Genomic DNA, 230686 nt, shown 5'->3' with positions numbered 1-230686 from the left:
CTGGGTGTCGGAAACGCCGTTAGTAGCGGCCACCAGCTGGTAGCCAGCCCTTTTCAAGTCTTGCAAGAGGCTGTCGGCGCCGGGAAAGATTTGGTTGTGGACGACTAAAAGGTCGCGGTACTGGTCATCCAGGCCGCGGCCGTCCAGGTGATCCAGATGGGGCTGGAAAAATTCCTTGAAGCGGCGGTCCAGGAGTTGGTCCAGGGTCAGCTGGCCCAATTCGAGCTGGTGCCAGAGTCGGTGGCTGTGGGCATGGTAGTCGGCCAGGATTTGGTCGCTGTAGTCCAGGTCGTGGGCTTGGCAGAAGGCTTCAAGAGCCAGGGCCTGACTAGCGTCGAAATCCAGCAGGGTGTGGTCTAGGTCGAAGAGGAGGTATTTGTATTTCACTTTATTCTTCTCCTTTTTCTACACCATATTCTTTTTAGGGGTGTGATATGGAAGGTGGATTTTACGGCGCTTTCAGAATATCCTAAGATATCTTTGAAAAAAATAATTGGAATACCGATTTCATCTGGTTTAAATATTTTGTCGAAGTCAAACTGAAGTATATACTGACGCTCTAATAATAGTCGGAAATAATCTTTTGCTAACTTTGCTGACTGATTCTTAAAAATACGGTTAATATAAAAATCTTTCTCTTTATAATTCTCTTTAGAAGAGTTCATTAACGTAATCTTCGTTTGAAAATCGGCAGTTTTGTATTCCGTATCTCCATTTAGTTTTCTTGATATTAAAGTCAAATTGTTTAGACAGTGTTTGTTTAAGTATCTATCTATGTTGCAATACAAGCAAGTCCAATAAAATTGGAGACTCATGCAGGTATTTGATTGTCTATTTGAAAGTGTTCTCGGCCATCTAATTCTTCTGATCAATTGCCTGCTAGAGTATTTATTTAAGCATTCTAGTATTGGGTCAGGTCTGCTTTTGAGTGTTTGAAAAGTATCATCAAAACTATTTTGTGGAAAGATATGCTCAATTTCCCATTTTCTGTTGTAATTACCATTCAAAAGGGGCGTGCGTTTATCAAAATCTTTCTCTACTTTACTATCCCCGCTGGCCAACTCAATACATATTAAGATAAACCTAGTATATTGTTTATGCGAGTAGAAATTAGTTAAATCTTTGCAACGGTTATTATATTTGATTAGATGAGCACTAACATCCTTCATCGAATTAAAACATTTACGATTTTTTTTACTCCTGCTGTATTTGCAGAAGTCTTCCCAAACCTTATTCCCAAATATTTCTATAAACCTATCTGTAAAGTCTGCTACAGATATCACCATAGTTAGTAACTCCTTCCCGTATACTTATCCTCACTTCTCCCCCAACAATCGCTCAATATCACGCGCAATGCGTTCAGGCTTGGTGGCGGCAAAGTAGCGTTTGACTACTTGGCCCTGGCGGTTAACCAGGAACTTGGCGAAGTTCCACTCGATGCGCCGGCCCATGCGACCGCGTTTCTGGGACTTGAGCCAGGTGTAGAGTGGGTCGGCTTGGTAGCCGTTAACTTCTATTTTTGCGAAGCGTGGGAAAGTGGTCTGGTAGTGGAGGCTACAGAAGTCATTGATTTCCTGAGCGGTGCCAGGGGCTTGGCCCTTGAATTGGTTGCAAGGAAAGTCCAAGACGGCGAAGCCTTGGTCGCGGTAGCGGTCGTAGAGGGCTTGCAGGCCTTGGTATTGGGGCGTGAAGCCACAGCCGGTTGCGGTGTTGACAATTAAGAGCACCTGGCCGCGATAGGCTTCCAGGGAAAAGGCGTGGCCGTCTTGGGTCATCACGCTAAAGTCCGTTACTTGTGTCATGAGTGAGCTCCTTAAGTTGGTGGTTTGTGTCTTGGCTGGGGCTTGAGTCGGGGGCTGGAGCCATAGTGCAGGCCTTGAGTCAATTACTTGTGTTATAGCAAGTGACTTGAGTCGGGGCGGCCTGTCATAGCGAGCGGCCTAGGCCTGTTTTGGCTGAGCAATTTGAGTCGGTTAGGCCAGTCATGACTGAGCGAGCGACTTGAGTCGGCTAATCACTTTATAGCTAAGCCCTTTAGTCCTTTTCCTGTTCCTCGTCACCCTCCAAAGGCGCCAGGCCCCGTTTGTCTGGACCCAAATCCAGCAGGGGAGCGATGTCGTGGACATATTCCAGCACGCCCATGTATTGGTCCTGGTCATCGAAGACGCCAATATAAGTCACATAGGCGAAGCGGCCGTCCGAGCGGTGGAACCACATGGATTCGCTGGTCCGGCGCTTGTGCTTGAGGTCGTCAATCAGGGTCATGACCATGTCCAGGCTACGGGGCGGGTGGCACATTTTAACGTGACGGCCGATAGCGCTGGGCACTCGGGGAAAGAGTTTGTTCTCGATAGCGATGGAAGTGTTGAAGTATTTGAAAAGGTCGTTTTTGTCGATAAAAGTAATCTCAAAGGGCAGGTGGTTGAGGATGAGGTTGGCTTCCTTGAGGCTGAGACAGCCGCCACCAAAGGGCAGGTCGGCCTCGGGGTTGGGCGCCGGGCTAGTAGTTGAGTCAGCGGCTGAGGTAGCGGCTGTGTCACTAGCTAAGTCAGTCGCTGGTCCACTAGCCTGGTTGCTGGCTTGGCCGGCGCCTGCTGCAGCGTCGCTGCCTGGTAGTGCCTGCACTTGGGCCGGCTGCCCAGCTTGGCCGGCAGCCTCAGCCCCACGTCCAGCTCCAGCCAGCCCTCCACTTTCCCCTTGCTCCCCAAACTTCACCCGGCTTGGCACCCACTCCTTGTCGGGCTGGATAATAGCATAGCCGAACTCGGGGCTGTCCTTGGCGATGGCCAGCCAGTCGTCCTCGCTGAAGAGGGACAGCAACAAGGGAATCAGGATGGCTTCTTCCTTGAAGATCATGTCCTTGAATTCTTGGACGAAGGCCTGGTAAGTTGCCAGGACTTGGGCCACGGAGGCGTCCCCAGCCTGGTCCACCAGGCCTTTCAATTCTTCCTTAGCCAGGCCAAATAAATCCCGTATCTGGTCGTCCACGCCCCACATAACCTTAGGCGGCGCATCGTGGCCGTAGGACTCCATGATGGGGAAGAAGAGTTCTTCCTTGCGTCGGTAGTGGCGTTGGAATTGGTCCAGCAGCTGGTACTGGCGGGTCAGGCCGCGTAGGAGGCCGGGGTCTAAGTCCTGACCCTGGCTTTCCGCAGACTCTAGGGCATCCAGCAGGCGTTGAATCCGGTGCAGGCCCGATTGTAGGGCTAGGTTTTCTTGCTTGAAGATCCAGACGGGATGGCCTTCCTGCTGGCTGTCGGGCACTTCTTTGCCCTGAACGCCGGCGGCCATAACCTTGGCGTGGACGGTACAGAGCTTCATGACGTCTTCGAAGCCCACGCCGTGGTCGCCATTCATGAGTTCGTGTTCCATGAGGGAGACTTCGATAGGCGACACATCGCTAAAATGGGCCTGGAAGTCGGCCTCCACACTATCGGGGCTGGCCCCATGGTGGAGGCGGAGTAGGATGTCCTTGAGGACTTGAATGCGTTGGTCGCGACTGCTATTGGTCATGATCATCCACTCCTTTGACCAGGTAGCCATTGTGGTGGAGCTCCTGAATGAGGACTTGAAGATCCAGGCCAATCAGGCTGGCGCCCCGTTCCAGGCTGGTCACCGCGCCTACGGTCTTGAGCATGACGGGATTGCCTAGGGGCTTGAAGCCCAGGTCAATGAGAAGTTCTTTGACTTCGGGATGGGCCTTGAGGGTCGTGGCGACCGGCAGGCTGAGGTCGATCCAATTATCCATGAGACTGCTCCTTTCGCTTGGCATTGGCTTGGTTGCGCAGATGGTGGTAGATTTCCAGGCAGGAATCCACCAGGAAAATAGACAGGGCAATGGCCCCAGCAATGAGGGCGGATTGCAGTAGGTAGTAGCTGGCTTGGGCCGGATTGTCGTTGATATAGTAAAAGGCCGTCCGGTAGACGCCAATCCCGGGTACCAGCGGGAAGAAGCCGGGAATGTAGAACATGGTGACCGGTGCCCGGAAGCTGCGGGCGAAGAGCTGGGACAGAATGGCAATGCCGATGCCGGCCACTAAGGTGGCGACGGCCGGTCCGTGGCCGGGCATGACTAAGAGATAGATTAGATAGCCCAGAGCCCCCACCCAACCGCATTTGAAGAGGAGGGAGCGGGGGATTTCCACCATGATGGCGGCCGTAATGGTGGCCACATAGGCCCCGGCTGTCTGGAAGCATAAGGAAAAGAGGGACATCCAGGTCATAGGCTCAACACTCCATTCGATACAAAGAGTCCTAGGGCGACACCTAGCCCTAAGCTAACGGCAATGACCAAGGCTTCCGCGATTTTGGCCAGGCCGGAGACGTAGTCGCCCTTGAGGGTGTCCCGAATCCCGTTGGTGAAGGCAGTGCCGGGGAAGAGGGGCATAAGGGCGGAAATAATGATAATATCCAGATTATGGGGCTGGGGCACACCTAGCAAGACGAAGGGCATAATGGACCCCAGGAAGAAGGTGGAGACCGTCCCGGTCATGAGGGCATTCATGGCTAGCTTTCCTTGTAGCCAGTAACCAAAAATCACCAGCAGGGCGGCCAGGCCTGACACAGCAATATCCCAGATGGAGCCGCCTAAGAGGACGGCGAAGGAAACCACCAGGAAGAAGACGGCCAGGTCGAAGTGGAAGAGGGTGTATTCGGAGACGTCCACCTTTTCCAGGCGGACCCGGGCCTCTTCTAGGCTAATCTCGCCCTTGGTCAGCTGGCGGGAAATATTGTTAACATGGTGAATCTTACGCAGGTGGGTGCCGCGGTGCTTGATGCGGCGGACGATGGTAATGGGCTCGATGCTGGGGTCGTCTAAGGTGACGAAGAGGCCGGTGGTGTTGGCGAAGACTTCAGTGGTCTGGCATTGGCTGGTCTTGAGGATGCGCTCGACCGTGTCTTCAATCCGATAACTCTCGGCCTGACTTTCCAGCATGATGCGGCCGGCCAGGACGGCAACTTCGGCAATTTTCTTATATTCTTGTTTCACGCGTGGTCTCCCTTTCTTGACATGTCTATACCCTATTGATTATACACCAATGTGCCCAGTCCGGCTAGTTGCTGTGGGCCAGTTTTTTGCCGCCAGATTATCTTAAAAAAAGCCAGAAAAATTGAGTGCTTTTGCTAGAAAAATAGGGGCCTGAGGGTGTATAATAAGGAGATGACAAAGCCATATGGAGAGGAGCGGTGCTAGCATGAGCCAGGAAGCCAAGATTCAAGCCAAAAATACCAGCTATTCTAGCTGTTTTGACGTGATTGGACCTGTCATGGTAGGACCGTCTTCTTCACATACGGCTGGCGCCATTAATATCGGGGCAGCGGCCCAGAAGATTTACCGTGACCGCCCAACCGAGATTATCGTCCGCTACTACGAGTCCTTTGCGGAGACGCATCTGGGACACGGAACGGATTTTGCGACCATCGCTGGCGTTTTGGGCTTTTCTTATGACGACCATCGGGTTCCCAACTCAGTGGATATTGCCCGCAACCAGGGCATGAAGGTGCATTTTATCGAGATGGAGGGGCCAAGTCCTTATAACCATCCCAATACGGCTGACATTACCTTAATCAATGACCACAAGACTTCTCGCCTAGTCGGGGTTTCGGTGGGCGGCGGTAAGGTGGAGTTACGCCTGATTGAGCTGGGGGGCTTCTTGATTGAGCCGACAGGCTATTTGCCGGCTTTGCTCCTAATCAGTGACCGGCCGGAGACGGAGGCTAGCTTCTTGGCGCGCTTTGCGGCCGAAGGCATTGTGGTCACGCAGACCTTGAGCCAGGCTGTCCAAGGACGTTACCTGTCTTATTTCGAGATCCAGCACCACTTTCCACAGAGTCTCTATTATGCCATGGAAGAAATGGACCATGTGGAGTCTTTAATTCTACTCTAGTTGTGTCGACAGCTATCGATTGTTGAGGTAAAGAAATGGGAATTTTTGAATCGATTGAAGCCATTGTGGACTATGCCCAAGAGACGGGCCTGTCCCTGGCTGAGATCATGATTGAACAGGAGATGCGGATTAACCGGACTAGCCGGGAAGCCGTCCTCCATAAGATGTCGGATGCCCTCTTAGCTATGGAAAATGCCTACCAGCGAGGGATTACCGGAGAAGGTGTCTTCTCACCAACCGGCTTAACGGGCGGCAATGCCGTCAAGATGCGCAAGTACCGCCAGGCAGGCAAAACCCTCTCAGGTCAAATGACCCTGGTAGGGGTGGAAGCGGCCTTGGCTACCAACGAGGTTAATGCTGCCATGGGTGTGGTCTGTGCCACCCCTACGGCAGGCGCCAGCGGGACCTTGCCGGGAGTGCTCTTTGCCATCCATGAACAGTACAATCTGTCCAAGGAAGACAAGCTTAACTTCCTCTTCGTGGCAGCCCTCTTCGGCATGGTAACGGCCAACAATGCCTTTATTTCAGGGGCGGCGGGTGGCTGTCAGGCTGAAGTAGGGTCGGCTTCCGCTATGGCGGCGGCCGCGGCTGTGGCCATTATGGGCGGCAGTCCGGCCCAGTCAGCCCATGCCTTCGCTATGTCCTTAGGTAACCTGCTAGGTCTGGTTTGTGACCCGGTGGCAGGTTTGGTGGAAGTGCCTTGCGTTAAGCGCAACACGGTCGGTTCAACCAACGCCTTGATTTGTGCTGATATGGCCCTGGCCGGAATTGAAAATCAGATTCCTGCCGATGAGGTCATTGAAGCCATGTACAAGGTGGGTCGCAACATGCCGCGCGAACTTCGTGAGACAGGGTTAGGGGGATTAGCCGATACCCCGACCGGGAATCGAATTAAGATGCGGATCTTTGGGCGTGAAGTCACCTAGGTTATGAGCCTATGGCTGTCCCCTCTAGTAACCTATAGCCCTTTGGGGCAATGTAAGACCATTTAGCAAGACCATTTGCAAGACCCATCGTCACTCGCTGACTGTATGGCATTTTAAGAATAGGTGAGGGATAAACTCATGAATAATCAAGAAACTGTTTTAACATTTGCACAAGGTAGCTTAATTGCTAAGAACGACCTGGTCTTTGAACTAAGCCTTGCCGACCAAGCTAGCTACTTCATCTACTGTGAATCTGCTGAGGCGGCGGAACGCTTTGCCTTTCAAGCTAAACAATTAGTTGAGACCTTGGCGCCTAGCGGCGACCAGGCTGCGAGCTTGTTGGTGTCCTACGTGAAGGAAAATCCAGCTGGCTTGGCCTATCGCTACACGGTCGGCCAATAGTCAGGCAATCTTAGCCTGCCACAGCCTATACCAGCAACTTGACCCAGGAGGTGCCCCATGCGCGTAAGCCGGATTGAAGTACAGAAGAAGGACAAGAGTCGTTACTCGGTCTATCTGGACGACAGCTTCTGGCTGGGCGTATCAGAGGGTACCTTGATCAAGTTCAACCTGGCCAAGGGCCAGACCCTGACCCCGGAAGAGTGTCAGACCATTCGCGACTATGAGCAGGAAGAGTCCCTCTATCTCAGGGCCATCAAGCACTTGTCGCGGGCCCTTAAGTCTAGTGGTGAGGTCTATGACTATCTCAAGGCCCAGGCCCTCAAGCAAGCGGATCTGGACAGCCTGGAAGCCAAGGAAGATTTTCTAGCGGAATTAGAACCTTATTTGGGCCGGGTCATTGGCCGGCTAGTCAGCCAAGGTTACCTGGATGATGTCCTCTACGGGCGTAGCCTGGTCTTGACCGAGGCCCGGGTAGGGCGCAAGGGGCCCCAGCTGATCGGCCGTAAGCTCCAAGACAAGGGCCTGACAGCCAGTCAGATTGCCCAGGCCTTGGAAGCCTATGAGCTGGATTTGCTGGAGGAAAATATCCAAACCTTAATTGAAAAGTTCTACAAGTCCCATCGCCGCCTGCCGGCTGGCCAGCTTAAGCGCAAGGTCCAGGAGCATCTCCTGACCAAGGGCTACAGTCTGGCCATGATTCAGCCTTACTTGGAAGACTGTCAGCCAGAGGCCGACTTGGACCATGAAGCAGACTTGGTTGACCAAGCTGCCAGCAAGGCCCGTCGCCAACTAAGCCGACGCCATGAGGGCAAGGCCTTAATCCTTAAGATTAAGGAGTCCCTCTACCGCAAGGGCTTTGACCTGGATTTGGTCAATCAGTGGCTGGATACCCAGGACTGGGAAGAACCGATTTAATTCAATAGTAATAAAGTATTAATAGCCGAGCTTGGCTTGGATGTGATACACTAAGAATGAAGAAATTTGAAGGGAGATAGACGCATGTCTAACCAAAATGTCTACGATACAGCCAATCAATTAGAACGTGAAATTCGTCAGTTGCCAGAAGTGGCCGCTATTCGTCAAGCCTTAGCAGGGATTGAAGCAGATGAAACTTCTAAGACCTTATTTGAGAGCTACAAGCAACAAGTTCAAGCACTCAGCCTCCGTGAGGCGCAAGGCCATCCAATTGGCGAAGAAGAAATGAAGCAGATTGATGAACTGTCCAAGGGCATCATGGCAGATGATCACATTAGAGGCTTGATTGAGGCCGAGCGCCGTATGGATCAAATCATTCGCGACCTCAACAACATCATCACCAAGCCTTTACAAGAAATCTATCAACAACAAGCCTAAGCTTAGGCTGGCACCAACTGGAAGCCCCAGCCTCACCTGAGGGTGACGGCTCCCAGTTGTTTTTGTGTCAAGGGGTGGGACTGCCCCGCTTGACCCTGTGATGTTCAGTCCACCTATCCCTACAGAAAGGAGAATTTGATGAAATTATTACATATTGCAGATTTACATCTCGATAGTCCCTTTACTGGGCTCACTAAGCAATTGCACTCATTACAAAAACACCTTATTCAATCTCCTTACCAGGCCTTCGAACGTTGTGTCTCGATTGCCATTAACCAGGCGGTCGACCTTATGGTCATTGCCGGTGACATTTATGACACCGAGCAACAGACGGTAACGGCCCAACATTTCTTCCTTAAGCAATTAGAACGTCTTCATATTGCCAAGATTCCTGTGGTCCTCTGCCACGGTAATCACGACTACCTGCGCATGGAGTGTCAGTCGGTCCCATATCCCGATAATGTTCACCTCTTCAAAGACCAAGAAGTGACCGCCATCGATATCCCCCTTGCTGACGACCAGACCGTGCGTTGCTATGGCTTCTCCTATACCAAACGTTGGGTAGATGCCCGCATGATTGATAGCTATCCGGTCAACCCGCATGAGACCACCTACACCCTTGGGGTCTTGCACGGCCAAGAATCGGGCGACCACTATGCGCCCTTTGACCTGGAAAGCCTGCTGAGCAAAAACTACGACTACTGGGCTCTGGGCCATATTCATCAGGCTCAGGTCCTCAAGGAACAGCCCCTGATTCAGTATCCTGGGACCATCCAGGGTCGCCACCGCAAGGAATTGGGCGACAAGGGGGCCTTCATCGTGGAGCTCAAGCCACAGACGCCGGCCAAGTCCCAATTTATTTCCCTGGCACCCATTGTCTGGCAGGAAGCCCATCTGGAATGTCGCTCTAACTGGCATGAACTTGACCTAGTCCAAGCCCTGGAAGGCATCCAGCGCAATTATCAAGCCGAGGCAGAAGCGTCTAACCAGTCCCAACTGGTGACCGTGGTCTTGGACCACTATGAGAAGTTGCCAGCTAACTTGGCTAGCCAGGTAGAATCGGGTGAGGTGCTAGCGGCCCTGCAAGCGGATGTAGTCAACACGCCATTTGTGGCCCTAGTTAGCCTACAAACGGTCAGCCAAGTGGCCATCGAGCCTTTCCAATACGATGCCAGCCTCAAGGACAGCTTTGACCAGGCTAGCCAGGCCTTGAAGACCGGTGACCTCTATGGTCGCGTCATGCAGCCACTCTTCAGCAATGCCACCCTCAGAACCTGGTTGGGCGATCTGACCCAAGACCAGGAGCTCAAGGACTCGGTCATCCACAATGGCCAGCAGCTGGTGGTTCAAGCCGTGGGCTTTGACGCTGACGACGAGGACCTGACATCCGGAGAGGAGGGGACGGCTCATGAAGATTAAGACACTGGAGATTTATGGCTACGGCAAATGGGTCAACCAAAAATTCGAACTGGGCGACCAACTCCAACTCTTCTATGGTAAGAATGAAGCCGGTAAGTCCACCTTACAATCCTTTATCCGCAGCATGCTCTTTGGTTTCCCAAGCCGTCGGCGCCGGGTCAACCAGCAGAACCGCTATGAACCTAAGCAACATGAGACCTATGGGGGCCGCATGCTCCTGACCGAGACCGACTTCGGTGATATTTGGGTGGAGCGGACTAGCAAGGCCCTGCGGGTGACGCGGACCGATGGGGAAGAGTTACCAGCTAAGACCTTGGATGAGGTCTTGGGGGGCTTGGACGAGAAGCTCTTCGATAACTTCTATGCCTTCAGCCTGCAGAACCTGCAGGAGTTGGCTAATATCGGGGCCGACCAACTCAATGATTACTTCATGAGTATCGGGACCGTGGGGAGCGACCAATTCCTTAAGATTGCCAAGCAGTATCAGAAGGAGACCGATGACCTCTACCGGCCAAATGGCCAGAGCCGGCCTCTCAATGTGCTCCTAGCCGAGTATGAAGAACTAGCCCAACAAGTGGAAGTCCTGCATCTGCAGATGGGGGCCTATGATGAGCTGACCCGTCGCCGCCAGGAAGAGGAAGAAGCCATTGCCCGCCTCAACCAAGAAATCAAGGACCTGGAGAAAGAAATCCGGGCCCAAGACAAATTAGTGGGCCTCTATGACATCTACCTCAAGGATCGGGCTGCCAAGCGGGAGCTGGAGCAACTAGTCTTCACGCCCCTGTCTGAACAGACCGTGCGGGAGATTTCCGATGCCCTCAAGCTCAACCAGGCCAGCGAAATCCAAATCGTCCAATTGGAAGAACGGATTCGCAACCTCAAGGGCGAGCTAGGTAGCTTAACCAAGCTCAACTGGGCCCGTAACCACGCGGAAGACCGCCAGAAATGGCTAGTCGAGACCGCCAAGGCCAAGGAGACCCAGACCGTCATCGAACAGTTGACCGCCCGCATCCAAGAGCAGGGCGAGCTCATGACCCAGTTGGCCCACCAAGGCCAGTTCTTCCCTGAGAAGGTTGAACAAGGGCCTGCCTATGACGCCAAGCTGGAAGAGGGGTTAGCCCTTCAAGCTGACAAGCTAGACTTGCTCAAGCAGGAAGAAGCCCTCAAGGCCGAGCGTAAGGTCTACTTGGAACAACGCAAGGAACAACAAAACTATACGGCCATTGTGCGCCAACAGGTGGTTCACCTAGAACACCAGCGCATGAATGAAGAAGCCCAACTCATGCAGGCAACCAGCCTCAACCAGTATTTCCCTGGTATTCTGGCCTTTGCCGGCGGGCTCTTCCTGGCCTTCTATCAGAACATGACCAAGGGCGCCAACCTGCTCTTTTGGTTAGGGGTGCTGATTCTGGTGGTCGGGGTCCTCAGCATTGCTTATATCTTCCAATCCAACCGCCGTCGCTACCAGGCCTTCTATAATAGCCCGGTCCTCAACAAGATTCAGGACCTGCGCGAGAAGGAAATTCAATACCTGGAACAAAGCAAGGTCTTGGGTACCCAGATTAACCAACGTGAAGAAGCCATCGAAGCCATTGAAGCCGAGCTTAAGAACTTAGCCAGCAAGCAATCTCGCTGGTTGGCAGCCATGGGCTTCTACCCAACGGCAGACCCTGAGCTCATCCTCAAGGCTAACCCAGTTAAGCAATACTTCGCCGCTGAGAATCAGAAGAAAGATTTGGAAGCTCAGAAGGATAAGCTGACCCAACAATTAACCGAGTGGCGTAGCCTCTTGCAACCCCTCTTCGAACGTTTCCCATTGGTGGACGACACGGTGCGTCAACAAATTCGCCATGTGGAAGACGTGGAAGTCAGCCTAGTGCGGACCATGGAACGGGGCCAAGTCATTGATGACCGCTTAGATGAAGCGGCCCAACAAATGAAGGCTCAAGAAGATGCCATTGCCGAGCGTCAAGCCATGATTGGCCAAGTCTTCAAGGATACCCATGCCCAAGATGAACTGGACTTCTTCCAAAAGGTCGAAACCAACCAGTTAATCGAGGAATTGACTGCCAAACGAGCCCTTTACGCTGAGCAAATGGAAGGCTATGAAGAAGCCCTGACCCAGGTGCAGAACAAGCAAAGCCTGTTGGAGAATTTCCACCGTCTAGAACACCAGTTGGAGACCCTCAAGGAACGCCTAGTGCCGCATCACCGCGAACGGGCCGACCTGGAAGTGGAAATCCACCATCTGGAACAAGACGGCACCTACCAAGAAAAGGTCCAAGCCTTGGCCAACAAGGAGACCCAAGTTCGGGATATGGTGGCCCTATGGGGTCGCAAGCGGATTGCCATGGAATTGATCTATGCCACCCTACGTCATGGGCTGGACAATCCGCTGCCTGAGATGAACCGCCTAGCCGACGAGCTCTTCGAGACCCTAAGCTACGGTCGTTACACCCAGATCAAGCTCCAAAAAGATGGCATCAAGGTACGTCAGTTCTCTGACATCTACTTTGAACCGCATGAACTATCCCAAGGGACCCTGGAACAACTCTATGTGGCCCTGCGGATTGCCTTCATTGAGAATGTTCGGACCATGGTTAAAATGCCAATCCTGATTGACGATGCCTTCGTCAACTTCGACGAGTATCGCAAGGCCAGCATGTACCAAGTCCTAGGCCAAATTTCGGAACGTATTCAAGTCCTCTTCTTCACCTTTGACCAACAAGCCGTTCATTTCTTCGACGGGGCAAGGGCTGTGAACTTGGACGCCATTCAAGTGACTCAAGCAGAGGAGGAACCGGCATGACCCAATTATTAGACCTCAATCATGGCGAGAGCTTCGCGCTCTTCGTCCTCATTAAATCCGCCGACATCCGGGTAGCCCGCAATGGCAATCCCTTCATCGCCTTCCGCTTCCAGGACCGTTCTGGCAGCATGGACGGCATGTACTGGTCGGCCACCGATGAAGAAATTGCCCGCTATCAAGCCGGCAAGGTAGTCTTCCTCAAGGGTGAGCGGGACACCTATAATGGGACCCCGCAGATTAAGATTCAGAGCTTGCGCCTAGCTGATGCAGGCGAGCCAGATGATCCCACCCTCTATGTGGAACATATCGGGATTAAGAAGGAGACCCTGGAGGAAGTCCTCAATGAGGCTTTGCTGGAGATTCACGAGTCCCATATTGCCCGCATCGTGCGTAAGATTCTCAACTATGCCAAGGAGGATTTCTTCTCCTATCCGGCAGCCAAGCGCAACCACCACGCCCTAGCGGGTGGTCTCAGCTACCACACCATCTCCATGTTGCAGGTAGGGCGGGCCCTGCTCAAGATTTACCCAGAGGTCAATGCCAGCCTGCTCTTAGGCGGCATTATCCTACATGATATGGGTAAAACGATTGAGTTGTCGGGTGCCATTGCCACCGAGTACACCCTCAAGGGCAAGATGATGGGCCATATCGTCATTGTGGACGAGTTGATTGACCGGGCCTGTGCCGAACTGGGTTTTGATCCAGATTCTGAGCCAGTGCTCCTGCTCAAGCACGTGGTCCTAGCCCACCATGGCAAGTTGGAGTATGGTAGCCCGGTGGCGCCTCAGCTGCTAGAAGCCGAGCTCATCCATCACATTGACAATATGGATGCCACCTTCAATATGATTGCGACGGCCTTAGCCAAGGTCGAGCCCGGTAATTTCTCCGAGGCCATCTATCCGCTAGACCGACGTCAATTTTACAAACCTACGTTTAAATAAAGGAGCTTAAGGCCTATGAGTGAACACGAGCACTGTCAACATCATGACCACGACCATAGCTGTGGTTGCGGCCATGACCATCATCACCACCACGAGCATGCTTGCGGCTGTGGCCATGACCACCATCATGATCACGCCCATGACCACGCCCATGCAGGTTGCGCTTGCGGCTGTGGCCACGACCATGGCCACGAGGAAAGCCAAGGCGTTAGCGTCCAATTCAGCGGCGTCTTCAACCTGCCTAAGGAGCAAGTTTGGTCTCTCTTAACGGAAAATGACAAGCTGCAATCCTGGTATCCAGAGCTAGAATTCCAAGGTCTGGAGACAGGGGCTAGCCTCAAGTTCAACTATAAGACAGGCGGCTATGAAGACATGATGGTTCTGGATGTGGAGCCTAATGTTTACTTGTCCTTTACCTGGGACTTGAACATTATCACCTTCGAACTGCATGAGCTAGAGCCTGGCAAGACCACTCTGATTTTCACCGAGTGGTTGGCTGAGCTTAACGACCACAGTCCTAAGGACTTGACTAGCTGGATGATTGCCCTCCAGAACATGGCGGAAGTTGCCGAAGGCAAGCCCGTCAGCGACCGTGAGGCCCAATTCCACGAATACTATCCAAAAATTAAAGAAATGCTGACCCAACAGACCGACGTGGTCTTCGAGGACTAGTCAGCGCCCCAGAGGATGGAAGCTTGCTTCCATCCTTTTTCTGTGCGGCTAGGGCCTGATAGAAGCCTTATGGTAAGAGAAGCGACACATAGTCTAGTGAAAACAAGGATGAAATGAAAACTCTCTGTCTAGACATCTTTCATAGTATTGAACGTTAGTGAGTAATTAGTTTAAAATGTTCGTAATTATTTGAGATGATGAACCATGCAATTATAGCAAGTTATGGCGCTTATTTGTGAACTAGCTGATACCTGCTTAAACCCCTGATATAAAGGTTAAAACAGAGGTTGGGAAATTTATAACGAACAAAGAATATCAAGATTTATAAGGCGAAAATATTATAATTTAAGGAGATAATGATGAAAGTTTATTTTTAATATGCTTTTTTATCAAATTGGTATTTGTTTTCTTATGTATTTGTGGTATTATCTATCATGTATGATTATGTCTAGGAAGGCACAACCCGTAAGTGTTTTCCGTTCTGCTAATCACCAAATAAATGTATAAAAAAAGGGAGAAAGCTATGTTAGGGAAAAACAATCATTACCTTCGTCGCTTGCGCGAAGGTGAGAAGATCACACATTATACCATTAAAAAACTTAGCGTAGGGGTGGCTTCTGTTGCAGTCGGCTCCTTCATTATGCTGAACTCTGGTCAAGCATATGCAGCTGAGCCAGCATCTGTTCAACCGGCAACGGCACATACCCAGGCTGAATCGTCCGACGGCACGGGCGCTAGCCAGGAGTCCAGCGTCAGTGAACAAGCAGCGGTCTTATCCGCCTCTAGCCAGGAGGCTTCTTTGGTGTCCGCTGAAAGTAGCCAAAGTTCTGAGACTTCTGCAAGCTCAGAAAGTGCTAATTCTAATGAAGCAAATAGCTCAGAATCCAGTCAGTCTTCAGCTGACGAGAGCAAGCCTGAGCAAAAGGAAGACGGCAAACTTGAGCCAAGCCGTCAAAATGATACACGCAAGACGCCAGGTTATGCGGTAAAACCTGTTGAGAAACCAGCCAGCGCGGCTATGCCACGCCCTGATAACCAAGGGACTCCGATGACTCAAGGTTCTGGTTTGCGTGGGAGCGGGACTGGCGCCTACAGTACGATGAAGTCACCTACTGGGACTGATTTGGTACCAGTTATTGACCCACAAAGCCTAAACGATGAAGAAAAACGTAGAGTACGGGAAGCGTTTATCCGCTTAAACCCAAACTTTAGACTATCAGAACGGAATATTGACATCACTGACGATGGCAAGATTGTGATCACCGATAGCAAGAAACAACACCGCTATGAAGCCTTCTTGGATGAAGTGGTAACTAGACAGAAAAATCCTCAAGCAACTGCACAGCCTACAATTCCAGGGAACCTGACATCGACCGACTCCACTATTAGTGGTACGGGGGTCCCTAATGCTATCATTGAGCTTGTTTACCAGGATAACACTACTGAAAGAACGACGGTTGATAGTACTGGGAACTGGACCTTAACCCTCACAAAACCTATTCGAAGTACATTTAATATCCTTAATAATGGTAGAGAGTTAAGATTCTTCCAGATTATCAATGGTGAAAGAAGTACTGTCGTAAATAAACCGGTTGAACTTGGGACATTTAGCTTCATTAAGAATCCCTTGGCAACTGGCCAAGCAGATTTGATTGCAGGCCAAAAATATATTGATGTTGCTATTCCTCATGACGCCCAATTCTTTTCTATTGAAACTAACTTGACTTCTGGAGCGAACGATGACCGATCGCAATTAGCTCTTAGAAAAATAGATTGGAATAGTCCTTGGACTGTGCATGGCGGAGGTACCTTTACTCGTAGACATATTGCTGCTCCTGAGTTAATAGAGAAGATTGAAGAATTGCCTGGAGCACCAGTGGGTTATCAATATCTAAGAATTACGACTGTTGCTCCTTTCAGGGTGAGAGAAGTAGGCGATAAAGTTCCGCGTCACTCTACAAAACCAGATCCAGGGCCAGATATCGTACCAGTAACAACCTCGATGCGTATGGTGCCAAAATATCATTTTGGTGGGACTATCGCGTCTAACCGTTCAGTAACAGCTAATGCCTCCAACGAGAAGCCAACCATTGCAGTTAAGACACCTTCTTTAGAGGTAGACATTAATCAACCGGTTACCGAGTCAGCGATCAAGGACTTAGTAACTGTTGCCGACGCCGAGGACGATGCTAAGCAAACAAACGGGACACCTGTTCAGGCTGAGATAGTTTCCTATTCTAAGGATGGTCGTAATGTTGCCCGTATTGACTCTACTGTTGAAGGTGAATACACCGTTACTTTGCGTGCTAAGGATAGCCAAGGTAAGCCGTCAGATAATACCGTTCAGGTACAAGTTCTCATTGGCTTACACCGCGATGCAGCCAAGCAAGCAGTTGCTGATGCTGCTCAACGCAAGAACACTGAAATTGATAATAATGTTGATTTGACAACTGAAGAACGTGCAGTTGAACGCCAAAAGGTGACCGATGCGCAAAATTCAGCCAATACTGCCATTGATCAAGCTAAGACTAGTCAAGCTTTAGCGACGGCTCAAAATAATGGGACGGGCACTATCAACGCCTTGACCCAGACGCCAGTTGCTAAACCAGCGGCTCGCGCAGCCATCGAAACCGCAGCTAATAACAAGGTTCAACAGATCAACAAGTCTCAGAGCTTGACCAATGAAGAGCGTACTGAGCAAATCGCAGCTATCCGTCAGAAAGAAGCAGCAGCCAAACAAGCAGTGGCGGCTCAAACATCTACTCAAGATGTCACTTCGACTCAAAATGCGCAAGTTCAGGCTATTAACGATACGCTGGTGCTAGCCTTCAAGAAACCAGCAGCCCTAGCAGCCATCGAAGCAGCGGAAGCAACTAAACGTCAGCAGATTCAAGATAGCCAAATGCTACCAGAAGAGAAGACTGCTGCATTACGCGACTTGGATAGCAAGGTTCAAGCGGCTAAGGATGCCCTGAAAACCGCGCAATCTAACCAGGATGTTCAGAATGTTGAAAACAATCAACTAAGCCAGATTCAAGCAGTTCCAACTCAATCTCCAGCCCGTCAAACGGCCACTAATGAGATTATGGATGCCTACAATGCACGTAAGCAATTGATTTCCAATGAATCTTGGTTGACAACTGATGAGAAGAACGAAAAGCTGCGTGAATTAGAGACAGCCAAGGATGAAGCGCTTGAACGTGTTAACCAAGCAAACGGAGAATATGAACTTAATTCTGCAAAAGTTGACGGTATCTCGACTGTTAACAGTGTTTCTGTTCAGGGGACTAAAAAACCAGATGCCAAGGACCGAGTAGATGCTGTGCGTGAGGCAATGTTCAACTTGTTAAATGCGGCAAGTAGTGATTGGACTGCTCAAGAGAAAACAGGCGCCGCCGATAAGTTGCTCCGAATTGCGGAAGAAACTGAAGCGCGGATTACGGCCGCAACTTCTAATGACAACTTGCAACAAGTTGTCAATGAGTTGCTTGCAGAAATTGAAGCGGTAAGACCACCAGCAATTGTCAAACCAGCGGCTAGAAAGGCCATTGAAGAAGCGCTTGCTGAACGCATTAAGCAAATCCAAGCCCAAGGCGACCTAACGGTTGAAGAGCGCGAACAATACCTTGAACAAGTCAAGCAAGCTGCTCAAGATGCCCACCAAGACATTTTAGCTTCTTATGGTGAAGTGGAAGTAGAACATGCCAAAGAAACTGCCCTTGCCAAGATTAATGCGCCGGCCGTTCCGGTTAAGCGTAATACAGCCTTGGCAGCCGTTCGTCAAGAAGCTGAGACTAAGCGCCAAGAAATCGAGAATAACCTTGATCTAACTGCTAATGAGCGTGATGTCTTATTAGGTCAGGTAGACCAAGTCCTTGCTGCGGCTGAGCAAGCCATTAACCAAGGTGCTCGTAATGCAGATGTTGAAGATAAGCAGACTGAGGGTACTAACAATATCCGTGCCATTCAGGTGCAGGCTTCTGTAAGACCACAAGCTATTCAAGCTGTGAATGAACAAGCAGATGCTCAACGTCAAGCTATTAATCAGACACAAGGTTTGACTGATAACGAACGTCAAGCAGCACTCAATCAGCTTGATCAGACACTTGCTAAGGCGATTGAAGATATTAAGGCTGCTGATGACAATGAAGAAGTAGGGAATGCCAAAACCAAGGGTATCCAAGCTATTCAAGCAGTCACCGCAGTAGCTAAGATTAAGAACGAAGCCATCCAGTCGGTTCGCCAAGTGGCGGATGCCAAGAAGGACAATATCCAACAAAATACAGACTTAACTTCTGAAGAGCGCAAAACGCTCACAGACGCTATTGAGGCTGAAGTTCAGAAGGCAGTTGGCTTAATCAACCAAGCGAATAGCAATGAAACAGTAACAGCTGAGAAGAATTTAGCTGAAGAAACGATTGCTAATCTGCTGGTAACTCCAGAGGTTAAACCTAATGCCATCAAAGAACTGCAAGATCAGGCGGCCATCAAGACGCGTGAAATTCAAGAAAACAAGAGCTTGACCGATGAAGAGCGTCAGAAATTTACGCAAGACCTTCAACAAGCCCTTGATAATGCTAAGAAGCAAATTCAAGACGCCGAAAATAACCAAGCGGTTAGCGATGCTAAGACCCAGGGGCTTGGTAACATTCTAGCAATTAGCCCATACGGCCAAGTGAAGGCAGATGCCCTCGCGGAGATTGAAGCGGCACGCGAAGCGAAGAGTCGAGAAATTCAAAGCAAGGAAGGCTTGACGGCTGAAGAACGTCAAGCGGCTGAGACACGTTTAGCAACAGAAGTACAAACGGCAAAAGATTCTATTGGACAAGCAGCTGACAATGCGGGAGTCGGCAATGCTAAGTCCTATGGTTTAACTGCAATTCAAGCCATTAAACCAGAGCCACTTACTAAGCAAGCAGCTAATGAGGCATTAGAGAACGCCGCTCAAACTAAACGTCAACAAATTACTGACAATAAAAACCTCACCACTCAAGAGAAGCAAGCAGCGATTGCGGAGGTTGACCAAGCCTTAGCAACAGCAAAAGGCAAGGTAGAACAAGCCGCTGGTCGAGATGATGTAGCCCAAGCCCAAGCCCAAGGTTTGAACGCGATTGGCGATGTAACAGGCCAAGCTCTTAAGAAGCCACAAGCGAATGCTGACATTGAAGCAGCGGTTGCGGCTAAGCGTCAAGAGATTGAAGGCAACAAAACTATGACGTCTGATGAGCGTCAGACGGCCTTTACCCAATTAGAAAGTAAGCATCAAGATGCTTTGCAGGCCATTGCGGATGCCGCAAGCAATGAAGATGTGGAGCAAGCCCTTAACACGCATAAGTCAGGTATCGAGAGCTTCACTCCGACGGCGTCAGTTCGTCAAGCTGCTTTGGATGCCTTTGATAGAGAAGCACAAGTGCGTGCTAATACGATTAATAACTACTCTGACTTTACTGATGAAGAGCGTGAAGACCACAAGCAACGCTTTGAAGCCCTCAGAGATCAGTTACGTCAAATGATTCAGGATGCCGGGACTGACCGTGAAGTAGAAGATGCCCGTGATAATGGGATTTCTGGTATTCACGGCTTCTCAATTGTAGCTACTAAGAAATCCGATGCGGTTAAAAGTCTTAATGAAGAAGCGAAAACTAAGCGTCAACAGATTCAGACAGCGCCAAACTTAACCGATGAAGAGCGTGTGGAACTTAATCAGAAAGTAGATCAAGTATTAGCTGATGTTGTATTAAACGTTCATCGTCAAAAGACCAATGACAAGGTCCAAGAAGCAAATGAGACCGGTGTCGAAAAGATTCGTGCCATTGGGACAGAATCTAAGATTAAGGCAGCAGCCAACCAAGCCTTGGGGACTGCGGCTGAGAATAAGCGTAACGAGATTCGTCAGAATAACCTCTTAACTAAGGAAGAGAAAGACAAGGCCATTGAGTCAGTGGACCAAGCCCTTACAGATGCACTCCAAGCAATCCAACAAGCGACGACTAACCAACAAGTCGGCGACCAAGAAAGTCAAGGGCTTCAAGCAATCCAGGGCGTACCACAAACTCCAGTAAGCAAGCCAGCCGCTCTGGCGGAAGTTCGACAAGCTGCTGCTAATAAGACGTCTACCATCCAGTCTAACGACAACTTGACGAGCGATGAGAAGGCCGAAGCTATCCAGAAGGTTAACAATGAGCTAGCTAAGGCTGAAAAAGACATCAATGAAGCAGCTGACGACCTCACTGTAGGTGTTGTGAAACAAGGCGGCATTACCAACATTGGCAATGTACAAGCTATTCCAAGCGTTAAGCCAGCAGCTATCTACGAACTTGAAGAAGCAGCGTCTAACAGACGCCGTGAGATTCAGCAGACAGAAGGCTTAACTAAGGAAGAGAGAGAACAAGCACTTGCTCAAGTAGAGAATGCCCTCCAGACGGCACGTCAGGCTATCACTCAATCTGACTCTAATGCAGCAGTAGCGACTCAGAAAACCCAAGGTATCCAAAACATTCAAGCTGTTACAGCAACCCCAAATGCTAAGCCAACAGCAATCAATGAAATTGAGGCAGCCGCGGAAACGAGACGCAAAGAAATCCAAGAACTTCCTGGTTTAACACAAGACGAGATAAACGCAGCCAAGGAGAGAGTGAATCAAGCAGCAACCTTGGCTAAGCGAGAAGTGGAAGCAGCGGCAGATCAAAACGCTGTGGATCAAGCTAAGACCAATGGGCTAGTCGCAATTAATGCTGTCACGCAAGAAGCGAAGGCACGTCCAGATGCCATCAAGGAAGTTGTTGCGGCCGCGGATCGTAAGAAGGCTGAGCTTCGTGACAACCAAGACTTGACCATTGAAGAGAGAGCGCAACTAATTCAAGACGTCGACACAGCGGTTGATAGAGCAAAAGACGCGATTAACGCTGCGGAAACAAATGACAAGGTAGCGCAAGAACAAACCAATGGGACGCAGGCCATTGCAGCCATTACTGCAAATCCAGTGGCCAAACCAGCAGCCAAAAGTGCCATTGAGGCGGCAGCCCAAGCACGTCGCGAGGCGATTGACCGACTTGAAGGCTTAACTAGCGAAGAGAAAAACCAAGCTAAGCTAGCTGTAACGGCAGCTGAGACAGATGCCCTAGAAAAACTCAAGCAAGCCCAACAAAAGACAGACGTTGACCAAGTTGAGTCTGATGGGATTGCAGCTATTAAAGCTGTACCGGCACAAGCGCAAGACAAGCCAAACGCTTTGCAAGAAATCCAAGCAGCAGCAGAGGCTAAGAAGCGTCAGATTGAAGCTAGCAAGGCATTCACTCAAGAAGAGAAGAATGAAGCGATTCAGAAGATCAATCAAGCTGTTCAAGATGCGCAAGCTAAGATCAACCAAGCGGAAGATAGAACAGGCGTCTCCAACGCCAAAGGCGACGGCTTAGCAGCCATCCAAGCCATCCAAGCTGTGGCGCAGACTAAACCAACAAGTCTGGCGGCTATCGCAATCTCTGAGCAAGCTAAGAAGAACGAAATTGAAAATAACAATCAATTAACTCGCGAAGAGAAAAATGATGCAATCAGTGCCGTAGAAGCCAAAGCTCGTGATGCTCGCACTGCAATTGAAAATGCCAACACCTTGCAAGAGGTTGAAGAGCAAGAACGTCAAGGTAAATTCGCAATTGACTCAGTACCACAAGTACCAACTACTAAGGCAACAGCGATTAATGAAATTGAGGCGGCGGCCACGACTAAACGTCAAGAGATCCGCGACAAAGAAGGCTTGACCGAAGAAGAACGTAACCAAGCCTTAGCAAAAGTTGACTCAGCAGTCCAAAACGCCCGCAACGCGATTAACGGATCAGACACGAATGCGTTAGTAGGCACAGCCAAGGAAAATGGCTTAGGTGTGATTCGTGCCATTGAGGTGGAAGCCAATGCGAAACCAGCGGCGAAAGCGGCGGTAGAGCAAGCAGCCAACGTGAAGAAGGCAGCGATCCAAGCCAACGACGCGTTAACGAGCGATGAGAAAGCGGAAGCCGAGCGTAAGGTCAACGAAGAGCTAGCGAAAGCGCAGCAAGCGATCAATGCGGCAGCGGATGACGCAACGGTGACGAGCGAACAAGGCAAGGGTACGACCGCGATAAGCGGGGTAGCCGAAACGCCAGTGGCTCGACCAGCGGCGGACAAAGTCGTAGAAGACGCAGCAACCGCTAAGCGCCAAGAGATTCAAAACAATGGTGGCTTAACGGATGAAGAGAAAGCGGCAGCCATTGCGAAGGTAGACGCAGCGGAGCGCGATGCGAAGGCAGCCATCAAGGCAGCCGAAAGCAGTGCCGACGTAGCAGCCAAAGGTGAAGCAGGTAAGGCAGCGATCGAAGCGATTAAAGCGATCGAGGACCCAGCCCAAAGCACGAAGGCCTTAGCGAAAGCCGAGATTACGCAAGCGGAGCAAGATAAGAAGCAAGAAATTGAGAATAACAATCAATTAACTCGCGAAGAGAAGAACGACGCAATCCGTGCGGTCGAAGCGAAAGCGCAAGACGCGCGTAATGCGATTGATGCAGCGCAGAAATTGGCGGATGTACAAACGCAAGTAGCGCAAGGGAAAGCAGCCATCACTGCGGTACCACAAACACCAGCAGCGAAGAATGCGGCGAAAGCAGCGATTCAATCAGCGGCGGAAGCTAAGAAGGATCAAATCAGCAAGAACAATGCCTTGACGGCAGAAGAGAAAGCCGAAGCGACACGCAAGGTAGAAGAAGCCGTAACGAAAGCCAACCAGGCGATTGATGAGGCAACGACCAACCAAGCGGTAACGGATAAGCAAGCTGAAGGAACGCAAGCGATTCAAGCAGTGCCAGAAACGGCCGTGGCGAAGCCAGCGGCGATCGCAGCAGTCCAAGCAGCAGCGGACGCGAAGAAGCAACGGATTCAAAACAATGGAGGCTTGACTTCAGAAGAACGTGCGACAGCGGTAGCGAAAGTTAACGAAGAGTTAGCGAAGGCGACAGCAGCAATCCAAGGCGCGACCACGCAAGGTGACGTGACGGGTGAACAAACCAAGGGGATTGCGGCGATTAACAATGTAGCCGAAACGCCAAGCACTAAGACGGAAGCGAAGGACGCGATCGCGACAGCAGCGGAAGCGCAACGTCAAGCAATCCAAGCTCGACCAGACTTAACGCAAGACGAGAAAGACGCAGCCAAGGCGAAAGTGACGGCAGCGGAAACGACGGCTAAGCAAGCCGTGGAAGACGCGGCAGACCAAAACGGTGTGGAAGCAGCCAAGACGAATGGGACGAATGTGATTGCGGGTATCAATCCAGATGCCAAGTCACGCCCAGATGCGATTAAGGCAGTGGAAGCAGCGGCGGAAGCTAAGAAGGATCAAATCAGCAAGAACAATGCCTTGACGGCAGAAGAGAAAGCGAAAGCGATCCAGCAAGTCGATAACGCAGTCCAAGCAGCCAAGAACGCAATTAACGCAGCGGGCACGGATGCCAAGGTAGCGGAAGAACAAGGGAATGGGACGAACGCGATAGCGGGGATTAACCCAAGCCCAGTGGCGAAACCAGCGGCGAAAGCGGCGGTAGAGCAAGCAGCCAACGTGAAGAAGGCAGCGATCCAAGCCAACGACGCGTTAACGAGCGATGAGAAAGCGGAAGCCGAGCGTAAGGTCAACGAAGAGCTAGCGAAAGCGCAGCAAGCGATCAATGCGGCAGCGGATGACGCAACGGTGACAGCAGAGAAGGACAAAGGCGTTAAGGCAATTAGTGACCTAACTCCAACTCCAGTTGCCAAGCCAACTGCGCAAGAAGCAATTCAAGCTTTAGCGGATAGTAAGAAGGGAGCGATTCAAGCGGATAATCGTTTGACTCAAGAAGAGAAGAATACAGCTATTAATCAAATACAAACAGCGGCAGATGCGGCTAAGCAAGCCATTGCGTCAGCAAATTCTGATTCTGATGTTGCAAACGAGAAGACTGCTGGTGAAGCGGCAATTAATGCTGTCGCTCCAACACCAACCGTTAAGCCAACTGCTAAGGACCAAGTCCAAGCAGCAGCAGATGCTAAGAAACAGCTCATCCAAGATCGTGGTGATTTGACTAAGGAAGAGAAGAAGGCTGCCAAAGCGGCCATCGACAAGGCAGCTCAAGATGCGCAAGCAGCAATTGATGCAGCGACTACTGATGGTGCTGTAGCCAATGAAAAGGCCAACGGTTTAGCTGCTATTGAAGCAGTGACACCAGGCTCTGTGGCTAAGACAGACGCTAAGCAAGCCATTAACGCAGCAGCAAATCTCAAGAAAGATGCTATTCAAGAACGGACTGATTTAACTCAGGAAGAGAAAGAAGAAGCAATCAAGCAAGTTGAAGAAGCAGCTAAGGAAGCTCGCAACAAGGTTGATACAGCGGCTACTGATGCTCAAGTTGTGAGTGAGAAGGACGCCGGCCTTAAGGCAATCACTGATGTCACACCAAATCCAATTGCTAAGCCTACTGCTAAGCAAGCAGTTCAAGATCTTGCCGACCTTAAAAAATCTACAATTGAGGCTGACAAGTCCTTAACTCGTGAAGAGAAGGATGCGGCAATCAAGCAAGTTGAGGATGCAGCTAAGAAGGCTAAGGAGGCAATCGACGCGGCTCCAACTAATAGCCAAGTTGCAACTGATCGTGATCAAGGTAAGCAAGCAATTGCTGATGTAACGCCAGTTGCGGACGCTAAGCCTAAAGCAAAAGAGGCTGTTGAACAAGCAGCTAATGCTAAGAAGGCAGCCATCGAAGCTGATAAGAACTTAACTCGCGAAGAGAAAGACGCGGCTATTTCCGCAGTAGATCAAGCTGCTCAAGCAGCTAAGACTGCCATTGCCGAAGCTAGCGATAATTCAACAGTTGCCAACGAACAAGGCAAGGGTACAAGTGCCATTGCAGGCCTAACACCAGTTGCAGAAACTAAGCCAAAAGCAAAAGAAGCGCTGGAACAAGCAGCTAATGCTAAGAAAGCAGCGATTGAAGCTAACAATAATCTAACTCGTGAAGAGAAAGAGGCAGCCAAAGCGAAAGTTGATGCTGCAGTGGCTGAAACCAAGGATGCAATTGATGCTGCGACAACTAATGCGGAAGTTGCGGAAGCTAGCAAGGCTGGTGCTGACTTAATTGATGCCCTTAACCCAAGTGCAGACAAGAAGACAGCAGCTAAGGAAGCCATTGATGCAGCAGTGAAGACTAAGACTGACGCTATCGATGCTCGCACCGACTTGACTCAAGAAGAGAAGGATGCAGCTAAGGCTAAGTTGGCTCAAGAAGCAGACAAGGCTAAGGCAGCCATCGATGCGGCAAACACCAACTCTGATGTCGATGCAGCAAGCCAAGCCGCTTCAAGTGCAATTAATGGCTTCAACCCAAGCGCCGACGCTAAGACGGCAGCCAAGGCAGCCATCGACCAAGCAGTCGAAGACAAGGCCAAGGAAATCGACGCTCGTACCGACTTAACGCAAGAAGAGAAGGACGCAGCTAAGGCTAAGTTAGCAGACGCAGCTAACAAGGCTAAAGCAGCGATCGATGCAGCAACCACCAATGCAGAAGTAGATGCAGCGGTAGCAGCGGGCACTAAGTCCATTGCTGACCAAAGCCCAACAGCTGATGCTAAGACAGCAGCTAAGGCAGCTATCGACCAAGCAGTGGCAGACAAGGCTAAGGAAATCGATGCCCGCACCGACTTAACGCAAGAAGAGAAGGACGCAGCTAAGGCTAAGTTAGCTGATGCAGCTAACAAGGCTAAAGCAGCGATCGATGCAGCAACCACCAATGCAGAAGTAGATGCAGCGGTAGCAGCGGGCACTAAGTCCATTGCTGACCAAAGCCCAACAGCTGATGCTAAGACAGCAGCTAAGGCAGCTATCGACCAAGCAGTGGCAGACAAGGCTAAGGAAATCGACGCGCGTACCGACTTAACGCAAGAAGAGAAGGATGCAGCTAAGGCTAAGTTGGAAGATGCAGCTAAGCAAGCTAAAGCAGCGATCGATGCAGCAACTACCAATGCAGAAGTAGATGCAGCGGTAGCAGCGGGAACTAAGTCCATCAAGGACCAAAGCCCAAGCGCCGATGCTAAGACAGCAGCTAAGGCAGCTATCGACCAAGCAGTGGCAGACAAGGCTAAGGAAATCGACGCGCGTACCGACTTAACGCAAGAAGAGAAGGATGCAGCTAAGGCTAAGTTGGAAGATGCAGCTAAGCAAGCTAAAGCAGCGATCGATGCAGCAACTACCAATGCAGAAGTAGATGCAGCGGTAGCAGCGGGAACTAAGTCCATCAAGGACCAAAGCCCAAGCGCCGATGCTAAGACAGCAGCTAAGGCAGCTATCGACCAAGCAGTGGCAGACAAGGCTAAGGAAATCGATGCCCGCACCGACTTAACGCAAGAAGAGAAGGACGCAGCTAAGGCTAAGTTAGCTGATGTAGCTAACAAGGCTAAAGCAGCGATCGATGCGGCAACCACCAATGCAGAAGTAGACGCAGCAGTAGCAGCGGGAACTAAGTCCATCAAGGACCAAAGCCCAAGCGCCGACGCTAAGACGGCAGCTAAGGCAGCCATCGACCAGGCAGTGGCAGACAAGGCGAAGGAAATCGACGCCCGTACCGACTTGACGCAAGAAGAGAAGGATGCGGCTAAGGCTAAGTTGGCAGACGCAGCTAAGCAAGCTAAAGCAGCCATCGATGCAGCAACCACCAACGCTGATGTAGACGCAGCGCTAGCAGCAGGTACTAAGTCCATCAAGGACCAAAGCCCAAGTGCCGATGCTAAGACAGCAGCTAAGGCAGCTATCGATCAAGCAGTGGCAGACAAGGCCAAGGAGATCGATGCCCGTACCGACTTGACGCAAGAAGAGAAGGACGCAGCTAAGGCTAAATTAGCAGACACAGCTAAGCAAGCTAAGGCAGCGATCGATGCGGCGACCACCAACGCTGATGTGGCTGCAGTTGTTAAGCAGGCCCAAGCTAGCCTCAAAGATTTCAGCCCAAGTTCTGACAGTAAGTCGGATAGTAAGCTAGCAATCGATCAGGCAAGCCAGGCTAAGATTGACGCCCTCAAGGCTCGTAAGGATCTGAATGACGCGGACAAGGCTAAGGCTATTGCTCAAGTCCAAGACCTAGCTCAAAAAGCTAAGGACGCGATTGACCAAGCAAGCAGTCAAGACCAAGTCAAAGCCATCCTAGACCAAGCACTAACAGACCTTGCTGCGCTTAACCCAGCGCCAAGTCAAGTGCCATGTCCGGATTGCGAGACTCAAGCGCCATGTCCAGATTGCGATGATAAGAAACAAGGTCTCTTACCAGCGACCGGGGAAACGAGCAACCAGACCTTCTTCTCTGCAGCAGCGCTTGCTGTATTAGCAGGTCTAGGTCTAGTCGCAAGCGGCAAACGCAAGGATGAAGAAGAGCAAGTGAGCTAATCTCATCAAGGCTAAGAAACCTAAAAACTGTCCTGGTGACAGCCTAACAAGAGCTTGGGATTAAATCCCAAGCTCTTGTTTTTGTCATTCATTAAAAATTCATAGTTTATTCTTGCTAAACTCCTTCCGTTTGGCGGATTTTATGATAGAATAAGAGAGTAAAGTAGTAGCATTGTCGAAAAGGGGGAAGTACGATGCGGAAGAAGCAATCAATAGCGCGTCGTGGCTGGGCCATGTTAGGCCTGCTAGCTCTATTCCTATTGGGAATGGGGCAGCCAGTCTATGCCAAACCAGACTGGTCCGAGAGTGCTCCCTATATCCATTTCGTCAATTACCACTATGTGGGCAATGGGGTAGAGGGTGGCGCCCGGGATGTCATTATGGAATATTCGCCAGATGCTAACGGGATTTTCCAAATCTCTGTCTTGGAAGGGACCAGCTCTAACTGTTATATCTACCAGATTAGACAGGACGGTCTCTACGAGCTTGCGCACTTTGACACCTATAGCGATGTGGAAGACAAGCGGACCACAGACGCGGCCAAGGACGACAAGCAGGCTTTGATTCTGCCAGCGGATTTGACGGTGGGCAAGGTCTACTATACCGGCTATGATAAGTCGGTTAAGAACACAGTGGTGGCTAATCCTATGACCTATGTCATCAATGGCAAGCGTTACGAGAACACCGTCAAGGTATCGCGTGAATTGCCAAATGGCACTATCTATCTCTACTATGCACCAAAAGCAGGCCTCATTGCAGTCGAAGATCAGGCAGGCAACCCTGAGTTTGTTCTGACTGAAACCTACGGCAATGTCGCCAATACCCGTTAAGTCAACTTCAAGATTCAGTTGCTCGCAACTGAATCTTTTGGTATATATAGGAAGTAAAAATTAAAGGAGTGACCTTATGACCCGACACCATACCTATCCCATGATTTGTCCTAACTGTAACCATACGCAAGATTTCCTAGCTTATGACAGCATCAATATTAGTGCCAACCCTGAACTCAAGCCCCTGGTCATGTCGACTGATCTCTTGAGTTTCCACTGCGAGAATTGTGGCTATGACACCTTCGTCAACTATGGCTATCTCTACCATGACCCTAAGCGTGTCTTCATGGTCTACTATGAACCTCAGCCTGAAAAGCATGTCCAGATTGCCCACGACTTACGGACCATTTATTTCCGGGAGGAAGGTTATGTCCAACGCAAGGCGGGCTATCGTTTCCGCATTGTGCCGGAATTGCGTGATTTGTGGGAGAAGATTTTTATTTTCGAGGCGGGCCTGGATGATCGGGTGATTGAGCTCTTGAAATACTACCTTCAGGCCACCTTCTTGGAGCAGTATCCGACTGCCCAGGTGGAGCGGGTGCAGTTCTATGTGGATGGGGAGACAGGGCAGAAGCAATTCATTCTCATGCATGAGGATGACATTGTAGCCTTTATTGCCTTTGATCGGGACCACTACGATTTGATCTTAGAGCGCTGGGGTGACCGCATGACCCAGCATGAGTCCAACCTACAACTCATGGTCAATGCCGAGTGGGTTGAGAAGTTAGTTTCGGAAGAATAATAGGTTTATAGGTTGACATTCTACAATTGTCGTGCTATCATATAGACAAGTTAAAAGTATAGGAGGTCTTTACTATGATACTGAAGAAAAAATTGACAATAGCCTTGGTGGCCCTCTCCCTAACTGCTAGCTTAGCACCGACCGTATTGGCTCAATCCTCAAGCTCTAGCTCAGATTCTAGCTCAACAGCAGCCAATGCTAGCAGCAATGAGACCACTAAGCAAAATGCAACGACTTATGAGCAAGTCACTAAGACCGCAGAAGAATTCATCAAATTCTACCGTGAGGCACATCCTAAGCAAGATTTAACCACTGTTGAATTGAAGTATGATGATGACTTGAAGTTCTATGTGGTAGAATTCGAAGCAGTCGATGACGAAAATGAATACGAACTCAAGATTAATGCTGGCACAGGCGCAGAAGTTGCTAAGTCTGAACAAAGCTTGGTTAAGGCTAAACAAGGGGGCGTAGAACGTCGCGAGGAAGGTCTTAACTTAGAGAAGATGAAGGAATTCAAGGACATCAAAGCTGCTGCCGAAGCAGGGGCCGATGTGAAGGACTTGAAATTAGATCATTGGGACTTAGACCGTGATGGGGAAGCAACCGTATGGACCCTGACCTACAAGAACGGTGACGTCGACGTTGAAGTCAAGGTAGATGCCCAATCTGGCCAAGTAGTTGCCGTAGACGACGACCGCAAGGACGACTAATTTAATAGCATGAGCAAGCAGGGACGTGGTCCCTGCTTTTTCTTTTTAGAGGACTTGTTTGGGGCAGGTATTTATGGTAGATTTGCCATAAAGGAGTGAAGGCCATGCAGCGACAAGATGACTTACTTAAGGAGAGCTCTCCTATCCAAGTTGCCTTGGATGAGGCTGATCGAGTAGCCGTCCAATCGGACACTCGACTAGACCATGAGCAAGTCTTTGCCGAGATTCGTGCACGAATTGACGCTAACTAGGCTCAAGCCATGCTATAGGCCCTAGCAAGGGCCTTTTTTCTTTGGCAAAAGAGGGATGCTAGTAGTCTAAAATCCCCCCTTAGGACTAGCTCGACTTGATACCGGTAACCGCTTTCCTTATTCTTGTAATAGGGATGGAATTCTGCTAGCATGAGAGTGACAAGGAGTGACTTTATGGAATTAAGCAGTATTTATCATCGACCTGAGTCGGAGTTTGCCTATCTCTACGACCAGGAAAACATTCACCTGCGTTTGCGCAGTAAAAGAGGCGACCTAAGCAAGGTGCGAGTGGTTTTTCAGGATCCCTTCCTGACTGATCAGGAAGAGGCCCAAATGACTCGAGTGGCTCAGACTTCCATCTTTGATTTCTGGCAAGTCCAAGTGACGGTGCCTTATCGTCGTCTCATGTATTACTTTGTCTTGGAAGACAGCCAGGGTCAGATCATGGCCTACGGCGATGATGGCTTCCATGAAATGGGGTCTGACCAGGACATTAAATTTGATTCCTTCTTCCGTCTGCCTTATCTGCATGAGAGCGAGCGGGCCAAGGTGCCGGAATGGGTCAAGTCTACTGTCTGGTATCAAATCTTCCCGGAACGCTTCAAGAATGGCCGACCTGAACTCAGTCCTGAGCAGACCCAGCCTTGGGATGCTAAGATTAGGCCGACCTCTGAGGATTTCTTCGGCGGTGACTTAGAGGGGATTATTCAGGAACTGGATTATCTGGCAGACTTGGGCATTACGGGCCTCTATCTCTGTCCTATCTTTGAGGCGCCGACCAACCACAAGTATGACACCATCGACTATCTCAGCGTAGATCCACACTTTGGCGATAAGGAAACCTTCAAACGCCTGGTCCAAGGCTGCCATGCTCGTGGCATTCGGGTCATGTTAGACGCCGTCTTCAACCATATCGGAGCCCACTCCAAGCAATGGCAGGATGTCAGGGAGCGAGGGGCGGATTCGCCTTACACAGACTGGTTTCACATCCACAAGTATCCAGTCGTGGAGCCATTGACGCCAGGGGCGGTCCACCGGGCTCAGGGCTTGAGCTATGAGATGTTTGCCTTTGAAGGCCGTATGCCTAAGCTCAATACCCAGAACCCAGAAGTGCAGCGTTACCTCTTAGACATTGCCAGCTATTGGATTCGCGAGTTCGACATTGATGGTTGGCGTTTGGATGTAGCTAATGAAATTGACCATGACTTCTGGCGGGCCTTTGCCCAGCAAGTTCGAAGCATCAAGCCGGATCTCTATATTCTGGGCGAAATCTGGCACAACTCCCAACCTTGGTTGGCGGGCGACCAATTTGATGCGGTTATGAACTACTTGGGCACCACCCAGACTACCCGATATTTCCTAGAACATCGCGGCTCTTCCCAGAAATTAGTGGACGCGGTCTTGAGCCAGCAAATGCTCTACCGTCGTCAGCACAATGAGGTCATGTTCAACCTCTTGGATTCCCATGATACCTGGCGCATTCTCAGCCTAGCCAAGGGCAATAAGAACCGGGTCAAGGCGGCCCTGGCCTTCAACTTCTTGCAGTTGGGCAGTCCCTGCCTCTACTATGGGACCGAGTATGGCTTAGATGGCGACCATGATCCAGGCTGCCGCAAGGTCATGCCATGGGATCCGGCTCAGCAGGACCAAGACATGTATGCTTTTGTTAAGGCTCTGATTGCCTTACGTCACCGCTACAATGATTGGATTATTCAAGGACAAATTGACTATGAGGCCCTGGACAATGGGGTCAAGATTAGCCTGACCCACCAGGGCTCACGTTTGGTGGCCTATTTCAACCATGAGGGAAGTCTAAAAATCGACCAGCCGGCTAAGCTCTGTCTGGCTAATGGTTACTATGACAACTGTCTGGGACCTGATGGTCTCATCATCTATGAGGAGGAAGTATAATGGCACTTGATACAGCTTATGATTTACGTCGCAGCATCATTTACTGCGTCTATGTTCGCAACTTCAGCCAGGAAGGGACCTTTGCGGGGGTGATTCCCCAACTGGACCGGCTGAAGGCCCTAGGTGTAGACTATATTTGGCTAATGCCCATTCATCCGCTGGGGGTGGATAAGCGCAAGGGCAAGCTAGGCTCGCCTTATGCCATTCAAGACTATCGGGCGGTCAACCCCGAGTACGGAACTTTGACTGACTTCGAGGCCCTCTGCCAGGCCATCCATGAGCGGGGCATGAAGGTTATGATTGACGTGGTCTATAACCACACATCACCTGACTCTGTCTTGGTCAAGACTCATCCCGAATGGTTCTACTATAAGTCTGATGGCAAACGTGGTAACCGGGTAGGGGAGTGGACGGACATTGTGGACTTGGACTACCAAGACCGTGGCCTCTGGGACTACCAAATTGAAAGTCTCCAATACTGGGCCCATTACGTGGACGGCTACCGTTGCGATGTAGCTTCCATGGTGCCCGTTGACTTTTGGCGGGAAGCCCGCAAGGCCGTGGCTCAGGTCAAGGAGGACTTCGTCTGGTTGGCTGAGTCTGTCCATGCGGAATTCGTTAAGTCTCTGCGCCAGGAAGGGGTAGAGGCGGCTAGCGATAGCCAACTCTATGAGGCCTTTGACCTGACTTATGATTATGACATTTGGACCGCCTATGAGCGCTATGTCCGCGGGGAAATCCCTCTGGACTGGTATTTGGAGCGCCTGTCCCTACAGGATATGATTTATCCTGACAACTATGTCAAGTTACGCAACCTAGAGAACCATGACCAGCCACGCTTTGCCAGTGTCATGCCACAAGGTGCTTCCTTGCGCCACTGGTTGACCTTTAGCTTGATGCAGCGGGGGACCAGTCTGATCCATAACGGTCAGGAAACTGGCGCCAGACATCTGCCTAATCTCTTCGACCGGGATCCCATTGACTGGCAAGGGGGGCAGGAAGACTTAAGCGACTGCCTCAGTCGCCTGATTGAGATCAAGAAGTCGGCCCTGCCAGTCCAAGGGGCTTATGACCTAGCAGGGGATAGCGACCTAGACCTAGTGCAAATCGCCTACAAGCGACCGGGCTCTCAAGACCTAGCCTTGCTGGCGGTGGTATCGCTCAAGGGCAAGTCAGGCGACCTAGCGGTGGACCTGCCAGACGGAGACTATGTCAATGCCTTGACTGCAAGTCCTGTGACCGTCCAGGAAGGCAAGTTGACCGTGGCTGATGATCCGATTGTGATTATCTTATAATAGAAAAGAGCCAAGCGAGAATGGACTTGCTTGGCTCTTTATTTAGTGGAATTAAGGCATCAAATTAGCCATAAACTAGGAGCCTTTACAAGCTAAGACTGGTCATATTTTCATGATACAAGATGTTATCGGTAACACCAAACTTTAACTTGAAAGCCGTTTCGTTTTATTGCATAATAAACTTGTAACGTTTGACGAAAGCGTCAACATACTATCTTTAAGGAGGATTTCGTAATGAAATTTAACTGGAAAAAACTTGCAATCGGGACCATGTCTGCAGCTATGGCTTTAGCAGCATTCCCATTCGGCGCAGTGAAAGTTGCGACTGCCCAAGAAGCTAAATTGGTGATCTCTGGTGGGGGCTTAACTGACTACCTCAAAGCAAACATCAAAGACTTCGAAGAGAAAAACAACGTGAAGGTTGAAATCTCTGACAACACTGACATGTTCGGTATGTTAGATGCTTTAGCTTTAGACGGCCCTGCTGGGAACGGTGCAGACGTTTATGTCGCACCTAACGACCGTGTAGGTGCTTTAGCAAAAGCTGGTCACTTATCAGAAGTGAAATTATTAGACGACGCTAAGTACGATGACAAAGACAAACAAGGTGTATCCATCGACGGTAAAGTATACGGTGCACCATCTGTTATCGAAACCATCATCATGTACTACAACAAAGACTTATTGAAAGAAGCACCAAAATCTTTCGATGACTTAATGGCTTTATCTAAAGACGACAAGTACAAGTTCGCAGGTGAAGAAGGTAAGAACGTTGCCTTCCTCGGTCAATTGACTAACTTCTACTTCAGCTACGGTATCTTAGCTGGTTACGGCGGTTATGTATTCGGCCAAAACGGTACAGATCCTAAAGACATTGGTTTGAACAACGACAAGTCTGTTGAAGCCATCAACTACATCAGCGACTGGTACAAGAATGTATGGCCAAAAGGGATGTTAGACGTTAAGTCTTCTTACGACTTCATGAAACAATCCTTCATCGAAGGTAAGACTGCTGCTATCATCACTGGTCCTTGGGAAGCTAAAGCTTTGAAAGATGCTAAAGTTAACTTAGGTGCTGCTAAATTACCTTCATTACCTGGCGGTAACGAGTACAAACCATTTGCCGGCGGTAAAGCATGGGTTATCTCAGAATACTCAGAAAACAAAGAATTGGCTCAAAAATTCTTAGACTGGGCATCTTCTGAAGAACAACAAAACAAATTGTACAAAGGCTTCGGCGAAGTTCCTGCTAACCACGTAGCACGTGAAGCAGCAGCTAAAGACAATAACGAAATTACTAAAGCGGTAATCGACACCTTCGCTAACGCAGTTCCAATGCCAAACATCCCACAAATGGCTGAAGTATGGCCAGGTGCTGAAAACTTAATCTTCGACGCAGCTTCAGGTAACAAGTCTGCTAAAGAAGCAGCTGACGCAGCGGTAGAATTGATCAAACAAGCGATCGAACAAAAACACGGCGAATAAGCTGATAACTAACCACTCAAGCTGAATGATCTGGTAGCCTTCGGCTACCAGGTCTTTTTGCAAGAGGAGAGCAACTATTAGTATATTGAAATGGAGGTATTATTATGGCAGACACGGTTGCACCGCGTCAAGATGAGCGTAAAGCCATGAGCCTGTCTCTGATTCCAGGTCTGGGACAATTCTATAATGGCCAAGCCCTCAAAGGGATTATTTTCCTGGCTTTGACTGCACTCTTTATCTTTGAAATGTTTACCTTCGGTTATGACGCCCTCGTAGGCTTTGTGACCTTGGGTTCCGTTCCTAAGCAAGACCACTCCCTCTTCCTCTTAATTCGTGGGAGCTTGCAAATCATCATTACCATTATCTTCTTGGCCTTCTATGGGGCTAACATCTTAGACGCACGTTCCATCGCTCGTAAAATCAACAAGGGCGAGAAAATCTCTAAGACCTTGAAGGAAATGATTCACAACATCTATGCGGATGGTTTCCCTTATCTCTTAATTATTCCATCTTATATCTTTATGGCCTTTGCCATTGTCTTCCCAGTATTGGTGACGGTATGTACAGCCTTTATTAACTATGACTTCAAACACACGCCACCTGCTAAACTCTTAGACTGGGTAGGGATTGAGAACTTCTGGAACATCTTTAACCTCTCAACCTTCCGTGATGCCTTCATGGCGGTCTTCACTTGGACCCTGATTTGGACCATCTGTGCGACCACCTTACAAATCGTCATTGGGGTCTTCACTGCCATTGTGGCTCACCAACCCTTTATCAAGGGCAAACGTATCTTCGGGGTTATCTTCCTCTTACCTTGGGCGGTACCAGCCTTCATTACCATCATGACCTTCTCTAACATGTTCAATGACTCCATCGGGGCCATTAACACGCAGGTTATTCCATTCTTGAACCACTTGATTCCATTTGTGGATCTGCCAACCCTGGCTTGGAAGACCGATCCAAACTGGACCAAGGTAGCCATTATCATGATTCAAGCTTGGTTAGGTTTCCCTTATGTCTATGTCATGACCACTTCTATCCTGCAATCTATTCCTGAAACCCTCTATGAGGCAGCGAAGATTGACGGGGCAGGGGCTGTCAAACGCTTCACCGCCATTACCTTACCGGTTATCCTGTCGGTGGCAGCACCAATCTTCATGACCCAATACACCTTCAACTTCAACAACTTCACCATGATCTACCTCTTCAACGATGGGGGTCCGGGTTCTGTTGGGGGCGGTGCCGGGTCAACCGACATCTTGATTTCTTGGATCTATAAGATTACCACCGGCCAATCACCACAGTTCTCCATTGCGGCGGCCTTGACCTTGATCATCTCCTTGATCATCATCTCGGTATCCTTATTCGTCTTCAAGAAGACCAACGCCTTTAACATTGAGGAGGCCTAATCATGAAAAATTTGACTAAATCAGCGAAATTTTCCCGTTATGTAGGCCAATTCCTGACCTACTTCTACATGGTTGTTCTCTCCATCATCATCATTTACCCGCTCTTAATTACCGTGAGTTCGGCCTTTAAGGCAGGGAACGTGACCGCCTTCTCCCTAGACTTGGGGATGCAATGGTCCTTGGACAACTTCACCCGTCTCTTCAACGAGACCAAGTACCTATCTTGGTACCGTAACACCTTGTTCGTCGCAACGACTACCATGGTGGTGCAAGTCTTCGTTGTCACCTTGGCAGGTTATGCTTACAGCCGTTACAACTTCATGGGTCGTAAGAAATCCTTGCTCTTCTTCTTAATCGTGCAAATGGTGCCAACCATGGCTGCCTTGACTGCCTTCTACGTTATGGCTGTCTTGCTCAACGCCCTCAACCAATTCTGGTTCCTCTCTCTGATCTATATCGGTGGTGGGATTCCAATGAACACCTGGTTGATGAAGGGTTACTTCGATACCGTGCCTTACGACTTGGATGAATCTGCTAACCTTGACGGGGCAGGCCACTTCCGGATCTTCTGGCAAATCGTCTTGCCATTGGTTCGCCCAATGATCGCCGTGCAAGCCCTCTGGGCCTTCATGGGACCATTCGGGGACTACCTCTTGGCTAAGTTCTTGCTGCGTAAGGAAGAGTCTTATACTGTCGCAGCCGGTCTGCAAACTCTGATTGCGGACCAACGTAACCAACGGGTTGCGCTCTTCGCGGCCGGTGCTATCTTAATCGCCGTGCCAATCTCAGCCCTCTTCTTCATGTTACAGAAGAACTTCGTGACCGGTTTGGTCAACGGGGGGACCAAGGGCTAACATTAGCACTTTACGGGGCAGGAAGCTTTTCCTGTCCTTTTTGTTTAGAGGGGGAATTCTTCCCTCATGACCTCTCGGCCTGGTTTTCCAGCGGGTGCCTTTATGGTATACTAGAGAGGTAGAATTCAATGAAAGTAGGAACCCGGATGTCCACAAAAGCATTTCCCCTTAATTACTTTGCCGCCATGGCAGGGCCAGTGTCGGCCTTCAAGGAGCGGCAACCTCTCAAACTCAGGCAGACTCTAGCTGTGATTCTCTTGATTATTAGCGTCATGATTCTACCCATTGCGGTTAAGATTGGCCAGCTCAAGATTGTCAGCCTAGATCAATTTGCTTCCCAGTCTATGGCCCTGCTAGACGACCAAGTAGCGGAGCAAGTGTCTCATTATGCGACCGGGCCCAATGGCCAGCTGGTCATGCCTAGCCAAGACACCAGTCTGCGTGACGATGACCAAGGCCGTGTCATGCTCCTGGCTCAAGATGATAGCCAGCAGCTAGAAGCTAGCCTGGCAGGCAAGGCGGGGGTAGCCTTCACACCTGAACGTTTCGTGGTGACGGCGGCAGGCAATCGCTTCTTGTCCCAGCCTTATGACCCAGAAGCTGACTTTAGACCGGCTACTAGCGCGGACAGTCTCAACCGGCTCCTATCTGGCCAGTGGTTCCAAAATAATCGCCTAGCCATTATTCTGACCATCTTCATTAATTCCTGGCTCTTGCTAGCGGTCAGCTTCCTAATCATGCTCTTTGGTGTGGCGGGCTTCCTGTCCTTTATGAAATTCACGGATATCTTCTCCATTAAGTCTTATGGCCAGGCCTTCCGGGTCTGCCTCAACTGCTTCGGTTGGCCAACCTTGGTGGCCGTCCTTGTAGGCTTTGTGACGGGCAACCCGGCCCATGTCCTAACTGGATTGGGCATTGCCTTTATGGCCATGATTATGTGGGTTTACTGGGCGACGCATTTCCAAGATGCCTATGTGGAAGCCAAATTGGCGGCCCAGGAGGATAAGTAGATGCGGATTTTGCTGGATGGGGATGCCTGTCCTGTTAAGGCCGAGGCCATTAGCCTAGCCGCCAAATGGGACCTGCCCGTCATCATCGTGGCCTCCTATAACCATGTCAGCAAGACCGACTATCCGTCTCATGTCCAGACGGTTTATGTGGAGCGGGGCGCTGACCAGGCCGACTATAAGATTGTGGCCTTGGTCCAGGCGGGCGATATTGTGGTCACCCAGGACTATGGTCTGGCGACCATTCTCCTTAACAAGGCCATTGTCTTGCATCACATGGGCTGGCGCTACCGGCCAGAAGCCATGGACCAGCTCCTGACCCAACGTTATATGGGCCAGGTCAGCCGGCGTAAGACGGGACGTTACGGAGGTAAGGGGCCCAAGCCCTTTGGTCGCCAGGACCGGGAGCGTTTCTCGGCCTCGCTAGAAGCCATCATTAGACAAGAAAAGCAAGAAGAAAAGGGAGCCGGCCTGTGAGCTTGCTCCCTTTTGCTATATAAAAAATCAAGCCCCACTTGCTTAAGACTAGCAAGTAGGGCTTGTGCTTTAGTTGGCTTCATCAATTTGAATGACGGTCACGCCGGCCTCTTCGATTTCCTTGAGGCGGGCAGGGTCGCCATAGGTGTCGGTGATGAGAATGTCGATCTTTTGAATGCCGGCTACCTGGAAGTTGGAGGTGACACCAATCTTGCGGTAGTCGGCCACTACGATGACCAGGCCGTGGGAGTTCTGGACCATGAGTTGGTTGACCTTGGACTCGCGGAAGTCGCCGGTGGTAATGCCGACTTGGGCGTTAATGCCGGAGCAGCCCATAATGCAGATATTGGCATTGATATGGCGCAGGGAGTCAGCCGCCAGTTCGCCGACTAGGGCCGCCTTAGGAAAATGAATCTCCCCCCCTGACAGGATAATGGTCGAACTTGGGTGCATTTCCTGTTCGCTCATACGCAGGTTGTTAGTGACCACCGTGACTGGCGTCTCCTTGAGATAGTCCATGACGTGCATGGCGGTGGTGGAGGTGTTCATATAAATGGTCATCTTTTCTTCTATATAAGTGGCGGCTTTTTCAGCGATGGCCTGTTTGATTTGTTCGATATGGGGATTTTGGGTATCACCTTCGAAAAAGGGCACCTCATTCAGGATGGCATAACCATGGTGGCGTTCGATAATGCCCATCTTAGCCAGCAGGTTCAAGTCGCGCCGCACCGTCATGGTAGACACCTTGGCCAAATGGGCTAGGCTTTCGACGGTTAGACTCTTGCTGGGTGATTGGTTGAGGGCCTGAATCATCAAATCACGCCGTTGACGAACATCTTGGACGGAACGTTTCATGGTGGACACTTCTTTCTAGTAATTTTTAACCATATCTTACCACAAAACAAGCATAAAACAAACATCGAACACAGAAAAAGCACATTAAATGTTAAATCGAACATAAAATTAGCTTGTAAGCGGTGTCTGGTTGCGTTATCATAGACATGTAAACATCGCTAGACACAAGTTAATGGAGGTAATAATGATGAGAACAATCCAAGATGTAACAAAGGATACTTGGTTGCGCGAGACCTTCCCAGAGTGGGGAACTTGGCTCAATGAAGAAATTCGTGACAAACAAGTAGAGCCAAATTCTTTCGCTATGTGGTGGTTAGGCTGTACCGGGATTTGGATCAAATCCGATCAAGGCACTAACATCCTTTGCGATCTCTGGACCGGTACAGGTAAACGCAGTCACGGGGCCGGCAACATGAAGAAGGGCCACCAAATGATGCGTATGTCCGGGGTAGAAAAACTCCAACCAAACTTACGTAACCAACCATTCGTCCTGGATCCATTCGAAATCGAAGGCGTGGACGCTTTAGTGGTCACTCACATCCACTCTGACCACTTAGACATTAACACCGCCGCTGCTGTGGCTAAGAACTGCCCAGAGGCTAAATTCGTGGGTCCTAAAGCCGTGGTCGATACCTGGCTCAAATGGGGTGTCCCAGAAGAGCGTACCGTGGTAGTGCGTCCTAACGAATCCGTTAAGATCAAAGACATCGAAGTCGTAGCCTTAGAAGCCTTCGACCGGACCGCCTTAGTGACTTGGGATGGTGACCCTGAATATGAACTCAAGGGTAAAATGCCACAAGATATGGACCTAATCGCCGTCAACTACCTCTTCAAAACTTCAGGTGGTAACATCTACCATGCCGGCGACTCTCACTTCTCTAACATGTTCGCTAAACACGGTAACGAACACAAGATTGATGTCTGCTTAGGGGCCTTCGGTGAAAACCCTCGTGGGATTACTGACAAGATGACCTCTGTTGATATCTTGCGTATGGCTGAGTGCTTGAATGCCCGCGTAGTCATCCCAGTTCACCACGATATCTGGACTAACTTCATGGCTGACACCGATGAAATCTTAGCCCTCTGGAACATGAAGAAAGACCGCCTGCAATATGACTTCCAACCATTTATCTGGCAAGTAGGGGGGCAATACAACTACCCACAAGACTTGAACAAGTTAGAATTTAACTTCTACCGTGGCTTCGACGATGCCTTCAGCAAGGAAAATGACGTGCCATTCCCATCCTTCTTATAAGACTGAACTAGAGGAGACTGACTAATGTTAAGAGAAATTATTGATGGTAATCGTTTCAGCTTCCAAGCTGGCTACGATTCCTGGGAAGATGCCATTCGCGCTGCCTGCGAGCCCCTAGTGGCTCAGGGCGTGATTGAGCCAGAATATCCAGGCTATATCATTGCCAACGTCCACGAATTTGGACCTTACATCGTGATTGCGCCGGACATCTGCATTCCCCATGCCCAAGAGGGAAGAGGGGTGAATGAAACCGCCGTTGCCTTTATGAATACAGACAAGCCAGTTGACTTCGGTCCTGGTGCTGATTACCAACCTCGCCTTTTCTTCGTCTTGGCATCTACAGACAATGAGAAGCACTTGGAAAACCTCTCTGAACTCGTGACCTTGCTCGATTCAGAAGAAGTGGTTGAGGCCTTTGTTAAGGCCCGCAGCAAGGAAGACTTACAATCTATTTTAGAGGGATTAGGTGAATAATATGGAATTTTTATTTGGTTTCTGGCAATTTTTCTATGCCAACATCTTTACCAAGCCTGAATACTTTGTCGGGCTGATTGTCTTAGTTGGTTATTTACTCTTGGGCCGCAAATGGTATGATGCCCTAGCTGGTTTCATCAAAGCCGTGGTCGGTTATATGATCCTGAACGTAGCAGCCGGCGGTTTGGTTTCAAACTTCCGTCCAATCTTGGTCGCTTTGGCTGACCGTTTCCAATTACAAGCAGCGGTTATCGACCCTTACTTCGGGCAAGCTGCGGCTGAAGCAGCCTTGAAAGAAGCAGGTCACGCCACTGGTTTGACCGTGCAAGTGCTCTTAGTAGCCTTCTTGGCTAACTTAGCCTTAGTCATCTTCCGTCGTTTTACCAAGGTGCGTACCGTCTTCATTACCGGTCACATCATGGTCCAACAATCTGCAACGGCTACCTGGCTCTTAGCTTTGGCTTTGGGCAATGACGTGAACCAATTACAATTCGTGGTGGTTTTAGGGATTGTCCTTGGGGTTTACTGGGCAGTGGCTTCTAACCTTACGGTTGAAGCAACTCAAGAACTCACTGAAGGTGGCGGCTTCGCTATCGGTCACCAACAAATGTTTGGTATTTGGTTAACTGACAAGTTAGCGCCAAAACTCTCTGGTAAGAACGACCGCAAGATCGAAGATTTGGAATTGCCTGGTTTCTTGTCTATCTTCAAGGAATCCATCGTGGCAACTTCTATCTTGATGATCGTCTTCTTCGGTGCTATCCTCTTAATCTTAGGTAAAGACTACTTAGTCAGCGTCAACGGGCAAGAAATTCTCAAGCTCAAGATGACCACTCTCAAAGAAACAGACGACTTCTTCTTCTACATCATGAAGGTTGCCTTAACCTTCACCGTTTACATCCAAGTATTGCAACTTGGGGTGCGCATGTTCGTGGCTGAATTGTCTGAAGCCTTCCAAGGGATCTCTAACAAACTCTTGCCAGGTTCTATGCCAGCGGTTGACTGTGCGGCTGTCTACGGTTTTGGTTCACCAAACGCTGTGACTATCGGCTTCCTCTTCGGGGTATTAGGTCAATTAGTGGCCATCATCGGTTTGATTGTCTTCAAGAGCCCTGTCTTCATCATCACTGGGTTCGTGCCTGTCTTCTTCGACAACGCGACCTTCGCTGTCTATGCTAACCACAAGGGTGGCTTGCGTGCTGCTTCTATCTTAACCTTCGCTTCTGGGGTCATCCAAGTATTGGGTGGGGCCTTGGCAGCTGGTGCCTTCGGCTTAGCTAAATACGGCGGTTGGCACGGCAACTTCGACTGGGACACTGTCTGGGTTGGGTTCGGTTTCTTAATGCAAAACTTACACTATGTAGGTTTGGGCGTCGTATTGGTGATCCTCTTGGCAATTCCTCAATTGCAATACCTCAAGAACAAGGAACACTACTTCACTATTGCAGAAGATTACGAAGCCTATTTAGAAGCAAAAGAAGCTTAATCGTAGTATAATAAAAACGTGGATGGCTTGACTGCGCTTACACCGGTCAAGCCATACCAATTTAAGAATGAAAAAGGAGCGAATAAAAAATGAAAGTATTAGCAGCATGTGGTTCAGGGATGGGTTCAAGCCAAATTATTAAGATGAAGATTACCAATGTCTTCCGCAAAATCGGAGTGCCTTTGGAAATCCACCACTGTGCGATCGCCGAAGCAAAATCCTTAGCTAAGGGCTATGATGTGGTTATCTGCTCCAAAGCCTTAATCGATGTCTTCGATGGCTTAGACTTACCAAACACTAAAGTCATTGGCTTACAAAACCTCTTATCTGAAAAAGAAATCACTGAGAAATTAGCTGAAAACGGCATTGGCGCCTAAGGAGGTTAAGCATGGGAATTCCTAATTTACAAGTTGCCTTAGACCATTCTAATCGTCCTGATGCCGTAGCGGCTGCCGTATCAGTTGGCCATGAAGTCGACATTATCGAAGCAGGGACCGTGCTCTTACTGGAAGTAGGGGGCGAAGTGGTTCAAACCCTGCGCAACATCTTCCCTGACAAAATCATCGTCGCTGACACCAAGTGTGCCGATGCGGGTGGGACTGTGGCTAAGAACGTGGCTAAGTATGGAGCTGACTGGATGACCTGTATCTGTAGCGCCACCATTCCAACCATGAAGGCCGCAGCCAAAGAAGTTAAGGAAATCCAAGTCGAACTATATGGTGACTGGACTTATGAGCAGGCTCAACAGTGGTTAGACGCTGGCATCAGCCAAGCCATCTACCACCAAAGCCGTGACGCCCTCCTAGCAGGTGAAACCTGGGGTGAGCGCGACCTAAGCAAGGTTAAGAAATTAATCGAAATGGGCTTCCGTGTCTCTGTAACTGGTGGCCTCAACGTGGACACCTTGGAACTCTTCCGTGGCGTCGATGTCTACACCTTCATCGCCGGTCGTGGCATTACGGAAGCAGCAGATCCTGCTGCCGCAGCCCGCGAGTTCAAGGACAAGATCCGCGAGATTTGGGGTTAGGCTATGACAACATTTGGTATTTATGAGAAGGCCCTACCTAAGGGTATTTCCTGGCAGGAGCGGCTAGAGCTAGCGGCTTCTCTGGGCTTCGACTTCGTTGAAATGTCCATTGACGAGACCGACGAACGTCTGGCTCGCCTGCAATGGACCGATCAAGAGATTGAGGCCGTCAACCAAGCCCAACGCTCCACAGGCGTCCGCGTCTATTCCATCTGCTTATCCGGCCATCGCCGTTATCCATTTGGGTCGGCTGATCCCGCTAAGCGCCAAAAGGCCTTGGAAATGATGCAGGAGTGTGTGGACCTAGCCGTTAAGTTAGGCGTCCGCAACATCCAATTGGCCGGCTATGATGTCTACTATGAAGACAAGACCGTGCTGTCGCGCGAGCTCTTTATTGAGAACTTAGATAAGGCAGTTAAGAAGGCGGCTGCCAAACAAGTCATGCTGTCCATTGAGATTATGGATGATCCCTTCATTAACTCCCTGTCTAAATTCATGGAAATCAAGCAACAAATCAAGTCACCATGGTTACAAGCCTATCCTGACTTGGGTAACTTGTCTGCTTGGCCAGAAAACAATCCAGGTTACGAGCTAGAGAAGGGGATTGACCACATTGTGGCTGTCCATGTTAAGGACACCAAGAATGTGACGCCAGACTTCCCAGGCCAATTCAAGTGTGTGCCATGGGGTGAGGGTGATGTCGACTTCTTAGGCTGCCTTAAGACCCTTAAGCGCTTAGGTTATGAAGGGACCTTCCTCTTCGAAATGTGGAGTGAGACCGACGACCAGCCAGCAGAACGTATCAAGGAAGCACAGGCCTTCCTAAAACCAATCTTTGAGGAGGCAGGATACTAATGAATCGTGAAGAAATCATTGCCAAAATGAAAGAACGCGTCTTCAATGCCAACTTGCAATTACCTGAATGGGGTTTGGTTCAATTAACTTGGGGTAATGCCTCTGAAGTTAACCGCGACTTAGGCGTTATTGTCATCAAGCCAAGTGGCGTGGACTACAAGCAGATGACACCTGACCAAATGGTGGTGACCGACCTAGACGGTAAGCCACTGGATGCTGATGGCTATCGTCCATCATCTGACCTGCCAACCCATGTGGTGCTGTATAAGGCCTTTCCTGGCGTCAATGCTGTGGTCCACACCCACAGTAAGTATGCGGTTTGTTGGGCTCAAGCAGGGCGTGATTTGCCTTGCTACGGGACGACACATGCGGATACCTTCTATGGGCCAGTGCCATTAACCCGGCATTTGACTGAGACAGAAGTGGCGGAAGCCTACGAAGTCAATACTGGGGTAGTCATCGCGGACACCTTCAAGGAACGCAACTTGGATCCATTGGCAGTACCAGGTGTCTTGGTTCAAGGTCATGGACCTTTCACTTGGGGGCCAACGATTCAAAAGGCCATCGAGAACAGCTTGGTATTGGATGAAGTTTGTCATATGGCGCTGGAAACAGAAGCCATTAACCCAGACATTCAGCCCTTACCACAATATGTGCTGGACAAACATTATTTCCGTAAACACGGGGCTAATGCCTACTACGGACAAAAATAAGCAAAACAAGGCTAGGGCGAGGGTCCTAGCCTTTTTGTATGGATGGCATCTTGTATTATGATTCTCAATAAGATATAATTAAATTATCAACATGTAAAGGTGGTCATTGAATGAAAAAACTACTCCTATCTGCAGCTTTCGCCTTAAGTTTAGTTGGCGCCCTAGCTCCAACCGTCTTGGTAGCAGCAGAAAGTTCATCAAGTTCCTCCAGCGCTTCTAGCGAAGCCTCTTCTTCTAGCTCAGAAGAATCTTCCAGCAAGAAAAAATCTCATTCAGAAGCGGACAAGGCTAACTGGGGTAAACGCAGCACACCGGTACCTTTAGGCCAAGAAAAGGAAGTTCAATATAAAGACTATATTGGAGGTAAAAAGGTTGATGTAAAGGCTAAGCTTTCCGTCTTAGAAGTTCTCAAGGGCAAAGAAGCTGAAGCTAAACTATTAGAGTTTGAAAGCTATAACAAAGAAGCTATCAAAAAGTTGGATAGTAATTATGAGTTAAACTTGATTAAACTCAAATTTGTTTATGAAAAGGGCGACGAAGATGAGCCTTTAAAAACGCCTTACCGACCAAAAGTATTTGATGCCAAAGGTAAGGAAGTTAAGGTGGATTTCTATGCGGATGTGCCAAACGAGAAGAAGTTCTCCGATATTGAACTCTATCCAGGTAGTGACCATGAAGGGTATGTGGTAGTGGCTGTTCCTAAAGGTGGCGACTATTCAATTTCCTATGACTTTGGCAAGCCTGTTTTCTTCAGCACGACTAAGGAATAGACGCAGACAAGTCCGGCTAGGGCAAGAGCCTGAGCCGGGCTTTATGATTGACAGTCAAGGCTTTATTGTCAGGCAATTGGCAAGAAGCTATCATCAATTTATTAAGATGTAAAGGTGGTTATGGAATGAAAAAACGACTCCTATCAGCAGTTTTGGCTTTAAGCCTAGTAGGTGCTGTGGCCCCAACATTCTCGGTGGCAGCTGAAAGCTCTTCAAGTTCTTCTAGCACTTCTAGCGAATCTGCTTCCTCTAGCTCAACAGAATCTTCTAGCAAGAAGAAAGCTCATTCAGAAGCTGATAAAGACAAGTGGGGCAAGCCTGATAGTCCCGTGCCTTTGGGACAAGAAAAGGAAATTACCTATAAGGAATATTTTGGCGATCAAAAGGTGATGACCACCATTAAGCTTTCAGTTCTAGAAGTTCTTAAGGGCAAGGAAGCTCAAGATAAATTACTAGAATTTGAGGATTCAAATCAAGACGAAATTGACAAGTTGGATAGTAAGTATGAATATCATCTAATTAAGGTCAAATTAGTCTATGAAAAAGGCGACGAAGATTATCCTTTAGACACTATTGAAATGTTTCCAAGAGTTTTGGATCTTAAGGGTAAGCAAATTGAGCAAGAGGTCTTTCCAAGCATTCCAAAAGAGCTCATGTTTGAAGATTATAGTCTCTTCCCTAGTGCTGAACATGAAGGCTATGCCACGATTAAGGTGCCAAAAGACGGTGATTATACTATCGCCTTCAGCAATATCAACCCTGTTTTCTTCAGTACGAACAAGGAATAAACTTAATCAGTCCGGGCGGGGGACACCCTTGCCCGGGCTCTTCTTATGCCAAAATTCCAGGGGAAAGACCTTGCCAAAAACCACCTTCTGTGGTAAGATAATCAAGTACTGTCGCCGTAGTGTAAAGGATATCACACAAGATTCCGGTTCTTGTAATGGGGGTTCGATTCCCTCCGGCGATGTATGAAAGCCCCTCTTAGTGAGGGGCTTTTTTGTCAGTAAATAATTCATCTTTCGCTCGAGATAATGATTGACAGACTTTGAGATTAGGCCTATAATTTGGTTAAGAAGATAGCAGTAGTACTCTGACCGCAACATGTGGAGGAGCTATGCGCGCAAAACGCTACTTATTCTCCCAAGAATAGGTAGTGTTTTTGTTTATCTTTATCTTAGAGGAGATGAAACCATGAGGCCCTTTAAAAGTTTGGAGCAACAAATTCAGATTCTTAGAGAACGAGGCTTAGCGTTTGATAATGAAGAAGAGGCTAAGCTATATTTGTTAGATAACAACTATTACAACATCATTAATATGTATAGCAAGGTCTTCCAAGAAAATACCAATCAATATGTCACTGGAACAGAATTCAAAGAAATAAAGGCGCTACATATTTTAGACACAGAAATAAAGGCTAACCTAATGAAATTTATTTTAGTGGCCGAAAAACATTTTAAGTCGATTTTGTCTTACTACATGGCAGAAGAATACCATGATGAGCCTTATGCTTATTTGAGAACTTCCAGCTACCCCGATACATCGCCACTAGAGATTAGCAGAACGCTTTCTGATATTTCGAGGAAAATCTCCTCTCTAATCCAGAAAAAGGAGCCAAATTCTGTTAAACACCATCACAGCAACTATCATGACGTCCCTTTATGGGTGATTATAAATGAGTTAGAGTTTGGGACGGTTAGATACATGTACAAGCATTCTAGTTCTAGAGTCCGAACAAAAGTGGCGCGAAGATTAGCTCAGTTTTTATACTCCAATACAAAGGAGTCTGTGCAACTTCCGCCAGAATACATAGATCGAATGCTTGAGCATATTAATGAGATACGAAATTGTGTGGCTCATAATAATAAACTACATCATTTTACTTGTCGAAAGCATTTATACCATGTCGCAGTATTATTTGAACCCTACGGCGTTTTAAAAGATAGTCCGAAGAACACAGTATTCAGTACCTTTTTGACTTTGCAATGCTTTATGCCAGATAAAGATTACAGAATATTCTACAATACCTTGCTTAAACGATTCAAGGTGCAGTCCAAAAATATCTCGACCATTCCATTTAGTAAGGTGTTAGAATGTTATAGCTTCCCTGACGGATGGCATCTTTCTGAAAAGCGAGCCCAACAAACCAAAGAATAATTTGATTACTCCCCCTATGCAAGTTTAACTTGTAGGGGGAGTTTTGGTGTGCTCGGAATAACAAAAAAGTTCGTGGCAGCTAAACCCTTTGATATTAATCAGAGGAAGGCATAAATCAAACAGAAATTTCAACTACGGGACAAGAGTTGACATTTACCTTAACTAGGGTAGAATGTTAGTAAGTGTAAGATTAAAAAAAGATGATAAAAATAAGATGTTATCTAATTTTAGATAGAAAGGCTATAGGGTCCGTATTCTGGCTAGGAGGAGACATTTATGAGACAGTACCATTTACCTGCACAAAATATTGAAATTAAAGATCGTGTCTTATTTAAGTCGCCAACTTTAGTAATAAATGAAGGAGATGTTATAGGCATCATCGGTAAAAATGGTAGTGGGAAATCCACTTTATTAGCCTCTATAGCGAAAATATGCGAAAAACAAGGTCTAACAAGTGTTCTTTCTACTTTCTCCAATTTGGCCGATATAGGTAAAAGTGGTGGTGAGACCGTCATGGATAAAATGGTGTCTACTTTGAAAGAAACGAATTGCCTTTATCTATTGGATGAGCCTACTACCTATCTTGACGTAAACAATATAGCTAATTTGATTGCCCTGATTGAAAGAACCCATGGAACTTTTTGCATTGTAAGTCATGACCGTGATTTGTTACGTCGTATCTGTAATAAGATATGGGCGATTGAGAAAGGGCAGCTTACTGAATATGAAGGTAATTACGATCAATATCAAGATCAGCTCCTGATTAGGCAACAAGAATATCAGTCCGACCTTAAGAAATATCATCAAGAGACAAAACGTTTAAAACAGACCATTCAAGCCCAGTATGAGGAGCAAGAACGTAAAAGTAAGAAGCCTAGAAAGCTTAGCCCATCAGAATATCGAATCACAGGTATGAAAACAAAACTGGCAGTAAAAAATAAGAAAAGTCATAAGGCGCGTTTACAATTAGTAGATAGATTGCAAGCAATGGATAAGCCGGAGCCTGTTACCGAGCAGTATGATGTCTCTTTCTTAACTTATTCGCAAAAGAATATCAATCGAACGCTTTATATCCCGCCAAAAAGATGTACCGTTCAAGGAAAAGTACTTTGGGATTTACCTGCGCTTACCTTGATGAGTGGGCAAAAACTTGCTATTACAGGGAATAATGGAACTGGGAAGACTAGCTATCTTAATTATGTTAATTCAATTATCCCTAGCCACTATCGAAAGGGCTACTTTCAACAGCAGAACTCAGATAGTCAAGATGATGATCGTACCCTCTACCAAATGGTTCGTGATGTGTCCTCATTAAGCCAGCATGAATTGCGAACTATGATGGCAGTGTTAAATTTTAAAACATATAATATTGAGACTAGGGTGAATCAGCTTAGTAGTGGAGAGAGAGCTAAGTGTCACTTACTCTGCTTACTGATTCAAGATTTAGATGTTCTACTTGTCGACGAAGCAACAAACTTTTTAGATATAAAGGCGCTTGAAGCATTAGAACACATACTTAAGAAGTTTCCAGGCATCTTACTATTTGTAAGTCATGATAAGACTTTTGTCTCAGCCCTTGCTACTTCTGAGCTAAGTTTAGATCATCAGGTATTATCAAGTAGTCGGATCGATAGTTGTGAACATGAGACAAGAAATAAGAGAAGTGGTCGTAAAGATGAGCTGACAATATTAGAATTCAGAATTAGCTCGCTATTGAGTCAGTTGTCAGTCAATCCAAATGCAGAGTTAGAAGAAGAATATCAAAAGCTGTTAGCTGAGAGAAATAAGTTAAGTAAACTAAGATAGAGTAAACCGCCCTTATTAGGGCGGTTTTTAATATCTAGGATAGAATGTCCACATACTGCCCTAACGGTCATTAAGCCCAATCCTTTTCCATACACTTTCACCTATATTTATGGTAGACTAGCATCATAGAATGTGAGGAGGCGACTGCCATGACAGATTGTATTTTTTGCAAGATAATTGAAGGCCAGATTCCCAGTGCCAAGGTCTATGAAGATGAGGATGTCTACGCCTTTTTAGATATTACCCAGGTGACGCCAGGCCATACCCTGGTGATTCCTAAGACCCATGTGGCTAATATTTTTGAATATGATGAGGACTTGGCGGCTAAGGTCATGACTAAGTTGCCTAAGATTAGTCGGGCAGTCCGCCGTGCCTTCCCTGATATGTTGGGGCTTAATATCCTCAATAACAATGGTCAGGCAGCCAGCCAGACGGTTTTCCACTCCCATATTCACTTAATTCCCCGCTATCAAGGGGATGGCGATGGCTTTGGCTGGTCCTTCGCCGACAACAGCAAGTCTTACACATCAGAAGAATTTAGCGCTCGGGCGGCTGCTATTGCCAGCGCCTTAGCACAAGAGGAGGAAGCATAATGGGTAAATTTACACGCGGGTTCGTCTTAGGCGCCTTGGCGGCTGGGGCTTGGACGCTATTTAATGTCAAACAAGATGGGGCGACTACTCGCCGCCAGCTTAAGTCTTATGTCAATGATTTCTGTCAGGATAGCCAACAATTGGGGCAAGATACTTGCCGTATTCGCCGGGCCTTGCACGAGGTAACTGACAAGGGCTTGCCGCTCTTACAGTCAACGGTAGGGGAAGTACAGACGCTCTTCCGTCGGTTTCAGGAAGCCAATGGGCCCCGCATCCGTCGCACCCAGGAAAAAGTTGAAAAACTTAACTCGGATTTAGAAGAAGCCCAGGAAAATGTGAATAAATCGTAACCTTTTCGTGGATTTTCGACTTCTTCATACTCATTTCACAGCAAATGTGTTATAGTAGTACAGTAATCAAAAAATTAATGTTATATAAGGGATTGATTGAATGAAAAGAACAACACTTAACCGTATGATGGCTTTTGCCTCTGTCTTAGTTTTATCAGGTGCAGTTGCCAATACTGCCAGCGTGGTTTACGCGCAAGACAACGTTGCCACTGTAGGTGACCAAACCATCACCAAGGAAGATCTCTACAACCAAATGAAAAAAGACGCTGGTTTAGTAACCTTGCGTTCTATGATCTTGCAAAAGGTATTGGAAATGAACGCGCCTAACGCTGCAGACATCAAGAAGAAAGCAGAAGAAGAAGTCGCTAAGCAAATCGAAAAAGTTGGTGGCGAAGAGAAGTTCCAAGAACTCTTAACCTACCAAAAATTAGGTTCAGTTGAAGACTTCAAGAACCAAATTTACATCCGTAACCTCTTCAACGAAGTGGTTTCTAAGCAAATCGACCAATCCGATGCAGCTATCGAAGACTACTACAACAACACTTACCAACCTAAGATGGAAGCTCAACACATCTTGGTTGACACTGAAGAAGAAGCAAAAGACATCATCTCTAAATTAGATGCTGGCGAAAACTTCGACGAATTAGCTAAGAGCTACTCTAAAGACGGGTCTGCCCAACAAGGGGGTCTCTTATCACCCTTTACTTCAGGTCAAATGGTTAAGGAATTTGAAGATGGGGTTAAGGGTCAAGCTAATGGCGAATACACCAAGACACCAGTTAAAAGTAAGTTCGGTTACCACATCATCAAGACCATCAACAATGGTGAGAAGAAGCCATTGGCAGATATCAAAGACGATGTGAAAAAAGAATACTTAGACAGCAAGATTAAAGATCAAAAATTTTCTTACAAGATTATTGGTAAATTAATCGAAGCGGCTAAGGTTCAAATTGACGACGCTGACTTAAAAGACGCGGTTAAGGAACTAGTAGACTTAGCTAACCAACCAGATGATGTATCATCAAGCAGTTCTGAAGCTTCAAGCGAATCTTCCAGCGAGTCTTCAAGCAACTAATTGGCTTTAATTGACTTTTGCGCCTTAGGCTGACTAGGGCGCAATTTTTCTATTTTAATCTCGGCTCAGAAAGGAGGGTGCCCATGCAGCGCCATGGCCATCGAATGTTGGTTTATCTCTCGCTTCTGGTCGCCCAAGGGGTGGTCATTAGCATATTTGAACGTATGTTGCCGTCGCCTTTTGTCTTTGCGCCGGGGGCCAAACTAGGTTTGGCTAATATTGTCACGCTCTTGGCTCTTTTCACCTTGACGCCGCGCCAGAGTTTTCAGGTGGTTAGCCTGCGTTTACTGGTCACTCTCCTGGTAGGGGGGACCTTCTCCATGTTCTTCTATTCCTTGGTGGGTTCTTACCTGTCCTTCGGGGCCATGCTCTTAGTCAAGCAGCTGGGGCCTAAGCGGGTTTCGGTCGTTGGACTCTCCATACTGGGAGGCATGCTCTTCAATGTGGGCCAGTTGTCAGTAGCCGCCTGGTTCGCCCGCTCTTGGACCCTCTTCAACTATCTGCCCTGGCTCAGTCTAGGGGGCTGTCTGGCCGGGCTAGCTGTCGGGGTCTTGGGCTACTATCTCTTGGAAAACAACCACACCTTACAATACTACCAGCAGGTCAGTCAGAAGGAGACCTGGTTTTAGCAGGATGGGACTTAGGTCCCGTCCTTTTTTGTTGCTTATATAATATTTGTATATTAGTTAAAATAGGAAAAATTAAGTGTTCTCTGATTATAGATTCAAGGAATTCCGCTAAAAATCAGCTGTTCCATCATCATATTGCCAAACAATATCCCGAATCCCCTAAGTTTCTTCGGATAAAAGGGCCCCTTTTTGGGTATTTATAAGTGAGGGGGAAATTCTATGTCCTTAGCAATTGAAGAACAAGCCCATGATCTCATTGTTAAAGCCGTCTCCCAAGGTGTATCCGACATCCACCTGATGCCCAAGCCTGACCACTATGTCCTTTACTTTCGTCTCAATGGCCTCTTGCATGAAGTGGGCAGTCAGGACCTAGACTGGGGCAAGCGGCTCATCAATTACTTCAAGTACCGGGCGGATATGGATGTAGGGGAGAAGCGCAAGCCCCAGTCGGGCGCAAGCCATCTAGAACTAGATGGACAGGCTGTGGAATTGCGTTTTTCGACCATTGGGGATGTCCACCTGCGAGAGTCTTTGGTCATTCGGGTCATACAGTCGCAAGCGCGTCAAGGCGGGCCCTTGCTGACTTATTTTCCCAAGGACCTGGACATTCTGCGACGCTTAATCCGATGCAAGTCGGGCCTCATCCTCTTCTCGGGGCCAGTCGGTTCGGGCAAGACTACCACCATCTATCACCTGCTTAGAGAACGACTGCAAGAGGAGTTCATTCAGGTGATTACCATGGAAGATCCGGTGGAAATCTTCGAGCCCCGTTTCCTACAGACCCAGATAAATGAGGCAGCTGGTATCTCTTATGATGTCATGATTAAGGCCAGCCTGCGTCATCATCCGGATGTCTTAATGATTGGCGAAATCCGGGACGAAGAGACGGCTCGTATGGTCATCCGGGGTGCCTTAACCGGGCACTTGATGATTGCGACCGTCCATGCCAAGGATAGCTTGGGCGTCATGGCGCGTTTGGCTGAGCTTAGTATTAGTCAGGCTCAGCTGACCCAGACCTTGATTGGCATTGTCAGTCAACGCCTGATTCCGCGCTATTGTAGCCTCTGCCAGTCCAGTTGTCAGTTAGCCTGCCAACATCACCCGGTTGGGGCTAAGCGCTTGGCCCTGCTAGAGATTCTGTCAGGACAGGCCTTGCGCCATCATCTGACCCAGGAGCTAGCAGAGCCTGCCTATCAGACTCTGAACGACAAGCTGAGAAAGGCGTGGTCCTATGGCTTCATCGATGGGAAGGCCTACCTGCAATTTGAAGTGGTTTGAGCGGCTCAACCAACCCAAGAAGCTGCCCCTAGTCCAACAAGCCTATGTCTTGTCGGTCCTAGCGGATTTGTTGGGCCAGGGCTTTGCCTTAAGCACAGCCCTGAAATTTCTGGCCCTCTTAATGCCTAAGTATCAGGCCTTGCTTCTGAAGGTAGATGCGGCCTTAGTAGAAGGGCAGAGCCTAGAAAAATCCCTGGCCCAATTAGGCTTTGGGACCAAGATCGTGGCACAACTCTTCTATGCCAGTCGCCAGAATCGCCTGCAGGAAGCCTTAGTTCAAGCAGCTCAGCGCCTGCATCAGGCCCGGCTCTTCCGTAAGGAAATGGCCAAGCAATTAGCCTATCCGGGCATGATGGGACTCTGTCTAGTTGGCATGCTATTCGGGATGAGAACCTTTATCTTGCCCCAGGTCACCAGCTTTATTAGCCAGGAGGTATATGAGCGGGAATGGCTAGTCCGCTTCTTAATTGGCTTTTTCACCTATTTGCCCCAACTGTCCTTGTTCTTACTGGCAGTGGGCCTACTAGGTTTGGGAGTAGGGGGACTACTCCTGCAAAAAGCCTCTTACCTCAAGCGATATGTCTGGCTGAGACCCATGCCGCTTCTAGGCAAGTGGCTGTCCTGGCAGCTGACCCAGCAGGTGGCCTACGAGTTGGGCTACTTTCTGGCAGGTGGTCTATCCCTTCAACAAATGTTGCAGGTCTGGATGGACTATCCAGTCGATCCTTTTCTGGCTGAACTAGCCCATTATCTGATGGCCGGCTGTCTGGAAGGGAGGCCCCTAACCCAGCAGATGAGCCAGCTAGGTCTCTTCACCCGCCAATTCCCTCTCATTATTGAGCAGGGTGAATTGACCAGCCAGCTATCAGCCAAATGCCTGGTCTATGCGGCCAAGCTAGGTCGGGATTTGCAGGAAGACTTGACCAAGAAAATCCACTTTATCCAGCCTATTCTCTTTGTTTTCATCGGCTTGCTGGTGGTGGCCATGTACTTGGTCATGATGCTGCCAATGTTGACCATTCAGGGCTTGTAGTTTTGCGCAAGGACAAAAGGAGGTCATAACATGAAAGCAAGGGTGCTGAAGGGTCGGCGGAAGAATGCCTTCACGTTGATCGAAATGTTGATCGTCCTTATTATCGTAGCCCTTCTCATGGCCATTATTATTCCAAACGTGGCTGGTCAGAAGGAAAGAATTGAAAAACAAGCGCGTCAGAATATGGCGCAAATCATCGAAACCCAAGTCAATACCTATAAATTGGCAGAAAATGATAGCGAGGTAACAGTCAAAGAACTGAAGACTGCTGGCTACTTGACTGATAAGCAGGTAGAGGAAGCCAAGAAGCTCTTGCAGTTGGATGAGAACACGACCATTACCCTGCCAATTAATATTCCTCAACCATGATGGCAAGTCGACTAGATCGCCAGGCTGGCTTTAGCCTCTGGGAGTCGCTCTTGGTCATGGTCATTCTCAGCCTCGTCTTGTGGTGCTTTTCCAGTCTGCCCATGGGCAATTTTCTGGCAGAATGGCGCTGCCGTCTATTCTGCGACCAATTAGCTCAGGCCTTACTGGTCAGTCAGACCCAGGCCATTAGTCGCCACCAGACCTATCGGGTGGTCTTCGAGACGGGCGGCAATCAAGTGCTGATTGAGCCCTTGGGTCAGGCCCAGGCGCGACAAGTCTATGCCTTGCCCCAAGATTGGCAACTGGTTACTTTCTTGCAATTTCATTATTTTGGTGATGGACGCACCGAGAAATTCAAGACCGTGACCTTGGTCAATCGGGTAACAGGCCAAAGGCACCATATTCGTTTTCAGTTGGGGAGTGGACGCTTTGAAATGGATTAGTGGTCACCGCCATCCTAAGGGGAGCAGGGGACATGTTGCCCTGGAAGCTTTGGTGGGCTTCCTCCTCTTGGGGGCCATGATGGCCCTCTACCTTCCAGCCCTGCATCAGGCTTACCAGCGACTTGAGGACAGTCAAGTGGCTAGTCAGGAGTGGCGGCTCTTTGCCCTGATGGTGGAAGGTTGGATGCGACAAGACCAAGACTGGCTAATCCAGGCCAGACAAGCCCATCCCCAAATCGTTGAGTTTGCTTGTCAGGACAAAGACTGTTGGATTGAGTTTGAGCGGGGGAGTCATTACCATGTTCAAGCGACGGACTAGGCAAGGCTTTACCTTAGTGGAATGTCTCTTTAGCCTCTTAATTTTGGCCTTGCTCTTTGAGGCGGCCATCCTAACCCTGCAGTCCTACCAGCGTTGGATTAAGGCAGCCGAGACCGATCATGGCCTAGAGTGGCAAAACTTCGTCATGGTCTTCGAGGCCGAGCTCAATCACTTTCAAGTCCAGCAAGTGGGTCTGGACTATCTGGACCTGGTGGACAGGCAAGATGACAAGAAGACTTATCGCATTGTTTTGAACAAGCACCGCCTCTATAAGCAAGCTGGCTACCAGCCCTATCTCTATCAAGTAGCGGAGTGGCGGCTGGCACAATTTGGAGAAAGTTTGCGAGTGGAGGTGAGCTTCACCAATGGACAAGTCTACCAAACCTACTTTTGGCTCAGGCCAAGGCAAGATGAAAGTGGGCCCTAGAGGCTTTACCTTTCCCTTAGTGCTAGCCTTCATGCTGATTAGTCAGCTGACCCTAATGGGCGTCCTGTGGCTTTTGGCTGGCCACACGGCCCATTTACATGAAGTTAGTCGTTACTATCAGGCCAATATTCAATGGTCTATGGTCAAATCCCAACTTAGACGTGACAGAGAAGAGCAAGCCAAGGGCTTGCTGGTGCAAATCCAAGACCAGGTGCCCTTCCTCCTGGGACAGGTCTTGGGTCTAAGTGAGACGGGGGCTATGCGTCAAATTGATGGAGCGCATTACCTGGTTGATTTGACGCAAGGCCCCCACAAAGGGGAAAGAATCTTGGTCCGGGTACGACTGGATCTATCACCCCAGTTAGCGGCCGGCTTAGATAAAAAAGCCTGGCAAGCCTTGGTGGTCTATGAGCCAGGTCCAATGGAGAGGGACTGGCAAAGTGACCTAGCAGCCTTAAAAGAAGTGGCGGCTCAGGCAGACCCCAGCTTAAGTCAGGACAATTTTATCAAGGCAGACCACCAAAGTAGGCAGGGCCACTGGGCGCCGCAGGAGATGGGCGGCCAAGAGTGGCAGTTTGCGGATGGTCAAATTGAGCTTGGGCCAGACGGCAAGACCTACCTCAATCGTGTGGGTGATGATTATGAACGACAGGAGACCTTTGACTCCTGTCAAGGAGACTATGTGTTGCTATATGAGTTCCTTCACTATGAGTTAAAATAAAAAAGACCGCAGTTTAGGCTAGGCCTAGGCTGCGGTCTTTTGGGTGTCAGAACTAGCTTAGCTAGCCAAGGCCACTGTTCACAGCAGGGACCTTCCTATCCACCATCCGGGTGCGGCCTCTTAAGGAGACCTATGATAGGCTGACGATGGCAACCTACCAGGTTGCGCATCGGCTCATCGAGCTCTAAGTATAACATAGGGGAGAGGCTAGCGCAAGGCCTGGTTCCAAAGAAAAAGGCCAGGACAAACCTAGCCTCACTCACTCTATTAGTTGTTACGCATAACTTCCAAACGGTAGCCATCTGGGTCTGTCACGAAGAAGTAGCGTGGTGGTTTGCCAGGCAAGCCCTTCATTTCAGTTGTGGCATAGCCTGAAGCCAAGCAACGTTCATGAACAGCTTCCAAGTCATCAACACCCAAGGCCAAGTGGCTGAAGCCATCGCCGACTGTATATGGACCGTGGTCGTAGTTATAGGTCAATTCCAATTCGAAGTCACTGCCTGGAACCGTTAAGTAAACCAAGTCGAAGCCATGGTCAGGATAGCGGCTCTCGCGGTTAACGGTGAAGTCGAAGAGTTGAGTATAGAATTTAAGGGTTGCTTCCAAGTCTTGGACGCGGATGCAAGCATGGAGTAAAGTTTGTGCCATGGGATACCTCCTAAGTATTGATACTTATAGTTTACATTTTTAAGGACTCGAAAGCGAGCGGAACGATTTGGCTAACCGTGGTCTCGTAAATCTGGCCGTCGCGACGAGTCAGATAGACGGGTACATCAGGCCGGCAGAATTCCACTAGGACCTGGCGGCAAATGCAGCAAGGCGGTAAGAAATCCTCTGTATCTCCGGCAACGGCGATAGCCTGGATGGATTTAGGACCGTAACCTTGGGTGACAGCCGTGAAGATGGCCGTCCGCTCCGCGCAGTTGGTAGCACCGAAGGAAACATTCTCAACATTGACCCCTTCAATGATTTGGCCATCATCCATTAAAAGGACCGCCCCAACCGGAAAATGAGAATAGGGCGCATAAGCCTTGGGCAGGAGTTGGCGAGCCCGTTCAATCAAGCTTTCTTTGCTATATGTTGCCATGTAAAGTCACCTACTTTTCTTGTGTCTTTCTATTTTACACTAAAAGGGCAGAAAAGGAAACGTTTTTAGACAAGATAATAGGAGTTTTTCAAAACCTATGGCTAGCTTGGGTTTGGTCTCTTACTATGTTATATTATATTTAGAGGTGTTCAGCTTTTTACTTACAAATGACTTCGCTTTTTTGGTATACCTAGTCGATAGAATTTCTGATACGCTATAAGTGTGAGGGTGAGATAAATGAACATGATAGCTAATGATAATAGGTTGCGGCGCCAGGAGATTATGTTACGTTTACTAGATTATGAGACCTTAAGTTACCAAAAACTTTCGGATCAATATTTTGTTTCGCGTAGCAGCTTGTCCAATGACTTCAACCTCATTAAACATTTTTTCCAAAAGGATGGCGCCAGTTTGTCCTTTAATAATTCAGGTACCTTCTTTAGTGGTAGCGAGATTCAAGCCCAGCAGATTTTGAAGCGTCTCATGATTAGTCAGCATCCGCCATTTTATTTAGAAAATTTTGACAGCGCTTTATATAATCGGATTATCTTGTTACTACAGGAATACAGCGACTCTTTACAACAGCCTATTCCGGGCGATAATATGGCTCAAATTAGCACGAGCATTTGTCTCTTAATTGGTCGGGCTAAGGCAGGCCATCGTATTCAACTTTTGGACACGAATTACTTGGAGCCAACGCGTTATTACCCTCGTTTGTGGGAGCTAATTAGCCAGCTAGAGGCAGTCTGCGACCTGGTTTTTAGTGCCAGCGAATTAGTTTATCTAGTGACCATTTTATTAGGGAGTGGCTTTTCTCAAGAAGCGGGTCAGATTCAAGAAGGCCTAAAAAATCAAATTCGTGCGCTCATTCAAGATGTGTCGCTCATTATTAATTTGGATTTGCTGGATGACCATAAGTTGCTGGAAGACATCGCGATCCATATGAATCAGCTCTTCACTCGTCTTCAAGCTAAGATTAGCCTGGTCAATCCGCTTCTAGCCGATATTAAAAGTAACTATCATGCTCTCTTCCAAGATGTCAAGTACCTCCTAACCAACGAGGGCAGTCGCTATGGCTTGCCAGCTACATGCCCACTTATATCGGATGACGAGATTGGCTTTCTAGTCTTGCATATCCAGGCGGCCATTGAGCGCAAATTTATCCAGAAAAAGGTGGTGATTGTCTCTCCTAACGGAATTGGTGTAAGCACCTATATCAATGCCAAGATTCAAAGGCTCTTGCCAAACTTGCACGACATACAGATTGTGTCCTTGAAGCAACTGGAGAAATTAGAGGTAGAAGATATTTCCTTCATTATCTCGACGGTTCCTATTGAAGGCCTTAAGCGCCCAGTGATTACCATTAGCCCCTTATGTACGGAAGAAGACATGCGGCAAATTATGACGGCCTATGCCGAAGTGGTAGCCCGGCAGTCCACGCTCAACCAGTACCAAATGATGAATCATGGTAGGGGGCTGATTAATGGCATCTATAAGGGGAATTTCAAGACGCAAGAAGAGGCGCTCAGCTTCTTGTTAGATCAACAGCCGGACATGAACCAGGCCAAGAAGACGCAAGTACTAGCCTCCATACTAGAAAGAGAAGCTCAACAATCCACCTATCTGGATAAGGGCATTGCGATCCCTCACGCTAATCCCCAATTAGTCGAGACTAGCAATATTTCGGTCTTACTCTTAGATAAAGCGATTGCCTGGGGTTACGACAAGGTGGATGTGATCGTCTTACTTTTGGTAGCAAAAGAAGAAACCTCAAAGGTAGGGGATGTCATGTACTTTATTGTGGAAGGTGTCCGCAATAAACCTTGGTTACTAAAACAATTGGAGAACGACTATGGAATGTGTGAATGAACTACTAGAGAATGCCCAAGTGGTAGAGCGGGTAGAGGATTGGCAGTCAGCCCTTAGGTTGGCGGCACAGCCACTCCTGCTAAAGGGCAATATTAGCGAGGACTATGTGACCGCCATGATGGATTCAGTCATTCAAAACGGTCCTTATATGGTGATCGGAGACGAATTTGCCTTAATGCATGCAAGACCAGGGGAAGGGGTGAAGCAAATCGGAGTGTCCTTATTAATCGTTAAGCAAGCGGTCGATGTCTGTGGTAAGCCGGCTAAGGTCTTCTTAGTTCTAGCGGCCGTCGATAACACTAGTCATCTGGCTCTCTTGCAGGAACTCATGACCGTGTTCATGGATGAGGACAAATTCCAATTAATTAAGTCAGGGCAGTTAGCACAAATCAAAGACAGGTTAAAGGAGGAAGTCAAATGAAAATTCTAGCAGTATGTGGATTTGGTGTCGGGAGCTCCTTGGTCTTAAGAATGACCGTCGAAAAAGTAGTCAAAGAACTGGGAATTGATGCGGAGGTCGAAAATACTGACTTGTCAACAGCCAAAGCGACGCCAGCGGATGTCTACTTCACCAGTTTTGAATTACAACAAGAATTAGAAAAAACCATTAAAGCTCCTATCTATCCAATTAAGAAATACATGGATGTCAATGAAGTAAGGGAACAATTTAAACGCTACCTAGCATCTAAAGGAGAATAACCATGGATATTATTACGGATAACATATTACGAAATCCCCCTGTATTACTTGGCTTAATCGCCATGTTCGGGCTTTTGGTTCAACACAAGCCGATCTCTGATGTTATCAAGGGGAGTTTGACAGCTGCCTTCGGGATGGTTATCTTGTCGACAGGGGTCAACATGTTGTTGGGTTCCATTGCACCAATCAATACGGCCGTTCAAACCAGCCTAGGGGTCAGTGTATCAGAAGGCTTGTCTGACGCTTCATTTACGGCTGAGTATGGTGGGACAGTGGGTGTCACTATGTTCGTAGCGCTTGCGCTGCACCTGGCGATTGCCAGATTCACACCGATTAAGACCATTTTCTTAACAGGTAACATGCTCTGGTGGTTCCCATTCGTTATTGTGGCTGGTCTGGTGGAAGCCAAGGTATCGGGTACTATGTTAATCATTGTGGGGGCCGTCTTATCCGCTCTCTACTGGTCATTGGGGCCATGGATTACACGTCGCTTTGTCTGGGATGCCACAGGGGATGATTCCTTCTTAATTGGGCACCCAACTGGTATTCTCTGTATCATAGCAGGGAGTGTAGCCCGTGTGGTAGGGGACAAGAAAAAATCAACCGAAGATCTTGATCTCCCTGCTGGGCTATCTTTCTTCCGCGAAATTTCCATCACCGGTGGCTTGGTCATGTTAGTCATGAACCTGATTGTAGGTTGCTTCATTCCAAGTCTAGTGCCAGCTAAGAATAACCTCATTAGCTACTCCATTCAATCTTCCTTAGAATTTGCTGGTGGTCTTTTGGTCTTACTCTATGGGGTTCGCTTATTGATTAACCAAATCATGCCAGCCTTCCAAGGGATTGCTGAAAAAGTGGTACCTGGTGCTAAAATGGCTTTTGACGTACCAATTTTATTCAACTATCGGCCAAATGCCGTTTTAATCGGTTTTATCATCGCCATGATTAGTTCTACTGCTATGATTCTGATTGTGAATGCGACCAATGTCTTCGGGGTCTTGTTAGTACCGCTAGTCATCACCAGCTTCTTTGAATGTGGTGGGGCGGCCGTCATTGCTGAAGGGCAGGGTGGTCTGCGTGGGGCCATCATAGGGACCGCAGTCGCTGCCGCGGTCATGGTTATCTTGGTAGCCATTTCTGGGACCATGATGTCTACCACCATTCAAAACTGGCTCTTCGTCTTTGGTGGGAACGACCTATCCGTTATGTCTATGATTGGTAAGTTACTGGGGATGCTCTTTGGAGGTGCTTAGAAAGTGTTTGCCTATTTCCAAAGAATTAGGGAGATTCTAAGCCAGGTCGAGGAGCAGGAGGCTACTAGTCTGGCCCAGGCGGTCGAGATTTTGTCAGAGGCAATTAAGAAGAAACAAGCGATTTTCGTCTTTGGTGCTAGCCATGCCGGGATCTTGGCTGAGGAAATGTTCTACCGAGCAGGTGGCTTAGTATCCATTAACCCTATCTTTGGGAGGGAACTAATGCTAGATACGCGGCCGATTAGTGCTACTAGCCGAATGGAGCGCCTAGTAGGCTATGGCCAGCTATTGGCCAAGAAAACCCCTTTTAAGGCTGGTGATGTTCTAATCGTCCATTCGGTCTCGGGGCGAAATCCGGTTGCAGTGGATTTAGCCCTAGCTGCCAAAGAAAAGGGCGTCTATGTCATAGCTTTGACCAATCTCACCTATTCTCGAGCAACTAAGAGCCGCCATCCCAGTGGCCAACGCTTGTGTGAGGTGGCAGACTTAGTGCTAGATAATCACGGCCATATTGGCGATGGGGCTTGTCAGGTTCCGGGTATCGAGCAGCCGGTAGGACCTAGTTCAACGGTGATTGGCGCCTGCATGCTTAACCATCTAGTAGTAGAAGTGAGTCGGAACTTAGCCCAATCAGGTTTGAGTCCTGTCCCTATCTTTTATTCAGCTAATTTGGATGGTGGCGATGACAAGAACCGGCAGATTTATGAGAGCTACCGAGAGGCCATTCATTATGACTTGTAGGCCCAGATTTTAAGTAAGATATACCCTGACTTCTGCCAGAAAAGTCAGGGTATTTTGCTTGTTAAAGAGTTCTAAATTTTCTTCTTTAAAGTCAGATACTCTAGGGTATTTTTTCTTGTTTGGGTGTATAATAAGAATGAGTGCAGCTTGGCTTTTTCATAAAAAAGACGAATGTTTACATAAAAATGAAGGTTTAATTTATGGGTTTTTATGGAAATAGCTGAGTAAGTCTGATAAAATTGAGTAAATTTAGACTAGGCACAGGATAATCGAAAGACTAGGAACTGGAGCTGGTTATATGGCAAAACGAAAAGTATATTTAATCTCTTTTGACGCATTTGGCTATGAGGATGTTGCCTTTGCGAGTAAATTACCTAACTTTAAGCGTCTCTTAGAAAAGGGGACTTGGGTTAAGAAGGTCCAATCGACCTATCCTTCACTGACCTATGTGGCTCACACCAGTATTATGACGGGTTTGTTGCCTTTGCATCACCAAATTGTCAATAATACCAAGATTCAGCCGGAGCGTCACAGTCCTGACTGGCACTGGTATGCTAAGGAAGTCCAAGGGGAAACCCTCTACGATGTCTTCAAGCGGGCTGGCTATAAGACGGCCTCCTTGCTTTGGCCGGTCATGGGGCGTAACAAGTCCATCGACTATAATTTAGCGGAAATTATTCCCAACCGTCCTTGGCAGAATCAGGCAATGGTGTCACTAGCTGCTTCCAGCATTCCTTTCTTGCTCAAAATGGAAGCTCGCCACGGTCACAAACGGGACGGCATTCAGCAGCCAGCCTTGGATTATTTCCTAGAAGGGGTCTTGCTAGATACCATTCGTGATTACAATCCCGATTTCGTGACGGCCCACTTCCTGCAGCTGGATAGCATGCGCCACTACTACGGGGTTAATTCGGAGCAAGCCAAGCAAGCCATTATCGACTTCGACGGGCGCTTGGGTCGAATTATTCAGCTCCTAGAAGACATGGGCCAGTGGGAAGACTGCCTCTTCGTCTTGGTGGGGGATCACTACCAACTCAATACCCATACGGTAGTGCGGCCTAACCACCTGCTCAGCCGCCAAGCTGGTTGGCAAACGTTGGGGCGTGACGGCACCATCAAGTCTTGGCAGGTTTACTGCAAGGGCGCGGATGGCTGTGCCTATATCTATCGCAAGCCAGGCGCTAAGATTACGGTCAAAGAAATTTTGGACACTTTACGGCCTATGATGCCTATGATTGAGACAGTTTACACAGCTCAAGAAGCGGCTGACTTCGGGGCGGATCCTAACTGCCTCTTCATGATTGAAGCCAAGAAAGGTTACTATTTCTTAGATGATTTGGCGGGTGATTTCCAAGAATCAGTGGATAATCCAACTTCGGATGCCAAACTCTTACATGCTACCCACGGCTATCATCCAGCGCGTAATCACTATGCGACAACGGCCTTTTACCACGGGCCAGATGTTAAAGTGGGGCACGCAGTAGAGACGGGCAGATTGATTGATCATGCGCCAACCATTTTATCGGCGCTCAAACTTAATTTCCATCAATATGTCGACGGGAATGTCTTGTACGATATTTTCAGGTAAATAAAATAGCAAATTGTCTAGTCGTATGCGTTTACATGAAACGCTTTCAGTGCTATAATAAATGTATAAACAAACAAAGGGAGGGATAGAATGACTTTCGCAGCATTACAAGAACAACTTTCGGAACACATCTATCATTTCAATCACGGTAACCATGAAGCAGCCTACCAATTTTTAGGCTGTCACAAGGTGGACCAAGATGGAGTGACGGGTTATCGCTTCGCCATTTGGGCCCCTCATGCAGCCAATGTCTATATTCTAGGTGATTTCAATCACTGGCAGAATGAGCCACTAAGTCATATTGAAGCTGGCGTTTGGGCTGGCATCATCCAAGGCGCCGAGCGAAGTCAGTGTTACAAGGTTGGGATTGACCATGGTAATGGTCATATCGAATATAAGATTGATCCCTTTGGTTTTAATTTTGAGATTGCGCCTAAGGATGCTACGGTTGTTTGGGGCTTGGAAGACTTTGAATGGTCTGACCAGGTCTGGATGAACCAGCAATGGCGCAAAAATAGCGTTCATTCGCCTCTCAACATTTATGAAGTGCACGCCAGTTCTTGGCGTCGCCACCCTGACGGCCGCACCTATACCTTTGCGGAACTGGCAGACAGCCTGATTCCTTATGTTAAGGAAATGGGCTACACCCATATTGAAATGATGCCACTCATGGATCATCCGCTGGATGCTTCTTGGGGTTATCAGATTACCGGTTACTATGCGGTCTGTGGCCGCTACGGGACCTTGGAAGAGTTCAAGGACTTCGTTAACCAAGCCCACCAAGCAGGTATCGGGGTCATCATGGACTGGGTGCCTGGTCACTTCTGCCGTAATGCCAATGCCTTGGCTTACTATGACGGGACACCAACCTTTGAATACCAAGATGTCAACCGTGCTAACAACGTAGGTTGGGGGACGCTCAACTTCGACTTAGGTAAGAACCAAGTCCAAAGCTTCCTCATTTCCAACGCCATGTTCTGGCTTAAGGAATGTCACTTGGATGGTTTGCGGGTGGATGCCGTGTCTAACATGCTTTACTTAGACTTTGACCAAGGGCCTTGGACGCCTAACGAAGACGGTAGCAACCACAACCGCCAAGGGGTGGCCTTCCTCCAAAAACTCAATACCACGATCAAAGATCATCTGCCGCATGTCCTCATGATTGCGGAAGAAAGTACCGACTGGAAGGGCATCACGCATGCTGTTTCAGAAGGGGGATTGGGCTTTGACTACAAATGGAATATGGGCTGGATGAATGATACCCTGCGTTTCTTCGAGACCGATCCTTACTACCGACCACAGAATTTCCGTTTAATTACCTTCGTCTTTATGTACCAATACAATGAACGTTATGTCCTGCCATTTTCTCATGACGAAGTGGTCCACGGTAAGAAGTCGCTCTTAGATAAGATTCCGGGCAACCGCGAAACTCAGTTTGAGACCTTGCGTCTCTTGCATGGTTACATGATGGCCCAGCCTGGTAAGAAGTTACACTTTATGGGTAACGAGCTAGGCCAATACCTGGAATGGCGCTACTACTCCGAGTTGGAATGGAAGGACTTGAGCTTTGAGTTCAACCGCGAGTACCAACACTATATGAAGACCCTCAATCAAATCGGTAGGGACTACAAGGCCCTGCATTATTATGATACTGAGCCAGCAGGTCTGACCGTCCTAGATGCTGACAATGTGGAACAGGCTGTCCTGACTATGATGCGGCAGGGTAAGGCCAAGCGTGATTTCTTAATCATTGCCTTGAACTTTATCCCAGTTGAACGTCAGGAATACCGAATTGGGGTGCCTTATAAAGGAGAGTACGAAGTCCTGCTCAACTCACAAATGCAAGAGTTTGGCGGACGGTGGACCGAGAATCTACCGGTCATGAAGACAGAAGAAGTGCCTCATGATGGACAACCTTACTCCATTGTCACAACAGTTCCTAGTCTGGGTGTGCTCTATATCAAACCCAAACGTGTTTACGGCGCTAAATAAAAGCTAAGAAAGGAGATGAAATTAACTGACTTCTTACGCCGAGTGAGTCAGCTAGTTTCGCATGTGTGTATATGAAACAAGATATGATCGCGATGATTTTAGCCGGTGGTCAAGGGACCCGTCTGGGTGTCTTAACCAAACAAACGGCTAAGCCAGCCGTTCCCTTTGGAGGGAAATACCGCATTATTGACTTTGCTTTAAGTAACTGCGCCAACTCTGGGATTAAGAATATTGGGGTAGTAACCCAGTATCAACCTTTAGAGCTTAACGAACACATTGGCAAAGGGGCAGCCTGGGGCTTAACCAGCCGTTCAGGTGGGGCTACCATCCTCCAACCTTACTCTAGCTCAGATGGCGAAAAATGGTTCAAAGGGACTGCCAATGCCATCTACCAAAACATCAGCTATATTGATTCCTTAGATCCTAAGTATGTCCTCATTCTATCAGGTGACCATATCTACAAGATGGACTATGCAGCTATGTTAGAAGACCACATTAAGAACAAAGCTAGCTTGACCGTTGGGGTTATCCCAGTTTCCATGAAGGAAGCCTCACGGTTCGGGATTATGAACACAGACCAAAATAGTCGCATTATCGAGTTCGAAGAAAAACCAGCTCAACCTAAGAGCAACCTGGCTTCCATGGGGATTTACATCTTCAACTGGGATACCTTGCGCCGTTACTTGGTAGAAGACCAAGCTAAGAACCGTGAAATGGAAGACTTCGGTAAGAACGTTATTCCAGCCTACCTAAGCAATGCTGAAAACTGCTTTGCCTACTCATTTGAAGGCTACTGGAAAGACGTGGGTACGATCGAATCTCTCTGGGAAGCTAACATGGAATTCTTGGACCCAGAACATCCACTCAACATTAGTGAGGATGCTTGGCGGATTTATACCTCCAACCCTGTGACCCCGCCACAATTCTTGACTGAAGAAGCACAAATTAAGCACTCGCTAGTGGTGGATGGCTGTTACATAGCCGGCCAAGTGGACAACTCCCTCTTGTCGCGTGATGTCAAGGTAGGGCCTAATAGCCAGGTTGACCATTCTGTGGTCATGTCCAGTGCCACCATCGGTAAAGGCTGTCGCGTTGAATATGCTATTATCGGTGAACAAGCCGTGATTGCGGACGGGGCAAGTGTTATCGGGACCCCAGACCAAATTGCCACTGTAGGATATGCTGAAGTAGTAGGAGGACCAAAAAATGATGGTGAAGAATAAGTTATGTGCGATTCTCAATTTGACCGAAGATGATCAATTATTAAAACCATTGACCCAAAACCGGCCCATTGCCGCCTTGCCATTTGCTGACCGCTATCGGGTGATTGACTTCGCCTTGTCCAGCATTTGCCATGCGGAAATTGATTCAGTAGCCCTCTTCATCGCTGAATCTGGTCGTTCAATCTATGACCACATCCGTTCTGGGGCAGCTTGGGACTTGGATTCTCAAGTATCAGGTGGGATTTTCACCTTCTCTCAACAGAACTGGAAGCTCCGCCACCACCAAGAAAACCTCTACGAAGATTACTACTACAACCATCGGGTCTTCATGTCTCGGGCTAAGGCTGAGTACGTCTTTGTAGCCGGATCTAAGATTATTGCTAACGTGGATATCCGCGGCGTCTTCCGCCACCATGTGGCTGAAGGTAAGGATATTACCCTTATATACAAACAATTAGACAAAGAAAAATTAGGCGATCAAAACCCTAAATCTCGTGCCCTTAAATTCGATGCCAACCGCCAAGTCAAGGGATTGGTTGAGTACGGTGATTTAGGGGAGGAAGAGAAGGTAGATGCTTCCCTCAGCATGTACTTCCTCAGTGTTAAGACCCTCAACGATATCATTGACCGGGCGGTTGACGAAGAAGTCTACATGGAAGTGGATGAATTGATTCAACACTATCTCTTAGACTACACCGTCAACCCATACAAGTACACGGGTTATATGGCCAACATTGACTCCATTGAACGTTACTACAAGGCTAATATGGACATGTTAGACCGTCAAAACTTCACTTCCTTGTTCTACTCAAGCCAACCAATCTTGACTAAGACCAAGAACGGGGTACCATCCTACTATGCGCCTAGCTCTGATGTGCGTTCATCTGTCGTGGCCTCTGGTTCTTACCTAGCAGGCAAGGTGGAACGCTCACTCATTTCCCGTAAGGTACATGTATCGGACGGGGCTCATGTCAAGGATTCCATCATCCTACAAGGAACTAAGATTGGCGATGGGGCACGTGTTGAATACGCCATCCTGGACAAGGGCTGTGTCGTTGAACCAGGCGCTCACGTCATTGGGACACCTGACAATGTGGTCGTGATTAGCAAGAACACCGTCATTCCAGCAGAATAAAGGAGTCGCCATGAAAGTTTTATTTGCTTCCGCAGAAGCGGCACCCTTTTTCAAGACGGGCGGCCTAGGTGACGTTGCCTATGCCTTGCCTAAGGAATTGGCTAAGCAGGGCGTAGACATTCGGGTGGTCTTGCCTTACTACACCCAAACACCTCAGCAATACAAGGACCAAATCCAAGAAATTGCCCATTTCCGTTTCCAATTAGGAGGCCGGAATGTCTACTGTGGTATTAAGTATTTGGAAATGGACGGGGTCAAGTACTACTTCATCGATAACTTGGCTTACTTTGACCGGCCGGCCCTCTATGGTCAATGGGATGATGGCGAACGTTTCGGCTACTTCTCAACGGCTATTATTGAGATGCTGGAAGTCATTGACTGGATTCCAGACATTATTCACTGTAATGACTGGCATACTGCTATGGTGCCCGTGCTCCTGGTGGACCGTTATCACTGGAAAGACCGCTTGCGTCATATCCGTAAGGTCTTGACCATTCACAACCTACGTTTCCAAGGGGTCTATGATCCGGCCATTCTGGGCCAAGTCTTTGGGACCGGCTATAATGTCTATACCGAAGATGGGGCTAAGTACTATGACCGGGTCAACTATCTCAAGGGCGGCATTAACTTCTCTGACCGGATTACTACGGTTAGTCCAACCTATGCCCATGAGATTACTACCCAGGCCTTTGGTGAGAACCTAGAAGGAGTCCTCAAGTACAATGAATGGAAATTAAGCGGGATTATTAACGGTATTGACTATGACCTCAATAATCCTGAGACAGACCCACTCATTCCTCATCACTTTAATGTCTCGGACTTAAGTGGTAAGGCAGCTAACAAGGCGGCCTTGCAAGAACGCTTAGGCTTGCCGGTCAATCCAGATGTGGCCATGATTGGTATGGTCTCTCGCTTGACCGACCAGAAGGGCTTCCAGCTAGTGGAAGAACGCATGGAAGAATTACTGCAAGCAGAAGTTCAGGTAGTCCTCTTAGGGACTGGGGAGCCGCAATTCGAGCACTCCTTCCGTTACTTCGAGTCACGTTATCCTGACAAGATGAAGAGTCTCATTACCTTTGACTTAGGGCTAGCCCAACAAATCTATGCTAGCTGTGACTTCTTCTTGATGCCAAGTGCCTTCGAGCCTTGCGGTCTGTCACAACTCATGGCCATGCGCTATGGGACCTTGCCAATTGTCCATGAGACAGGGGGCTTGCGTGACACCGTTCAACCTTACAACCAATATACTGGGGAGGGGACAGGTTATTCCTTCAATCGTTTCGACGGTTGGACCATGCTCCAAACCATCTACTATGCGCTAGATGTCTACTATAACCAACCTGGCGCTCACAAGCAATTGGTAGAACAGGCCATGACCCGAGACTTCTCTTGGACCGGGCCAACCAAAGAATACTTAGCCCTCTACCATTCGCTACTTCAAGGATAGTTAGCTCAGAAGAGACCAAGCGCTTGCTTGCGTCTCTTTCTTGGGCTTATGCCACACTTATTTAGGAGGAAATCAATGAAGGTCGATGTATTCAAAGACGCCTATAAGAAGAAGTTTGAAGACATGTTCGCCGTGCCTTATACCTCTGGTAGCACTACCGAACAATTCCAAGCCTTAGGCCAATTATTACGCTCTATCTATACTGACAAATGGGTCCACTACAACCAAGGGAAACTGGACAGCAAGCAGAAGCAAGTCTTCTACTTCTCCATGGAGTTCTTGCCAGGTCGCCAGCTCAAGCGTTATTTGCTTAACTTAGACTTGTTAGATACGGCTCGAACTGCCCTGGAAGAATTGGGCCTAGACTTTGAAGCTGTAGCGGCTGCTGAAGTCGATCCAGCCTTAGGGAACGGGGGCTTGGGCCGTTTGGCTTCTTGCTTCATGGATTCCATGGCGGCCACCGGTGTGCCGGGCAATGGTTGCGGTATTCGCTACCGTTATGGGCTCTTCAAGCAGAAATTCATCGACGGCTACCAAATTGAATTGCCAGAAAACTGGTTGCGTAATCCTAACTCTTGGGAAGTCCGCAAGGAATCCAAGTCCGTTATTGTTCGCTTTGGCGGCAATGTCTGGTTAGAACCTAATAAATTTGGGGACTTGAAGCCAGTCTATGAGAATACCTTTGATGTTTTGGCGGTGCCTTACGATACACCACAAATCGGCTATCGTAATGACGTGGTCAACAACCTACGTCTCTTCACGGCCGAAATTCCGCCAGGCCACGAGTCTTATTTCACGACACCTGAACAACGCAAGGAAATCCAAGAAATCACGGAAGTGCTCTATCCAGATGACTCTAACTATGAAGGCCGCCTCTTGCGTCTTAAGCAAGAATACTTCATGTGTTCAGCCGGGATTCAAAGTATTGTCCGCTACTTCAAGACTCTCGAATTGCCTTGGAGCGTCTTCCCTGATAAGGTGGCTATCCACATTAACGATACCCACCCAACCCTCTGTATTCCAGAATTGATGCGGATTCTGGTCGATGAAGAGAGCCTGACTTGGGGTCAAGCTTGGAACATCGTTAAGAAATCAACTTCTTACACTAACCACACCATCTTGGCGGAAGCCATGGAACGGTGGCCTATCTACATGATTGAAGGCCTCTTGCCACGGATTATGCAGATTATCTATGAAATCAACCGACGTCACTTGGTTAACAAGACAGCCCTCTACGGGGCGGAACTAGCCCACCGTACAGCACCAATCGACGGGGACCAAGTGCTCATGGCTAACCTAGCCATTATTGCCAGCCACAGTGTTAACGGGGTAGCCAAACTCCATACCGAGATTTTGGAACACTACACCTTGCGGGATTTCAAGACCATCTATCCATTCCGCTTCAACAACAAGACCAATGGGGTGACTCATCGTCGTTGGGTGCAGCTAGCCAATGAAGGCCTGAGCAAGGTCTTAGACCAACATATTGGCAACCGCTGGCGCTTCAAGCCAAGGGAAATGAACATTCTCCAAGCCTTCCGCGATAATGATGAGGTCCTAGAGCAATTGCAAGAAGTCAAGTTGGCCAACAAGGAACGCTTTGCTCGTTTCGTTAAGGAAGAGATGAAGCTAGACATTGATCCGACTGCCTTATTTGACGTGCAAATCAAGCGACTCCATGCCTACAAGCGCCAACTCCTGCAAGTCATGCATATTGTAGATCGCTACTTGACCCTTAAGGAGAATCCTAAGGCTGACTTTGCTAAACGGGTCTTCATTTTTGGGGCCAAGGCAGCGCCAAGCTACCACTATGCTAAGTCTGTCATCAAGATTATTAATGAATTGGCTAATTTGGTTAACAATGACCCAGTCATTGGCGACAAGATCAAGATTGTCTTTGTAGAAAACTATGGGGTTTCCCTAGCCGAATTAATTATTCCTGCTGCTAACTTATCGGAACAAATTTCCTTGGCGGGTAAGGAAGCGTCCGGGACTTCTAACATGAAGTTAATGGCTAACGGGGCTTTAACCATGGCGACCTTGGACGGTGCCAACGTTGAAATCTACGACCTAGTCGGTGACGACAACATCTTCCTCTTTGGTATGACGGCCGACGATGTCCAAAAATTGCGTGAGGCTAATAACTACTACTCACGGGCCATCTATGAGGAAAATCCACAGATTAAGCGTGTGCTCAATGCCTTCATTGACGGGACCATCCCTAATATCGAAGCAGAAGGACGTGAGATCTTCGATTCCCTGGTCCTCTACAATGATGAGTACTTCCTCCTGCAAGACTACCCAAGCTTCTATGAGGCGCAAATGGCTGCTGACAAGCTCTATCAAGAGCCTAAGGAATGGGCTAAACGTGCCCTGACCAATATTGCCTACTCCGGCAAATTCTCGTCAGACTACACCATCTTGCGTTACGCCGAAAGCATCTGGAATGTGTCGCCAGAGACCAACTTGCTTGGCGAAGGCTTCAGCAATCTAGACTAAGAAGACAAAAGACCGAGATCCAGTCTCGGTCTTTTTTTGTGCGGTTTGAAAGTACTAGGCCTTATGTGGTCCTAAACACTAAATATAGTTAGTGAAATTCGCCTATCGTTCGCTATTAAGTAATGTTATGATTGCTTGCTTAGTCAAGAAGCACTTGCATGTGCAATAGTAAAATTTTGTTGCTGAAATACTGAAAAATACCGTGCATTTTACTAGTAGATGTATTATAATTAGCTACGGAATTAAATAGGTGGCGATTCACAATGAAGCTTTATCCTGACGAAGTGCTGGTGTTTTCTTTTTCATGGGGGAGGATGGGCCTCAAAGTGATCATCTATTTGGTAGAATTAAGTTTAAGGGGGACAAGAGTCAATGTTCAGTAAGAATAATCGACTGATGAATGACCAACGTAAGGGCGAAAAAATCACGCGCTATTCCATTAAGAAGTATAGCTTTGGTGCTGCATCGGTTGCGGTTGCTTTCGGGATTTATTTTGCCAATGGGCCGGTGGTGTCGGCTCAAGAGCTAAGCAACAGCAGTAACTTGGTAAGTACTAGTCAAGTGCCAGTAGCGCCGGAGAGCCAATCACCTGATCAGGAGCAGTCGCAAGCAGCTAGCCAAGCTGCAGAGTCAAGCGCTAAGGAGCTAGAGGCTTCAAGTCAAGCATCAGAATCATCTAGCCAAGCAGACCAGCAAAGTCAGGCCAGCGAGACGAGTCAAGAAGCGGCACAGGAGGTTTCAGACTCAGCACAGCCTGAAGTAAAAGCAGAAGTCGTACCTCAAGCGGACAAGCCAGTGGTGAAAACACCAGGCTATCCAGTTAAGCCAGTAGCCAAACCTACTAGCTCAGCTATGCCACGGCCAAGTAGCCAAGGCCAAACCATCCCTAAGGGGACAGGTTTCCGCGATAGTGGGGCGACTGGGATTCCTATCGGGACAGGTCCTGCCGGAGCAGACGATGCAACTGCTACGCCTCGGGTTGATAAACCAAGCTGGGATGAATCAGTTAAGAAAGACAGTGTTCAGTTAGCTAAGCAAATTAGTTGGCTTGATTTTTCAGATAGCGCAAGTTGGAAAAACTTGGATCCACGTGGCGGTCTTCAAGTAGGGACTACCTTCACCAAGGAAATTTCACCTGGCTATGTAGTGACCTTAACGGTCAAAGAGCTCAAGCCTTTTAACTCAACTGAAATCTATAGAAAACGGGTCGCAGGTACTGCAACAGAGGGGACCTATAACCCCAACGCTGAGAATGGTTTCTTACAATCTGCGCGAGATTATGGTAAAACACCACCTCCTTCAGTTACAGGGGCAGCCCAGAACCAATGGACGACCATACGTGACCAAGGCTTCAATACTCAGAATCGAAAGACTCAATTGGTTTATCCAAAAAACTCTACCAACTGGGGGGTAAAATTCGATATTGAGGCTACCTATCTTGGTAAGCGGGTGGCCCCTACGGTGGTTATGGCCGATGGTGAAGATGCCAACCCAGGTGAATTCGCAATCTTTACTACTAATGGTTCGGGTTGGGAATACATGGGTGAATGGAAGAAGAGCAGTCCGGCCAAAGAAGCTTATACGGTTATCACCAAAAAAATGTTGGATGATGAGGACGTTAGGTTAAGGGGTCTTTTAATCTTAAAAGATAAGAGCGTAGACTGGTATAAATATCTCAGTCCAGATACTGTGACAGGAGGTCTGGGTACTCAGGTCTTCGGACCAAACCGTTCTAACGAACGGACGGTTCCTGTCGTGATGACGCGTGGGGCCTCTGAAGTAGGATTTTATGTTGCATCATCTGGGCAACAAGCCATGATGATGGGCTTCCTCGTGGTAGATGGGAGTGATGCGCCTGAGAGTTATGGCGAAGCCTTCCATACCATTTCAGGACGTGACTCAGTGACCAACGCCCCTATTAATCAACCTTATTTAGGGACAACACCAGCTGATATTGATGTTGAGTCAGCTAATGACTGGCTTCTGGATGATAAAAAGGAACACAATGACGAAGGCGCGAGTCAATTACTTGCGGATGATCAATTAAGCAAGTCTAACGATCTCTTAGACTTGGATAAGGCCAAAAATGGGACCTATACAATTAAAATTAAGGCTAATCCAAATGGTAATGCTAAATCCTATGTCAAGGCATGGATTGACTTCAATAAAAATGGAGTTTTCGATGAGGATGAAGCAAGTAACTTACAAGAGGTTACGACTGCTGGAGACTATACCTTGACCTTTAAGGCCAATCCAGCCATTAATGGAGGTCAAGTTGATGAATTGGGCATGCGCTTCCGTATTGCCACTAACGCGGGAGATATTGAGAAGCCAACAGGTATTGCCTTTAGTGGTGAAGTAGAAGATATGCTCTTGCACCGCATCTTCCCACCAAAAGGCGAGAAGCAAACAACGGATGGCTTCACGGGTGAAACTCAGAATGCGACCCTACACTTTACTACAAGTGGGGGGAGCAGAGATGATAATAATGCCACGACTACCATGAGTAGCCAAGCGCCTCAAGTCTTAGACAATCAGGGCAATGTTTTGCAGTCAGCGGATGGCACGACTTATATTCGTCCAGAAGGGACCTATGTGGTGACCAGCAATGGCAATGACGTGCAAGTAGCCTTCACGCCAAATGCGGCCTTTTCTGGAACTGCTGAGGGAATCAACATTCGTTGGACTGACAGCAACGGCACCTCGACTGGTTGGAATTCTACTGATGCGTCTGACCCTAATAAGAATGACCAATTATCCACTATGGACGGTCGTTATGTGCCAACCGTTCGGAAGATTCCTAACTATGAAACGACTGGCATTCAAGGGCTAGATCAAAACAAAATGCTAGTCTTTAACGATGATGATACCAGTGCGACTCCTGTCACACCAGACGCGTCCCGTCCTGCTAGCTTTGTGAATGCCAGTGGTCAGCCAGTAGTTGGTAACACAGTGCCTGCCATGGCCAATGGCCAGCAAGTCGGGACCTATGAATTGGATCCAAACACCGGCCAAGTGACTTTCAAGCCTAACAAAAACTTTTATGGCACGCCAGACCCAGTGGTGGTTCAAGTCAATGATACAGATGGTAAACCACACCGGGCGCGTTACCAACCTAAGGTAACCCAGGTGACGCCAACCAGCACCAATGCGGAGTCAACCGGCCTTCAAGGTCAGCCACAAAGTGGTAAGCCAAGCTTCAACCCAGGTGACCAAGCCGTGCCGATTGATATGGCTAAACCAATGACCTTTGAAAATGGGACTGACACCTTGGTAGTAGCAGATCAAGGGACTTATACCATTAATGCAGATGGTTCCATCACCTTTAAGCCAGAGAAACAATTCACTGGTAAGGCGACTCCAGTGACGGTTAAACGTGTAGATGCTAATGGTACCGAAGTGACCGCTACTTATACACCTAACGTGACCAAGGTCACACCAAGTAGCACACCAGCCACTTCATCAGGTCCTCAAGGTGTGCCACAAACAGGGACGCCAGTCTTCAAGGAAGGCGATCCAGCGGTCCCAATCGACTACAGCAAGCAAATGACCTTTGACGATGGTCAACCTAAGAAGACGGTTGCCGGAGTTGGGGAATATACCATCAATTCAGATGGCTCCATTACCTTTACACCAGATAAGAAATATGTGGGGACTCCTGCACCAGTGACGGTCAAACGAGTTGACGAGAATGGTACCGAAGTGACGGCGACCTATACGCCAACTGTGACGGAAGTGACGCCAAAAAGTACCAATGCAGTCTCAAGCGGCCTGCAAGGTCAACCACAAAGTGGCAAGCCAACCTTCACTCCAGGTGACAAGGCTGTACCGATTGATATGACCAAAGACATGACCTTTGATGATGGTCAAAAAACTAAGAAAGTGGATAAGGTCGGGACTTATGTCATTGAGTCGGACGGCACGATTACTTTCACGCCAGACAAGCAATATGTGGGGACACCAGCTCCAGTTACTGTCAAACGTGTCGATACCAACGGTACCGAAGTGACGGCCACTTACACCCCAACAGTTACGCGAGTAACCCCAACCAGCACCAATGCTGAGTCAACTGGCCTGCAAGGTCAACCACAAAGTGGCAAGCCGACTTTCACCCCAGGTGATCAGGCTGTGCCGATTGATATGGCAAAACCAATGACCTTTGAAAATGGGACGGATACTTTAGTTGTAGCCAATGAAGGAACTTATACCATCAATTCAGATGGCACCATTACCTTCCAACCACTTAAGCAATTTACTGGAAAGGCGACTCCAGTGAAGGTTAAACGCGTCGATACCAATGGCACGGAAGTGACTGCTACTTATACACCTAACGTGACCAAGGTCACTCCAAGCAGCAGCCCGGCTACCTCAACAGGTCCTCAAGGTGTGCCACAAACAGGAACGCCAGTCTTCAAGGAAGGGGATCCTGCGGTTCCAATTGATATGGATTCGCCAATGACTTTTGAAGATGGTCAGCCTAAGAAGACAGTTCAAGGTGTAGGGGAATATTCAATCAACCCAGATGGGACCATTACCTTTACCCCAGACAAGCAGTATGTGGGAACACCAGCCCCAGTTACTGTTAAACGTGTGGATAAGAACGGTACGGAAGTGACTGCTACTTACACACCAACAGTTACGCGAGTAACGCCAACCAGCACCAACGCTGAGTCAAGTGGTGTTCAAGGTCAACCGCAAAAGGGCACCCCAACCTTTACTGAAGGGAACCCATTAGTACCACTTGATGACACGAAACCAATGACCTTCGAGGATGGCTTAAGCACTAAGAAGGTGCCAAATGTTGGGACCTATGTCATTGAGTCAGATGGCTCTATTACCTTTACGCCAGATAAGCAGTATGTTGGGACGCCAGATCCTGTAGTTGTAAAACGCGTAGACAAGAATGGGACTGAAGTAACGGCTAAGTATACGCCAACCGTGACTAAGGTAACACCAACTAGCACACCAGCGACTTCTACAGGTGTCCAAGGTCAACCACAGACAGCGACGCCAGTCTTCACTCCAGGTGACCCAGCAGTGCCAATCGATTTGGATAGCCCAATGACCTTTGAAGATGGCCAGCCAACTAAGACGGTGCCAGGTGTCGGGGTCTACACCATTAACCCAGATGGTACGATTACCTTTACCCCAGATAAGCAATACGTTGGGACCCCAGCACCAGTCACTGTTAAACGCGTGGACAAGAACGGTACTGAAGTCACCGCTAAGTACACCCCAACTGTGACCAAGGTAACGCCAACAAGTACTGATGCCACATCGAATGGTGTTCAAGGCGTTCCACAAACAGGAACCCCAGTCTTCACACCAGGTGACTCAGCCGTGCCAATCGACTTGGATAGCCCAATGACTTTCGAAGACGGTTCAAGCACGAAGAAGGTTCCAGGTGTAGGTGAGTACTCCATCAACCCAGATGGTTCCATTACTTTCACGCCAGACAAGCAATACGTAGGGACACCAGCCCCAGTCACTATCAAACGTGTAGACAAGAACGGGACACCTGTGACTGCTACTTATACTCCAACCGTGACTAAGGTAACACCAACCAGCACGCCAGCCACTTCAACAGGTGTCCAAGGTATGCCACAAACCGGCAACCCAGTCTTCACCCCAGGTGACTCAGCCGTGCCAATCGATGTGGATAGTCCAATGACTTTCCAAGACGGTTCAAGCACGAAGAAGGTTCCAGGTGTAGGTGAGTACTCCATCAACCCAGATGGCTCCATTACCTTCACCCCAGACAAGCAATATGTTGGGACCCCAGATCCGGTGACAGTTAAACGTGTCGACAAGAACGGTACGGAAGTAACGGCTACCTACACTCCAACCGTAACCAAGGTAACGCCAACCAGCACCAACGCTGAATCAAATGGTGTTCAAGGTCAACCACAAAAGGGCACGCCAACCTTTACTGAAGGGAACCCATTGGTACCAATTGATGCGGATAGCCCAATGACCTTCGAGGATGGCTCAAGCACTAAGACTGTGCCAAACGTCGGTGTCTACACTATCAACCCAGATGGTTCCATTACCTTCACCCCAGACAAGCAATATGTTGGGACTCCAGATCCGGTGACAGTTAAACGTGTCGACAAGAACGGTACACCAGTCACCGCAACTTACACCCCAACCGTGACTAAGGTAATACCAACCAGCACACCAGCGACTTCGACAGGTGTTCAAGGTCAACCACAGACAGCGACGCCAGTCTTCACTCCAGGTGACCCAGCAGTGCCAATCGATGTGGATAGTCCAATGACCTTCGAGGATGGCTCAAGCACTAAGACTGTGCCAAACGTCGGTGTCTACACCATCAACCCAGATGGTTCCATTACTTTCACGCCAGACAAGCAATACGTAGGGACACCAGCTCCTGTCACGGTCAAACGTGTAGACAAGAACGGTACACCAGTCACCGCGACTTACACTCCATCTGTGACCAAGGTAACGCCAACTAGCACGCCAGCCACTTCAACTGGAGTGCAGGGCAAGAAACAAACGGCTCGTCCAGTCTTTACGCCAGGGAATTCATCGGTGCCAATGGATGATACCGTGCCAATGACCTTCGAAGACGGCACCACCACTAAGACCGTCATCGGCGAAGGGGTCTACACCATCCAAGCAGATGGCTCCATCGAGTTTGTTCCAGAGAAGACCTTCACGGGCCAAGGTTCACCATTGACGGTTAAACGCGTCGATAAGAACGGTACCCCAGTGACGGCTACTTACCAAGCGACCATTATCCCAGTTAAACCAGCTGCTAACAACGACTACTCTTCAGGCGTGGTTAACCAAGCCCAAACGGGTCAAGTTAAGTTTGTACCAGGTTCTGCCAATATTGACGACACTGAACAAAGCGTTGACTTAGTTCCAGGCAGCCTCAAGTTTGTGGTCAATGGCCAAGCTGTGGCTGACACCACTATTCCAGCCCTAGACCAAGATGGCAAGCAAGTCGGGACCTACAGCTTAGCCCAAGACGGAACCGTGACCTTCACACCAAATCCAGGTTATGTCGGTCAACCAGTCCCAGCTCGTGTTCAAGCCACTGACGTAAACGGGACAACTGCTGAAGCGACTTACTCACCAGTTGTCAACGCTAGCGTGACTAGCGAGGGCATGAAGGGTCAAAGTCAAAGCAAGTTACCAGACTTCAAGGGCCAAGTGGATACCAAAGTTCCAGCTTACCTTGAAGGTGGGGTCACCAGCGTGACCGTTCCAGGACAAGGGACTTACACCGTCAACCCTGAGACAGGGCAAGTGACCTTCACGCCAGAAGCAGACTTTGTTGGACAAGCGACACCAATTACCGTTATCCGTCGTGATGTCAACGGGAAAGAACTGAAGATTCAGTACATTCCAACCGTTTACGGACAAGCCAAGACACAAGATACGACTTCAACCGGCTACCCAGGTGAAAAACAAACCGGGACGCCAGTCTTTGAAGGCGATGTGGATCTAACCATCCCAGCTACCTTCGAAAATGGTCAAACTGAATTAACCGTACCAGGGGAAGGGACTTATGTTCTTAACCCAGATGGTTCTGTGACCTTCACACCAGAAGCAGGCTTCTTAGGCCAAGCAAGTGGTGTGAAAGTAGTTCGGGTTGACCGCAACGGGCGCAAGGTGACCGCACAATATGTGCCAACCGTTGTGCCAGTGCCAGTCGCTCCAAGTGAGCCAGAGGTGCAAAGACAAGGGCTCTTACCAGCAACTGGTGAAGCCCCAGACTATAGCTTCTTCTCAGGTGTGGCCTTGACTATCTTAGCAAGTGTCGGCCTAGTTGCGACGCGCAAGCGCCAAGCGACAGATGAAGACTAAAGCCTAGTCAGATAAGACCAGCCCCAGCTTTCATTCGAGAGCTGGGGCTTCTTATTTTGAAATTTAGGCTTGCATTCTGAGAAAAAAGGTGTATAATGAGAATCAAATGAGAGAGAAGGAGGGCATTCGCCATGACATTTACTGCAACTCAAAGTTGGCAAAGCTGGCATAGATAAGTTGTGTGTATGTTCTGGAACATAGATGCAACTTTTAGCGTGGTCTAAGATGCATCTATGTTGGCGAATTTGTTCCCGATCAGGAGATTAAGAGCCGCATAGTCGCTACTATGTGGCTCTTTTTGTATCTTAGCTAGCTTTGACTTTTGATTAGATAGACAAGCAAAATTAGAGGAGGAATCCCTTATGACACAAGAATTAACACAAACACCAACAGGCTTTTTCGGAGAATTTGGCGGTAGCTATGTCCCACCACTTGTACAAGAAGCCTTGGACCAATTAGCGGAAGCCTATGACCGCTACAAGGATGACCCAGAGTTTCTGGCTGAATACCACCATTATCTCAAGGACTACTCAGGTCGTGAGACCCCGCTCTACTATGCGGAGAGTTTGACCCAACATTTGGGCGGGGCTAAGATTTACCTCAAGCGTGAAGACCTCAATCACTTGGGGGCCCACAAACTCAACAACGTCATCGGGCAAATCCTATTGGCTAAGCGTATGGGCAAGAAGAAGGTCATTGCTGAAACTGGGGCTGGTCAACATGGGGTGGCGACTGCGGCGGCTGCTGCCAAGTTTGGTATGGAATGCGATGTCTACATGGGCGCTTTGGACGTAGAGCGTCAGCGTCTCAATGTCTTCCGTATGGAAATGCTGGGGGCCACCGTCCATGCCGTGCAAGAAGGGGAGCGAACCCTCAAGGAAGCCGTTGACGCCGCCTTTGGCGCATGGATTCAAGGCATTGAGGACACCTTCTATGTCCTAGGGTCGGCAGTGGGCCCTCACCCTTATCCTTCCATGGTCAAAGACTTCCAGAAGGTCATTAGCCAAGAAGCTCGTCGCCAGATTCTGGAAAAAGAAGGGCGCCTGCCTGACATGGTCATTGCCTGTGTGGGGGGCGGCTCCAATGCCATCGGGGCCTTTGCTGAATTCTTACCTGATAGCCAGGTAGCTCTAGTAGGGGTTGAAGCAGCTGGCCATGGTCTCCAGACCGACCGTCATGCGGCGACCTTGACCCTGGGGACTGTCGGGGTTGTGGATGGCATGAAGACCTATGCCCTTTTCAATGAAGATGGCTCAGTGATGCCAGTCTATTCCATCTCGCCAGGGCTGGACTATCCTGGGGTAGGGCCAGAACATGCCTATCTCAAAGATGCAGGCCGGGCTCAATATGTGCCAGCAACGGATGCCGAAGCTGTTCAGGCCCTCTTACTCTTAACCCGTCTGGAAGGCATTATTCCAGCTATTGAGAGCTCTCACGCCCTAGCGGAAGTCATTAAACGTGCCCCTCAGATGTCACCTGATCAAATCATTATCGTCAATGTCTCTGGTCGTGGGGACAAGGACGTGGCAGCCATTGCCGACTACCTGCAAGCTCATCCAGAACTCAAATTATAAGCCAAAAGAGACAGACCTTCTAAGGGGTCTGTCTCTTTTGCTCTAGTGCTATTAAGTCAAGAGGAGATGGGCTAGGCCAAGCGCTAAGATTCCAGCTGTTATCAGGGCCAATTTGCCTCCTAAGTGGGCCAGCCAGATGTGAAGGCTGAGCTTGACAAAGACTAGCAAGCCCAGGACTAGCGATAGAAGGCAGAGGGCCAGAAGCTTGATAGCGCGTGGAATTTGAAGTAAGCGGCTCATGGCAAGGACCTCCTAACTTTTGCTGGAGACAATCTTCTCGTAGCTACGTGAAGTAATCAAGAAGACTAGGAAGTAGAAGAGGGTGATGGCCAGGGCGGTGCCGATGGTTGGCAGCAAGATATCTTCCAGGCGCATAGCGGAAATCAAGCGCAGGATTAGACTCATCATGTGATAGGCTCCCGCCAGGTGGCAGAGGGCCAAGATAATTGGGGCGAAGAAGACCACAGTGATTTGCTTGCGGATGGTCTTGTGGATGGCTTGCTTGGTCAGGCCGACCTTTTGAAGGATTTCAAAGCGATCCGCGTCTTCCAGGCCTTCAGAAATTTGCTTGTAGTAGATGGTCAAGGCTAGGCCCAGTAGGAAGATAGCTGCTAGGAAGATACCGATGAAGAAGATAGAACCAATCATCTGCATGTAGGAGTCGCGGATTTCCGCCTTAACCAGGAAGGAGGCATTAACGGGAATGCCTTCATCAACATGCACTGTCTTGAGCACTTCTTCAAGATGCTCGGCAGAAGCTAGTTGTTGGTCGTGACTGGCCTGGCTATTGGCATAAACCGTGTAACGACTAATGAAGTTGGTGCCTGCCAGCTTGTCTTGGATGACGGACAGGTCGGAGACGACTAAGAGGGTCCGGTGATCCACAAAGTTCATTGTGAAGTCTGGTGCCTTAGTCTCCAAGAGGTTAGAGGTCAGGTGTTCTTGAATCTGGAAGTTTTGGCCTGCCACTTGGATCTCTTGATTCTTGCGGTCGGCCGCGCTAGCTTGATTGTCAAACCAGAGGACTTGGTTGGCTGCCAATTGATAGTTTTGACCACTTAAGTGATTATAGTCGGCTAGGCTGATAATATTGAGGGTGGCACTTTCCTTATCTGGATTATCATGTTTGACCATGCCTGTCTCGCTGTCGACATGAACTTCTTGGCCGGTAAAATCATGGCCATGGAATTTACCAATGACCTGGATGTAGTGGGTATGATCCATATCTACTAGGTCTAGTTGATATTTCTGACCAAATTGACTTAATTGCTCTTCTAGCGTCTTGCTAGCATCCACATTAGGCACTTGATAGGAGTAGTTGAGGCTGAGACTATAGTCAGTAGGATAGAAACGGTTAATGGCTGATTCAGTCCCTAGGAAGAGGGAAATCCCCGCAGATAAGGTCACCAGTGCCATGGTGGAAAGTAGGCAGATAGTAGCCAGTCCAACCCCATTTTTACGCATACGGAAGATGAGGTTAGAGGTGGAAATAAAGTTATCAGGCTTATAGTAGTAGGACTTGCGGCCTTTGAGGAACTTGAGCAGGGTAATGGAGCCTGCCTGGAAGAGCAGGTAGGTCCCAGCTGTTACTAAGAGGACCGCCAGGAAGAAGACCATGATGGCAGCCAGGGCATTTTCAATGCTTAAGGCCAAGTAGTAGCCATAGCCCATGAGGCCTAAGCCAATTAAGGCGATGAGCCAGGTAAAGCGGCCCTTCTTCTCCCCGCGTCGACTTTCACGAACTAACTGCAGGGGCTTGAGGCGGAAAATCCGCCAGCTATTAATGACAATGAGGCTTAAGTAGAGGAGGAAGATTAAAGTCAGGCAGGTCCACAAGTATTGGGGCTGGAACTTGGTATCCAATTCTAGGCTCAAATCCATAATCCGCTGATAGAGGGCTAGAATCAGGCGGTTGACCAGGACGCCACTGGCAATCCCAACTAGGGCCGACAGGCCACTGAAGACGGTGATTTCAATCCACATGAGGGAGAGTAGGTGGCGGCGCTCAAGGCCTAGGATGCCGTAGAGGCCGTATTCCTTGGTTCTTTGCTTGAAGACGAAGCCGTTAGCATACCAGATAATAGCGGCCCCGGTAATGGCTAGGATAATCATGCCCAGAGCCAGAACGGTCACGATGGAAGGACCTCCCCGCAGGCTAGACAGGCTAGGATTAAAGGCCAGGGTGATGAAGTTATAGAGGAGGGCTACCGAGGTCACGAAGGCCAGGGCGAAGGGCCCATAGAGACGGTAATTCTTGCGCAGGTTGGCCATCGCTAAGGGAAAGAGTACTTTGCTCATCTTACTCACCTCGACTTGCCATGGCGGTCAGGGTGTCACTGATTTGTTGGAAGAAGGCGGTGTCGGTCTTATCGCCACGGAAGAGTTGGTGATAGAGAATACCGTCGCGAATGAAGAGGACCCGCTTGGCCTTGCTGGCAGCCGTCGTTGAGTGGGTGACCATGAGGATGGTTTGGCCTTGGCGGTTAATGGCTTCGAACTGGTCCAGAATCATGGCTGAGGACTTGGAGTCTAGGGCCCCTGTCGGTTCGTCGGCTAATAAGAGAGAAGGTTGGGTAATAATTGCCCGGCCAATGGCTACCCGTTGTTGTTGCCCGCCTGATAATTCATAGGGGAACTTGTCTAAGAGGTCGCCAATGCCTAGTAGGTTAGCGACCGGCTTAACCCGGCTATCCATTTGCTTGGCAGGTTGGTTGGAGAGGACCAGGGGCAGGATCATGTTGTCCTTAACGGATAGGGTGTCTAAGAGGTTGAAGTCTTGGAAGACGAAGCCCAGCTCATTACGGCGGAAGGCCGCCACATCGGCTTGCTTAATGGTAGTGGTGTCTTGACCGTTGAGATAGACCAGGCCCTTAGTTGGCTGATCTAAAAGGGCCAAGATATTGAGTAGGGTGGTCTTACCAGAACCTGATTCCCCCATAATGGCCACATATTCACCTGCTTCGATCGAAAAGTGAATATCCTTAAGAGCTTGGACGGCTTGGCCTCCAAATCGTGTATGATATGTTTTTTGTACGTGTTGAACATCTAGTAAAGTCATGTCAGTCACTCCTTCTTGAGTTATTTGATAGTTTCATTATATAAAACCGGAAATTGCCTTACCTTAGCTTTGGCTTGCAATTTCCGGTTTAATCTTACATTATTGTCACTTTGGCAGTGACTGACTTAATCTTGGGCTAATTGGGCTTGATTCAAGTCCAATTGAACTTGCGTTCCTTGGCCCACTTGGGACTGAAGGTTTAGACCAATGCCTAGATTGGCGGCGATGGCCTTGCAGAGGTAGAGGCCCAAGCCAGAGGATTGTTGGGAAACTCGGCCGTTAAAGCCGGTAAAACCACGCTCAAAGACCCGAGGAATGTCTTGGGCTTGGATACCAATACCAGTGTCGGCAATAGTCAAGATCCCCTCTTGGATACTAATCTTAATAGTCCCTTGCGGGGTGTATTTGATAGCATTAGACAGGAGTTGCTCCAGAATCAGCTCCAGCCACTTGCGGTCGGTCACATAGACATAGTCCAGACCTTGCAATTCCAGGGTAAGGGGCTTATGGATAAAGAAGCTCGCGTATTTTTTGACCACTTGATTGACTAGGTCCTGAATCTTGACCGATTCTATCTGCAAATCTTGGTGGAAGGTATCCATACGCAGATAGTGTAAGACAAGGTCGACATATTGGCTAATCTTGAAGAGTTCCTGTTGCAAAAGGGGCCGGAGGGGACCCGTTGGATCCAGCTGCTCGACTAGGAGTTGGGCGGCCGACAGGGGTGTTTTGACCTGGTGGGCCCAGAGGGTATAGTAATCCAGTTGTTCATGGTAGTTGGCTTGATAGGCTTGCTGGGCTTGGAGCAGTTGGTGGTGAGCCTCTTGCAGGCCCTGCCAGATAGTCTGCTCAGCCAAAGTAGAGTTGGAGTCCTTAAGATGGTGCTGGTGATTGGTCAGCTGTAGTTCAACCCGTTGAGTGTGGCGCCATTCCTTCCAGGCATCTAGGCATGCCAGGGTCACTTGTAAGACCAGGCTTAGGGTCAAGATATAGAGGGCAAGGTCCTGGTATAGCGGAAAGGCAAAGGCCGAAATCAGCAGTAGACCGTCTTGCAAGAGGCTGCTGACTAGTAGCCAGCGGCGGTTGCGTAGCCAGGATAAGAAAAAGTTAGGCTTCATGAGCAGTCACCAGGCCGTAGCCAATTCCTTTCTTGGTGTGGATGAAGTCCTCTAGGCCCACGCCTTCTAATTTCTTACGGAGACGGGCCATGTTAACACTGAGGGTGTTGTCGTCGATGAAGACTTCACTGGACCAGAGTTCCTGCATGAGTTGGTCGCGACTGACATAGTGGCCAGCTGAGGCGAAGAGGACCCGCAGAATCTGGAATTCGTTCTTAGTTAAATCCACCAAGTTGCCCTGGTAGTGGAGTTGGGTGGTCTTGAGATTGAGCATGGCCCCGTGATGTTCGGAAAACTCTGTCTCGGCGGTCAGCTCATAGGCCCGACGCATGAGGCCTTGGATCTTGGCCACCAGGACCATGCTGTCAAAAGGCTTGGTAATGTAATCGTCCGCCCCCATATTGATGGACATGACGATTTCGGTGGCTTGGTCATGAGAGGACAGGAAGAGAATCGGGACATTGGAGACTTTGCGGATTTCCTGGCACCAGTAGTAGCCGTTAAAGAGCGGCAGGGTGATGTCCAGAATGACTAACTGGGGTGAGGTTTGCAGATAGAGATCTAAGACCTTATCAAATTCCTGGACGAGAATGACCTCATAGTGCCAGGTAGCCAGAATATTTTGGATGGATTGGGCGATAATGGGGTCGTCTTCGACCAGTAGAATCTTATACATGGGAGCCCTCCTTTGCTTCTATTATAGTGTAGCATAGGTCGCCATAAGCGCCAAGTCTCAAGGGGGACAAGGAGAAATTTGCCAAATCCTAAAATAAATAGGCAAAAAGACTTTACTTTTGGAACTTGTTCCATTATAGTATCAGAGTGGTAGATTAATTAAGAAAATGATTAAGATGCTTTGCTTTCTTCTTGATTATTTGAATGATGTAATCCATAAAAAAATAAGGAGGAAAGTCATGTTAAACGGTACAGTGAAATTCTTTAACGTCGATAAGGGCTTTGGCTTCATCTCAGGTCAAGACGGGGTCGATGTTTTTGTACATTTCTCGAATATCCAAGCGGAAGGTTTCAAGACCTTGAATGAAGGCCAAACGGTCTCCTACGATGTCCAAGAAACATCGCGCGGTTTGCAGGCCATTAATGTGGTTGCTATCTAATAGATATAAAAAAGGCTGGAAGCTAATGAGCTTCCAGCCTTTTGGTATTTTATAGCTTGCCTAAGTAGTAGCCCAGAGCGACACAGGCTAAGCCTAGGACTAGGCTGCTGCCCATATAGAGCAGGGCTTGGGGAAAGTTGCCCGCCTGCAGGAGTTTGAGATTCTCCAAGCTGAAGGTGGAGAAGGTGGTAAAGCCACCGCAGAGACCGGTGATAAGCAACAACTGATCGCCCGGGAACCAGGATTGACGCCCTAAGCGCGCGCTCAACCAACCAATCAAGAAACTACCCACTAAGTTGATGGCCCAAGTCTTAAGTGGGAAGCTGCCTTGATAAGGCAAGAGCCCTAGCAAATAGCGCAAGATAGCTCCTAAGGCGCCACCGACGCCGACTAATAGAAATTCCATGTCATCACCTCATGGCTAACAGTATAACAGACTGTCGGACTTGAGGAAAGTGTAAAAAAAGACTGGGAGCTAGTCCCAGTCTGCTAAAGATCTTATGGATTGACCACATATTCTGACATGACATCTTCTTCACCTTGGCCGTAGTTGCCTGCGAAGTTTGGAGTTACCAAGGAGATGGTGCCATTCTTGTTGTGGAAGAGGTAGTAGGTATAACCGAATTGACGCTCATTCCCATTGACAATGGCTTGTGGAATGAGGCGGGTGTTGACCTTGACCGTCCGGATACCAGAACCATCTGCTGAGTAGACCCGAATTTCTTTGGTTGGGCCGTCGACTACTTGGAAGCGATAGGTGTTTTGCTTACTATCGTTGAGGTAGTTGAAGGACATGGTGTAGTTGGTGAATTCTAGGCTGTAATCACTTGGTGCATTGACAGCTTGTTTGTGATAGGTCAATGGGCTTAAGTTTTTGGTGTCCACCCGATAAGGAGCCTGATCAGCAGGCACTGCCTGAACGGTATTGTAGTCAGGTTTTTTGGTGCCAGACTCCAAGTACTCAACATAAGGCGTCGCAGGATCTGGTTTTTGAAGGGTATTGGAAGCTAATTTAGGGAAAGCCAGGGAAATGGTCCCAAATTTGTTATAGAAGAGGTAGAACTGGTGACCACGAATGGCTAGGCCGTTGCTTGGGTCAGTATTAACTGTTACCCGAGTATTGACATAGATGGTCCGAATCCCTTCTTCTGGGTAAGCCGATTGCAGTTGAATGGTTTGGGTCGGAATTTGTTCGAAACTGACGGAGTATCTTGCAGAGTTAGAAATCAAGGTGCTGTTTGCAGCATCGAGTTGGAAGTTATCAGGGTTTTGTCCTAAATCTACATTTGGACGTCCATAGGTACGGTTGCCAAGATTCTCTACAGGTACTCCATAGATGTAATCATCTTGGGCGGATGCTTGGCTGAGAGGTAGGGTCAGTCCTAGCACCAAACCTAAGGCCAAAATAAGCTTAATAAATCGTCGCATTCTTATTACCTCCTTAATGCGAATTGAAAACGTATTTACCTTATGTTCCTATTATAAATTTCTAGTCAAATAGATTCAAGGGAAAAAAGTTGACTTTTTTGCGTTTTTCTAATGTCTTTTCTATGCAAAGGCTTGCCAAGGGTGCTATAATAGGAGTATCGATTATTTAAAACTCAGAATGGAGCGATTAAGACCATGTCAAAAACAATGGCGATTAACGCTGGTTCTTCAAGCTTGAAGTTCCAATTAATTGAAATGCCACAAGAAACGGTAGTTGCAAAAGGTTTGGTAGAACGGATTGGTTTGGATAACTCAATCTTCGCAATCGAATACGGCGACGACCAAAAATTTGAACTTGTAGAAGAGATTGCGACCCACGACCGGGCAGTTGAACTCTTATTCGAACACTTAACCGAATTAGGGATTGTCAAAGACTACCACGAAATCACCGGGGCTGGTCACCGTGTTGTAGCAGGGGGCGAACTCTTCAAGGAATCTGCCTTAATCAATGATGAGGTCATCCAACAAGTTGCCGACTTAGGCGAATTTGCACCGCTCCACAACCCAGCGGAAGCTGCCGTAATGCGCGCCTTCAAGGAACGTTTACCAGAAATCACTATGGCAGCTGTCTTCGATACTTCTTTCCATACAACTATGCCAGCGGTTAACTACCTCTACAGCTTACCATACGAGTACTATGAAAAATTCAAGGCTCGTAAGTATGGAGCGCACGGGACTAGCCACCACTACGTAGCACGTCGTGCAGCTGAAATGATGGGCAAAGACGTCAAAGACTTCAAGATTATTACCTGCCACTTAGGGAACGGGGCTTCTATTACTGCTGTAGACGGCGGGATCTCTGTTGATACTTCTATGGGCTTCACACCATTAGCAGGTTTAACCATGGGGACCCGTACTGGGGATATCGACGCTTCCTTAGTCGCTTTCGTGATGCAAAAACTTGGCATTAGCGATGTGGCTGAAATGGTCAACATCCTTAACAAGAAGTCAGGTCTCTTAGGGATTTCTGGCGTATCAAGCGATATGCGTGACATCTTATCAGCAGCTGGTGAAGGCAACGAACGTGCCCAATTGGCTCATGATATCTTCGTCAACCGTATCCAAAAATACATTGGTCAGTACATTGCGGTCATGAACGGGGTAGATGCCATTGTCTTCACTGCCGGGATTGGGGAGAACTCCATCCAAATCCGTGAGGAAGTCATCAAAGGCATTACCGTGTTCGGTTGTGACATTGATACTGAACGTAACAACACACGTAAAGAAGCCATCATTTCACCAGAAGGTGCTAAGGTTACCGTCCTTAACGTACCAACTAACGAAGAAATGGAAATCGCGCGCGAAGTTGAGCGCCTCAAACAAGCTTAATAAGAGCATGACAAGGACTGAGCCAGGGTGCCCAGTCCTTTTTTGCCTCCATATCAGCAGGCAATTTGTCAGTTTTTATGATACCGATATCAATCGTAAAACTTTCCCTTTATGAGCTTTACTTTTAGACTTGTAAACGCTAATATATAAGTGTAAGTACGTGTTGGAATCTTCATGTCATTATTATGAATTGTCACTTTGCCAACTTGAGATTCCGACAACATGTGCGAAGGGTAGAGAGACAATTAGCACTTATAGAAAGGAGACACAAGATGAAAAAATTCTTGAGTTTTGAGTTCTGGCAAAAGTTCGGTAAAGCCCTCATGGTCGTTATTGCCGTTATGCCAGCAGCTGGTCTGATGATCAGTATCGGGAAAACCTTAGCGATCAGCTTTGCGTCTATTCCATTTTTAGTTACTACCGGTGGTGTCTTAGAAAACATCGGTTGGGCAATCATTGTTAACTTGCACATTCTCTTCGCGCTTGCGATCGGGGGGAACTGGGCTAAGGACCGTGCGGGCGGTGCCTTCGCAGCAGGTTTGGCCTTCATCCTCATTAACCGTATTACGGGTGCAGTCTTCAACGTGAGCGACAAGATGCTCTTAGATGAAGCTTCTACCACTCATACCTTGTTTGGTACACCAATCATGGTTAAAGGTTTCTTCACCAGCGTGTTGGGTGCACCTGCACTTAACATGGGGGTATTCGTAGGGATTATCTCAGGTTTCTTAGGGGCTAACGCCTACAACAAGTACTACAACTTCCGTAAGTTGCCTGATGCCTTGGCCTTCTTCAACGGGAAACGTTTCGTACCGTTTGTAATTATCTTATGGTCAGTGATTACTTCTTTAGTAATGGCAGTTGTATGGCCATTTATCCAAATCGGGATTAACAACTTTGGTCTCTGGATTGCGACTTCGCAAGACTCTGCACCAATTGTGTCACCATTTGTCTTCGGGACCTTGGAGCGTCTGCTCTTACCATTCGGTCTCCACCACATGTTAACTATCCCAATCAACTACACCGACTTAGGTGGGGTTTACCAAATCCTGTCTGGTGACAAGATTGGTGAAATCGTTCGCGGTCAAGACCCACTCTGGTTAGCATGGGCATCTGACTTAGCTCACTTCCGCAACATTGGCGACATGTCTCAAGTCGACCACATCTTGAAAAACTGGACTCCAGCTCGTTTCAAAGTGGGTCAAATGATTGGTTCTATGGGGACCCTCATGGGCTTGGCTTTCGCTATGTACCGTAACGTAGATAAGGATAAATTGGCTGAATACCGCACCATGTTTATCTCTATCTGCTTGGCTGTCTTCTTAACAGGGGTAACCGAGCCAATCGAGTTCCTCTTCATGTTCGCGGCAATGCCATTATACTTGGTATATGCAGTGGTTCAAGGGGCTTCCTTCGCTATGGCAGATGTCTGGCCATTACGTGTTCACTCCTTCGGTTCTATTGAGCTCTTAACTCGTACACCGATGACCATTCAAGCAGGTTTGGCTATGGACTTAGTTCGCTTTGTTGTAACAACTGTAGCCTTCGCAGTGATTATGTACTTCATCGCTGACTTCATGATTAAGAAGTTTAACTTTGCAACTCCAGGCCGTAACGGGAACTACGATTCCGGTACTACCGACAGCAAAGATTCAGGTGAAGCAAAACCAGCTGACGAACAAGTAACCACCATCATCGAACTCTTAGGTGGTCGCGAAAACATCGTGGATGTTGACGCCTGCATGACCCGTCTACGTGTCTCTGTTAAGGATCAAAGCAAGGTTGGTTCTGAAGAAGCTTGGAAGAAAGCCGGTGCTATGGGCTTAGTCCTCAAAGACACTGGGGTACAAGCTATCTACGGTCCTAAAGCCGATGTCCTCAAATCAGACATCCAAGACGCTTTAAGTCATTAATTATTACAAAAAGGTTGAAAGAGTGGCTCGCACCACTCTTTGACCTTTTTTTCATAGGAGGTAAATTATGAAATTATTGGACCTCAATACCCATAGTTGGATTGAAGAGGAGCAGGAGCGCAAGCTAGGGGAGTTGATTGACTTCATCCTAGCAGGCGACTATGACCTGATTACCTTGCAAGAAGTCAACCAAACCATGACGGCGCCTCTCTGGGAGCCAGATGCTTATTTCTGTCCGGTGGCTAAGCAACGTTCCATTAAGGAAGATAACTTTGCCCGTCTCTTAGTAGAGGGCTTGCGCCAAGCTGGCAAGGCCTACTACTGGGCCTGGGCAGATGCCCACATTGGCTTTGATCGCTATGATGAGGGTGTGGCCATCTTGTCTAAGGAGCCATTACAGCCAGAAGCTTATTGGGTGTCTGCCATCCAAGACCGGACTGACTATCATACTCGCGTCCTTTTGCGAGCGCAGACTCATATTGGCGAGCGAGCTCTGCAAGTAGCCAGCGGCCATTTCTCCTGGTGGGATCCTGATAGTGACATTAGCTTTGGCTATGAATGGAAGAAGACGGAAACCATCCTACGTGGCCATGCTGAGTTGCCGTTGATTCTGATGGGCGACTTCAACAATCCGGCTGATAAACGCCAGGAAGGTTATGATCTGATTGCTGCCAGCGACCTTAAGCTCCAGGATGCTTTCCTAGTGGCTAAGGAAAAAGAGGGCGAGTTTACTGTCGAGAAAGCCATTGATGGCTGGGAAGGCAATGTGGACCAGCTACGAATTGACTTGGCCTTCTTGAGCCAAGACTTTGTGGTAGACAGCTACCGCGTCGTCTTAGACGGCCAGCGCGGTCCTGTCGTCAGCGACCACTTTGGTTTAGAGATTATCGCCCACTGGGCTTAAGAAAAAGCTAGAGGCTTAGATTCTATGAATCCGGCCTCTTTTTTGTTCTGTTACTGAGGAAAAGGCGCGAGCCAGGTCAGAAATTCGAAAGAAAGCCATGTGCTAGTGGCCCACTTTGAAGAGTGGACCACTAGCTGGGTCGGAAATCGGGAAAAGGCCCGAAAACCGGGAAAAAGCTAGGAGCCAGTGGTCCACTCCGTCGAGTGGACCACTAGCTCGGCGGGAAACTGGGAAAAGGCCCGCAAACCGGGGAAAAGTTAGGAGCCAGTGGTCCACTCCGTCGAGTGGACCACTAGCTCAGACAGAAACCGGGGAAAAGGGCGGAAAACCGGGAAAAAGCCAGGAGCCAGTGGTCCACTCTGGAGAGTGGACCACTAGCTCGGTCAGAAACCGGGGAAAAGGGCGGAAAACCGGGAAAAAGTCAGGAGCCAGTAATCCACTTTGGAGAGTGGACCACTAGCTGGGCCGGAAACCGTGAAAAAGGGCGGAAAACCGTGAAAAAGCCAGAAGCCAGTGGCCCACTAGCTCAGTCAGCAGCTGAGAAAAGCCAGAAACTTCACCCAACAAAAAAGCGGCCGGCTTTGCCGGTCGCTTTTGACTTATTTTGTAGGTGACCAGGTCTTGATGACTGGTTCCGCTTGGTTTTTGATGAAGGCGTCATCTGTGATATAAGAAACGACTGATACCACATAGTATTGATCTTTTTGGTCATTTGGTGCGAAGACATAGTAGACGATTTGGCTAGATAAGTCGGGATTATCGTTTGGCCCGTATTTTGCCTGAATTCTGATGGCTTCATCAGCAAAAGGCAACTTAGTCTTAGTGATCTCGATAAAGTAAGGGGTCAAGGTAGAGTTGATATGGAATACCTTATCCTTTGCGTGTAGTTCAAGATCAGTAGCCTTTTTCATGAATTCGGCCACTTTTTCGCGCGGATAGGCATCTAGTTTCTCAAGGGTGACCACGACATCTTCGTTATTGCGGTCGTATTGAAGCAGTCTACCCTCATTTTCCTCCTTGTATTTAGTGAACTCTTTAAAATCTTCTGGGACATTGACCCAACCTGTTAGATCGCTCCCAACACGTTGGGACTTGCCTTCATTGTAAACTTCTTTCTTAGCTTCTTCGCGTAGCTTAGAGATAGACTCAACGGAAGAAGTGTTGTCCTGCTGACTTTGTTCTTCGGCTAAGATAGCAGTTGGCGCTAAGCTAGTAGCTAAAGCCAAACTTAAGAGGACGTTTTTCAATAATTTTTTAGTCATGTGATTCATCCTTTCTACTAGTTGGCTGGCTTAGCTTGCCATTTTTCTAAGTGCTTAACTAAGTTTTTAAGGGATTCTTCATTAGAGCTGAAGAAGGTCAAGCGCACGATACGGTTGGCATCATCAGGATGGGCGAAGTCAATGATGACGGACCGGCTATCATCTGATTTGGTCACATCAATTTGATAAACATAACCCAAAGGTTTGCCTAGGTTAACAGGGACAGTCGTCACCTTTTTGCCATGGGCTTTGAAGGCGTAGACGGACATGTCATTTTGGGCCATATAGTCCAGTGGCTTGAGTTTTTTGAATGCTTCAGGCAGGTCGCCTTCCTTGACGTCTTGGATATCGATGTAGAGTTCTTCTTGATTGTCTTTGTCCAGGTAGTGAATGGTGGTATCCTTGGTATCGCCTTTTTGTTCTTGGAAATTACCAGGAAGGTTGAAGTAGCCGGCATTAGGGAGGCCTACTTGGACTAATTTAGCTTGGGATTCGTTAGATTTTTTGAAAAATGAGTCTTTGCTTGACTCCTTGGCTGATTCTTGGCTGGTGCTACTTGCAGCACTCGATTCAGTGGCTTGAGCTACTGTAGTTAAGGCTAATTGACCGGCCAAGGCTAAGCTAACCAAAGCTAATAGAGGGATAGATCGTTTCATTGGAAACTCCTTTCGTTGACTTACTTGGTATCAGACCAAGTTTTGGTGAGGGTTGGTAGTAACTTGTCGATGCTGTCCTTATTAAAGTTGTAGACGCGAATCAAAAGCAATTTGGCGCCTGTGCTAGCAGGGGCTAGATTGTAATTCATCAGGGTAGGGACTTTTTTGCCATCCATTTCAAGTAGGATGGTCGCTGTGAGCGTCATACCTGCCTTAGGATCATCGGCCTTGATTCGGTCGACAGCGACATAGCCGGCATTGCGCTTGCCCATTTCCTCACCCAGATAGCCCATGGTATAGAGGTAGACGTCTGAGTTGTCAGGGGCATCTGCCACTGGCTGATGAGGATCCAGGGAACGCAAGATGACCGTAATGCTACCGTCGGCATTGGCCCATTCCTTATATTTTTCCTCGTCCTTGGTCTGGCTAAAGTCGGCCGGAATGGTGACATAGCCCATGGTATCCGTCCCCACGCGTTGGGTTTGGTCCATGTTGAGAGTTGGAGCCGCAGGCACTTTATTATCTTGGGCGCCTACACTGTTTGGCGTCAGGCCAGCCAGGCCTATTAAGACCACAGTCAGGCTAATCAGGAGGCCACGCCAGAATTTGTTGCTAAGTTTCATGGTCAGGCTCCTTTCTATTCATACTTGGTTGGGGACCAGGTAAACATAATAGGGGCTAATTTATCTATGGCCGCCCGATCAGGTCCGGTGATGGTCAGTAGAATGACATCTTCCTTATTGTTAAGGCGGAGATAGTAGAAGGTAGATTCTGACCGGTCAGGTAGGGTAGTCGCGACATGGTAGAAGGTCAAATTATTGACGGTCGCAAATTCTCCCATATTGTTGGTGCCACCTTCTCCAATCCGCTCGCGCAAATTGAGGAAGCCAATCCAATAGACAGGTGACAGGTCTTTGAAGTCTTGGGGAATTTTGTCGTCGGTCGGCGCCTTGACATCGCGAATGCCCCAGACGATTTCTTGGCCACTGGCTTCATCGCGGAAGCGGTAGGCCTGTTCGTCCTTGCTTTGGCCTTCGACTGGTACAAAGCGTAGAGGAATTTGCAGATAGCCGGCGTCTTCATTGCCGTAGACCACTGTTTTTTCACCGAAAATGTTTTTGTCTTCGGCAGTTGGTGGGGGTGAATTGCTCTCTTGGGCATGAGCTGTCCCAGGGAGACCAGCTGTTAGGAGGCAGAGACTAAGTCCGGATAGTAGAAGTTTCCGAAGCCATTTATGACTCATAATCATCTTCCTTTCTCTAGCAAGTACCAAGCTTTCTTAAGATGGAACTTGACTATGCAACTATTATACCACTCTTTGAAAAGGTGTTCAAATTGCGTCCTATAAGGTAAGTGGCGACAAAAATAACCCACCTCAAGTCGAGCACTTTGGTGGGCTATTTTTATAGCAACTATTTCATAAAGCGAGTCAGAACCAAGCTTAAGACGGCACTGAGGATGGAGACTAGGATGAGGAGACCCAACAACCATTCAAATTGCTTGAGCACTACTAAGACAATCCCCAAGAGAGCCAGACAGGCATAGGCCACGCTGAGAATGACGATTTCCCGATGGGAACTTAATTCTAAGAGTGTGACAATGTGGTCGCGGAACCAGTAGAGATAGCCGGCAAAAATCAGCAGACAGATGGGAATAAGGCTGAATAGGGCAGACATGAGAATCACCTACTTTTTCTTTTTCTTGAGCACTTGGCTTTTGAGTCTTGGACTGACTTGCTTGCTTGAAATTGGGGGCAGGGGATTTTGGCGTAAGGCCAGGAAGATTAGAATCTGACGCAGGGCTTCATAGGCGATGGCCAGAGCTAGCAGAATTTCTAGGACCAGGGATTGGCTCACTCGTTGGCTAATTCCAATCAGAACGGCCAATAAGACAAAGATCAATAGGCTGATGTTGACCTTGAGCTTGGATAAGTCAAAACGCTTGTAGAAGGTCGGATAGACAGCTAGGTCAGCCGTCAGACTTTGCCAGTCAGCTTTTGGCGTCAACTTGGTCAGGTAGTACCAGGTCATGAGGCCATAGAGGCCGGCGCAAATGGCTAAATTCAGCCAAATGGCGCTAGCAGGCGCTAGCGAAATCATGGCAAAGACGACCAGAATCAAGAAGTTACGATGATGGCAGGCTAGATAGATGGGGCGCTTTTGCTCTGGAATTAAGGCAAAGGCCTGACGCTGGGCGTCGAATAAATAGAGGGCTTGTTGCTTGTCATTAAATAATTCATTAAACATATAGCGAGTCCTTTCCTCTCTCTCTACTTCTATTATAAGACCCTTTTCAACTTCTTACAAGAGGGCAGGGAATAGAAAAAGGACAGGAAGCTGACTTCCTGTCCGGGGGGAATCTATTTTATTCTTCTAGGTAGGCCTGTTGTTCGTTGGAGATCGCCATGAGCTTATCACGCAACTGACCTTCCATAAGCTGAAGTTCCTGTTCGGCGATTTGACGTTGACGACGTCCTTCGCGTTGGATTTCCAGGGTTTGTTCGATGGTTTCAATCAAACTGTTTTGAGTATGTTGTAAGGTCTCGATATCGATAACACCTCGTTCGGATTCGCGGGCTGTGTCGATCGCCGATTGTTTGAGCATGTCGGCATTACGTTTGAGCAAGTCGTTAGTAGTTTGGGAGACTTGGCGTTGGCTAACCGCGGCATTTTGCTGACGGAGTAGGGTCAAGGCAATCATGACCTGGTTTTCCCAGAGCGGAATGGCCGTGTGGACGGAGACTTGAATCTTCTCAGCTAAGGCCTGGTTGGTATTTTGAATCATACGGATTTGTGGCGCTTGTTGGACCGTCATTTGGCGGGTTAAGCGCAGGTCGTGGGTCCGTTTGTCCAAGCGGTCTAGAAATTGGTTGAGGTCGTTGACAGTTTGGACGTCCATTTGGTCACCGGAAGCCTTGGCTTTTTCGATGGCAGCAGGGATAATCTCTTCTTGTAACTCCTGCATCTTAAGCTCGCCGGCTGCGATGTAGATGTTAAGGGCTTCGAAGTAGTCCTTGTTCTTCTGATAGAGTTGTTCCAACATGAGGTTGTCGTTGAGCAGCTCATTCTTCTCGCGTTCTAGGCGGATGGCCACACGGTCAATGGCAGTACCAATCTTCTGATAGCGGGCTTGGGTTTCAGCAATGGAAGCCTTAATCTTACCAAAGAATTTTTGGAAGATATTAGGAGAGGCCGTTAAGTCACGCGGGTTAGAAGATTCCAGTTGGTGCATGAGGTCGGTTAGGACATCAGCAATTTCACCTGTATCCTTGAGTTGGACCTTGTTGAGCATGCCATGGGAGAACTCGCTCAGTTTCTTCTGAGCATTGGAGCCGTAGGCGATGACGGCACTCATATTCTGCTCGTCAATCTGCTTAGCCAAATCATAGGCCTGTTGCTGGCGATGTTCTGGCAGGCGGTCAATTAGCTTTTCAGTGGTGACGGCCCGCTTAGCCATCATCTCGGCATCCACTAGGTCAGTGTGAGGGGAGGTAGGGCTAGGCGTCTCTTCTAGGTCGAAGGGATTACCCAGCAAGTCTTCTACCGTACTAGTTTTAGGTGTTTGGGCTTGCATTTCTTCAAATAAATCGGGACGTTGTGACATTATGCTTCATCCTTTCCAAGGTTAATGAGATCTTCAACACTTTCGTCTGATTGGAGCGCTTCTTGGCTCTTAAGGGTGCGATTGGCTACGTAGAGTTCATCTTCCATGGCCTTGAGATCTTCCTGGTGGAAGTGAACATAGGCATCGTTAATGGATTGACAGAGCTTCTCAATAGTGGCCGCTGATTTTTCTAAAATCATGTAGGTTTGCTTGTTCTTGGCAACGTGGCCGTTAATTTCGTTATACTTCTTAAGAATATCTTCTAGGGAAGGCAGGTACTTATAGAGGAAGTCACTGGCTTCGACCAGGCGTTTAGGCTGATTGACGATGTCCTTGAAGTAGTTTTGGCAGACCTTAACGGTATTGTAGCGAACTTCTAGAGTACGGAGCTTAGCGTTTTGGTTGAACTCCTGCTCGATGCTTTGGATTTGCGGTTTGGCAGTTGCCAGTTGTTCGCGTAAGAATTGAATTTCTTGGTCTGACAAGCCTGCTTGGCGGTAGTGTTGGACCTTGTTGCTGCTTGTGCGTGTGACAGAAGTCTTATAGGGGGCTTCCTCGCTAGGTCCGGCAAACTTGGCTAGAACCACCAAGCCGGTCACGCAGGCCAAGCCGAATAGCTCTAGGAAGATGAGACCGATGATCCATTCAAAGTCCATGTGTTGGCCTGAGACAATGGCATTGACAGCCAGGATGGTGCAGGCAATGCCAATATAGAAGAAGTAACGGACCCAGTCCGCTGGTTTGAGCTTATTAATCAGCTGGAAGCCAGTGGTTAGGATCAGAAGGCCCAGTCCGTAGAGGACGAAAGCCAGGACTAGACGTGTGGCTAAGCCATAGCCTCCAGTCAATAAGTTCTTGAATAGGAAATTCAAGACGAAGAATAGGCCGATGCCAATACCGGCACGACGTTGAATACTTTTTTTATATGCTGCCAAACGGCTGGAGAAATCTAAGTTTCGATAGGCTAGGTGGAGGACAAGGGAAGTGATAATCAAAGGGCTAACAATGATTAATTGACCTGGTAACCACATATTCAAAACCTCCTTATTCGTTTTACTGTCTCTATTGTAGCACAGAACTTGGACTTGTATATCGGACTTGAGGCCTATTTTTAAGTAAGACTTAAGCCGTGGCCTTTTTCTTGCTTTATGGCAGGGGAGAGGCTATGCTAGAGTCAAGTAGTAAAAGGAGGTCTGCTCTATGAAAATTGCAGCCAATGAAGTCAGCTTTAATCAATCATCCCGCATGGTGTCGACCCAGTTAATCTTTGATGGCGTCATTCTGCAAACCTACCTTAATCAGGTAAGATTGGACCAGGGCCAGGTGGTTGAGCGGGAGCTTATCCATAAGAAACCGGCGGTGGCCATTCTAGCTGTCACGCCAGAAGACAAGGTCCTCTTGGTTAAGCAATACCGGACGGCCATCGACGCTGATACCTATGAAATCCCAGCTGGTATTCTAGATAAGGGCGACCAAGATGCGCCCCTAGAAGGTGCCAAGCGTGAGTTAGAAGAAGAAACTACCTATCAGGCAGACCACTGGCAGAATCTGGGCGACTTCTATGCCTCCCCAGGCTTCTTAGACGAGAAGTTAACCCTCTATTATGCCCATGGTCTGGTTTCAGTCGAGAATCCACTGCCTCAAGACGATGATGAGGGCATTGAACTCTTTGAAATGACGCGTCAGCAAGTCCAAGACTTACTGGACCAAGGCCAAATTATTGACCTTAAAACCCTCTATGCCCTCCAACTCTGGTTAGGAGGAGGTGGCTTGCATGCCTGAGACCGAAACGCGCATGTCCCGCTACCACGGCAAGGACAAGCACCGACGGGAATATGAAGACTATGTCAAAGGGGGTGCCAGCCAAGCAAGCAAACAAGCGGATTGGCCGGCCCTTAAAGACCAAGACCAGGACTTAGGCCAAACTCAGGTCTATTCTAGTAAGAATTGGCAAGAAGATCCCTATGCCTATCATGAAGTTGAGGAAATTCCGGATGAGTCTTCATCTTATTACCAAGACTATTCAGCTTATGAAGACTCGTCTTATGGGAGCGAGGCCTATGAGGATGAGGGCTATTATGATGATGACCATCAGGCCTATGTAGCTTATGACGAATACGATGAGGAATACGACCAATATGAAGAAGAGCCCGCACCGGCTCCTAGCAAGCCCCCTAAAGTCAAGGGACCATACAGCCTGCGACTGGATCGTTTCCTTAATAATGCCCTGATACTGGTAGCGGTCTTGCTACTCATTGTCATGGTCATCATGTTTGTATTTTAATGAGAAAAAGGAGTTAATCTATGAAAATCGGACTTATTGGCGCCATGGAAGAAGAAATCCGCCTACTCAAACAAGCCCTCCAGCAGGAATCCGAGCAAGTTGTGGCCGGCTACACCTTCTACCAAGGTCAACTCTCTGGCCAGGACGTGGTCTTGGTCCAATCCGGGATTGGCAAGGTCAATGCCGCTATGACGGTGACCTTGCTCAAGCAGCTGTTTGACGTGGACCTGGTCATCAACACGGGGAGCGCTGGTGCTCTGGGCCATGGCCTCAAGGTAGGGGACGTGGTGGTAGCAGATCAACTGCGCCATCATGATGCGGATGTAACAGCCTTTGGCTATCAAATTGGCCAAATGGCGGGTATGCCAGCTGCCTATGAGACCCACTCAGCCTTATCAGACCTGGCAGCCCAACTCTATCAGGCTAAAGGCAAGCAGGTCTATCGTGGTTTGATTGTGTCAGGTGATGCCTTCGTAGCGGGACCAAGTCAACAGGCCCCAATTAAGGCCAATTTCCCTGAGGCCCTAGCCTGTGAAATGGAGTCGGCCGCTATCGCCCAAGCGGCCTATGTGCTCAAGACGCCTTGTGTAGTCATTCGGGCCATCTCAGACTCTGCCGATGACCAAGCCAATATCAGCTTCGATGAGTTTATTCTCTTGGCTGGCAAGGAATCTGCTAGCTTGGTCATGGAACTCTTGGAGCGTATGGGGAATTTAGTTAATGAAACGATGTGAATGACCACTTAGAGTCTTGTGACTTTAAGTAGGAGCAGCCATGCTAAAATATTTGTGCGACAAGACTTGTCAGGGCCAAAAGAATTTGCTATAATCGTAAGAGTGTAAAATAATGCAGCGTAAAAAAAGAAAGCGCGTCAACAGTTGATTGCCCCTTGGGGTAGGTTAGTAACTGCGGCTGCAGAAAAGCGAAAGCCTCACATCACCTGCACGCATTCGGTTTTTTAGGATTATTTTACTCCAAACAAAAATCTATTTTATTGGAGGAATTCAAGAATGTCTCGTTACACAGGTCCATCTTGGAAATTATCTCGCCGCTTAGGCATCTCATTATCTGAAACTGGTAAAGAGTTAGCTCGTCGCAACTACGCACCAGGTCAACACGGCAACCAACGTAAGAAAATCTCTGAGTATGGTTTGCAATTACAAGAAAAACAAAAATTACGCCACACTTACGGCATGAACGAGCGTCAATTCGCGACCTTGTTCCGCAAAGCTGGTAAGATCAAAACCGGTAAACACGGTGAAAACTTCATGGCTTTATTGGAAACTCGTTTGGACAACTTGGTATACCGTTTAGGTTTTGCTACCACTCGTCGTCAAGCTCGTCAATTAGTAAACCACGGTCACGTGACTGTTGACGGCAAGCGTGTGGACATTCCTTCTTACTTGGTAACACCAGGTCAAGTGATTGGTTTGCGTGAATCTTCTCGCGACTTAGCAATCATCAAGGAAGCTTTGGAAAACACTGTTTCTCGTTTAGACTTCGTTTCTTACGATGCAGCTGCTTTCGAAGGGACTTTGACTCGCTTACCAGAACGTAGCGAACTTAACGCTGAAATCGACGAAGCCCTCGTCGTTGAATACTACAACAAATTAGGCTAAGCCTAGTCTGTAAGAAAACACGCCGGTTGACGGCGTGTTTTTTTTGTTCTATCAGAGTGAAAGGGAAGGGGGATAGCAAGACATTAATTTGCCTTGGAGAGTGAGATTGTTAGGTAAGAGAGAAATAAAAAAATTAATCTAGAAATAAATGAAAAGATGGTGCTATTCGCTGCAAACCTAACTAATAGATAAAGAAAAGTCTGAAAATAAATATATTTTAATGACAACAATTAACTTCACTTTAATTCTAGCGGACTAATATTTTGAAATTAAGATTAGATTATGATTAAAAAAAGATGTTGACTTATAATGTTTTTAATGATAAATTGGTGGCGTGAAGGTGCAGAAAGTAGGTTTAAAATGGAAACAGATGTTAATGTAATGGAAGTATTAGATGCTTTAGAAATGTCTTTTGATGAATATGAAGAAACTTCTGTAGAAGTAGAAGCTAGATATTCAAGAACTGAAGCAAGATCGTCTACAACATCAATTTGTAAAATTCGTCCCTAATTAAGCAATCAATATATCATACCGCACCTTCACAACTTTTATAGAAAGGGTGACTAGTATGATGTCATATGTCTCTATTAACCCATGCGTTGATTTTTCTATTTTGCCAAATGGATTTTATGTTTTTTTCTTTGCTCATCAGAAAAAATATCTTAGTGTTGAAAGAAGTAAAGAATTAGATTGTGTTATTGATTTTTTTGTTAAAGGTGGCACGCTGGAGAAATTTTACGAAAAAATTAAGGACAACGAAAATGCGGATAAAACTTTAAAGTGTATAAAGTACCTCTTGAGTAAGGAAGTTATTACATTAACGAATATTCAAAAGGAGTTCAATTTCGAAAAATATGTTACTCCTGAGTTAGCAGAGGACTTTAGATATGGTTACCAAAATTATTATATCAAAAAAAGATTCTTTAATAACCCTAAAGAAAGTATCTTAGTGGGAAATAGGACGAAGATGCTCAAAGATAAGACAGTTGCTATAATTGGCCTGGGGGCAATAGGTTCGCTAATTTCCATGATGTTAGGTTGTATTGGCGTAGGGAATTTAATACTAGTGGATGGCGATAAGGTCTCGCTAAGTAATCTTTCAAGACAATTTTTATATTCGGAAAGTGATGTAGATTTGAACTACAAGGTAGATGCCCTTGCAAAGAGAATTCATCAGAATAATAGTGAAGTTAACGTGACATCTATTCGCGAATACATATTAGGAAAAGATGGAGAAGAAATTTATTTTGAAAATGCTGATTTGATAATTCAAACTGCTGATTCACCAAGTGGTAGAATAGAGAGATATGTGAATGACATCTCGAAAAAAAAGCAGGTTCCAGTAATTTTTGTTCACAACGGTAGTATTGGGCCTTTAGTTTTGCCAGGAATTACAAAGGATTTCTCTGAATTTGAAACATACTTAGATACTGAGTCAAATGGAATGTATCTTAATTCAGTTAACTATTTAGATTCTCGATCTAGGACTGCTTATCCTACAATGGTGCACGATTTATTACATCTAACACAGATTTTATTTGATTTTGTACTTGAATATCTTCTGTTCGAAGATCTTCCTGATTTGCAAAACGCAGTGTACTATATTGAAACAAACGAATTCATCCCATTTTAAAGGAGATGTGAATATGAGCAGCGAACTATTTTTAGATTACATAAGATGTAATGAACTGTCCATTTTAGATTATGAGGATATATTGGAAGAAATCGCTGAGTATAAAGATAATATATCTAAAATTCCGAATTTTACTAAGCTATTCTGGTTTTTAAAATCAATTAAATATAGTGCGTTTAGCTTATACAATCAGATACTAAGAGATGGGAAGATTACAAAAAATACTATAAAGAGTCTAAAAAAATATCTCTTAAGAGCACTTTCTAGGAGTACACCTTTTGGGACATTAGCGTCTGTTAACTTTATTAATTTGAACATTAGACAATTTATGATTGACTTTGATTCTAGTTGGGTAGAAAAGCTTTTACAAGAGCATTTTTCGATGGAGCTCACCACGGTAGGAAATCTAAATGAGGTCGGGATAGCTCACTCTAGTGGTTTATTATGGTTTTCAGATGAATACTATATTCTAGATCATCTTGATATCAAGTATCTAGAGAAGAAGAAAAGTCTAGACATTATATTAAGCCTAATTGATGGGAAACTTTCTGTGAGCGAAATTATTGATAAAATGGGAAAACATCCAAATATTTTGTCGAGTAAAGCAGAAGCCATCAAGATTCTTTCTGAGTTAGCCAAAAAAAATATTATTCAATTATTCATGTTAGGAAATCAAATGCCGAGCACTCAAGCTGATTACGTTAAGCATTATTTAAAAATATACCACTGCGAGGATAATGTTGAATCTGAATTAAGTGAAGCTCTTGAATTGATATCTTCTTTTGATGTATCAAAATCATTAGAATCGCAAGACGATACTTTTAATAAATTAGTTGATGTTATGCAAAGGATTTGCGAGAATACTAATTATCTACATGTAGTGAAATTTAATTCAACTAAGTTTAGTGATGATTCTCTAAGTCTTTGCAGAGAATGTGCGAGGACAATGTATGGCGATTTTTCTGAACTAGTAAGATATAGTATCTTTGATGATTCATTAATAATATTTAATAATAGCATTGTAGAGAAATTTGGTGAGCAGTGTATGATACCAGTTTTCGAAGTGCTTTTAAGCGGTATTTTAGATCAACTTCCACAGAATATAGATAGGTTTAGTACCAAAAATAATATTTTTAGGCTAGAAATCAAAAAACAGTTGTATTTAGAGATACAAGAGTCAATTATAAAGAGCGAAAAGTGTGACTTAAAGAGGTCCGGATTTGTTAAAAGAGTTATTCAACAGTTAAAAAATCTAGGTGTTCAAAAAGACGAAAATGAGATTAGCAGTTCTGATTTGATATTTGACGCAGTTCAGCATATAGATAATACAATAGAGTTGAAGCGACTATCAAATCAGATTGGTTCAACTTGTGCAGGTAAAATGATTGGTAGGTTCATACCTGATAAAACAGAAGAAAATAGCGAGATTCGTCTTAAATTTGTTGACTTTCTTCAACGCAAGGAATCCTTATTAAGCACTGTGGGATTTGCTTCCGCAGCGGTAAAATTTAAAGCCAAAGATCCAGTTATTGGAAATTTAGTTAATCGTACCCCAGAGTTGCTTCCAAATCATATATATATAGATAGTCATTCAGACAATAAATCGAATTTTATTAAACTATCTGACTTATTTGTATATTCTAATCAAGGTAGAACTTTTTTATATTCGCAAAAGCTCAGGAAAAGAATTACTATAACGAATTATGACATGGTAAACCTTGACTTAACACCTATGATGAACCAACTTCTTGAATTAGTAACATATAACTTTAGTATTACAGATTTACTTTTGTTTATGAAAGAATGTTTTAACGAATTTTCTTTACCTAAGGACGTATACTATGGTGATATAATACTATTTCAAAAAGGTATTAAGATTAAGGATCTCGATTTAGAATTAATTGAGCATAACCAAGACGATTATTTTGCTCAATTAATTCTTAAGTTAGATACGTTTGGAATATTGGATAATGATAAAGTTATCCTCCAGACAAAAGATTCCGGCTTGTTGTTAGATTTAAAGTCGGATGAGTATCGCAATATTATTGTTGAATCATTGCGTACTTCGAATGAAATTATTTTCGAGGCACCAACATGTTTTGATTTGAGCACGGACAGAAAACTAGAATATATCTTCGGGAAGTACAATCCCCCCTCAAAAATCAATAGTTATATTCCTAACCTTGATTCTTATATAACTAGTCAGAAACCGGTTGGTATTTTGAATGATGAAGTAATATACTATAAAATTTACTTGAGAAGAGAATTTGAAAACCAGTTTGTCTTCAGAAAGTTTGCGAAATTTTACAAAGAACTGTGTATTCCTAAAGATGTCAAGACATTTTTTGTTCGGTATTCGGAAGATGGCCGTGATATGATTCGTATACGACTATTTGGCGCAAAAGATAAGGTACTTTCATGCGCTACATCATTTTCATTTTTTCTATCGAAGTTGTCATTTATTACAGCCATCTCCATTAATCAATATGAACGAGAGGTTGCAAGATATGGTTTGACCAGTATAAAAGAGTTTGAGTGCTTTCAATGCATAGAATCGGACATTATATTTGATATTTGTGGTAATGTTGCTCCGACACATAAGAATAGAGAAGCTATTGCAATTGTCTTTGCAAAAACTGTAATAGAAGAGACAAATAAGATTGCCTGGTTATATGATAATTTTTATAAATCAGAAATTAGCCGACTTTATAAAAAAAAGTTATACTATAAGATAAAGGAATCGATACGAGACTGGGGTTCGTATGAAAAGATAGTTGGGAAAACAAATCTAGATAGATATCGTAAAAGTCTACTCAATTACTTATGTGTTTTACATAATGATAAAGTAGATGAAGATTATGTGGTTAGTAGCTTGATTCACATGTTATACAATAGGTTACTTGGGTTTGGTCAAGAGAAAGAACAGGAGTTTCATGTCTTGCTTGCTAATGTCATGAAATCTATGGAAATAGCTAAAGGAGGTTGAAACCTATGTTTAGGTTGGTACTGTCTAATAACGCCAAGTCAAAATTACTCCTCTTATTAGTATGTAGGCTTTATCTCAGCGGCTTTAATGTCCTGTTCTCATACTTAACGCAGTTAGGGCTGGGAACAATAGAGAATGGCGCTCAGGGAACATTGTTTCAGGTCGCCGCTTATATGATTGGTGGGGCTCTACTTTATATCTTCTTCTATTATGTCTATAGCCTTAATCTGGCTAAGGTCTTTCAGGAAACAAGTCAATTCATTGTTCAGAAGCTAGTCCAATCCTTTATCAATAAGCGAGATAGTCAAGAACAAACAACAGAGGGTGAGGCGGTTAATTTAATTCATACAGATGCTACCAATATCTCGCTCTTTCTATCGAGTGGCTTGCTTCCTCTTTTGGATACCAGTTTATCCCTGCTTGTTGGCGTCGTCTATGTCATGTCGATGAACCAAGTTATTGGCTCTGTCTTCATATTGGGCGGTTTGGTCATCGGATTGGGCAACTATCTGCTCACATCTAAAATGGAGATGGCCTACGAGGACTATATGGTTGCGGCTGACCAAAACTACAATTTTTATGAGCAAGTCTTCCGAATTATGCCGATTGTTAAAATTTTTAAGATTGGCGATTGGCTATACCAGAAGCAAATTAAGTTCTTTTCTAGTCGTGAAAAGCACTTTAATCAATACAATGGCTACTATGCCAATAGTCTAAGCTTAACAGAAGGTGGCGTGATTACCTTTGAGATTATTTCATTAGCGGTAGGTTTATATCTAGTAATTGCTGGACAGTTAGAAATGGCAGTCTTGTTGGGTATCTGGAATGCCGGACTAGGATCAATCATCTATCCTTTATCAGACTTACCTTCCTTATGGAACTATTTTGTCCAATACAAATCCTCTGCTAAGCGTGTATCAACAAAATGGTTAGATGACCAAGCCTCTGGGCAAGCACAAACAAGGGAAGAACATCCGAAGATGGCAGGGAAAGGCATCACATTAGAAAATGTCAGTTTCTCCTACCAGGATAAGCAAGTATTTAATCAGGTTAACTTCACCTTTGAACCTACAGGCATTCATTTCTTAGTGGGGCCTAGCGGGTCAGGTAAGTCTACACTCTTAAATTTAATTCTCGGTGTCTATGTGCCTCATGAGGGACGTATTGTATTTGACCAAGCTAATGAAGTGCTAGGGCAAGAGACGATAGGTTATGTGCCACAAAAAGTGACTTTCTTTAACACTAGTCTGCGATCTAATTTGCTAATGGGGCGGACAGTCAGTGATCAGCAAATTAAAGAAGTGTGTAGCGCACTGAATATTTGGGAGGTCATTCAGCAACTACCTAAAGGGCTAGATACTGTTTATGGTGAGGACATAAAATTATCGAATGGGCAAATACGGCGCTTAGCTGTTGCGCGTGCCTTGATTTCGGGGGCATATTGGATACTACTTGATGAGCCCTTCTCAGATTTAGATCGAGAAAATCAGGGTTACTTAATGACGCGCTTGCGAGAATTAAGAGATCATTCATTTATAATTGTGACACATACTTCAGATATGATTCAAGCCAATGATCGAGTGATTGAGGTGCAAAGCTTATGAAACAATTCAGTCATTTACTAAAGCAAACTAAGATTAAGAGCTTAAGCTTGTTGTTTATATCGTTAGCCTTAAGTGTTGGGGTGGCAATCATGAGGATTCTAGCTGGTTATTTGTATGATCCCCTGGTTAGTGCAGCAACGAATCCTCCATATCAATTCAACTGGCAACTATGCTTTTGGGTGATTGCCTTGAATATTCTCTTGTCAATCGGGATTGGCCTAACGCAACGTGTCAAAGTAAAAAGCAATTTGTATTTGGAAGGCCAAATGACTGGCTACTTCATTAGACATCTGGAGCAAACAGATGGTCTAGCAATTGATAAAAGCGGCATGGGTCCCTGGTTGACACTGCTAATGGATGACATAAAAGAATGTAGTTACTTCTTGTCGACCACTCTGTTCGAGATAGTGATTGGATTAGCGAGTTTTCTTCTGGCTGTGGTCTATGGAATGCGCACCAACTGGCAATTGACGCTAGGGATCCTTTGCGTATCATTCATAGGTGGTTTGTTGATGAAAGGAATCGGCCCTAGGTTACAAGCAGCTAAGGAGGATGAGCAAGCAGCGGAAGAGGACCTTCAACCCCTTATGGTCCAGATTTTGTCGCAAATTCCCCTGATTAGAGCGCACCGAGCTGAGCACTATACAGAAGAACTATTTGAGGAATATCACGCTCATTATAGAAAGCAACAATATCAGCGACAGAGACATCGTGCCTTACTCGAATCTTTAAGTATTGGATTAGGTTTTGTGATGACGACTAGTTGGATTTCTTTGGCTTTTATCCTGATGGTTCGGGGTGAATTAACACTCGGTCAATTATTTAGTTTTATGATTATTGATCGATACTTTACCTGGGTATTCTTCAACCTACCTAGTCTCTACAGTGAGTATCTTATGGCGAAAGTCTGTGCTGAACGGATTATGACTTTCAAGAAGGAACACTATAGACAGCCGGAAGTGGGAGGAATCCACCAAGGTAGTGTATTATCACTAGTAGATTTGGGCTTCGCATATAGCGAACATCCGGTGTTGGAACATCTAACAGCCAAATTTGAAAAGGGAACACAATACGCTCTGATGGGAGCAAGTGGTTCAGGTAAGAGTACCGTCTTGAAGTTATTAGCAGGTATTTATCCTAGCTATAGTGGGACTATTGAGTTGGATGGCCAAAGTGTTGCAAGTGATAGATTGAGTGCAGTAGTCAGCTACGTACCACAAGACAATGTAGTGATTGAAGATACGATTAGAGAGAATATACTTCTGGGTAGACAGCTTTCGGATGCGGACCTTAATCATATTATCGAGCTGTCTGGTCTGACATCACTTCTTGAGCGACTCGATGATGGTTTGGATACTTTGGTAATTTCTGGTGCTAATCAGAACTTATCGGAAGGAGAGATTCAGCGGATTGGTTTTGCGCGTGCCCTTGTTAAAGAGGCGAGTTTCTTGTTATTAGACGAACCGACTGCGTCATTAGATGTAGAACTCGAGCAGGTGCTAGTTGATTATTATCAAAAGACCGATCAGGGAGTAATTGTTGCTACTCACCGAGACACTAGCTTACCATCTGACTTCGTCCGTATACCCGTTAATTAAGGCAGGAATTATTTGAGACTCCCTGCTAATAGAAAACACGCCGGTTGACGGCGTGTTTTTTGCTAGGTACAATACTAGAAGAGATTACCCAATATAGAAAGGAGCCTGCCCATGGCCTCTGTCACTCTCCAACTGGACGCTGCTAGCCGCGCCCAAATGAAAGCAAGCTACGCCGACTACCTGCTGGATCCGGTGCCTCATAGTGAATTCCGCGCCCAAGTCGACGGGGTAACCATTACAGCCTATGCCAGTGGCAAGGTCCTCTTCCAAGGCAAGAACGTGGAAGCCCAGGTAGCCCGCTGGCAGGGGCAGGCGTCATCGGCGCCAGCCACCAAAAAAAGCGCTAGTTCTGACAAGGCTAATCCAGCAAATCACAGCCACTTGCCTAATGACTTCGCTAACTGGACCATTATTGGCAGCGACGAGGTTGGCAACGGCTCCTACTTTGGGGCGCTAACTGTATGTGCAGTCTACTTGGATGCCGGCGATCGGGCCAAGATTGAAGGCTTGGGCGTCAAGGATTCTAAGCTCTTGTCGGATGCCCAGATTCTGGAACTAGCCCCTAAGTTGCGGCAAGTTCTAATCCATGAGCTGACCATTTGCTCGCCAGCCAAGTATAACGAGGCCAACAAGACCCGCAATGCCAATGCCATCAAGGTCAGCCTCCATAACTTTACCATTCAGAAGCTCTTGGCCAAGCTGTCTGCTCGCCAGAAGTTAGCCCTGCAAGGGGTCCTGATTGATGAGTTTACCAGCCCTCAGAACTATTTTAACTACCTTAAGAAGGAAGCCCATCCCCTGACCAAGGGCCTCTATTTTGCTGAAAAAGGGGAGAGTGCCCACTTGGCGGTGGCCTGCGCCTCTATTATTGCTCGGGCCTGGTTCTTAGAGTCTCTAACCACCTTCGGAGCGCCTTATGATGTGGTTCTGCCGTCAGGCGCGGGTGCCAATGTGGATGCTTTTGCAGCCAAGCTCATTAAAAAGTTCGGACCTGATGTCTTAAGAGAAACGGCCAAGCTCCACTTCAAAAATACGGAAAAAGCCCTGGCCCTAGCGCGCAAGCTTAAGTAGGCCAGAGGCAAAAGAATAGCGATCTGTTTGCGAGTGAGTAAGCAGGTCGCTTTTTTGCTTTTTAGGTACGTGCCTATCAAGAAGCTTGTATTATAGCGCTTATGCGAGCGATTTACGAAGGAAGTGAGTTAGCATCATGTAATTGTTGTAATAACTCAGGAATCATAAAACACCTCTTTAGTAATTCAGAATGAACAATTCATTAAGCGAATGATTTACTTATGCTTTGGAATACCGTATAATACCATAATAAGATTAAATAAGAATAATTCAATAGTGTAAAAATGAGAAAGTGCATTTTCTTTAACATCTGAGTATGGTGAGGTGGAAAATTAAATGGCAGAGAAGAGTATCACATTAAAATTGGAAGAAATCCAAGGAATGAAAAAATATTATGAACAATATTTACAAGATCCAGTTGAACATTCTGTATTTTTTGCTAAAGTGAATGGTGTTACTATCACAGCGTTTCAGAGTGGGACAGTTAGATTCCAGGGGGCTAGCCAGGATAATGTAGATAAATTAGTAGAAAAGTGGAAAGAAAAAAATGAGCAGAGCCAAAATGCTAGAAAGAGCTCCAAAAAGTTTATTTACTTGATTGTAGCTCTTATTATCTTTTTTGTCTCCATGAAAGCTATAGGGTATTTTTGGGGTGCGCTAAATAAAAAAGGAATTCCTTCAAATTTCGTAATTTTTATGACTATAATTTTAGGATCCATTATCTCTTCTTCGGTTACTTTGTATTTATACTTTAGAGAAAAGAAATAATGCATCCTAAAGAATCAAAGTGATAGATGCTTTGACTCTATTTTTATGAATAGGGTAAGTCGGTATTATTTTTGTGTTGTGGGGCAGGCGCCAATGTGGATGCTTTTGCAGCCAAGCTCATTAAAAAGTTTGGCCCTGATGTCTTAAGAGAAACGGCTAAGCTCCACTTCAAAAATAAGGAAAAAGCCCTGGCTCTAGCGCGCAAGCTTAAGTAGGCCAGAGGCAAAAGAATAGCGACCTGTTTACTAGTCAAGTAAGCAGGTCGCTTTTTCTAGTCATTAACAGGATGTGGCGCCGCCTTAGGATGCAGGGAGACCCAGACAACGGCCGCGATAATTAGGACCATGCCCAATAAATCAATCAGGTAGAAGTGCTCGCTCATCAATAAGAAGGCGAAGAAGACGGCTGAGATGGGCTCTGAAGCCCCTAGGAGAGAGGCTTCCATAGGCCCCACCAAGGATACCCCTTTAAGGAAGAGGGTGTAGGCCAAGAGGGTGCCGACCACCACTAAGCCTGCCATGGCAAGAATAGTCAAAGGCTGCCAGTCAATTGGATAGGTCCAGGTCTGGTTAGCCAGGAAGAGGCTAGCACCGCCTAGTAGTAAGCCTAAGCCCGTCACCAAGGTGGCATTGTGGCGCTGTAAGAGATCAGCTGGTAAGACCGTGTAGAGGGCGTAGCCGACAGCAGCTACTAAGCCCCAACTTAGGCCAGCCGGTGTTAGGCTCAGGCTGGTGATGTCGCCATGAGTAGCAATCAGGGCCGTGCCCAGAATGGCCAAAGCAATAGCAGCCAGCAGTTGGCCAGTTGGCGCCTGGCGGGTCTTGAGGCTGACATAGGCAATGACCAGAATAGGACTGGTATATTGAAGGACGGTGGCAGTCCCGGCATTGGAGGCCCCAATGGCTTCCAGATAGGTCAGCTGACAGAGGACAATACCAAAGATAGCGAAGATGACTAGCTAGACTAGGCTAGGCTTATCTTGGCTTAGGGCTTTGAGCTGGGGTCGCTGACGGGCCAAGAGATAGGTCGTCATAATGAGACCTGCTAGCAGCATGCGGATTGAGACGACAATCCGAGCAGGAATTTGGGCTGTCTGCATCAAGTACTGACCGCAGACTCCCGATAGGCCCCAGGAGGCTGCCCCCAAAATCGTATAAAGTCGTCCTTTCCATAATGCCGTCATGGTCTCTTCCTCCTTGTTTTCAACGCTTATCAGTATACACAATTTCTCAGTCCTTGTCATGACCCTTTTGCCCACCAAGCGAGAGGCCTTGGCAAAATTGCTTTTAGTTTCTTTTGTACTTATTTTTTGATACACTAAGGTTAATCAAGCTAAGGAGTGACTGTTCATGGAAAATAAACGACGTTTCCGCGCCGTAATTGAAGGTACCGAATATACGATTGTGGGAAATCGCTCAGCGACTCACCTCAATCAGGTGGTAGAATTAGTTAACAGCCAATTGGCCCAGTTAGCCGAGTTAGCCCCTGACATGTCGGCACGCGATCGGGCTATCCTCATGGCGGTCAATGCCTTATCTGATCAACTAGTTAAGGAACAACGCATTGCAGAATTGGAAGCTCAGCTCCAAAGCCTGCAAGCCAAGGGCAGCGCTCAAGCTCAGGCCCCTAAATCTCCAGTAGCCGAGCCTAAGAAGGCCAGCCCACAGGTTCCCTTTACCAGAAAGTAATACAGAAAGTAATTAAGGAGGAATTCCTTCATGTTAACCTTACTCATGCTTTTGATTCTCTTGTATGCCTTTTACCGTGGTTATCGCCGTGGCTTGGTCATGCAAGTGGTGCGTCTGATTGGTTTTGTCATCGCTATGACCATTGCCAATCGCCACTATCAACCATTGGCACGTTTTATCTCTAACTTTATTCCTTTCCCATCAGTTCAACAAAATACTCAAATGACCTTCTATGACCAAGCCACTAGCTTCGTCATCGACCAGGCTTTCTATCGGGTGGTGGCCTATATTGCCATTGTGGTGGCAGGTTGGTTAGTGACCGAGTTTATTAGCCTCTTCTTCCGTAAGTTAGCCTTCTATGAAGTTTTCAAATGGGCTAACCACATCGGGGGCGGACTGATTAGTGTCCTTATCGCCTATATCTGGATTTTCTTCTCGCTCTTTACCTTATCCTTGGTACCGCTAGAAGGCGTTCAACAACAATTTGTTAATAACCCGATTGCTTATCGGGTCGTGTCTCAAACACCTGTCTTATCTGATATGGCCAACCGCCTCTGGCTCCAGGCCAACCCAAACAATCACAACAACCGTTAACATAAAAGGAGGAATTCAAGGTGACGGATCAGAAGATTTTTAGCACCTTGGAATTCGGTAAAATCAAACAAGCCGTGCAACATTATCTCCAGACCGAGTCGGCTGAGCGCCTGGTTCAAGCCATGGCGCCTAGCGACCAGCTGGACATCATTCAAACATGGCAGTCAGAAACCGAGCAAGCGCTCGGTATTTTGATGCAGGGAAAAGTATTACCGATTCCACGCCTAGTCAATATCGACATGGCGCTTAAACGCTTGGAATTAGGCGCCAGCCTTAATGGCCAGGAACTGGCCGGTATTGCCAAGCTCCTATCGACCATCCACCAACTCATGAAGTTCTTCGATCAGTTGGCAGCCGAAGAGAAGACCTATCCAGCCCTTACGGCCTGGGTCTACCAAGTGGTGACCTTGCCAGAAATTGAAGCTGAACTGGCTCAAGCCATTGACGAAGATGGCTCGGTCCTCTCATCGGCTTCGGTGCTGTTAGCTAGCATCCGTCGCCAACAAGGCCAGATGGAGCAGCAAATCCGCCTGCAACTCAACCAACTGCTTAAGTCCAAGGCCAGCCAATTATCTGATGCCTTAGTCACCATGCGGAATGACCGCTATGTCTTGCCGGTCAAGGCCGAGTATAAGCATCAATTTGGCGGGACGGTCCACGACCAATCTTCAACGGGGCAGACCCTCTATATCGAGCCCCAGGCGGTTATGGAGCTTAATAACAAGCGGGCTGAATTGCAGCGGGCCGAACGCCAAGAAATTGAGCGGATTTTAATGGCTCTATCAGAGGCCCTTATGCCTTATCAAGAAGAACTCAAGCGCAATGAGTGGGTTGTGGCTCATTTGGACTATATCCAAGCCCGCGCCCACTATGCCAAGTCGCTAGAGGCCACTCGACCAAAATTCTCCGATCAGCAAATCGTGGCCATTTATCAAGCGCGTCATCCCCTGATTGCAGCAGACAAGATTGTGCCCAACGATATTATTCTGGGTGAGCACTATCAGGCCCTAATCATTACCGGGCCTAACACAGGTGGGAAGACTATTTTGCTTAAGACGCTGGGTCTCTTACAGTTGATGGGCCAGTCAGGTCTCCATATCCCGGCTGAAGCGGGAAGCCGTCTGGGTATTTTCGATGCCGTCTATGCCGATATCGGGGATGAGCAGTCCATTGAACAGAACCTGTCCACCTTTAGTTCCCACATGACCAATATTGTCAGCATCTTGAATCAGGTGACCGACCGGTCCTTGGTCCTCTTTGACGAGTTAGGTTCCGGGACGGACCCTCAAGAAGGGGCCCTCCTGGCCATGGCCATCCTCAACCATTTGCGTAAAATCGGAACCCTAGTCATGGCAACCACCCACTATCCTGAGCTCAAGCTCTATGCCCATGAGACAGCTAATACCCTCAATGCCAGTATGGAATTCGATGCCCAGACCCTGTCGCCAACCTATCGTCTCTTGCTAGGGGTGCCGGGCCGGTCCAACGCCTTTGATATTTCAGGGCGTTTGGGTTTAGATCCAAGTATTTTGGAAGAAGCCCGTCAAGGGATTAAGGAAGACAGCCAGGCCCTTAATGACATGGTAGCTAAGCTGGAAGAAGAACGGCGTCAGGCTGAGTTGGACCATGAAGCAGCCCAAGACTTGCTGGAAGAGGCCCAACAGCTACATGCCGATTTGCGACATGAATACAATCGCTGGCTAGAAGCCAAGGAACGCCTCCAAGACAAGGCCAAGCAAGAAGCCAATGCCAAGGTGGCCCAGGCTCAGGCCCAAGCCGAAGCCTTGATTCAAGAGATTCGTGACTTGCAGTTAGAACAAGGCCAGAATCAGACCATCAAGGAGCATGTCTTGATTGAGAAACGAGCTGGCTTCGAGCAACTCAAGCAACCCGAAAATCTCAAGAAGAATAAAGTCCTTAAGAAGGCCAAGAACAACCGTCAACTTAAAGTAGGGGACGATGTAGAGGTCTTAAGCTATGGCCAACGCGGGACTATTATTGAAGTCAAGGGCAAGGAATACATTGTCCAAATGGGGATTCTTAAGATGAAGTTTGAGCAGGAAGAACTAGAACCGCTCAATCAAGTGGAGACCAAGACCAAGGTCAATGTCCACCGCCAAGCAGGGGCGAAGGTGCAGACTAGCTTAGACCTGCGGGGCGAACGCTATGAGCAAGCCCTCTATCGACTGCGTCAATACTTGGATGCGGCGCTACTGTCCAACCATCCTATGGTCACCATTATTCATGGCAAGGGGACCGGGGCGCTGAGACAGGGGGTTAAGGAAGTCCTAGCCAAACACCCTCAGGTTGACCGCTTCGAATATTCGCCAGCCAATGCAGGTGGTAATGGTTCGACCATTGTTTATTTCAAGTAATGAGCAAAAAAATAGGCGTCCTCACAGTCCAGTGATACAATAGGAGTATCACAAGCAAAAGGGGAGTCTGTATTATGGCAAAACATTTAACAGATGCTGAATTTTTAACTTCAACTGCAGAAGGAGTTACCGTTGTTGACTTTTGGGCACCATGGTGTGGGCCTTGTCGTATGCAAGGGCCAGTTATCGATGCACTCAGCGAGAAATATGAAGGTCAAGTAGAATTCTTCAAGATGAACGTAGATGAAGAGCAAAAAGTAGCTCAAGAGTTTGGCGTTATGTCTATTCCAACACTCTTGGTTAAGAAAGATGGGCAGCCCGTTGAAAAACTCATCGGCTACCATGACCAAGCTAAGTTAGAAGCCATTCTAGCACAATACTTATAAGCCAATTAGCCTGTGAGCTAGCCGGCTTAGAAGCCAAGAGGCGACTCCCTGGTGAGTTCGCCTTTTTTGGTCGTCCAATATAGGAGGTCACAAGCCTCTATCTATAAGAAAAAACTATAGATAAGATGCCCTGGGAGCAAATGTATTTTTAGTGTCTTTTTATAGGGCCTGAGGTCATTATATCAGGTCTTGAGACACCTAGTATCGAAATGTTAAACTAACAAATATTTTATAAAAAATTCAAAGACTAAAATTCGTTATTTGGAAGCGGTCACTTGAATTGTCAAGCAGATTTGAAAGTGATATAGTAGAGTAATAATGTGTGCTTTTCTATGGAATTGTAGTCAATCTCTTACGAACGCACAAAAAATACAATGGAGGAAAGAAGGGAAGACGTGTGGAAGAATCACGCATATTTGAACTCTTTGGCTTAGCCTTCAGTTGGAATACAGTACTGGCGACCATTGCGACAGTGCTCCTAATATGGGGCTTGTGCGTTTGGTGTACGCGTAAACTGTCGGTTGACCAACCGGGTAAACCGCAATTGTTCCTAGAAACCATCATCGACTTTGTCCGCGGCATCGTGGGTGGGGCCATTACGGATCCCAATGCCCAAATGTACCAGCTCTTAGGGCTGACATTGTTGTTGTTTGTTTTCGTGGCTAACATGCTAGGCTTACCATTCATGCTTAACTATGGCGAACATTCCTATTGGCGTAGCCCAACGGCTGACCCAATCGTCTGCTTGTCCATGGCAGCCTTAATGATTCTGCTCTCCCACTATATTGGGGTTGAGAAACAAGGTTTCAAGGGTTATCTGATTAACGGCTATACCAAGCCAATGAAGGCCATGATTCCGTTGAAAATCATTGAAGAGTTCACCAACACGATTACCCTGGCCTTACGGCTCTACGGGAACATCTTCGCGGGTGAAGTCCTACTGGGCTTGATTGCTAACTTGGCAACCTCTGCCGGTCTAGTCACTTGGCCTGTTGGGATTCTGATCCAAATTATTTGGCAAGGATTCTCGCTCTTTGTAGGTTCCATTCAAGCCTACATTTTCGTCACCTTAACCATGGTTTACATGTCCCATAAGGTTGAGACGGAACACGAATAAACTGACTATATTTATTGATTAAAGGAGATATATTATGGATTACGCAATCGCTGCTGCAATCGCTGTTGCCTTCGCTGCATTAGGGGCATCAATCGGGAACGGGATGGTTATTTCTAAGACCATCGAATCAATCGCTCGCCAACCAGAATTGGAAGGTAAATTACGGATGACCATGTTCTTGGGTGTCGGTCTGATTGAAGCCGTGCCAATCATTGCGGTCGTTATCGCATTACTTTTCGCCTTCAAATAAGCCAGCTGACGCTTGAAGGTCAAATTCGGGAGGCTATATATGAACACGCTGTTATTAAATACAAGTATCAATACCTCGTTGGGCCATACCATTGTTACCTTGGTGGCCTTCGTGATTTTGCTTCTCATCGTGAAACACTTTGCCTGGGGCCCGCTGACTAAGATTTTGTCAGAGCGCAAACAGGTCATTGACCACGACATTCAGACGGCTGCTTCTGAAAAGGCAGCTGCCCAAGACGCCAACCGTGATGCGCAATTAGCTTTGCGTGACGCACGGGCGGAAGCAACTCAAATTATCTTGCAAGCTAAGAAACAAAGCCTGCAAGTTCAAGACACCATGCTCAAGGAAGCCAAAGAAGAGGTTATCCGCATGAAGGAGACCGCTCAGAAGGATATTGCCTTGGAACGTCGCCGTATGTTAAGTGACTTACGGGCAGAATTGACTGACATCTCCATTGAGATTGCTGAGAAGATTATCCAACGGGAAATCAAACCAGAAGACTATCACCGTTTAGTGGACGACTTTATTGAAGGAATGGATGATATATCATGACAGAAGAAGTAAAGCAAGCCTCTGTCTCTCTCAAGCGTCCTCAAATTGCTGATATGGAAGAGGCTAAGAAGAAGCGGGAGAAAACCTTCGAAGATAAATTGTTGCGCAAGATGCAACAAGAATACCTGGAAACCTATCATGGTGAAGTCGCTCAGGCTGCGGCTAGTAATCAAGCAGGGGATTCGTCTGATGCAGATCAGGTTCGGGACGAGAACCGGACCCAGTATGAGGACCGCCTCTTAGACAAGCTTATGGCGCAAATTTCGAGTGGTTATGAGAACCATGATGAACGTCGCCGCCAAGTCCGTTCTGAGACCTTGATGATTACCAGTGCTGTGCCTTTGACTGAAGATGAGAAGGAAAAGATGACCCGCAAATTCATGGAAATTACCAAGAAGCCTCTGCGTCGTATTACGACAGTGGTCGATCCTAGCTTGATTACTGGGGTTCGCCTGCAGTCAGAGACCTTCTACTATGAAGTGACAGGGCAGAAGAAATTAAGAGAAATACGTGCCTTCTTAGAAAAAGGCTGGTTACAAGGAGATGAATCGTAGATGACAGAGCGTTTAGAAGATCGTTTACGTCAACAGATCCGCCGCTTTAGATCGCAAGACAATTTAGAAGAAATCGGGACGGTTACCTTTATCGGTGACGGGATTGCCCGTGTGATTGGGCTAGAGAATGTCATGTCGGGTGAGATGGTCGAGTTTGCCAACGGCTCTATCGGCATGGTGCAAAACCTGGAATCCAATGATGTTGGGATTATCATTTTCGGTAAGTATGAGAATATCCATGAGGGTGACTTAGTCCGCCGTCTGGGTAAGATCATGGAAGTCCCAGTAGGTCCTGGCCTATTGGGTCGTGTTGTGGACCCTCTAGGCCGTCCGCTGGATGGTTTAGGTCGGATCGACAGCAACCGGACCCGTCCAGTTGAGACACCTGCGCCTGGTATCATGGACCGCCAGAGTGTGAATGAACCAATGCAAACAGGGATTAAGGCGGTTGACGCCTTAGTACCAATTGGTCGTGGCCAACGGGAACTGATTATCGGGGACCGTAAGACAGGGAAGACTTCCTTAGCGGTTGATGCCATTATCAACCAAAAGGGTAAGGATGTTATCTGTATCTATGTGGCCATTGGTCAGAAGGAATCCACGGTTAAGAACCTGGTCAATACCTTAGAACAATATGGGGCCATGGACTATACTGTCGTCGTGACAGCTTCTGCCTCACAACCTGCGCCTTTACTTTACCTAGCGCCTTATTCAGGGACTGCCATCGGGGAAGAATTCATGTATAATGGCCAGCATGTCTTGGTTGTCTATGATGACCTATCTAAGCAAGCTGCGGCCTATCGTGAAATGTCCCTCTTGCTCAAACGCCCACCAGGTCGTGAAGCTTATCCAGGGGACGTCTTCTACTTGCATTCACGCCTCTTAGAGCGTAGTGCCAAACTCAGTGACGCCTTAGGTGGTGGGTCCTTGACCTCACTGCCAATCGTGGAAACCCAGGCTGGTGACATTTCGGCCTACATTCCAACCAATGTCATTTCCATTACCGACGGTCAAATCTTCTTGGAAAGTGATCTCTTCTTCTCGGGTATTCGACCTGCTATTAACGCCGGTCTGTCAGTTTCTCGGGTAGGGGGAGCAGCTCAGCTCAAACCGATGAAACAGGTCTCTGGGACCTTGCGGATTGACTTGGCTAGCTACCGTGAATTAGAAGCCTTCACTCAGTTCGGTTCAGACTTAGATGCGGCTACGCAACACAAGCTCAACCGTGGGAAACGGACCGTAGCGGTGCTCAAGCAGAAGCTGCACAAGACCTTGCCAGTTGAAGAACAAGTGGTCATCCTCTATGCATTGATTCATGGCTATATGGATTCTGTGCCACTAGAAATGATTGAAGACTATCAAGACCAACTTATGACCTTCTTCCGAGATAACTACGATGTCATCTTGCATGAGATTGTGACTAAGAAGGTTCTACCTGATCAACAGCTCATGGATAGCATCTTGGCTGAATTCGGCCAACGCTTTCAACCATTGAGTGCGCGGCCTTTGGTCGCTGACTAAGCCTGAGGAGGGGCGGACATAAATGGCTTTAAATGAAATTAAAAAGCGGATTGAGTCCACTAAAAAGACTGCCCAAATCACCAATGCCATGCGGATGGTGTCGGCTGCCAAGTATAACAAGATGGCCCAAGACGCCAAGGATTACTTCCTCTATGCTGAGAAAGTGCGCAAGATGGTCTCCCATGTGGCCAAGTCCCAGTTGGAGCTCTTAGACGATGGGGTGCCCATTCGTCAAGACGGGCTCAACTATATCGACTTTCACGATATGCTCTTAGAGCGTCCCGTTAAGAAGACCGGCTATCTGATTATTTCCTCAGACCGTGGTTTGGCGGGGAGCTACAACTCCTCCATAATCAAGGCGGTCCAACAGATGTTTGAAGAAGACCATGCCGACAAGAGTGAGATTGTGGTCCTGGCCATTGGGGAGCCGATTGCCAAGTTTTGTCGGGAGAACGGCTACTATGTAGCCAAGGAAATGCACGACATTTCGGACCGACCAACCTTCGGTGAGGTACAAGCCATTGTCAAACGGGCGGTCAAGCTCTTCAAGGAGCAGGCCTTCGATGCCCTCTATGTCTGTTACAACCATCATATTAACGCGGTTAGTTCCCAATTCCGGGCTGACCAGGTCTTGCCTTTGACTGATTTAGATGTCTTAGATGAGGACGAGGATGATATGGCCAATGTTGACTATCTAGTAGAGCCCTCTCAAGGGGCCTTGCTGGACGTGCTCCTGCCACAGTTTGCGGAGAGTCAGATTTATGGGGCCATTGTCGATGCCAAGACGGCTGAACACGGCAGTCGTATGAACGCCATGCGCAGTGCGACAGACGCAGCCAATGAGATGATTGACGCCTTGAAGCAGCAATTTAACCAAGAACGTCAATTACGAGTAACCAATGAAATTTTAGAGATTATCAATGGGGCCAATGCCCTGAATGATAATAAGAAGAAGGAGGATTAGACCATGCGGATTGGACGAATTGAGCAAGTCATCGGCCCAGTTGTCGATGTGGCTTTTCCGGTTGAAAATGGGGTGCCTGATATCCACCATGCCTTGGTGGTCACCCGTCAACCCGTCAGTGAAGCAATGGACTTGTCAGATGTAGACCTGTCCCAATCCATTACCCTGGAAGTTGCCTTGGACTTGGGGGATGGGGTAGTGCGGACCATCGCCATGGAATCTACCGACGGGCTCCAGCGTGGGCTAGCCGTACTGGATACAGACCGCTTGATTGAAGTACCGGTAGGGGAAGTAACCCTGGGCCGGGTATTCAACGTCTTAGGTCAACCAATTGATGATATGGGTCGCCTAGATGGCGATCATGAGGTGCGAGGGATTCACCGTCCAGCACCAACTTTTGAAGAATTAAGTTCTAGTTATACCATTCTTGAGACCGGGATTAAGGTCATCGACCTCTTAGCCCCTTATATCAAAGGGGGTAAAATCGGCCTCTTCGGCGGTGCCGGGGTAGGGAAGACGGTCCTCATTCAAGAATTAATTCATAACATTGCCGAGCAACTAGGGGGGATTTCGGTCTTCACTGGGGTCGGCGAACGGACGCGTGAAGGGAACGACTTGGTTTTCGAGATGCGTGAATCCGGGGTTAACAAGAAGACCGCCATGGTCTTCGGCCAAATGAACGAGCCACCTGGTGCCCGTATGCGGGTTGTCTTAACTGGTTTGACCATGGCCGAATACTTCCGTGATGAGCTCAAACAAGACGTGCTGCTCTTCATCGACAACATCTTCCGTTTCACCCAAGCGGGTTCTGAAGTCTCTGCCTTACTGGGCCGGATGCCTTCTGCCGTAGGTTATCAACCAACCTTGGCTTCTGAAATGGGGGCCATGCAGGAACGGATTACCTCAACTAAGAATGGGTCCATTACCTCTATCCAGGCCGTCTATGTGCCTGCCGATGACTATACGGACCCAGCACCAGCCACAACTTTCGCCCACTTGGATGCGACTACCAACTTGGAACGTCGCTTGACCGAGCAAGGGATTTACCCAGCGGTGGATCCACTGGCTTCCACTTCAAGTGCCTTGGCAGAAGAAATTGTCGGCCAACGCCACTACAACATTGCCCTTAAGGTACAGAAGATTCTGCAACGCTACCGTGAATTGCAAGATATCATTGCCATTCTGGGGATTGAAGAATTATCTGATGAAGAGAAAATCGTGGTTAAACGTGCACGCCGTCTCCAATTCTTTCTATCGCAAAACTTCCACGTAGCCGAAGCCTTTACCGGGATTCCTGGTTCCTTCGTGCCAATTGAAGAAACCCTTCATGGCTTTGAAGGAATTGTGGACGGTAAGTACGATGCCTTACCTGAAGAAGCCTTCCGTAATGTGGGGCCAATTAGCCAAGCCATTGAGAAGGCACGTAAAATGGGCGTTGACTTGCCAGCAGGCTTAGATTAAGAAGGTGACCACTATGGCCAATCCAAAGGACCAGCATACCATGCGGGTACGCATTTACTCGCCTCAAGGGGTTATCTATGATCACCAAGCCCTGTCCTGTAGTGTTCGGGCAGTAGATGGTGGCCTAACCGTTCTACCTAACCATACGCCAATTTTGGCACCGCTAGAACTTAGCGTTGTCAAGGTGGTACGGGTGCATGAAGGCTTTACCGATGACTTTATCGCCATTAATGGTGGCGTCTTGGAAATGCGCAACAATGAAGTAGAGATTATCTCTAACTACGCAATTCGTGGGAAAGACATTGATGAAGCTCAAGTAAGTGTGGAACAACAAGAAGCCGAGATTAATATGCAAGAAGCCATTGCCAACAAGGATAACAAGGCCTTTATTAAGGCTAAGATTGAATTGGACCGGGCAATGAACAAGATTACAGCCTTCCGTCGTAAGCGGGGCTTATAAGGAAAAGGGGGCTGGGTGACCAGTCCTTTTTCTATGGGCAGTTTATAGCAAGCAAACGGCATTTAACTCGCATTTTTCGACCTGATGGGCTATAATGAACTGTTACTTAAAGTGAGAAAGGAAGCGCTCATGTCAGCTTATGTTATTTTAGTTAGACTCTGTCTGGCCATTCTCTTCGCTGGGGTCATCGGCTATGACCGCCAACGCAAGAACCGGCCGGCTGGTCTGCGTACCCATATTTTAGTTTGTATCGGGGCCACTGCCATTTCCATGATTCAATCGGCTGTCTTCTATCAAAAAATGCACGGTTTCCCAGAAATTGAAGTAGACCAAGTGCGTTTGCTGGCGCCTATTGTCAGCGGAATTGGTTTCCTGGGCGCCGGGACCATCGTGGTCACCAAGCAAAGGGTAGCCGGCCTGACCACGGCCGCTTCCCTCTGGACGACAGCGGCGCTGGGGATTGCTCTCGGTATGGGGTATTATGAAATTGCTGGTTTGACCTTCTTAGGGGTTATTTTCTCCCTAACGGTCATTCGCTTTATTGTCCGCATCCCCGATGTTCGGCGTCTGGAAATTCAATATGTTCACCGGGTTGCTACCAAGGAATTCTTTGCCGACTTCTTCAGGACGCACCACATTGAACTGACGGATGTTCAATTCGATGTAACCAATGTGGACGGCAAGAAGATTTACCGCAATACCTTCACCATTCATTTGCCTAAGGACTTGACTCACGTCCAATTGATCGAAGAATTATCCACCAATCCGGATATTATGAAAGTTCGGCTAGTCTCAATTAATGAATAGCTTGTCATGACTCAACTTTTCTACTACACTTAGTGTATTCACATAAGAGACGATGAAGAGAAGGGGTTCAACCGCCTAGTCCAGAGAGGAAGCCTCAGGCTGAAAGCTTCCACAGGATGAACCAAGTAGCTCAGAGTATCAGGTGCCAACGACAGCTCGCTGTCCAGTAGTCCCTGACGGAGGAGACACTCCGATAGCAACAGACGAGTGATAAACTTAGGTGGTACCGCGACTTAGCTCGCCCTAGGCAGCCTTGTGCTGACTAGGGCGAGTTTGACTTACCCATATATGATATAATCGTCTGGATCCAGCCCATTGTTAAGTAAAGAAAGAAGAAACTGTAATTATCAGAAAGCTTATTTATCTGAGGCTAATGAAAAGGGGATAGAAATTTATGATTTTTACAGTCAACACAGAATGTTCAGTGATATTTTGGGGTATTTAAAGGGGGATTAATAGTGTTTGTTAGAGCGATTAGACCGTTGTTTTTTTCGTGTGAATGTAGGAATATCGAGCTATACGATAGGTTGAAGTTTTTAAATAATATGGATGATAAGGGACTGCACTTTGGTAAGATTACACTTTTTACCGGGTTAAATGGATCAGGAAAGACGACTATTCTAAACATTATCGCCAATAAATTAGGCATTCGCGAAAGTGGAGGGTCCAGAAACTTCATAGGCAATCGTCAGACAGAGCCGGAACAATACGCTGATTTATTCAGATTAGTAAGAGTAGCGTCCCAAAGAGAGAAAGATGCCTTTTATTTTCGGGCGGATACGTTTTATCAAACGAAGCAGTTTGTCGATAACTATCAGTTGAATGACTACTATGGCGTTAAATCAATGAATAATTTTTCGAACGGAGAGAGTTTCATGCGTTTTGTCCAATTTCGCTTAAAGGATAGTGGGGTTTATTTGTTCGACGAGCCTGAAGCTGCACTTTCACCTAGTATGCAGATGACATTATTAGTAGAGTTTAAGCGTATGTTAGACCATGGATGCCAGCTCATTATAGCTACTCACTCTCCGATATTGCTTGCATATCCTGGTGCTGTAATTTACGAGATTAATGATAGTGAAATTACTCAGAAATCATATGAAGAGACGGAAGTGTTTAATACCTATTCCTTATTCATTAATAATCACCATCGCATGATTGATCAACTACTCGATTGATGTAAAGGCACTTGCCTTAATGCCTCTTTTCTGCTACACTAACTATATCACATAACTAACGATGAAGAGAGTCGGTTCACCGCCCACCCCAGAGAGGAAGCCATCGGCTGCAAGCTTCCATAGGATGAACCCAGTAGCTCAGAGTATCAGGTGCCAACAGCCCCAGGCCCAGTAGTCCCTGACGGAGGAGGCACTCCGATAGCAACAGATGAGTAACAAAACTTAGGTGGTACCGCGAGACCCTCGCCCTAGGCAGCAACAGGCTGACTAGGGCGAGTTTTTTCGTAGTAGGAAGACAATACTATTTCGTTCTTGTCCGTGTACCTCAAGTGAAAATCTGGAGTCGCGTCCGAACTGACAGCCTTAGGGCGCTAAGGATGTCAAGAGTATGAGCAGTCGTAGGAGCCTTTGGCGACGTACGAATGCCATAGCTGGGCAAGCCGGAAGACTCCGCAGGAGGCTGGAGGCGGTCCCGCTCTTAGGGCTGTCAGTTCGGCTCGACCGACGGAAGATTTTCACGTTTTTAGGCACAAGACGGCGCATTTCTCCACCCACCCATCGTTAATTTTATAAGGAGGACATTATGACCAAAGAACTATCAACCAAGTATAATCCCCAGGCCATTGAAGCCGGGAAATACGAAGAGTGGTTAGAACGTGGCGTCTTTAAGCCATCGGAAGACCCAGAAGCAGAGCCTTATTCCATTGTCATTCCACCACCAAACGTCACCGGTAAACTCCACCTAGGCCATGCCTGGGACGTTACCTTGCAAGATATGATTATCCGTCAGAAACGTATGCAAGGCTTTGACACCCTCTGGTTGCCTGGGATGGACCATGCCGGCATTGCTACCCAAGCCAAGGTCGAAGAAAAATTACGAGGCCAAGGCCTGTCTCGTTATGACCTAGGCCGGGAGAAATTCCTGGAACAAACCTGGGCTTGGAAGGAAGAATACGCTGGCCACATTCGTCAACAATGGGCTAAGATGGGTATTTCTGTCGACTATAGCCGCGAACGCTTTACCCTGGATGAGGGGCTGTCAGAAGCCGTTAAGAAGGTTTTCGTTACCCTCTATGAGAAGGACTTGCTCTACCGGGGCGAATACATCATCAACTGGGACCCAGCAGCTAAGACTTCCTTATCTGATATCGAAGTCATCCATAAGGATGTGGAAGGTGCCTTCTACCACATGAAGTATCCTTTGGCAGACGGTTCTGGCTACTTAGAAGTGGCGACTACCCGTCCTGAAACCCTCTTAGGGGATACGGCCGTGGCGGTTCACCCGGACGATGAACGTTATCAAGCCTTGATTGGCAAGAAGGTGATCTTGCCATTAGTTAACCGCGAAATTCCAGTGATTGCTGATGAATACGTGGAGCAAGACTTTGGGACTGGGGTAGTTAAAATTACGCCAGCTCACGACCCTAACGACTTTGAAGTGGGGAACCGTCATGACTTGCCACGTATCAATGTCATGAACGATGATGCCACTATGAACGAATTAGCAGGCAAGTACCAAGGCATGGATCGCTTTGCTGCACGTAAGGCGGTTGTAGCGGACTTAGACGCTGCTGGCCTCTTAATCAAGATTGAACAACACTTACACTCTGTGGGTCACTCTGAACGGACTGGTGTCGTGGTAGAACCTCGTCTGTCGACGCAATGGTTCGTCCGCATGGGGCCTTTGGCTGAGCAAGCCATTGCCGCTCAGAAGGCTCAAGGGGAGAATACCGTTAACTTCTACCCACCGCGCTTTAACGATGCCTACATTCGTTGGATGGAAAACATTCACGACTGGGTAGTATCACGTCAACTCTGGTGGGGGCATCAAATCCCAGCCTGGTACCACAATGAGACAGGTGAGGTTTATGTGGGCATGGAAGCACCTGCAGATAGCCAAAACTGGACCCAAGATCCAGACGTCTTAGACACTTGGTTCTCAAGTGCCCTCTGGCCATTCTCAACTATGGGTTGGCCTGATGAAGAATCAGCTGACTTCAAACGCTACTTCCCTAACAACACCTTGGTAACGGGTTATGACATCCTGACCTTCTGGGTCAGCCGCATGATGTTCCAGAGTTTGGAATTCACCGGCCGTCGTCCTTTCCAAAATGTCCTCATCCATGGTTTGATTCGGGATGCGGAAGGCCGTAAGATGTCCAAGTCCCTGGGTAACGGGGTGGACCCAATGGATGTCATCGAGCAGTATGGGGTAGACTCCCTGCGTTGGTTCCTGGCCAATGGTTCAGCACCTGGCCAAGATGTCCGCTTCTCGACTGATAAGATGGATGCAGCTTGGAATTTCATCAACAAGATTTGGAATGCCAGCCGTTATGTGCTTATGAACGTGGGCGACTTGACCTTGGATAACTTGTCCATTGGCCAAGACTTGACCCTAGCGGATCGTTGGATTCTAGCCCGTCTCCAAACCACCATTGCAGATGTAACCCGTCTCTTCGAACGCTTCGAGTTCGGGGAAGCTGGCCGAATCCTCTATAGCTTCATCTGGGACGACTACTGTGACTGGTACATCGAAATGACCAAGGAGCAACTCCAAGACAAGGAAGCTGCTAATACAACCACCAAATCTATTTTGGTCTTCGTCTTAGATCAATTCCTCCGTCTGCTTCACCCAATCATGCCATTTGTGACGGAAGAAATCTGGCAACAAATTGGTGGCCAAGATAAGTCCATCGTGGTGGCGGACTATCCACGCGTAATGGAGGCATATCAAGATAGCAAAGTGGAGGCCCAAATGGCCCAATTAATGGAATTGATTCGTGCCGTGCGGACCATCCGTAACGAGATGAACACGCCATTATCTAAGCCGGTAGATCTCTACATTAAGGTTCAAGATGCAACAGGCCAAGCCCTCTTAGAGGCTAACCAAGCCTACATCAAACGCTTCTGTAACCCAGCTCAACTGTTAATCAGCCAAGCACCCGAGCATCCGGAAGAAGTGGTAACCCAGGTCTTGAGCTTCGCTGAGATTTTAATGCCACTTAAGGGATTGATTAAGCTAGAAGATGAGTTAGCCCGTCTGGAAGGCGAACAAGCTAAGTTAGAGAAAGAAGTCGCACGTATTGACGGCAAATTGTCTAACGAGAAATTCGTTTCACGCGCGCCAGAACATGTGGTAGCGGAAGAGCGCAACAAGCGTCAAGGCTACCTCAGCCAATTAAAGACTGTCAAGGAACGGATTCAACAAGTCAAAGACTTAATGTAAGCAGCAAGATAGTAGAAGGCTAGGACGGGCGTCCTAGCCTTCGGTCTATGCCATGATTTTAGTTACTTGATTAAGAGGAGGATGTCATGGGACAAGAAATTACAAGTATTGAAGCCGCACATGATTGGCTCAGTCGCCAGACCAGTCACCAGCTTAGACCAGGATTTGACCGCATGCGCCATGCTTTAAGCCTGTTAGGCCAGCCACAAGCGTCACTGCCAAGTATTATTCAACTAGCTGGTACCAACGGCAAGGGCTCAACCTTGGCCTACTTACAGGGTTTGTTTATCAGCCAAGGGCTGAGAGTGGGGGCCTTTTCCTCGCCCCATATCCTGGCCTTCAACGAGCGACTCATGGTTAGCGGCCAGCCCATTGAGGATGAGAAACTAGTGGAATTGGTCCGTACTATGGTTGAGCTTAATGAAAAATTGATAGCCCAAGATTGGGGTCCGCTCTCTGGCTTTGAACTCTATACCGTCATGATGCTAGTCTATTTCAGTCAGTGTCAACTTGATGTCTGCCTGATAGAAGTAGGAGTAGGGGGGCTCTGGGATTGCACCAATGTGCTGGAGGCTGATATGGCCCTGATTACCACTATTGGCTATGATCACCAGGATCGACTGGGCCATAGTCTGACAGAGATTGCTCAGCAAAAGTTTGGCATTATTAAGCCGAAAACTGGGATAGTGGGGCTAGGGCGCCTACCCCAAGAAGCCTTGGCAGTCTTACCTGGCCTACTGGTTAATCTCAACTTCCAGGGGCAAGTCATGCAATTAGGCCGAGATTTTCATGTCACTCCTGTGCAAGAAGGCAGAGGCCTAAGTAAACGAAACTGGCAAGTGACTTTGCCATCAGGGCGACACTTTGACCAGGTGACCATTGCCATGTTAGGTAAGCACCAGGGAGATAATCTAGCCCTAGCCTTAGCTAGCTTTGAGGCTTGGATGAATCAAATGAAACGTGAGATTGACTGGGATCAGGCCCTAGCTGCTCTAGAACAGGTAAACTGGCAGGGGCGCCTAGAGTGCTTAAGTCATGAGCCACTTATCTTGGTCGATGGCGCCCATAATAGTCAAGGCCTCCAAGCCTTGGATGGCTTTCTGACGCATGATTTGGCAGATTACCAGGTGACGGTAATTTTTGCTGGCCTCAAGCGCAAGGACCAGGACAGCCACCTAACTTATCTGAATAAGTGGGCGGAAGAGGGCATGGCAGTCTATCTGTCGACCTTTGACTATCCTGGTGCCATGACACAAGCTGATTGGCAGGCGCAAACAGCTTTGCCTTTCTTAGACTGGCAGTCTAAGCTAGTGGACTATCAAGCTAGCCAGCAGGAAGCGAAAAAAGCCTTGATTTTAACGGGGTCTCTCTATTTTATCAGCCAGGTCAAGGAATTTTTGAAATAAATTATATATAAAATTAAATTACAAAAACCGGTACCGAAATTGATCAAAAAAATAAAGCGATGGAAGTTCCATCGCTTTTTGTGTGTTAATTGGCATTAAGCTAATTTTTCAACATTTGCTGCTTGAGGACCACGAGCGCCTTCTTCAACTTCGAAGTTAACAACTTGGCCTTCTTCTAAGGTTTTATAGCCTTCACCCAAAATCGCAGAAAAGTGAACGAATACATCGTTGCCGTTTTCGCGTTCGATAAAACCGAAGCCTTTTTCTGAGTTAAACCATTTTACCTTACCTTGCTCCATTATGCAATTCCTCCTTGTGCTGTCGCACAGTCTATATTATATTCTAGCCGTCGTTAGAAGGTGATAGGGACATCGCGATCTTACTAAACATAAAATATAACTTTATTATAGCACTCACTATACAAATTGCAAGCGTTATACTAAAAATAATTGGAAATACTATGCATATCTACTAAAGATACTGACGCAACTTATTGGTTGTACAGACAATTTAGTGAAAGAGCTTAGTCGTTTCCCGCAAGCTAACATAGTCATCATGCCCAATAATAAAGTGGTCTAGCAGTTCAATGCCCATCAAATCACCACATTGAATCATGCGCTGGGTAAAGTGCAGGTCGGCTTGAGAAGGTTCAGGATCCCCAGAGGGATGGTTGTGGGCGATGATGAGGCGGGCAGTCGGATACTTGACGGCTTCCTTGAAGATTTCGCGGGGATGGGCCACGCTCGCATTGACCGAGCCAATAAAGATGATTTGTTGTCGAATGACTTGATTCTTGCTGTTTAGGAAGAGGGCCATGAGGTGCTCCTGTTGCATATCGCAGAGGGCGTCATGTAACCACTGGCCAGCCGCCTTGGTGGAGGTTAAGGTACCCAACTTAGGCGGTCGCTTCTGAGCGATACGTTGACCTAGCTCGATGCAGGCTTGGAGTTGGATGGCCTTGACGGGCCCGATGCCCTTAATGGCTTCAAACTGATCTAGACTGGCAGACTTGAGCTCGCTCAAGTCCCGAAAATGGGTCAGGACAGCTAGGGATAAGTCTAGGACTCTCAAGTCTTGACTGCCGGTCCCTAACAGGATGGCCAGCAATTCTTGGTTAGAGAGGGCCTTGGCGCCAAAGTTGACCAGTCGTTCCCTGGGCAGGCTATCGGGAGGTAGCTCTCTTAGGTAGCTGACAGTTTTTCTCATAAAAATCACTCCTCATATATATATAGACCAAAGGGGTGGCTTTCGCATTTTTTAGGGCTAAGATTTTTAAGGCGGAGGCGTGTCAGGCAAATTTCAAATATTTCAACGGTCAAGAGTAGAATGAAGGGGGCTTTTTTGCTATAATGGATTGTAGCTATCATTTTAGTGAAGGAGGACATCTTAATGGCTTTATTCGGCAAGCAACGCTTAGGGATCGACCTAGGGACCGCTAATACCATCATTTACATTGAGAATAAGGGCATTGCGTTAAGAGAACCTTCTATTATCGCAATCAATTCAGAAACCAAAGAAGTCGTGGCTTATGGCAAGGAAGCAGCGGCTTTAGTTGGGCGTACGTCCGACAAATATGAAACCATTCATCCCATCCAAGATGGGGTCATCGCAGACTTTTCCTTGACCAAACAACTCTTGGCTTTCTTCATCAAGAAGGCCCTCCACCGCAGTCTGTCTAAGCCTGAGGTGGTCATTTCAGTGCCTAGCAATATTTCCAAGGTTGAGCGCCGTGCCGTTGTGGACGCCCTCAAGGACCTAGGAATTGGCCGGGCCATGATTATTGATGAGTCTTTCTCGGCAGCCGTAGGGGCAAACTTGCCAATTTATGAACCACGCGGCCATCTCTTAGTCGATATTGGCGCGGGGACCACCAATATTGCCCTGATTTCCTATGGCGAAGTGGTCAAATCCTTGACCTCACGGGCAGCAGGTAATGCCATGAACCAAGCCATTAAGGAATTAGTGCGGACCCATTACCACTTGGTGATTGGGGACCAGGCAGCTGAAGACTTGAAGCTGTCCATTGGCAATGCCGCCTATGCTGATTATGACAAAGAAGATACCCTGGTCGTCAAAGGCCGTAATTCGGGCACAGGTTTGCCTGGCAGCAAGGAAGTAACCGCAGCTGTTGTGGCCCAAGGCCTTGACGAAGTCATCCGCCAAATAGCGACCGGCATCCGCCAGGTCTTAGAAGTGACGCCGCCTGAATTGGCTGCGGACATTAGCGAGAATGGTATTGTCTTAACCGGGGGTGCAGCCCTCTTGAAACGCCTGCCTGAACGCTTGCATGATAGCGTGGGCGTACCCGTTCATTTGAGTCAGCAACCTATTGATGCCGTAGCTATTGGGGCTGGCAAGATGCTTAAGACCATGACTGACCAAGCCAAAGAAAAAGAACGGAATGCGCGTTAGGCAGAAAAGGAGATATACTTGAATGTTAAATAATAAGAAATTAATCTGGATACTCCTGTCTGCCATCGCAGTAGTGTCCGTGGTCGCCTACACCATGATTAATGGGGCCAACAATGCGGTGACCAGTGTTATTAATGATGCGACCGCCTGGGGTGGCCGTCTCTTTTCTGAGCCGGTCTCCATGGTCGTACGCTTCGTGGATTCAGTCGACAACTTGATTAACACCCATGAAGAAAACCAACACTTAAAAGAAAAAATTGATAAGATTTACGAACTCCAAGTGCGGGTAGCCGATTTAGAGGCTGAAAACGGCAAGATGAAGCAAGAACTTAACTTGACCGAGTCCCTGTCCGAATATACCACCGTACATGCGACCGTTATTGCCCGGAATCCCGATCAATGGATGGAGAGTCTGGTGATTAACGTAGGGGCTAACGAGGGCATCCAGAAGAACATGTCGGTTATGTCTGGTAACGGCTTGATTGGCCGTATTATCGAAGTCAACCCAACCAGTTCTAAGGTCCTACTCCTGTCCAATGAACAATCCAATGATGGTAAGGTAGCCGCTAGCATTCAGATTAAGTCTGGTTCAGCCAACGGCATTATCTCGGGCTATGACCGCAAGACTAAGGAATACTTGATGACGCAAGTTGACCCAACTGTTCAAGTGGCAGCAGGGGACTTGGTTCAGACCTCTGGCTTAGGGGGCGTGACGCCGTCTTCACTCTTAATCGGGGAAGTGACCGAAGCCAAGATGGATGACTATGGTCTCTTCCAAACGGTTCGGATTAAGCCAGCCGGTGAAATGACAGATATCCGCTTTGTGACGGTGATTAAGCGTCAGGGACGGAGTGAGTAAGTATGAAGGTAACTAGAGAACGCAAATTACGTTGGTTTATCCCGCTAGTCTTCTTCTTCTCCATTATCATCGATTCCGCCTTGCCAGCTATCTTCCCAGCTGAGTTTCTGGCTGATAGTCAGCGGATTGTCAGTCATCTTATGCTCTATTGGGTCATCACCTTTGCTTTCTATTTCCGTGAGCGTGAAGTCCTCCTCTATAGCCTCTTGTTTGGGGTGGTTGCAGATAGCTATAACACGACCATCATTGGTATTTTCGCCTTTGGCTATTGGTTCATCGCCTATTGTGTGACCCGAATTAAACGTTATCTGCCTAAGCGTGGGCTGGTGCATTTTATGCTCTTTATCGTCTTAATCAGTCTCTTGGATTTTGCCATCTTTGTTTTCTATCGGGAGACAGGCTATACCCAGGTGACCTTGAGTCGCTTTATTATGGAGAACTTGGTACCGACCTTGATTTTCAATACGGTCCTATCCTTTGTCCTCTATTTCCCAACCCGGTCTATTCTGACTTGGTTAGGTTACGAGAATTACTATATCGTTTAAAACTGACTCCGTGCTTAGCGCGGAGTTTTTTGATGAGTGGATATAGTCAAATATTTTGACTAACTATTGTCTTATATGCTAAGCTAGTCATAAGGTAAATTGAAGGAGGAGGGTGACCATGACAAAATCACCAATTGATCGCCGCTATATACGGCTCTGGGACCAACAAGTGTGTCTCTTTGAATGCTATGCCCGCCGGGTGGGCCTCCAAGGTAAGAGTCTGGTCATCTTGCTCTGGCTCTATCACTCGCCAAATGGCTGCTCACAAGGTTATCTGGCCGAGAAGACCCAGTCCACCAAACAGGTAGTCCACGCTACTATTAAGAGCTGGCTAGCCAAGGGCTATGTCAGCCTATGTTCAAACACGAAAGACAAGCGGCAGAAGAAGGTGTGCCTGACGCCAGAGGGTTTGGCCTTTGCTGAGCCTATTATCAGCCGCCTACATGCCATGGAGCAAGCGGCTATGGCTGATTTTTCGGAGCAAGAATTGGACCAGCTGGTCGCCTTAAGCTCACGCTATGCAACCGCCTTAGAGGCTCAAATGAAGGAGATGACCTTATGATAAGATTTGAAGCAGTAAGTAAAGAATTTGACGGAGCACGAGCCCTAGATAATTTGACTTTTGAGATAGAAGCAGGGGAGTTTTTCATCTTAGTTGGTAAAAGTGGGAGCGGCAAGACCACCACGCTTAAGATGATTAACCGCCTGATTGAGCCGAGTCAGGGCAAAATCTATCGGAATAATCAAGCCATTAAAGACCTTGACCTTAGAAGCTTGCGCCTGGATACAGGTTATGTCCTCCAGCAAGGGGCGCTCTTTCCAAATTTGACGGTGGAAGAGAATATCGAACTCATCCCTGAAATGAAAAAATGGCCCAAGGCCAAGCGCCAGCAAGCCGTCCAGGACTTAATGACTAAGGTAGGCTTGGCGCCAGACAAATATAAGGGCCGTTATCCAAGTCAACTGTCAGGTGGGGAACAGCAGCGGGTAGGGATCCTGCGAGCTATCATCTCTCAGCCTCAATTATTGTTAATGGATGAACCTTTTAGTGCCTTAGACCCCGTTTCTAAGACCCAGCTCCAGGATTTAATCAAGCAATTGCACCAAGAATTAGGCCTGACTATCGTTTTCGTCACCCATGATATGCGGGAAGCTCTTAAATTAGGGGACCGGATTTGCGTCATGCACGAAGGGCAGATTCTGCAAATGGCGGATCCTGCCACTATCCTAGCAGAACCAGCCAATGAGACAGTCGCCCAATTCTTTAAGGGAGGTGAGCAGCATGCATAACTTAGTAGAGGTCTTTATTAATCGTTTTGCTGATTGGCAGACGGCTATTTGGCAACATCTGCAAATATCCTTAGCAGCCCTCTTGCTAGCCATTTTGATTGCTGTACCACTCTCCATTATTCTGGTTAACTATCGTCGTTTGGCGTCTTGGATGCTGCAGTTAACGGGGATTGTGCAGACTATTCCCTCACTGGCAATCTTGGGCTTACTGATTCCCTTTATTGGGATTGGAACTCTGCCGGCTATTGTGACCCTGGTGGTTTACGGGCTCTTTCCAATTGTGCAAAATACCATCACTGCCTTCTGGGAGTTAGACCCTCAATTGGAAGAGGCAGCAACAGCCTTTGGTATGACGCGCTGGGAAAAACTAGGTAAGTATCAGCTTGCTCTGGCCATGCCGGTCATGATGTCTGGCATTCGGACGGCCGCCGTCATGATTATCGGGACTGCGACTTTGGCGGCCTTGATTGGGGCAGGGGGCTTGGGTAGCCTCATTCTCTTAGGGATTGACCGCAATGATTCCGCCTTAATCTTGATAGGGGCCATTAGCTCGGCATTCTTGGCAGTCGTCATTAGCTTAATTCTGGGCGGGCTGACAAAGCGGCGTCCTAAGACCTTGCTTTTAAGCTTCTTAACAACAGCGATCTTAGTGGTGGCAAGCTTTGCCCAACCATATTTCCTACCAATGGGCAACAACAAGTTGATTATTGCGGGTAAATTAGGGGCCGAACCTGACATCTTGATTCATCTCTATAAGGAGTTAATTGAACAAGATAGCCACCTGCAAGTCGAAGTTAAGCCAAACTTTGGTAAGACCTCCTTCCTCTATGAGGCCCTTAAGGCCGGCAGTATCGATATCTATCCTGAATTCTCCGGGACCATTACCGCTTCGCTTCTAACCAATCCGCCCCAGTTAGCCAATGACCAAGAGGCGGTTTATGAGGCGGCGCGGGATGGTATCTACCAACAAGATAAGTTAATTTATCTCAAGCCTATGGCCTACCAAAATACCTATGCCATCGCGGTCAAAGAAGCCTATGCTATGGAGCATGGCTTAGAAAACATTTCGGACTTGAAGAAGGTAGAATCGACAGCTCGCACTGGTTTCTCCTTGGAGTTTAACGATCGGCCCGATGGTAAAAAAGGTCTGGAGTCCCTCTACGGCCTGAAGCTTAACATTCAAACCATGGAACCAGCCTTGCGTTATCAAGCGCTAGAACAAGATAAACTAGATGTCATCGAAGTTTATTCGACGGATAGTCAGATTATCAAGTATGGCCTCAAGCTCTTGCAAGATGACAAACACCTCTTCCCACCATACCAAGGGGCGCCACTCTTACGGGAGGAAACCCTCAAGCAACATCCTGAGTTAGAGGGCATCCTCAACAAACTCCATAATAAGATTACGGCTACCGAGATGGCTACCATGAACTATCAAGTTGACGTGGAAGGCAAATCAGCCAAGGAAGTGGCCCATGACTTCTTATTACGCCAAGGCCTACTTAAGTAGGGGGAAAAACTAAAAGATGTGGACTTGGACTTTTCTAAGAAGTCACTTCTAGCAGTTGACTTTGCTAGCGGGATGGTCTATAATATGACTGTTGTTTATGTGTAGCACCACATCTGCAACCGCGCAAGTTGAGTCTAAGTGCCATTTGGCCACTTAACATGGCGAGTCTAAGTGCAGGGGATTAACCCCGAAAGAAAAATAAAGGAGGTGCTTGAATGTACGCAATTATCAAAACAGGCGGAAAGCAAGTAAAAGTAGAAGTAGGTCAAACAATCTTCGTTGAAAAACTCAACGCAGAAGCAGGCGAAACTGTTACCTTTGACCAAGTAGTCTTAGTAGGTGGCGAATCAACTAAAGTTGGGACTCCATTAGTAGAAGGCGCTTCTGTAGTGGCTAAAGTTGAAAAACAAGGCCGTGCTAAGAAAGTCGTAACGTTTAAATACAAACGTCGTAAAGACTCTCATCGCAAACAAGGTCACCGTCAACCTTACACTAAATTAGTTGTTGAAGCGATTAACGCTTAATTCTTATGATTAAGATCAAAGGCCAAGTGGATACCAAAGGCGCTATCCGTCAACTTGAACTGTCCGGTCATGCCGGTGCAGGAGAGTATGGCGAGGATATTGTCTGTGCGGCAGTATCAAGCCAGGTTATCTCAGTAGAGAATTCACTTGAACGATTAGTCGGGTTGCCCTACGACGTCCAAGTCGATGAGGTAGCAGGTGGCTACTTGAAGCTGACGGTTCCGGCTTGTTCTAACAAGCAACAGGAGCATGATGCGCAAGTCTTATTGCGTCATTTGGTGTATGCTTTGGAAGTCTTGGCTGACAATTATCCAGAGTTTATACACTTGAAGATTAACCAAGCAAAATAGGAGGTGCTCGAGAATGTTGAAATTAAACTTACAATTATTCGCCCACAAAAAAGGGGGGGGTTCGACTTCGAACGGTCGTGACTCTCGTGCAAAACGTTTAGGTGCTAAAGCAGCTGACGGCCAAACCATCACTGGTGGTTCTATCTTATACCGTCAACGCGGTACTAAAATCCACCCAGGGGTAAACGTTGGTAAAGGTGGCGACGACACATTGTTCGCATTAGTGGACGGCGTGGTACGTTTCGAACGTAAAGGTCGCGACAAGAAACAAGTTTCTGTCTACCCAGTAGCAGTTGAAGCTTAATAATGAGAGAGGTTAGGACCTAGTCCTAGCCTCTTTTTTGCTTCTTACTTAAGTGTAAAATCTGGCTCTATGCCCATTTGCCGGGCTTTTGAGTAGCTATGGGTTTCTTCATGCTCAGTCCTATGGTATAATATGTGTACTATGTAGGGAGGCCTATCACAGCATGCAAAAAGCAAAGCATCCGAATCATGCCAAGCAGTCAGGACAGCGCTTCTTGGCCCAGATTCGCTATAACTTCAGCCGTATGGATTGGTGGATACTCTTGATTGTCGGTCTATTGAGTGTCTATAGCCTGATTATGGTCTATAGTTCAACACAATATTTATTGGAGAACGGAGCAACAGTTCCCACGCCGCTGCACTATCTTAGCCGTCAAATGTTTGGGATTGGCTTAGGGCTAGCGGTATCGGCAGTGGCTATTTGCCTGCCTTATCGACTCTATATTGAGCCTTTCTGGCTCTTTACAGCCAATGGCCTGATTGCCTTCTTAATCTTACTGACGCGTTTTATCGGGGTATCCGGTGGTGGGGCCAAAAGTTGGCTCAGCTTTATGGGCTTGAACTTCCAACCAGGTGAGTTGGCTAAGATTGGTTTGATTCTCTTGATGGGTGTTCTCTGTGTCAAGTCAAGACGTGAAGTGCTACTGACTAAAGAACGTTGGTTTGCCAATATGGACTATGAATCTGTCATTTCCATCGGTTTGATGCTTTTGGATTTAGTCCTCATTTTTTTCCAGCCTGATATGGGGATGTTTATGATTATTTCAGCCACTTTATTGTTGGTGGCCTTAGCCTTAATCATGAATAGCAAAACCCAAAAAGGCGTCTTATTAGCACTTGCATTAGTAGGTGTCGGGCTTGTCACCTGGATTTATACCAATGCGGATAAACTGGCGACCAGTGACCAATATCAATTACGGCGTTTTGGTTCCTTTGTTAACCCCTTTAAGTATGCTAAAGCAGCGGGTTACCAATTAGTTAACGCCTATATCGCCATTAGCCGTGGTGGTCTCTTTGGTCGGGGGATTGGTCATTCCTTGACCAAACAAGAAGGTTTACCAGCGGGTCATACGGACTATATTCTGGCAGTGATTGGGGAAGAGTCAGGCCTAGTTGGCCTCGTGTTGGTAGTACTTCTACTATCGGCCTTAATCTTTCTCTGTTTCCGTTGGGCCGCCAAGAGTCAAGACACTTTCCGACGCGCTGTCTTCACCGGGATTGGCTGTCTGCTCTTAGTTCAATCAAGCCTCAATATCGGTGGGGTATCCGGCTTGGTGCCTCTGACCGGGGTTACCTTACCCTTTGTCTCCTATGGGGGGACCAGTATGGTCTTGACTATGATGTTGGTCGGGGTCTTACAAGTCATGATTATTGAAGAAAAGCGGGTCTTAGAAGCGCAAGTTTCGCAAGTAAAGGAGGACTATCATGGAATTTAAGATGGTCAAGCGTAAAGAGCTTATTGTCTGGCTCTATTCCTTGAAACAAGTCAAGAATATTCGAAAATACGGTCATGTTCACTATATTAGTGATCGTCTACGTTATGTGGTACTCTACGTCAATGCCAATCAAGTAGACCAAGTGACCCAACAACTCAATCGCCTACACTTCGTACGTAAGGTGGAAGGTTCCATGCGCGATGATATCGACATGACCTTTAAGGATGCTATTCCTAACCGCAAGGATCCGGACCTCAAGCCAGAGAGCGAGAAGGGCAACTTGGCCGGCCAACACAAGGATAATTTCTTATCTGATTTGGCCTCTTCGCTAGATAAGAACGAGGCGGCCTCTGAGAGTGGGGCGCCAGCATGAGAGTAGTCGCAGGTCGTTATGGCAGCCGTCCACTTAAGCCTGTTCCAGGTCTCAACACGCGGCCTACTACCGACAAGATTAAGGAAGCCATCTTCTCATCCTTGGGTGGCTTTTTTGATGGCGGCCTTTGCCTGGATTTCTATGGGGGCAGCGGGGCTCTAGCTATTGAAGCGGTCTCTCGTGGTATGGACCGCGCGGTCATGACGGAAAAGTACCGTCCGGCCTTACAGACCATTAAGCAAAATGTCGCCATGACCAAGGAAGAAGACCGCTTTACAGTTTTGGCAGGAGACAATCGCAAGAGTCTTCAAAGCCTAAAAGTCTCAGAAGCAGACTTGGTCTTTGACTTGGTCTTATTAGATCCACCCTATGCCAAACAGAAACTAGTAGAGGATATGGAATGGTTGCAAACCCAAGGCATAATTGGTCCCGAGACGACCCTGGTCTGCGAGACCGATGATGTGACGGACTTGCCAGAGGTCATTGCCGGCTATCAACGCTATCAACACAAACGCTATGGCCAAACCCGGATTCATTTCTACGGGATGCCAGAAGCGGATTAAGGAGGAAGGCCTATGGCCGACAGACAAGAAACCGTGGCCCTCTTTGCAGGGAGTTTTGATCCCATTACCTTGGGACATGTGGATTTGATTGAACGGGCCAGTCGCCTTTTCAATCGTCTCTATGTGGTGGTGGGAGTTAATGCCCTCAAACAGCCACTCTTCAGCTTAGAAGAGCGCTTAGGCCATTTACAGGCTTGCTTGGGTCATTTACCTAATGTGTCAATCCAGGTGCTAGAAGGCCAACTCATGGCCGACCTAGCCAAAGAACTTGGGGCCACTTGCCTAGTTCGCGGTCTGCGCCATTCAGGGGATTATGTCTATGAATTACCCATTGCCCAAGCCAATCGGGGCCTCAATCCTGACCTGGAGACCATTTTCCTGCAAGCCCAGCCAGCCTATCAGCACATTAGCTCTAGCCTGGTCAAGGAGATTGCCAGCTATGGCGGCGATTTGACCAGTTTGGTGCCAGCTAACCTTCTTGGTCCTCTCCAGTCTAAATATCAAAGTAAAGAAAGCGACTGAATCTAGGGATTCAGCGCTTTTTTAAATGGGCTAAATGACGCCTTTTTCCTTTATTTTAGGGCTAAGGATTGGTAAAATAAAAGAGATGTCAAAAGAGAAAGAGGGAGACCATGAAGCTATTATTTGTTGGCGATATTGTGGGCACAGCGGGTATGGAGGCCTTAACTAGCTATCTGCCTTATCTTAAGCAAACCCACCGGCCCCAAGTAACCATCGTCAATGCAGAGAATGCCGCCGATGGCCGAGGCTTGACCGAGAAACTCTACAAGCAAATTTTAAGCCTGGGTGTAGAAGCTATTACCCTGGGTAACCACGCCTTTGATAACCGGGACCTCTATCACTTCATCGAAGGAGCCAAGCCTTTGGTCCGTCCGGCTAACTTGCCGGCCACAACGCCAGGCAAGGGTATCCACTATGTGCGCTATAACCAACATCAAGTGGCGGTCATAAATGTCCTGGGCACTGTCTTTATGAACCCAGTCACCAGTCCCTTTCTCATGATTGATGAACTAGTAGATCAGGCCCGTAAGCAAACGCCTTTTATCTTTGTAGATTGCCATGCGGAAGCGACTAGCGAAAAGTTGGCCCTGGCCCATTATTTAGATGGCCGTGTGTCGGCTGTCGTCGGGACCCATACCCATGTTCAAACCAATGATGCCAAGGTCTTGGCAGGCGGAACTGCTAGTCTGACTGACGTGGGCATGACAGGAGCCCAAGACAGTATCCTGGGCTTTGCGGCCAAGGAAGTCATTCAGCGCTTCACCACCCAGTTGCCAACACGCCTAGTTCAAGAAAGCAAGGGGCCATTGGTGCTCAGTGCCTGTCTGATTGATTTAGATGATAAGACAGGGCTTGCTAAGTCCATTGTGCCTATTCAGGTGACTCAGGAGTCCCTAAACAAATACTATTAAGAAGGGAGGACACCCTCCGTGGCTGCAGAAGCTAAAATGACGCCCATGATGGCGCAATATCATGAAATTAAAGCCCAATATCCAGATGCCTTCCTTTTCTATCGTTTGGGGGACTTCTATGAGATGTTCTTCGACGATGCCCTTAAGGCTGCCAAGATACTGGAAATTACCTTGACCTCTCGCAATAAGAAGGCTGACAATCCCATTCCCATGTGTGGGGTTCCTTATCACTCCGCCAAAGACTATATCAAACGTTTGATTGAGTCGGGTAATAAGGTGGCCATCTGCGAGCAGGTGGAAGATCCTAAATTAACCAAGGGCATGGTCAAACGGGAAGTGGTTCAAGTCATTACGCCTGGGACCCTAATTGAAGAGGATGCCCTTGAGGTCAAGGAGAATAACTATTTAGTAGCCTTGCGACAGGAAGGTCAGACCTTCTACCTGGCGGCCATTGATGTCTCCACTGGGGAAATCAAAGTCACCCAGACACCAAGACAAGCCCAGCTCTTTAGTGAGCTCTATGCCCTCAAACCAAGCGAGATAGTAGTCGATAGCAGTCTGGATACCGAGCTCAAAGACCAAATTATCCAGCAATTGGCTATTTATCTGTCTAGCTTTGACCTGACTGACCAGACGGAAGTAGGGACCCAGTGGGTGCTAGACCAAGCCAGCCCTCAAGAAGCCAGCCTCTTGAATCTCCTGCTAGCTTATCTTTACAGCATTCAAAAACAAGCCCTAGGCCATCTACAACCCGTAGTCCGCTATGCTTTAGCCGATTATCTGCAGATGAATCATTTTGCTAAAAGTCAGTTGGAATTAACCAAGTCTCTGAGAACAGGGCGTAAGAAGGGCAGTCTGCTCTGGTTGATTGATCATACCAAGACGGCCATGGGTGGCCGCATGCTGCATCAGTGGCTGGAAAAGCCCCTGATTGACGAAGGTATTTTGCGACAGCGCCACCAACAGGTGGCTCAGCTCATGTCGGCCTACTTCGAACGTTTAGACTTGATTGCAGCCTTTGAGACCGTCTATGACTTGGAGCGACTGGTGACGCGGATTAGTCTAGGGACTGCCAATGCTCGTGACGTGGACCATCTGCGCCAATCCCTTGGTCAGATTCCGCATATTAACCGGATTTTAGACGGACTCAATGCTAGCCAGAATCAGGTGCTCTTTGAGCGCTTGCCGGATTTTCAGGAGCTCTATCAGCTCATTGATACAGTTTTAGCGGATGAACCCCCAATATCAGTGACCGAAGGCAATATCATTCGGCCGGGCTACCATGAGGAATTGGACCAATACCGGGATGCCTTGGCTAATGGCCACCAATGGTTAGCAGAATTACAGCAACGTGAACGTGAGAGAACGGGGCTTAAGACCCTCAAAGTCGGCTACAACAAGGTTTTTGGCTACTACATTGAAATGAGCCGCCTTCAATCAGCTAACTTTGATGATCCGCGCTATATCCGCAAGCAAACCCTCAGTAATGCGGAGCGGTTTATTACGGAGGAACTCAAGCAACTTGAGACCACCATCCTGGGTGCCCAAGAAAAGGCCACCCAGTTAGAATACCAGCTCTTCACCGAGCTACGCCAAGCCATTGCGGCTTTTACAGGCCAGTTACAGACCTTGGCTAGCCAGATTGCCAGCCTAGATGTCTTGGCTAACTTTGCCAGTCTAAGTGAGCGGGAAGATTACTGTCAGCCAGAATTGGTGGCAGAAGCCAAGCATTTCCAACTGGAGGCTAGCCGCCATCCAGCCTTAGAAAAATTAATCGGTAAGGCTGCTTTTGTGCCTAATGACTTTGTCCTCTTACCAGACCAGCCTCTGCTGCTTTTAACAGGTCCTAACATGTCAGGGAAGAGTACCTATATGCGACAGATTGCCTTCTGCGTCATTCTCAACCAGATTGGTTGTTTTGTGCCAGCCAAGTCGGCCAAGCTGCCAATTGTCGATAAGATTTTCACCCGGATAGGGGCTTCTGATGATATTTCTAGTGGTCAGTCGACCTTCATGGTGGAAATGATGGAAACCAATGTGGCCCTGCGCGAAGCGACCCCACGATCGCTCCTGCTCTTCGACGAAATCGGGCGGGGGACTGCCACCTTCGATGGCATGGCCCTTGCCGAAGCCATTCTTTATTACCTGGCTCAAGAAGTGCAAGCAGCCACCGTCTTCTCCACCCACTACCATGAATTGACTGATTTATCGACTAAATTACCAGTCTTACGCAATATTCATGTGGGTGCCACCGAGCAAAAGGGCCAAGTGGTCTTCCTACATAAGATTTTGGAAGGGGCTGCCGACAAGAGTTATGGGATTCACGTCGCCAAACTAGCAGGCCTGCCACAATCTCTATTGGTTCAAAGCCAGGAAGTCTTGCAGGAATTGGAGTCTAACAGCCAATGGCTGAGACGCCAAGAACCAGAAAGTGACGGCCAGCTTTCGCTCTTCGACCTGCCGGCGACTAAGCCTTCGCCTAAGGTTTTGAGAGAAGACCAGGAGCGAGTGCTCAAGCAATTGGCTGATTTGGACATTAACCAATTAACACCACTTCAGGCCCTAGAAGGCCTAGCAGCCATGCAAGATCAATTAAAGTAATTTTCTAAGAAGTTATTGAAAGGAGGGATTTCATGGGCAAGATTCAACAAATGCCAGAAGCCTTAGCCAACCAGATAGCGGCCGGTGAAGTCGTAGAACGTCCCGCTTCGGTCGTTAAGGAGTTAGTGGAGAATGCCATTGACGCAGGCGCCCAGACCATTCGGGTGGAGCTACGAGAAGCGGGAATTCAGCAGGTTAAGGTTATTGACGATGGGGAAGGCATGGATGCTGAAGATTTGGTCAAGGCTTTTCTGCCTCACGCCACCAGTAAGCTCTATGATGTCCATGACCTCTTTCAAATCAAATCACTGGGTTTCCGGGGTGAAGCCCTAGCCAGTATTGGGTCTGTCGCCAAGGTCCGGGTAGAATCCATGCAAGCCGGAGCTAAAGCCGGTCACTATATTGAGATTGCCGGCTCTCAGGTGCAAGCCCAGGGCATGACCAGTGCCCGCAAGGGAACGACCTTGACCGTAGATAGTCTCTTCTATAACACGCCAGCCCGTCTTAAGCATTTGAGTAGTCTGAAGACGGAGCTCAAGCATAGCTTGAACTTTATTCAGGATATTGCCATGGCCTATCCCGACATTCGCTTCCACTTGGTAAATGACGGCCAAACCATCTTCCAGTCCTTCGGGACAGGGGACTTGCGCCAGACCATTGCTAATGTCTATCAACCGGCTCTGGCTCGTCAGCTCATAGCTTTAGAGGCGGAGAATCTAGACTTTAAGATTCGAGGCTATATCTCGCCACCTCAGTTGACCCGGACTTCTAAGCACTATATCCACTGGATGATAAATGGCCGGGCTGTTCGTTCCTATGCCTTGACAGAGCTCTTGCTTCGGGCTTATGGCCGCCAACTTATGATTGGCCGCTATCCTTTGGCCGTCATTGCTATTGAGTTAGATCCTCGTCTAGTAGATGTCAATGTCCATCCAACCAAGCAGACTGTCCGTCTTAGCAAGGAAAGTGAACTAGGCCAATTGTTGACCCAGGCGGTGGTGGAGAGTCTAGCCAGCCTCAACCCTGTGCCAAATGCCCAGGTTCAAGAACTGGCAGGAGGCCGACTCTTCCACCAAGCAGACAAAGCCAATCCTCAAGGTCCAGTAGCAAGCCAAGTCATGCCTCTGGACTTGGACGGTAAGGGGAAGGAGCCGACATTTGACTCGGCTTATGAGGAAGACGATGACTTAAGGTCTAGCCAAGCAAGCCGACCAAGTCAGCCAGCTCAATCAGCGCCAGTCAGCCGGGTGGCTGAAAACTTAGCGCCTGATTGGCAGGAGGGACAAGTGGAGCCGGTAAGCAAGTTTGAGGAATCAGAGCCTAGCCCTAGTCAGCCAGTTCAAGCGACACCAGAGGAGTCTCATAAGGAGACCCAAGCTCAGCCTAGTGGCAGTCAGGACTTACGCCCAACTTTTGGTCACTTACGCTATGTCGGCCAGATTCATGGCACTTATTTGATTGCGGAAAGTCCAGAAGGCTTCTACCTGATTGACCAACATGCGGCCCAAGAGCGGATTCGCTATGAGGCCTTTATGAAGCAGGAAATGGACACCAAGACCCAGCAAACCCTCTTGTTACCTTATCTCTTCCACTTTAGCCCAGCTGAGTTAGCAGGATTAGACCAAGTCTTGCCAAGGCTGGAAGAACTGGGCATTGTCTTAGAAGCCTTTGGACCTAAAACCTATCAATTGTCTTCTTATCCAACCTGGTTGGAAGCACATGAAGTGGAGCAGACGGTGCGGGATCTGACCGAACGCTTGGTCAAACAACCAGATTTAAGCATTAACCAAATCAAGGAAGCCGCCTTGATTATGCAGTCCTGTCGGGGCGCCATTAAGGCCAACCACTACCTAGACGATCGTCAGGCTAGCTACCTTATTCAGGCTTTGGATGGTTTAGATGATCCTTTCCACTGTCCACATGGCCGGCCAGTCTTTGTCCAAATTACCGACAAGACCCTGGAAAAACTATTCAAACGGATTCAAGATCCACACCAAGGAGGTCACCAATTATGAGTCAAGAACACTATCAAGAAGCCATCAAGGGCTTAAATGAAATCCAATACAAGGTTACCCAAGAAAATGCCACCGAACGACCTTTTAGTGGCGAATACGATGATTTCTATGAGAAGGGCATCTACGTAGACATTGTGAGTGGAGAACCTCTCTTCTCAAGTGCAGCCAAGTATGATGCGGGCTGTGGCTGGCCGGCTTTCTCTAAGCCAATCCAAGCCTCTGAAATTGTCGAAAAAGAAGATGCTTCTCTAGCTCGCGTGCGGACAGAAGTGCGTTCTGCTAAGGCAGACTCCCATCTAGGCCATGTCTTTGGCGATGGGCCTAAGGAACTAGGGGGCTTACGCTACTGCATTAATTCAGCAGCCCTACGCTTCATCCCTTACGAAGAAATGGATGAGGCTGGATATAGCGACTATAAACAATACGTGGAGTAAAACTAATGTATGAATTTATCCAAGGGGAGCTGGTCCAAATCCAGCCCCTTTATCTTGTAATTAGCGCAAATGGTGTGGGCTATCGCCTGCTCTGCGCCAATCCCTACCGTTGGCAGGGGGAATTTCACCAGCAAGTCCTCTGTCCGGTAGAATTAGTGGTCCGGGAAGACGCCATGACCCTCTATGGTTTCCGTGATCACCAGGAGAAGCAACTCTTCAATACCTTGCTTAAGGTATCGGGGATTGGGCCCAAGAGTGCCTTATCCATCTTGGCCTTGGACGACCACGCTGGCTTAATTCAGGCCATTGATTCTGGGGATTCAACCTACCTGACCAAGTTCCCAGGTGTGGGTAAGAAGACCGCCCAGCAAATGATCTTAGACTTAAGTGGCAATCTGGATTTCCAAGCTCATGCGCAAACGCAAGCATCGGCTCCAGTCAGCCAACAGCATTTAGAAGAAGCCTTAGAAGCCCTGGCTGGCCTAGGCTATTCGGCCAAGGAAATTAAGAAGGTTGAGAAGCCACTACAAGAAGCTGGCCTGACTTCCACTCAGGAAATGCTGAGTGCAGCCTTCAAGTTATTAAGAAAGTAGAGGAGGGGCGACCATGTCTCATGATGAACGTGTGCTGTCAGGTAACTGGCAGCCAGAAGACGAGGGTAACCTACTCAGTCTACGGCCAAGTCGCCTGTCTGAATACATTGGTCAGTCCAAAATCAAAGACGAAATAGCCATCTATATCCAAGCAGCCAAGCAAAGGGAAGAGGCCTTGGACCATGTCTTGCTTTATGGGCCACCAGGTCTAGGTAAGACCACCATGGCCATGGTCATCGCCAATGAGATGGGGGTAGGGCTCCACACAACCAGTGGGCCCGCTATTGAACGGTCGGGTGATTTATTGGCCTTGCTCAACGAATTAAGCCCAGGCGATATTCTCTTTATTGATGAAATCCACCGCCTACCTCGGGTCATCGAAGAAGTCCTCTATTCGGCCATGGAAGATTATTTTGTCGATATTATTATTGGCCAGGGACCTTCGGCTCACCCAGTCCACTTTGAGTTGCCTCCTTTTACCTTGATTGGGGCGACCACACGGGCGGGTTCCCTGTCCAAGCCTTTGCGGGATCGCTTCGGTATTGTCTCCCACATGCAATTCTATACACCAGATGAATTAGCTCTGATTGTAGAGCGGTCTGCCGATGTCTTCGAGACGCGTATTGATTCTGAGGGGGCGCGGGAAATCTCCTTGCGTAGCCGGGGGACACCACGTATTGCCAACCGTATTCTCAAGCGGGTTCGCGACTTTGCCCAAGTCAAGGGCCAGGGCGTGGTCGATTTAAGGATGGCCCAAACTGCCTTAGAAGTCTTGGAAATCGACCAATATGGCTTGGATGCTATCGACCGTAAGATTCTCAGCTGTCTGATTGAGTTTTATGGTGGCGGGCCAGTAGGGCTTAATACCTTGGCCGTCAATATTGGCGAAGATACCGAAACCCTGGAAGATATGTACGAACCTTACTTGGTGCAGAATGGCTTCATTCAGCGGACTCCGCGGGGTAGACAGGCGACTGCCTTGGCCTATGAGCACCTAGGCTATGCCTATTCCAACCCAGAAGATAGAGAGAAAGTAGAGTAAAGCTAGAAATGTTAACAACCAAAGATTTTGATTATCACTTACCAGAGCACCTAATTGCTCAAACGCCTTTGGCGGACCGGGCGGCTTCTCGCTTATTGGTTTTAGACCGCCAAACGGGCCAAAAGCAGGATTTGCACTTTGATCAAATTATTAATTTTCTCAATCCAGGCGATGCCTTGGTAGTCAATGAGACCCGGGTTATTCCGGCCCGCCTCTTCGGTATCAAGCCGGAGACTGGCGGACACTTGGAGGTCCTGCTGCTTAATAACACTCAAGGTAATCAATGGGAATGTTTGATTAAGCCGGCTCGCCGCGCCAAGACTGGGACTCAGATTGTCTTTGGCGAGGATGGTCGTCTGACTGCCACCGTCGTTTCTGAAGGGGACCATGGGGGGCGGATCATTGAATTTTCCTATGAGGGAGTCTTCCTAGAAATTCTAGAATCTCTAGGTCAAATGCCCTTGCCACCTTATATAAAGGAACGTCTAGAGGATGCGGATCGCTACCAGACCGTCTATGCTAAGGAAAATGGTTCCGCCGCTGCCCCAACAGCAGGCCTTCACTTCACCGATGACCTCTTGGCAGCTATCAAGGCCAAGGGGGTAGAGATTATTCCCCTGGTCCTACATGTGGGCTTGGGCACCTTCCGACCAGTCTCTGCCGATAGCATTGAAGACCATGAAATGCATGCTGAATACTATCAATTGAGCCAAGCCTCAGCTGACGCTATCCAGGCCGTTCAAGCGCGTGGTGGCAAGATTTTTGCTGTAGGAACTACTAGTGTCCGTACCCTTGAGACCATCGCTGCTAAATTTGATGGTCAAGTTCGAGCAGATTCTGGCTGGACTCAGATTTTTATCTCGCCGGGCTTTGAATTTAAGGTAGTTGATCACTTGATTACCAACTTCCATTTGCCATGTTCCACCTTGGTCATGCTGGTATCAGCCTTCTATAATCGGGAGGCAGTCCTAGCGGCCTATGAACATGCGGTGGAGGCGGAGTATCGCTTCTTCAGCTTTGGCGATTCCATGTTAATTCTATAAAAATAAGCGTCTCCCCAGGGAGACGCTTTTATATTACGGCAAGCAAAAAAAGGCTAGGACAAAATAGTCCTAACCTTAGGAATGGTCACATTGTAAATGTTGGCTACCCCAATCCTTCATGGCGCTAATAATAGTCACTAGGCTCTGACCGGTATCCGTCAAGCAGTAGGTGGAGCTGACTTGATTGGCTTGTGACTCCTTGTGGTTGATAATCAAGCCATTGGCTTCTAGCAGCGCTAATTGTTGTTTGAGCATCTTGGGGCTGGCGCCATCCAATTCCTTGTGGAGCTGGCCAAAGCGTTGGGGTCCCTGGCTGAGGATTTCAATGATGCGGGGCACCCATTTCTTGCCTAGGAGAAGGGCCAAGGCTTCGCTGGCACATTCCGTCTTAATTTCAGAATCTGGCGTATAGTAGACTACTTGCGACATGGCGACCTCCTTACAAGATAGAATTAGCGGTTAATGAATGACAGGATGACTGAGCCGACTAGGGTGCCGACCATCAAGAGAACCATGAGAATGGCTGTAACGCGGACCAGCAGGTCCATCTTGCTTTTTTTCTTTTTAGGGGCGGACGGGTAGTTCCGCTCATGCAATGACGACATTAGGACGCCTCCTTTTGTAATTTCAGCCCTAATTTTACCCCAAAGCCTAGTGACTTTCAATCACTTTGGCCTAGAAGCAGAATTAATCAGCTATTTCTGGCACATATTAAGCGCAAAACTTTAATCGTAGGTCCATTTATGCTAAAATAAGACCGTTAAAAGTAAAAAGACAAATTGGAGGAATTGGATCAATGACTAAGCAACAAATTGGTGTCGTTGGTATGGCCGTGATGGGTCGTAACATTGCCTTAAATATTGAAAGCCGTGGCTACAGTGTCTCACTCTATAACCGTACTGGCTCTAAAACGACTGAGGTTTTGGAACAAAACCCAGGTAAGAACTTAGTAGGGACCTACACAGTAGAAGAATTCGTCAACAGCCTTGAATCTCCACGTAAGATTCTCCTCATGGTTCAAGCTGGCCGAGGGACGGATGCAACCATCGACGCACTCTTGCCACACTTAGACAAGGGTGACATTGTCATTGATGGTGGGAACACCTTCTTCAAGGATACCATTCGCCGTAGCGAACGCTTGGCCGAATTAGGCATTAACTTTGTTGGGACTGGGGTTTCCGGTGGTGAAGAGGGTGCCTTACATGGTCCTTCTATCATGCCAGGTGGGCCTCAATCAGCCTATGAATTAGTGGCGCCAATCTTGCGCGATATTTCAGCAAAAGCACCAGAAGATGGAGAACCATGCGTGACCTACATTGGCGAAAATGGTGCGGGTCACTATGTTAAGATGGTCCACAACGGGATTGAGTATGGGGACATGCAGTTAATCGCAGAGTCTTACGACCTCTTACACCGCGTCCTAGGTTTGTCTGCGGCTGAGATTTCTCAAATCTTTGGCGAGTGGAACAAGGGTGAGTTGGACAGCTTCCTCATGGAAATCTCAACTCAAATCCTCGCAACCGTCGACCCAGCAACTGGCAAGCCAATGGTAGATGTGATCATGGACCGAGCTGGTAACAAGGGGACAGGTAAGTGGACCTCTCAATCTGCCTTAGACTTAGGGGAGCCATTGTCTCTGATTACGGAATCTGTCTTCGCCCGTTACATTTCAACCTTCAAGGAAGAACGCGTGGCAGCCAGCCAAGTCATTCCTGGGGTTGATTTCCAAGCTAACTTATCTGAAGCAGATAAAAAAGACATCATTGAAGCCGTGCGTCAAGCCCTCTATTTCTCTAAGATTGTCAGCTATGCCCAAGGTTTCGCTCAAATGAAAGCTGCTAGCCAAGAATACGGCTGGACCCTCAACTATGGCGAAATTGCCAAGATTTTCCGTGCAGGCTGTATCATTCGTGCTAAGTTCTTGCAAAAGATTACCGATGCCTACAGCAAGAACCCTGACTTAGACAACCTCATGTTGGATGACTACTTCCTCAATATCTTAGGTAGCAACCAAGCTGCGGTTCGTCGCGTGGTGACCTTAGCTATTCAAGCAGGGATTCCAGTGCCAACCTTCTCAAGTGCTTTGGCCTACTATGATTCCTACCGTTCACCAGTCTTACCAGCTAACTTAATCCAAGCGCAACGCGACCTCTTCGGGGCTCACACCTACCAACGCGTAGACCGCCCAGGGACCTTCCACTTCCACTGGAACCAAGGTCGTGAGGAGCAATTAGAAGACTAAAATAGTCTAGCCAAGTCCATAGGACTGTGATACAATACCAACTAGAATATGCAGTAAGCAGGAGAGAGTAGTCTGTCCTAGCCTCAGACAGCGAGCCGGGATGCTGAGAGCCGGTAGAGGTCAACAGATGAAGCGCACTCTTGGATACTATTTAGGTGAAGGGCCGAGGCCTGCTAGCCTAAGTCGGAGCCCACTCCGTTATCAAGTATAAGGGTTGCCCGCCGTTTGCCGGCAACTGAAGTAGAGTGGTACCGCGTATTAATTAGTCACTAATTCGCCTCTAGATTTCCCTTAGGGATATCTGGAGGCTTTTTTCAAATTTTCCATCTCATCAAACAATAGGAGGCACACAATGAATCAAAAATCAGCCGTCGTGTCAGCCCTCAGCCCAGTCTTGGCTGAGCACCTGACCGAGCAAGCAATTGAACAGTTAATTGAAGTTCCAAGTCATGCTGAGCATGGTGACTTGGCCTTTCCAGTATTCCAACTGGCTAAGGTCTTCCGCAAGGCCCCTCAAGCCATCGCCCAAGAAGTAGCAGAGCAAGTAGACGCCAGCAAGTTTGACAAGGTAGTCGCTATGGGGCCTTATGTCAACTTCTTCCTCAAGCGTGGCGCAGTAGTCAATGAAACCTTGCATGCGGTCCTAGAAGGGGGCGCTAGCTACGGCCAGTCAGACCTAGGTCAAGGTCGTAACGTCGTTATCGACATGTCTTCACCTAACATTGCCAAGCCAATGTCTATGGGCCATTTGCGTTCAACAGTGATTGGGAACTCCATTTCGCTTATCTTGGCTAAATTAGGTTATCAACCGGTTCGCGTCAACCATTTGGGTGACTGGGGAACACAATTTGGTAAGTTGATTGTGGCTTACCAAGGCTGGGGTGACGAAGCCACTGTTAAGGCTGACCCAGTCAAAGAATTGGTTAAGCTCTATGTTGATTTCCACGAAAAAGCTGAAACCCAACCAGAACTAGAAGACCAAGCACGGGCTATCTTCAAGCGCTTGGAAGATGGCGACCCAGAAATGTTAGCCCTCTGGCAATGGTTCCGTGAAGAGTCTCTTAAAGAATTCCAAAAAGTCTATGACCTCTTAGAAGTAGAGTTTGACTCCTATAATGGGGAAGCTTTCTACAATGATAAGATGGATGAAATCGTGGACCTCCTTGAAGAAAAAGGCCTCTTATCGGTTGATAATGGTGCTACCTTGGTTCACTTGGAAGATGAGACGCTGCCACCTGCTTTGATTAAAAAATCAGACGGTTCGACCCTCTACCTGACACGTGACTTGGCGACAGCTTACTACCGTAAGCGGACCTATGACTTTGCTAAGAACCTCTATGTCATGGGGAGCGAGCAAAGTGTTCACTTCAAGCAACTTCAAACTGTCTTAGAGATGATGGGCAACGAATGGGCAAAAGATATGGCCCATGTGCCATTTGGTTTGATTACCTTGAATGGGAAGAAACTGTCTACCCGTAAAGGTAAGATTGTCCTCTTGGAAGAAGTGCTTAAGGAAGCGATTAGCCTAGCACGTCAACAAATTGAGCTCAAGAACCCAGGTTTGGAAAACAAGGACCAAGTTGCTCGTCAAGTAGGGGTAGGGGCTGTTGTCTTCCATGACCTCAAAACTGAGCGTATGAATAGCTTCGACTTCAACCTGGAAGAAATCGTCCAATTTGAAGGGGAAACTGGACCATATGTTCAATACACCCACGCCCGTTCTCGCAGCATCTTGTCCAAGTACGGGCAAGAAGTCGACTTGTCAGCTGAATTTGACCTATCGGATGACTATGCTTGGGAAGTAGCTAAGAAATTAGCAGACTATCCACGTATTATCCGTCAGGCGGGTGACCGTTACGAGCCATCCGTCGTGGCTAAGTATTTAGTACAGTTGGCCCAATTATTCAATAAATATTATGCTAATAGTCGCATCTTAGACCAAGATGCCGGCACTGCTTCCCGGATTGCCCTGGTAGCAGCTGTGGCTCAAGTCCTCAAGGATGGTCTCCATCTCCTAGGCCTGCATGCGCCAGACAAAATGTAAGCAAAGCAAAAGGGGCGCCAGTCGCCTCTTTTGCTCAGAAAGGATGACAAGATGTTAAGCTATTGCCTCTATGATCATGCCTTAGGTCAGCTGCCAGTCGTTGCCCATCAAGGGCGTCTAGTCTATATTGGCGCCTTTGGCGAGTCCCTGGCGGACTGTCAGGCTGACTTAGACCCCAAAGGTCGCTACCAATGGCAGGAGCAGGAGCTGCCTGAGATTTGCCTAGCCTTGGATCAGTATTTTAGTGGTCAAGCCCCCCTAGCATTAGCCTATGACTTTATTAAGGGAACCGACTTTCAGCAGGCAGTTTGGCGGGCCTTGGCTCAGATTCCCTATGGTCAGACTTGTTCCTATAAGAAATTAGCACAAGCCCTGGGCAGGCCTAAGGCCGTGCGGGCAGTTGCCAATGCAGTGGGCCAGAATCCCCTTAGCATTCTCCTGCCTTGTCACCGGGTCTTGGCTCACGATGGGAGTCTGGGAGGCTATCGTGGTGGATTAGACATGAAGACCTATCTCTTGAACTTAGAAGGGACTGGGCCTAAGAAATAAATGAGTCCAGCTAAAAGTCCAGAAGCTAGCCGCTTTTGGGCTTTTTCTGTTTGGAGCCCATAGAGTGTGTATATTTTGGCACTGATTATGCAAAAATATAGGACCTAAAGGCTGGTTTTGTGCTATAATGAAGCTAACTGTAAATAGAAAGAAGTGATACTATGAAATTTTCAGAATTGGAGTATCAGAGACCTGATCTAGACCTTCTGAAAGAAGATTTTTTTAATCAAATTTCACTGATTGAAAAGGCAGAAGAGGCGGAAGTTGCTCTCAAAGCCACCAAACATATTCAAGAAATCCAAAATACTTTAGGGACCTTATCAACCTTGGTAAGCATCCGTAACAGCATCAATACCAAGGATAGCTTCTACGAAGAAGAAACAGCCTTCTGGGATGAGCACTTCCCAATTATTGGTGAATGGGATACGGCTTACTATCGGGCTGTCTTAGGCTCTAAGTGGCGGAGTGAACTAGAAAACTACCTGCCAGAGACCTTCTTCCCAATGGCTGAGAACAGCCTCAAGGTCTTCAGTCCTGAGATTATTCCCTTACTGCAACAAGAGAACAAGCTCAGCACCGAATACAGCAAGCTCCAAGCTTCTGCTGAGATTGAGTTCCAAGGTCAAACCTACAACTTGCCAGGTATGGCTAAGTTTGCCCAAGACCCTGACCGGGAGGTCCGTCGTCAAGCTTCTGAATTGGTCGGCGCCTTCTATAATGACCATGAAGCAGAATTTGACCGTATTTATGATCAATTAGTCAAGGTTCGCGACCAAATCGCTAAGACCTTGGGCTTCAAGGACTTCGTTGAAGTAGGTTACTTGCGTATGAACCGCTTAGACTATAACCGTCAACAAGTGGAAGTTTATCGCCAAGAAATTTTGGAACACGTGGTGCCTGTGGTAAACAAACTCTACCAACGTCAAGCAGATCGTTTAGGCTTAGAAAGCCTCAAACCTTATGACTTGGAGTATAAATTCAAGACTGGTAATGCCATGCCTCAAGGGACGCCAGAAGAAATTTTGGCAGCTGGGGTTAAGATGTACCATGAACTTTCGCCAGAAACAGGTGAATTCATTGACTTTATGGTCGATCGAGAGCTCTTAGACTTGGTAACCAAACCAGGTAAGGCTAGCGGGGGGTACTGTACCTACTTGCCAGATTATGAAGCACCATTTATTTTCTCTAACTTCAATGGTACGGCTGCTGACGTCGATGTCTTGACCCACGAAGCAGGGCACGCCTTCCAAGTCTTCCAATCCCGTTGGATCCAAACGCCAGAATGTGTCTGGCCAACCTTTGAATCTTGTGAGATTCACTCTATGTCCATGGAATTCCTGGCTTGGCCTTGGATGGAACTCTTCTTCGGCTCACAAACCCTCAAATACAAATTTACCCATTTATCTGGTGGCTTAATCTTCTTGCCATATGGGGTTTTAGTGGACCACTTTCAACATGAAGTCTACGAACACCCTGAAATGACACCAGCTGAGCGCCGTGCGACATGGCGTCGTTTGGAGCGTCAATATGTGCCTTGGAAAGAGTATGAAGCAGACTCCTTCTTAGATCGCGGAGGCTTCTGGTTCCGTCAGGGGCATATTTTCGCCAGCCCATTCTATTACATCGACTATACCTTGGCTCAAGTCTGCGCCTTCCAATTCTGGAAACGAAGCCAGATTGACGATGACCCAAGTGTATGGACCGATTACCTCAATATTTGTCGGACCGGTGGGACCAAGTCCTTCCTTAAGATTGTGGCAGAAGCTAATCTTAAATCACCATTTGAACCAGGTAGCCTAGTAGAAACGGTGCAAGCCATTGAACAATATCTAGACGATATTCCGGAATCAGCCTTCCAAGCCTAGTCGCTAGAAAGGTGGTTCTCCAATGGAACAATCGCAAGATCGGCAGATCAGTCGTCAGGTCCTTAACCTATCTTGGCCCATTTTACTTGAGGTCACCTTTACCTCCTTGTTCGGGATGGTTAATATGGTGGTCTTGGGCCAGTATGCGGGCGGACTCTATCCGGTCGATGTCAATGTAACGGCTGTGGGGCTGTCCAACCAACCTTTCTTCTTTATCCTTGCTGTCGTGCAGGCGCTAGGGGTAGGGGGGACAACCTTAATTGCCCGTGCCTATGGCGCTAGAGAGCTCCATCGACTGGGTCGTATTCTTAAGCACAACCTCATGTTGGGTTTGGCTTTATCGACCTTCTTTGTGGCCTCTGTCCTAATTTTCCAGAAAGCCATGATGGATTTTTTGGGAGCAGATGCCCTGACTCAAGAAGCAGGCTTAATCTACTATCGCTTGGTTATGATTGGCCTCTGGTTTAACTGTTTGGCAGCCCTCCTATCCTCATCTATTCGAGGGGTAGGGGAGACTCAAATCCCTATGCGGGTTAATGTCATAGCCAATGCCATTAATGTGACCTTGGCCTTTAGTTTGGTAAATGGTTATTTTGGACTGCCAGAACTTGGCATTACAGGAGCGGGGATTGCTACCTTGGTGGCCAATGTCTGCTCGGGCTTGGGCTTGCTCTTTTACATTTCTAGTGGCCGGTCAGCCATCCAGGTTGATTGGTTCAAGGATTGGAAATTGGAAGCCAGCACCTTTGCTGCTATTTTCCGCTTTGGGATTCCGTCGGCGGGTGAACAAGTCCTGCTGCGTTCTAGTTTGATTCTTTATACTAAGATTGTGGCTTCACTGGGAACGGTCGTGATGGCAGCCCATCAGATTGCCCTTAATATCTTATCCTTTTCCATTACACCTGGTATGGCCTTGGGGATTGCGGCCTCGACCTTAGTGGGCCAATCCTTAGGTGCGGGGGATGTGGCCTTAGCTGATGCTTATGGCCGTAAGACAGCCAGATTCGGCCTCTACTTTGGCTTAGCCATGAGTGCCGTCTTCTTTCTAGGACGGGATGTCTTGGGCCAGATTTACACCCAACAAGCGGATGTTGTTAGCTTGGTCGCGATTCCACTTATCTGTATGGCGATTCTCACGCCTTTCCAATTGGTTCAATTAGTTCAAGTGGGGGCCTTGCGTGGGGTGGGGGATACCCTCTTTCCTATGCTGTCCACGGGCTTCTCGGTCTTCTGTATCCGGGTCTGCCTGTCCTATATCTTGGTCAACTATGCTAACTGGGGTTTGGCAGGTGCTTGGATAGCCGTAATTGGCGACCAAACCATTCGTTCCTTCCTCATTACCTGGCGCTATGGTCAGGGTAAATGGAAAACGATTCAAGTCTAATAATTAAGAGAAAGGGATGGCCACAATGATTCGAGTTGGCACCATCGGGACCTCTCAGATTACAGAGCGCTTCTTAGAAGCCCTCAGTCTGCTACCAGAGGTTTATGAGCTCCACGGCGTCTATTCGCGCCAAAAGAATAAGGCTAAGGATTTAGCCCAGCGCTTTGGTGCGACCTATTACTGTGATGATTTGGCTGAATTCTGGGCGGATCCTGAACTGGACTTGGTTTATATAGCCAGTCCCAATGGGGTCCATTTTGAACAGACCAAACGGGCCATCCAGGCTGGCAAACATGTCATGGTTGAAAAGCCAATGTTTGCTAATGTGGATCAGTGGCAGGAGGCCCATACCTTGGCCCGAGCCCATGGCGTCTTACTCTTTGAGGCTGTCCTCCACATCCACAACCCTAACTATAAACGGCTTAAGCAACTGGTGGCCAACAAGCGCCAAGATGCTAAGCAGCCTTTCCTAGGGGCTAATTTTATTCTAGGACAGTACTCTAGTCGCTATCCGGACTATTTGGATAGTCAGGCTCAGGGCTTGGAGCCGCCTAATATCTTCAATCCGGCTATGGCAGGAGGTAGCTTGATGGACTTGGGGGTCTACCCCATCTATGTCATCGTGGATCTCTTCGGTATGCCCCAGCGCCTTAAGTATTCAGCTGTTCAAGGAGCCAATGGGGTGGACCTCTTTGGTAATGCTATTCTCTATTATGACCAGTTTCAGGTCAGTCTCCTAGTTTCTAAGGCGGTACATTCCACACAAGCCAGTGAAATCTATCTGGATAATGAGGTCATCGCCATTCAGGATATTACCCGTATTCGGACGGTCAGCCTGGCCAATAGCCAGGGGCAGACAGCAGTCATCAGTCAATATCAGCCTAAGCACGATATGGTGGGAGAACTCGAAGCCTTCGGCCAAGTCTTGCGAGGCTATCGCGGCCTAGAAGAAAAGAGCCCAGCTAATGAACTTTATCGCCACTGGACCCTCTTAAGTTATCAGGTGGCCCAAGTCATGCAAGCCATGCGACAATCGGCCCAACTCGCCTTTCCTTTTGAGGGAGAGGCCTATCAAGAAAGTGAGGTAAGCCTCTGATGTCAGAGACTCTAGAACTTGCTCCAGCCCTTGCCCAGGAATGGCAGGCTGCGGGCTATCAACAAGCCACTGCGATTCAAAAGCTCATCATGGGGCCTTTAGCGCAAGGCCAATCCCTGGTGGCTATTTCGCCTACGGGGAGTGGTAAGACCTTGGCCTATCTCTTACCAGTCTTAGGACAACTGCAAGCCGGTCAGGGGCTACAGGCCTTGATTTTGGCGCCATCACAAGAACTGGCCAAGCAAATTGCAGGCGTGGCCCAAACTTGGGGAGGTCATTTGGATTTAAAAGTCCAATTAGTGGTAGGGGGCGCCAACTTTAAGCGTCAGCAGGAGGCCCTTAAGGCTAAGCCAGAAATCATCGTGGCAACGCCAGGTCGCTTCTTAGAATTAGCTAACCAAACCCGTAAACTCAAGGTCCACCAGGTTCGTTACTTGATTTTGGACGAAGCAGATTATTTACTGCAAGACGAGCATGAAGGGGCCATTCACCAGATTAGAAAGTCCCTTATGCGGGATGTGACAGTTGCCTGGATTAGTGCCACTTATGGTCAGCCTTTGGTTGACTTGGTGGCATCTGGCCTTCCCCTCTATCAGGTGGAAAAGGACCAGGTCAGCCAATCTGGCCAGGTAGACCATGTCTATGTCCTGACCCATGACCGGCAAAAGGTCCAACAACTCAAGCGCCTGGCCCAAGTAGCCGACATGCAAGCCTTGGTCTTCTTTGAACAGGTTCATGACCTGGAAACTGTGGCGGCTAAATTAGTCTTTCAAGGCATTAAGGTGGCAGTCATGCATGGCCAACTGTCTAAGCAGGAGCGGGAGCGGGCCTTCCGCCTAGTCCAGCAAGGTAAGGTGACATACTTGCTGACGACTGATATGGCGGCGCGGGGCTTAGATATTCCCGACCTACCTTATATCATCCACTATAACCGAGTGGATAGCCTGGATACCTATGTTCACCGCTCAGGCCGTACAGGCCGTATGGGTAAATCCGGGACGGTTCTGTCTTTAGTTAATGAACAGGAATTACGCGATCTAGAAAGGCTCTTAGCAGCCAGCCCTTACCAACTGTCAGAGCGCATTACCTTCAAGGGTCAATTAGTCGGGCCCCAAGAACGCGCTGGCCAGCAAGACCAAGAAGGGGAAGAGAGACCAAAGCCAAAGCCTAAGACAGGAGCCAAACCAGCCCGCAAAGCTAAGGCAGCTGCCGTGACCAAGCCTAAGAAGAAAAAAGACCGGCATCGCGACAGTAAGAACAAGGGTAAAAGAAAAGCAAAAGCATAGAAAGTGAGTGTGTAAGATGATTGGAGCAATTGAATTAGGCGGTACAAAATGTGTCTGCGCTGTCTTCGAAATGGATGGTACTTTGATTGAACGTTTGAGTGTCCCAACTGAGACGCCATCTGAATCCATGCCAAGCATGATTAACTTCTTCAAGAAATATAATGGGATTAAGGCCTTTGGTTTTGGTTCTTTCGGCCCAATCGGGGCTAACCCTAATGGCAAGGACTATGGTTATATCACCAATACGCCTAAACTACCATGGCAACACTTCGACTTTTTGGGTGCTTTCAAGAAGGAATTTGATGTGCCAATGGCTTGGACCACTGACGTCAACGCGGCAGCCTACGGTGAAATGAAGCAGGGGGCCGCTCGCGGCGTAGAAAACTGCATGTATATCACTATCGGGACCGGTGTGGGTGCTGGGGTTGTAGTCGGGGGCAAGATTATTAGCGGTTTTGCCCATCCTGAAGCAGGTCACATCAGCCTCAAACGTCATCCAGAGGACCACTATGAAGGTAAATGTCCTTTCCACCACGACTGCTTAGAAGGCATGGCTGCTGGGCCAGCGATTGAAGCACGTTGGGGTAAGAAGGGGATTGAACTCAGCAATGAGATGGAAGTCTGGAACTTAGAAGCCTACTACATTGCTCAAGCACTTTACAACTACTATTTGATTTTGAGTACTGAACGCTTTATCTTGGGTGGCGGGGTTATGAAGCAACGCCAACTCTTCCCAATGATTCGCGAACATTTGGTAGCCCTTAACAACAACTATGTGACCTTACCAGAATTAGAAGGTTTCATCGTGCCACCTGCTTTGGAAGATAATGCCGGCATTACCGGCTGTTACGAATTGGCTAAAGAACTCTTAGAAGCCAAGTAAAGCACTTAAGACATAAAAAAAAGCTAGGACTTGAGGTCCTAGCTTTTTATTATTTAGTATCTTGATCTTGGTCAGAAGAATCTTGTGATGGCTGGTCATCTTGAGGTGTGTAATCTTGAGGATTGGCATCTGTTGCTTCCTCTCCATCTTCACCTTGGGCATGACGCTCTTGTCTAGCTTCTTGGATTAAGGACATGAAGCGTTCATTCATTTCTTCAGGACTTAGCTTATTGGCATCTTCTTGTAAGTCCTGCATCCCTTCCTTGAAAGCTTGACTATTGAAAGCCGAGAAGAGACTCATCATAAAACGCTGTTGGGCGTAATAAATGAAGGCCACTGTATAGAGGGCCAAGAAGACAAAGAAGACAAATCCTAGAGGCATAATGATTTGTAAGAGGCCATAGATAAGGAAGGGAACAAAGGTTACTTGAATAACTAGGCGCATAGTCTGGCTAAAGAGTTTGAAGGACTTGGACCGTAGGGTAGTGAAGTGAGCCAAGTAAGAAATAAGTAGGACTATAAACCAATAGAGTAACCAGGAGATAATCCAAGCCATAATGACAAGGGACAGATAAAAGATCCAGCGGTAATTTTCAATAGAGTTTAAGGTTTGGCTAGCGACTTGCTTGTTAAAGTTGGCCTTGTAAAGGTCCGGGATTTGCATCATGCGACCAGCTATTTGCCCGAATGCGCGATCCTTGAAGAGGAAGACACTAGCCATGGATTTAGTAGACAGGCGGCTGGCAATATCCGTTGGAATAGTCGGTTGGTCTTGGGGCCCGCTAACCGTTACGGTATCATCAACAACCAATTGGAAGGACTGAGATTGGAAGTAGACAGGCTTTTGGTCTTGGGCCAGCTCTAGCTTACCGTCAACAGTATGGAAATCTGGTAGGTTATTTGAGCTGGCTTTGACATCGTCAAAGAGTTGATTGAATGGCTTGAGGGTCACCAGGATAGAGGTGACCGTTAGCCAGAGGATAATCAGCCGGCTAAGACGACGGAAGAATTTAAAGGGCACCTTGGAAAGCCCGAAGATTTGTTGGGGCATTCGCAAGGAGGAAAAGATAATGGCGATTAATTGTTTCAATGTGGTCATCCTTTATATTAATCTAGAAATTGCTTTATACAGGCTTAGTTTACCGAAAGCCACACCATATTGCAAGCCAAGCTACCTGAAGGGGCCTAGGACTAAGGAAGTTTGTAAAATAATTTCAAGAAAGGCTTTACAAATACGATAAGCCTGTGGTATCCTAGAAAAGTAAGAAAAATGAAAGAAAGGAGTATGTGTCATGATCTTAGTAGCTAAAGCCAAACAAGCCAAACAACACCCACTCCTTTTAGACGTCATGCTATAAAGTGCCTTACTAGGCCTTATAGCCAATAATATAGAAGATGATAAGACGCTAAGTTGGAGTGGCAAGGACCAGGACTAGATTCTGTGCCTTGTACTGTCCATCTTAGGGTCTTTTTTGTGCGTCTATTAGGGGACTTTTACCTATCGATCTATATTAAGGGGGATTTTTATGTTAGCTGCCATGTGGCAATTTATTAAACGTTATCCGATAACTTACCTGATTATTCTGCTTTCCATTATTGCCAACTATATCTTGTGGGTCATTCCTACGCGCGTGACTCAGGCCATTATTGATGCCATGGCCGACCACTCGCTGACGGGGCAGAGTCTGGCACTCTTCATTGGCATTATCTTGGTGGTGTCGGTGGCTCAATACACATCTGAATATCTATGGATGAGTCGACTCTTTAGTCAATCGGCATTCTATATCAAGGAAGTCAAGCTCAATCTCTACCAGAAGATCATCAGCATGCGGATTCAATTTTTTGAGAAGTTCCGTTCAGGCGACATGATGACTCGCTTTACTTCTGATGTTAGGGGAATTGAGGATTTTATGGGCTATGGCTTAATGGGCTTTCTCTTATCCGCGGGTACCTACTTTATCATTATTCCCATTATGCTATCTATTTCTTGGAAGGTGACCCTCTTAGCGCTTATTCCTTCTAGTCTCATCCTGCTTCCTCTTGTAATCTTAACGCGTCGACAAGAAGAAGCCGTGACGCAACAACGCGATGCGGTTGCTTCCCTTAGTAATGAGGTCTTAGAGGTCATAGAAGGCATTCGAGTGACGCGCGCTTACGGTAACAAACAAGAATCCAGTCAACGTTTCCAGGCAAAAACGCGCGATTTAGCCAGCAAGGCTATCCGGATTATCTACTACCAAGCGGCGTTTGGGCGCCTATCCATTACCATTATGTCCCTGACTGCGGCCTTAGTCATTGGCGTAGGGGGACTGGAAATGGCGGCAGGGCATTTGACCTTGGGCCAAATTATTGCTTTGCAACTCTATTCACTTTCACTGGCTGAACCGCTCTGGTCCTTAACCGATTTGATTGTTGTCTATCAAAATGCCAAAGTCAGCCATGGTAAGATCCAAGAATTATTGGAAGCTAGCGATGATTTGGCCAGTCAAGGGACTCAAAGGCTAAGTGACCTAGAGGAGCTGAGCCTAGCTGATTATAGTTTCCGCTATCAAGGAGCTTCTGAAGACAGTCTCCGTCACATTCATCTGCGTCTTAAGAAAGGCCAGACCCTGGGGATTGTCGGTAAGACAGGTAGCGGCAAGACCACCCTGGTTCGCCAATTCCTATGCCAGTATCCCATTGGTCAGGGAGAATTCTTAGTCAACAACCGACCCATCAGTGATTTTAATCGTCACGATATGGAAAAGCTGATTGGTTATGTACCGCAAGAACACTTACTCTTTTCACGTACCGTAAGGGAGAATATTCTCTTGGGTAATCCTTCTGCCAGTCAGAAACAAGTGGATGTTGCGGTGGCCATTGCAGCCTTTAGCCAAGACTTAGAACGTATGTCGGAGGGCTACGACACTCTAATTGGGGAGAAAGGGGTGGCTATTTCAGGCGGTCAGAAGCAACGTATCTCCATCGCCCGCGCCATGATTAAGGAACCAGAGCTCCTCATCTTAGATGATGCCTTATCGGCAGTTGATGCGCGGACTGAACGTATTATTATTGAAAATATCCAAACTCTACGAGCCGGTAAGACCAATATTATTACTACCCATCGCTTATCAGCTGTGGAGCATGCCGATTGGATTGTGGTCCTAGACCAAGGCCGCATTGTAGAAGAAGGGCGCGCAGAAGATCTCATGGCCCTAGGCGGTTGGTATGCTGAACAAGCATGGCGCCAACGCCTAAATGAAGAAGTCTCAGAAGAGGAGGTGATGGCATGAGTGTCCCATTAAGATTATTTCGATTGGTCAAAGTAGAGTGGCGTCTATTCCTCCTAGGCCTAGTGCTCTTGGGCGGGGGGACCATTATTCAAAACTATGCCCCCTTAGAAATTCAAAGAGTCATTGACCAGGTGCTCACGCCTGTCTTCAATCAGGGCAAGGAACTGGATAGGGCAGCTATGTTGCAACATCTGGGCTTCTATGTAGGCTTGATTGCCTTAGCTTCGATTATTGGCTATTTTGCTAGTATTATCTTAATGTCATGTGCCAACCGTATAGTGGAATACATCCGCAATAAGGCCTTCGATGTCATGCAGAATCTGCCGGTCTCATATTTTGATGATAAGCCAGCCGGCAAGGTTTCCTCTCGCATTATTAATGACACGGAGACCCTTAGAAGCAACTTCTACGGTGGTATCATGTCTCAAGCCTTTCTTAATTTGGCTCAGGTAATCATTATTTATGTCTTTATCTTTAGCTTGAACTGGTATATCGGCTTGGCCCTTTTACTGCTCTTACCACTCTTTTATTTCTGGTATGTGCTCTACAGCCGCCAAGTCTCTCAGGCTATGAAGGTTTTCTTCGAAGCTCAGAGTGAGGTCAATTCCCAGGTCAATGAAACCATGAACGGCAGTGTCATGATTCAGCTTTCTCACATAGAATCCAGCTTCAAATCCCGTTTTCAAACAATCGTAGAGCAGATGTACCAAGCAGCCCTAAAATGGATTCGCGTGGACTCTACGGTCTCCTGGAGCTTGGGTGAATTGCTCAACCGGTCCTTTGTTGCCTTGATTTTGGCCGTGGTGGGTTATCAATTTTTAGGCCAGACACTGGCTATAACAGTCGGCCAGCTCTTTATCTACATCAACTACTTGGATCGTCTCTTCATGAACCTCAATAACTTTGTCCGGCAATTCTCTCAGATTCAGCAATCAGTGGCAACCGGCCAACGGGTCCTGGAATTACTGGACGCGGAGCAGGAAGTGGAGCTAGACCGAGACTTGGTAGTGACTCAAGGTCAAGTCGAGTTCAAAGATGTCCATTTCGCCTATGTGCCAGGTCAACCTGTCTTGAAGGATTTGAATCTGCTAGCTCAGCCAGGTCAGACCATTGCCTTGGTGGGGCATACAGGCTCGGGTAAGAGTTCCATGATTAACCTCTTGTTCCGCTTCTATGACCCTCAAGAAGGCCAGATTCTTATTGATGGACAAGTCATTGGCGATTATTCCCGTGAGAGTGTTCGTAAGGAAATGGGGATTGTGCTCCAAGACCCGTATCTTTTCACTGGAACTATTGCTTCCAATGTGACCATGGGGAATGAGGCCATTGATGATGCGGCCGTCTGGCAAGCTCTGGAGCGGGTTGGGGCCAAGGATATGGTCAGTCGCCTGCCAGAAGGCATTCAGGCTCCTGTCTTTGAAAAAGGGGCTACCTATTCCAGTGGCGAACGCCAACTGATTAGTTTTGCCCGGACCTTGGCAGCAGATCCTAAGATTCTGATTCTGGATGAGGCAACCTCCCATATTGATACGGAGACGGAAGAAATCATCCAGCATGCCATGAAGGTCGTGAGCCAGGGGCGGACCACCTTTATCATTGCCCACCGTCTGTCGACTATTCAAGACGCTGATTTAATTTTGGTCTTACATGAAGGCCAGATTGTGGAACGCGGCAATCACCAAGCCTTGCTGGCCCAAGACGGACGCTATGCTGAAATGTATCGTATGCAGCTACAACAAGCTAATGGCTAGTAGAGGTGAAAAGGAGGCTTATGATGAGTAACTTGTATCTTAAGGAGATTAGTCCAGCTGATTATCCGGCACTAGCAGCCTATCGTCAGGCCTATCTCAATCGTCAATTAGTCGCCCATGGTTGTGGCGACCTTGAGAAATATGACGATATGGCGGCTTGGCATCAAAGACAAGTGGCCATGACCAAACGTGAGACGCTTCCTGAGGGCTACGCGCCAGCCAAAATATGGTTAGTGATGGAGCAGGCCACTCAGGATGGCGCCAGTGATCGCTTGGTTGGTCTAAGTAATTTGCGGCTTGAATTAACGGATTACTTACGTCAGTTCGGTGGTCATGTCGGTTACTCAATCGCGCCAGATTGCTGGGGCCAGGGTTATGGCACCCAACTTTTGGCCTTAACTCTAGATAAGGCCCGTCAAGAAGGGCTCCAGAGACTACTGATTACCTGTGACAAGACCAATCTAGGTTCAGCACGCGTTATTGAGAAGAATGGCGGGGTTTTGGAAAATCTGGTGACGGAAGCAGACGGCAATCTCTTGTGTCGTTATTGGATTGACTTATAGCTAATAGAAAGCGGGAGCCTGTCTCCCGCTTTTTGAGCATTATAGAAGGGATTTTGGCCCAAATGGTGTAGTATAGAAGGGTAGAGATTATAAGGAGGTATTTGCATGACTGCAAACTATGATTTAATTGTAATTGGTGGTGGTAGTGGCGGTGTGGCGACAGCCAATCGCGCGGCTATGTACGGCGCCAAGGTAGCCTTGATAGAAGGCAAACGCTTAGGAGGAACCTGTGTCAACGAAGGCTGCGTGCCTAAGAAAATCACTTGGTATGCGGCTCATATGGCCGATGTTATGAACCAAGTAGGGCCAGGCTATGGTTTCCAAGATGTTCACTATCAATTTAACTACCAGGAATTTGTTAAGGCTCGTGATACTTATGTGGCCAATGCCCGCGCTAGCTATGAACGTGGTTTGTTGAATAATGGCATTGATTACATTAAGGGCTATGCTAAATTCATCGATAACCATACGGTTCAAGTTAACGGTCAAAACTATTCAGCTGCTTACTTTATGATTGCCACAGGTGGCCGTCCAGCGGTGCCACAAGTGCCAGGCCACGAGCTCTTGGATACGTCTGATTCCTTCTTCGAATGGCAAGATCTGCCTCAATCCGTTGCTGTTGTGGGGGCTGGCTATATTGCGGTAGAGTTGGCCGGTGTCTTACACGCTTTGGGGGTAGAGTCTCACTTAGTAGTCCGCTATGACCGCCCATTACGTAAATTTGATTCCATGCTTAGCCAAGCCTTGTTGGATACCATGGCAGAACATGGCCCAACTTTACACGTTCATACCCAGTTCGACGAATATCGTCGTCGCCAGGATGGCAAGATTGAATGCTTGTCTCAAGGTCAAGTAGTCTTAGTAGTGGATCGGGTCATTGCAGCCATTGGTCGGGCTCTTAATTCCGACGCTCTAGGCTTGGAAAATACCGACATTCAAGTCAATGAACGAGGCATTATCCAAGTCAATGACCAACATCAGACGGTCGTCCCACATATTTATGCAGTAGGGGATGTAATCGGTCGCCCAGCCTTGACGCCGGTCGCTATCCGCGCAGGCCGTCATGTGGCAGAATTTCTCTTCAATGGGGCAGCCTCAGCCGCCATTGACTACAGCCAAATTCCAACAGTTGTCTTCTCCCACCCGGCTATTGCCACAGTGGGTTACACTCAAGAAGAAGCAGAAGCTAAATTCGGGGCAGACAATCTTAAAGTCTACACTAGCCAGTTCAACTCCATGTATCAACGGGCTGCTGGGCTCAATGTTCCTTCTAAGTTTAAGCTGGTCTGCCATGGCCCTGAAGAGAAGATTGTCGGCCTCCATGCCATTGGTGAAGGAGTGGATGAAATGCTGCAAGGTTTTGCGGTGGCCATTAAGATGGGGGCGACCAAGGCTGACTTCGATGCCACCATCGCCATTCATCCAACCGGTTCGGAAGAGTTTGTTACCATGCGTTAAGACTTGAGCTGGAGGCGAGATAATGGTAATATCTTTATTAGTTGGCGTCTTCCTGGGCTGGCTCATGGCATTACTCTACCATGAGCTACCTGAAAGCAGAAGTCGCTTCATGGTAGCCGGCTTAATTGGTGCCTGGATTGGTAATTATTTTTGGTTCAAGCTAGGGCCTGCCATCTACGGATTTGCGCCTATTCCAAGTTTCTTGGGGGCAGGGCTATTCCTAGGTCTAGCCTGGTTACTGGTTAATTTAACGGTCTCAAGTAAGCAATAAAGAGGTGTTCTATGGTTCAAACCCGCTTTTCTAAGTTTTTCCCACGTCAAGAAATAGTCCACAAGCAGGGGATTATTGAACCCCAGCGTATGATTCGTTATGCTCTTATCACCTCTGGCGCCCATGACCAAGTGGTTCGGACCCAACTCAACTATGCCTTTGTCAGCGAGACCCAATCTTGGATTGTTACGCAATACCGATTGGAGCTAGTAGATCGATATCAGGGTCAGGAAGACTTAAGGGTAGAAACCTTGCTCTGCGAAGCCAACCGTTTCTTCTGTAATCGCCGCTTTCGCTTCTATGAAGGGGACCGGCTGCTGGCCATTGTGGAAGCCCAATATGTCATCTTGGACTTGGATAAGCGCCGGATTGTGCGCTTACCAATTGAGTCTTTCCAAGAGGCCAATTTGGTCATAGCAGAAGAAGAGCCAGCTCATTTTGATCCGGTAAAATGGGAAGGGGACCAAGTTCAAGAAAGCAAGACGTCGCCTTTAGCTATTACGCCAGAGGTCATCGACGAAAATGGTCATGTTAACAATCTGGTCTATATTGGCTGGGCCCTAGACCAATTAGCTAGTCAAGCGCCATACTCTAGTTGTTATATCAAGTACGGCAGTGAACTCCTGCCTAGCGACCAAGTTGAGATTCGAAGCCAGCTGGTCCCTCTGAGCGACCAGCAATGGGTGACCGACCATCAAATTTATAATCTAAGTAAGGATAAAGTTGCCTGTCTGGTTCAGTTTGTCTGGAACCAGCCGGTTGACTTAGCCTAAGAAGGAGTGTATCTAATCCATGATTACCTTAAAATCACCGCGTGAAATCGATGCTATGGCTAAGTCCGGCGAGATTTTGGCGGGTATTCATGTCCAGTTGCGTGACTTTATTAAACCAGGTCTAACAACAGCTCAAGTAGACAAGTTTGTTCAAGACAAGATTGAAGCTGCCGGGGCAGTCGCTGCTCAAATTGGCTATGAAGGCTATAAATATGCGACATGTACCAGTGTCAATGACGAAATCTGCCATGGTTTTCCATCCAATTATGTGCTTAAAGATGGCGATATCGTCAAAGTAGACTTCTGTGTGGATTTGGCAGGGGCTATTTCAGATTCTTGCTGGACCTATGCAGTTGGTCAGGTCAGCCCTGAGAATCAAGCCCTTATGGAAGTTACCAAGGAAGCACTCTATAAGGGAATTGAAGCGGCTCAAGTGGGCAATCGCATTGGAGACATCGGCCACGCTATTCAAACTTATGCTGAAGCTAAGGGTTACGGGGTAGTCCGTGACTTTATCGGCCACGGCATTGGTCCAACCATCCACGAAGAACCAGGTATCCCACATTACGGGACCAAGGGCAAGGGCTTGCGCCTCAAGGAAGGCATGACTATCACCATTGAGCCAATGATTACGACTGGTACTTGGCAAATGAAGATGGACAATAACGGTTGGACGGCACGCACCCGCGATGGGGGAAATTGTGCCCAGTATGAACATTCCTTAGTTATTACCAAGGAAGGACCACGCATTCTGACCCAACAGGTGCCTGAAGGCTAGCTTGCTAGTATACTGGCTTAATAGAAGATTGGGACGAGGGGAGTGATTTCCCCTCGTTTTTTGCTTAGATGAGTCGGGCTCACTCATGCTATTTAAGGGATTTTATGCTATAATAGTGAGTGATGAACATTTTTACTAATTGATGAAGGAGGGGACCCTATGGCGCCGAAGAAAAAGACGACCACCAAGAAAAAAACAGGTTCAAGACCTGGCAAGAAGACCCAAGCAAGTCGTCAGCACCATGCCCTAAATCTCTCTGAACATACCACCTATTTGATTCTGGGGATTATGATAAGTTTTGTAGCTCTGCTAGGGCTCTTTCAATGGGGGGCGCTAGGTGCTCTGATTGTTAATGGCTTCCGACTTCTAGTTGGGGAGACCTATGCGCTACTACTAGCGCCTATCTTGGCCTTAGGCCTCTATATGCTAGTCAAAGGCCAACTCTTTGTGGTCCGTCTCCAGCATTTCCTAGGTGGCGCCATGACCTTGACGGCTCTAACTAGTCTACTGCATGTCAACCAATTTATCGGTCAGGAACCACTGCCGCAGTCTATTTTTTCTATGACCTATCAGATTTTCCGTAATGAAGTCTTGATGGGCCAAGTCCGCGTCCCAATGGGGGGCGGTATGCTGGGGGCCATGACCTATGCGACCTTTGGTTACCTCTTTGGTAAATGGGGCACCTACTTGCTGGTTGTTATCCTCTTCCTAGCAGGATTCTCCCTCTTGCTCAATTTGCCATGGCAAGCTTGGCAGGGCTTGTTTGCCCGTATAAGGACAGGTATTCAAGGTCTCAGCCGGCGCCTCTTCCCTCCAAGTCATGGGATAGAGGAAGAGCCAGCTAAACAAGTGTTCTATTCAGAAGATGATGTAGAAGCCGCTCCACAAGCTCCAAACAGATCTTCGAGTCGGAAATTATCACTATCTGAGCGTTTCTTTGGCTTTGTCGAAGAGGAAGATCAAGAGCCGGGATTAGAGGATGCGGATCACAATCTGCCTAATCGCCTCAGACGCCGTCCACTAGCCAACTGGGATGAGGAGGAGACTAATAGATCTCAGGCCCCTGTCTTAGATTTAGATTATCTAGAAGGCCAAGACGCCCAAGAAGACACGGTGCCAATCGTTATAGCCAACGCGCATCAAGCAGAGGCGGGCTGGGAGTCAGAAGACAATATCTTCGATATAGAGCCAGCTCCAGTATCAGACTTAGCGTCGGTCGAGCCAGAACTTGAACCAAGTAAGTCACCAGCGCTAGCACCAGATGCTGCTGCCGGCCATTGGCAGGCCCAAGCTCATGAGCGCGCTGACTTAACTCGGGATGACTTGGACAGCCAATTAGATCAAATGTCGGAACAAGAAGGGCCTCAGGCGCCAGTGGTCACCAAGAAACCGCGGGCTCATAAACCTTATCAATTGCCTGGTAAGAACTTACTTAAGAAAATACCACCTGTTGACCAGTCGGAAGAATACGCCCGTATTAATGAGAACATCGCCAAGTTAGAGCGGACCTTCGAGAGTTTCGGTGTTCAGGCTAAGGTGGTTAAGGCCAACTTAGGCCCGTCTGTTACCAAGTATGAAATTCAGCCAGCCATCGGGGTTAAGGTCAGCAAGATTGTCTCCTTATCTGATGATATTGCCCTGGCGCTTGCGGCTCGCGATGTCCGTATGGAAGCCCCAATTCCGGGCAAGTCCTTAATTGGGATTGAAGTACCCAACACCCAGGTTAGTCCAGTTTCCTTCTGGGAAATCATTGATGCAGCTCTAGAAAGCAAGCACATTTTGGAAGTTCCACTTGGACGCGACATTTCGGGTGTGGTCTGCTTGGCTGACTTGAGCAAAATGCCTCACTTGCTGATTGCCGGGGCGACGGGTTCCGGGAAGTCGGTTGGGATGAACGTCATCATCACCTCCTTGCTTATGAAGGCTAAGCCAGATGAAGTTAAATTCCTCATGATTGACCCTAAGAAGGTTGAATTAACCATGTATGATGGGGTGCCTCATTTGTTGGCGCCAGTTGTGACCAATCCACGTAAGGCTGCCCAAGCCCTCAACAAAGTGGTCCAGGAAATGGAACGACGCTATGAACTTTTTGCGGCGACGGGTGTGCGGAACATTGATGGTTATAATGAACAAGTAGACAACTACAACAAGGAGCAGGGGACTGGCTATGAAGCCATGCCTAAGATTGTCGTCTTCATTGACGAGTTGGCCGACCTCATGATGGTAGCCAGCAATGAAGTGGAATCGGCCATTATTCGTCTGGCCCAAATGGCGCGGGCGGCCGGCATCCACATGATTATTGCCACCCAACGGCCATCGGTCGATGTCATTACCGGGATTATCAAGGCCAATGTGCCGTCCCGTTTGGCCTTTGCTGTCTCCTCAAGTATTGATTCGCGTACCATCCTGGATAGCAATGGGGCAGAAAAATTACTGGGCCGTGGGGACATGCTCTTCCAGCCTATGGGCAAGAACAAGCCTGTTCGGGTCCAAGGGGCCTATATTTCTGACTCTGAAGTTGAGAAGATTACGGAATTTGTTAAGAATCAACAGGAAGCAGAGTATGATGAAACCATGATGGTATCCGATGATGAGACTGGTGGAGCAGCGAGCGCATCTGATGATGAATACTTTGGTGAAGCAGTTGAGCTGATTCGTGGGCTTGAGACCATCTCTATCTCGCAATTACAACGTAAATTCCGGATTGGATATAACCGGGCTGCGCGTCTAATTGATGATTTAGAAGCCCAGGGCTTTATCGGCCCACAAGACGGGTCCAAACCGCGTCAGGTTTTTGTCCAAGCGGACTAATTTGCGGTTGAAAAGGGCGCCAAAGGGCGTATACTTAAGAGTGTGTAAGTCATAAGTTTAAGGGAGGATATGTCATGTCAAAAACTATTATCATAGGGGGTTCTTTTGCTGGCTTAAGCTGTGCGCTCCAAGCCAAGCAACTCTACCCGGACATGGAAGTGCAAGTCTTCGATAGCCAAGAAACAGTGGGTTTCATTCCAAGTGGGATGAACCTAGTCCTCAATCATGAGGTAGACCAATTAGAAGCGGCTAGTTTTATCTCAGAGAAGGAAGTACGGGCGGCTGGCGTCCAACTCTATCTAGGCCATCAAGTGGTTGAAGTCGACATGAAAGCCAAGTGGTTACGTGCTAAGAATCTAAAGACTCAAGTGATTACAGACTATCCTTATGATCAACTCGTCTTGGCCATGGGGTCTAAGCAAACCGGTCACTTAGTGGCCCATTTAGACCATCCAGCTATTATTTCGACCAAGGACATTGGGTCTGCCCACCATGCCTTAGAAGTTTTAGAAGACGCGGGGCATGTGGTGGTTGTCGGTGGGGGGCAAATCGGGATTGAAGCCTGTGAAGCCCTAGTTAACGCCAATAAGCAAGTGACTTTGATTGAAGCTAATGATAGCCTGGCTGAACGTTATTTTGATGCTGATTTTGTTGAAGAAATCGAAGCCGCTATTGAAATCGTGGGGGTCGACCTGCGTGTCGGAAGCAAGGTAGCTTCTGTTGAAACTGACCCGCTACGAGTTATCCTAGAAGATGGTGATGAAATCTATGCGGATGCCATCCTCATGGGGGTCAATCTCTTCCCTAATAGCAGCCTGGTGTCGGATCAAGTTGAGCTTAATCCAGACAAGACCATCTGGACCAGCCCTTACTTAGAAACCAGCGTGACCGATGTCTTTGCGGTAGGGGACCTAGTTCAAGTGCCTTATGCTGATCAAGGGCGTGACTTTATCGCCTTGGTTAATAACGCCATTCGTTCAGGTCAGATTGCAGCCTTCAACCTCAAGGAAAATCGCGTCAAGCAAGCTACCTCTCTGCGTGTCATTGGCTCACGCATCTTCAGCCAATATGTGGTCAGTGTGGCTAAGACGGAACACGAAGCCAATGGGACCAGTGCCCAGCCTGTTCAGACTATCACAGTTACAGCTGACTACTCCTTAACGGATTCAACCCCTGTCTATCTCAAGCTCATTACTGAGGCGGAGACAGGACGCATTCTGGGGGCCAAAATGCGCTCAGAATCTAATATTCTATCCTACGCTGACACGCTGGCCTTAGCAATTGGACAAGGCTTGACGGACCAAGAATTAGCCTTCCAAGACCGTCTCTATTATCCATTAGAGACCGTCGCCAACCCTATTATTTACCGCGCTGCCTTGGAGTCTTATGCCCAACGGGTAGCAAAATAAGCAAAAGTAAGAAAGAGGTGACCTATGACTAGGCCAACCATTGAAAGTCTCGAGCTAGCGCCTTTTATTAAGGAGGCACTCGGGGAACTGGGATTTTCCCGCCTAACGCCTGTGCAAGAGGCGGTCATTCCCTATGCCCTCAAAGGGCGCAACCTGATTGTCCAATCGCAAACGGGCTCAGGTAAGTCTCATAGTTTTTTGATTCCTATCTTCCAGCAACTAGACCCTAGTTTGGACCAAGTCCAAGTGGTGATTACGGCGCCTAGCCGAGAATTAGCGACGCAACTCTACCAAGCGGCTAAGCAACTGGCTAGCACTAGCCCAGAGCCTTTGCGGATCGTTCATTACATGGGCGGGACGGATAAGCAACGTCAAGTGGACAAGTTGCAGGCGGGCCAACCCCAAGTTGTCATTGGGACACCTGGACGTATCTATGACTTGATGGCAAGCCATGCCCTCCATGTTCAAACCGCCAAAATCATGGTAGTGGATGAAGCCGATATGACCATGGATTTAGGTTTCCTTCAAGTGGTCGACGATATTGCCTCTCGCATGCCAGAAGATTTGCAACTTATGGTCTTCTCTGCGACCATTCCTCAACAGCTTGAGGTCTTCCTCAACAAGTATGTGACCAACCCTGAATTCATTCAAATTGAACCTCAGGAGGTCTTAGCCAGCAAGATTGATAACTACCTGATTAATACCAAAGGGCGAGACCGCTCGGCCTTGGTCTACGATCTCTTAACCATGGGCCATCCTTTCCTTGCCTTGGTCTTCTGTAATACTAAGAAGTATGCAGCAGAATTGACCCAATACCTCAAGGAACGTGGCCTCAAGGTAGCTTCTATTCATGGGGATTTAACGCCACGTGAACGCAAACGGGTCATGCGTCAAATCAAGGACTTAGAATTCCAATATGTAGTGGCTTCTGACCTAGCTGCACGTGGTATTGACATTCCAGGTATTTCCATGGTCATAAACACGGAATTACCTAAGGAGCTGGAATTCTTTGTTCACCGGGTAGGGCGGACAGGCCGTAATCAACTGGCTGGGACAGCCTATACCTTCATGACACCTGATGACGACCGGGCTATTGTGGAATTAGAAGCCAAAGGCATTGAATTCCAACAGGTGGACATAGTCAAGGGCGAAATCCGTCCTGCTCAGTCACGCCATCGCCGTGTAGAGCGGACGGACACCAAGCAGGATAAGGAAGATCCAACCGTAAGAGCCATGATTAACCGTAACAAGAAGAAGAAGGTTAAGCCTGGCTACAAACGTAAGCTCAATTACCAAATTAAGGAGCACCGTCAGAAGGAAGCTCGTAAACAGAAAAGGGCAGAGCGGCGCCAAGCTAGAAAAGCTTAATCGATAGAAGGGGAGACTAACCTAGGTTAGTCTCTTTTGCTATGTATATTGATTTACAATATTGTATAGATACTTAGACTCAAGCTATTAATGTGACGGACTTTATTACCTAATCGTATATTCATTCTCTTTAAAGATTTCGGATTATATACTTGTTTTATTTTTCTTATCTCCCAAAATATACTAGAGTATGTAAAAATCTTTAAGTTGTGATGATTATTGATTTTGTCATTCTTATGGGAACACGAAACCGCGTTTCATTCAAGTAATTGTGAACATCTAACGAAAATTTGATATGTATAATATTGGGAAATGCGGTATAATGTCTATACAGGATGTTAGTGTCTTGCTTTAAGTGTTTCTTGGAATATTTAAAGGAGGGCAGTAGCAGCCCTTCGAACAAATTGAATCTATGTCCATATGATCCCCTTAATGAACTTTATCATAGAAGATTTAGATTTTTACTTCAAGGTGAACGTGCCGATTTTACATTGTTGATAAATCACTAAATGCTTCAAGTCAGAAGTCGTATGGGTATAGGTAATCAATTTAAACCTTCTTAGTCAGGTTAAGGACTAAGTTATCCCTTCTTACGATAGGTATCCCCTAATGCCTATTGTAGAAGTCCCCTCTTGATACGGATATGCCGAATCCGTTGCAGCCGAGTTCCCTCTCGGCTGTTTTTTTATTATCTTTTCTATCGAGATTTGTTTGCTCTCAAAAAAACAGCAATTTTCCTCCTTATATCCGCCAAGTTCAAATTATAGATAATTTTCAACTATCTCCTATTTTTGCCTCTTAGGTAAAAATGGCTCTATATAAGGCTTTAAACCAGTTAGAGGCAGGTTAATGTAAATTTCGCTTACATGTACTTTTGAAAAGTTTTCATTTTTCAAAACATTTTTCAAGGTAAGTCTATAAAATAGGTGATAAAATGTAAGTAAAACGCTTGCTAAAGTGTTTTTTTTGTGGTATTTTATAAGAGTACAAAAGTGTTTACCTAGGAAGTGAGGCAAAAGGTATGGAAAAACAAACTATTACCATCTACGACGTTGCTCGTGAAGCTGGCGTCTCCATGGCGACAGTATCTCGTGTGGTAAACGGCAACCCTAACGTTAAACCGTCAACTCGTAAAAAAGTATCAGAAGTTATCGAACGCTTGGATTATCGTCCTAACGCAGTCGCGCGTGGCTTGGCAAGCAAGAAGACCACTACAGTTGGGGTGATTATCCCTAACGTCACCAATGTCTTCTTCTCGTCTTTAGCACGTGGGATTGATGACATCGCGTCTATGTACAAATACAACATTATTTTGGCCAACTCTGATGAAAACCCTGAGAAAGAAGTACAAGTATTCAACACCTTGTTAGCAAAACAAGTGGACGGAATCATCTTCATGGGGAATGACATCCAAGAAAGTATCCAACATGAAGTTAGCCGTACGCGGACACCAGTTGTCTTTGCTGGGACCATTCTATCTAATACAGAACTATCTAACGTTAACATCGACTACCGTCAAGCAACTAAAGAGGCAACTGCTTTGCTCTTGGCTCATGGCCGTAAAGTAGGTTTGGTGACAGGTCCTGGGGAATTTGATATTAACCGTGATTTCCGCTTAGAAGGTTATACTGAAGCCCTCAAGGAAGCTGGTGCTAAATTCAAGCAAGACTTAGTCATTCAAAAGCAATTCACTTATGCAGATGGGGATAAGATTGCGGCGCAATTGATTGCAGCGAAGGCCAATGCCGCTGTCATTTCTGACGATGAAATCGCAGTAGCTGTCCTCAATGCCTTGACAGATCGTGGCGTAAAAGTCCCACAAGACTTTGAAATCATTACTGGTAACAACTCTATGTTAACCCAAATGGTACGTCCTAAGTTGTCCAGCATCCAAATTCCGCTCTATGATATCGGTGCGGTAGCAATGCGTCTCTTGACTAAGATTATGAACAGTGAAGAAGTGGAAGAGCATCAAATTATCTTACCACACAGATTTATTGCTCGTGGCTCAACCCTAGAAGATAAAGACTAATCGTAAATAAAACCAAGGGTTTATAGGCCCTTGGTTTTTGGTCTATTATAGTGGACTTCTTCCATTTGGTCTATTATAATGGACTTTATTTTAGGGGTCTGTTATAATGGACTTAAGAAAGGAGGCTACTATGAATCAATACTATGCTTTAATTGGTGACATTATTGAGTCCCGCAGTTTAGCCAATCGTGCCAAAATGCAAGAAGCCTTAAGCCAAGCCTTAAATGGCTTGAATGAGCGATATCAAGGCCACCTAGCCTCATGCTTTAGTTTAACTTTGGGAGATGAATTTCAAGGACTACTTAAAGTAGGAGCACCTATCTTTCAAATGATTGATGAACTTCGCCTGGCCTTGCCTGACTTAAATCTGCGTTTTGGCCTGGGCTTAGGTGAAATTCTGACCAGCATAAATCCCGCAGTCAGCTTAGGGGCGGATGGCCCGGCTTACTGGCGGGCGCGTGAGGCCATTCAGCAAGTTCATCAACAACATCATTACGAGACAGTTCATGTCTATCTAGTGACGGGGCAAGAGGACCAGGATGCGGTTTTGAATCATAGTTTGGCTTTGAGTGAGTTTGTCCGCTCATCCTGGATTCAATCGCAAATGGAAACCTTCCGGACTATCTTAAACTTGGGTTACTATCAGTCGCGCTTTGATCAGAAGCGGGTGGCGATAGCCCTAGGTCTGTCTTCTAGCGCCTTCGCCAAACGCATGAAATCGAGTGGCATCAAACTCTACTTGGATGTCAAAAATGATCTCAATCAGGCCATTGAGAATCTGGCCAGACAGGCAGCTCAAGGAGGTGAGGGCGCATGATGTCGACTTATTCAATGGGCCTCTACTATGGGCTAGGCTGGACCCTAATCGAATCCTATTATCGACCTTACGGGCGGGCTTTCTTAAAGGGGCGATTGACTTGGTTAGATCCTTGGATGCTCTACCTGGTCTGGGGCGCCTTACTGCTGGGGCTTAATCCGGTCGCAGCTGGCCTGCTAATCGGCCTAGGACTGGTGAATGCCAGCTTAGGTAAGCTACTTAAGCCCAAGCAAGTTTCTCTATTGATGGCGCTACTTTTATTTGGCGCCAGCCTTTATGCAGCGAAGGCTGGCTGGACTTGGCCTTACCATGCAAACTGGCTGTGGACGGCTCTCTATGCCTTGTGGTTAGGAGCTCCTGTTAACCAGATTTTCCATTTTCTCTTCCGCCGTTTTCAACCTGAAATTGAGATTGATGACGCGACCATTGAAGGGGCAGGGGCCACGATTGGGATACTAGAGCGTCTGATAACAGGTTTGCTCTTAGTCAGCCAGAATTATGCCGCTTTGGGCTTGGTCTTCACAGCCAAATCCATCGCCCGCTACGATAAAATTTCCAAGAACAGCGCCTTTGCTGAATACTATCTCATTGGCTCGCTCTTTAGTCTCTTGGCCGTTTTAGTACTCTATCAGGTCTATCGATTAGGAAGCTGGTAGGCCCAAGCTAGTAAAAATAGCCCTAGCAGTTTGGATAAAGAATCCAGACTGCTAGGGCTATTTATTTAGGCTATTAGGAATGCGCCTTATTGCTTGCTTGAGCTTGGGAGCTGTCACCTTGAACACTCTCCATGATTCGCGCCACAATGGCGACAACAATAGTAATGACAACAGCCAAAATGGTCCCGCCCACTAAATCGTATTGGGCGCGTGTGAGTGAGCTACCTAGGTAGTAGACGATTTGTCCCAGGATAAAGCTCCAGAAAAATGTGACGATATATTTCATACTTTCCCTTCTTTCCTTTACAGTATAAGTGTAGCATATTTGCCAAATAATACAATGAAAAAGTTTTTGTTTCCAGTTCTTAACCAAATTTCCTGAAAGCCAAGCTCTACCTTGTACTTTAAGGCAATTCATGGCACAATAAGAAGAGAGTGGTCGAATGCCTGTTCGGACCATAAAAAGGGCTTGAGAGGAGGAAATGCCATGCTATTTAATGTTCATTCTGCTAATTCACTCTTAGCTAGTACTTTGACGGTTCCATCCTATGTGGAAGCTGCTAAACAAAGGGGCTATGAAATCTTGGGTTTGGCAGATGTCCATAGCCTTCAAGGGGCGCTAGACTTCTATAATCGCTGTCAGACTGCTGGTCTCAAGGCCATGATTGGGGCGACCATTAAGTTGCCTGGGGCTCTCAAGCAAACCCACATTTATCCCTTCCTAGTTTATGCCCTCAATCAAGCCGGTTATTATGAATTAATAGGCCTCATTCGACGTTTGAGCCATCAGCCTCTGTCGCCAGGCGCTATTTGGGATTATCTGACCCAGTCCTGCCACAACCTAGTCTATATTTCCTGTGGCCATGCAAGCGAAGTGGAGCAAACCCTGATTCATAGTGGGGACCAAGAAGCCGACTTAGTTTTGGAGCGCTTGGAGCAAGTCTTTGGGCCTGGTAATGTCTATCTGGGGGTGGCGGCTTTCCCTTATAATCCAGTTGAAGGCGAGGCCGTGAAGTCCTGGGCTAAGAGCCAACAAGTTCCGCTAGTAGTGGGGCAGGGAGTATCAACCTTAAATCAGGGTGACGCCTTCAGTCTCAAGGTGCTAGAGGCCATTGGGGCTAATGAGACCTTAGACGTGGAACTACGGGCCATGCAGGGGGTCCACTATGTCTATAATTGGGCGGATTTGGAGGCTCAGTACGTCCGTTTAGGCTTGGCTGACTGCTTGGCGAATAGTCGCCAATTAGCAGATCGTATGCAGTTAACTTTGCCACAAAATCAGGCTTTCCTGCCAAAATTTCCGACGCCAGACCACTTGCCAGCTAGTCAATACTTGCGAGACTTAACTCAGTCGGCATTAGAAGACTTAAGGCCTGCTGATTTGGCGGTCTACCAGCAGCGGCTTGACTATGAGCTAGAAGTCATCGATAGTATGGGCTTTAGCGACTATTTCCTCATTGTCTGGGACATTATTGTCTACTGCCAAAGTCATGCCATCCGAGTAGGACCAGGTCGGGGCTCGGCAGCTGGTTCCTTAGTTTCCTATCTATTAGGGATTACACGCGTCGATCCAATCCAATACAACTTACTCTTTGAGCGTTTCCTGAATCCGGAACGTTATAACATGCCCGATATTGATATGGATATTCCCGATAATAAACGGCAACAAGTCTTACATTACGTGGTCGAGCGCTATGGCCAAGAGCAGGTTGCCCAAATTGCCACCTTGGGGACCTTCGGGGCTCGGGCGGCCATGCGGGATACCTTACGAGTTCTAGGTGCGGATAGTGAGACCTTGCGAGTATGGGCACGTGCCATACCAAAAGAGTTGGACATTAGCTTGCCTCAGGCCTATCAGAAGTCGGCTGCCTTACGCCAGTTAGTCAGTCAATCTGAGACCAACCAGCAGCTCTTCCAAGTGGCGCAAACCATCGAAGGCCTGCCACGACACATTTCAACTCACGCGGCAGCAGTGGTCATCCATGACCAATCCTTGGACCAGGTCATTCCGGTTGTGGAGCGACCTAATCAACCCCTTATGACCCAATTTACCATGTATGATGTGGAGAAGGTTGGCCTGCTTAAGATGGACTTCTTGGGCCTGAGAAACCTCAACCTGCTAGATACCATCATTAAACAAGTTCAAAAGAGCCAAGCTGATTTTGACATTGAAGCAATTTCCATGGAAGATGCTCAAACTCTGGCCCTCTTCAGGGCGGCGGATACTAATGGGGTCTTCCAGTTTGAATCAGACGGCATTAAGCAAGTCCTACGCAAGTTACAACCAGAGCGCTTTGAAGATATAGTAGCCGTCAACGCGCTCTTCCGTCCGGGGCCAATGAAGCAGATTGACCACTATGTAGCGCGTCGTCATGGTAAGGAAAGCTATCAGGCCATCCATCCAATTCTGGAAGAAATCTTAGCTCCTACCTATGGCATCATTGTCTATCAGGAACAAGTCATGCAGGTCTGCCAACGTATGGCCGGTTTCAGCTTAGGACAGGCTGACTTGCTAAGACGTGCCATGGGTAAAAAACAAGCCGATGTTATGGCGAGGGAACGCGAGCATTTCATTAGGGGGGCCAGAGAGCAGGGGATAGAAGCTGAGATTGCGTCAGCTACCTACGACTATATCTATGAGTTTGCCAGCTATGGCTTCAACCGCTCGCACGCGGTGGTCTATTCGACTTTAGCTTTTCAACTGGCCTATCTCAAGGTCCATTACCCTCTGGCCTTCTATCAAGCCCTCTTGAATATGGGTAGTTCCAACCAGACGACCATGGCCGACTATATTCTAGAGGCCAAGCGTCATACGGGTCCACTCCTTGGTCTCAACCTTAATGAGAGTCAGATAGGCTTTAGTGTCAGTGGACAACAACTTCAAGTAGGTCTATCAGCCATCCGGACCTTACGCCATGACTTTGTCAGCCACATTGTAGAAGACCGCCAGCTCTTAGGGCCATATACCGGTCTCTTACATTTTATGCAGCGTCTACCTAAGAAATGGCTCAAACACGAGTGGCTAGAAAGCCTAATTAGTGTAGGGGCATTGGACTATACTGGCATGAACCGGCCAACCTTGCTTAAGAACCTAGACAAGCTCATGCAAAGTGTTACCTTTAGTGGTGGCAATTTGTCGCTCTTCCCAGAGCTAGAGCCACGAATTGAATGGGTGGAGGACTGGAGCCCTAGTCAAAAACGGGATAAGGAAGTGGAAATTCTAGGCTTCTCCTTAGAAGGGCATCCGGTAGCGACTTATCAAGCCTTTGCCAAGGCCCATCCCAACTTGCTGTCAGTAAGAGATATCTTAGCGGCCCAACCAAACCTCAAGGTCCAAACCCTAGTCTTAGTCAAAGGCATCCGGGTCATTAACACTAAGAAACAGGAATTAATGGCCTTCCTCGAACTAGAAGACGAAGTAGCTAGCATTAGCGGGGTAGTCTTCCCGCAAAGCTATCGTCATTATGTTTCAATGCTTAAGGAAGGTCAGGTCTTGCTAGTAGAAGGGACGGTCGAATTAGACCGCCAGGGGCGCCATCAGCTGATTATTAAGCGCCTGTCTCCAGTCAATGAACAGGAAGCCAAGGCACCAACTAGCCCCAATCAGCATCCTTTCCAACGTTGTTTTGTCCAGGTCAAGGCCTTCCAGGACCTCAAACCTTATCTGCCAGGCCTAAGAAAATTTGCCGATCAATATTCTGGACCGGTGGCTATGATTTTAGTCGATGCCAATCGTCAGACCTTCCAATTGGATGATGCCTATCGGGTCTCCTATGGCCAGAAAGCGCAAGCAGAATTAGCAAAACTACTGGCTCCTTTCAAAATTATCTACAAGTAATCGATTACATCTATTATTTTCGAAAAAATGTATGACTTTAGCCAATAAAAGTGGTAAAATAAGCCTTGGATATCAGTCCAAGTCGATTGATTACAATTCAACTTAGAGGTGAGAAACATGAAGCGTATTGCAGTCTTAACCAGTGGTGGCGACGCTCCTGGTATGAATGCAGCAGTGCGGGCTGTCGTAGAGCGTAGCTTGCATCATGGCATTGAGGTCGTAGGTGCTTACTATGGTTTTAAAGGCTTATATGAAGGTGACTTCAGACCTTTAGACGTAGCGACTTGCTCTCATGCCTTAAGACGGGGTGGCACCTTCTTATATTCTGCTCGATTCCCAGAATTTAAGGAGCCTGAAATCCAAGAGAAGGCAATTGAACAGATGAAGGCACATGGCATTGATGCCTTAGTTGTTGTGGGTGGGGACGGTTCCTTTACTGGGGCCTTGAAATTAACCCAAAAAGGTTTCCCAGCTATCGGGATTCCTGGGACCATCGATAACGATATTGCAGGGACAGAATACACCATTGGTTTTGATACCGCGGTTAATGTGGCCCTAGATGCTATTGATAAAATTACTGACACTGCTTCCTCCCACAACCGGACCTTTATTGTCGAAGTAATGGGCCGTCATGCAGGGGATATGGCTAGCTGGATTGGGGTGGCTGCTGGTGCAGATGCCATTGTGATTCCAGAAGAAGCCTATGATTTAAAAGAAATCGCAGAAACCATCGCTGCTAACCGTCGCGCCGGTAAGGATCATTCCTTAATCGTCTTGGCCGAAGGCGTCATGACAGCGGCTCAATTCCGTAAGGAATACGAAGCTGTCTCTGGTGACGATGTGCGTGATGTGACCTTGTCACACATTCAACGTGGGGGCAACCCAACAGTGCGTGACCGTGTCTTCGCTAGCTTGATGGGTTCCAAGGCGGTTGACCTCTTATTAGAAGGTCAAGCTGGTATCTTCTTAGGTCTTAAGAATGAACAATTGGCAACTTTTGACATTGTGGAAACCTTGACCAATGAAAAACACCAAGTCCGTCGCGATCTTTACCAATTAAACCAAGGCCTTAGCGCTAAATAAAAAGAGAAGGAGTTCTTTTAAAATGAAAAAAACTAAGATTATTTGTACCATGGGTCCTGCTTCTAACACAGCAGAACAAATGGCAAAGTTGATTGAAGCAGGGATGAACGTTGCACGTTTCAACTTCTCTCACGGTTCTCACGAAGAACACTTAGAACGCTTCAACAACTTGAAGGCTGCCCGTCAAGCTACCGGCAAACTTTGCGCCATTCTCTTGGATACCAAAGGTCCAGAAATCCGTACTAACGACATGCAAGACAATGCCATCGACTTAGTTAAGGGCGCAACTGTTCGTATTTCTATGACTGAAGTCTTAGGGACTAAGGACAAATTCTCTGTAACTTACGCTAACTTAATCAACGACGTTGAAGTAGGTAGCCACATTCTTTTGGATGACGGTTTAGTTGACTTATTGGTAACTGAAATCGACCACGCTAACCAAGAATTAGTGACTGAAATTCAAAACTCTGGTGTAATCAAATCTAAGAAGGGTGTTAACGTTCCTAACGTTTCCATCAACTTGCCAGGGATCACTGAAAAAGACGCTGCTGACATCCGCTTCGGTGTTCGCGAAGGGATCGACTTCATCGCTGCATCTTTCGTTCGTCGTGCTAGCGACGTTATGGAAATCCGTGAAATCTTAGAACAAGAAGGTCGTCCAAACGTTAAGATCATCTCTAAGATTGAGAACCAAGAAGGGGTCGACAACATCGACGAAATCTTGTCTGTATCTGACGGTATCATGGTAGCGCGTGGTGACTTAGGGGTAGAAATCCCAACTCACGAAGTGCCAATCGTTCAAAAATACATCATCAAGAAATGTAACCAAGCTGGTAAACCAGTTGTAACTGCAACTCAAATGTTAGACTCTATGCAACGCAACCCACGTCCAACTCGTGCGGAAGCTGGGGACGTTGCCAACGCTATCTTCGACGGGACTGACGCGGTTATGCTTTCTGGTGAAACTGCAGCAGGGGACTTCCCAGAAGAAGCAGTTAAGACTATGGCTGCTATCTGTGTCCGTACTGAAAAAGAATTGCACGAACACGACGCATTCAGCATCAAACGCTTCGACCGTTCTGACATGACTGAAGCAATCGGTCAAGCAGTTGGTCACACTGCTAAGAACTTAGGTATCGAAACTATCGTAGCACCTACAAGCTCAGGGCACACTGCTTTGATGATTTCTAAATACCGTCCAAACGCTCACATCGTGGCAGCTACTTTCGACGAAGAAACTCAACGTTCATTAGCTGTAGCATGGGGTGTTATCCCTTACGTTATCGACCGTCCAACTTCAACAGACGAAATGATGGATAGCGCAACTGCTTTGGTTCAAGAAAAAGGCTTCGCTAAAGAAGGCGACTTAATCTTAATCACTGCTGGTGTACCAGTTGGTGAAGCAGGGACCACTAACTTGATGAAAATTCAAGCCATTGGGACTCAATTAGCGAAGGGTGAAGGCGTCGGTAACGGCAATTTTATCGGTAAGGCTGTTTTAGCAACTGATGCGGCTACTGCCAATGCGAAAGCAACTGCTGGGACTATCTTAGTAACTCGTGCAACTGACAAGGACTTCTTGCCAGCATTCGATAAAATCGGTGCCCTTGTTACTGAAGAAGGCGGGATCACTTCTCATGCAGCCATCATGGGGCTTGAAAAAGGGATTCCTGTCATCGTAGCAGCTAAAGATGTGCTTTCTAACGTGGCAGATGGTGAATTAATCACTGTAGATGCGCGTCGTGGTTTAATCTACCGCGGTGCAGCAGCGATTATCTAAGCTCACCTCACTTATAATCATCAACGCTCTACCATTAGGTAGGGCGTTTTTTTGTGCTGTCATGCAAATTTAATAGAGAATTTTCGGATTAAATCAGGGCAAAGGGGTATATATATATGAAGACTTTTTGAGGAGGCATTATATGGAACCCCAGTATCAACTTAAGACAGGTGTAGCTAAGCTAAAATGGTGGTTAGTCGGCTTATTTGCCATAGGAATTATAGGCATTGTTCTTTGTATAATATGGCTTAACTTACGCCCAAGACGGCCCATAATGCAAGAAGAGTCTTCTATCAGTTCCAGTAGGCTTGCTGAGCCAATCTCTTCCCAGCAATCCTCCCAGCCCGACAAGATTTATGTAGACCTCAAGGGAGCTGTCAAGCATCCAGGAGTCTATGCCTTAGACCAGGGTAGTCGGGTCTTTGACTTGCTGGAAATGGCGGGGGGGTTGACGGAAGATGCGGCCGAGCGGGCCCTTAACCAAGCTCAACTCCTGGTGGATCAGCAGAGTCTCTATGTACCCACCATGGCGGAATGGGAAGCTGAGAGCCAGGGACCGCAAGCTAATGTGGTAGGAAGTCAGGCTGCCATAGTTTCTAGCCCAAGTGCCAATAGTGGTAAGGTTAATATAAACCAAGCCGATTTAAGCCAACTCGAGACCTTGCCCGGTATTGGGGCTAAAAAGGCCCAAGCCATTATCGATTACCGGACAGCAAATGGTTCCTTTCATTCGCTTGAGGACTTAGGCAAAGTCAAGGGCATCGGGCCTAAGATGCTAGAGAAGTTGAAGGATCTGGTGATTTTTCAATGAGGAATAAGCTAAGAAGCTATTGGACAAGTGGCTGTCTAGTACTAACAAGAGGCCTTGAGCAATTGAGACATACGTGGTTTTTTCTATGGATTTACGCTGCAGTTTTCATTGGCATGCTATACCACGAAAACTGGGCTTGGAGCCTGGCCTTAGTCATCCTGATTGCTCGGCTTTACTTTCTAGGACCTAAATGTCATCGGCGAAACTGCCTCTTGGCTTGCCTTGTCTTAAGCACCTGGTGCTTGGGCAAGTGGGCCTGGCAATACTATGTGCAGTCTCAACTTAATCAAAGCATAGAGCCGGACATAGCGCAAACCTATCAGCTAATTCTAGCACCTAGCCAAGTCAAGCATACGGCCACAGGTTGGCAGGGAATAGGCTATTTAAAATTAGCAGATGACCGGCTCCTGTCTGTTCTGGCAAAGGGGCAGGGCGGCATTCAGTGGGATTTAGGCCATGAAGTGATGGAAATCAAGGGACAAGCTAGTCTAAAAAAAGCTGAGAGAGCCCGAAACTTTGGTGTCTATGACTATCAGCAAAGCTTAGCAGATAAGGGAATTGATTGGGTACTAGACTTTAAGGTAGTGTCTGCTATTCAACCGAAGCCACTGGCTTTAGGAGCTATGGAAGCCTTACGCCAGTGGTTTTTGGCTCCCTTGGCTAGGTGGAAAGGGCAAGGCTCCTCCTGGACCAGTTTGGTTTCACGGCTTCTATTTAATCAGCAGACCCCAGGCTTTCGCGACCAGTCGGTGAGTTTGGGGGTGCTTGGCCTAAGTCATTTCTTCGCTATCTCTGGCTTTCATTTGCTTTATTTAAGGCGAGTGCTGAGTCGTTTCTTTTTGCAATTGGGTTGCCTTAAAGAAAGTGTTGCTTTCTGGCTGCCTCTCTTGCTCCTCTTCTATAGCTGGCTATGTGGTTGGCCTATTGGTAGCATTAGAGTCTTAGGAAGTTGGGGACTAGTGGCTTTTTCTAAGCGTTTTGGCGACCAAAGTATGACGTCTATGGACCGGCTAAGTCTTATAGGACTGGCCTCTTTACTTTGCCAGCCTGGCCTAGTCTTTCAGCCGGCCTACCTGCTGAGCTTTGGTTTGTCAGCTGTACTCATATTTTCGAATCAAGCCATGGAGGACCCAAAACACTATACTTGGCGCCATCAAGTCTACATACTCTTAGCTTGTTTGCTCATTACCTGGCCTCTTATGATGGATTGGCGTTATGAATGGTATCCTCTACAAGTCTTGGCCATATTTCTCTTAGGTCTTGTCTTCGAGCCTTTTATTATGCCGCTAGCCTTAGTGTCAGGCCTAGCGCTCATTTTGCCAGGCTTAGACAGGCTAGCGAGTTTATTGGATAGGATTTATCAATGCTTACTAGAAATGCTAGCGCCTCTGAGCAAATTTTTCTTCTGGCATGTCATAACTGGGCGTTTAAGTCTTATTTACTGGCTGATATTTCTGACTCTATTCCTAGTCTGGTTACGATGGGGCTGGCGCCATCCTTGGTCAACGGGAGCGGTCATTGTTTGCGCTTATGGCTTAATACTGGGACTTAAACCATACCTGCATTGGCAGTCTAGTGTTACCATATTAGATGTAGGGCAGGGGGATAGTCTGGTCTACCAAGCAGCCTGGTCCAAGGAAGCCTGGTTGATTGATACAGGCGGCAGGCCACCTTATCCAGCTAGCAAGGAAGGGCCCAGTTTTGACACTCAATATGGCTATTATAATCTGATTCCCGCCCTCAAAGCGCAAGGGATTGGCTCACTGACCGGGGTCATGATTACCCACTCGGATTTAGACCATATTGGTAGCCTGGCTAGTCTCAGTCAGGAAGTGGCCATCGACAATCTCTGGATTAGCCAGCATACCGCTAGTCATCCGGTATGGCAGGAAATCAAGTCCTATCTGGCGGCAAAGACCCAAGTCCATATCTTAGGACCAGGTCAATCCTATTCAATCAAAGAAGGACTGACCTTCTACACCAATAACTTTAACCAGTCGACGGCCCCCAACGACGCCTCTATTGCCGCAACTCTAGCGATGGGTAGGCACCGTTTACTCAATTTAGGTGATATGTCGGGTGAATATGAGCAGGCTTTGATTGAACGTTTCCCTGAGATTCAGGCCGATATTCTTAAATGCGCTCACCATGGCAGTCGCTTTAGCAGTTCAGATGCCTTGCTCAACCACCTGCAGCCTAAGTTAGCCTTGTTGTCTGCTGGTGTCCACAATACTTATCACCATCCTCATCCCGATACCCTAGCTAAACTAAGTAATAGGGGGATTCCTTATTTTGCAACACCCTATCATGGCGCCATCCGCTATGAGTGGAGTGATTGGGGTTGGGAGGGGTGGCGAACAGTTCTGGAAGCAACTCAATCCACCTATCCTAAAAGTGAGCCTAGCCAGTCAAAAAGATAAGCTAATCTTGTATGCCCATAGCTAAAGTGCTATACTGAATACGTAAACATTATTATGCAAAAACCTGTAGAGAGTAGGTGTTTTTTGTGTTAGAAGTAAAGCATTTAGTTAAGCACTTCGGCGACTTGTGCGCTGTCAATGATGTCTCCTTTAGGGTGGAGCCAGGTAGTATTATGGGAATTATTGGTCAGAACGGGTCAGGTAAGACTACGATTTTTCGGATGATTCTCAATTTCTTGAATTTAGAACCTGGTGCATCCATTGAGTGGCAAGGGCAGCCTATGAGTAGCCAGGTCTATGATACGGTAGGCTATTTGCCGGAAGAACGTGGCTTATATGATAAGATGACCATCGAGGATCAGATTGTCTTCTTTGCGGAATTGCGCGGCATGAAGAAGACCCAAGTCCTTGAAAAAATTGATTATTGGATGAAAAAATTCGATGTCAGAGGTAAAAGAAGCGATAAAATTAAGAGCCTGTCCAAGGGTAACCAACAGAAGGTGCAACTCATCGCGACCTTAATTCATGAGCCAAAACTCATGATTCTAGATGAGCCATTTTCAGGTCTAGACCCGGTTAATGCGGACTTACTCAAGCAAGGTATTCTAGAGCTCAAGGCGAAGGGTTCTTCCATTATATTCTCTAGTCATAATATGAATAACGTAGAAGAAATTTGCGACCATTTGGTCATGATTCACTATGGTAAACAGGTGCTGTCAGGAACGGTTGACGAGGTCAAGGAGTCCTTCGGCCGGACCCGTATTTTCCTAGAAAGTCCTGACTGGAATCAAGCCCAACTTCAAGCCCTGCCAGGCGTAGAAAAAGTCCGTCACCTAAGCGGTCATCGCTATCATTTGATACTAAGCGAGGAGTCCGCCGGTCATGCCATTTTTGACGCGGTGACACAAGGGAAGTATATTGCCCAGTTTAGTCAACAACCGCCAACCTTAGACGAGATTTTCAAGCTGAAAGTAGAGGTGTCTGACCATGAATAAATTATGGATTATCGCCAAGGAAGTCTACCGCAAAAATGTCAAGAGTTGGGGTTTCTTCTTCATGGTTTTTGCGCCCTTTATTATCATGGGTGTTTCTGTCTTGATTGGCTACTTTATTGCCAATGATGAATCGAGTCATGCCAATGAGACCATCGCTATTGTCAGTCAAGATCAGGGCTTAAAAGATAGCTTAGCCCAGGATAATTTGACTTATAAGTTGGCCTATTATGATGATGAAGCCAGTGCCCGCCAATCCCTTAACCAAAAAGGAGTTAACGGCTATCTAAAGGTCAAAGAAGACAACGGGCGCGTGCAAGCTACTTATTACCAAAAGTCTACCGCTCATAGCTTGACCTTGTCTGATTTAGCCGAAAGTCTCAATAGCTATCAACTCAGCAAAATAGGTCAAAGCCTTAACCTAAATGATCAACAAATTGCCACCATTCGTTCCAGTAAGGTGTCAATCGGTAAGATTAATCTCAAGGAAAGCAAGGACGGGACCTATTCAGAAGAGGATGCTAGGTCCCTTCAAGTCATGGCCCGCATGGGGGCTGCCTTTGTGGCCATTATGCTATCCTATATGTTGATTTTAGCTTACAGTTCAATTTTTGCTCAGGAAGTGGCCTTGGAGAAGGGCAACCGGGTCATGGAAATCATCCTATCCTCCATTCCTGCCAAACAACATTTATTAGGTAAGATTCTAGGTGCTTCACTGATAATGGCTACCCAAATTGGTATTTACCTGATCTTAGGAATCGGCTTCTATTTCATGACTGGCGTATCCAGTATTTTTAGCTACCTAGAGCCATTTAAACCGCTCTTGCTAGGGATTTTGCCTAGCTTTGGTTTAAGTCTAGTCTTTGCTTTGATGGGGATGTTGGCCTATATGATTCTATCTGTTCTGCTAGGATCCATCGCTACACGACTAGAAGACGTCCAAAAGTCCATTCAGCCGGTCATCTTCACTACCATCATTGGTTTCTATATTGCCGTCTATGGTCTCCAACAACCTAATTCACCTGTTGTGGTCATCGGCTCTTGGGTGCCATTTACTTCTCCATTTGTCATGCCGGTTCGTCTAGCTACAGAGACGGTCTCAAATTTGGAAATTGTTCTCTGCCTACTTGGCTGTTTTGCCTTTATGGTCTTTTCCTTCTGGTTGGCCTTGACCTTCTACCAGGCGACCGTTCTCTCGACTAGTGACAAAGGGGTTATCCATGCCTTCAAGCGGTCTTATTCTCTCTGGAAGAGTGAAAAAGGCCAAAAGGCTTAAGTTTAGAAAGCGAGTTTTATTATTACATGAAAAAATCCACCATTATTTCCTTGCTTAGTCTGGCTTGTCTTTTGACAGCCTGCCAAGCTAAGCCGCGCGACGCTGCTCAAGGCGGAGATGCCCTCTATGGTCCACCCGAGTCAGCTACTAGTCAATCTTCGTTTGATGAAGCGACGCGTCAACGCTATCAAGCTCTTAATAAGGTGCATGAATTTTACGAGAAAATGAGTGCTGTCCAAGTTAAAACTTCTCTTAATCAAGAAGGAGGAGACTGGCAGGCAACCGCTGATAGTCAGCAATTTTATGAAGCGGGTGCCCTTAAGGCCTATCGTAGTAAGACCGTGACCACGGTCAAGGATGCCCACTATGACCTGGAGTTCTACTTCGACGGAGAACACCATTATGTGGCCTCACCTCATGCGGCGTGGAGTCAAAATGACAATGCTAAGAACTCCATGAGCTACCTCTATTGGGCCAAACTCCTAATTGAAGGAGAAGACAGCTCGTTACTGGATGCTGAGGCACCTGAAGGTCAATGGCGGATTAATAAGACTGTGACCAATCCTGAGTTAATTCAAGGCCTAGTTAGCCTGCTGGATTTGCCTGAAAGTTTCTCAGCTCAGGCTACTTATCAGGCAGACTTGACTTATCTGGTTGACAGTGAGACTGGTCAGATGCTTGAGGCCGCGCTTAAGCTGACCGTTACAGACGGAGATTCCAGTCATGTCTATCAAGCTAAGAGCACAAGCCAAGTCCCAGAGGAGTCCACGACTAAGGATAGTCTTAAGCCTGATTTAGAGGCTCAAGCAAGTCCCTTGGAAGTTGCAGAAGGCCAGTGGTTAGAAGCCTTTAAGGCGGCTAACCCAACCCAGGCGATTACGACTTACGAAGTGACAGAAGGACGTCAAGCAGGCGACCAGGATAGTAATTTGCTTTATCTAACCAATAGCCAAAATGGCCAGGTCCTGGCACAAGCCATAGGGACTATCCAGGACAAGCAAATCAAAGGCTATCAGTATCAACTCGGGCAAAAGCGCTATAGCAAGACAGAAGATGGTGGTGTTAAAGAAGAAAACGTGGAGCCAATCGATTTCTATGATTTAGCAGTGCAATCCTTGATAGATCATTCCGACCAGGTTCAAACTTTTAATCCAACTGATGAAGCTGGCCAACCCATTAATGATCCGGCAAGCGCCACAACGACAACCTATCGTTTGACCTTTGAGAATGACTACGATGGCTTAGCTAAATTAGCTGGCGCTATCGACATCTCTAATCTCAAGCGCGAGGGGGAAGCCGTCTACGGGGTGGATTATGTGGTCAACAAGGCCAGCCTAGAGCTTGAAGGCTTCTACCTATGGAGTTTGACAGCAGAAGATACAGCTATCACGCATGTCAATCGCTATAGTTTCCGCCATCTCAATCAGCAGGCCCCATCTCTGATTCAGTTTTTGGTAGATCCTGAACTGGTTAAGACAGCCAAGCCATAAGAAAATACCCCATCACCAAGAGGTGATGGGGTATTTTGATGAGCTCAGGCTAAGGTTGACCCGTGTTACCATTTTGGCCAGGTTGATTTTGGTTACCTGGTTGGTTACCGTTCTGGCCTGGTTGGTTAGGCTGACCCGGTTGACCCGGCTGGTTAGGTTGGTTGCCTCGATTGTTAGGTGATTGCGGGTTATTTTCTCCTTGCTCATTCGGATTTGGTTGGCTACTTGAAGAACTAGACTCGGACTTGAGACTCACAGTGATTACTAGCGTATCGGAACTACTGTTACCATCCACAATTCTCAGTCGTAAGACGTAATCCTGAATTTCATGGGCAGGGATATCAAAGCTTGTACCTGTCCCTTGGTAGACCACAGTCCCGTTGACGGATAATTCGAAGGTGCCGGAGCCAGTTAATGGTCCCCATGTGGCGTGAATGGTACGTGTTTGTTGGTTGTAGTTAGCGTCGAATCCAGTAGGAGCAGCAATATGGCGGCCATAATTGAGGGATTGTTCCTTAGGTTCCGACCCCTTAATGAAAAGCTCGGAGGAAATCATTTCCCGTGGTGTGTATGGGCCAGGGAGTAGCAAGGGCTCCGTGTATTTCTCAATATCAGCCTTGACCAAGCTGCTTGGCATGGTCCAGTCAGACTTGCTCTGGTTAGCCATAAGCGAGGTCATGAGTTTGGCATAGATTTTTTGAGGTAGGCGGGTTTGTTCTAAGGTCAGATAATTACCGGCTTCATAGGGATTATCATAACCGACCCAAGTGACCATGGCATACTTGGTAGTGAATCCTGCAAACCAGCCATCTGGTGCGGCGTAGGTGCTAGCATCCAGACCTAATTGGCTCAGTTGCTCTGCCGTATAGTTGGTTGTCCCGGTCTTACCTGCATTAGGGATGCCATCTAGCTTGGCAGCTGCGGCGAATTCGCCAGGAACCCCTTTAAGGATATCGGTCAGCATATAAGCGGTAGAATCCTTCATGGCACGAGAGCCTGGTGAATCGAAGTCACGCACAGTCCCAGCAGAGGTTACAACACGACGTACTGCATAAGGGGCATGGTATTCCCCGTAGTTGGCAATCGCCGCGTAAGCCGCTGAAAGCTGGATAGGGGAGACTTCCCCACCAATGGCGTTGGCTTCCACTAACTCTTTCTTGTCATTATTGCTAATGTTAATGTTAAGTTTTTGCAGGAAGGCATAGGCATTGTCCATGCCGACTGCATGCAGCATCTTGAGGGCAGGAATATTGCGCGAACCAGCTAAGGCTTCGCGGAGAGTCATTTTGCCCTTATATTCAAAGTCAAAGTTTTGGAGCTCGCCACCATTTTTATAGGTATAAGGCTCATCGACCACGGTGGTCCCGGTCGAGTAGTTGAGGTACTCGAAGGCAGGCCCATAGTCAGCCAGTGGTTTCATGGTTGAGCCGATACTGCGGTTCAGCGTATTGGCGCGGTTGAGACCTAGATAGACGTTTTGTTTACGACCGCCAATGACAGCTTGGAGCTGGCCATTAGTGACGTCCACAATAGAAATAGCTGTCTGCATCTTATCATTTGGGAAGAGGGAAGAGTCGTTGTTGACCAAGTTATAGGCTTGCTTTTGAGCATCCCAGTTGAGGTTAGTATAGACTTCGACACCATCAGTGAAGATGTCCAGGTTCATCTTATCCTTGACTTCCTTGGCGACCACATCCAAATAAGAATCTAAGACCATATCAGTGTTATCCATGGTGTTCTGATCCAAAGGTTTGAGCATGGAGCTGACTGATTGAGCGACGGCCTCGTCGTATTGGGCTTGACTAATCAATTTGCGACGTAGCATGACGCTCAGGACGATATCGCGACGCTCTTGGGCAGCTTCCGGGAAAGAATAGGGGTCGTAAGAGGATGGTGCTTGTGGAATCCCGGCTAAGAGGGCCGCTTCACCAACGGTTAACTGACTAAGTTCCTTGCCGAAGAAGAGACGGGCAGCTGTCTTAGCGCCGTATGTATTATTGGAATAGAAAAGCTTGTTGAGATAGAAGGTCAAAATTTGGTCCTTGGTATACTCGCGCTCCAGTTGCATGGCTAACCAGGCTTCCTGGACCTTACGTTTTAAGGTTTGGTCCTTAAAGTCAGTCGAGAAGACCGAGTTCTTGACTAATTGCTGGGTAATGGTCGAGCCACCTTCGGAAATTCGACCTCTGCGAATATTACGGACAAAGGCACCCGCAATCCGAATGGGGTCAATCCCGTTGTGATTATAGAAACGACCGTCTTCAATAGCAATCACAGCATTTTTTAGGTTTTCAGGGATTTCATTGGCCTGCATGAGGTCGCGACTCTGATTACCTAACTCCTTGATTAGGTTGCCTTTTTGGTCATAGATTTTACTTGGCATCTGACCGACCAAATCTGCTTCCGTGATTTGTGGGGCAGAAGAGGAGTAGTAGATAAAGATGGCGGCCCCTGAGGCAACTGCCAAAATAAAGAGACTGAAGAAGGCAATCAGGCAGTATTTAAGGATACGGCGCCAAAGGGGTTTCTTACCAGCTTTTTTACCTTTCTTCTTTTGTCGGCCTTGATTCTCAGACGAATCAAGAGGCGTAGATTCTTGTTGGGAGGCTTGATATTTCTTGCGTTCGAGACGACTTCCAGTTACCAAGTCAATCCCTCCTTTCTTGTCAAACTAATGAGCTTGGAGCCAGAGGTCCACAGCTGCTAAATAATCAATCATAGGAAAGACCCCTTGTTGGCAGAGGTAGCCATGGCTTTCCAGGTAAGTGAGGGGCAAGCTCTTGCGCTTCTGACTTTCCAACCACTGATCGAGGGCAGGGAAGGGAAGTAAATAGACCTTGTCATGCACTTTGAAGCTAATTAAGAGAAAGACGATACCGCCTTGTTGGTGGCATTGTCGCATGTGCTCAATCTGGTGGTCTGGTAAGTTGGCCAGTGGGAAACTAGTTTTATTAGTCGTTTCCTTAGCTTCAAAATCCAGATAGCGACCTAAATAGAGGCCGTTGTAGTCTGTTGTCGAGGCTTGGCGATAGTAGGCCTCGGTTATCCGAGCAGCGCTACGACGCGGGAAATCCACCTTGACGACTTGAATGGGTGTCGGTTTCTTGTGGATCACCGCCAGGTTATGACTGAGGTAATATTGGTTGGATTGATTAATACGATCTTCTAAGGACATGCCTCGGCTACCGTACTGAGTAGGCTTTTTGGATGCCTTGAGATTTTGCATAGTCCCAGCTTTAGGTGGCTCTATGCTTTGCCCTGCTGGTTTATTAATGGCTCTATGCCGGGCTGAACCAGCTGGATATTTAACCATTCCACTCACTCCTTCACCTTATTATACTAGAAGCAAGCCCCTCCCGCCTAGTATTTCGCTATAAGTGCCCTGAAATTACACAAAAAGTTCATAAATAGGCACTTTTTTAAGGAAGTAGCTTTTCCCAATCAAAATAAATGATAATCTAGCTATTAGGACTTATAATAGGTATGTAATTATTCGCAGGAGGGATTTTATGTCGATATCGTATTATTTAACAGTCTTTGGGGCGGGAATACTTTCCTTTTTATCTCCATGTGTCTTGCCATTGTTTCCTTTGTATATGGGAACCTTTATGGGGGAGACTGGGGACAAGAAGGTAAAAATTGGTAACTATAGTTTTTATCTCTTGCCAGTTTTGAAGGTTTTGGCTTTCATGTCAGGTATTTCGCTGATTTTCTTCATGTTAGGCTTTGCGGCCAGTCTCTTGGGACAAATCGTCTATGGTCACTATACCCGATATGTGCTAGGGGGCATAATCGTGCTGATGGGAATTTATCAGCTGGAATTAGTGGAGATTCCATGGCTTAGTCGCCAAAAGACCGTACAGATGGAGGCTAAAAATGCTGGGGAATTAACGCGAAGCTTTCTATTGGGACTGAGCTTTAGCTTTGGTTGGACGCCTTGTGTCGGGCCAGTCTTGAGTTCTGTCTTGGCCTTAGTGACCACCACAGGGGCCAGTGCTTGGTACGGTGGCAGCTTACTCTTCGTCTATGCTTTGGGCCTGTCAGTACCTTTCTTACTCTTGGCAGTGGTATCATCATCTCTCGTCAAATGGCTTAATGTGGCCAAACAACACATGATGCTGATTAAACGGGTGGGGGCTGTCCTCATCATATTGGTTGGTATTCTGGTTATGTTCAACAAAATCTAGGAAAAAGAGGCAAACAACATGTCACATTTTACACGTAAATTTTGGCAAGTCCTAGGACTTGTAAGCTTAAGTTCAGGCTGTCTAGCGGCCTGCCAACCTCATCAGGAGGCGAGTAATGCCAAGCAAGCAGCTAGCACTACGCAAGCAAACACTTCTTCCCAAAAGCAAGAAGCAGGGCAAAGCTTAAGCGGGACCTTTCAAGATATTCATGGTAAAACTTATAAGTTAGAAGATTTGCGAGGCAAGAAAGTCTACATTAAATTCTGGGCCTCCTGGTGTTCTATCTGCCTAGCAGGACTCAAGGATGTCGACGCCTTAGCTGATGAAAGCAATCAAGGAAATGATGTGGTCGTCTTATCCATGGTGGCACCTGAAATTCGAAATGAAAAGCCCCTGGCTGATTTTACCAAGTGGTTTTCCGGCTTAGATTATACGCATCTACCGGTTTTAGTGGATCAGTCGGGTGATTTTATGAAGCAATTAGGGGTTGTGGCCTATCCCACTTCGGCCTTTATCAATTCCAAGGGGGAACTAGTAAAGGTCCAATTAGGTCATATGGATCGGCAAAGTGTCTTAGATCAATTGGCTAGCATGGACTAAGGAAGGTTCTTAAAATTTGAAAGAAGGAAACTATAATGGATAAACGTTATTTATTAACCGGCTTAATTGCGGTTCTAGGGGTAATTACGCTTGTCTGGTGGCGGACCTCTCATTCTGGCTTGACCGCCCAAAATATTGAAAGCCGGGTAGAAGCCGCCCTTGCGGCAAATGCGACTAGTTCTTCTAGTACTTCAAGCAAGGAAGAAGTCAAAGCCGAGAATCTCAAGACTCTCTATCTAGCAGGTGGCTGTTTTTGGGGCCTAGAAGCTTATTTTGAGCAAATTGATGGGGTGCTTGATGTGGAATCTGGCTATGCCAATGGGACGTCAGACATCACCAACTATACCTTAATCGGTCAGACTGACCACGCCGAAACGGTTAAAATCACCTATGATGCCAGTAAACTAGATGTGCGTCAACTCTTACTCTATTACTTCCGGGTTGTAGATCCGCTCTCTCTTAATAAACAAGGCAATGATGAGGGCCGACAATATCGGACGGGTATTTATTATGAGAGCCAAGAGGATATGGCTGTCGCCCAAGCAGTAATGAAGGAAAAGGCGGAAGAATTAGGCCAAGAACTCAAGGTTGAATTGGAGCCTCTTAAAAACTATGTTAAGGCTGAGGAAGAACATCAAGACTATCTGACCAAACATCCTAACGGTTACTGTCACATCGATCTCAAGAAGGCGCAGGATCCCTTGATTGATGTCAGCCTCTATCCCAAACCAAGTGATCAAGAACTGAAGGAAAAATTAAGCCCTGCTCAATACGCTGTGACCCAGGAAAATAACACCGAGCAGGCCTTTTCCAACCAATATTGGGATAATAAGGAGCCAGGTATCTATGTGGATGTCGCCACTGGGGAGCCACTCTTCTCATCTAAGGATAAGTATGACTCGGGTTGCGGCTGGCCTAGCTTTACCAAGCCTATCTCAGCGGATGTAGCACGCTATAAGGAAGACACTAGCTTTAACATGAGGCGGATTGAAGTCCGGTCACGTTCTGGTAACTCTCATTTGGGACATGTCTTTGATGATGGGCCTAAGGACAAGGGTGGCCTCCGCTATTGTATTAACTCAGCTTCCATCACCTTCATCCCTAAGGACCAGATGGAAAGTAAGGGCTATGGCTACTTACTTCCATACGTGGAATAGGTAGAGAAAATAGGTGGTCCCACTTAGTGGAGTCAAATCTGAGGAAAAGTCAGTAAAAATAGGGGAAATCTGTTTACAAATTGGATGCTTTCAGTTAAAATTGTGGAGTGTGTAAATAAACAAGAAGCTATGGAGGAAAGTTACATGGTAGCGAAATTCGAAAAACAAGCAACAAATACAGGGGTATTAACCTTTGAAATTCCAGTAGAAGATGTGAAGAAAGCTTTAGACACAGCATTCAAGAAGGTACAAAAACGTTTGTCAGTACCTGGTTTCCGTAAGGGGAAAGTGCCTCGTCAAATCTTCAACAATGTATATGGGGAAGCAGCGCTCTACGAAGATGCCTTGAACGCTCTCTTACCAGTTCATTTATCTAAAGCTATCCAAGAGGCTGAATTAGAAGTGGTAACTGAACCAAAGATTGACATCGAAAAACTCGAAGCAGGTCAACCTTGGGTATTAAAAGCTGAAGTTGTCTTAAAACCAGAAGTTAAATTAGGCGACTACAAGGGCTTAGAAGTAGAAGCACAAGACCGTCAAGTGTCTGATCAAGATGTTAAGGACGAATTAGAATCTCGTCGTTTAGGTTTGGCTGAACTCGTCGTTAAAGAAGGCGCAGCTGAATTAGGCGACACAGTGGTTATCGACTTCGAAGGTTTCTTGGGTGACCAAGCATTTGAAGGCGGTAAGGGTGAAAACCACTCATTAGAACTCGGTTCTAACAGCTTCATCCCAGGCTTTGAAGACCAATTAGTAGGGACTAAAGCAGGCGACCAAGTGGAAGTGAAAGTGACCTTCCCAGAAGCTTACCATGCAGAAAACCTTAAAGGTCAAGACGCTGTCTTCAAAGTGACCGTTCACGAAGTAAAAGCCAAAGAATTACCTGAATTAGATGACGAATTCGCAAAAGACGTGGATTCCGAAGTTGAAAGCTTAGCGGAATTAGAAAACAAAATCCGAGTTCAATTAGAAGAGTCTAAAAAGACTGCTGCTAAGGAAGTTGTCGAAGACTTAGCTTTACGTCAAGCAGTTAAGAATGCTGAAATCGTTGAATTACCAGAAGTAATGGTAGAAGACGAAATCAACCGTCAAGTATCTCACTTCACCAATAACTTGAAACGTCAAGGGATTAACGAAGACTTATACTTCCAAATCACTGGTACTAACGCTGAAGGCTTACGTTCTCAATTCGCTGAAGAAGCTGAATTACGTACTAAGACTAACTTAGTATTAGAAGCCATTGTCAAGGCTGAAGACATTCAAGTAACGGATGCTGAAATCGACGCTGAAGTTGCTGACTTGGCATCTCAATACAACATGTCTGCTGACCAAGTCAAACAATTTGTATCAACTGATATGTTAACTGCTGACATCCGTATGAAGAAGGCAATGAGCTTAATTGTTGATTCTGCGGTAGAAAAATAATAAAATAAACCTATTAGAATAACTATAAATGAGGGTTGCGAGAGTCTTAAGTTCAACGATGACTATCTGCATCCCTCATTATGTACGTTAGAGGAAGGATCGATTACCATGACCAGTAACCATACCGGGAATCATGGCGGCTACTATTGCTCGTTCTGTGGCAAGTCCCAAGATGAAGTCAATAAGATTATAGCAGGGCCAGATGTCTATATTTGTGATGAATGTGTAGGCCTATGCGAGGAAATCATTCGTCAGGATATGGTCGGTGATTCAGAAGGTTTTAGTGGCGTGAGCGTCCTCAAACCTGCCGAAATCATGGCCCATCTTAACCAATACGTCATCGGCCAGACTGAAGCCAAGAAATCCTTGGCAGTTGCCGTCTACAACCACTACAAACGTATTAATGCTAGCATTGCCACACATGAAGCGGATATTGAATTACAAAAGAGCAATATCTGTCTGATTGGCCCAACGGGCTCCGGGAAGACTTTCCTTGCCCAGTCCTTGGCCAAGTTACTTAATGTGCCTTTTGCGATTGCTGATGCGACTAGCCTAACTGAAGCCGGCTATGTGGGGGAAGATGTGGAAAATATCTTACTCAAGTTGGTTCAAGCAGCAGACTATGATATTGAAAAAGCGCAACACGGCATTATCTATGTCGATGAAATCGACAAGATTGCCCGTAAGAGTGAGAATGTCTCCATTACCCGCGATGTTAGTGGTGAAGGGGTCCAACAAGCCTTGCTCAAGATTTTGGAAGGGACGATTGCTAACATCCCACCTAAGGGTGGCCGTAAGCATCCTAACCAAGAGTTCATCCAACTGGATACCTCGCAAATTCTCTTTATTGTAGGGGGAGCTTTTGATGGTATTGAGACCATTGTCAAGGAACGCTTAGGTAGCAAGGTCATTGGTTTTGGTAGCAGCAATGGCAAGTTGGATCAATCCAAGTCGCTCATGCAACAAGTCACGTCAGAAGACCTCTTGAAGTTTGGTTTGATCCCAGAGTTTATTGGGCGTTTGCCTGTTATGGCCATGTTAGAGAAGTTAACCCAAGAGGACTTGGTTCGTATCTTAACAGAACCTAAGAATGCCTTGGTTAAACAATATCAACGCCTCTTCCAAATTGATGGTGTAGAGCTAGAATTCAAGGAAAAGGCCCTGATTGCCATTGCCAAGCAGGCGATTGAGCGCAATACTGGCGCACGTGGCCTCCGTTCTATCCTGGAATCCGTCATGTTGGATATTATGTTTATCGTCCCAAGTGATGAAAATATCAGCCGTATTGTCATTACAGAAGATACGGTGCTAGGTAGCCACCAGCCATTCTATTACAACAAGCACAACAAGCGTATCAAACCGCAGAAGGAGACTGCTTCATGAAGGTAAGTCAGGCAGAATTAGTCATTAGTGCCGTCAGCCCAAAGCAATATCCACAAGATGCCTTGCCTGAAGTGGCTCTGGCGGGGCGCTCTAATGTGGGCAAGTCTTCTTTCATTAATAAAATGATTGGTCGAAAGGGTTTGGCGCGTACATCCAGCCAACCTGGTAAGACCCAAACCCTTAATTTCTATGACATTAATCAGACTTTCCGATTTGTCGATGTGCCTGGTTATGGCTATGCTCGGGTCTCCAAGACAGCGAGAGCAGAGTGGGGCAAGATGATTGAACATTATCTCCTTAATCGGGACAATGTTCGCGTGCTCTTTCTCTTGATGGATTTTCGCCATGAGCCAACCGAGTTAGATAAGGCCATGAAGGACTTTGCTGATGAAGCCGAGATTCCTTATGCCATCATCCTGACCAAGGTGGATAAGATTAAGAAGAGCCAATGGAATAAGCATTTATCCATGTATAAGAAGGCCTTGGATTTGCCGACGGTCGATGCGCTCTTCCCATTCTCAGCCGAAACGGGCTATGGCGCACAAGATATCTGGGACGTGATTGAAGCCCAAATTGAAGACTAGGGAGGCTTGCTATGAAGAAATTTCTCTCAGGCTATACAAAGAAGGAGTGGGCTTGGATTCTCCAGGACTGGGCTAACTCCGTCTATTCTTTGATGATTACAGCCGCTATTTTTCCTATTTTTTATAAGGCCGTAACCGATAGTGTGGGCATGGCACCGGCCACTTCCACAGCCTATCTGGGTTACGCCAACTCCCTGTCTACCATTGTGGTGGCTGTAATGTCACCATTTCTAGGGACCAGTGCTGACTACAAAGGGGTGCGGGGACCGCTCTTTACCTTTGGGACCCTACTTGGGATCGGGAGTGTATTGGCCATGATTTTTGCCGGGCCAAATGCCTGGCTCTATCTCTTGGTGGTTTATACCTTATCTGCTATTGGCTTCTCCTTATCCAATGTCTTTTACGACTCTTCCATTATGGATGTGACGACTGAACAACGTTTGGATATGGTCAGCTCAGCAGGTTATGCCTATGGTTATATTGGCAGTGTCTTTGCCTTTCTGATTTTCTTTGCTTTGCAAGTATCAGGTTGGCTGTCATCGCGTGATTTAGTCAATGTTGGCTTCTTAATTACGGCCATTTGGTGGTTTGCTTTTACGGTGCCATACTGGCGCCATGTTAAGCAGGTCTCCTACATCGAGCACCACGATGGTTTGGTTAAGTCCACCTTACGCTCACTTAAGGAAACAGTGGGAGAGCTCAAACACTATCCAACCATTTTATGGTTCTTAGTGGGTTACTTCCTCTATATTGACGGGGTAGGGACCATTATCAAAATGGCGACCTCTGTGGGCAGCGATTTGGGCTTACCTGCTAACCAATTGATTATTATTCTCCTAGTGGTTCAGGTTGTGGCCTTTCCGTCATCACTGGCCTATGGAGCCTTAGCTAAACGTTTTGGTAGCCGCACTTTGCTCTTCTTCGGCATTGGGACCTATGTGGTCATCTGTGTCTTTGCACTAGGCTTGTCTGGTTTCCGGGATTTCTTGATTTTGGCTATCTTAGTAGGGACTGCCCAAGGAGGCATTCAGGCGCTCAGTCGTTCTTACTTTGGCCAGTTGATTCCTAAGCAAAAGACTAACCAATTCTTTGGTTTCTATAATATTTTTGGTAAATTCTCTTCCGTACTAGGGACCACCATCTTGGCCCTAGTCGCGCAGATGACAGGTGACTCGCTTAAGGGGCTCTTCGCCATCATTATTCAATTCTTATTGGGTGCTTACTGTCTCTATCGGGCTAAGCCCCGCAACAACTCTGTTTAAAGCAGTTCAGTAAGGGAGGGCGTCAGATGGCGGGTATTCCTAATGACATCATTGAATCGGTAAAAAAAGAAGCCGATATCGTGGCTATTATCAACCAATATGTAGCCCTGACCAAGCGTGGTAATAACTATACTTGCTCTTGTCCCTTCCATGAAGATAACAATCCTTCTTTCTCGGTTAGCCCGGACAAGCAGATTTATAAGTGTTTTTCCTGTGGTAGAGGGGGCAATGTCTTTGGCTTTCTTCAGGAAATGGAAGGAATTAGTTTTCCAGAAGCAGTTAAGAAGGTAGCTGAACTATCCAATATTGCCCTCGATAGTCGCTATTTTGAGACGGGGCAGGCTGTCAGTCAGCCCCATCAACGTTTGCTTGATTTACATGAAAAAGCCCGTGATTTCTATCACTTCTACCTAACTCAAACGGTAGCGGGGGAGGCAGCCTATGCTTACTTAAAGCAACGTGAGCTTAAGGAAGAAACACTGTCAGACTTTCATTTGGGCCTAGCGCCTGATAATCCTCAGTTGCTGATTCAGTACCTGACGGAAGCGGGTTTTAACCATGAAGAAATGCTGCAATCAGGGATTTTCTATGAAGCCAGCCAAGGTTTAATGGATCGTTTCCATGGTCGGATTATCTTTCCCTTGGAGGACCGCCAAGGGAGGACGGTCGCCTTTTCGGGGCGTATCTACCAAGCCAATCCTGGCGATGACCCAAAAGTTGCTAAATACGTTAACTCACCGGAAACTGATATTTTCCATAAATCATCCTTGATTTATCATTTTGCTCAAGCTCGGCCACACATTCGCCGTCTCAACCAGGTTCTAATCTGCGAAGGTTATCTGGATGTGATTGCCCTGAGCCAGGCCGGTTTCCCGCAGGCTGTGGCGACCATGGGGACTAGCTTGACCAGCCAACACCTTGGTCAGTTAGGCAAGGTGACTCAGGAAATTATTTTTGTCTTTGATGGCGATGCTGCAGGTCAAAAAGCAACTGCTCGGGCTTTTGAATTAAGCCTTACTTTACCGCGTCATACCATTAAGGCTGTTTCCATTCCTGGTAAGATGGACCCCGATGAGTGGATTAAGTCCGGTGGGGCTGATAGCTTCAAGTCGCTGATTAACCAGGCCATTCCGCGCTATGAATTCCTAAAGAATTATCTTCAACAGGAATACCAGTTAGCTGATCTTGAGCAGCGAGCGCTCTATATCAATCGACTTTTAGATTTAGTTGCTCAGTTACCATCGCCAATCGAACGAACCATGCGCTTGCAGGCCTTAGCCGAGGAATTCGGTTTAGACTTGGCCATGTTGGAAGAGCAACTGGCACAAGTGTCCTATCGCCATCGCAAGGAACAGGCTAAGGAGAGCGATAGACCCAAGCAAGATTCACCTGACAAGTGGGATAAGGCCCATTCTTCTGGATTTCCGGATCAGGCACTTCCGTCTAATCCAGTCCAAGCTAAGCCAGGGGCATTAGATGACCAAATCAAGTCACTTAAGGCCTATCATTGCGAGCGTTACATCCTGTCTAATCTAATTTTTAACGAGCCAGCTTGGAAGTTTATTGAAGGCTTAGACCAGCCTCTGCTCTTTGTCCATCCAAGCGCTCAAGCTATTTATTATCAGCTGGAACACTTCTATTATGAAAAAGGAGGCCGACTGCCTCTGACCGGTATCTTAGATGTGGAAGCCAGCCCTGATGAGCAACAATACTTGGCCAGCCTGATTTGGGACCATACCCAGACCGACTACTCGGAGCAGGCCATGCAAGATTGCGTCAAAACCATTGATGCTGCCTTTACTGAGATTCAGCTTAAGGAGCTACAAAACAAACTAAAACAAGCCCAAATACGTGGGGATAAGACCAAGATGAATGAATACTTGGTTGAAATACTGCGCTTAAGCCGGCAATTAAAGAAAAACTAGGAGGTTCTTATATGGCTGAAGAAAAAGATCTAAAGTTAACTCCAAATCAAGACGTCGCCTCACCCTATCTAGAGGCGGTCCAAGCCCTTATTCTGGCTAAAAAGTCAGAAGGACAAGTCCACTATGACGAATTAACAGAGAAAATCGCGAGTCCTTACGGACTAGATGCTGACGGGATTGATACTTTAATCCAAATCGTCGAAGATAATGGGGTTTCTGTTGTCGGTGATGATGGGGGACCAACCAAACAACAAATGGTCCGTGAAGAAGAACAATTGCAGGCTGATTTAGCTGCTGAATCTAAAACCGCGACTTCCAAGCTCAAGGTTAGTGACCCTGTCCGTATGTACCTTAAGGAGATTGGGAATGTCCCTCTCTTAAGTGCTGAGGAAGAAATCAACTTGGCCGTTCGTATCCAAGGTGGTGACGACATTGCTAAGCAAGAACTGGCTGAAGCTAACCTACGTTTAGTGGTTTCCATTGCCAAACGTTATGTGGGCCGTGGCATGCAGTTCCTAGATTTAATTCAAGAAGGGAACATGGGCTTGATGAAGGCCGTTGAAAAGTTCGACCACACCAAGGGCTTTAAGTTCTCTACTTATGCTACCTGGTGGATTCGTCAGGCCATTACTCGCGCCATCGCCGACCAAGCTCGTACTATCCGAATCCCAGTTCATATGGTAGAGACCATTAACAAGCTGGTTCGGGTCCAAAGACAGCTATTGCAAGATTTAGGTCGCGAACCAACACCTGAAGAAATCGGGGCTGAAATGGACCTGCCAACTGAAAAAGTGCGTGAAATCCTCAAGATTGCCCAAGAGCCTGTTTCCTTAGAAACACCAATCGGGGAAGAGGACGACTCTCATTTAGGCGACTTCATCGAAGATGAAGGAGCAATGAGCCCAGAAGTCTTCACTTCTTCTGCTTTATTGCGGGAGCAATTAGAAGATGTCTTGGATACCTTGACCGACCGCGAAGAGAATGTTTTACGTCTGCGCTTTGGTTTAGACGATGGTAACATTCGGACCCTAGAACAAGTAGGGAAAGTATTCGGTGTTACTCGTGAGCGTATCCGTCAGATTGAGGCCAAAGCTCTGCGCAAGCTCCGCCATCCAAGTCGTTCTAAACAATTGAAAGACTTCTTAGAATAAGCAACATATTGAGACCAGCTAGGCGTCCTGTTTTGAACAAAAAAACAGGACGCCTAGCTGGTCATTAAAAGCACGACTTTGCTTGACTTAAAGGCCGTCATGCCCTATAATAAAGGGGATTAAAAGCGCAATTAAAAGAAGATAGCCTAGCGACTCTGGGACGGTGGAAGCCAGAGCAAATCGATGGTAGTTTTTAAGTCACTCATAGGCATAAATGAAGCGCTAGTTCAATGTAACTAGAAATAGGGTGGAACCGCGAAGCTATCTTCGTCCCTATGGTGGTCAGTGGATTACCATAGGGACTTTTTATTTGTCGCCAGGGGTTTGCCGTCCCCGCTATAAAGGAGGAAGCATCATGAAGAAGAAAACCATGCAAGATATTATCATGACCTTACAGCAATTCTGGGCTAAGCAAGGCTGTCTGGTTTTACAAAGCTATGATACGGAGAAAGGGGCAGGGACCATGAGCCCTTACACCTTCTTACGTGCCATCGGCCCAGAACCTTGGAATGCCTGCTACGTCGAACCTTCCAGACGTCCAGCAGATGGTCGTTACGGGGAGAATCCTAACCGCCTCTTCCAACACCACCAACTGCAGGTGGTCATGAAGCCATCGCCCCTGAATGTGCAAGAACTCTATTTAGAGAGTTTAGAAGCCATCGGGATTGATCCTTTGGAACATGACATTCGTTTCGTTGAAGACAACTGGGAGAATCCTTCCCTGGGCTGTGCCGGTTTAGGTTGGGAAGTGTGGATTGATGGGATGGAAATTACCCAATTCACCTACTTCCAACAAGTAGGGGGGCTTAAGTGCCATCCAGTGACTAGCGAGATTACTTATGGTCTAGAGCGTTTGGCTATGTATATCCTGGACGTTGAAGATGTCTATGAACTGGAGTGGGTGGAAGGCGTCAAGTATGGCGATATCTTCCGTCAACCTGAACGTGAGCACTCCGTTTATGCTTTCGAACAAAGCAATAGCGACTTGCTCTTCACCTTGTTTACCGAGTTTGAGCAAGAAGCACTTAAATTGATTGACTTAGGTTTGGTCCATCCAGCCTATGACTACATCCTCAAGTGTAGCCATACCTTCAACTTACTCGATGCACGTGGTATGATTTCCGTCTCAGACCGTGCCGGTTACTTAGGTCGCATTCGTAAGATGGCGCGTTCTGTTGCCCAAGCCTTTGTGGCTGAACGTGAAGCCCTTGGCTTCCCACTCCTTAAAAAATCAGAAAGCGAGGCCTAGACCATGGCAGAATTTTTACTTGAAATTGGCATGGAAGAAATTCCTGCACGCTTCCTCTTAGATTTATCACAACAATTAGAAAAACGGGTGGCTGACTTCTTAGCAGAAGAGCGTTTAGCTTACGAGAGCCTTAGCGCCTATGCTACTCCACGCCGTTTGGCGGTCCTAGTCCATGGCTTGGCTGAGCGTAGTGAGGATGTATCTACCAAGGCAAAAGGCCCATCCCTTAAAATCGCCAAAGACGCGGAAGGCAATTGGACTAAAGCAGCCCTTGGCTTTATTAAAGGCCAAGGCGCCAGCCAAGAAGATGTGATTGTAGAAAGCATCAAAGGTGAAGACTATATCTTCGTTAACAAGCATTTGCCAGGTCAAGCTGCAGACCAAGTCTTGTCAGGACTTAATCGTGTCTTAGAGGCCATGACCTTCCCAGTTACTATGACTTGGCATGACTATGAGATTCCATTCATTCGTCCTGTTCACTGGATTGTGGCCCTCCTAGCCCAAGAATTGGTGCCTTTAGAGTTTGTTGGCGTTAAATCAGACCGCATCTCTCGTGGCCATCGTTTCTTAGGCCATGACGTGACCTTAGCAAAGGCCACAGACTATGTGGAGGCTTTGCGTGAGCAACATGTCCTAGTAGACTTTGAAGAACGTCGGGCTAATATCCGTCAACAATTGGCTGATTTAGCTTCTGCTCAAGGCTGGCAAGTACCAGTCGATGAAGATTTGCTAGAAGAAGTGACTGCCATTGTCGAATGGCCAACCGTCTTCTATGGTGACTTTGAAGAAAAATATTTATCAGTGCCACATTGTGTCTTGATTACGGCTATGCGTGACCACCAACGTTACTTCTATGCCTTAGATGCTAAAGGTGAGCTCTTGCCAGTTTTCATCTCAGTGCGTAACGGGAATGACCAACACTTAGCCAACGTCGTCAAAGGTAATCAAAAAGTCTTGCGGGCTCGCTTGGAAGATGCCTTATTCTTCTATCAAGAAGACCTCAAACATGACTTAAACTTCTTTGTCGATAAGCTAGCGCATGTTAATGAGCACTTCAAGTTAGGAACCTTAGCTGACAAGCAAGTCCGTGTCGGCGCCTTAATTAGTCAACTACAAGGGAACCTGAACTTAGATCAAGCGTCTTATGAGGCAGCTTTACGTGCTAGCCAAATCTACAAGTTTGACCTCATGACTCAAGTGGTTGGCGAGTTCGACGAACTCCAAGGTCAAATCGGGGAAATCTACGCTCGTCATTACGGGGAAGATGCCATGGTGGCCCAAGCTATTGGGACCCAGTACCTGCCAACGACTAGCGGTGGTGCGCTGCCTGACCAAGATGCAGGTGCACTCTTGGCCTTGTCTGATAAGCTTGACACCTTATTCCAATACTTCAAGGTTGGCTTAATCCCAACGGGTTCTAACGACCCTTACGCTCTTCGTCGTACGGCTATGGGGACTGTGGAAATCCTCTTAGATCGCGGTTGGGAATTAGATTTGTTACCAGTCTTTAAGCACTTAGTGGAAGCCCATGAGGGCGACCAAGAACTCTTGAAGCAGCTTTCAGACTTTGTCTGGGCGCGGGTTGCTGTGCATTTACGTAACCAATCTGTCGATATGGACCAAATTCAAGGGATTGGGGCAGCTAAGCACTTAGAAGTTGGCAAGGCCAACTATGTAGCCCATTTCCTCAAGACCCACAAGGATAAGAACCCAACGGCCTACAAACGCTTCCTAGAAGCCATTACCCGGGTGGTCAATCTGGGAGCTAAAGTTCAAGAAGAGGCTCAGCTTAACTTAGACCTAGCCCAAACTGATTCTGAGGCTAAGTTGCTAGAAGCCGCTGCTAAAATTGACCAATACAAGATTTCAGTTGATGCCCTCTACATGTATCTGGATAACCTAGTACCGGTGATTGAAGCTTACTTCGATGACAACAAGGTTAATGCCGACGATGAGACTATTCGAGCTAACCGTTTGGCTACCCTCAAGGTGCTGACAGAGGCAGTCTTGGAACTCTTTGATTCACGCTTATTGATTAATAAATTTTAAGACTCAACTAGATGAGTTAGAGAAAGGAGTGCTTTCAATGTCGACCTTTTTAGATCGTGCAAGGGTCACAGTCAAAGCCGGTAAAGGCGGCGACGGTATGGTGGCCTTCCGACGCGAAAAGTATGTCCCAGATGGCGGGCCGGCCGGCGGTGACGGCGGTCGAGGTGGCAGTGTCATTTTCCGAGTGGATGAAGGCCTGCGGACCTTGATGGATTTCCGTTATAATCGTCACTTCAAGGCCAAGAACGGCGAAAACGGTATGAGCAAAGGCATGTATGGTAAGGCTGCGGAAGACTTGATTGTGTCAGTTCCACCAGGTACCATCATCCGCGATGCGACGACTGATAAGTTGCTAGCCGACCTAGTAGAGCAAGGCCAGGAATGTGTCGTTGCTAAGGGCGGTCGTGGTGGACGCGGCAATATTAAATTTGCTACCCATAAGAATCCGGCTCCTTCCATTGCCGAAAATGGTGAGCCAGGTGAAGAAGCCGACCTCCAATTAGAATTGAAGGTTCTGGCCGATGTAGGCTTGGTAGGTTATCCAAGTGTAGGGAAATCGACCCTCTTGTCTGTCATTAGTAATGCCAAGCCTAAAATCGCAGACTATCAATTTACAACCTTAACCCCTAACCTGGGTGTGGTCAAACTCAATTACGATCAGGAATTTATCGTGGCCGATATGCCAGGTCTGATTGAAGGAGCCTCGCAAGGGGTAGGCTTGGGGATTCACTTCCTCCGCCACATTGAGCGGACTAAAGTCTTGTTGCATGTCATTGACATGGCAGCGACTCATGAACGGGATCCCTTCCAAGATTACCTCGATATTATGCATGAACTGGCTTCTTATCACGAGAAATTACTCTTACGTCCTATGATCATTGTGGCCAATAAGATGGATCAGAGCCAGGCCCAAGAAAATTTACCTAGCTTCAAGCAGAAGCTAGAAGACTATTGCCAAAAAGAAGGCTTAGACTTACCAGCTATTTTTGAAGTATCTGCTTGGCAAGCCAAGGGGCTCAAGCCACTCTTGGCCTTTACCTATGACTTGGTCCAAAATTCTGACTTTATTCCTTTATTTGAGGAAGAGCCAGAAGAAGTGCATTACCAATTAGAAGAGGAAGTGCCATTTACCTTGACCAAACTTGATGCGGGTTACTGGCAATTGTCAGGGGCTAAGATTGAAAAACTCTATGCCATGACCAATATGGCCCACGATGAGAGCGTGGCGCGATTTGCCCGCCAATTACGTTCCATGGGTGTGGACCAAGCTTTGCGTGAAGCAGGGGCCGAATCCGGTGATTTAGTCGATTTAGCCGGCTATCAGTTTGAATTCATGGATTAAGGGGAGGGGATGTGCATGACCGATAAAACATCTACTAAAAGTCCTCGTTTGGCCTTTTTCGACGGCTATCGTGGGGTCTTAATCCTCTTAATTCTGACCTATTATTTCTTCCAGCATATCTTGCCTGGGGGCTTTCTGGCCGTTAACGCCTTCTTGATGGTGGCAGGTTTCTTCGCCTTTCGTCATTTCTATACAGCCCCTACGCTAAGAAAATCAGTTTCTGTCCGGTCCTATCTCAAGTCTAGACTTGAACGGATTTTCTTTCCAACCTTGTTTATGGTCTTGCTGGTAGCAGCCTATATTGCCTTGTTTGCGCCGGATTATTTCTATAATTTGCGCAATATGGGGTTTTCTAGCCTGTTCTTCGTTAACAACTACTATCAGATTTTGTCCAACCAATCCTACTTTGTCCAGGCGGCCAATCCGAGTGCCTTTACCCATCTCTGGTACATTTCCATTTATGCCCAGCTGATTCTCTTGACGCCTTTTGTGGTCAAGGTAGTCTATTCTTGGCATCGCAATCCGGCTACTGCTGCTATTATGTTAATGGCTTTATCCATTGCTTCGGCAGTACTTCTGGGTTATCTCTACCAAGATGGACAGGATCCAAGTCGGATTTACTATGATTTGTTGACGCGAGCCTTTGCCTTTACCTTTGGTGGGGCATTGGGCTATCTATTCCCAGTCCATCTCAAGCCAAAAGCTATATCCAAGCGTCAGCAACAAGTCTTTAATGGGATTGGGATTGCCAGTGTCATCCTGATGACCTTTATGTTGCTCTTTATGTATGGGACTCAGCCCTTTGCTTATCGTTTTGGGATGTTGCTATTCACTTTACTGTCCATGGTTTTTGTCATTGTCAGTCTCCATCCCTCTACTTGGCTACATAAGTTTTTAAGTCTGCCGATCTTTACCTTCTTCGGTAAACGCAGCTTATCCTACTACCTATGGTTTTATCCGATTCACTTGGTTATTCCAGACCGTTTGAATGGCTTCCATAATATTTGGATCTCAGTCGGTGTTCAGTTCTTACTGATTATGTTGATGGCGGAAATCTCCTATCAACTCTTTGAACGTCGTCGCTTGATTTTGCCATTTGGTCAAGATTTCAACTGGAAACAAACCCAAGCGCGGGTGCGTTACCTGGTTCAACACCGGGCTAGCCTATGGGGCATTAAGACGCTAGCGATTAGCTATCTCTTAGTTTCAACCATTGGTTTAGTGGCTTTGGCTATTACACCAGAACAGAAGAACAAGGCAGCCGATGAGTTAGCAACAGTCATCGAATCTAATCAAAAATTGGTGGAAGAGACCAAGGAGCCTGAAAGTCAGGAAACCAAGGTTATTAATAATATTGAAGGCCTAAACCGCCAAGAACTCCTCCAAGCCAATGCCCTTGAAGTAACCTTTATTGGGGATTCCATCCTATTGGCTTCGGCTGATAAGGTCAAAGAAGTCTTTCCTAAGGCAATCGTTGATGGTCAGATTGGTCGTCAGCTTTACCAAAGTAACGAAGTGATTAATAGCCTCAAGGCCTCTGGTAAACTCAAGGGAACAGTGGTGACGGTCTTAGGTTCTAATGGGACCTTTACCGACGGTCAGCTTAATGACTATATTAATGCCATCGGGACTGACCGGGAGCAGTACTTTGTCACTTCCTCGGTTGATAAGGTCTGGGTAGAAGATGCCAATAATCGTCTCTTCGCTGCAGCTAATCGCTTCTCCAATGTCAAAGTGATTGATTGGCGAACCTTCGCTAAGGGCCACGATGATTGGTACTATGAGGATGGTATCCATCCAAACCCAACCGGTGCCTTGGAATTTGCTAAATTCGTTGCCAATCAGATTTCGCAAAATCGCTAAAGGATTGGCAAGTCTAACAGAAAGGAAATGAGCATGAAGTTATTATTTTTAGGTACTGGGGCGGGTGTCCCAAGCCGCAATCGTAATGTGAGTGCTCTAGCCCTCAAACTCCTTGATGAACTCAATGAGGTTTGGCTATTTGATTGTGGTGAAGCCACCCAGCATCAAATTTTAGAAACCTCCCTCAAACCTCGCAAAATCACCAAGATTTTCATTACCCACCTACATGGCGACCATATCTTTGGTCTGCCTGGTTTCCTTAGCTCGCGTTCCTTCCAGGGGGGCGACCAGCCCTTGACCCTATATGGGCCACCGGGTATTAAGGACTTTGTCGAATCAGCCTTGCGCTTGTCTAAATCGCGCCTCTTATATCCTTTAGAAATCGTCGAACTGTCACCTAAAGGAGGGCGTTTGGATTTAGGTAAGGGCTGGTTAGTTGATTATCAAGCACTCAACCATGGTATTCTAAGTTTTGGCTACCGAATCATGGAGCCAAGAACCAGTGGCGAGCTCTTAGTAGATCGTTTGGCTCAGTATCAGATTCCTAATGGGCCGATTTTTGGTCAGCTCAAACGCGGTGAGACTGTCACCTTGGCGGATGGCACCGTCCTTAACGGACAGGATTTTCTAGCGCCAGCTAGAGAGGGAAGAGTAGTCACTATCCTTGGAGATACCAAGACCTGTGATGCTATTCAAGAACTGGCTCAAGATGCTGATGCTTTAGTACACGAATGTACCTTTGAAGAAAGTGAAGCCCGAATGGCTGCGTCCTATCACCATTCGACCAGCCGTCAGGCCGCTCAAGTGGCCCGGGCAAGTAATGTCAAAGCCCTCTATCTAACCCATATTAGCGCCCGCTATATGGGAAGAGACGCCAAGCAATTAGAAGACCAAGCGCGCCGTATTTTTGAAGGAGCGAGACTGGTTTATGACTTTGATGAGTTTGATGTGATAGGAGGAGATAGCTCATGTCAAGAAACTTAGATAAGCAAGTCGTGATCATCACTGGTGCGACTAGTGGTATTGGACAAGCTGTGGCCCACCAATTGGCCCAAGAAGGCTGTAAGTTAGTATTGGCTGCCAGACGTCAGGACCTCTTGCAGGCCCTTGCTCAGGAACTAGAAGAGCAGTGGGGTACAGAGGTTCTAGTTCAGGTAACGGATATGTCTCAGCCTCAAGCTATTGAGACACTAGTTGAGGCGACACTTGAAGCCTTTGGTCGTATTGACATTCTCTTCAGTAATGCGGGTTACGGAGATTTCCAAGCCTTCTCGGAAAATCAACCTCAGCAAGTGGTGGATATGTTCCAAGTCAATGTCTTCGGCATGATGTACTTGAGCCAGTTGGTGGCTATCCAGCAGTTAAACCAAGGTGGCCCAGGTCAAATTCACTTAGTAGGCTCTATTGCGGGGAAAATCCCGACCGCTATGACTAGTGCTTATGCAGCTTCTAAGGCGGCTATAATTGCTTATGCTGACGCCTTGAGACTGGAACTCTATGAGACACCTATTCAAGTCTCCACCATCAATCCAGGCCCAGTTAAGACAGCTTTCTTTGATCGTTCGCCACAAATGCTAGCCTACGCCCAAGTAGTCGAGGCCTTCAGTCTTGAAGCAGATGAGCTGGCTAGTCGCATTGTAGCCAATATGAAACGCAAGCATGTCAAACGAGAATTAAATCTGCCTTGGCAGTTAGCCTTTGCTTCAAAGCTCTATGGCTTATTCCCACAGGCTGGAGATTTCTTAGCCGCCCGCTTGTTTAATTTGAAGGAGGAATAGCTATGCGTCAACAATGGAAATTAATTTTAGGTGTCTGTGCGGTTATTCTAGTGGTAATCTTCGCCCTACAGAACGTTAACAACGTGCAGGTAACCTTCCTCTTCTTCCAAGCTCAGATGCCTATGGTCTTAGTCTTATTGATTTCGATTCTCTTTGGTCTCTTAATTGGTTTCTTGTCTTCTTTATCCAGTCATATGGCCAATCGTACAGCCATTAAGAACCTAAATAAGGAGCGCGAAGCCCTTACCAAAGAACAGTCTAATTTTGAGACGACTAAGGCGGAATTAGAAGCCCAATATCAGGCTAATCTTGAAGAAAAGAATCAAGAAATTGCGAGTCTTCAAGAAGCCTTAGCCGATTTGAAGGCACAGCTTGAAGCCCAGTCTCAGAGCCAATCGCAAGAAGAGACCAGTGACTTAGAGCTTGATTTGGACCAATCAGCCCAAGAACTTGAAGACAGTGTGGATGAATTTGAAGAGAGTTTGCAAGATGATGAGGATCCTCAGGTTTCGAGGGGGTAGAGCATGAACTTGACACACTATGAGTGGCACTACCGAAGCTTGCCGGACGATTGGCAAGACAAGGTGGCTGAATGGCAGCAAGCCGGTTTAGGCTATAGTGACACTTTTCTGCGGCTATGTTTGGCGCGTGGACTTGAGACTTTGGAAGAAATCAAGAACGCGACTAATCAGATGCCCCAAACCTTCCACGATGCTTTCCTACTTTATGACATGGAACGCGCTGTGGAAAGAATCCAAACAGCCATTGAGGATCAAGAAGTCATCTTAATTTACGGTGACTATGATGCTGATGGCATTACCTCTACTCTGATTCTCTATGAGACCTTGGAGATGTTGGGTGCGCGTGTTATTTACTATGTGCCCAATCGTCTGGTAGATGGTTATGGGCCTAATTTGGCTCGCTACCAGGACTTTGTGGACCAAGGTGTTCAGTTGATTTTGACTTGCGATAATGGGGTGGCAGGTTTTGAAGCCATCGAATGGGCTATGCAGGCTGGTGTGGATGTCATTGTGACGGACCACCATGAGGTCCAAGCCACCTTGCCTTCAGCCTATGCTGTGGTTCACCCCAGACATCCACAAGGCCATTACCCCTTCCCAGATTTGAGTGGGGCAGGGGTGGCCCTGAAGTTGGCCACAGCCTTATTAGGCGAAGTACCAACTGAGTTAGTGGAATTAGCAGCCATTGGGACAGTCAGTGACGTAGTCTCCCTGCGTGACGAAAATCGGACCCTTGTTCTGAGTGGTCTCCAGCTTATGCGCGATACCATGCGCATTGGCTTGCGATTAATGCTGGAAGAAGAGCAAGTCGATATGGAAAACATGACGGCCGATACAATTGGTTTTACCATCGGGCCTCGTCTTAATGCCATTGGCCGTTTGGGCGATCCGACGCCAGCCTTGGAACTGCTCAAAACCCAGGATGAGGAAGAAGCCCAAGAGCTATTAGCCTTAATTAACGAAAAAAACCAAGAACGTAAGGACTTGGTTGCTAATATTATGGATCAGGTTAGCCAAAGACTGGGTCAGGGGCCAATTCCTCATATTATTATTGAGTCAGATCCTAGCTGGCCTGCTGGGGTTGTTGGGATTGTGGCCGGCCGCTTGAGCGAACACTACCAGCGTCCAGCCCTCATCTTCCAGTATCAGGCAGATAAAGGCCAATACAAGGGGAGTGGCCGCTCTACAGAAGCTGTCCATCTCTTTGACTGGTTGACCGATATTAAGGAGAATCTGGCCCAATTTGGTGGTCATGCCCAGGCGGCAGGTATGACAGTTAATCAAGATCAATGGCAAGACTTTGTGGCAGCCTTGCAGGCCAAGGCTCAAGCTCAAGCAGAAAGTGAGCCTAGAAAAGCGCCCTTGACCATTGATTTGTCCTTAAAGCTGTCGGAAATAGGGACTGACTTCATCCAAGAAGTCCAGTTACTGGGTCCCTTCGGTATGGATAATGATAAGCCAGTCTTTGCCATTGATGATGCTAAGATCAACCAAATGCGTTTGATTGGGACTAATGGCCAGCATGCTAAGCTAGTCCTAGGCCAGGATGGGCAAGAGCTTAATGCTATCGGTTTTGATTTTGCTGATCGCATGCGAGATCGACAAGTGGGAGATAGCCTGACAGCCGTAGGCCATTTGGATTTGAACAAATGGCAAAATCGAATCAGCCCTCAGCTACTCCTGTCTGATATTGGGGTCTCAGGTGCTGCCTGGTATGATTGGCGGGCAAGTGGCCAACAAGGTCGTCTCTGGCAGCTGGATCAAGTGGTCTATGTATGTCAGCGCGAGGCAGTTAAGGCTCAAGTTTCTTCTCGCCTTCAGCCTGGCTCTGCTCTGATGACCTATCAAGAAGTTCAAGGAGCCAATCTTACCCATTATCAAGGCCTAGTGCTCTTAGAGCCACCCAAGCAAATGTTGGATTTCGACCAGCTGGTACTTGCTCAGGACTGGCAGGCCTTCTACTTGGTGCTCTATGCCCAAGAATCCAAATATTTGGCAGGTCTGCCACAAAGGGCTGACTTCGCTAAGCTTTATCGCTGGTTAGTCAGCCAGGAGCCCTTCAATTTGCGGGCTAGGTTAGCAGAAATCAGCCAAGGACTGGCCATTAATCCAGTTCAACTCAAATTAATGTTTCATGTCTTCTATGAAGCAGGTTTTGTATCAATTGAAGAGGGGCAAGTGGCAATACAAGACGCTAGTCGCCATCAGAACACTAACTTGGAAGAAACGGTTGCCTACCGAGCTTATCAAGCCGCTATGGACAGCGAAGAAGCCTTAGTCTTTGCCACCCTCGATCAAATAAAAGAATATGTTAAAAAATTAGGAGTTAAGTCATAATGGAATTGAAGAATTATATTGCTAAAGTCATGGACTATCCAAAAGAAGGCATTGTTTTCCGTGATATTACCCCTCTCATGGCAGACGGTCCAGCTTACCACGAATCAGTCAAACAATTAGTGGACTACGCCCGTGAATTACAAGTGGATGTGATTGTAGGTCCAGAAGCGCGTGGCTTTATCGTGGGCTGCCCAGTTGCCTATGAATTAGAGATTGGTTTTGCCCCAGTCCGTAAGAAAGGCAAATTGCCTCGTCCAACAGTTGATGTGGACTATGAATTGGAGTATGGTACCGCAACTTTAACCATGCACGAAGACGCCATTAAACCAGGCCAACGTGTCCTCATCACCGATGACCTCTTGGCAACAGGTGGGACCATTAAAGCCTCTATCGACCTAGTTGAAAAATTAGGCGGCGTTGTCGTTGGTTGTGCCTTCCTAATTGAACTCGTTGACTTAAACGGGAAAGAAAAATTAGCAGGCTACGACTACAAGGCTTTAATGCAATACTAAAAGCATCAAAAATATGCCCCCAGTCATAGACTGAGGGCATGGCTTTAAGAGACTTAGAAATAACGGTAAAGGGAGACAACCTTACCCAGGATGGTCACCTGAGGCAGAATGATATCGTCCATGTGGTCATTTTCTGGCCGTAAGATGACGTGATCGGACTTCTTGAAGAAGGTCTTACAGGTGGCTTCATTATCCTCGGTCATAGCAACTACGACGTCACCATTATTGGCGCTTGCTTGACGGCGGACTGTAATGTAATCTCCATCTAGAATCCCAATATTAACCATGGATTCACCCTTAATCTCTAGCATGAAGAGTTCGCTAGGTTCATAGCGCTCTAGGCCAGGTGGGATAGGGTAGTAATCTGTGGCATGTTCAATGGCCAGAATAGGCGCACCTGCGGCTACTTGACCTAGCAAGGGAATTTGTTGGGGCTGGATGCCCAAGGCTTCCTGGGCTAGGGGAGAAAGTTCGATGGCTCGAGTCTTGCTGGCGTCACGAATAATATAACCAGCCCGTTCTAAACGTGCTAGATGGCCGTGTACAGTTGAAGTAGAAGCAAGTCCTACTGCTGCACCGATTTCCCGAACAGTAGGGGGATAGCCGTTGGCTTCAATGGCCTCATGGATACATGAGAGTATGGTTAATTGCTTAGTGGATAATGTCGTCATGTCCTCACCTTCCTTATATCTTAAGCCTATTATAGCACACTTATCAATCAAAATGCAAACGAATGTTCGTGGAGGTGTCTAATGTTATCACCAGAAAAAATTGAGCGCATCAATGTCTTAGCACGTAAGAAGAAAAGTGAGGGTTTAAACCCTGAAGAAGCCCAAGAACAAGCGGCTTTACGCCAAGAATACTTGGCTAGCTTACGCCATGGCATGCGCAATCATATTGAAGGTATGAAGATTGTCGACCAAGAGGGGACCGATGTGACCCCTGACAAACTCAAACAGATTCAAAAAGAAAAGAAAATTCATAACCGTCATTTAGAAGATTAGACTAGGCTTTTGACGGAAAGTTGTGTAAAATAGAAGAGTAATATGAAAAGAAAGTGAGGAGAAGGCAGTGCAAACATGGATTTGGTTAATCATTGTCGTAGTCGCCTTAATCGGTGGATTTGTTGGTGGCTTCTTTATGGCGCGCCGTTACATGATGAAATACTTTAAGGAAAACCCACCAATTGATGAGCGCATGATTACGCAAATGATGGCTTCAATGGGTCAAAAACCATCTAAGAAGAAGGTTCAACAAATCATGGCCCAAATGAAGGTTCGTCAATAATCAAGAGAATCAAAGTCCGCCTAATGGTGGACTTTTTCTTATCTAGGTGCTTTACTTACAGATGAAAAGTCCTAGCAAACGTGGTACACTATAAGAGTATTGAAAGTCAAATTGAGGAGGAAGCTCTATGTCTATTATCAAGGAAAATTTCGACAAACTCATTGCTGAGAAAGAACTACCAGCTGAATACTTGGAGATTGAAGGAGGCCACCATCTCTATCGTTTCCGTTTTGGTGTAACCCCAGTTCGGGACTTGATTGTGGAAGTCATTGTTCAAAATTCAGATTTACCATATTGTGATGCTCAAGTCATCTACCGCCATGTTCACATGTTGAAAGACTATAAGCAACGTGCGCAAGCCTTGGAATTGATTAACGAATTAAATGAAACTCGTACCGGTTATTTTGCCCTTTATTTAGCGGGCGATGGGGAAATCTTCCAACGTAACTTGATGCGGGCTAGCGTGGACCCACAACCGCTCTATGAAACCATTGTCTATGGTTCAGCTATTGCGAAGGATATGGTAGAAGCCTTAACTGCTGGTTTAGGACCTTCTGCTGAGGTGTAAAACTTCATGCTGACGTCTTTTGTTCGCTCCAGTCAAGGACAAAGAATCCTGTCCGGTGTCGTATTATGGCTTTCAGCCCTATGTTTTGCAGTTGCCCTCAACTTATTCTATGTTCCTAATCTGATTTTTTCTAATGGCGTGCCTGGCTTGGCGCAAATTATCTTGGCCATCTTCAAGGATACTCCCTTAGCAAATCTCTTAACGGCCGGTAATCTCTATTTTATTCTCAATATTCCCTTGATGATTTTGAGTTGGCTCTATTTGGGACGTCGCTTTTCTATCTTGACCGTGACCAGTATTTTCCTGTCCACCTTGGTAAGTAACTGGGTGCCGATTCAACAAGTGACCGATAATACCTTGTTAGCTGCAATCGCTGGTGGGGTGATTTCGGGTATCGGGGTTGGCCTCTTGATCAAGTTTGGTATGTCCAGTGGAGGCTTTGATATTATTGCCCTCTTGATTGCTAAGAAAACAGGGCGCAATGTCGGCTTTATGTCCTTTTTGACCAATGGTTTGGTCATAGTTGGAGCTGGTTTTCTTAACAGTTGGGAATATGCTCTCTACAGTTGCATTGCCATCTTTATTGCGGGTATGGTCATTGATGCTATCCATACAGGTGAGCAACGTTTGACTGCTTTTGTGATTTGCCAAGACCCTAACCAAGTGGTCAAGGCCATTCAGGAGCGGGTCATCCGTGGCGTCACTCTCTTAGAAGGGCAGGGCGCCTTTTCGCATCAGCCCAAGCAAGTCCTAATGGTAGTCTTAAGTCGTTATGAACTCTATGATTTGCAGCAAGCAGTGCTTTCAGTTGATTCCCAGGCCTTCATTAATGTGGTCCAGTCCACCATGGTGACCGGTAATTTCTTAAATCGTCAGCAACAGGCCGACTTGCGAAAAGAATCAGTTGTTTAATGATCAAATCCCTTCTGATAGTTTCAGAGGGGATTTTTAGTTTAAATCGTTTCAATCAGAGGCAGAGTTTGTTATAATATAGTGGAATTTGAAGACAGGAGGGCTTGGCATGGCTGACTTAAGTAAGGTACCTGCGCACGTTGCGCTCATTATGGATGGAAATGGCCGATGGGCTAAGAAACGCTTCCTACCTCGGGTAGCAGGGCATAAAAAAGGTGTCGATACCATTAAGAAAATCACTAAACGTGCTAATCAATTGGGCGTTAAGATGCTGACGGTCTATGCCTTCTCAACTGAGAACTGGAAACGACCTGAACAAGAAGTCAGCTTCTTGATGAAGTTGCCTAAGGAGTTTTTTGCCAAGTTTGTGCCTGAGTTATTGGAACAGAATGTGCGGGTAGAGACCATTGGTGACTTGGAAGGACTGCCAGAAGCCACTCGCAAGGTCCTCAAGCAAGCTATTGCCGATACGGCTCATTGTACTGGCCTGATTTTGAACTTTGCCATCAACTATGGCTCTCAAGACGAAATTTGCCATGCGGTTCAGACTTTAGCCCGTCAGGTAGCTGAGGGCACTTTGAAGCCGGAAGACATCACCCCTGACTTAATTGGCCAAAATTTAGAAACTGCCAAGTTTGGTTCATTAGCCAATCCGGACTTGATTATCCGGACCAGTGGGGAAGAGCGTCTCAGCAACTTCCTACTCTGGCAGGCGGCTTATAGTGAGTTCTATTTCACTGAACGTTTGTGGCCTGATTTTGATGAAGGCGATTTTGACCAAGCCCTAGCGGTCTATGCCAGCCGACAACGACGATTTGGAAAGGTGTTGGATACTGAATGAAAGTAAGAGTAATCAGCGCCCTAGCGGCCTTGGCCGTCCTGATTCCGGTTGTGGTGGTAGGGGGCAAGGTTTTTACGGGCATGTTCTTAATTTTAGGGGTTATGGCCTTATTTGAACTCGCCAATATGAAGAAGATTGAATACTTCAACTTGGTCGGGGTCATTGCAACCATTGCGGTTGCCCTAATGATACTGCCCAGTAACTATCAATCTGCCTTGATTCCAGGTCTTAAATTTACCTATCTCTTCTATATTTGCTGTATGTTGCTTCTAGTCCTGACGGTCTACGAGTACAAGACCTTCAACATTGAAGAAGCAGCTCTTTTGATTTTTGGTGCCCTCTACATTGGCTATGGCTTCCGTTACTTGATTGAATTACGACAAATTAGTTTGGACTTAGTTATTTTCCAATTTGCAATTATTTTTGCAACGGATTCTGGGGCTTATATCGTTGGCCGACGTTTCGGCAAGCATAAGCTAGCGCCTCAATTGAGTCCTAATAAGACCATTGAAGGCTCGCTGGGGGGGATTGCCAGTGCGGTCGTCATCGCAGTGCTCTATAATTACTTCTTCGATCCACATTTGGGGGGATCAGAGCACTATATTTTACTGGCCATGGCCTTGTCAGTTTTAGGTCAGCTAGGAGATTTGGTAGAGTCAGCCTTTAAGCGGCATTTTGGGGTCAAGGACTCTGGCAAGTTCCTGCCGGGCCATGGCGGGGTCTTAGATCGCTTTGATTCAACCCTTTTTACCAGTTTTCTACTCATGACCTGGTTTAACTGGTTAAAATAGTGCTCATGTCAACCAAACTCTATCCTTTGAGTTTGGTTGACTATTTTTGCATTATGGGCCTAATTAGGGTATATTTAAGAGGTTAAGTTAAGTAAATTTTTGAATTGAAATAGATAAAGGATGTTGACCATGCAAGCATTGATTGTATTTTTACTTGTTTTTACCGTGATCGTAAGTATTCATGAATTCGGCCATTTTTACTTTGCCCGTAAGGCTGGTATCCTAGTGCGCGAATTTGCCATTGGGATGGGGCCTAAGCTCTTCAGCCATCAGGGCAAGGACGGCGTACTCTATACCATTCGCATGATTCCCTTGGGAGGCTATGTTCGTCTAGCAGGGCTAGGTGAGGATCAAGATGCAGTTCAAGCCGGTATGCAAGTAGGCCTTGTCTTGAATGAAGCCGGGCTAGTGACCCGCATTAATACCTCGAAAGTGGCCCTTGAAGACGAAGTACCAGTGCAAGTGGATCAGTTGGATTTAACGGATGCCATGACTATTACAGGCTTACCGCTAGGCAGTCAAGACTTGGTAACCTATCATGTAGACCACAAGGCCCGCATCATTGAAGCAGACGGGTCTAGTATCCAAGTGGCGCCGCGCCAAGTCACTTATGGCGCTGCTAAGCCATGGGCTAAGTTCATGACCAATGTAGCGGGACCGATGAATAACTTTATTCTTTCTATTTTGATCTTTGTTGTGGTGGCCTTTGTCCGCCCAGGTGGAGTACCGGTTGAGGCCAATGTCTTAGGTTATATTGAACCAGATTCTCCTGCAGCCCAAGCGGGTCTGCAGGCAGGTGACCGGATTGATGCTATTGGTCAAACTAAGGTTTCCAACTGGCGTCAAATGGTGCAAGCCATTCAATCCAAGCCAGGTCAAACGGTAGATTTCTCTGTCCATCGCGGTGACCAAGACTTGACATTACCAGTTGCTATCCGGGCTGACCAAGTGGAACAAGCAACGATTGGGCGAATTGGCGTAGCGCAACCAGTAACTCAAGATATCTGGGCAAAAATTGCTTATGGCTTCACCGCAACTTGGTCTCAAATCACGGGTGTAGCGGCAGCAATTGTGGGTATCTTCCTTCGTGGCCTCAACCTCAATCAGTTCGGTGGGCCTGTGGCAATTGCCAAGATTACCTCTGAAGCAGCTTCTCAGGGTTTCATGCCAGTGCTAGTTCTAACCGGTTTGCTGTCAGCCAATATTGGCGCCTTCAACCTGTTGCCAATTCCTGCCTTGGATGGAGGTAAGATTGTGCTTAATGCCATTGAGGGTGTGCGAGGCAAGCCCCTATCTCAAGAAAAAGAAGGGATTTTAACCATTATTGGAGCCCTAATCTTAGTGGCATTTATGCTGGCGGTCACCTGGAATGATATCAGCCGACTCTTCCAACCATAATTTTGAGTAAGAGATCTACCGAGGGTAGGTCTCTTTTTTAGCATGGCCCTCAGGTGATTTTAAAGGGGGCTTATGCTATAATAAGAGGGTATGTAAATCACCGTGGACGGAGGGAACTTATGGCCAAGAATCGCCAATTATTTGAACATCTATTGGACCAAATTGGGCTGCAGGACGCAGACATGCTGGCCCAACTGGCCCAGACTCAGATTGAATCGGTTAAGGTTCATGCTAAGTCTGGGGAATGGCATTTTACCTTAAGTCAGGTTGAACGCCTCCATCCCCACGTCTATGAAGCCCTTATGCACCATATGCGTTTAGCCTTCGAGGGCATTGCCAAGACTGAAGTCTGGTGGAATTATCAAGCACCGACTAAACTAGATGAGAGTCAAATGCTAGATTACTGGCAATCCATTTTAGGGGTAATGGGACAGGAATCGAGCTTTATTAAGCGCGCTTTGGCTAATGCTACTTATCAGGTCAAGGATGGCCAAATTCAAGTAGGTTTAGCCACTGAAGACCAGGTCCAGGTGGTTAAAACCCGCTATGACCAAGCCTTCAAACTCAAACTGGCCCAAAACCAATTGAATGACTGGGATCTAGTCTATCTGGTAGATGATCAGGCCAGCGAGCAGGCTAAGCTTCAGGCTCAACAACATCTAGCCTCTGAGGTGGAGCGCGAGCGGCAAGAACTGGCTCAATTAGAACAACGACGCCAAGAACAAAGCAAGGTGGTCGTAGAGAACACCGACATTCCTCAAATTGGTAAGGACATCCCCGATACGCCAGCCATTTCGATTCAGGAAGTCTACGACAATCCCTTTAATCAGATCATTGAAGGCTATATTTTTGACTATGAGGTCCGTGAGCTTCGCTCAGGTTCTCAGCTCATGATTATGAAGGTGACCGACTATACTTCCTCCATTACGGCTAAACTGATGGCAGGGCGTAACATTAAGAAGGAATCCTTTGGCCTCTTCAAGAAGGGGGATTGGGTCCGTCTGGAAGGTAGCCTTAAGGCTGATAACTTTACGGGAGAGATGGACTTCTCGCCGCGTAGTATTCGCAAAATCTCCAAGGCCTCCCGCCAAGACCAGGGGGTAGACGGTGCCAAACGGATTGAGCTCCATCTGCACTCTAATATGAGTCAAATGGATGCCACCAACAAGGTTGGTGACTTGATCGCCCAAGCAGCTGCCTGGGGTCATTCAGCCATTGCCATTACCGACCATGCGGGCGCTCAGGCCTTTCCTGATGCCTATGCGGCAGGTAAGAAACATGGCATTAAGGTTCTCTACGGGATTGAAGCCAATGTGGTCAATGACGGTGAACCGATTGCCTATAATCCGCAAGCCATTGACTTAGATCAGGCGACCTATGTTGTCTTTGACGTGGAGACCACGGGTCTGTCTTCTGTCTATGACCGCATCATTGAGCTAGCCGCGGTTAAAATGCGGGATGGCGAGGTCATTGATACCTTTGAAGCCTTTATCAATCCGGGTTATCATTTGTCGGCCATGATTACCGAATTGACTGGGATCACGGACGCTATGTTAGCCGATGCGCCACCAGAAGCAGAGGTCATGGCGCGCTTCGCTAAATTTTCCAAAGATACCATTCTCGTGGCTCACAATGCGAGCTTTGATATGGGCTTCCTCAATAAGACCTATGCGCGTTTGGGTATGTCAGTGTCTGATCAGCCAGTTATTGATACGCTGGAGTTATCACGTTTGGTTAACCCTGACATGCGTTCCCATCGTTTGAATATCTTGGCTAAGCATTATGGCGTGACCTTGGAACAACATCACCGGGCCGTTTACGACTCTGAGACAACTGGTTATGTCTGCTACAAGCTATTGGATCAAGCCAAAGAACAATATGGTATGGTCCGTCATGACCAGCTAAATGAACAAGTAGGGAAAGGGGACAGCTATAAACAGGCTCGACCTTTCCATGCCACCTTGATTGCTAAAAACCAAGAAGGGCTTAAAGATCTCTTTAAGTTAATTTCTGCCTCCAACGTTCAATACTTCTTCCGTGAACCCCGTATTCCACGCAGCTTGTTGACCAAGTATCGGGACAATCTCTTAGTTGGGACAGCTTGTTCCAATGGGGAAGTCTATACTGCCATGATGCAAAAGGGGTACGATGAAGCGGAGAAACTGGTGGATTTTTACGATTACATTGAGCTCCAACCTAAGTCTGTCTATGGTCCCTTGATCGAGACGGAATTAATTCGTAGCGAAGCTGACTTAGAAACCATCATGAAAGAAATGGTGCGACTGGGTCAAGACAAGAACAAGCTAGTAGTGGCGACAGGTGATGTTCACTACTTGGAACCTAAGGATGCCATTTACCGCGAAATTCTCTTGCGTTCCATGAAGATTAATGCTAATCGGACCTTGCATCTACCGCCTGTTCATTTCCGCACGACAGATGAGATGATGGCAGAATTCGAATTTATGGGACGGGACTTAGCCTATGAGCTTGTCATCACAAATCCTCAGAAGATCGCGGATATGGTGGAAGAAGTCGAAGTTATCAAGGACAAACTCTATACGCCAAATATTCCAGGCGCCAATGAAGAGATTACGGAACTCTCCTATAAACGAGCCAGAGAGCTCTATGGGGATCCTCTGCCTGAGATTGTAGAGAAGCGGATTGAAAAGGAACTCAAGTCCATTATTGGTAATGGATTTGCCGTTATTTATCTGATTTCGCAGAAGTTGGTCCACAAGTCGGTTTCTGACGGTTACCTCGTGGGTTCGCGGGGTTCGGTGGGTTCTTCCTTAGTGGCGACCTTGACGGGTATTACGGAGGTCAACCCTCTAGCTCCACATTATTATTGTCCAAACTGCCAATATTCGGAGTTTATTGCTGACGGTTCGGTTGGTTCGGGTTATGACCTGCCAGCCAAAGACTGTCCTCACTGTGGCCACGCCCTTAACAAGGATGGGCAGGATATCCCATTCGAAACCTTCCTTGGCTTCTATGGCGACAAGGTACCCGATATTGATTTGAACTTCTCTGGGGCCTATCAACCGCGCGCCCACGCCTACACCAAGGAACTCTTTGGTGAAGACTATGTCTATCGGGCAGGAACCATTTCGACGGTTGCCGAACGAACTGCCTTTGGTTATGTCAAAGGCTACCTGGAAGTAGCCCAACAATTCCTACCACAAGCTGAGAAGGAACGTCTAGCGAAAGGGATTGAAGGGGTCAAACGCACGACCGGTCAGCACCCGGGTGGGATTATCGTAATTCCAGACTATATGGATGTCTATGACTTTACGCCAATTCAATATCCTGCCGATGAAGTGACAGCCGAATGGCGGACTACCCACTTCGACTTCCATTCCATTCACGATAATGTTCTCAAGTTAGATATTCTGGGGCACGATGATCCAACCGTTATTCGTATGTTACAAGACTTATCGGGGATAGATCCTAAGACCATTCCACCAACCGACCCGGATGTCATGAAAATCTTTTCTAGTCCCGAGGTTTTAGGGGTAACACCAGAGCAAATCTTCTCTAAAACTGGGACGCTAGGGATTCCTGAGTTCGGGACTGGCTTCGTACGCGGTATGTTGGAAGAATCCAAACCAGCGACCTTTGCTGAGCTGCTGCAAATTTCTGGTCTCTCCCACGGGACCGACGTTTGGCTGGGGAATGCCCAAGAGTTAATTAAGAACAAGATTGCGCCTCTTGCTAAGGTAATCGGCTGTCGTGACGATATTATGGTCACCCTGATATACTATGGTTTAGAGGACGGCTTAGCCTTCAAGATTATGGAGTCCGTCCGTAAAGGGAAGGGGATTCCAGAGGATTGGCAGGCAGAAATGCGGGCCAAGAAGGTGCCTGAATGGTATATTGATTCCTGTTTGAAGATTAAGTATATGTTCCCTAAAGCCCATGCAGCTGCCTATGTCCTCATGGCCTTGCGGGTTGCTTACTTCAAGGTTCACATGCCTATTATGTACTATGCCGCTTACTTCTCAGTGCGGGCAGATGATTTTGACATCGTGGCCATGCACCAAGGGAAGGAAATGGTTAAGCGTCGTATCAAGGAAATCAATGATAAAGGCTTTGATGCTTCAGTTAAGGACAAGAACCTCTTAACGGTCTTAGAATTGGCTAATGAGATGTTGGAGCGTGGCCTTAGCTTCCAAATGATTAGTCTAGAGAAGTCTGATGCTGATCGCTTTATCATTGAGGGCAATAGCCTGATTCCACCATTCCGGGCAGTACCTGGTTTGGGTGCCAATGTGGCGCAACAAATTATTAAGGCCCGTCAGGAAGCCCCATTCTTGTCTAAGGAAGACTTGCAGAAACGTGGCAAGGTCTCTAAGACTATTCTTGATTACTTAAGTGAACAAGGCGTCCTTAATGGCTTGCCTGACTCAGATCAATTAAGTCTCTTTTAACGAATTAGCGCCCGCATAGTGCGGGCGCTTTTTTATAATCGATATTGTGTACACAATTACAAATCTGAAACTTGATTGTAATAAAAAGCAGGATACCATAAGTAAAGGATACGTGAATATTCAATCTATATAGCTAATCTTATATCATAATATTTTATCACTCAGACAATAGAAATGTTCAAACAATATCGAAGTTATCTTATTGAAATTGCATTTCGTTAAAGGAGGAGTTTGAAAATTTTAGCTTATCTAGTTAGATGTCTAATTATATAGGCGTAAATCTGTTATAAAAATACTTAGTCACCTCCTTTTTTGTATAAGCAAATTTATTGCAATGCATAGGTCTGTTTGTTACAGATTAAATAGGCATTTAGACTGTTTCAAGTGTCCGGAAACCTTGATTAAATGCTATTTATAGGCTTTTTTTACAGGTGTTAAGAATGTTTCAGTAAAATGAATTAAGGGCAGGAAGCATTGTGATGGCTGAAAAAACTAGATATAATATTTGCATAACTAAAATTTATTGGAGGTTTTAAAATGAAGCTAACCAATACGGTATATCGCTATGCGATCCGTAAGCTCAAAGTGGGAACTGCCTCAGTTGCGGTTGCTGCCTTGATGTTCTTGGGCTCTGGGAATGCTGTTGTTAATGCAGCTGACTTGAACCAACAATCAGCTCTAGTGGCTAAAGCAAGTTCACCAGAGATTACTCAAGTGAAGGAGGCAAGTCCAACTGAAGATAATCTTAAATCAGATTTAGAAGTTGACACCAAAGCCCTTGAGGCTGATAAGTCACCTGAAACTGATTTAGATGTCACTGAAGATTTGCCTAAAACAGAAGCGGAATCAGTTGCATCTGACTTAACTAAGCTGGGGGAATCTGAGGGGCTTGCATCACAAGATGAACCTAAGCAAGAAGTATCAGCTGAGGACTTAAGCTCAGAAGCTACTGAAGCAAAGGCAAGTGTTGAGGAAGCAAGCGCTAGCTCAGAAGAATCAGCTCCAAGCGTTAAAGAAGCGGAAGCGACAGTTGCTAATCAAGTGGCAGCCGCCAATGCAGCTAATCAGGTAGAAGAAGTAAAACCTTTGGCCAACGCAAATAGTGCGGCAGAAAATCGTATTATCTTGCCACCAGGCTTTACGCCAAGTCTATTTGAGCCAGGTGCCTATAGTGCCAGTCATATTGACGCAATTGCTAAACCTGGACGCGCGCTTAATACTTACAAATCTAACGAAGCTGATAAGAAGGAAATCGTTGATGTTACGAATTTAACGGAAGCACAACGTAAAGAACTTTCGCTCTTCGTTGCCAACCTAATTAATCCTATTCGCCAACAATTCGGGAAAGAACCCTATAAGGTTAATGCAGGCTCTGTCAATGCCGCGCAAAAAGTTGCCAATGCCTACAAAGAGGATAATTGGTATGCATGGACAAGTAGCCATGATACGAATGCCACTTCCCGCGCTTTAGCAAATGTTGCCAATGGTTGGGGCGAGAACTTAGCAACCATTAATCCAAATACAACAACAATGGATGATCTTAAAAAGCAATTCCACTACCAAACCGTTTGGATGCTTTTCGATGATAGCCATGCTAATTTTGGACATGCTAGAAACTTCTTACTTTTTGAAAATCCATTTGGTAATCACGATGTTTACTTAGGGATTTCAACAAACCGCGCGGGTGCAAGCGATGCTAGATCTTTTGGTACTCAGTATTACACCATGTTTGCACCAAAGGATGGATCTAGCGAGTTCACACCAGGTAATGATTATACGTCCGAACCGACTCCAAGCCAACCGAGTCAGCCAACGACTCCAAGCCAACCGAGTCAGCCAACGACTCCAAGTCAACCGAGTCAGCCAACGACTCCAAG

General features: G+C 47.3%; 198 protein-coding genes, 1 tRNA gene, 1 pseudogene and 1 other annotated feature (1 of these 201 cut by a window edge). Of the genes and pseudogenes, 164 read left to right on the top strand and 36 right to left on the bottom strand.

The window, feature by feature from the left end; all coding sequences use genetic code 11:
- The 7 genes from RWO08_RS05335 to RWO08_RS05305 form a co-directional block, all read right to left on the bottom strand.
- On the bottom strand, window positions 1-387 hold the 5' portion of the coding sequence (locus RWO08_RS05335) for a YjjG family noncanonical pyrimidine nucleotidase (protein ID WP_314211426.1). It extends 300 nt beyond the left edge of the window; the window shows 387 of its 687 coding nt (coding positions 1-387); the start codon lies at window positions 385-387; the stop codon falls past the left edge of the window.
- On the bottom strand, window positions 384-1286 hold the full coding sequence (locus RWO08_RS05330; RefSeq protein ID WP_314211425.1) for a hypothetical protein: 903 nt from the start codon (window positions 1284-1286) through the stop codon (window positions 384-386). Before RWO08_RS05330 ends, RWO08_RS05335 begins: the two co-directional genes overlap by 4 nt.
- A 30-nt stretch (window positions 1287-1316) precedes the next feature.
- Window positions 1317-1802: a glutathione peroxidase gene (locus RWO08_RS05325; protein WP_314211424.1), complete on the bottom strand. Its 486-nt coding sequence runs from the start codon at window positions 1800-1802 to the stop codon at window positions 1317-1319.
- Between the two features lie 232 nt (window positions 1803-2034).
- Window positions 2035-3513, bottom strand: coding sequence for a DUF438 domain-containing protein (locus RWO08_RS05320; protein WP_314211423.1), 1479 nt, complete (start codon window positions 3511-3513; stop codon window positions 2035-2037).
- Window positions 3503-3748, bottom strand: coding sequence for a DUF1858 domain-containing protein (locus RWO08_RS05315; RefSeq protein WP_023391830.1), 246 nt, complete (start codon window positions 3746-3748; stop codon window positions 3503-3505). The genes RWO08_RS05320 and RWO08_RS05315 overlap by 11 nt, the downstream gene beginning before the upstream one ends.
- Window positions 3741-4223 carry a threonine/serine exporter family protein gene (locus RWO08_RS05310; RefSeq protein WP_314211422.1) on the bottom strand — a complete coding sequence of 161 codons (483 nt, stop codon included), beginning with the start codon at window positions 4221-4223 and terminating at the stop codon, window positions 3741-3743. Before RWO08_RS05310 ends, RWO08_RS05315 begins: the two co-directional genes overlap by 8 nt.
- Window positions 4220-4990 carry a threonine/serine exporter ThrE family protein gene (locus RWO08_RS05305; RefSeq protein ID WP_023391832.1) on the bottom strand — a complete coding sequence of 257 codons (771 nt, stop codon included), beginning with the start codon at window positions 4988-4990 and terminating at the stop codon, window positions 4220-4222. The genes RWO08_RS05310 and RWO08_RS05305 overlap by 4 nt, the downstream gene beginning before the upstream one ends.
- Window positions 4991-5195: 205 nt before the next feature.
- Between RWO08_RS05305 and RWO08_RS05300 the strand changes: the two genes are divergently transcribed.
- The 21 genes from RWO08_RS05300 to RWO08_RS05200 all read left to right on the top strand — a co-directional run bounded on the left by RWO08_RS05300 (window position 5196) and on the right by RWO08_RS05200 (window position 38810).
- Window positions 5196-5888 (top strand): serine dehydratase beta chain, encoded by a 693-nt coding sequence (locus RWO08_RS05300; protein ID WP_314211421.1) that lies wholly within the window; start codon window positions 5196-5198, stop codon window positions 5886-5888.
- A gap of 41 nt (window positions 5889-5929) precedes the next feature.
- Window positions 5930-6814, top strand: a complete 885-nt coding sequence (sdaAA, locus tag RWO08_RS05295) for an L-serine ammonia-lyase, iron-sulfur-dependent, subunit alpha (protein ID WP_303766123.1) — start codon at window positions 5930-5932, stop codon at window positions 6812-6814.
- Between the two features lie 138 nt (window positions 6815-6952).
- Window positions 6953-7216, top strand: a complete 264-nt coding sequence (locus tag RWO08_RS05290) for a hypothetical protein (protein WP_314211420.1) — start codon at window positions 6953-6955, stop codon at window positions 7214-7216.
- 57 nt (window positions 7217-7273) lie between these two features.
- Window positions 7274-8131, top strand: coding sequence for a RecX family transcriptional regulator (locus tag RWO08_RS05285; protein WP_314211419.1), 858 nt, complete (start codon window positions 7274-7276; stop codon window positions 8129-8131).
- 84 nt (window positions 8132-8215) lie between these two features.
- Window positions 8216-8569, top strand: coding sequence for a YlbF family regulator (locus RWO08_RS05280; protein WP_023391837.1), 354 nt, complete (start codon window positions 8216-8218; stop codon window positions 8567-8569).
- A 138-nt stretch (window positions 8570-8707) separates the two neighbouring features.
- Window positions 8708-9988 (top strand): DNA repair exonuclease, encoded by a 1281-nt coding sequence (locus RWO08_RS05275; RefSeq protein ID WP_291432055.1) that lies wholly within the window; start codon window positions 8708-8710, stop codon window positions 9986-9988.
- Window positions 9978-12797: an AAA family ATPase gene (locus RWO08_RS05270; protein WP_314211418.1), complete on the top strand. Its 2820-nt coding sequence runs from the start codon at window positions 9978-9980 to the stop codon at window positions 12795-12797. The genes RWO08_RS05275 and RWO08_RS05270 overlap by 11 nt, the downstream gene beginning before the upstream one ends.
- A complete protein-coding gene (locus tag RWO08_RS05265; protein WP_291432059.1) occupies window positions 12794-13738 on the top strand; it encodes a 3'-5' exoribonuclease YhaM family protein in 945 nt (314 codons plus the stop codon). Before RWO08_RS05270 ends, RWO08_RS05265 begins: the two co-directional genes overlap by 4 nt.
- 15 nt (window positions 13739-13753) lie before the next feature.
- Window positions 13754-14410, top strand: a complete 657-nt coding sequence (locus tag RWO08_RS05260; RefSeq protein ID WP_314211417.1) for an SRPBCC domain-containing protein — start codon at window positions 13754-13756, stop codon at window positions 14408-14410.
- 523 nt (window positions 14411-14933) lie between these two features.
- Entirely contained in the window at window positions 14934-27836 is a 12903-nt protein-coding gene (locus RWO08_RS05255) for a DUF1542 domain-containing protein (RefSeq protein WP_314211416.1), read from the top strand.
- A 194-nt stretch (window positions 27837-28030) separates the two neighbouring features.
- A complete protein-coding gene (locus RWO08_RS05250; RefSeq protein ID WP_314211415.1) occupies window positions 28031-28666 on the top strand; it encodes a hypothetical protein in 636 nt (211 codons plus the stop codon).
- Window positions 28667-28742: 76 nt separating this feature from the next.
- Complete coding sequence (locus tag RWO08_RS05245; protein ID WP_070756109.1) at window positions 28743-29408, top strand: CpXC domain-containing protein; 666 nt, start codon at window positions 28743-28745, stop codon at window positions 29406-29408.
- A gap of 74 nt (window positions 29409-29482) precedes the next feature.
- Window positions 29483-30118, top strand: a complete 636-nt coding sequence (locus RWO08_RS05240) for a PepSY domain-containing protein (protein WP_314211414.1) — start codon at window positions 29483-29485, stop codon at window positions 30116-30118.
- 104 nt (window positions 30119-30222) lie between these two features.
- Complete coding sequence (locus RWO08_RS05235) at window positions 30223-30369, top strand: hypothetical protein (protein WP_314211413.1); 147 nt, start codon at window positions 30223-30225, stop codon at window positions 30367-30369.
- A 174-nt stretch (window positions 30370-30543) separates the two neighbouring features.
- Entirely contained in the window at window positions 30544-32280 is a 1737-nt protein-coding gene (locus tag RWO08_RS05230) for a glycoside hydrolase family 13 protein (protein ID WP_314211412.1), read from the top strand.
- A complete protein-coding gene (locus RWO08_RS05225; protein ID WP_314211411.1) occupies window positions 32280-33575 on the top strand; it encodes an alpha-amylase family glycosyl hydrolase in 1296 nt (431 codons plus the stop codon). The genes RWO08_RS05230 and RWO08_RS05225 overlap by 1 nt, the downstream gene beginning before the upstream one ends.
- Before the next feature lie 234 nt (window positions 33576-33809).
- Entirely contained in the window at window positions 33810-35060 is a 1251-nt protein-coding gene (locus RWO08_RS05220) for an extracellular solute-binding protein (RefSeq protein WP_314211410.1), read from the top strand.
- Between the two features lie 104 nt (window positions 35061-35164).
- A complete protein-coding gene (locus tag RWO08_RS05215) occupies window positions 35165-36472 on the top strand; it encodes a sugar ABC transporter permease (RefSeq protein WP_291432086.1) in 1308 nt (435 codons plus the stop codon).
- A gap of 2 nt (window positions 36473-36474) precedes the next feature.
- Window positions 36475-37326, top strand: a complete 852-nt coding sequence (locus tag RWO08_RS05210) for a sugar ABC transporter permease (protein ID WP_023391854.1) — start codon at window positions 36475-36477, stop codon at window positions 37324-37326.
- A 146-nt stretch (window positions 37327-37472) separates the two neighbouring features.
- Window positions 37473-38336: a DUF1189 family protein gene (locus tag RWO08_RS05205; protein ID WP_314211409.1), complete on the top strand. Its 864-nt coding sequence runs from the start codon at window positions 37473-37475 to the stop codon at window positions 38334-38336.
- A complete protein-coding gene (locus RWO08_RS05200) occupies window positions 38337-38810 on the top strand; it encodes a YaiI/YqxD family protein (RefSeq protein ID WP_314211408.1) in 474 nt (157 codons plus the stop codon).
- A 69-nt stretch (window positions 38811-38879) separates the two neighbouring features.
- Here the strand turns inward: RWO08_RS05200 and RWO08_RS05195 are convergent, their stop codons facing one another.
- Entirely contained in the window at window positions 38880-39665 is a 786-nt protein-coding gene (locus tag RWO08_RS05195; protein ID WP_314211407.1) for a DeoR/GlpR family DNA-binding transcription regulator, read from the bottom strand.
- A 187-nt stretch (window positions 39666-39852) separates the two neighbouring features.
- Here RWO08_RS05195 and ulaG point away from each other — a divergent pair, with 187 nt between their 5' ends.
- From ulaG to RWO08_RS05080, 23 genes are all read left to right on the top strand, one after another.
- Window positions 39853-40920: an L-ascorbate 6-phosphate lactonase gene (gene ulaG, locus RWO08_RS05190; protein ID WP_399495823.1), complete on the top strand. Its 1068-nt coding sequence runs from the start codon at window positions 39853-39855 to the stop codon at window positions 40918-40920.
- Window positions 40921-40944: 24 nt separating this feature from the next.
- Window positions 40945-41394 carry a PTS sugar transporter subunit IIA gene (locus tag RWO08_RS05185; RefSeq protein ID WP_314211405.1) on the top strand — a complete coding sequence of 150 codons (450 nt, stop codon included), beginning with the start codon at window positions 40945-40947 and terminating at the stop codon, window positions 41392-41394.
- A 1-nt stretch (window position 41395) separates the two neighbouring features.
- Complete coding sequence (locus RWO08_RS05180) at window positions 41396-42880, top strand: PTS ascorbate transporter subunit IIC (protein ID WP_070756121.1); 1485 nt, start codon at window positions 41396-41398, stop codon at window positions 42878-42880.
- Between the two features lie 89 nt (window positions 42881-42969).
- Entirely contained in the window at window positions 42970-43257 is a 288-nt protein-coding gene (locus tag RWO08_RS05175) for a PTS sugar transporter subunit IIB (RefSeq protein ID WP_023391861.1), read from the top strand.
- An 11-nt stretch (window positions 43258-43268) separates the two neighbouring features.
- Entirely contained in the window at window positions 43269-43907 is a 639-nt protein-coding gene (locus tag RWO08_RS05170; RefSeq protein WP_070756122.1) for a 3-keto-L-gulonate-6-phosphate decarboxylase UlaD, read from the top strand.
- A 3-nt stretch (window positions 43908-43910) separates the two neighbouring features.
- Complete coding sequence (locus RWO08_RS05165; RefSeq protein WP_314211404.1) at window positions 43911-44762, top strand: L-ribulose-5-phosphate 3-epimerase; 852 nt, start codon at window positions 43911-43913, stop codon at window positions 44760-44762.
- Window positions 44762-45475 (top strand): L-ribulose-5-phosphate 4-epimerase AraD, encoded by a 714-nt coding sequence (gene araD, locus RWO08_RS05160; protein ID WP_314211403.1) that lies wholly within the window; start codon window positions 44762-44764, stop codon window positions 45473-45475. The genes RWO08_RS05165 and araD overlap by 1 nt, the downstream gene beginning before the upstream one ends.
- 110 nt (window positions 45476-45585) lie before the next feature.
- On the top strand, window positions 45586-46245 hold the full coding sequence (locus RWO08_RS05155; protein WP_314211402.1) for a hypothetical protein: 660 nt from the start codon (window positions 45586-45588) through the stop codon (window positions 46243-46245).
- 125 nt (window positions 46246-46370) lie between these two features.
- Window positions 46371-47033 carry a hypothetical protein gene (locus RWO08_RS05150; protein WP_314211401.1) on the top strand — a complete coding sequence of 221 codons (663 nt, stop codon included), beginning with the start codon at window positions 46371-46373 and terminating at the stop codon, window positions 47031-47033.
- Between the two features lie 110 nt (window positions 47034-47143).
- A tRNA-Arg gene (locus RWO08_RS05145) sits at window positions 47144-47215 on the top strand.
- A gap of 224 nt (window positions 47216-47439) precedes the next feature.
- Window positions 47440-48402, top strand: coding sequence for an Abi family protein (locus RWO08_RS05140; RefSeq protein ID WP_314211400.1), 963 nt, complete (start codon window positions 47440-47442; stop codon window positions 48400-48402).
- A gap of 276 nt (window positions 48403-48678) precedes the next feature.
- The gene (locus RWO08_RS05135; RefSeq protein WP_314211399.1) at window positions 48679-50208 is read left to right on the top strand and encodes an ATP-binding cassette domain-containing protein; all 1530 of its coding nucleotides are present in this window, start codon (window positions 48679-48681) and stop codon (window positions 50206-50208) included.
- 149 nt (window positions 50209-50357) lie between these two features.
- Complete coding sequence (locus RWO08_RS05130; protein ID WP_314211398.1) at window positions 50358-50801, top strand: HIT family protein; 444 nt, start codon at window positions 50358-50360, stop codon at window positions 50799-50801.
- Window positions 50801-51151, top strand: coding sequence for a hypothetical protein (locus tag RWO08_RS05125; protein WP_314211397.1), 351 nt, complete (start codon window positions 50801-50803; stop codon window positions 51149-51151). Before RWO08_RS05130 ends, RWO08_RS05125 begins: the two co-directional genes overlap by 1 nt.
- A 100-nt stretch (window positions 51152-51251) precedes the next feature.
- Window positions 51252-52226, top strand: a complete 975-nt coding sequence (locus tag RWO08_RS05120) for a peptidylprolyl isomerase (RefSeq protein WP_314211396.1) — start codon at window positions 51252-51254, stop codon at window positions 52224-52226.
- An 83-nt stretch (window positions 52227-52309) separates the two neighbouring features.
- Window positions 52310-52855 carry a Gx transporter family protein gene (locus RWO08_RS05115; RefSeq protein ID WP_070756141.1) on the top strand — a complete coding sequence of 182 codons (546 nt, stop codon included), beginning with the start codon at window positions 52310-52312 and terminating at the stop codon, window positions 52853-52855.
- 219 nt (window positions 52856-53074) lie between these two features.
- Window positions 53075-54133, top strand: coding sequence for a competence type IV pilus ATPase ComGA (gene comGA, locus RWO08_RS05110; protein ID WP_314211395.1), 1059 nt, complete (start codon window positions 53075-53077; stop codon window positions 54131-54133).
- Window positions 54120-55166: a competence type IV pilus assembly protein ComGB gene (gene comGB / locus RWO08_RS05105; protein ID WP_314211394.1), complete on the top strand. Its 1047-nt coding sequence runs from the start codon at window positions 54120-54122 to the stop codon at window positions 55164-55166. Before comGA ends, comGB begins: the two co-directional genes overlap by 14 nt.
- A gap of 30 nt (window positions 55167-55196) precedes the next feature.
- On the top strand, window positions 55197-55535 hold the full coding sequence (gene comGC, locus RWO08_RS05100; RefSeq protein ID WP_023391873.1) for a competence type IV pilus major pilin ComGC: 339 nt from the start codon (window positions 55197-55199) through the stop codon (window positions 55533-55535).
- Window positions 55532-55978 (top strand): competence type IV pilus minor pilin ComGD, encoded by a 447-nt coding sequence (gene comGD / locus RWO08_RS05095; protein ID WP_314063897.1) that lies wholly within the window; start codon window positions 55532-55534, stop codon window positions 55976-55978. Before comGC ends, comGD begins: the two co-directional genes overlap by 4 nt.
- Complete coding sequence (locus tag RWO08_RS05090) at window positions 55965-56297, top strand: hypothetical protein (protein WP_291431840.1); 333 nt, start codon at window positions 55965-55967, stop codon at window positions 56295-56297. Before comGD ends, RWO08_RS05090 begins: the two co-directional genes overlap by 14 nt.
- On the top strand, window positions 56278-56724 hold the full coding sequence (comGF, locus tag RWO08_RS05085; RefSeq protein WP_314211393.1) for a competence type IV pilus minor pilin ComGF: 447 nt from the start codon (window positions 56278-56280) through the stop codon (window positions 56722-56724). Before RWO08_RS05090 ends, comGF begins: the two co-directional genes overlap by 20 nt.
- Window positions 56663-57445: a hypothetical protein gene (locus RWO08_RS05080; RefSeq protein ID WP_314211392.1), complete on the top strand. Its 783-nt coding sequence runs from the start codon at window positions 56663-56665 to the stop codon at window positions 57443-57445. Before comGF ends, RWO08_RS05080 begins: the two co-directional genes overlap by 62 nt.
- 267 nt (window positions 57446-57712) lie before the next feature.
- On the opposite strand, the gene RWO08_RS05075 is transcribed toward RWO08_RS05080, so the two are convergent.
- A complete protein-coding gene (locus RWO08_RS05075; RefSeq protein ID WP_314211391.1) occupies window positions 57713-58093 on the bottom strand; it encodes a VOC family protein in 381 nt (126 codons plus the stop codon).
- A 31-nt stretch (window positions 58094-58124) separates the two neighbouring features.
- Entirely contained in the window at window positions 58125-58532 is a 408-nt protein-coding gene (locus RWO08_RS05070) for a cytidine deaminase (RefSeq protein ID WP_023391879.1), read from the bottom strand.
- A gap of 282 nt (window positions 58533-58814) precedes the next feature.
- Between RWO08_RS05070 and RWO08_RS05065 the strand changes: the two genes are divergently transcribed.
- The 13 genes from RWO08_RS05065 (at window position 58815) to trpB (ending at window position 82388) form a co-directional block, all read left to right on the top strand.
- Complete coding sequence (locus RWO08_RS05065; RefSeq protein WP_314211390.1) at window positions 58815-60401, top strand: PRD domain-containing protein; 1587 nt, start codon at window positions 58815-58817, stop codon at window positions 60399-60401.
- Complete coding sequence (locus RWO08_RS05060) at window positions 60385-60822, top strand: PTS sugar transporter subunit IIA (RefSeq protein ID WP_291431850.1); 438 nt, start codon at window positions 60385-60387, stop codon at window positions 60820-60822. Before RWO08_RS05065 ends, RWO08_RS05060 begins: the two co-directional genes overlap by 17 nt.
- Window positions 60819-61100 (top strand): PTS sugar transporter subunit IIB, encoded by a 282-nt coding sequence (locus RWO08_RS05055; RefSeq protein ID WP_070756151.1) that lies wholly within the window; start codon window positions 60819-60821, stop codon window positions 61098-61100. Before RWO08_RS05060 ends, RWO08_RS05055 begins: the two co-directional genes overlap by 4 nt.
- A gap of 2 nt (window positions 61101-61102) precedes the next feature.
- Complete coding sequence (locus tag RWO08_RS05050; RefSeq protein ID WP_311465799.1) at window positions 61103-62353, top strand: PTS ascorbate transporter subunit IIC; 1251 nt, start codon at window positions 61103-61105, stop codon at window positions 62351-62353.
- A gap of 3 nt (window positions 62354-62356) precedes the next feature.
- The gene (locus RWO08_RS05045) at window positions 62357-63094 is read left to right on the top strand and encodes an SIS domain-containing protein (protein ID WP_314211389.1); all 738 of its coding nucleotides are present in this window, start codon (window positions 62357-62359) and stop codon (window positions 63092-63094) included.
- Between the two features lie 298 nt (window positions 63095-63392).
- A complete protein-coding gene (locus RWO08_RS05040; protein WP_314211388.1) occupies window positions 63393-64682 on the top strand; it encodes an ectonucleotide pyrophosphatase/phosphodiesterase in 1290 nt (429 codons plus the stop codon).
- Window positions 64683-64772: 90 nt separating this feature from the next.
- A complete protein-coding gene (glgB, locus tag RWO08_RS05035) occupies window positions 64773-66674 on the top strand; it encodes a 1,4-alpha-glucan branching protein GlgB (RefSeq protein WP_314211387.1) in 1902 nt (633 codons plus the stop codon).
- A 71-nt stretch (window positions 66675-66745) separates the two neighbouring features.
- Window positions 66746-67897: a glucose-1-phosphate adenylyltransferase gene (locus RWO08_RS05030; RefSeq protein ID WP_314211386.1), complete on the top strand. Its 1152-nt coding sequence runs from the start codon at window positions 66746-66748 to the stop codon at window positions 67895-67897.
- Window positions 67881-69032 carry a glucose-1-phosphate adenylyltransferase subunit GlgD gene (gene glgD, locus RWO08_RS05025; RefSeq protein WP_291431862.1) on the top strand — a complete coding sequence of 384 codons (1152 nt, stop codon included), beginning with the start codon at window positions 67881-67883 and terminating at the stop codon, window positions 69030-69032. Before RWO08_RS05030 ends, glgD begins: the two co-directional genes overlap by 17 nt.
- Before the next feature lie 10 nt (window positions 69033-69042).
- Window positions 69043-70479, top strand: a complete 1437-nt coding sequence (gene glgA / locus RWO08_RS05020; protein ID WP_291428997.1) for a glycogen synthase GlgA — start codon at window positions 69043-69045, stop codon at window positions 70477-70479.
- A 75-nt stretch (window positions 70480-70554) separates the two neighbouring features.
- Entirely contained in the window at window positions 70555-72978 is a 2424-nt protein-coding gene (locus tag RWO08_RS05015; RefSeq protein WP_314211385.1) for a glycogen/starch/alpha-glucan phosphorylase, read from the top strand.
- Window positions 72979-73350: 372 nt separating this feature from the next.
- Window positions 73351-80814 carry a CshA/CshB family fibrillar adhesin-related protein gene (locus tag RWO08_RS05010; RefSeq protein ID WP_314211384.1) on the top strand — a complete coding sequence of 2488 codons (7464 nt, stop codon included), beginning with the start codon at window positions 73351-73353 and terminating at the stop codon, window positions 80812-80814.
- Window positions 80815-81176: 362 nt separating this feature from the next.
- Entirely contained in the window at window positions 81177-82388 is a 1212-nt protein-coding gene (gene trpB / locus RWO08_RS05005; RefSeq protein ID WP_314211383.1) for a tryptophan synthase subunit beta, read from the top strand.
- Between the two features lie 51 nt (window positions 82389-82439).
- Here trpB and RWO08_RS05000 read toward each other — a convergent pair whose 3' ends face one another.
- From RWO08_RS05000 to RWO08_RS04980, 5 genes are all read right to left on the bottom strand, one after another.
- Window positions 82440-82628 carry a hypothetical protein gene (locus RWO08_RS05000; protein WP_314211382.1) on the bottom strand — a complete coding sequence of 63 codons (189 nt, stop codon included), beginning with the start codon at window positions 82626-82628 and terminating at the stop codon, window positions 82440-82442.
- 12 nt (window positions 82629-82640) lie between these two features.
- Window positions 82641-84686 carry an FtsX-like permease family protein gene (locus tag RWO08_RS04995; RefSeq protein ID WP_314211381.1) on the bottom strand — a complete coding sequence of 682 codons (2046 nt, stop codon included), beginning with the start codon at window positions 84684-84686 and terminating at the stop codon, window positions 82641-82643.
- Between the two features lies 1 nt (window position 84687).
- Window positions 84688-85446, bottom strand: coding sequence for an ABC transporter ATP-binding protein (locus tag RWO08_RS04990; protein ID WP_023391891.1), 759 nt, complete (start codon window positions 85444-85446; stop codon window positions 84688-84690).
- A gap of 125 nt (window positions 85447-85571) precedes the next feature.
- Window positions 85572-86564: a sensor histidine kinase gene (locus RWO08_RS04985; protein WP_314211380.1), complete on the bottom strand. Its 993-nt coding sequence runs from the start codon at window positions 86562-86564 to the stop codon at window positions 85572-85574.
- A complete protein-coding gene (locus tag RWO08_RS04980; RefSeq protein WP_314211379.1) occupies window positions 86554-87240 on the bottom strand; it encodes a response regulator transcription factor in 687 nt (228 codons plus the stop codon). Before RWO08_RS04980 ends, RWO08_RS04985 begins: the two co-directional genes overlap by 11 nt.
- Before the next feature lie 238 nt (window positions 87241-87478).
- Here RWO08_RS04980 and RWO08_RS04975 point away from each other — a divergent pair, with 238 nt between their 5' ends.
- Window positions 87479-87679, top strand: coding sequence for a cold-shock protein (locus tag RWO08_RS04975; RefSeq protein WP_303825169.1), 201 nt, complete (start codon window positions 87479-87481; stop codon window positions 87677-87679).
- A 49-nt stretch (window positions 87680-87728) separates the two neighbouring features.
- On the opposite strand, the gene crcB is transcribed toward RWO08_RS04975, so the two are convergent.
- A complete protein-coding gene (crcB, locus tag RWO08_RS04970; protein ID WP_314211378.1) occupies window positions 87729-88085 on the bottom strand; it encodes a fluoride efflux transporter CrcB in 357 nt (118 codons plus the stop codon).
- A 92-nt stretch (window positions 88086-88177) separates the two neighbouring features.
- The gene (locus RWO08_RS04965) at window positions 88178-89107 is read right to left on the bottom strand and encodes a hypothetical protein (RefSeq protein ID WP_314211377.1); all 930 of its coding nucleotides are present in this window, start codon (window positions 89105-89107) and stop codon (window positions 88178-88180) included.
- A gap of 195 nt (window positions 89108-89302) precedes the next feature.
- On the opposite strand from RWO08_RS04965, the gene RWO08_RS04960 reads away from it, so the two are divergent.
- The 3 genes and pseudogenes from RWO08_RS04960 (at window position 89303) to RWO08_RS04950 (ending at window position 93313) form a co-directional block, all read left to right on the top strand.
- A complete protein-coding gene (locus RWO08_RS04960; RefSeq protein WP_314211376.1) occupies window positions 89303-90496 on the top strand; it encodes an acetate kinase in 1194 nt (397 codons plus the stop codon).
- Between the two features lie 272 nt (window positions 90497-90768).
- Window positions 90769-92400: pseudogene (locus tag RWO08_RS04955) on the top strand (PTS transporter subunit IIBC); the annotation flags it as partial.
- Window positions 92401-92476: 76 nt separating this feature from the next.
- Window positions 92477-93313 (top strand): endonuclease/exonuclease/phosphatase family protein, encoded by an 837-nt coding sequence (locus RWO08_RS04950; RefSeq protein ID WP_314211375.1) that lies wholly within the window; start codon window positions 92477-92479, stop codon window positions 93311-93313.
- Window positions 93314-93912: 599 nt separating this feature from the next.
- Here the strand turns inward: RWO08_RS04950 and RWO08_RS04945 are convergent.
- The 8 genes from RWO08_RS04945 to RWO08_RS04910 form a co-directional block, all read right to left on the bottom strand.
- Window positions 93913-94575 carry a hypothetical protein gene (locus RWO08_RS04945; protein WP_314211374.1) on the bottom strand — a complete coding sequence of 221 codons (663 nt, stop codon included), beginning with the start codon at window positions 94573-94575 and terminating at the stop codon, window positions 93913-93915.
- A gap of 17 nt (window positions 94576-94592) precedes the next feature.
- Window positions 94593-95231 carry a hypothetical protein gene (locus tag RWO08_RS04940; protein WP_314211373.1) on the bottom strand — a complete coding sequence of 213 codons (639 nt, stop codon included), beginning with the start codon at window positions 95229-95231 and terminating at the stop codon, window positions 94593-94595.
- A gap of 20 nt (window positions 95232-95251) precedes the next feature.
- Window positions 95252-95854 (bottom strand): hypothetical protein, encoded by a 603-nt coding sequence (locus tag RWO08_RS04935; protein WP_314211372.1) that lies wholly within the window; start codon window positions 95852-95854, stop codon window positions 95252-95254.
- 14 nt (window positions 95855-95868) lie between these two features.
- On the bottom strand, window positions 95869-96474 hold the full coding sequence (locus tag RWO08_RS04930; RefSeq protein ID WP_311465771.1) for a hypothetical protein: 606 nt from the start codon (window positions 96472-96474) through the stop codon (window positions 95869-95871).
- A 169-nt stretch (window positions 96475-96643) separates the two neighbouring features.
- Window positions 96644-96907 (bottom strand): hypothetical protein, encoded by a 264-nt coding sequence (locus RWO08_RS04925; RefSeq protein WP_298076847.1) that lies wholly within the window; start codon window positions 96905-96907, stop codon window positions 96644-96646.
- A 9-nt stretch (window positions 96908-96916) separates the two neighbouring features.
- Window positions 96917-97477, bottom strand: a complete 561-nt coding sequence (locus RWO08_RS04920) for a hypothetical protein (protein ID WP_314211371.1) — start codon at window positions 97475-97477, stop codon at window positions 96917-96919.
- Window positions 97478-97595: 118 nt separating this feature from the next.
- A complete protein-coding gene (locus RWO08_RS04915) occupies window positions 97596-98834 on the bottom strand; it encodes a toxic anion resistance protein (RefSeq protein ID WP_314211370.1) in 1239 nt (412 codons plus the stop codon).
- Window positions 98834-99865, bottom strand: coding sequence for a 5-bromo-4-chloroindolyl phosphate hydrolysis family protein (locus RWO08_RS04910; RefSeq protein WP_314211369.1), 1032 nt, complete (start codon window positions 99863-99865; stop codon window positions 98834-98836). The genes RWO08_RS04915 and RWO08_RS04910 overlap by 1 nt, the downstream gene beginning before the upstream one ends.
- 169 nt (window positions 99866-100034) lie before the next feature.
- Between RWO08_RS04910 and RWO08_RS04905 the strand changes: the two genes are divergently transcribed.
- The 11 genes from RWO08_RS04905 to RWO08_RS04855 all read left to right on the top strand — a co-directional run bounded on the left by RWO08_RS04905 (window position 100035) and on the right by RWO08_RS04855 (window position 112397).
- On the top strand, window positions 100035-100616 hold the full coding sequence (locus tag RWO08_RS04905; RefSeq protein ID WP_314211368.1) for an NUDIX hydrolase: 582 nt from the start codon (window positions 100035-100037) through the stop codon (window positions 100614-100616).
- Window positions 100609-101118, top strand: coding sequence for a hypothetical protein (locus tag RWO08_RS04900; protein ID WP_314211367.1), 510 nt, complete (start codon window positions 100609-100611; stop codon window positions 101116-101118). Before RWO08_RS04905 ends, RWO08_RS04900 begins: the two co-directional genes overlap by 8 nt.
- A gap of 20 nt (window positions 101119-101138) precedes the next feature.
- The gene (locus RWO08_RS04895) at window positions 101139-101852 is read left to right on the top strand and encodes a 5'-methylthioadenosine/adenosylhomocysteine nucleosidase (protein WP_303886827.1); all 714 of its coding nucleotides are present in this window, start codon (window positions 101139-101141) and stop codon (window positions 101850-101852) included.
- Window positions 101853-102128: 276 nt separating this feature from the next.
- Window positions 102129-102737 carry a 30S ribosomal protein S4 gene (rpsD, locus tag RWO08_RS04890; RefSeq protein ID WP_023391913.1) on the top strand — a complete coding sequence of 203 codons (609 nt, stop codon included), beginning with the start codon at window positions 102129-102131 and terminating at the stop codon, window positions 102735-102737.
- Window positions 102738-103097: 360 nt separating this feature from the next.
- The gene (locus RWO08_RS04885) at window positions 103098-103247 is read left to right on the top strand and encodes a hypothetical protein (RefSeq protein ID WP_314196999.1); all 150 of its coding nucleotides are present in this window, start codon (window positions 103098-103100) and stop codon (window positions 103245-103247) included.
- Between the two features lie 58 nt (window positions 103248-103305).
- Complete coding sequence (locus RWO08_RS04880; protein WP_314211366.1) at window positions 103306-104370, top strand: ThiF family adenylyltransferase; 1065 nt, start codon at window positions 103306-103308, stop codon at window positions 104368-104370.
- 13 nt (window positions 104371-104383) lie between these two features.
- Window positions 104384-107356, top strand: coding sequence for a thiopeptide-type bacteriocin biosynthesis protein (locus RWO08_RS04875; protein WP_314197003.1), 2973 nt, complete (start codon window positions 104384-104386; stop codon window positions 107354-107356).
- 5 nt (window positions 107357-107361) lie between these two features.
- A complete protein-coding gene (locus tag RWO08_RS04870) occupies window positions 107362-108960 on the top strand; it encodes an ABC transporter ATP-binding protein (protein ID WP_314211365.1) in 1599 nt (532 codons plus the stop codon).
- Window positions 108957-110558, top strand: coding sequence for an ABC transporter ATP-binding protein (locus RWO08_RS04865; protein WP_314211364.1), 1602 nt, complete (start codon window positions 108957-108959; stop codon window positions 110556-110558). Before RWO08_RS04870 ends, RWO08_RS04865 begins: the two co-directional genes overlap by 4 nt.
- Before the next feature lie 111 nt (window positions 110559-110669).
- Window positions 110670-111629 (top strand): ribonuclease HIII, encoded by a 960-nt coding sequence (rnhC, locus tag RWO08_RS04860; protein WP_314211363.1) that lies wholly within the window; start codon window positions 110670-110672, stop codon window positions 111627-111629.
- A gap of 336 nt (window positions 111630-111965) precedes the next feature.
- Window positions 111966-112397 carry a DUF3378 domain-containing protein gene (locus tag RWO08_RS04855; RefSeq protein ID WP_291429494.1) on the top strand — a complete coding sequence of 144 codons (432 nt, stop codon included), beginning with the start codon at window positions 111966-111968 and terminating at the stop codon, window positions 112395-112397.
- Between the two features lie 271 nt (window positions 112398-112668).
- Here the strand turns inward: RWO08_RS04855 and RWO08_RS04850 are convergent, their stop codons facing one another.
- Window positions 112669-113349, bottom strand: a complete 681-nt coding sequence (locus RWO08_RS04850; RefSeq protein WP_314062514.1) for a DMT family transporter — start codon at window positions 113347-113349, stop codon at window positions 112669-112671.
- A gap of 6 nt (window positions 113350-113355) precedes the next feature.
- The gene (locus tag RWO08_RS04845) at window positions 113356-113580 is read right to left on the bottom strand and encodes an EamA family transporter (protein ID WP_314062491.1); all 225 of its coding nucleotides are present in this window, start codon (window positions 113578-113580) and stop codon (window positions 113356-113358) included.
- 166 nt (window positions 113581-113746) lie between these two features.
- Between RWO08_RS04845 and zapA the strand changes: the two genes are divergently transcribed.
- The 16 genes from zapA (at window position 113747) to RWO08_RS04765 (ending at window position 130936) form a co-directional block, all read left to right on the top strand.
- Window positions 113747-114085 (top strand): cell division protein ZapA, encoded by a 339-nt coding sequence (gene zapA / locus RWO08_RS04840; RefSeq protein WP_314211362.1) that lies wholly within the window; start codon window positions 113747-113749, stop codon window positions 114083-114085.
- A 30-nt stretch (window positions 114086-114115) separates the two neighbouring features.
- Window positions 114116-114679 (top strand): CvpA family protein, encoded by a 564-nt coding sequence (locus RWO08_RS04835; protein ID WP_314211361.1) that lies wholly within the window; start codon window positions 114116-114118, stop codon window positions 114677-114679.
- A 20-nt stretch (window positions 114680-114699) separates the two neighbouring features.
- Window positions 114700-117054 carry an endonuclease MutS2 gene (locus RWO08_RS04830; RefSeq protein WP_314211360.1) on the top strand — a complete coding sequence of 785 codons (2355 nt, stop codon included), beginning with the start codon at window positions 114700-114702 and terminating at the stop codon, window positions 117052-117054.
- A 74-nt stretch (window positions 117055-117128) separates the two neighbouring features.
- Window positions 117129-117440, top strand: coding sequence for a thioredoxin (gene trxA, locus RWO08_RS04825; protein ID WP_268442598.1), 312 nt, complete (start codon window positions 117129-117131; stop codon window positions 117438-117440).
- Window positions 117441-117837: 397 nt separating this feature from the next.
- Window positions 117838-118557: a F0F1 ATP synthase subunit A gene (gene atpB, locus RWO08_RS04820; protein WP_070755101.1), complete on the top strand. Its 720-nt coding sequence runs from the start codon at window positions 117838-117840 to the stop codon at window positions 118555-118557.
- A 34-nt stretch (window positions 118558-118591) separates the two neighbouring features.
- On the top strand, window positions 118592-118807 hold the full coding sequence (atpE, locus tag RWO08_RS04815) for a F0F1 ATP synthase subunit C (RefSeq protein WP_023391924.1): 216 nt from the start codon (window positions 118592-118594) through the stop codon (window positions 118805-118807).
- 39 nt (window positions 118808-118846) lie between these two features.
- On the top strand, window positions 118847-119359 hold the full coding sequence (gene atpF / locus RWO08_RS04810) for a F0F1 ATP synthase subunit B (protein ID WP_070755100.1): 513 nt from the start codon (window positions 118847-118849) through the stop codon (window positions 119357-119359).
- Complete coding sequence (locus RWO08_RS04805) at window positions 119356-119913, top strand: F0F1 ATP synthase subunit delta (protein WP_306486942.1); 558 nt, start codon at window positions 119356-119358, stop codon at window positions 119911-119913. Before atpF ends, RWO08_RS04805 begins: the two co-directional genes overlap by 4 nt.
- The gene (atpA, locus tag RWO08_RS04800; RefSeq protein WP_023391927.1) at window positions 119914-121434 is read left to right on the top strand and encodes a F0F1 ATP synthase subunit alpha; all 1521 of its coding nucleotides are present in this window, start codon (window positions 119914-119916) and stop codon (window positions 121432-121434) included.
- A 22-nt stretch (window positions 121435-121456) separates the two neighbouring features.
- A complete protein-coding gene (gene atpG / locus RWO08_RS04795; protein ID WP_023391928.1) occupies window positions 121457-122398 on the top strand; it encodes an ATP synthase F1 subunit gamma in 942 nt (313 codons plus the stop codon).
- Between the two features lie 3 nt (window positions 122399-122401).
- Complete coding sequence (gene atpD / locus RWO08_RS04790; RefSeq protein ID WP_291431010.1) at window positions 122402-123859, top strand: F0F1 ATP synthase subunit beta; 1458 nt, start codon at window positions 122402-122404, stop codon at window positions 123857-123859.
- 13 nt (window positions 123860-123872) lie between these two features.
- Entirely contained in the window at window positions 123873-124319 is a 447-nt protein-coding gene (gene atpC, locus RWO08_RS04785; RefSeq protein ID WP_314211359.1) for an ATP synthase F1 subunit epsilon, read from the top strand.
- A 129-nt stretch (window positions 124320-124448) separates the two neighbouring features.
- Entirely contained in the window at window positions 124449-125126 is a 678-nt protein-coding gene (locus tag RWO08_RS04780) for an MgtC/SapB family protein (RefSeq protein ID WP_314211358.1), read from the top strand.
- A 545-nt stretch (window positions 125127-125671) separates the two neighbouring features.
- Window positions 125672-126304 carry an AAA family ATPase gene (locus RWO08_RS04775; RefSeq protein ID WP_314211357.1) on the top strand — a complete coding sequence of 211 codons (633 nt, stop codon included), beginning with the start codon at window positions 125672-125674 and terminating at the stop codon, window positions 126302-126304.
- Window positions 126305-126887: 583 nt separating this feature from the next.
- Window positions 126888-129530 carry a valine--tRNA ligase gene (locus RWO08_RS04770; RefSeq protein ID WP_314211356.1) on the top strand — a complete coding sequence of 881 codons (2643 nt, stop codon included), beginning with the start codon at window positions 126888-126890 and terminating at the stop codon, window positions 129528-129530.
- Between the two features lie 86 nt (window positions 129531-129616).
- The gene (locus tag RWO08_RS04765; RefSeq protein ID WP_314211355.1) at window positions 129617-130936 is read left to right on the top strand and encodes a bifunctional folylpolyglutamate synthase/dihydrofolate synthase; all 1320 of its coding nucleotides are present in this window, start codon (window positions 129617-129619) and stop codon (window positions 130934-130936) included.
- A gap of 95 nt (window positions 130937-131031) precedes the next feature.
- Here the strand turns inward: RWO08_RS04765 and RWO08_RS04760 are convergent, their stop codons facing one another.
- Window positions 131032-131235 (bottom strand): cold-shock protein, encoded by a 204-nt coding sequence (locus RWO08_RS04760; RefSeq protein WP_023391935.1) that lies wholly within the window; start codon window positions 131233-131235, stop codon window positions 131032-131034.
- Window positions 131236-131446: 211 nt separating this feature from the next.
- A complete protein-coding gene (gene radC / locus RWO08_RS04755) occupies window positions 131447-132142 on the bottom strand; it encodes a DNA repair protein RadC (RefSeq protein WP_023391936.1) in 696 nt (231 codons plus the stop codon).
- A 183-nt stretch (window positions 132143-132325) separates the two neighbouring features.
- Between radC and RWO08_RS04750 the strand changes: the two genes are divergently transcribed.
- The 20 genes from RWO08_RS04750 to queA all read left to right on the top strand — a co-directional run bounded on the left by RWO08_RS04750 (window position 132326) and on the right by queA (window position 150262).
- The gene (locus RWO08_RS04750; RefSeq protein WP_314211354.1) at window positions 132326-133348 is read left to right on the top strand and encodes a rod shape-determining protein; all 1023 of its coding nucleotides are present in this window, start codon (window positions 132326-132328) and stop codon (window positions 133346-133348) included.
- Between the two features lie 22 nt (window positions 133349-133370).
- Complete coding sequence (gene mreC, locus RWO08_RS04745; protein ID WP_314211353.1) at window positions 133371-134207, top strand: rod shape-determining protein MreC; 837 nt, start codon at window positions 133371-133373, stop codon at window positions 134205-134207.
- Window positions 134208-134209: 2 nt separating this feature from the next.
- Window positions 134210-134752: a rod shape-determining protein MreD gene (mreD, locus tag RWO08_RS04740; protein ID WP_070755092.1), complete on the top strand. Its 543-nt coding sequence runs from the start codon at window positions 134210-134212 to the stop codon at window positions 134750-134752.
- 118 nt (window positions 134753-134870) lie between these two features.
- Window positions 134871-135314, top strand: a complete 444-nt coding sequence (locus RWO08_RS04735) for a MarR family winged helix-turn-helix transcriptional regulator (protein WP_291453913.1) — start codon at window positions 134871-134873, stop codon at window positions 135312-135314.
- Window positions 135311-136042: an ABC transporter ATP-binding protein gene (locus RWO08_RS04730; RefSeq protein ID WP_314062454.1), complete on the top strand. Its 732-nt coding sequence runs from the start codon at window positions 135311-135313 to the stop codon at window positions 136040-136042. The genes RWO08_RS04735 and RWO08_RS04730 overlap by 4 nt, the downstream gene beginning before the upstream one ends.
- Window positions 136035-137552, top strand: a complete 1518-nt coding sequence (locus tag RWO08_RS04725) for an ABC transporter permease/substrate-binding protein (RefSeq protein ID WP_314211352.1) — start codon at window positions 136035-136037, stop codon at window positions 137550-137552. The genes RWO08_RS04730 and RWO08_RS04725 overlap by 8 nt, the downstream gene beginning before the upstream one ends.
- Before the next feature lie 107 nt (window positions 137553-137659).
- Window positions 137660-137731, top strand: a sequence feature (ribosomal protein L21 leader region).
- A gap of 36 nt (window positions 137732-137767) precedes the next feature.
- Window positions 137768-138076 (top strand): 50S ribosomal protein L21, encoded by a 309-nt coding sequence (gene rplU, locus RWO08_RS04720; protein WP_298076876.1) that lies wholly within the window; start codon window positions 137768-137770, stop codon window positions 138074-138076.
- A 5-nt stretch (window positions 138077-138081) separates the two neighbouring features.
- Complete coding sequence (locus tag RWO08_RS04715) at window positions 138082-138426, top strand: ribosomal-processing cysteine protease Prp (protein WP_023391945.1); 345 nt, start codon at window positions 138082-138084, stop codon at window positions 138424-138426.
- A gap of 13 nt (window positions 138427-138439) precedes the next feature.
- Window positions 138440-138730 (top strand): 50S ribosomal protein L27, encoded by a 291-nt coding sequence (gene rpmA, locus RWO08_RS04710; protein WP_070755088.1) that lies wholly within the window; start codon window positions 138440-138442, stop codon window positions 138728-138730.
- 163 nt (window positions 138731-138893) lie between these two features.
- Complete coding sequence (locus RWO08_RS04705) at window positions 138894-140165, top strand: FtsW/RodA/SpoVE family cell cycle protein (protein WP_314211351.1); 1272 nt, start codon at window positions 138894-138896, stop codon at window positions 140163-140165.
- Window positions 140155-140538 carry a YlbG family protein gene (locus RWO08_RS04700; protein ID WP_314211350.1) on the top strand — a complete coding sequence of 128 codons (384 nt, stop codon included), beginning with the start codon at window positions 140155-140157 and terminating at the stop codon, window positions 140536-140538. Before RWO08_RS04705 ends, RWO08_RS04700 begins: the two co-directional genes overlap by 11 nt.
- The gene (gene rsmD / locus RWO08_RS04695; RefSeq protein ID WP_314211349.1) at window positions 140535-141101 is read left to right on the top strand and encodes a 16S rRNA (guanine(966)-N(2))-methyltransferase RsmD; all 567 of its coding nucleotides are present in this window, start codon (window positions 140535-140537) and stop codon (window positions 141099-141101) included. Before RWO08_RS04700 ends, rsmD begins: the two co-directional genes overlap by 4 nt.
- A 12-nt stretch (window positions 141102-141113) precedes the next feature.
- Window positions 141114-141623, top strand: a complete 510-nt coding sequence (gene coaD / locus RWO08_RS04690) for a pantetheine-phosphate adenylyltransferase (protein WP_311468954.1) — start codon at window positions 141114-141116, stop codon at window positions 141621-141623.
- 110 nt (window positions 141624-141733) lie between these two features.
- A complete protein-coding gene (locus RWO08_RS04685) occupies window positions 141734-142534 on the top strand; it encodes a TIGR00282 family metallophosphoesterase (protein WP_314211348.1) in 801 nt (266 codons plus the stop codon).
- Between the two features lie 18 nt (window positions 142535-142552).
- On the top strand, window positions 142553-145135 hold the full coding sequence (mutS, locus tag RWO08_RS04680; RefSeq protein ID WP_399495808.1) for a DNA mismatch repair protein MutS: 2583 nt from the start codon (window positions 142553-142555) through the stop codon (window positions 145133-145135).
- A 32-nt stretch (window positions 145136-145167) separates the two neighbouring features.
- Window positions 145168-147150 (top strand): DNA mismatch repair endonuclease MutL, encoded by a 1983-nt coding sequence (mutL, locus tag RWO08_RS04675; protein WP_314211347.1) that lies wholly within the window; start codon window positions 145168-145170, stop codon window positions 147148-147150.
- On the top strand, window positions 147147-147584 hold the full coding sequence (gene msrB / locus RWO08_RS04670) for a peptide-methionine (R)-S-oxide reductase MsrB (RefSeq protein ID WP_070755080.1): 438 nt from the start codon (window positions 147147-147149) through the stop codon (window positions 147582-147584). Before mutL ends, msrB (RWO08_RS04670) begins: the two co-directional genes overlap by 4 nt.
- Before the next feature lie 5 nt (window positions 147585-147589).
- Window positions 147590-148177: a Holliday junction branch migration protein RuvA gene (ruvA, locus tag RWO08_RS04665; protein WP_314211346.1), complete on the top strand. Its 588-nt coding sequence runs from the start codon at window positions 147590-147592 to the stop codon at window positions 148175-148177.
- Window positions 148178-148190: 13 nt separating this feature from the next.
- The gene (ruvB, locus tag RWO08_RS04660; RefSeq protein ID WP_314211345.1) at window positions 148191-149219 is read left to right on the top strand and encodes a Holliday junction branch migration DNA helicase RuvB; all 1029 of its coding nucleotides are present in this window, start codon (window positions 148191-148193) and stop codon (window positions 149217-149219) included.
- A gap of 8 nt (window positions 149220-149227) precedes the next feature.
- A complete protein-coding gene (gene queA / locus RWO08_RS04655) occupies window positions 149228-150262 on the top strand; it encodes a tRNA preQ1(34) S-adenosylmethionine ribosyltransferase-isomerase QueA (RefSeq protein WP_291427664.1) in 1035 nt (344 codons plus the stop codon).
- A 75-nt stretch (window positions 150263-150337) separates the two neighbouring features.
- On the opposite strand, the gene RWO08_RS04650 is transcribed toward queA, so the two are convergent.
- Both RWO08_RS04650 and RWO08_RS04645 read right to left on the bottom strand, forming a co-directional pair.
- Window positions 150338-150691, bottom strand: a complete 354-nt coding sequence (locus RWO08_RS04650; protein WP_070755076.1) for a helix-turn-helix domain-containing protein — start codon at window positions 150689-150691, stop codon at window positions 150338-150340.
- Window positions 150692-150714: 23 nt separating this feature from the next.
- Window positions 150715-150867 (bottom strand): DUF4044 domain-containing protein, encoded by a 153-nt coding sequence (locus RWO08_RS04645; RefSeq protein WP_143227627.1) that lies wholly within the window; start codon window positions 150865-150867, stop codon window positions 150715-150717.
- A gap of 191 nt (window positions 150868-151058) precedes the next feature.
- Between RWO08_RS04645 and gndA the strand changes: the two genes are divergently transcribed.
- The 8 genes from gndA (at window position 151059) to RWO08_RS04605 (ending at window position 161611) form a co-directional block, all read left to right on the top strand.
- Window positions 151059-152504 carry an NADP-dependent phosphogluconate dehydrogenase gene (gndA, locus tag RWO08_RS04640; protein WP_070755075.1) on the top strand — a complete coding sequence of 482 codons (1446 nt, stop codon included), beginning with the start codon at window positions 151059-151061 and terminating at the stop codon, window positions 152502-152504.
- Between the two features lie 352 nt (window positions 152505-152856).
- Window positions 152857-154548, top strand: coding sequence for an arginine--tRNA ligase (gene argS / locus RWO08_RS04635; RefSeq protein WP_023391961.1), 1692 nt, complete (start codon window positions 152857-152859; stop codon window positions 154546-154548).
- Between the two features lie 51 nt (window positions 154549-154599).
- Window positions 154600-155097 (top strand): methylated-DNA--[protein]-cysteine S-methyltransferase, encoded by a 498-nt coding sequence (locus RWO08_RS04630; RefSeq protein ID WP_314211344.1) that lies wholly within the window; start codon window positions 154600-154602, stop codon window positions 155095-155097.
- Between the two features lie 161 nt (window positions 155098-155258).
- Window positions 155259-156962, top strand: a complete 1704-nt coding sequence (locus tag RWO08_RS04625) for a M3 family oligoendopeptidase (RefSeq protein ID WP_314211343.1) — start codon at window positions 155259-155261, stop codon at window positions 156960-156962.
- A gap of 22 nt (window positions 156963-156984) precedes the next feature.
- On the top strand, window positions 156985-158346 hold the full coding sequence (locus RWO08_RS04620; RefSeq protein WP_314211342.1) for an MATE family efflux transporter: 1362 nt from the start codon (window positions 156985-156987) through the stop codon (window positions 158344-158346).
- A gap of 25 nt (window positions 158347-158371) precedes the next feature.
- Complete coding sequence (locus RWO08_RS04615; RefSeq protein ID WP_314211341.1) at window positions 158372-159442, top strand: Gfo/Idh/MocA family oxidoreductase; 1071 nt, start codon at window positions 158372-158374, stop codon at window positions 159440-159442.
- The gene (locus tag RWO08_RS04610) at window positions 159442-160728 is read left to right on the top strand and encodes a DEAD/DEAH box helicase (protein ID WP_314211340.1); all 1287 of its coding nucleotides are present in this window, start codon (window positions 159442-159444) and stop codon (window positions 160726-160728) included. The genes RWO08_RS04615 and RWO08_RS04610 overlap by 1 nt, the downstream gene beginning before the upstream one ends.
- Before the next feature lie 16 nt (window positions 160729-160744).
- Entirely contained in the window at window positions 160745-161611 is an 867-nt protein-coding gene (locus RWO08_RS04605) for an ROK family protein (RefSeq protein ID WP_396229580.1), read from the top strand.
- A 49-nt stretch (window positions 161612-161660) separates the two neighbouring features.
- Here the strand turns inward: RWO08_RS04605 and RWO08_RS04600 are convergent, their stop codons facing one another.
- Window positions 161661-162701 carry a DUF1189 family protein gene (locus RWO08_RS04600; RefSeq protein WP_314211339.1) on the bottom strand — a complete coding sequence of 347 codons (1041 nt, stop codon included), beginning with the start codon at window positions 162699-162701 and terminating at the stop codon, window positions 161661-161663.
- 436 nt (window positions 162702-163137) lie between these two features.
- Here RWO08_RS04600 and RWO08_RS04595 point away from each other — a divergent pair, with 436 nt between their 5' ends.
- The 13 genes from RWO08_RS04595 to RWO08_RS04535 all read left to right on the top strand — a co-directional run bounded on the left by RWO08_RS04595 (window position 163138) and on the right by RWO08_RS04535 (window position 179570).
- Window positions 163138-164883 carry an ABC transporter ATP-binding protein gene (locus RWO08_RS04595; RefSeq protein WP_314211338.1) on the top strand — a complete coding sequence of 582 codons (1746 nt, stop codon included), beginning with the start codon at window positions 163138-163140 and terminating at the stop codon, window positions 164881-164883.
- Complete coding sequence (locus RWO08_RS04590) at window positions 164880-166634, top strand: ABC transporter ATP-binding protein (protein WP_314211337.1); 1755 nt, start codon at window positions 164880-164882, stop codon at window positions 166632-166634. Before RWO08_RS04595 ends, RWO08_RS04590 begins: the two co-directional genes overlap by 4 nt.
- A gap of 23 nt (window positions 166635-166657) precedes the next feature.
- Window positions 166658-167197, top strand: a complete 540-nt coding sequence (locus RWO08_RS04585) for a GNAT family N-acetyltransferase (RefSeq protein WP_314211336.1) — start codon at window positions 166658-166660, stop codon at window positions 167195-167197.
- Window positions 167198-167302: 105 nt separating this feature from the next.
- Entirely contained in the window at window positions 167303-168655 is a 1353-nt protein-coding gene (gorA, locus tag RWO08_RS04580; protein WP_314211335.1) for a glutathione-disulfide reductase, read from the top strand.
- 22 nt (window positions 168656-168677) lie between these two features.
- Complete coding sequence (locus RWO08_RS04575; RefSeq protein ID WP_023391973.1) at window positions 168678-168926, top strand: hypothetical protein; 249 nt, start codon at window positions 168678-168680, stop codon at window positions 168924-168926.
- A gap of 11 nt (window positions 168927-168937) precedes the next feature.
- The gene (locus tag RWO08_RS04570; protein ID WP_314211334.1) at window positions 168938-169699 is read left to right on the top strand and encodes an acyl-ACP thioesterase domain-containing protein; all 762 of its coding nucleotides are present in this window, start codon (window positions 168938-168940) and stop codon (window positions 169697-169699) included.
- 19 nt (window positions 169700-169718) lie between these two features.
- A complete protein-coding gene (gene map / locus RWO08_RS04565; RefSeq protein ID WP_070755060.1) occupies window positions 169719-170477 on the top strand; it encodes a type I methionyl aminopeptidase in 759 nt (252 codons plus the stop codon).
- Window positions 170478-170636: 159 nt separating this feature from the next.
- A complete protein-coding gene (locus RWO08_RS04560; RefSeq protein WP_314211333.1) occupies window positions 170637-173288 on the top strand; it encodes a DNA translocase FtsK in 2652 nt (883 codons plus the stop codon).
- A 74-nt stretch (window positions 173289-173362) separates the two neighbouring features.
- Window positions 173363-174697: an FAD-dependent oxidoreductase gene (locus tag RWO08_RS04555; RefSeq protein ID WP_314211332.1), complete on the top strand. Its 1335-nt coding sequence runs from the start codon at window positions 173363-173365 to the stop codon at window positions 174695-174697.
- Window positions 174698-174721: 24 nt separating this feature from the next.
- Window positions 174722-176065, top strand: coding sequence for a DEAD/DEAH box helicase (locus tag RWO08_RS04550; RefSeq protein WP_314211331.1), 1344 nt, complete (start codon window positions 174722-174724; stop codon window positions 176063-176065).
- Between the two features lie 1021 nt (window positions 176066-177086).
- Complete coding sequence (gene ccpA / locus RWO08_RS04545; protein WP_070755057.1) at window positions 177087-178097, top strand: catabolite control protein A; 1011 nt, start codon at window positions 177087-177089, stop codon at window positions 178095-178097.
- 130 nt (window positions 178098-178227) lie between these two features.
- Window positions 178228-178914 (top strand): SatD family protein, encoded by a 687-nt coding sequence (locus tag RWO08_RS04540; protein WP_314211330.1) that lies wholly within the window; start codon window positions 178228-178230, stop codon window positions 178912-178914.
- Window positions 178911-179570 carry a hypothetical protein gene (locus tag RWO08_RS04535; protein ID WP_314211329.1) on the top strand — a complete coding sequence of 220 codons (660 nt, stop codon included), beginning with the start codon at window positions 178911-178913 and terminating at the stop codon, window positions 179568-179570. The genes RWO08_RS04540 and RWO08_RS04535 overlap by 4 nt, the downstream gene beginning before the upstream one ends.
- A gap of 73 nt (window positions 179571-179643) precedes the next feature.
- Here RWO08_RS04535 and RWO08_RS04530 read toward each other — a convergent pair whose 3' ends face one another.
- Window positions 179644-179856 (bottom strand): YjzD family protein, encoded by a 213-nt coding sequence (locus tag RWO08_RS04530; protein WP_268442696.1) that lies wholly within the window; start codon window positions 179854-179856, stop codon window positions 179644-179646.
- Window positions 179857-180057: 201 nt separating this feature from the next.
- Here RWO08_RS04530 and RWO08_RS04525 point away from each other — a divergent pair, with 201 nt between their 5' ends.
- From RWO08_RS04525 to RWO08_RS04490, 8 genes are all read left to right on the top strand, one after another.
- Window positions 180058-183408: a DNA polymerase III subunit alpha gene (locus RWO08_RS04525; RefSeq protein ID WP_314211328.1), complete on the top strand. Its 3351-nt coding sequence runs from the start codon at window positions 180058-180060 to the stop codon at window positions 183406-183408.
- 117 nt (window positions 183409-183525) lie between these two features.
- Complete coding sequence (pfkA, locus tag RWO08_RS04520) at window positions 183526-184491, top strand: 6-phosphofructokinase (protein WP_291431424.1); 966 nt, start codon at window positions 183526-183528, stop codon at window positions 184489-184491.
- Window positions 184492-184513: 22 nt separating this feature from the next.
- Window positions 184514-186271, top strand: a complete 1758-nt coding sequence (gene pyk / locus RWO08_RS04515) for a pyruvate kinase (RefSeq protein WP_023391987.1) — start codon at window positions 184514-184516, stop codon at window positions 186269-186271.
- A gap of 274 nt (window positions 186272-186545) precedes the next feature.
- The gene (locus RWO08_RS04510; protein WP_314211327.1) at window positions 186546-187082 is read left to right on the top strand and encodes a ComEA family DNA-binding protein; all 537 of its coding nucleotides are present in this window, start codon (window positions 186546-186548) and stop codon (window positions 187080-187082) included.
- A 113-nt stretch (window positions 187083-187195) separates the two neighbouring features.
- Entirely contained in the window at window positions 187196-189502 is a 2307-nt protein-coding gene (locus tag RWO08_RS04505; RefSeq protein ID WP_314211326.1) for a ComEC/Rec2 family competence protein, read from the top strand.
- Between the two features lie 86 nt (window positions 189503-189588).
- Window positions 189589-190497 carry an ABC transporter ATP-binding protein gene (locus RWO08_RS04500; RefSeq protein WP_314211325.1) on the top strand — a complete coding sequence of 303 codons (909 nt, stop codon included), beginning with the start codon at window positions 189589-189591 and terminating at the stop codon, window positions 190495-190497.
- On the top strand, window positions 190490-191770 hold the full coding sequence (locus RWO08_RS04495) for an ABC transporter permease (RefSeq protein WP_314211324.1): 1281 nt from the start codon (window positions 190490-190492) through the stop codon (window positions 191768-191770). Before RWO08_RS04500 ends, RWO08_RS04495 begins: the two co-directional genes overlap by 8 nt.
- Window positions 191771-191796: 26 nt before the next feature.
- Complete coding sequence (locus RWO08_RS04490) at window positions 191797-193260, top strand: hypothetical protein (RefSeq protein WP_314211323.1); 1464 nt, start codon at window positions 191797-191799, stop codon at window positions 193258-193260.
- A gap of 49 nt (window positions 193261-193309) precedes the next feature.
- On the opposite strand, the gene RWO08_RS04485 is transcribed toward RWO08_RS04490, so the two are convergent.
- Window positions 193310-195907, bottom strand: coding sequence for a PBP1A family penicillin-binding protein (locus RWO08_RS04485; RefSeq protein WP_314211322.1), 2598 nt, complete (start codon window positions 195905-195907; stop codon window positions 193310-193312).
- Between the two features lie 24 nt (window positions 195908-195931).
- Window positions 195932-196573 (bottom strand): Holliday junction resolvase RecU, encoded by a 642-nt coding sequence (recU, locus tag RWO08_RS04480; protein WP_314211321.1) that lies wholly within the window; start codon window positions 196571-196573, stop codon window positions 195932-195934.
- A gap of 196 nt (window positions 196574-196769) precedes the next feature.
- On the opposite strand from recU, the gene RWO08_RS04475 reads away from it, so the two are divergent.
- The 18 genes from RWO08_RS04475 (at window position 196770) to RWO08_RS04390 (ending at window position 218585) form a co-directional block, all read left to right on the top strand.
- Window positions 196770-197447, top strand: coding sequence for a cytochrome c biogenesis CcdA family protein (locus RWO08_RS04475; RefSeq protein ID WP_035364243.1), 678 nt, complete (start codon window positions 196770-196772; stop codon window positions 197445-197447).
- A gap of 18 nt (window positions 197448-197465) precedes the next feature.
- Window positions 197466-198047, top strand: a complete 582-nt coding sequence (locus tag RWO08_RS04470; protein ID WP_314062333.1) for a redoxin family protein — start codon at window positions 197466-197468, stop codon at window positions 198045-198047.
- Window positions 198048-198082: 35 nt separating this feature from the next.
- Window positions 198083-199204 carry a peptide-methionine (R)-S-oxide reductase MsrB gene (msrB, locus tag RWO08_RS04465; protein ID WP_314211320.1) on the top strand — a complete coding sequence of 374 codons (1122 nt, stop codon included), beginning with the start codon at window positions 198083-198085 and terminating at the stop codon, window positions 199202-199204.
- Between the two features lie 144 nt (window positions 199205-199348).
- A complete protein-coding gene (gene tig / locus RWO08_RS04460) occupies window positions 199349-200629 on the top strand; it encodes a trigger factor (protein WP_314211319.1) in 1281 nt (426 codons plus the stop codon).
- Between the two features lie 108 nt (window positions 200630-200737).
- On the top strand, window positions 200738-202012 hold the full coding sequence (clpX, locus tag RWO08_RS04455) for an ATP-dependent Clp protease ATP-binding subunit ClpX (RefSeq protein WP_070755041.1): 1275 nt from the start codon (window positions 200738-200740) through the stop codon (window positions 202010-202012).
- Entirely contained in the window at window positions 202009-202596 is a 588-nt protein-coding gene (gene yihA, locus RWO08_RS04450) for a ribosome biogenesis GTP-binding protein YihA/YsxC (RefSeq protein WP_314211318.1), read from the top strand. Before clpX ends, yihA begins: the two co-directional genes overlap by 4 nt.
- Before the next feature lie 11 nt (window positions 202597-202607).
- The gene (locus tag RWO08_RS04445; RefSeq protein WP_314211317.1) at window positions 202608-203858 is read left to right on the top strand and encodes an MFS transporter; all 1251 of its coding nucleotides are present in this window, start codon (window positions 202608-202610) and stop codon (window positions 203856-203858) included.
- A 26-nt stretch (window positions 203859-203884) separates the two neighbouring features.
- Window positions 203885-205783 carry a DNA primase gene (gene dnaG / locus RWO08_RS04440; RefSeq protein ID WP_314211316.1) on the top strand — a complete coding sequence of 633 codons (1899 nt, stop codon included), beginning with the start codon at window positions 203885-203887 and terminating at the stop codon, window positions 205781-205783.
- Window positions 205784-205794: 11 nt separating this feature from the next.
- Window positions 205795-206934 (top strand): RNA polymerase sigma factor RpoD, encoded by a 1140-nt coding sequence (rpoD, locus tag RWO08_RS04435; RefSeq protein WP_023392004.1) that lies wholly within the window; start codon window positions 205795-205797, stop codon window positions 206932-206934.
- Between the two features lie 355 nt (window positions 206935-207289).
- Complete coding sequence (gene glyQ, locus RWO08_RS04430) at window positions 207290-208183, top strand: glycine--tRNA ligase subunit alpha (RefSeq protein WP_070755037.1); 894 nt, start codon at window positions 207290-207292, stop codon at window positions 208181-208183.
- Between the two features lie 3 nt (window positions 208184-208186).
- A complete protein-coding gene (gene glyS, locus RWO08_RS04425) occupies window positions 208187-210232 on the top strand; it encodes a glycine--tRNA ligase subunit beta (protein ID WP_314211315.1) in 2046 nt (681 codons plus the stop codon).
- A 37-nt stretch (window positions 210233-210269) separates the two neighbouring features.
- Complete coding sequence (gene obgE, locus RWO08_RS04420; RefSeq protein ID WP_311468196.1) at window positions 210270-211574, top strand: GTPase ObgE; 1305 nt, start codon at window positions 210270-210272, stop codon at window positions 211572-211574.
- A gap of 15 nt (window positions 211575-211589) precedes the next feature.
- Window positions 211590-213437: an acyltransferase family protein gene (locus RWO08_RS04415; protein WP_314211314.1), complete on the top strand. Its 1848-nt coding sequence runs from the start codon at window positions 211590-211592 to the stop codon at window positions 213435-213437.
- A gap of 33 nt (window positions 213438-213470) precedes the next feature.
- Window positions 213471-214421, top strand: coding sequence for a ribonuclease Z (rnz, locus tag RWO08_RS04410; RefSeq protein WP_291430959.1), 951 nt, complete (start codon window positions 213471-213473; stop codon window positions 214419-214421).
- The gene (locus tag RWO08_RS04405) at window positions 214406-215215 is read left to right on the top strand and encodes an SDR family oxidoreductase (RefSeq protein ID WP_314211313.1); all 810 of its coding nucleotides are present in this window, start codon (window positions 214406-214408) and stop codon (window positions 215213-215215) included. Before rnz ends, RWO08_RS04405 begins: the two co-directional genes overlap by 16 nt.
- Before the next feature lie 2 nt (window positions 215216-215217).
- Complete coding sequence (locus RWO08_RS04400) at window positions 215218-215736, top strand: lipopolysaccharide assembly protein LapA domain-containing protein (protein ID WP_314211312.1); 519 nt, start codon at window positions 215218-215220, stop codon at window positions 215734-215736.
- A gap of 3 nt (window positions 215737-215739) precedes the next feature.
- A complete protein-coding gene (recJ, locus tag RWO08_RS04395) occupies window positions 215740-218073 on the top strand; it encodes a single-stranded-DNA-specific exonuclease RecJ (RefSeq protein ID WP_314211311.1) in 2334 nt (777 codons plus the stop codon).
- Complete coding sequence (locus RWO08_RS04390; protein ID WP_023392013.1) at window positions 218073-218585, top strand: adenine phosphoribosyltransferase; 513 nt, start codon at window positions 218073-218075, stop codon at window positions 218583-218585. The genes recJ and RWO08_RS04390 overlap by 1 nt, the downstream gene beginning before the upstream one ends.
- Window positions 218586-218638: 53 nt before the next feature.
- Here RWO08_RS04390 and lexA read toward each other — a convergent pair whose 3' ends face one another.
- Window positions 218639-219256, bottom strand: a complete 618-nt coding sequence (gene lexA / locus RWO08_RS04385) for a transcriptional repressor LexA (protein WP_023392014.1) — start codon at window positions 219254-219256, stop codon at window positions 218639-218641.
- An 81-nt stretch (window positions 219257-219337) separates the two neighbouring features.
- On the opposite strand from lexA, the gene RWO08_RS04380 reads away from it, so the two are divergent.
- The 9 genes from RWO08_RS04380 to RWO08_RS04340 form a co-directional block, all read left to right on the top strand.
- Window positions 219338-219589: a DUF896 family protein gene (locus RWO08_RS04380; protein WP_291429603.1), complete on the top strand. Its 252-nt coding sequence runs from the start codon at window positions 219338-219340 to the stop codon at window positions 219587-219589.
- Between the two features lie 67 nt (window positions 219590-219656).
- A complete protein-coding gene (locus RWO08_RS04375; RefSeq protein WP_023392016.1) occupies window positions 219657-219872 on the top strand; it encodes a YneF family protein in 216 nt (71 codons plus the stop codon).
- Between the two features lie 127 nt (window positions 219873-219999).
- Window positions 220000-220440 carry a hypothetical protein gene (locus RWO08_RS04370; RefSeq protein ID WP_023392017.1) on the top strand — a complete coding sequence of 147 codons (441 nt, stop codon included), beginning with the start codon at window positions 220000-220002 and terminating at the stop codon, window positions 220438-220440.
- Between the two features lie 6 nt (window positions 220441-220446).
- Window positions 220447-221352 carry a YitT family protein gene (locus RWO08_RS04365; RefSeq protein WP_314211310.1) on the top strand — a complete coding sequence of 302 codons (906 nt, stop codon included), beginning with the start codon at window positions 220447-220449 and terminating at the stop codon, window positions 221350-221352.
- 109 nt (window positions 221353-221461) lie between these two features.
- Window positions 221462-222193, top strand: coding sequence for an isoprenyl transferase (locus RWO08_RS04360; RefSeq protein WP_291454122.1), 732 nt, complete (start codon window positions 221462-221464; stop codon window positions 222191-222193).
- Window positions 222190-222984: a phosphatidate cytidylyltransferase gene (locus RWO08_RS04355; protein ID WP_291428208.1), complete on the top strand. Its 795-nt coding sequence runs from the start codon at window positions 222190-222192 to the stop codon at window positions 222982-222984. The genes RWO08_RS04360 and RWO08_RS04355 overlap by 4 nt, the downstream gene beginning before the upstream one ends.
- A 129-nt stretch (window positions 222985-223113) precedes the next feature.
- Window positions 223114-224382: an RIP metalloprotease RseP gene (rseP, locus tag RWO08_RS04350; RefSeq protein ID WP_314211309.1), complete on the top strand. Its 1269-nt coding sequence runs from the start codon at window positions 223114-223116 to the stop codon at window positions 224380-224382.
- 119 nt (window positions 224383-224501) lie between these two features.
- On the top strand, window positions 224502-228809 hold the full coding sequence (locus tag RWO08_RS04345) for a PolC-type DNA polymerase III (protein WP_314211308.1): 4308 nt from the start codon (window positions 224502-224504) through the stop codon (window positions 228807-228809).
- Between the two features lie 537 nt (window positions 228810-229346).
- Window positions 229347-230686, top strand: a 1340-nt coding sequence (locus tag RWO08_RS04340; RefSeq protein ID WP_314211307.1) for an SEC10/PgrA surface exclusion domain-containing protein, incomplete at its 3' end; no start/stop codon positions are given.

The organism is uncultured Abiotrophia sp., assembly GCF_963520105.1.
Taxonomy (GTDB): Bacteria; Bacillota; Bacilli; order Lactobacillales; family Aerococcaceae; genus Abiotrophia.
Note: the sequence above shows the minus strand (reverse complement) of the source record. Positions and strands in the feature narration are given on the sequence as shown.

Excerpts from the sequence above, each read along its gene's own strand:
- crcB (WP_314211378.1), bottom strand. The coding sequence starts at position 88,085 with ATGGAATTTCTATTAGTCGGCGTCGGTGGCGCCTTAGGAGCTATCTTG.
- RWO08_RS05220 (WP_314211410.1), top strand. The coding sequence starts at position 33,810 with ATGAAATTTAACTGGAAAAAACTTGCAATCGGGACCATGTCTGCAGCT.
- rnhC (WP_314211363.1), top strand. The coding sequence starts at position 110,670 with ATGGCCTCTGTCACTCTCCAACTGGACGCTGCTAGCCGCGCCCAAATG.
- atpE (WP_023391924.1), top strand. The coding sequence starts at position 118,592 with ATGGATTACGCAATCGCTGCTGCAATCGCTGTTGCCTTCGCTGCATTA.
- araD (WP_314211403.1), top strand. The coding sequence starts at position 44,762 with ATGAATCGTGAAGAAATCATTGCCAAAATGAAAGAACGCGTCTTCAAT.
- RWO08_RS05010 (WP_314211384.1), top strand. The coding sequence starts at position 73,351 with ATGTTCAGTAAGAATAATCGACTGATGAATGACCAACGTAAGGGCGAA.
- glgD (WP_291431862.1), top strand. The coding sequence starts at position 67,881 with ATGATGGTGAAGAATAAGTTATGTGCGATTCTCAATTTGACCGAAGAT.
- RWO08_RS05135 (WP_314211399.1), top strand. The coding sequence starts at position 48,679 with ATGAGACAGTACCATTTACCTGCACAAAATATTGAAATTAAAGATCGT.
- trpB (WP_314211383.1), top strand. The coding sequence starts at position 81,177 with ATGACACAAGAATTAACACAAACACCAACAGGCTTTTTCGGAGAATTT.
- RWO08_RS04400 (WP_314211312.1), top strand. The coding sequence starts at position 215,218 with ATGCGTCAACAATGGAAATTAATTTTAGGTGTCTGTGCGGTTATTCTA.
- RWO08_RS05215 (WP_291432086.1), top strand. The coding sequence starts at position 35,165 with ATGGCAGACACGGTTGCACCGCGTCAAGATGAGCGTAAAGCCATGAGC.
- RWO08_RS04610 (WP_314211340.1), top strand. The coding sequence starts at position 159,442 with ATGTCAGAGACTCTAGAACTTGCTCCAGCCCTTGCCCAGGAATGGCAG.
- pyk (WP_023391987.1), top strand. The coding sequence starts at position 184,514 with ATGAAAAAAACTAAGATTATTTGTACCATGGGTCCTGCTTCTAACACA.
- mreC (WP_314211353.1), top strand. The coding sequence starts at position 133,371 with ATGTTAAATAATAAGAAATTAATCTGGATACTCCTGTCTGCCATCGCA.
- RWO08_RS04615 (WP_314211341.1), top strand. The coding sequence starts at position 158,372 with ATGATTCGAGTTGGCACCATCGGGACCTCTCAGATTACAGAGCGCTTC.
- RWO08_RS05230 (WP_314211412.1), top strand. The coding sequence starts at position 30,544 with ATGGAATTAAGCAGTATTTATCATCGACCTGAGTCGGAGTTTGCCTAT.
- RWO08_RS05235 (WP_314211413.1), top strand. The coding sequence starts at position 30,223 with ATGCAGCGACAAGATGACTTACTTAAGGAGAGCTCTCCTATCCAAGTT.
- RWO08_RS04975 (WP_303825169.1), top strand. The coding sequence starts at position 87,479 with ATGTTAAACGGTACAGTGAAATTCTTTAACGTCGATAAGGGCTTTGGC.
- RWO08_RS04475 (WP_035364243.1), top strand. The coding sequence starts at position 196,770 with ATGTCGATATCGTATTATTTAACAGTCTTTGGGGCGGGAATACTTTCC.
- RWO08_RS04355 (WP_291428208.1), top strand. The coding sequence starts at position 222,190 with ATGAAAGTAAGAGTAATCAGCGCCCTAGCGGCCTTGGCCGTCCTGATT.
- RWO08_RS04495 (WP_314211324.1), top strand. The coding sequence starts at position 190,490 with ATGAATAAATTATGGATTATCGCCAAGGAAGTCTACCGCAAAAATGTC.
- ulaG (WP_399495823.1), top strand. The coding sequence starts at position 39,853 with ATGAGAACAATCCAAGATGTAACAAAGGATACTTGGTTGCGCGAGACC.
- glyS (WP_314211315.1), top strand. The coding sequence starts at position 208,187 with ATGGCAGAATTTTTACTTGAAATTGGCATGGAAGAAATTCCTGCACGC.
- RWO08_RS04390 (WP_023392013.1), top strand. The coding sequence starts at position 218,073 with ATGGAATTGAAGAATTATATTGCTAAAGTCATGGACTATCCAAAAGAA.
- atpF (WP_070755100.1), top strand. The coding sequence starts at position 118,847 with ATGAACACGCTGTTATTAAATACAAGTATCAATACCTCGTTGGGCCAT.
- RWO08_RS04650 (WP_070755076.1), bottom strand. The coding sequence starts at position 150,691 with ATGTCGCAAGTAGTCTACTATACGCCAGATTCTGAAATTAAGACGGAA.
- RWO08_RS05195 (WP_314211407.1), bottom strand. The coding sequence starts at position 39,665 with ATGAAACGTTCCGTCCAAGATGTTCGTCAACGGCGTGATTTGATGATT.
- rpoD (WP_023392004.1), top strand. The coding sequence starts at position 205,795 with ATGGCTGAAGAAAAAGATCTAAAGTTAACTCCAAATCAAGACGTCGCC.
- RWO08_RS05300 (WP_314211421.1), top strand. The coding sequence starts at position 5,196 with ATGAGCCAGGAAGCCAAGATTCAAGCCAAAAATACCAGCTATTCTAGC.
- msrB (WP_070755080.1), top strand. The coding sequence starts at position 147,147 with ATGAGTCAAGAACACTATCAAGAAGCCATCAAGGGCTTAAATGAAATC.
- radC (WP_023391936.1), bottom strand. The coding sequence starts at position 132,142 with ATGAGAAAAACTGTCAGCTACCTAAGAGAGCTACCTCCCGATAGCCTG.
- coaD (WP_311468954.1), top strand. The coding sequence starts at position 141,114 with ATGGCCGACAGACAAGAAACCGTGGCCCTCTTTGCAGGGAGTTTTGAT.
- queA (WP_291427664.1), top strand. The coding sequence starts at position 149,228 with ATGTTAACAACCAAAGATTTTGATTATCACTTACCAGAGCACCTAATT.
- RWO08_RS04960 (WP_314211376.1), top strand. The coding sequence starts at position 89,303 with ATGTCAAAAACAATGGCGATTAACGCTGGTTCTTCAAGCTTGAAGTTC.
- RWO08_RS04560 (WP_314211333.1), top strand. The coding sequence starts at position 170,637 with ATGGCGCCGAAGAAAAAGACGACCACCAAGAAAAAAACAGGTTCAAGA.
- RWO08_RS04380 (WP_291429603.1), top strand. The coding sequence starts at position 219,338 with ATGTTATCACCAGAAAAAATTGAGCGCATCAATGTCTTAGCACGTAAG.
- RWO08_RS04625 (WP_314211343.1), top strand. The coding sequence starts at position 155,259 with ATGAAATTTTCAGAATTGGAGTATCAGAGACCTGATCTAGACCTTCTG.
- recJ (WP_314211311.1), top strand. The coding sequence starts at position 215,740 with ATGAACTTGACACACTATGAGTGGCACTACCGAAGCTTGCCGGACGAT.
- RWO08_RS04910 (WP_314211369.1), bottom strand. The coding sequence starts at position 99,865 with ATGTGGTTACCAGGTCAATTAATCATTGTTAGCCCTTTGATTATCACT.
- RWO08_RS04775 (WP_314211357.1), top strand. The coding sequence starts at position 125,672 with ATGGATGATAAGGGACTGCACTTTGGTAAGATTACACTTTTTACCGGG.
- RWO08_RS04900 (WP_314211367.1), top strand. The coding sequence starts at position 100,609 with ATGCCTGAGACCGAAACGCGCATGTCCCGCTACCACGGCAAGGACAAG.
- RWO08_RS05000 (WP_314211382.1), bottom strand. The coding sequence starts at position 82,628 with ATGAGCCGCTTACTTCAAATTCCACGCGCTATCAAGCTTCTGGCCCTC.
- RWO08_RS05265 (WP_291432059.1), top strand. The coding sequence starts at position 12,794 with ATGACCCAATTATTAGACCTCAATCATGGCGAGAGCTTCGCGCTCTTC.
- RWO08_RS04530 (WP_268442696.1), bottom strand. The coding sequence starts at position 179,856 with ATGAAATATATCGTCACATTTTTCTGGAGCTTTATCCTGGGACAAATC.
- yihA (WP_314211318.1), top strand. The coding sequence starts at position 202,009 with ATGAAGGTAAGTCAGGCAGAATTAGTCATTAGTGCCGTCAGCCCAAAG.
- RWO08_RS05125 (WP_314211397.1), top strand. The coding sequence starts at position 50,801 with ATGGGTAAATTTACACGCGGGTTCGTCTTAGGCGCCTTGGCGGCTGGG.
- RWO08_RS05170 (WP_070756122.1), top strand. The coding sequence starts at position 43,269 with ATGGGAATTCCTAATTTACAAGTTGCCTTAGACCATTCTAATCGTCCT.
- RWO08_RS04405 (WP_314211313.1), top strand. The coding sequence starts at position 214,406 with ATGTCAAGAAACTTAGATAAGCAAGTCGTGATCATCACTGGTGCGACT.
- comGA (WP_314211395.1), top strand. The coding sequence starts at position 53,075 with ATGTCCTTAGCAATTGAAGAACAAGCCCATGATCTCATTGTTAAAGCC.
- gndA (WP_070755075.1), top strand. The coding sequence starts at position 151,059 with ATGACTAAGCAACAAATTGGTGTCGTTGGTATGGCCGTGATGGGTCGT.
- mreD (WP_070755092.1), top strand. The coding sequence starts at position 134,210 with ATGAAGGTAACTAGAGAACGCAAATTACGTTGGTTTATCCCGCTAGTC.
- RWO08_RS04715 (WP_023391945.1), top strand. The coding sequence starts at position 138,082 with ATGATTAAGATCAAAGGCCAAGTGGATACCAAAGGCGCTATCCGTCAA.
- RWO08_RS05325 (WP_314211424.1), bottom strand. The coding sequence starts at position 1,802 with ATGACACAAGTAACGGACTTTAGCGTGATGACCCAAGACGGCCACGCC.
- rnz (WP_291430959.1), top strand. The coding sequence starts at position 213,471 with ATGAAGTTATTATTTTTAGGTACTGGGGCGGGTGTCCCAAGCCGCAAT.
- RWO08_RS05115 (WP_070756141.1), top strand. The coding sequence starts at position 52,310 with ATGCAGCGCCATGGCCATCGAATGTTGGTTTATCTCTCGCTTCTGGTC.
- RWO08_RS05165 (WP_314211404.1), top strand. The coding sequence starts at position 43,911 with ATGACAACATTTGGTATTTATGAGAAGGCCCTACCTAAGGGTATTTCC.
- RWO08_RS04930 (WP_311465771.1), bottom strand. The coding sequence starts at position 96,474 with ATGAGTCATAAATGGCTTCGGAAACTTCTACTATCCGGACTTAGTCTC.
- RWO08_RS04895 (WP_303886827.1), top strand. The coding sequence starts at position 101,139 with ATGAAAATCGGACTTATTGGCGCCATGGAAGAAGAAATCCGCCTACTC.
- RWO08_RS05180 (WP_070756121.1), top strand. The coding sequence starts at position 41,396 with ATGGAATTTTTATTTGGTTTCTGGCAATTTTTCTATGCCAACATCTTT.
- RWO08_RS04985 (WP_314211380.1), bottom strand. The coding sequence starts at position 86,564 with ATGAAGCCTAACTTTTTCTTATCCTGGCTACGCAACCGCCGCTGGCTA.
- RWO08_RS05040 (WP_314211388.1), top strand. The coding sequence starts at position 63,393 with ATGGCAAAACGAAAAGTATATTTAATCTCTTTTGACGCATTTGGCTAT.
- glyQ (WP_070755037.1), top strand. The coding sequence starts at position 207,290 with ATGAAGAAGAAAACCATGCAAGATATTATCATGACCTTACAGCAATTC.
- RWO08_RS04525 (WP_314211328.1), top strand. The coding sequence starts at position 180,058 with ATGCTATTTAATGTTCATTCTGCTAATTCACTCTTAGCTAGTACTTTG.
- RWO08_RS04700 (WP_314211350.1), top strand. The coding sequence starts at position 140,155 with ATGGAATTTAAGATGGTCAAGCGTAAAGAGCTTATTGTCTGGCTCTAT.
- glgA (WP_291428997.1), top strand. The coding sequence starts at position 69,043 with ATGAAAGTTTTATTTGCTTCCGCAGAAGCGGCACCCTTTTTCAAGACG.
- RWO08_RS05260 (WP_314211417.1), top strand. The coding sequence starts at position 13,754 with ATGAGTGAACACGAGCACTGTCAACATCATGACCACGACCATAGCTGT.
- RWO08_RS05310 (WP_314211422.1), bottom strand. The coding sequence starts at position 4,223 with ATGACCTGGATGTCCCTCTTTTCCTTATGCTTCCAGACAGCCGGGGCC.
- RWO08_RS04870 (WP_314211365.1), top strand. The coding sequence starts at position 107,362 with ATGTTTAGGTTGGTACTGTCTAATAACGCCAAGTCAAAATTACTCCTC.
- RWO08_RS04365 (WP_314211310.1), top strand. The coding sequence starts at position 220,447 with ATGCTGACGTCTTTTGTTCGCTCCAGTCAAGGACAAAGAATCCTGTCC.
- RWO08_RS04990 (WP_023391891.1), bottom strand. The coding sequence starts at position 85,446 with ATGACTTTACTAGATGTTCAACACGTACAAAAAACATATCATACACGA.
- lexA (WP_023392014.1), bottom strand. The coding sequence starts at position 219,256 with ATGACGACATTATCCACTAAGCAATTAACCATACTCTCATGTATCCAT.
- RWO08_RS04950 (WP_314211375.1), top strand. The coding sequence starts at position 92,477 with ATGAAATTATTGGACCTCAATACCCATAGTTGGATTGAAGAGGAGCAG.
- RWO08_RS04540 (WP_314211330.1), top strand. The coding sequence starts at position 178,228 with ATGAATCAATACTATGCTTTAATTGGTGACATTATTGAGTCCCGCAGT.
- RWO08_RS04705 (WP_314211351.1), top strand. The coding sequence starts at position 138,894 with ATGCAAAAAGCAAAGCATCCGAATCATGCCAAGCAGTCAGGACAGCGC.
- RWO08_RS05120 (WP_314211396.1), top strand. The coding sequence starts at position 51,252 with ATGAAAAGAACAACACTTAACCGTATGATGGCTTTTGCCTCTGTCTTA.
- RWO08_RS04965 (WP_314211377.1), bottom strand. The coding sequence starts at position 89,107 with ATGCGACGATTTATTAAGCTTATTTTGGCCTTAGGTTTGGTGCTAGGA.
- RWO08_RS05030 (WP_314211386.1), top strand. The coding sequence starts at position 66,746 with ATGAAACAAGATATGATCGCGATGATTTTAGCCGGTGGTCAAGGGACC.
- atpC (WP_314211359.1), top strand. The coding sequence starts at position 123,873 with ATGGCCAATCCAAAGGACCAGCATACCATGCGGGTACGCATTTACTCG.
- RWO08_RS04835 (WP_314211361.1), top strand. The coding sequence starts at position 114,116 with ATGTTAACCTTACTCATGCTTTTGATTCTCTTGTATGCCTTTTACCGT.
- RWO08_RS04605 (WP_396229580.1), top strand. The coding sequence starts at position 160,745 with ATGATTGGAGCAATTGAATTAGGCGGTACAAAATGTGTCTGCGCTGTC.
- atpG (WP_023391928.1), top strand. The coding sequence starts at position 121,457 with ATGGCTTTAAATGAAATTAAAAAGCGGATTGAGTCCACTAAAAAGACT.
- RWO08_RS05150 (WP_314211401.1), top strand. The coding sequence starts at position 46,371 with ATGAAAAAACGACTCCTATCAGCAGTTTTGGCTTTAAGCCTAGTAGGT.
- RWO08_RS04505 (WP_314211326.1), top strand. The coding sequence starts at position 187,196 with ATGCTATACCACGAAAACTGGGCTTGGAGCCTGGCCTTAGTCATCCTG.
- RWO08_RS04590 (WP_314211337.1), top strand. The coding sequence starts at position 164,880 with ATGAGTGTCCCATTAAGATTATTTCGATTGGTCAAAGTAGAGTGGCGT.
- RWO08_RS04570 (WP_314211334.1), top strand. The coding sequence starts at position 168,938 with ATGGTTCAAACCCGCTTTTCTAAGTTTTTCCCACGTCAAGAAATAGTC.
- RWO08_RS05200 (WP_314211408.1), top strand. The coding sequence starts at position 38,337 with ATGCGGATTTTGCTGGATGGGGATGCCTGTCCTGTTAAGGCCGAGGCC.
- RWO08_RS04905 (WP_314211368.1), top strand. The coding sequence starts at position 100,035 with ATGAAAATTGCAGCCAATGAAGTCAGCTTTAATCAATCATCCCGCATG.
- RWO08_RS04645 (WP_143227627.1), bottom strand. The coding sequence starts at position 150,867 with ATGTCGTCATTGCATGAGCGGAACTACCCGTCCGCCCCTAAAAAGAAA.
- msrB (WP_314211320.1), top strand. The coding sequence starts at position 198,083 with ATGGATAAACGTTATTTATTAACCGGCTTAATTGCGGTTCTAGGGGTA.
- RWO08_RS05245 (WP_070756109.1), top strand. The coding sequence starts at position 28,743 with ATGACCCGACACCATACCTATCCCATGATTTGTCCTAACTGTAACCAT.
- clpX (WP_070755041.1), top strand. The coding sequence starts at position 200,738 with ATGACCAGTAACCATACCGGGAATCATGGCGGCTACTATTGCTCGTTC.
- RWO08_RS04370 (WP_023392017.1), top strand. The coding sequence starts at position 220,000 with ATGTCTATTATCAAGGAAAATTTCGACAAACTCATTGCTGAGAAAGAA.
- RWO08_RS05075 (WP_314211391.1), bottom strand. The coding sequence starts at position 58,093 with ATGGCACAAACTTTACTCCATGCTTGCATCCGCGTCCAAGACTTGGAA.
- RWO08_RS04630 (WP_314211344.1), top strand. The coding sequence starts at position 154,600 with ATGTTAAGCTATTGCCTCTATGATCATGCCTTAGGTCAGCTGCCAGTC.
- RWO08_RS04925 (WP_298076847.1), bottom strand. The coding sequence starts at position 96,907 with ATGTCTGCCCTATTCAGCCTTATTCCCATCTGTCTGCTGATTTTTGCC.
- RWO08_RS04765 (WP_314211355.1), top strand. The coding sequence starts at position 129,617 with ATGGGACAAGAAATTACAAGTATTGAAGCCGCACATGATTGGCTCAGT.
- RWO08_RS05065 (WP_314211390.1), top strand. The coding sequence starts at position 58,815 with ATGTTACGTTTACTAGATTATGAGACCTTAAGTTACCAAAAACTTTCG.
- RWO08_RS04845 (WP_314062491.1), bottom strand. The coding sequence starts at position 113,580 with ATGACGGCATTATGGAAAGGACGACTTTATACGATTTTGGGGGCAGCC.
- RWO08_RS04510 (WP_314211327.1), top strand. The coding sequence starts at position 186,546 with ATGCAAGAAGAGTCTTCTATCAGTTCCAGTAGGCTTGCTGAGCCAATC.
- RWO08_RS05060 (WP_291431850.1), top strand. The coding sequence starts at position 60,385 with ATGGAATGTGTGAATGAACTACTAGAGAATGCCCAAGTGGTAGAGCGG.
- zapA (WP_314211362.1), top strand. The coding sequence starts at position 113,747 with ATGGAAAATAAACGACGTTTCCGCGCCGTAATTGAAGGTACCGAATAT.
- RWO08_RS04750 (WP_314211354.1), top strand. The coding sequence starts at position 132,326 with ATGGCTTTATTCGGCAAGCAACGCTTAGGGATCGACCTAGGGACCGCT.
- RWO08_RS05140 (WP_314211400.1), top strand. The coding sequence starts at position 47,440 with ATGAGGCCCTTTAAAAGTTTGGAGCAACAAATTCAGATTCTTAGAGAA.
- ruvA (WP_314211346.1), top strand. The coding sequence starts at position 147,590 with ATGTATGAATTTATCCAAGGGGAGCTGGTCCAAATCCAGCCCCTTTAT.
- mutL (WP_314211347.1), top strand. The coding sequence starts at position 145,168 with ATGGGCAAGATTCAACAAATGCCAGAAGCCTTAGCCAACCAGATAGCG.
- RWO08_RS04945 (WP_314211374.1), bottom strand. The coding sequence starts at position 94,575 with ATGACTAAAAAATTATTGAAAAACGTCCTCTTAAGTTTGGCTTTAGCT.
- rpmA (WP_070755088.1), top strand. The coding sequence starts at position 138,440 with ATGTTGAAATTAAACTTACAATTATTCGCCCACAAAAAAGGGGGGGGT.
- RWO08_RS04940 (WP_314211373.1), bottom strand. The coding sequence starts at position 95,231 with ATGAAACGATCTATCCCTCTATTAGCTTTGGTTAGCTTAGCCTTGGCC.
- RWO08_RS04935 (WP_314211372.1), bottom strand. The coding sequence starts at position 95,854 with ATGAAACTTAGCAACAAATTCTGGCGTGGCCTCCTGATTAGCCTGACT.
- RWO08_RS04730 (WP_314062454.1), top strand. The coding sequence starts at position 135,311 with ATGATAAGATTTGAAGCAGTAAGTAAAGAATTTGACGGAGCACGAGCC.
- RWO08_RS04490 (WP_314211323.1), top strand. The coding sequence starts at position 191,797 with ATGAAAAAATCCACCATTATTTCCTTGCTTAGTCTGGCTTGTCTTTTG.
- tig (WP_314211319.1), top strand. The coding sequence starts at position 199,349 with ATGGTAGCGAAATTCGAAAAACAAGCAACAAATACAGGGGTATTAACC.
- RWO08_RS04880 (WP_314211366.1), top strand. The coding sequence starts at position 103,306 with ATGATGTCATATGTCTCTATTAACCCATGCGTTGATTTTTCTATTTTG.
- rsmD (WP_314211349.1), top strand. The coding sequence starts at position 140,535 with ATGAGAGTAGTCGCAGGTCGTTATGGCAGCCGTCCACTTAAGCCTGTT.
- RWO08_RS04855 (WP_291429494.1), top strand. The coding sequence starts at position 111,966 with ATGGCAGAGAAGAGTATCACATTAAAATTGGAAGAAATCCAAGGAATG.
- RWO08_RS05130 (WP_314211398.1), top strand. The coding sequence starts at position 50,358 with ATGACAGATTGTATTTTTTGCAAGATAATTGAAGGCCAGATTCCCAGT.
- RWO08_RS04360 (WP_291454122.1), top strand. The coding sequence starts at position 221,462 with ATGGCTGACTTAAGTAAGGTACCTGCGCACGTTGCGCTCATTATGGAT.
- RWO08_RS05070 (WP_023391879.1), bottom strand. The coding sequence starts at position 58,532 with ATGGCAACATATAGCAAAGAAAGCTTGATTGAACGGGCTCGCCAACTC.
- RWO08_RS05055 (WP_070756151.1), top strand. The coding sequence starts at position 60,819 with ATGAAAATTCTAGCAGTATGTGGATTTGGTGTCGGGAGCTCCTTGGTC.
- RWO08_RS05080 (WP_314211392.1), top strand. The coding sequence starts at position 56,663 with ATGGACAAGTCTACCAAACCTACTTTTGGCTCAGGCCAAGGCAAGATG.
- RWO08_RS04470 (WP_314062333.1), top strand. The coding sequence starts at position 197,466 with ATGTCACATTTTACACGTAAATTTTGGCAAGTCCTAGGACTTGTAAGC.
- RWO08_RS05240 (WP_314211414.1), top strand. The coding sequence starts at position 29,483 with ATGATACTGAAGAAAAAATTGACAATAGCCTTGGTGGCCCTCTCCCTA.
- atpA (WP_023391927.1), top strand. The coding sequence starts at position 119,914 with ATGACAGAGCGTTTAGAAGATCGTTTACGTCAACAGATCCGCCGCTTT.
- obgE (WP_311468196.1), top strand. The coding sequence starts at position 210,270 with ATGTCGACCTTTTTAGATCGTGCAAGGGTCACAGTCAAAGCCGGTAAA.
- RWO08_RS05270 (WP_314211418.1), top strand. The coding sequence starts at position 9,978 with ATGAAGATTAAGACACTGGAGATTTATGGCTACGGCAAATGGGTCAAC.
- RWO08_RS04980 (WP_314211379.1), bottom strand. The coding sequence starts at position 87,240 with ATGTATAAGATTCTACTGGTCGAAGACGACCCCATTATCGCCCAATCC.
- RWO08_RS04585 (WP_314211336.1), top strand. The coding sequence starts at position 166,658 with ATGAGTAACTTGTATCTTAAGGAGATTAGTCCAGCTGATTATCCGGCA.
- RWO08_RS04915 (WP_314211370.1), bottom strand. The coding sequence starts at position 98,834 with ATGTCACAACGTCCCGATTTATTTGAAGAAATGCAAGCCCAAACACCT.
- RWO08_RS04770 (WP_314211356.1), top strand. The coding sequence starts at position 126,888 with ATGACCAAAGAACTATCAACCAAGTATAATCCCCAGGCCATTGAAGCC.
- rpsD (WP_023391913.1), top strand. The coding sequence starts at position 102,129 with ATGTCTCGTTACACAGGTCCATCTTGGAAATTATCTCGCCGCTTAGGC.
- RWO08_RS04885 (WP_314196999.1), top strand. The coding sequence starts at position 103,098 with ATGGAAACAGATGTTAATGTAATGGAAGTATTAGATGCTTTAGAAATG.
- RWO08_RS04685 (WP_314211348.1), top strand. The coding sequence starts at position 141,734 with ATGAAGCTATTATTTGTTGGCGATATTGTGGGCACAGCGGGTATGGAG.
- RWO08_RS04995 (WP_314211381.1), bottom strand. The coding sequence starts at position 84,686 with ATGAGCAAAGTACTCTTTCCCTTAGCGATGGCCAACCTGCGCAAGAAT.
- RWO08_RS04445 (WP_314211317.1), top strand. The coding sequence starts at position 202,608 with ATGAAGAAATTTCTCTCAGGCTATACAAAGAAGGAGTGGGCTTGGATT.
- comGC (WP_023391873.1), top strand. The coding sequence starts at position 55,197 with ATGAAAGCAAGGGTGCTGAAGGGTCGGCGGAAGAATGCCTTCACGTTG.
- RWO08_RS04920 (WP_314211371.1), bottom strand. The coding sequence starts at position 97,477 with ATGTTTAATGAATTATTTAATGACAAGCAACAAGCCCTCTATTTATTC.
- RWO08_RS04735 (WP_291453913.1), top strand. The coding sequence starts at position 134,871 with ATGACAAAATCACCAATTGATCGCCGCTATATACGGCTCTGGGACCAA.
- map (WP_070755060.1), top strand. The coding sequence starts at position 169,719 with ATGATTACCTTAAAATCACCGCGTGAAATCGATGCTATGGCTAAGTCC.
- RWO08_RS05205 (WP_314211409.1), top strand. The coding sequence starts at position 37,473 with ATGTCCACAAAAGCATTTCCCCTTAATTACTTTGCCGCCATGGCAGGG.
- RWO08_RS05175 (WP_023391861.1), top strand. The coding sequence starts at position 42,970 with ATGAAAGTATTAGCAGCATGTGGTTCAGGGATGGGTTCAAGCCAAATT.
- gorA (WP_314211335.1), top strand. The coding sequence starts at position 167,303 with ATGACTGCAAACTATGATTTAATTGTAATTGGTGGTGGTAGTGGCGGT.
- pfkA (WP_291431424.1), top strand. The coding sequence starts at position 183,526 with ATGAAGCGTATTGCAGTCTTAACCAGTGGTGGCGACGCTCCTGGTATG.
- glgB (WP_314211387.1), top strand. The coding sequence starts at position 64,773 with ATGACTTTCGCAGCATTACAAGAACAACTTTCGGAACACATCTATCAT.
- RWO08_RS04620 (WP_314211342.1), top strand. The coding sequence starts at position 156,985 with ATGGAACAATCGCAAGATCGGCAGATCAGTCGTCAGGTCCTTAACCTA.
- RWO08_RS04725 (WP_314211352.1), top strand. The coding sequence starts at position 136,035 with ATGCATAACTTAGTAGAGGTCTTTATTAATCGTTTTGCTGATTGGCAG.
- RWO08_RS05255 (WP_314211416.1), top strand. The coding sequence starts at position 14,934 with ATGTTAGGGAAAAACAATCATTACCTTCGTCGCTTGCGCGAAGGTGAG.
- RWO08_RS04555 (WP_314211332.1), top strand. The coding sequence starts at position 173,363 with ATGTCAAAAACTATTATCATAGGGGGTTCTTTTGCTGGCTTAAGCTGT.
- rplU (WP_298076876.1), top strand. The coding sequence starts at position 137,768 with ATGTACGCAATTATCAAAACAGGCGGAAAGCAAGTAAAAGTAGAAGTA.
- RWO08_RS05155 (WP_314211402.1), top strand. The coding sequence starts at position 45,586 with ATGAAAAAACTACTCCTATCTGCAGCTTTCGCCTTAAGTTTAGTTGGC.
- RWO08_RS04805 (WP_306486942.1), top strand. The coding sequence starts at position 119,356 with ATGACAGAAGAAGTAAAGCAAGCCTCTGTCTCTCTCAAGCGTCCTCAA.
- RWO08_RS05250 (WP_314211415.1), top strand. The coding sequence starts at position 28,031 with ATGCGGAAGAAGCAATCAATAGCGCGTCGTGGCTGGGCCATGTTAGGC.
- RWO08_RS05050 (WP_311465799.1), top strand. The coding sequence starts at position 61,103 with ATGGATATTATTACGGATAACATATTACGAAATCCCCCTGTATTACTT.
- RWO08_RS05285 (WP_314211419.1), top strand. The coding sequence starts at position 7,274 with ATGCGCGTAAGCCGGATTGAAGTACAGAAGAAGGACAAGAGTCGTTAC.
- RWO08_RS05280 (WP_023391837.1), top strand. The coding sequence starts at position 8,216 with ATGTCTAACCAAAATGTCTACGATACAGCCAATCAATTAGAACGTGAA.
- RWO08_RS05320 (WP_314211423.1), bottom strand. The coding sequence starts at position 3,513 with ATGACCAATAGCAGTCGCGACCAACGCATTCAAGTCCTCAAGGACATC.
- RWO08_RS04415 (WP_314211314.1), top strand. The coding sequence starts at position 211,590 with ATGACCGATAAAACATCTACTAAAAGTCCTCGTTTGGCCTTTTTCGAC.
- RWO08_RS04760 (WP_023391935.1), bottom strand. The coding sequence starts at position 131,235 with ATGGAGCAAGGTAAGGTAAAATGGTTTAACTCAGAAAAAGGCTTCGGT.
- comGF (WP_314211393.1), top strand. The coding sequence starts at position 56,278 with ATGTTCAAGCGACGGACTAGGCAAGGCTTTACCTTAGTGGAATGTCTC.
- RWO08_RS04535 (WP_314211329.1), top strand. The coding sequence starts at position 178,911 with ATGATGTCGACTTATTCAATGGGCCTCTACTATGGGCTAGGCTGGACC.
- RWO08_RS04780 (WP_314211358.1), top strand. The coding sequence starts at position 124,449 with ATGTCAGCTTATGTTATTTTAGTTAGACTCTGTCTGGCCATTCTCTTC.
- atpD (WP_291431010.1), top strand. The coding sequence starts at position 122,402 with ATGCGGATTGGACGAATTGAGCAAGTCATCGGCCCAGTTGTCGATGTG.
- RWO08_RS05225 (WP_314211411.1), top strand. The coding sequence starts at position 32,280 with ATGGCACTTGATACAGCTTATGATTTACGTCGCAGCATCATTTACTGC.
- rseP (WP_314211309.1), top strand. The coding sequence starts at position 223,114 with ATGCAAGCATTGATTGTATTTTTACTTGTTTTTACCGTGATCGTAAGT.
- RWO08_RS05015 (WP_314211385.1), top strand. The coding sequence starts at position 70,555 with ATGAAGGTCGATGTATTCAAAGACGCCTATAAGAAGAAGTTTGAAGAC.
- dnaG (WP_314211316.1), top strand. The coding sequence starts at position 203,885 with ATGGCGGGTATTCCTAATGACATCATTGAATCGGTAAAAAAAGAAGCC.
- RWO08_RS04345 (WP_314211308.1), top strand. The coding sequence starts at position 224,502 with ATGGCCAAGAATCGCCAATTATTTGAACATCTATTGGACCAAATTGGG.
- RWO08_RS04575 (WP_023391973.1), top strand. The coding sequence starts at position 168,678 with ATGGTAATATCTTTATTAGTTGGCGTCTTCCTGGGCTGGCTCATGGCA.
- RWO08_RS04875 (WP_314197003.1), top strand. The coding sequence starts at position 104,384 with ATGAGCAGCGAACTATTTTTAGATTACATAAGATGTAATGAACTGTCC.
- recU (WP_314211321.1), bottom strand. The coding sequence starts at position 196,573 with ATGGTTAAATATCCAGCTGGTTCAGCCCGGCATAGAGCCATTAATAAA.
- ccpA (WP_070755057.1), top strand. The coding sequence starts at position 177,087 with ATGGAAAAACAAACTATTACCATCTACGACGTTGCTCGTGAAGCTGGC.
- RWO08_RS05275 (WP_291432055.1), top strand. The coding sequence starts at position 8,708 with ATGAAATTATTACATATTGCAGATTTACATCTCGATAGTCCCTTTACT.
- comGD (WP_314063897.1), top strand. The coding sequence starts at position 55,532 with ATGATGGCAAGTCGACTAGATCGCCAGGCTGGCTTTAGCCTCTGGGAG.
- RWO08_RS05330 (WP_314211425.1), bottom strand. The coding sequence starts at position 1,286 with ATGGTGATATCTGTAGCAGACTTTACAGATAGGTTTATAGAAATATTT.
- RWO08_RS04595 (WP_314211338.1), top strand. The coding sequence starts at position 163,138 with ATGTTAGCTGCCATGTGGCAATTTATTAAACGTTATCCGATAACTTAC.
- RWO08_RS05290 (WP_314211420.1), top strand. The coding sequence starts at position 6,953 with ATGAATAATCAAGAAACTGTTTTAACATTTGCACAAGGTAGCTTAATT.
- RWO08_RS04550 (WP_314211331.1), top strand. The coding sequence starts at position 174,722 with ATGACTAGGCCAACCATTGAAAGTCTCGAGCTAGCGCCTTTTATTAAG.
- RWO08_RS05185 (WP_314211405.1), top strand. The coding sequence starts at position 40,945 with ATGTTAAGAGAAATTATTGATGGTAATCGTTTCAGCTTCCAAGCTGGC.
- RWO08_RS05210 (WP_023391854.1), top strand. The coding sequence starts at position 36,475 with ATGAAAAATTTGACTAAATCAGCGAAATTTTCCCGTTATGTAGGCCAA.
- RWO08_RS04865 (WP_314211364.1), top strand. The coding sequence starts at position 108,957 with ATGAAACAATTCAGTCATTTACTAAAGCAAACTAAGATTAAGAGCTTA.
- argS (WP_023391961.1), top strand. The coding sequence starts at position 152,857 with ATGAATCAAAAATCAGCCGTCGTGTCAGCCCTCAGCCCAGTCTTGGCT.
- trxA (WP_268442598.1), top strand. The coding sequence starts at position 117,129 with ATGGCAAAACATTTAACAGATGCTGAATTTTTAACTTCAACTGCAGAA.
- ruvB (WP_314211345.1), top strand. The coding sequence starts at position 148,191 with ATGTCTCATGATGAACGTGTGCTGTCAGGTAACTGGCAGCCAGAAGAC.
- RWO08_RS05315 (WP_023391830.1), bottom strand. The coding sequence starts at position 3,748 with ATGGATAATTGGATCGACCTCAGCCTGCCGGTCGCCACGACCCTCAAG.